This window comes from Micromonospora sp. WMMD975 (assembly GCF_029581215.1).
In the GTDB taxonomy this organism is placed as follows: Bacteria; Actinomycetota; Actinomycetes; order Mycobacteriales; family Micromonosporaceae; genus Micromonospora.
Window position 1 is genome coordinate 5,954,521 of sequence record NZ_CP120739.1, and the last position, 224,034, is coordinate 6,178,554.

Annotated in this window: 227 protein-coding genes, 4 tRNA genes, 2 pseudogenes and 1 riboswitch (2 of these 234 cut by a window edge); of the genes and pseudogenes, 121 read left to right on the plus strand and 112 right to left on the minus strand. The window is 72.3% G+C overall.

All coding sequences use genetic code 11. The annotated features are described in order from the left end of the window. Both O7613_RS26595 and purD read left to right on the plus strand, forming a co-directional pair. Positions 1-528, plus strand: the 3' portion of a protein-coding gene (locus O7613_RS26595) for a type IV toxin-antitoxin system AbiEi family antitoxin domain-containing protein (RefSeq protein ID WP_282290605.1). It extends 396 nt beyond the left edge of the window; the window shows 528 of its 924 coding nt (coding positions 397-924); its start codon lies off the left edge, out of view; its stop codon occupies positions 526-528. 82 nt (positions 529-610) lie between these two features. Further along, positions 611-1,858, plus strand: a complete 1,248-nt coding sequence (purD, locus tag O7613_RS26600; RefSeq protein ID WP_282290607.1) for a phosphoribosylamine--glycine ligase — start codon at positions 611-613, stop codon at positions 1,856-1,858. Positions 1,859-2,073: 215 nt separating this feature from the next. Here purD and O7613_RS26605 read toward each other — a convergent pair whose 3' ends face one another. From O7613_RS26605 to O7613_RS26620, 4 genes are all read right to left on the minus strand, one after another. After that, the gene (locus O7613_RS26605) at positions 2,074-3,576 is read right to left on the minus strand and encodes a N,N-dimethylformamidase beta subunit family domain-containing protein (RefSeq protein ID WP_282290609.1); all 1,503 of its coding nucleotides are present in this window, start codon (positions 3,574-3,576) and stop codon (positions 2,074-2,076) included. 72 nt (positions 3,577-3,648) lie between these two features. Continuing rightward, positions 3,649-5,214, minus strand: a complete 1,566-nt coding sequence (locus O7613_RS26610) for an AMP-binding protein (RefSeq protein ID WP_282290611.1) — start codon at positions 5,212-5,214, stop codon at positions 3,649-3,651. A 105-nt stretch (positions 5,215-5,319) separates the two neighbouring features. After that, on the minus strand, positions 5,320-6,534 hold the full coding sequence (locus O7613_RS26615; RefSeq protein ID WP_281585654.1) for an acyl-CoA dehydrogenase family protein: 1,215 nt from the start codon (positions 6,532-6,534) through the stop codon (positions 5,320-5,322). A 2-nt stretch (positions 6,535-6,536) separates the two neighbouring features. After that, positions 6,537-6,989 carry an SCP2 sterol-binding domain-containing protein gene (locus O7613_RS26620; RefSeq protein WP_281585653.1) on the minus strand — a complete coding sequence of 151 codons (453 nt, stop codon included), beginning with the start codon at positions 6,987-6,989 and terminating at the stop codon, positions 6,537-6,539. A 67-nt stretch (positions 6,990-7,056) separates the two neighbouring features. Here O7613_RS26620 and O7613_RS26625 point away from each other — a divergent pair, with 67 nt between their 5' ends. Continuing rightward, a complete protein-coding gene (locus O7613_RS26625; protein ID WP_281585652.1) occupies positions 7,057-7,695 on the plus strand; it encodes a TetR/AcrR family transcriptional regulator in 639 nt (212 codons plus the stop codon). Here O7613_RS26625 and O7613_RS26630 read toward each other — a convergent pair. Further along, positions 7,670-8,350, minus strand: a complete 681-nt coding sequence (locus O7613_RS26630; RefSeq protein ID WP_282290613.1) for a DedA family protein — start codon at positions 8,348-8,350, stop codon at positions 7,670-7,672. The two genes, O7613_RS26625 and O7613_RS26630, sit on opposite strands and share 26 nt — an antisense overlap. Before the next feature lie 160 nt (positions 8,351-8,510). Here O7613_RS26630 and O7613_RS26635 point away from each other — a divergent pair, with 160 nt between their 5' ends. Continuing rightward, entirely contained in the window at positions 8,511-9,653 is a 1,143-nt protein-coding gene (locus O7613_RS26635) for a histidine kinase (protein ID WP_282290615.1), read from the plus strand. Then, on the plus strand, positions 9,650-10,399 hold the full coding sequence (locus tag O7613_RS26640; protein WP_348775387.1) for a response regulator transcription factor: 750 nt from the start codon (positions 9,650-9,652) through the stop codon (positions 10,397-10,399). The genes O7613_RS26635 and O7613_RS26640 overlap by 4 nt, the downstream gene beginning before the upstream one ends. Here the strand turns inward: O7613_RS26640 and O7613_RS26645 are convergent. The 7 genes from O7613_RS26645 to O7613_RS26675 all read right to left on the minus strand — a co-directional run bounded on the left by O7613_RS26645 (position 10,329) and on the right by O7613_RS26675 (position 17,243). After that, the gene (locus O7613_RS26645; RefSeq protein ID WP_281585649.1) at positions 10,329-10,946 is read right to left on the minus strand and encodes a DedA family protein; all 618 of its coding nucleotides are present in this window, start codon (positions 10,944-10,946) and stop codon (positions 10,329-10,331) included. The two genes, O7613_RS26640 and O7613_RS26645, sit on opposite strands and share 71 nt — an antisense overlap. Positions 10,947-10,971: 25 nt before the next feature. Continuing rightward, positions 10,972-12,234 (minus strand): adenylosuccinate synthetase, encoded by a 1,263-nt coding sequence (locus tag O7613_RS26650; protein WP_282290618.1) that lies wholly within the window; start codon positions 12,232-12,234, stop codon positions 10,972-10,974. Beyond that, complete coding sequence (locus tag O7613_RS26655; protein ID WP_282290620.1) at positions 12,231-13,190, minus strand: hypothetical protein; 960 nt, start codon at positions 13,188-13,190, stop codon at positions 12,231-12,233. Before O7613_RS26655 ends, O7613_RS26650 begins: the two co-directional genes overlap by 4 nt. 10 nt (positions 13,191-13,200) lie before the next feature. Further along, positions 13,201-13,851, minus strand: a complete 651-nt coding sequence (locus tag O7613_RS26660; RefSeq protein WP_282290622.1) for a serine/threonine protein kinase — start codon at positions 13,849-13,851, stop codon at positions 13,201-13,203. 101 nt (positions 13,852-13,952) lie between these two features. After that, positions 13,953-14,687 (minus strand): NUDIX domain-containing protein, encoded by a 735-nt coding sequence (locus O7613_RS26665; RefSeq protein WP_282294619.1) that lies wholly within the window; start codon positions 14,685-14,687, stop codon positions 13,953-13,955. Positions 14,688-14,768: 81 nt separating this feature from the next. Further along, positions 14,769-15,887, minus strand: coding sequence for a MaoC/PaaZ C-terminal domain-containing protein (locus tag O7613_RS26670; RefSeq protein ID WP_282290624.1), 1,119 nt, complete (start codon positions 15,885-15,887; stop codon positions 14,769-14,771). Next, a complete protein-coding gene (locus tag O7613_RS26675; RefSeq protein WP_282290625.1) occupies positions 15,888-17,243 on the minus strand; it encodes a 3-oxoacyl-ACP reductase in 1,356 nt (451 codons plus the stop codon). Between the two features lie 54 nt (positions 17,244-17,297). On the opposite strand from O7613_RS26675, the gene O7613_RS26680 reads away from it, so the two are divergent. Beyond that, entirely contained in the window at positions 17,298-18,590 is a 1,293-nt protein-coding gene (locus O7613_RS26680) for an acetyl-CoA C-acetyltransferase (RefSeq protein WP_282290626.1), read from the plus strand. 31 nt (positions 18,591-18,621) lie between these two features. Here the strand turns inward: O7613_RS26680 and O7613_RS26685 are convergent, their stop codons facing one another. Next, positions 18,622-23,469 (minus strand): caspase family protein, encoded by a 4,848-nt coding sequence (locus O7613_RS26685; protein WP_282290627.1) that lies wholly within the window; start codon positions 23,467-23,469, stop codon positions 18,622-18,624. 5 nt (positions 23,470-23,474) lie between these two features. Then, positions 23,475-23,801 (minus strand): hypothetical protein, encoded by a 327-nt coding sequence (locus tag O7613_RS26690; RefSeq protein ID WP_282290628.1) that lies wholly within the window; start codon positions 23,799-23,801, stop codon positions 23,475-23,477. Positions 23,802-23,963: 162 nt separating this feature from the next. On the opposite strand from O7613_RS26690, the gene purB reads away from it, so the two are divergent. Next, positions 23,964-25,388 (plus strand): adenylosuccinate lyase, encoded by a 1,425-nt coding sequence (purB, locus tag O7613_RS26695; protein ID WP_282290629.1) that lies wholly within the window; start codon positions 23,964-23,966, stop codon positions 25,386-25,388. 95 nt (positions 25,389-25,483) lie between these two features. On the opposite strand, the gene O7613_RS26700 is transcribed toward purB, so the two are convergent. Both O7613_RS26700 and O7613_RS26705 read right to left on the minus strand, forming a co-directional pair. Next, positions 25,484-25,942: a YbjQ family protein gene (locus O7613_RS26700; RefSeq protein ID WP_282285927.1), complete on the minus strand. Its 459-nt coding sequence runs from the start codon at positions 25,940-25,942 to the stop codon at positions 25,484-25,486. A 129-nt stretch (positions 25,943-26,071) separates the two neighbouring features. After that, positions 26,072-26,755 carry a DUF1986 domain-containing protein gene (locus tag O7613_RS26705; protein ID WP_281585637.1) on the minus strand — a complete coding sequence of 228 codons (684 nt, stop codon included), beginning with the start codon at positions 26,753-26,755 and terminating at the stop codon, positions 26,072-26,074. Positions 26,756-27,222: 467 nt separating this feature from the next. Here O7613_RS26705 and purS point away from each other — a divergent pair, with 467 nt between their 5' ends. The 6 genes and pseudogenes from purS (at position 27,223) to O7613_RS26735 (ending at position 34,018) form a co-directional block, all read left to right on the plus strand. Next, the gene (purS, locus tag O7613_RS26710) at positions 27,223-27,486 is read left to right on the plus strand and encodes a phosphoribosylformylglycinamidine synthase subunit PurS (RefSeq protein WP_281585636.1); all 264 of its coding nucleotides are present in this window, start codon (positions 27,223-27,225) and stop codon (positions 27,484-27,486) included. After that, positions 27,483-28,166, plus strand: coding sequence for a phosphoribosylformylglycinamidine synthase subunit PurQ (purQ, locus tag O7613_RS26715; RefSeq protein ID WP_281585635.1), 684 nt, complete (start codon positions 27,483-27,485; stop codon positions 28,164-28,166). Before purS ends, purQ begins: the two co-directional genes overlap by 4 nt. A 145-nt stretch (positions 28,167-28,311) precedes the next feature. Next, positions 28,312-30,948, plus strand: a pseudogene (gene purL, locus O7613_RS26720) (phosphoribosylformylglycinamidine synthase subunit PurL); the annotation flags it as partial. Positions 30,949-30,958: 10 nt separating this feature from the next. Further along, a complete protein-coding gene (locus O7613_RS26725; RefSeq protein ID WP_282290632.1) occupies positions 30,959-31,708 on the plus strand; it encodes a 2-phosphosulfolactate phosphatase in 750 nt (249 codons plus the stop codon). 349 nt (positions 31,709-32,057) lie between these two features. Further along, on the plus strand, positions 32,058-33,464 hold the full coding sequence (locus O7613_RS26730; RefSeq protein ID WP_282290634.1) for a helix-turn-helix transcriptional regulator: 1,407 nt from the start codon (positions 32,058-32,060) through the stop codon (positions 33,462-33,464). Continuing rightward, positions 33,464-34,018 carry a GNAT family N-acetyltransferase gene (locus O7613_RS26735; protein WP_282290635.1) on the plus strand — a complete coding sequence of 185 codons (555 nt, stop codon included), beginning with the start codon at positions 33,464-33,466 and terminating at the stop codon, positions 34,016-34,018. The genes O7613_RS26730 and O7613_RS26735 overlap by 1 nt, the downstream gene beginning before the upstream one ends. A gap of 51 nt (positions 34,019-34,069) precedes the next feature. Here the strand turns inward: O7613_RS26735 and O7613_RS26740 are convergent, their stop codons facing one another. Continuing rightward, a complete protein-coding gene (locus O7613_RS26740) occupies positions 34,070-36,442 on the minus strand; it encodes a carboxypeptidase regulatory-like domain-containing protein (RefSeq protein ID WP_282294620.1) in 2,373 nt (790 codons plus the stop codon). A 190-nt stretch (positions 36,443-36,632) separates the two neighbouring features. Between O7613_RS26740 and O7613_RS26745 the strand changes: the two genes are divergently transcribed. The 5 genes from O7613_RS26745 to amcA all read left to right on the plus strand — a co-directional run bounded on the left by O7613_RS26745 (position 36,633) and on the right by amcA (position 41,267). After that, complete coding sequence (locus O7613_RS26745) at positions 36,633-36,956, plus strand: sterol carrier family protein (RefSeq protein ID WP_281590586.1); 324 nt, start codon at positions 36,633-36,635, stop codon at positions 36,954-36,956. Positions 36,957-37,124: 168 nt separating this feature from the next. Beyond that, a complete protein-coding gene (purF, locus tag O7613_RS26750; RefSeq protein WP_281585629.1) occupies positions 37,125-38,642 on the plus strand; it encodes an amidophosphoribosyltransferase in 1,518 nt (505 codons plus the stop codon). Positions 38,643-38,697: 55 nt separating this feature from the next. Continuing rightward, positions 38,698-39,852, plus strand: a complete 1,155-nt coding sequence (gene purM, locus O7613_RS26755) for a phosphoribosylformylglycinamidine cyclo-ligase (protein WP_282290636.1) — start codon at positions 38,698-38,700, stop codon at positions 39,850-39,852. 130 nt (positions 39,853-39,982) lie between these two features. Beyond that, entirely contained in the window at positions 39,983-41,074 is a 1,092-nt protein-coding gene (amcB, locus tag O7613_RS26760; protein ID WP_282294621.1) for a cyclophane-forming radical SAM peptide maturase AmcB, read from the plus strand. Next, positions 41,055-41,267, plus strand: a complete 213-nt coding sequence (gene amcA / locus O7613_RS26765; RefSeq protein WP_281585627.1) for a multiple cyclophane-containing RiPP AmcA — start codon at positions 41,055-41,057, stop codon at positions 41,265-41,267. The genes amcB and amcA overlap by 20 nt, the downstream gene beginning before the upstream one ends. Positions 41,268-41,410: 143 nt before the next feature. On the opposite strand, the gene O7613_RS26770 is transcribed toward amcA, so the two are convergent. Together O7613_RS26770 and O7613_RS26775 are read right to left on the minus strand one after the other, a co-directional pair. Beyond that, complete coding sequence (locus O7613_RS26770) at positions 41,411-41,626, minus strand: DUF3073 domain-containing protein (protein WP_107157984.1); 216 nt, start codon at positions 41,624-41,626, stop codon at positions 41,411-41,413. A 302-nt stretch (positions 41,627-41,928) separates the two neighbouring features. Further along, positions 41,929-43,011, minus strand: a complete 1,083-nt coding sequence (locus O7613_RS26775; RefSeq protein WP_282290637.1) for a Glu/Leu/Phe/Val dehydrogenase — start codon at positions 43,009-43,011, stop codon at positions 41,929-41,931. A gap of 175 nt (positions 43,012-43,186) precedes the next feature. Here O7613_RS26775 and O7613_RS26780 point away from each other — a divergent pair, with 175 nt between their 5' ends. Continuing rightward, positions 43,187-44,026, plus strand: a complete 840-nt coding sequence (locus tag O7613_RS26780; RefSeq protein ID WP_281585625.1) for a hypothetical protein — start codon at positions 43,187-43,189, stop codon at positions 44,024-44,026. A 256-nt stretch (positions 44,027-44,282) separates the two neighbouring features. Continuing rightward, entirely contained in the window at positions 44,283-44,492 is a 210-nt protein-coding gene (locus O7613_RS26785) for a BldC family transcriptional regulator (RefSeq protein WP_007073996.1), read from the plus strand. A gap of 58 nt (positions 44,493-44,550) precedes the next feature. Here the strand turns inward: O7613_RS26785 and O7613_RS26790 are convergent, their stop codons facing one another. Then, positions 44,551-44,949 carry a PPOX class F420-dependent oxidoreductase gene (locus O7613_RS26790; protein WP_282290640.1) on the minus strand — a complete coding sequence of 133 codons (399 nt, stop codon included), beginning with the start codon at positions 44,947-44,949 and terminating at the stop codon, positions 44,551-44,553. Between the two features lie 53 nt (positions 44,950-45,002). On the opposite strand from O7613_RS26790, the gene O7613_RS26795 reads away from it, so the two are divergent. Further along, positions 45,003-45,782, plus strand: coding sequence for a class I SAM-dependent methyltransferase (locus tag O7613_RS26795; protein WP_282290642.1), 780 nt, complete (start codon positions 45,003-45,005; stop codon positions 45,780-45,782). A gap of 52 nt (positions 45,783-45,834) precedes the next feature. Here the strand turns inward: O7613_RS26795 and O7613_RS26800 are convergent, their stop codons facing one another. Continuing rightward, on the minus strand, positions 45,835-46,122 hold the full coding sequence (locus O7613_RS26800) for a hypothetical protein (RefSeq protein ID WP_013283434.1): 288 nt from the start codon (positions 46,120-46,122) through the stop codon (positions 45,835-45,837). A 162-nt stretch (positions 46,123-46,284) separates the two neighbouring features. On the opposite strand from O7613_RS26800, the gene O7613_RS26805 reads away from it, so the two are divergent. Both O7613_RS26805 and O7613_RS26810 read left to right on the plus strand, forming a co-directional pair. Beyond that, positions 46,285-47,154, plus strand: coding sequence for a 3-hydroxyacyl-CoA dehydrogenase family protein (locus O7613_RS26805; protein WP_281585622.1), 870 nt, complete (start codon positions 46,285-46,287; stop codon positions 47,152-47,154). A gap of 266 nt (positions 47,155-47,420) precedes the next feature. After that, positions 47,421-48,164 carry an enoyl-CoA hydratase/isomerase family protein gene (locus tag O7613_RS26810; RefSeq protein ID WP_282290644.1) on the plus strand — a complete coding sequence of 248 codons (744 nt, stop codon included), beginning with the start codon at positions 47,421-47,423 and terminating at the stop codon, positions 48,162-48,164. A 57-nt stretch (positions 48,165-48,221) separates the two neighbouring features. On the opposite strand, the gene O7613_RS26815 is transcribed toward O7613_RS26810, so the two are convergent. Continuing rightward, entirely contained in the window at positions 48,222-49,559 is a 1,338-nt protein-coding gene (locus O7613_RS26815; RefSeq protein WP_281585620.1) for an ABC transporter substrate-binding protein, read from the minus strand. 167 nt (positions 49,560-49,726) lie between these two features. Between O7613_RS26815 and O7613_RS26820 the strand changes: the two genes are divergently transcribed. Both O7613_RS26820 and O7613_RS26825 read left to right on the plus strand, forming a co-directional pair. Then, the gene (locus tag O7613_RS26820) at positions 49,727-50,116 is read left to right on the plus strand and encodes a hypothetical protein (RefSeq protein WP_281585619.1); all 390 of its coding nucleotides are present in this window, start codon (positions 49,727-49,729) and stop codon (positions 50,114-50,116) included. 33 nt (positions 50,117-50,149) lie between these two features. Next, positions 50,150-50,857 carry a DUF2786 domain-containing protein gene (locus tag O7613_RS26825; RefSeq protein WP_282290646.1) on the plus strand — a complete coding sequence of 236 codons (708 nt, stop codon included), beginning with the start codon at positions 50,150-50,152 and terminating at the stop codon, positions 50,855-50,857. Between the two features lie 27 nt (positions 50,858-50,884). Here O7613_RS26825 and O7613_RS26830 read toward each other — a convergent pair whose 3' ends face one another. After that, a complete protein-coding gene (locus O7613_RS26830) occupies positions 50,885-51,400 on the minus strand; it encodes an SRPBCC family protein (protein ID WP_282290650.1) in 516 nt (171 codons plus the stop codon). A gap of 280 nt (positions 51,401-51,680) precedes the next feature. Between O7613_RS26830 and O7613_RS26835 the strand changes: the two genes are divergently transcribed. Beyond that, a complete protein-coding gene (locus O7613_RS26835; RefSeq protein ID WP_282290652.1) occupies positions 51,681-52,382 on the plus strand; it encodes a hypothetical protein in 702 nt (233 codons plus the stop codon). A gap of 83 nt (positions 52,383-52,465) precedes the next feature. Here O7613_RS26835 and O7613_RS26840 read toward each other — a convergent pair whose 3' ends face one another. From O7613_RS26840 to O7613_RS26880, 9 genes are all read right to left on the minus strand, one after another. After that, positions 52,466-52,903, minus strand: coding sequence for a VOC family protein (locus O7613_RS26840; RefSeq protein ID WP_282290654.1), 438 nt, complete (start codon positions 52,901-52,903; stop codon positions 52,466-52,468). Positions 52,904-53,011: 108 nt separating this feature from the next. After that, a tRNA-Phe gene (locus O7613_RS26845) sits at positions 53,012-53,085 on the minus strand. Positions 53,086-53,160: 75 nt separating this feature from the next. Continuing rightward, positions 53,161-53,234 (minus strand) — tRNA-Asp (locus O7613_RS26850). A gap of 33 nt (positions 53,235-53,267) precedes the next feature. Beyond that, positions 53,268-53,340, minus strand: a tRNA-Glu gene (locus O7613_RS26855). 155 nt (positions 53,341-53,495) lie between these two features. Beyond that, on the minus strand, positions 53,496-54,287 hold the full coding sequence (locus tag O7613_RS26860) for a polysaccharide deacetylase family protein (protein WP_282290656.1): 792 nt from the start codon (positions 54,285-54,287) through the stop codon (positions 53,496-53,498). A gap of 79 nt (positions 54,288-54,366) precedes the next feature. After that, positions 54,367-55,314 carry a MerR family transcriptional regulator gene (locus tag O7613_RS26865; protein ID WP_281585609.1) on the minus strand — a complete coding sequence of 316 codons (948 nt, stop codon included), beginning with the start codon at positions 55,312-55,314 and terminating at the stop codon, positions 54,367-54,369. Beyond that, positions 55,304-55,897, minus strand: a complete 594-nt coding sequence (gene idi, locus O7613_RS26870; RefSeq protein ID WP_282290658.1) for an isopentenyl-diphosphate Delta-isomerase — start codon at positions 55,895-55,897, stop codon at positions 55,304-55,306. The genes O7613_RS26865 and idi overlap by 11 nt, the downstream gene beginning before the upstream one ends. Next, entirely contained in the window at positions 55,894-57,375 is a 1,482-nt protein-coding gene (gene crtI / locus O7613_RS26875) for a phytoene desaturase family protein (protein ID WP_282294622.1), read from the minus strand. The genes idi and crtI overlap by 4 nt, the downstream gene beginning before the upstream one ends. A gap of 29 nt (positions 57,376-57,404) precedes the next feature. After that, on the minus strand, positions 57,405-58,559 hold the full coding sequence (locus tag O7613_RS26880) for a polyprenyl synthetase family protein (RefSeq protein ID WP_281585607.1): 1,155 nt from the start codon (positions 58,557-58,559) through the stop codon (positions 57,405-57,407). A 65-nt stretch (positions 58,560-58,624) separates the two neighbouring features. On the opposite strand from O7613_RS26880, the gene O7613_RS26885 reads away from it, so the two are divergent. The 3 genes from O7613_RS26885 (at position 58,625) to O7613_RS26895 (ending at position 62,435) form a co-directional block, all read left to right on the plus strand. Then, complete coding sequence (locus O7613_RS26885; protein ID WP_282290660.1) at positions 58,625-59,557, plus strand: phytoene/squalene synthase family protein; 933 nt, start codon at positions 58,625-58,627, stop codon at positions 59,555-59,557. Beyond that, positions 59,554-60,876: a deoxyribodipyrimidine photo-lyase gene (locus O7613_RS26890; protein ID WP_282290663.1), complete on the plus strand. Its 1,323-nt coding sequence runs from the start codon at positions 59,554-59,556 to the stop codon at positions 60,874-60,876. The genes O7613_RS26885 and O7613_RS26890 overlap by 4 nt, the downstream gene beginning before the upstream one ends. A 74-nt stretch (positions 60,877-60,950) precedes the next feature. Then, positions 60,951-62,435, plus strand: a complete 1,485-nt coding sequence (locus O7613_RS26895) for an FAD-dependent oxidoreductase (protein WP_282290665.1) — start codon at positions 60,951-60,953, stop codon at positions 62,433-62,435. 4 nt (positions 62,436-62,439) lie between these two features. Here the strand turns inward: O7613_RS26895 and O7613_RS26900 are convergent, their stop codons facing one another. The 4 genes from O7613_RS26900 to O7613_RS26915 form a co-directional block, all read right to left on the minus strand. Then, positions 62,440-63,204: a crotonase/enoyl-CoA hydratase family protein gene (locus O7613_RS26900; protein ID WP_282290666.1), complete on the minus strand. Its 765-nt coding sequence runs from the start codon at positions 63,202-63,204 to the stop codon at positions 62,440-62,442. Between the two features lie 121 nt (positions 63,205-63,325). Then, positions 63,326-63,751, minus strand: a complete 426-nt coding sequence (locus O7613_RS26905; RefSeq protein ID WP_282290667.1) for a PIN domain nuclease — start codon at positions 63,749-63,751, stop codon at positions 63,326-63,328. Then, positions 63,748-63,957, minus strand: a complete 210-nt coding sequence (locus tag O7613_RS26910; protein WP_281585601.1) for a type II toxin-antitoxin system VapB family antitoxin — start codon at positions 63,955-63,957, stop codon at positions 63,748-63,750. The genes O7613_RS26905 and O7613_RS26910 overlap by 4 nt, the downstream gene beginning before the upstream one ends. A gap of 74 nt (positions 63,958-64,031) precedes the next feature. Beyond that, complete coding sequence (locus O7613_RS26915; protein ID WP_282290669.1) at positions 64,032-64,493, minus strand: nitroreductase family deazaflavin-dependent oxidoreductase; 462 nt, start codon at positions 64,491-64,493, stop codon at positions 64,032-64,034. Positions 64,494-64,575: 82 nt separating this feature from the next. On the opposite strand from O7613_RS26915, the gene O7613_RS26920 reads away from it, so the two are divergent. Then, the gene (locus O7613_RS26920; RefSeq protein WP_281585599.1) at positions 64,576-65,427 is read left to right on the plus strand and encodes a Rieske 2Fe-2S domain-containing protein; all 852 of its coding nucleotides are present in this window, start codon (positions 64,576-64,578) and stop codon (positions 65,425-65,427) included. A gap of 15 nt (positions 65,428-65,442) precedes the next feature. Here O7613_RS26920 and O7613_RS26925 read toward each other — a convergent pair whose 3' ends face one another. The 12 genes from O7613_RS26925 to O7613_RS26980 form a co-directional block, all read right to left on the minus strand. Next, positions 65,443-66,495 (minus strand): LysM domain-containing protein, encoded by a 1,053-nt coding sequence (locus O7613_RS26925; RefSeq protein WP_282290672.1) that lies wholly within the window; start codon positions 66,493-66,495, stop codon positions 65,443-65,445. A 14-nt stretch (positions 66,496-66,509) separates the two neighbouring features. Continuing rightward, positions 66,510-66,935: a hypothetical protein gene (locus tag O7613_RS26930; RefSeq protein WP_282285975.1), complete on the minus strand. Its 426-nt coding sequence runs from the start codon at positions 66,933-66,935 to the stop codon at positions 66,510-66,512. Next, positions 66,932-67,411 carry a TadE/TadG family type IV pilus assembly protein gene (locus O7613_RS26935; protein ID WP_282294623.1) on the minus strand — a complete coding sequence of 160 codons (480 nt, stop codon included), beginning with the start codon at positions 67,409-67,411 and terminating at the stop codon, positions 66,932-66,934. The genes O7613_RS26930 and O7613_RS26935 overlap by 4 nt, the downstream gene beginning before the upstream one ends. Next, on the minus strand, positions 67,399-67,806 hold the full coding sequence (locus O7613_RS26940) for a TadE family protein (RefSeq protein WP_282294624.1): 408 nt from the start codon (positions 67,804-67,806) through the stop codon (positions 67,399-67,401). Before O7613_RS26940 ends, O7613_RS26935 begins: the two co-directional genes overlap by 13 nt. 74 nt (positions 67,807-67,880) lie before the next feature. Beyond that, a complete protein-coding gene (locus O7613_RS26945; protein WP_282290674.1) occupies positions 67,881-68,096 on the minus strand; it encodes a hypothetical protein in 216 nt (71 codons plus the stop codon). 27 nt (positions 68,097-68,123) lie between these two features. Further along, a complete protein-coding gene (locus O7613_RS26950) occupies positions 68,124-68,984 on the minus strand; it encodes a type II secretion system F family protein (protein WP_282290676.1) in 861 nt (286 codons plus the stop codon). A gap of 40 nt (positions 68,985-69,024) precedes the next feature. Next, positions 69,025-69,927 carry a type II secretion system F family protein gene (locus O7613_RS26955; RefSeq protein ID WP_282290678.1) on the minus strand — a complete coding sequence of 301 codons (903 nt, stop codon included), beginning with the start codon at positions 69,925-69,927 and terminating at the stop codon, positions 69,025-69,027. Then, positions 69,924-71,468: a CpaF/VirB11 family protein gene (locus O7613_RS26960; RefSeq protein WP_282290680.1), complete on the minus strand. Its 1,545-nt coding sequence runs from the start codon at positions 71,466-71,468 to the stop codon at positions 69,924-69,926. Before O7613_RS26960 ends, O7613_RS26955 begins: the two co-directional genes overlap by 4 nt. Continuing rightward, on the minus strand, positions 71,458-72,291 hold the full coding sequence (locus O7613_RS26965; protein ID WP_282290682.1) for a ParA family protein: 834 nt from the start codon (positions 72,289-72,291) through the stop codon (positions 71,458-71,460). Before O7613_RS26965 ends, O7613_RS26960 begins: the two co-directional genes overlap by 11 nt. Next, positions 72,291-72,953 carry an SAF domain-containing protein gene (locus O7613_RS26970; RefSeq protein WP_282290684.1) on the minus strand — a complete coding sequence of 221 codons (663 nt, stop codon included), beginning with the start codon at positions 72,951-72,953 and terminating at the stop codon, positions 72,291-72,293. The genes O7613_RS26965 and O7613_RS26970 overlap by 1 nt, the downstream gene beginning before the upstream one ends. Next, complete coding sequence (locus O7613_RS26975; RefSeq protein WP_282294625.1) at positions 72,950-73,825, minus strand: hypothetical protein; 876 nt, start codon at positions 73,823-73,825, stop codon at positions 72,950-72,952. Before O7613_RS26975 ends, O7613_RS26970 begins: the two co-directional genes overlap by 4 nt. 65 nt (positions 73,826-73,890) lie before the next feature. Continuing rightward, positions 73,891-74,457, minus strand: coding sequence for a hypothetical protein (locus tag O7613_RS26980; RefSeq protein ID WP_281590574.1), 567 nt, complete (start codon positions 74,455-74,457; stop codon positions 73,891-73,893). Between the two features lie 570 nt (positions 74,458-75,027). Between O7613_RS26980 and O7613_RS26985 the strand changes: the two genes are divergently transcribed. After that, entirely contained in the window at positions 75,028-75,798 is a 771-nt protein-coding gene (locus tag O7613_RS26985; RefSeq protein ID WP_282290685.1) for an A24 family peptidase, read from the plus strand. 59 nt (positions 75,799-75,857) lie between these two features. Here the strand turns inward: O7613_RS26985 and O7613_RS26990 are convergent, their stop codons facing one another. Beyond that, positions 75,858-76,337, minus strand: a complete 480-nt coding sequence (locus O7613_RS26990; RefSeq protein WP_282290686.1) for a hypothetical protein — start codon at positions 76,335-76,337, stop codon at positions 75,858-75,860. Positions 76,338-76,397: 60 nt separating this feature from the next. Here O7613_RS26990 and O7613_RS26995 point away from each other — a divergent pair, with 60 nt between their 5' ends. After that, positions 76,398-77,174: an SAM-dependent methyltransferase gene (locus tag O7613_RS26995; RefSeq protein WP_282290688.1), complete on the plus strand. Its 777-nt coding sequence runs from the start codon at positions 76,398-76,400 to the stop codon at positions 77,172-77,174. 11 nt (positions 77,175-77,185) lie between these two features. Here O7613_RS26995 and O7613_RS27000 read toward each other — a convergent pair whose 3' ends face one another. Further along, positions 77,186-77,467 carry a hypothetical protein gene (locus O7613_RS27000; RefSeq protein WP_281585587.1) on the minus strand — a complete coding sequence of 94 codons (282 nt, stop codon included), beginning with the start codon at positions 77,465-77,467 and terminating at the stop codon, positions 77,186-77,188. Next, positions 77,464-78,366 (minus strand): RNA polymerase sigma-70 factor, encoded by a 903-nt coding sequence (locus tag O7613_RS27005; RefSeq protein WP_282294626.1) that lies wholly within the window; start codon positions 78,364-78,366, stop codon positions 77,464-77,466. The genes O7613_RS27000 and O7613_RS27005 overlap by 4 nt, the downstream gene beginning before the upstream one ends. 167 nt (positions 78,367-78,533) lie before the next feature. On the opposite strand from O7613_RS27005, the gene O7613_RS27010 reads away from it, so the two are divergent. Beyond that, positions 78,534-79,019 carry a carboxymuconolactone decarboxylase family protein gene (locus tag O7613_RS27010; protein WP_282290690.1) on the plus strand — a complete coding sequence of 162 codons (486 nt, stop codon included), beginning with the start codon at positions 78,534-78,536 and terminating at the stop codon, positions 79,017-79,019. A 44-nt stretch (positions 79,020-79,063) separates the two neighbouring features. Here the strand turns inward: O7613_RS27010 and O7613_RS27015 are convergent, their stop codons facing one another. Genes O7613_RS27015 through O7613_RS27025 form a run of 3 tightly spaced genes read right to left on the minus strand, consistent with a single transcriptional unit; the run spans position 79,064 to position 80,738 of the window. Then, positions 79,064-79,321 (minus strand): Txe/YoeB family addiction module toxin, encoded by a 258-nt coding sequence (locus O7613_RS27015; RefSeq protein ID WP_282290692.1) that lies wholly within the window; start codon positions 79,319-79,321, stop codon positions 79,064-79,066. Next, positions 79,318-79,593, minus strand: a complete 276-nt coding sequence (locus O7613_RS27020; protein WP_282290694.1) for a type II toxin-antitoxin system prevent-host-death family antitoxin — start codon at positions 79,591-79,593, stop codon at positions 79,318-79,320. Before O7613_RS27020 ends, O7613_RS27015 begins: the two co-directional genes overlap by 4 nt. A gap of 35 nt (positions 79,594-79,628) precedes the next feature. Then, the gene (locus O7613_RS27025) at positions 79,629-80,738 is read right to left on the minus strand and encodes an epoxide hydrolase family protein (protein ID WP_282290695.1); all 1,110 of its coding nucleotides are present in this window, start codon (positions 80,736-80,738) and stop codon (positions 79,629-79,631) included. Between the two features lie 91 nt (positions 80,739-80,829). On the opposite strand from O7613_RS27025, the gene O7613_RS27030 reads away from it, so the two are divergent. From O7613_RS27030 to O7613_RS27075, 10 genes are all read left to right on the plus strand, one after another. Next, a complete protein-coding gene (locus tag O7613_RS27030) occupies positions 80,830-81,288 on the plus strand; it encodes a MarR family transcriptional regulator (RefSeq protein WP_282290696.1) in 459 nt (152 codons plus the stop codon). Between the two features lie 60 nt (positions 81,289-81,348). After that, entirely contained in the window at positions 81,349-81,813 is a 465-nt protein-coding gene (locus O7613_RS27035) for a DIP1984 family protein (RefSeq protein WP_282290699.1), read from the plus strand. Between the two features lie 656 nt (positions 81,814-82,469). Beyond that, entirely contained in the window at positions 82,470-82,700 is a 231-nt protein-coding gene (locus O7613_RS27040; RefSeq protein ID WP_282290701.1) for a winged helix-turn-helix domain-containing protein, read from the plus strand. A 124-nt stretch (positions 82,701-82,824) separates the two neighbouring features. Continuing rightward, positions 82,825-83,019 carry a DNA-binding protein gene (locus O7613_RS27045; RefSeq protein WP_282290703.1) on the plus strand — a complete coding sequence of 65 codons (195 nt, stop codon included), beginning with the start codon at positions 82,825-82,827 and terminating at the stop codon, positions 83,017-83,019. A gap of 116 nt (positions 83,020-83,135) precedes the next feature. After that, complete coding sequence (locus tag O7613_RS27050) at positions 83,136-84,203, plus strand: DUF559 domain-containing protein (RefSeq protein WP_282290705.1); 1,068 nt, start codon at positions 83,136-83,138, stop codon at positions 84,201-84,203. Next, positions 84,190-84,843, plus strand: a complete 654-nt coding sequence (locus tag O7613_RS27055) for a hypothetical protein (protein ID WP_282290707.1) — start codon at positions 84,190-84,192, stop codon at positions 84,841-84,843. Before O7613_RS27050 ends, O7613_RS27055 begins: the two co-directional genes overlap by 14 nt. Then, positions 84,840-88,091 (plus strand): DUF87 domain-containing protein, encoded by a 3,252-nt coding sequence (locus O7613_RS27060; RefSeq protein ID WP_282290709.1) that lies wholly within the window; start codon positions 84,840-84,842, stop codon positions 88,089-88,091. The genes O7613_RS27055 and O7613_RS27060 overlap by 4 nt, the downstream gene beginning before the upstream one ends. A 188-nt stretch (positions 88,092-88,279) precedes the next feature. Beyond that, a complete protein-coding gene (locus O7613_RS27065) occupies positions 88,280-88,573 on the plus strand; it encodes a hypothetical protein (protein ID WP_282290711.1) in 294 nt (97 codons plus the stop codon). After that, positions 88,570-89,187, plus strand: coding sequence for a sigma-70 family RNA polymerase sigma factor (locus O7613_RS27070; protein WP_281585575.1), 618 nt, complete (start codon positions 88,570-88,572; stop codon positions 89,185-89,187). The genes O7613_RS27065 and O7613_RS27070 overlap by 4 nt, the downstream gene beginning before the upstream one ends. Then, entirely contained in the window at positions 89,174-91,075 is a 1,902-nt protein-coding gene (locus tag O7613_RS27075; protein WP_281585574.1) for a GGDEF domain-containing phosphodiesterase, read from the plus strand. Before O7613_RS27070 ends, O7613_RS27075 begins: the two co-directional genes overlap by 14 nt. Before the next feature lie 42 nt (positions 91,076-91,117). On the opposite strand, the gene O7613_RS27080 is transcribed toward O7613_RS27075, so the two are convergent. Continuing rightward, positions 91,118-92,035, minus strand: coding sequence for an NADP-dependent oxidoreductase (locus O7613_RS27080; protein WP_282290714.1), 918 nt, complete (start codon positions 92,033-92,035; stop codon positions 91,118-91,120). 116 nt (positions 92,036-92,151) lie between these two features. On the opposite strand from O7613_RS27080, the gene O7613_RS27085 reads away from it, so the two are divergent. The 3 genes from O7613_RS27085 to O7613_RS27095 all read left to right on the plus strand — a co-directional run bounded on the left by O7613_RS27085 (position 92,152) and on the right by O7613_RS27095 (position 94,574). Beyond that, complete coding sequence (locus O7613_RS27085; protein WP_281585572.1) at positions 92,152-92,574, plus strand: helix-turn-helix domain-containing protein; 423 nt, start codon at positions 92,152-92,154, stop codon at positions 92,572-92,574. 297 nt (positions 92,575-92,871) lie between these two features. Continuing rightward, positions 92,872-94,344, plus strand: coding sequence for an endo-1,4-beta-xylanase (locus O7613_RS27090; protein ID WP_282290716.1), 1,473 nt, complete (start codon positions 92,872-92,874; stop codon positions 94,342-94,344). A gap of 157 nt (positions 94,345-94,501) precedes the next feature. Beyond that, a tRNA-Lys gene (locus O7613_RS27095) sits at positions 94,502-94,574 on the plus strand. A gap of 196 nt (positions 94,575-94,770) precedes the next feature. Here the strand turns inward: O7613_RS27095 and O7613_RS27100 are convergent. The 4 genes from O7613_RS27100 to O7613_RS27115 all read right to left on the minus strand — a co-directional run bounded on the left by O7613_RS27100 (position 94,771) and on the right by O7613_RS27115 (position 96,036). Further along, the gene (locus tag O7613_RS27100; protein WP_282290718.1) at positions 94,771-95,025 is read right to left on the minus strand and encodes a Txe/YoeB family addiction module toxin; all 255 of its coding nucleotides are present in this window, start codon (positions 95,023-95,025) and stop codon (positions 94,771-94,773) included. After that, positions 95,022-95,306 carry a type II toxin-antitoxin system prevent-host-death family antitoxin gene (locus tag O7613_RS27105; protein WP_018787151.1) on the minus strand — a complete coding sequence of 95 codons (285 nt, stop codon included), beginning with the start codon at positions 95,304-95,306 and terminating at the stop codon, positions 95,022-95,024. Before O7613_RS27105 ends, O7613_RS27100 begins: the two co-directional genes overlap by 4 nt. A 92-nt stretch (positions 95,307-95,398) precedes the next feature. Then, on the minus strand, positions 95,399-95,752 hold the full coding sequence (locus O7613_RS27110) for a hypothetical protein (protein WP_282290720.1): 354 nt from the start codon (positions 95,750-95,752) through the stop codon (positions 95,399-95,401). 5 nt (positions 95,753-95,757) lie between these two features. Beyond that, the gene (locus O7613_RS27115; protein ID WP_282290722.1) at positions 95,758-96,036 is read right to left on the minus strand and encodes a hypothetical protein; all 279 of its coding nucleotides are present in this window, start codon (positions 96,034-96,036) and stop codon (positions 95,758-95,760) included. 108 nt (positions 96,037-96,144) lie between these two features. Here O7613_RS27115 and O7613_RS27120 point away from each other — a divergent pair, with 108 nt between their 5' ends. Beyond that, positions 96,145-96,321 carry a hypothetical protein gene (locus O7613_RS27120; RefSeq protein WP_282290724.1) on the plus strand — a complete coding sequence of 59 codons (177 nt, stop codon included), beginning with the start codon at positions 96,145-96,147 and terminating at the stop codon, positions 96,319-96,321. Positions 96,322-96,472: 151 nt separating this feature from the next. Beyond that, positions 96,473-97,525, plus strand: a complete 1,053-nt coding sequence (locus O7613_RS27125) for a LacI family DNA-binding transcriptional regulator (RefSeq protein ID WP_282290726.1) — start codon at positions 96,473-96,475, stop codon at positions 97,523-97,525. Positions 97,526-97,681: 156 nt separating this feature from the next. On the opposite strand, the gene O7613_RS27130 is transcribed toward O7613_RS27125, so the two are convergent. The 13 genes from O7613_RS27130 to O7613_RS27190 form a co-directional block, all read right to left on the minus strand. Beyond that, the gene (locus O7613_RS27130) at positions 97,682-98,968 is read right to left on the minus strand and encodes a glycosyltransferase 87 family protein (protein WP_282290728.1); all 1,287 of its coding nucleotides are present in this window, start codon (positions 98,966-98,968) and stop codon (positions 97,682-97,684) included. Between the two features lie 3 nt (positions 98,969-98,971). Further along, positions 98,972-100,384 (minus strand): glycosyltransferase family 4 protein, encoded by a 1,413-nt coding sequence (locus tag O7613_RS27135; protein ID WP_282290730.1) that lies wholly within the window; start codon positions 100,382-100,384, stop codon positions 98,972-98,974. Next, positions 100,381-101,160, minus strand: a complete 780-nt coding sequence (locus O7613_RS27140) for a glycosyltransferase (protein ID WP_281585563.1) — start codon at positions 101,158-101,160, stop codon at positions 100,381-100,383. Before O7613_RS27140 ends, O7613_RS27135 begins: the two co-directional genes overlap by 4 nt. Then, positions 101,160-101,858 carry a transglutaminase-like domain-containing protein gene (locus O7613_RS27145; RefSeq protein ID WP_281585562.1) on the minus strand — a complete coding sequence of 233 codons (699 nt, stop codon included), beginning with the start codon at positions 101,856-101,858 and terminating at the stop codon, positions 101,160-101,162. Before O7613_RS27145 ends, O7613_RS27140 begins: the two co-directional genes overlap by 1 nt. Before the next feature lie 45 nt (positions 101,859-101,903). Beyond that, entirely contained in the window at positions 101,904-103,043 is a 1,140-nt protein-coding gene (locus O7613_RS27150) for an acyl-CoA dehydrogenase family protein (protein ID WP_282290733.1), read from the minus strand. 4 nt (positions 103,044-103,047) lie between these two features. Continuing rightward, positions 103,048-104,499, minus strand: a complete 1,452-nt coding sequence (locus O7613_RS27155) for an AMP-binding protein (protein WP_282290735.1) — start codon at positions 104,497-104,499, stop codon at positions 103,048-103,050. 60 nt (positions 104,500-104,559) lie between these two features. Beyond that, on the minus strand, positions 104,560-105,348 hold the full coding sequence (locus O7613_RS27160; protein WP_282290736.1) for a hypothetical protein: 789 nt from the start codon (positions 105,346-105,348) through the stop codon (positions 104,560-104,562). After that, a complete protein-coding gene (locus tag O7613_RS27165; protein WP_282290737.1) occupies positions 105,345-106,844 on the minus strand; it encodes an MFS transporter in 1,500 nt (499 codons plus the stop codon). Before O7613_RS27165 ends, O7613_RS27160 begins: the two co-directional genes overlap by 4 nt. Positions 106,845-106,846: 2 nt before the next feature. Next, positions 106,847-107,542, minus strand: coding sequence for an HAD family hydrolase (locus O7613_RS27170; RefSeq protein ID WP_282290738.1), 696 nt, complete (start codon positions 107,540-107,542; stop codon positions 106,847-106,849). After that, positions 107,539-108,453, minus strand: a complete 915-nt coding sequence (locus O7613_RS27175) for a pseudouridine-5'-phosphate glycosidase (protein ID WP_282290740.1) — start codon at positions 108,451-108,453, stop codon at positions 107,539-107,541. Before O7613_RS27175 ends, O7613_RS27170 begins: the two co-directional genes overlap by 4 nt. Positions 108,454-108,539: 86 nt before the next feature. Next, entirely contained in the window at positions 108,540-108,911 is a 372-nt protein-coding gene (locus O7613_RS27180) for an ectoine synthase (RefSeq protein ID WP_281585555.1), read from the minus strand. A gap of 72 nt (positions 108,912-108,983) precedes the next feature. Next, entirely contained in the window at positions 108,984-109,235 is a 252-nt protein-coding gene (locus tag O7613_RS27185; protein ID WP_281585554.1) for a phosphopantetheine-binding protein, read from the minus strand. A gap of 123 nt (positions 109,236-109,358) precedes the next feature. Further along, on the minus strand, positions 109,359-110,090 hold the full coding sequence (locus O7613_RS27190) for a hypothetical protein (RefSeq protein WP_281585553.1): 732 nt from the start codon (positions 110,088-110,090) through the stop codon (positions 109,359-109,361). Between the two features lie 272 nt (positions 110,091-110,362). Here O7613_RS27190 and O7613_RS27195 point away from each other — a divergent pair, with 272 nt between their 5' ends. Continuing rightward, positions 110,363-110,560: a hypothetical protein gene (locus tag O7613_RS27195; protein WP_281585552.1), complete on the plus strand. Its 198-nt coding sequence runs from the start codon at positions 110,363-110,365 to the stop codon at positions 110,558-110,560. Positions 110,561-110,662: 102 nt separating this feature from the next. Here the strand turns inward: O7613_RS27195 and O7613_RS27200 are convergent, their stop codons facing one another. Continuing rightward, the gene (locus tag O7613_RS27200; protein WP_348775388.1) at positions 110,663-113,674 is read right to left on the minus strand and encodes a BTAD domain-containing putative transcriptional regulator; all 3,012 of its coding nucleotides are present in this window, start codon (positions 113,672-113,674) and stop codon (positions 110,663-110,665) included. Between the two features lie 288 nt (positions 113,675-113,962). Here O7613_RS27200 and O7613_RS27205 point away from each other — a divergent pair, with 288 nt between their 5' ends. Continuing rightward, positions 113,963-115,045 (plus strand): NAD-dependent epimerase/dehydratase family protein, encoded by a 1,083-nt coding sequence (locus tag O7613_RS27205; protein ID WP_282290744.1) that lies wholly within the window; start codon positions 113,963-113,965, stop codon positions 115,043-115,045. 77 nt (positions 115,046-115,122) lie between these two features. Here the strand turns inward: O7613_RS27205 and O7613_RS27210 are convergent, their stop codons facing one another. The 6 genes from O7613_RS27210 to O7613_RS27235 form a co-directional block, all read right to left on the minus strand. Further along, a complete protein-coding gene (locus O7613_RS27210) occupies positions 115,123-116,319 on the minus strand; it encodes a hypothetical protein (protein WP_282290745.1) in 1,197 nt (398 codons plus the stop codon). A gap of 93 nt (positions 116,320-116,412) precedes the next feature. Next, positions 116,413-118,809, minus strand: coding sequence for an FxSxx-COOH system tetratricopeptide repeat protein (fxsT, locus tag O7613_RS27215; RefSeq protein WP_282290746.1), 2,397 nt, complete (start codon positions 118,807-118,809; stop codon positions 116,413-116,415). A gap of 66 nt (positions 118,810-118,875) precedes the next feature. Next, positions 118,876-119,625: a ZIP family metal transporter gene (locus tag O7613_RS27220; RefSeq protein WP_282290747.1), complete on the minus strand. Its 750-nt coding sequence runs from the start codon at positions 119,623-119,625 to the stop codon at positions 118,876-118,878. A 39-nt stretch (positions 119,626-119,664) separates the two neighbouring features. Further along, positions 119,665-120,864, minus strand: a complete 1,200-nt coding sequence (locus O7613_RS27225; RefSeq protein ID WP_282290749.1) for a GNAT family N-acetyltransferase — start codon at positions 120,862-120,864, stop codon at positions 119,665-119,667. Positions 120,865-120,916: 52 nt separating this feature from the next. Then, positions 120,917-121,636 carry a protein phosphatase 2C domain-containing protein gene (locus O7613_RS27230; protein ID WP_281585534.1) on the minus strand — a complete coding sequence of 240 codons (720 nt, stop codon included), beginning with the start codon at positions 121,634-121,636 and terminating at the stop codon, positions 120,917-120,919. A 92-nt stretch (positions 121,637-121,728) separates the two neighbouring features. Then, complete coding sequence (locus tag O7613_RS27235; protein WP_281585533.1) at positions 121,729-122,256, minus strand: XRE family transcriptional regulator; 528 nt, start codon at positions 122,254-122,256, stop codon at positions 121,729-121,731. A 56-nt stretch (positions 122,257-122,312) separates the two neighbouring features. Between O7613_RS27235 and O7613_RS27240 the strand changes: the two genes are divergently transcribed. Continuing rightward, positions 122,313-123,566: a benzoate/H(+) symporter BenE family transporter gene (locus O7613_RS27240; protein ID WP_282290751.1), complete on the plus strand. Its 1,254-nt coding sequence runs from the start codon at positions 122,313-122,315 to the stop codon at positions 123,564-123,566. Between the two features lie 295 nt (positions 123,567-123,861). On the opposite strand, the gene O7613_RS27245 is transcribed toward O7613_RS27240, so the two are convergent. The 4 genes from O7613_RS27245 to O7613_RS27260 form a co-directional block, all read right to left on the minus strand. After that, complete coding sequence (locus tag O7613_RS27245; protein WP_281585531.1) at positions 123,862-124,227, minus strand: hypothetical protein; 366 nt, start codon at positions 124,225-124,227, stop codon at positions 123,862-123,864. A 47-nt stretch (positions 124,228-124,274) separates the two neighbouring features. Then, positions 124,275-124,523: a hypothetical protein gene (locus O7613_RS27250; protein WP_281585530.1), complete on the minus strand. Its 249-nt coding sequence runs from the start codon at positions 124,521-124,523 to the stop codon at positions 124,275-124,277. 79 nt (positions 124,524-124,602) lie between these two features. Beyond that, complete coding sequence (gene mscL, locus O7613_RS27255) at positions 124,603-125,073, minus strand: large conductance mechanosensitive channel protein MscL (protein WP_282290754.1); 471 nt, start codon at positions 125,071-125,073, stop codon at positions 124,603-124,605. A gap of 38 nt (positions 125,074-125,111) precedes the next feature. Next, entirely contained in the window at positions 125,112-125,795 is a 684-nt protein-coding gene (locus O7613_RS27260; RefSeq protein ID WP_281585528.1) for a FadR/GntR family transcriptional regulator, read from the minus strand. A gap of 49 nt (positions 125,796-125,844) precedes the next feature. Here O7613_RS27260 and O7613_RS27265 point away from each other — a divergent pair, with 49 nt between their 5' ends. Beyond that, positions 125,845-127,149, plus strand: a complete 1,305-nt coding sequence (locus tag O7613_RS27265) for an MFS transporter (RefSeq protein ID WP_282290756.1) — start codon at positions 125,845-125,847, stop codon at positions 127,147-127,149. Positions 127,150-127,159: 10 nt separating this feature from the next. Here O7613_RS27265 and O7613_RS27270 read toward each other — a convergent pair whose 3' ends face one another. After that, a complete protein-coding gene (locus tag O7613_RS27270; RefSeq protein ID WP_281585526.1) occupies positions 127,160-127,516 on the minus strand; it encodes an STAS domain-containing protein in 357 nt (118 codons plus the stop codon). A 159-nt stretch (positions 127,517-127,675) separates the two neighbouring features. Between O7613_RS27270 and O7613_RS27275 the strand changes: the two genes are divergently transcribed. From O7613_RS27275 to O7613_RS27300, 6 genes are all read left to right on the plus strand, one after another. Then, positions 127,676-128,536: an STAS domain-containing protein gene (locus tag O7613_RS27275; RefSeq protein WP_281585525.1), complete on the plus strand. Its 861-nt coding sequence runs from the start codon at positions 127,676-127,678 to the stop codon at positions 128,534-128,536. After that, entirely contained in the window at positions 128,536-128,949 is a 414-nt protein-coding gene (locus O7613_RS27280; RefSeq protein ID WP_282290757.1) for an STAS domain-containing protein, read from the plus strand. Before O7613_RS27275 ends, O7613_RS27280 begins: the two co-directional genes overlap by 1 nt. Next, on the plus strand, positions 128,946-129,365 hold the full coding sequence (locus tag O7613_RS27285) for an ATP-binding protein (RefSeq protein WP_281585523.1): 420 nt from the start codon (positions 128,946-128,948) through the stop codon (positions 129,363-129,365). The genes O7613_RS27280 and O7613_RS27285 overlap by 4 nt, the downstream gene beginning before the upstream one ends. Beyond that, complete coding sequence (locus O7613_RS27290) at positions 129,362-130,381, plus strand: SpoIIE family protein phosphatase (RefSeq protein ID WP_282294628.1); 1,020 nt, start codon at positions 129,362-129,364, stop codon at positions 130,379-130,381. Before O7613_RS27285 ends, O7613_RS27290 begins: the two co-directional genes overlap by 4 nt. Before the next feature lie 106 nt (positions 130,382-130,487). Continuing rightward, positions 130,488-131,837, plus strand: a complete 1,350-nt coding sequence (locus tag O7613_RS27295; protein WP_282294629.1) for an ATP-binding protein — start codon at positions 130,488-130,490, stop codon at positions 131,835-131,837. A 2-nt stretch (positions 131,838-131,839) separates the two neighbouring features. Then, complete coding sequence (locus tag O7613_RS27300) at positions 131,840-133,378, plus strand: SpoIIE family protein phosphatase (protein ID WP_281585521.1); 1,539 nt, start codon at positions 131,840-131,842, stop codon at positions 133,376-133,378. Positions 133,379-133,807: 429 nt separating this feature from the next. Here O7613_RS27300 and O7613_RS27305 read toward each other — a convergent pair whose 3' ends face one another. Then, the gene (locus O7613_RS27305) at positions 133,808-134,620 is read right to left on the minus strand and encodes an AraC family transcriptional regulator (protein ID WP_282290759.1); all 813 of its coding nucleotides are present in this window, start codon (positions 134,618-134,620) and stop codon (positions 133,808-133,810) included. Between the two features lie 31 nt (positions 134,621-134,651). Here O7613_RS27305 and O7613_RS27310 point away from each other — a divergent pair, with 31 nt between their 5' ends. The 4 genes from O7613_RS27310 to O7613_RS27325 are packed head-to-tail and all read left to right on the plus strand — an operon-like array spanning position 134,652 to position 137,922. After that, on the plus strand, positions 134,652-135,218 hold the full coding sequence (locus O7613_RS27310) for a TIGR03086 family metal-binding protein (RefSeq protein ID WP_282290760.1): 567 nt from the start codon (positions 134,652-134,654) through the stop codon (positions 135,216-135,218). Positions 135,219-135,269: 51 nt separating this feature from the next. After that, positions 135,270-135,806, plus strand: coding sequence for a PadR family transcriptional regulator (locus tag O7613_RS27315; protein ID WP_282290761.1), 537 nt, complete (start codon positions 135,270-135,272; stop codon positions 135,804-135,806). Then, positions 135,803-136,504: an ABC transporter ATP-binding protein gene (locus O7613_RS27320; RefSeq protein ID WP_281585517.1), complete on the plus strand. Its 702-nt coding sequence runs from the start codon at positions 135,803-135,805 to the stop codon at positions 136,502-136,504. The genes O7613_RS27315 and O7613_RS27320 overlap by 4 nt, the downstream gene beginning before the upstream one ends. Beyond that, positions 136,501-137,922 carry an FtsX-like permease family protein gene (locus O7613_RS27325; protein WP_282290762.1) on the plus strand — a complete coding sequence of 474 codons (1,422 nt, stop codon included), beginning with the start codon at positions 136,501-136,503 and terminating at the stop codon, positions 137,920-137,922. The genes O7613_RS27320 and O7613_RS27325 overlap by 4 nt, the downstream gene beginning before the upstream one ends. A 9-nt stretch (positions 137,923-137,931) precedes the next feature. Here O7613_RS27325 and O7613_RS27330 read toward each other — a convergent pair whose 3' ends face one another. Then, a complete protein-coding gene (locus O7613_RS27330; RefSeq protein WP_281585515.1) occupies positions 137,932-138,075 on the minus strand; it encodes a hypothetical protein in 144 nt (47 codons plus the stop codon). 31 nt (positions 138,076-138,106) lie between these two features. On the opposite strand from O7613_RS27330, the gene O7613_RS27335 reads away from it, so the two are divergent. Next, positions 138,107-139,069 (plus strand): threonine/serine dehydratase, encoded by a 963-nt coding sequence (locus tag O7613_RS27335; RefSeq protein ID WP_282290763.1) that lies wholly within the window; start codon positions 138,107-138,109, stop codon positions 139,067-139,069. A gap of 50 nt (positions 139,070-139,119) precedes the next feature. Here the strand turns inward: O7613_RS27335 and O7613_RS27340 are convergent, their stop codons facing one another. Together O7613_RS27340 and O7613_RS27345 are read right to left on the minus strand one after the other, a co-directional pair. Beyond that, on the minus strand, positions 139,120-141,213 hold the full coding sequence (locus tag O7613_RS27340; protein ID WP_282290765.1) for a S9 family peptidase: 2,094 nt from the start codon (positions 141,211-141,213) through the stop codon (positions 139,120-139,122). Further along, positions 141,210-142,808, minus strand: coding sequence for an amidase (locus O7613_RS27345; protein WP_282290767.1), 1,599 nt, complete (start codon positions 142,806-142,808; stop codon positions 141,210-141,212). Before O7613_RS27345 ends, O7613_RS27340 begins: the two co-directional genes overlap by 4 nt. Here O7613_RS27345 and O7613_RS27350 point away from each other — a divergent pair. Together O7613_RS27350 and O7613_RS27355 are read left to right on the plus strand one after the other, a co-directional pair. After that, positions 142,801-143,403 carry a TetR family transcriptional regulator C-terminal domain-containing protein gene (locus O7613_RS27350; protein ID WP_282290768.1) on the plus strand — a complete coding sequence of 201 codons (603 nt, stop codon included), beginning with the start codon at positions 142,801-142,803 and terminating at the stop codon, positions 143,401-143,403. The genes O7613_RS27345 and O7613_RS27350 overlap by 8 nt on opposite strands. 96 nt (positions 143,404-143,499) lie before the next feature. Then, positions 143,500-145,119: an FAD-binding oxidoreductase gene (locus O7613_RS27355; RefSeq protein WP_282290769.1), complete on the plus strand. Its 1,620-nt coding sequence runs from the start codon at positions 143,500-143,502 to the stop codon at positions 145,117-145,119. 854 nt (positions 145,120-145,973) lie between these two features. Here the strand turns inward: O7613_RS27355 and O7613_RS27360 are convergent. Next, positions 145,974-148,049 carry a SpoIIE family protein phosphatase gene (locus O7613_RS27360; protein ID WP_281585509.1) on the minus strand — a complete coding sequence of 692 codons (2,076 nt, stop codon included), beginning with the start codon at positions 148,047-148,049 and terminating at the stop codon, positions 145,974-145,976. A 165-nt stretch (positions 148,050-148,214) separates the two neighbouring features. Between O7613_RS27360 and O7613_RS27365 the strand changes: the two genes are divergently transcribed. Then, positions 148,215-152,579: a HAMP domain-containing protein gene (locus O7613_RS27365; protein ID WP_281585508.1), complete on the plus strand. Its 4,365-nt coding sequence runs from the start codon at positions 148,215-148,217 to the stop codon at positions 152,577-152,579. Further along, positions 152,576-153,133, plus strand: a complete 558-nt coding sequence (locus O7613_RS27370; protein WP_281585507.1) for a response regulator — start codon at positions 152,576-152,578, stop codon at positions 153,131-153,133. The genes O7613_RS27365 and O7613_RS27370 overlap by 4 nt, the downstream gene beginning before the upstream one ends. A 4-nt stretch (positions 153,134-153,137) precedes the next feature. On the opposite strand, the gene O7613_RS27375 is transcribed toward O7613_RS27370, so the two are convergent. Further along, positions 153,138-153,659 carry a MarR family transcriptional regulator gene (locus tag O7613_RS27375; RefSeq protein WP_281585506.1) on the minus strand — a complete coding sequence of 174 codons (522 nt, stop codon included), beginning with the start codon at positions 153,657-153,659 and terminating at the stop codon, positions 153,138-153,140. Between the two features lie 53 nt (positions 153,660-153,712). Here O7613_RS27375 and O7613_RS27380 point away from each other — a divergent pair, with 53 nt between their 5' ends. Together O7613_RS27380 and O7613_RS27385 are read left to right on the plus strand one after the other, a co-directional pair. Further along, positions 153,713-154,615: an ABC transporter ATP-binding protein gene (locus tag O7613_RS27380; RefSeq protein ID WP_281585505.1), complete on the plus strand. Its 903-nt coding sequence runs from the start codon at positions 153,713-153,715 to the stop codon at positions 154,613-154,615. Then, entirely contained in the window at positions 154,612-156,204 is a 1,593-nt protein-coding gene (locus O7613_RS27385; protein WP_282290770.1) for an ABC transporter permease, read from the plus strand. The genes O7613_RS27380 and O7613_RS27385 overlap by 4 nt, the downstream gene beginning before the upstream one ends. Positions 156,205-156,221: 17 nt before the next feature. Here the strand turns inward: O7613_RS27385 and O7613_RS27390 are convergent, their stop codons facing one another. Then, positions 156,222-156,554, minus strand: a complete 333-nt coding sequence (locus tag O7613_RS27390; RefSeq protein WP_281585503.1) for an STAS domain-containing protein — start codon at positions 156,552-156,554, stop codon at positions 156,222-156,224. Positions 156,555-156,764: 210 nt separating this feature from the next. Between O7613_RS27390 and hemL the strand changes: the two genes are divergently transcribed. Genes hemL through ccsB form a run of 6 tightly spaced genes read left to right on the plus strand, consistent with a single transcriptional unit; the run spans position 156,765 to position 162,788 of the window. Next, complete coding sequence (gene hemL / locus O7613_RS27395; RefSeq protein WP_282290771.1) at positions 156,765-158,102, plus strand: glutamate-1-semialdehyde 2,1-aminomutase; 1,338 nt, start codon at positions 156,765-156,767, stop codon at positions 158,100-158,102. Between the two features lie 4 nt (positions 158,103-158,106). Continuing rightward, positions 158,107-158,754, plus strand: coding sequence for a histidine phosphatase family protein (locus O7613_RS27400; RefSeq protein WP_281585501.1), 648 nt, complete (start codon positions 158,107-158,109; stop codon positions 158,752-158,754). Then, on the plus strand, positions 158,754-159,329 hold the full coding sequence (locus O7613_RS27405; protein ID WP_282290772.1) for a TlpA disulfide reductase family protein: 576 nt from the start codon (positions 158,754-158,756) through the stop codon (positions 159,327-159,329). Before O7613_RS27400 ends, O7613_RS27405 begins: the two co-directional genes overlap by 1 nt. Next, positions 159,329-160,198 carry a cytochrome c biogenesis protein CcdA gene (locus O7613_RS27410; RefSeq protein ID WP_282290773.1) on the plus strand — a complete coding sequence of 290 codons (870 nt, stop codon included), beginning with the start codon at positions 159,329-159,331 and terminating at the stop codon, positions 160,196-160,198. The genes O7613_RS27405 and O7613_RS27410 overlap by 1 nt, the downstream gene beginning before the upstream one ends. Next, positions 160,198-161,814: a cytochrome c biogenesis protein ResB gene (locus tag O7613_RS27415; protein WP_282290774.1), complete on the plus strand. Its 1,617-nt coding sequence runs from the start codon at positions 160,198-160,200 to the stop codon at positions 161,812-161,814. Before O7613_RS27410 ends, O7613_RS27415 begins: the two co-directional genes overlap by 1 nt. Continuing rightward, on the plus strand, positions 161,814-162,788 hold the full coding sequence (ccsB, locus tag O7613_RS27420) for a c-type cytochrome biogenesis protein CcsB (protein WP_282290775.1): 975 nt from the start codon (positions 161,814-161,816) through the stop codon (positions 162,786-162,788). The genes O7613_RS27415 and ccsB overlap by 1 nt, the downstream gene beginning before the upstream one ends. Positions 162,789-162,840: 52 nt before the next feature. Here ccsB and O7613_RS27425 read toward each other — a convergent pair whose 3' ends face one another. After that, entirely contained in the window at positions 162,841-164,187 is a 1,347-nt protein-coding gene (locus O7613_RS27425; RefSeq protein WP_282290776.1) for a hypothetical protein, read from the minus strand. Between the two features lie 49 nt (positions 164,188-164,236). Continuing rightward, entirely contained in the window at positions 164,237-164,440 is a 204-nt protein-coding gene (locus O7613_RS27430; RefSeq protein WP_282290777.1) for a hypothetical protein, read from the minus strand. Positions 164,441-164,597: 157 nt separating this feature from the next. Between O7613_RS27430 and O7613_RS27435 the strand changes: the two genes are divergently transcribed. Beyond that, positions 164,598-165,797, plus strand: coding sequence for a pectate lyase (locus O7613_RS27435; protein ID WP_282290778.1), 1,200 nt, complete (start codon positions 164,598-164,600; stop codon positions 165,795-165,797). Positions 165,798-165,852: 55 nt separating this feature from the next. Here the strand turns inward: O7613_RS27435 and O7613_RS27440 are convergent, their stop codons facing one another. Beyond that, positions 165,853-166,323 (minus strand): MarR family winged helix-turn-helix transcriptional regulator, encoded by a 471-nt coding sequence (locus O7613_RS27440; protein WP_281585493.1) that lies wholly within the window; start codon positions 166,321-166,323, stop codon positions 165,853-165,855. 63 nt (positions 166,324-166,386) lie between these two features. On the opposite strand from O7613_RS27440, the gene O7613_RS27445 reads away from it, so the two are divergent. The 3 genes from O7613_RS27445 to O7613_RS27455 all read left to right on the plus strand — a co-directional run bounded on the left by O7613_RS27445 (position 166,387) and on the right by O7613_RS27455 (position 168,217). Next, complete coding sequence (locus O7613_RS27445) at positions 166,387-166,947, plus strand: carboxymuconolactone decarboxylase family protein (RefSeq protein WP_282290780.1); 561 nt, start codon at positions 166,387-166,389, stop codon at positions 166,945-166,947. A 100-nt stretch (positions 166,948-167,047) separates the two neighbouring features. Continuing rightward, on the plus strand, positions 167,048-167,635 hold the full coding sequence (locus O7613_RS27450; RefSeq protein WP_282290782.1) for a hypothetical protein: 588 nt from the start codon (positions 167,048-167,050) through the stop codon (positions 167,633-167,635). A 60-nt stretch (positions 167,636-167,695) separates the two neighbouring features. Next, positions 167,696-168,217, plus strand: a complete 522-nt coding sequence (locus tag O7613_RS27455) for a nucleotidyl transferase AbiEii/AbiGii toxin family protein (protein ID WP_282290783.1) — start codon at positions 167,696-167,698, stop codon at positions 168,215-168,217. Between the two features lie 82 nt (positions 168,218-168,299). Here O7613_RS27455 and O7613_RS27460 read toward each other — a convergent pair whose 3' ends face one another. Continuing rightward, on the minus strand, positions 168,300-168,548 hold the full coding sequence (locus O7613_RS27460; protein ID WP_282290784.1) for a hypothetical protein: 249 nt from the start codon (positions 168,546-168,548) through the stop codon (positions 168,300-168,302). 233 nt (positions 168,549-168,781) lie between these two features. Between O7613_RS27460 and O7613_RS27465 the strand changes: the two genes are divergently transcribed. From O7613_RS27465 to O7613_RS27475, 3 genes are read left to right on the plus strand one after another with little or no spacing between them, the layout of a single operon-like run. Next, positions 168,782-169,573 carry a helix-turn-helix transcriptional regulator gene (locus O7613_RS27465; protein ID WP_282290785.1) on the plus strand — a complete coding sequence of 264 codons (792 nt, stop codon included), beginning with the start codon at positions 168,782-168,784 and terminating at the stop codon, positions 169,571-169,573. Then, on the plus strand, positions 169,561-169,752 hold the full coding sequence (locus tag O7613_RS27470; RefSeq protein ID WP_281585487.1) for a DUF397 domain-containing protein: 192 nt from the start codon (positions 169,561-169,563) through the stop codon (positions 169,750-169,752). The genes O7613_RS27465 and O7613_RS27470 overlap by 13 nt, the downstream gene beginning before the upstream one ends. Before the next feature lie 53 nt (positions 169,753-169,805). Then, positions 169,806-169,997, plus strand: a complete 192-nt coding sequence (locus O7613_RS27475; RefSeq protein ID WP_281585486.1) for a DUF397 domain-containing protein — start codon at positions 169,806-169,808, stop codon at positions 169,995-169,997. Between the two features lie 12 nt (positions 169,998-170,009). Here O7613_RS27475 and O7613_RS27480 read toward each other — a convergent pair whose 3' ends face one another. After that, positions 170,010-170,882, minus strand: coding sequence for an alpha/beta hydrolase (locus tag O7613_RS27480; protein WP_282290786.1), 873 nt, complete (start codon positions 170,880-170,882; stop codon positions 170,010-170,012). A 127-nt stretch (positions 170,883-171,009) separates the two neighbouring features. Here O7613_RS27480 and O7613_RS27485 point away from each other — a divergent pair, with 127 nt between their 5' ends. Both O7613_RS27485 and mqnP read left to right on the plus strand, forming a co-directional pair. After that, positions 171,010-172,467 carry a menaquinone biosynthesis decarboxylase gene (locus O7613_RS27485; protein WP_282290788.1) on the plus strand — a complete coding sequence of 486 codons (1,458 nt, stop codon included), beginning with the start codon at positions 171,010-171,012 and terminating at the stop codon, positions 172,465-172,467. Next, a complete protein-coding gene (gene mqnP, locus O7613_RS27490) occupies positions 172,464-173,366 on the plus strand; it encodes a menaquinone biosynthesis prenyltransferase MqnP (protein WP_282290789.1) in 903 nt (300 codons plus the stop codon). The genes O7613_RS27485 and mqnP overlap by 4 nt, the downstream gene beginning before the upstream one ends. 36 nt (positions 173,367-173,402) lie before the next feature. On the opposite strand, the gene O7613_RS27495 is transcribed toward mqnP, so the two are convergent. Next, positions 173,403-174,368, minus strand: coding sequence for a terpene synthase (locus O7613_RS27495; protein ID WP_282290791.1), 966 nt, complete (start codon positions 174,366-174,368; stop codon positions 173,403-173,405). A 101-nt stretch (positions 174,369-174,469) separates the two neighbouring features. Between O7613_RS27495 and O7613_RS27500 the strand changes: the two genes are divergently transcribed. Beyond that, the gene (locus O7613_RS27500) at positions 174,470-175,141 is read left to right on the plus strand and encodes a UbiX family flavin prenyltransferase (protein WP_281585481.1); all 672 of its coding nucleotides are present in this window, start codon (positions 174,470-174,472) and stop codon (positions 175,139-175,141) included. Between the two features lie 91 nt (positions 175,142-175,232). On the opposite strand, the gene O7613_RS27505 is transcribed toward O7613_RS27500, so the two are convergent. Then, positions 175,233-175,499 carry a BldC family transcriptional regulator gene (locus tag O7613_RS27505; RefSeq protein WP_091603534.1) on the minus strand — a complete coding sequence of 89 codons (267 nt, stop codon included), beginning with the start codon at positions 175,497-175,499 and terminating at the stop codon, positions 175,233-175,235. 215 nt (positions 175,500-175,714) lie between these two features. On the opposite strand from O7613_RS27505, the gene O7613_RS27510 reads away from it, so the two are divergent. From O7613_RS27510 to O7613_RS27520, 3 genes are all read left to right on the plus strand, one after another. After that, a complete protein-coding gene (locus tag O7613_RS27510) occupies positions 175,715-176,173 on the plus strand; it encodes an Lrp/AsnC family transcriptional regulator (RefSeq protein ID WP_281585480.1) in 459 nt (152 codons plus the stop codon). 469 nt (positions 176,174-176,642) lie between these two features. Beyond that, positions 176,643-177,485: an SDR family oxidoreductase gene (locus tag O7613_RS27515; RefSeq protein WP_282290794.1), complete on the plus strand. Its 843-nt coding sequence runs from the start codon at positions 176,643-176,645 to the stop codon at positions 177,483-177,485. Positions 177,486-177,495: 10 nt separating this feature from the next. Beyond that, positions 177,496-178,587 (plus strand): PLP-dependent cysteine synthase family protein, encoded by a 1,092-nt coding sequence (locus tag O7613_RS27520; RefSeq protein WP_282290795.1) that lies wholly within the window; start codon positions 177,496-177,498, stop codon positions 178,585-178,587. Positions 178,588-178,649: 62 nt separating this feature from the next. On the opposite strand, the gene O7613_RS27525 is transcribed toward O7613_RS27520, so the two are convergent. Next, complete coding sequence (locus O7613_RS27525; RefSeq protein WP_282290796.1) at positions 178,650-179,552, minus strand: SDR family NAD(P)-dependent oxidoreductase; 903 nt, start codon at positions 179,550-179,552, stop codon at positions 178,650-178,652. Between the two features lie 89 nt (positions 179,553-179,641). Here O7613_RS27525 and O7613_RS27530 point away from each other — a divergent pair, with 89 nt between their 5' ends. Continuing rightward, positions 179,642-180,202, plus strand: coding sequence for a TetR/AcrR family transcriptional regulator (locus O7613_RS27530; RefSeq protein ID WP_281585476.1), 561 nt, complete (start codon positions 179,642-179,644; stop codon positions 180,200-180,202). Between the two features lie 7 nt (positions 180,203-180,209). Here the strand turns inward: O7613_RS27530 and O7613_RS27535 are convergent, their stop codons facing one another. From O7613_RS27535 to O7613_RS27550, 4 genes are all read right to left on the minus strand, one after another. Next, complete coding sequence (locus O7613_RS27535; protein ID WP_281585475.1) at positions 180,210-180,830, minus strand: putative glycolipid-binding domain-containing protein; 621 nt, start codon at positions 180,828-180,830, stop codon at positions 180,210-180,212. 110 nt (positions 180,831-180,940) lie between these two features. After that, positions 180,941-182,578, minus strand: coding sequence for a DEAD/DEAH box helicase (locus O7613_RS27540; RefSeq protein ID WP_282290798.1), 1,638 nt, complete (start codon positions 182,576-182,578; stop codon positions 180,941-180,943). Positions 182,579-182,771: 193 nt separating this feature from the next. Further along, positions 182,772-184,409 (minus strand): hypothetical protein, encoded by a 1,638-nt coding sequence (locus tag O7613_RS27545; RefSeq protein ID WP_282290799.1) that lies wholly within the window; start codon positions 184,407-184,409, stop codon positions 182,772-182,774. 109 nt (positions 184,410-184,518) lie between these two features. After that, entirely contained in the window at positions 184,519-186,198 is a 1,680-nt protein-coding gene (locus tag O7613_RS27550) for an NlpC/P60 family protein (RefSeq protein WP_282290800.1), read from the minus strand. A gap of 230 nt (positions 186,199-186,428) precedes the next feature. On the opposite strand from O7613_RS27550, the gene mqnE reads away from it, so the two are divergent. Genes mqnE through O7613_RS27565 form a run of 3 tightly spaced genes read left to right on the plus strand, consistent with a single transcriptional unit; the run spans position 186,429 to position 188,327 of the window. Beyond that, complete coding sequence (gene mqnE / locus O7613_RS27555) at positions 186,429-187,598, plus strand: aminofutalosine synthase MqnE (protein ID WP_281585471.1); 1,170 nt, start codon at positions 186,429-186,431, stop codon at positions 187,596-187,598. A gap of 7 nt (positions 187,599-187,605) precedes the next feature. After that, complete coding sequence (locus O7613_RS27560) at positions 187,606-188,034, plus strand: hypothetical protein (protein ID WP_282290801.1); 429 nt, start codon at positions 187,606-187,608, stop codon at positions 188,032-188,034. Between the two features lie 26 nt (positions 188,035-188,060). Then, complete coding sequence (locus O7613_RS27565; RefSeq protein WP_281585469.1) at positions 188,061-188,327, plus strand: DUF4229 domain-containing protein; 267 nt, start codon at positions 188,061-188,063, stop codon at positions 188,325-188,327. Positions 188,328-188,387: 60 nt separating this feature from the next. Here O7613_RS27565 and O7613_RS27570 read toward each other — a convergent pair whose 3' ends face one another. Then, on the minus strand, positions 188,388-189,710 hold the full coding sequence (locus O7613_RS27570; protein WP_282290803.1) for a C39 family peptidase: 1,323 nt from the start codon (positions 189,708-189,710) through the stop codon (positions 188,388-188,390). Positions 189,711-189,916: 206 nt separating this feature from the next. On the opposite strand from O7613_RS27570, the pseudogene O7613_RS27575 reads away from it, so the two are divergent. From O7613_RS27575 to O7613_RS27590, 4 genes and pseudogenes are all read left to right on the plus strand, one after another. Then, positions 189,917-191,230: pseudogene (locus O7613_RS27575) on the plus strand (M14 family metallopeptidase); the annotation flags it as partial. A 123-nt stretch (positions 191,231-191,353) separates the two neighbouring features. After that, positions 191,354-191,449: riboswitch (cobalamin riboswitch) on the plus strand. 106 nt (positions 191,450-191,555) lie between these two features. Further along, a complete protein-coding gene (locus O7613_RS27580) occupies positions 191,556-192,488 on the plus strand; it encodes an ABC transporter substrate-binding protein (protein WP_282290804.1) in 933 nt (310 codons plus the stop codon). Between the two features lie 122 nt (positions 192,489-192,610). Next, a complete protein-coding gene (locus tag O7613_RS27585; RefSeq protein WP_281590566.1) occupies positions 192,611-193,642 on the plus strand; it encodes an iron ABC transporter permease in 1,032 nt (343 codons plus the stop codon). After that, on the plus strand, positions 193,639-194,430 hold the full coding sequence (locus O7613_RS27590) for an ABC transporter ATP-binding protein (RefSeq protein ID WP_282290805.1): 792 nt from the start codon (positions 193,639-193,641) through the stop codon (positions 194,428-194,430). Before O7613_RS27585 ends, O7613_RS27590 begins: the two co-directional genes overlap by 4 nt. Before the next feature lie 101 nt (positions 194,431-194,531). Here O7613_RS27590 and O7613_RS27595 read toward each other — a convergent pair whose 3' ends face one another. Further along, a complete protein-coding gene (locus O7613_RS27595) occupies positions 194,532-195,290 on the minus strand; it encodes a VOC family protein (RefSeq protein WP_281585465.1) in 759 nt (252 codons plus the stop codon). A gap of 279 nt (positions 195,291-195,569) precedes the next feature. Here O7613_RS27595 and O7613_RS27600 point away from each other — a divergent pair, with 279 nt between their 5' ends. From O7613_RS27600 to O7613_RS27615, 4 genes are read left to right on the plus strand one after another with little or no spacing between them, the layout of a single operon-like run. After that, on the plus strand, positions 195,570-195,890 hold the full coding sequence (locus O7613_RS27600; protein ID WP_281585464.1) for a type VII secretion target: 321 nt from the start codon (positions 195,570-195,572) through the stop codon (positions 195,888-195,890). Between the two features lie 10 nt (positions 195,891-195,900). Then, a complete protein-coding gene (locus tag O7613_RS27605) occupies positions 195,901-196,827 on the plus strand; it encodes a WXG100 family type VII secretion target (protein WP_282290806.1) in 927 nt (308 codons plus the stop codon). Between the two features lie 9 nt (positions 196,828-196,836). Then, complete coding sequence (locus O7613_RS27610) at positions 196,837-197,190, plus strand: YbaB/EbfC family nucleoid-associated protein (protein ID WP_281585462.1); 354 nt, start codon at positions 196,837-196,839, stop codon at positions 197,188-197,190. Between the two features lie 4 nt (positions 197,191-197,194). Then, positions 197,195-197,794 (plus strand): hypothetical protein, encoded by a 600-nt coding sequence (locus tag O7613_RS27615; protein WP_282290809.1) that lies wholly within the window; start codon positions 197,195-197,197, stop codon positions 197,792-197,794. A 60-nt stretch (positions 197,795-197,854) separates the two neighbouring features. Here the strand turns inward: O7613_RS27615 and O7613_RS27620 are convergent, their stop codons facing one another. Beyond that, entirely contained in the window at positions 197,855-199,897 is a 2,043-nt protein-coding gene (locus O7613_RS27620; RefSeq protein WP_282290811.1) for an ATP-binding domain-containing protein, read from the minus strand. Between the two features lie 224 nt (positions 199,898-200,121). On the opposite strand from O7613_RS27620, the gene O7613_RS27625 reads away from it, so the two are divergent. The 3 genes from O7613_RS27625 to O7613_RS27635 all read left to right on the plus strand — a co-directional run bounded on the left by O7613_RS27625 (position 200,122) and on the right by O7613_RS27635 (position 202,979). After that, positions 200,122-200,703: a metalloregulator ArsR/SmtB family transcription factor gene (locus O7613_RS27625; RefSeq protein WP_281585459.1), complete on the plus strand. Its 582-nt coding sequence runs from the start codon at positions 200,122-200,124 to the stop codon at positions 200,701-200,703. 42 nt (positions 200,704-200,745) lie between these two features. Next, complete coding sequence (locus O7613_RS27630; RefSeq protein ID WP_282290812.1) at positions 200,746-202,005, plus strand: MFS transporter; 1,260 nt, start codon at positions 200,746-200,748, stop codon at positions 202,003-202,005. A gap of 122 nt (positions 202,006-202,127) precedes the next feature. Continuing rightward, positions 202,128-202,979 carry a menaquinone biosynthesis protein gene (locus O7613_RS27635; protein WP_281585457.1) on the plus strand — a complete coding sequence of 284 codons (852 nt, stop codon included), beginning with the start codon at positions 202,128-202,130 and terminating at the stop codon, positions 202,977-202,979. 7 nt (positions 202,980-202,986) lie between these two features. Here O7613_RS27635 and O7613_RS27640 read toward each other — a convergent pair whose 3' ends face one another. Both O7613_RS27640 and O7613_RS27645 read right to left on the minus strand, forming a co-directional pair. After that, positions 202,987-203,919 carry a hypothetical protein gene (locus O7613_RS27640; protein WP_281585456.1) on the minus strand — a complete coding sequence of 311 codons (933 nt, stop codon included), beginning with the start codon at positions 203,917-203,919 and terminating at the stop codon, positions 202,987-202,989. Next, positions 203,919-204,902 (minus strand): hypothetical protein, encoded by a 984-nt coding sequence (locus O7613_RS27645; RefSeq protein ID WP_282290813.1) that lies wholly within the window; start codon positions 204,900-204,902, stop codon positions 203,919-203,921. The genes O7613_RS27640 and O7613_RS27645 overlap by 1 nt, the downstream gene beginning before the upstream one ends. A gap of 372 nt (positions 204,903-205,274) precedes the next feature. Here O7613_RS27645 and paaA point away from each other — a divergent pair, with 372 nt between their 5' ends. From paaA to paaE, 5 genes are all read left to right on the plus strand, one after another. Continuing rightward, positions 205,275-206,342: a 1,2-phenylacetyl-CoA epoxidase subunit PaaA gene (paaA, locus tag O7613_RS27650; protein ID WP_281585454.1), complete on the plus strand. Its 1,068-nt coding sequence runs from the start codon at positions 205,275-205,277 to the stop codon at positions 206,340-206,342. Positions 206,343-206,509: 167 nt separating this feature from the next. Then, positions 206,510-206,797: a 1,2-phenylacetyl-CoA epoxidase subunit PaaB gene (paaB, locus tag O7613_RS27655; protein ID WP_281590565.1), complete on the plus strand. Its 288-nt coding sequence runs from the start codon at positions 206,510-206,512 to the stop codon at positions 206,795-206,797. Further along, positions 206,794-207,516 (plus strand): 1,2-phenylacetyl-CoA epoxidase subunit PaaC, encoded by a 723-nt coding sequence (paaC, locus tag O7613_RS27660; protein ID WP_281585453.1) that lies wholly within the window; start codon positions 206,794-206,796, stop codon positions 207,514-207,516. Before paaB ends, paaC begins: the two co-directional genes overlap by 4 nt. Before the next feature lie 55 nt (positions 207,517-207,571). Then, the gene (paaD, locus tag O7613_RS27665; RefSeq protein WP_282290815.1) at positions 207,572-208,048 is read left to right on the plus strand and encodes a 1,2-phenylacetyl-CoA epoxidase subunit PaaD; all 477 of its coding nucleotides are present in this window, start codon (positions 207,572-207,574) and stop codon (positions 208,046-208,048) included. Continuing rightward, entirely contained in the window at positions 208,045-209,178 is a 1,134-nt protein-coding gene (gene paaE / locus O7613_RS27670) for a 1,2-phenylacetyl-CoA epoxidase subunit PaaE (RefSeq protein WP_282290817.1), read from the plus strand. The genes paaD and paaE overlap by 4 nt, the downstream gene beginning before the upstream one ends. Positions 209,179-209,193: 15 nt before the next feature. Here paaE and O7613_RS27675 read toward each other — a convergent pair whose 3' ends face one another. After that, positions 209,194-209,592, minus strand: a complete 399-nt coding sequence (locus O7613_RS27675) for a hypothetical protein (RefSeq protein WP_282290819.1) — start codon at positions 209,590-209,592, stop codon at positions 209,194-209,196. Positions 209,593-209,700: 108 nt separating this feature from the next. Between O7613_RS27675 and O7613_RS27680 the strand changes: the two genes are divergently transcribed. The 4 genes from O7613_RS27680 to O7613_RS27695 all read left to right on the plus strand — a co-directional run bounded on the left by O7613_RS27680 (position 209,701) and on the right by O7613_RS27695 (position 213,268). Beyond that, positions 209,701-210,573: a helix-turn-helix transcriptional regulator gene (locus tag O7613_RS27680; protein ID WP_282290821.1), complete on the plus strand. Its 873-nt coding sequence runs from the start codon at positions 209,701-209,703 to the stop codon at positions 210,571-210,573. Then, positions 210,566-210,760, plus strand: a complete 195-nt coding sequence (locus O7613_RS27685; RefSeq protein WP_282294630.1) for a DUF397 domain-containing protein — start codon at positions 210,566-210,568, stop codon at positions 210,758-210,760. Before O7613_RS27680 ends, O7613_RS27685 begins: the two co-directional genes overlap by 8 nt. Before the next feature lie 132 nt (positions 210,761-210,892). Then, positions 210,893-211,087, plus strand: coding sequence for a DUF397 domain-containing protein (locus tag O7613_RS27690; RefSeq protein WP_282290822.1), 195 nt, complete (start codon positions 210,893-210,895; stop codon positions 211,085-211,087). 330 nt (positions 211,088-211,417) lie between these two features. Then, positions 211,418-213,268, plus strand: coding sequence for an FG-GAP-like repeat-containing protein (locus tag O7613_RS27695; RefSeq protein WP_282290823.1), 1,851 nt, complete (start codon positions 211,418-211,420; stop codon positions 213,266-213,268). 61 nt (positions 213,269-213,329) lie between these two features. Here O7613_RS27695 and O7613_RS27700 read toward each other — a convergent pair whose 3' ends face one another. The 3 genes from O7613_RS27700 to O7613_RS27710 all read right to left on the minus strand — a co-directional run bounded on the left by O7613_RS27700 (position 213,330) and on the right by O7613_RS27710 (position 215,731). Continuing rightward, the gene (locus O7613_RS27700) at positions 213,330-213,779 is read right to left on the minus strand and encodes a hypothetical protein (protein ID WP_281585446.1); all 450 of its coding nucleotides are present in this window, start codon (positions 213,777-213,779) and stop codon (positions 213,330-213,332) included. After that, on the minus strand, positions 213,776-214,408 hold the full coding sequence (locus tag O7613_RS27705) for an RloB family protein (RefSeq protein WP_282290825.1): 633 nt from the start codon (positions 214,406-214,408) through the stop codon (positions 213,776-213,778). Before O7613_RS27705 ends, O7613_RS27700 begins: the two co-directional genes overlap by 4 nt. A gap of 102 nt (positions 214,409-214,510) precedes the next feature. Continuing rightward, positions 214,511-215,731 (minus strand): ATP-binding protein, encoded by a 1,221-nt coding sequence (locus tag O7613_RS27710; RefSeq protein ID WP_281585444.1) that lies wholly within the window; start codon positions 215,729-215,731, stop codon positions 214,511-214,513. A 174-nt stretch (positions 215,732-215,905) separates the two neighbouring features. Between O7613_RS27710 and mqnC the strand changes: the two genes are divergently transcribed. The 9 genes from mqnC to O7613_RS27755 form a co-directional block, all read left to right on the plus strand. Next, on the plus strand, positions 215,906-217,096 hold the full coding sequence (gene mqnC / locus O7613_RS27715; protein ID WP_282290827.1) for a cyclic dehypoxanthinyl futalosine synthase: 1,191 nt from the start codon (positions 215,906-215,908) through the stop codon (positions 217,094-217,096). Positions 217,097-217,520: 424 nt separating this feature from the next. Beyond that, positions 217,521-218,786, plus strand: coding sequence for a cell wall anchor protein (locus tag O7613_RS27720; RefSeq protein WP_282290829.1), 1,266 nt, complete (start codon positions 217,521-217,523; stop codon positions 218,784-218,786). 121 nt (positions 218,787-218,907) lie between these two features. Next, a complete protein-coding gene (locus tag O7613_RS27725) occupies positions 218,908-219,621 on the plus strand; it encodes a demethylmenaquinone methyltransferase (protein ID WP_282290831.1) in 714 nt (237 codons plus the stop codon). 62 nt (positions 219,622-219,683) lie between these two features. After that, positions 219,684-219,905: a hypothetical protein gene (locus tag O7613_RS27730; protein ID WP_281585441.1), complete on the plus strand. Its 222-nt coding sequence runs from the start codon at positions 219,684-219,686 to the stop codon at positions 219,903-219,905. A 134-nt stretch (positions 219,906-220,039) separates the two neighbouring features. Then, positions 220,040-221,314 carry a geranylgeranyl reductase family protein gene (locus tag O7613_RS27735; protein WP_281585440.1) on the plus strand — a complete coding sequence of 425 codons (1,275 nt, stop codon included), beginning with the start codon at positions 220,040-220,042 and terminating at the stop codon, positions 221,312-221,314. A gap of 135 nt (positions 221,315-221,449) precedes the next feature. Further along, positions 221,450-221,815 carry an NADH-quinone oxidoreductase subunit A gene (locus tag O7613_RS27740; RefSeq protein WP_089154551.1) on the plus strand — a complete coding sequence of 122 codons (366 nt, stop codon included), beginning with the start codon at positions 221,450-221,452 and terminating at the stop codon, positions 221,813-221,815. 11 nt (positions 221,816-221,826) lie between these two features. Beyond that, entirely contained in the window at positions 221,827-222,504 is a 678-nt protein-coding gene (locus tag O7613_RS27745; protein WP_281585439.1) for an NADH-quinone oxidoreductase subunit B, read from the plus strand. Next, positions 222,501-223,232, plus strand: a complete 732-nt coding sequence (locus O7613_RS27750) for an NADH-quinone oxidoreductase subunit C (protein ID WP_281585438.1) — start codon at positions 222,501-222,503, stop codon at positions 223,230-223,232. Before O7613_RS27745 ends, O7613_RS27750 begins: the two co-directional genes overlap by 4 nt. Before the next feature lie 55 nt (positions 223,233-223,287). Continuing rightward, positions 223,288-224,034, plus strand: the 5' portion of a protein-coding gene (locus O7613_RS27755; protein WP_281585437.1) for an NADH-quinone oxidoreductase subunit D. 579 nt of this gene lie beyond the right edge of the window; 747 of the gene's 1,326 nt are visible here — the first part of the coding sequence; its start codon is at positions 223,288-223,290; the stop codon falls past the right edge of the window.

A 224,034-nucleotide genomic window follows, 5' to 3' on the forward strand; every position in this document is an offset into this window, starting at 1 on the left:
CCGGTGACGGTTCCGGTGCGTACCCTCGCGGATCTTGTTCTCCGGGAGCGCCGATATCCGGCCGTCGCGCTGCTCGACTCGGCGCTGAACCGTGGGAAGGTCAGCGAGGACGACCTGCGGGCCATGCCTGCACTGTTCGCGCGCCGGCGGGGCGCGGTGGCGGCTCGCAGTCACCTGGTGGAGGCGAATGGCGCGGCGCAGTCGCCGCTCGAGACCCGGACCCGGCTCCGTTGTGTCGATGGTGGAGTGCCGCCGGACATCCTCCAGGTGGAGGTACGTGACGCCGACGGGCACCTCCTCGGTGTGGGCGACATGGGCTGGCGAAGTGCCCGGGTGATCGCCGAGGCGGACGGCCGGGATCCGCACACCGCTCCGACGGCACTCTTCGAGGATCGGCAGCGGCAGAATCGCCTCGCCAACGCCGGGTGGACCGTGCTTCGGTTCACATGGCCCGACACCCTCCGCCCCGACTACATCCCCCAGGTCGTCCGCGATGCACTTCGCACCCGTACCCGGCTTCGATCATGAGGTTGACTGCGAATTCGATCTCACATGTTGCCGTCAACTTCATGATCGACGGGGTGAGGGTGGGGGTCAGTAGGATGCGGGCGTGCGGGTTCTTCTTGTGGGTGGTGGAGGGCGGGAGCATGCGCTCGCGCTCGGGGTGGTTGCCGATCCGGCCGTGTCGGGGGTGGTCGCGGCTCCTGGGAATCCGGGGATCGGCCGGGTTGCCTCGCTGCGGGAGGTGAACCCGACCGATCCGGCTGCGGTGGCGGCGCTCGCCGTGGAAACGGCGGCGGATCTGGTGATCATCGGTCCCGAGGCGCCACTGGTGGCCGGCGTCGCCGACGCGGTACGCGCCAAGGGCATCGCCGTGTTCGGCCCCGGCGCGGAAGCCGCCCGCCTGGAGGGCTCGAAGACGTTCGCGAAGGACGTGATGACGGCGGCCGGTGTGCCGACCGCGCGCGCGTACACCTGCACCGACGCGGCGGCCGTGGCGCGGGCGCTCGACGAGTTCGGCGTGCCCTACGTGGTCAAGGACGACGGGCTCGCCGCCGGCAAGGGCGTGGTCGTCACCGAGGACCGGGCGACCGCCGAGCGGCACGCGGCCGAGTGCGGCCGGGTGGTGATCGAGGAATACCTGTCCGGCCCCGAGGTGTCGCTCTTCGTGGTGACCGACGGCGAGGCGGCGCTGCCGCTGCTGCCGGCGCAGGACTTCAAGCGGGTCGGGGACGGCGACGCCGGGCCCAACACCGGCGGCATGGGCGCGTACACGCCGCTGCCCTGGGCCCCGCCGGGCCTGGTCGACGACGTGATGCGGGACGTGGTGCACCCGACGCTTGCCGAGCTGCGCCGCCGGGGCACGCCGTTCGTCGGCCTGCTCTACGTGGGCCTGGCGATCACCCCGTCCGGCCCGCGCGTGATCGAGTTCAACGCCCGCTTCGGCGACCCGGAGACCCAGGTCGTGCTGGCCCTGCTGGAGACGCCGCTGGCCGGGCTGCTGCACGCCGCCGCCACCGGCACGCTCGGCGCGCACCCGCCGCTGCGCTGGCGCGACGGCGCGGCGGTCACCGTCGTGGTCGCGGCCGAGGGCTATCCGGAGCGCCCGCGTACCGGTGATGTGATCACCGGCGCGGACCGCGCCGGGATCATCCACGCCGGCACCCGCCGGGACGCCGACGGCACGTTGCGGTCCGCGGGCGGCCGGGTCCTCTGCGGTACGGCGACCGGCCCGGACCTGGCCGCCGCGCGCGACGCCGCCTACGAGTTGGTACGCGGCGTCGAGCTGGACGGCGCCCACCACCGCACCGACATCGCGGCGGCGGCGGTGGACGGCCGGATCACGATCCCCGGCTGACCCGAACGGCGGGCGGCCGGCGGTGGCCCGGGGTGGACGGCCGGCGGCGGACCGGACGGCCGGTGGCTGGCGGCGGCCCGAGCTGGACGGCCGGCGGCGGCACGGGCGGACCGGACGGTCCGTGGCCGGCGGCGGCCCGAGCTGGGCGGCTGGGGCTGGGCGGCTCGGGGTGGCCTGGGCGGACCGGACGGCCGGCGGTCGGGAGGGGCGAGGGGTTACGCCGGGGCGGCCCGGTCCCGGCCGATCATCCGGTCGAGCACGTTCGCGGTGGCCCGCTCGATCCGCGGGTCGCGGTGCCCGCGCCGGTTCAGCGCCATGGTCCAGCCGAGCGTGCCGGTCGCGAAGACGACCGCGCCGCCGGGCGTCTCGTACAGGTGGGTGCCCTGGACCCGCCGGCCGCTCTGCCGTATCGGATACGGCGAGGCGCTGAGCAGGACGTCCTCCACGTGGGCCGGGGGTTCGAGCCGCCGGTTGAGGCCGTCCGCCTCGCCGGCCACCACCCGGGGGATCCGGTCACCGTCGGCCACGCCGGTGCCGGCCCACACCCAATGGTTGGCCGAGCGCACCACGAGCGGCTGCGGGGTCAGCACGATGCCGTTGAACTGCACGCCGATCAGCGCCTGTTCGGGCCGGTCGAGATCACGCCACCGCACCGTCGGGCCGGTGGTGACCTCGGCCGGATCGGACCAGTCCTTGGCGCAGGCGACGAGGCGTTCGGGTCGGCCGTCCGGGGTGTGCGGCATGCGGGCGTGCCAGTAGACGCTGTTGGCGCCGAGGTACGCGAGGCTGGTGCCGTCGGCCCGGGCGGTCTCCGTCGCCCGGCGCATCTCCGCCGACCAGTATTCGTCGTGCCCGCAGAAGACCAGGCCACGGTGCCGGGCCGGGTCGAGCCGGCCGGAGTGCAGGTCGAAGCTGGTGGCGTAGCTGACGTCGTAGTGGTTGCGCTCCAGCCACTGGATCGCGTCCTGGTCGCGGTCGAAGTGGATGGGCAGGCCGGCGTCGGCGTACGGACGGTCGAAGGAGACCGTGCGTGCCCGCAGCGCCGGGTCGCGCCGCCCGTCGGGGGTGTAGCCGTTGTAGAGGCTCGTGCCCGAGCGCCGGTCGCGGGGCCACTGGTTGTACGCCTGCCAGGTGGTCACCGGCAGCACCACGCAGAGCGCGGCGGTTCGCAGGTCGTCCCGCACCACGAAGGGGGTGCACGCCCGCCAGCCGGCGGCCGAGGTGAAGACCGCCACGTAGAGGCCGGAGACCCAGCTCTCGGGCACGCGCAGGCGCCAGGACACCGGCCACCGGCAGTCGAGCGCGCCGTTCGCCGGGTCGGCCGGCGGCACCGGCTGCGGCACGCCGTCCAGTTCGGGACTGGAGAGCAGCGTGCGGGCGCCCGCGCCGGCGTACCAGCCGATGCGGTGCACGCTGACGTGGAACCGTCCGGCCGGGTTGACCGCGACGTGGAAGTCGATCGACTCGCCGGGGGCGACGCTCGTCGTCGAGGCGTACCCCTGGATCTGCCGCCGCCGGTCGTCGGCGGCCCGGCCGCCCTGCGAGGGCCACCAGGGCTGGCCGGCCGCGCGGTTCTCCACCTCGACGGGCGGGACGTGCCGCCGGGTCGGCCGGATCTCCCGGTGCTCGCCGAGCACCGGGTCGATCGGGCTGACCGCGGCGACGGACGCGCCGCCGAGGAGGAGGCCGAGCGCGGTGCGTCGGCGGAGTCGGATCACCGTGTAGTTCCCCCGTTTCCCGAAAAACCAGGGGGAAAGTAACAGCGACGTCCGTCCTCTGTGGTCCGCCGATCAGCCGAAGTATCGGCGCAATTCACGACTCAGCACCTTGCCGGTGGCGTTGCGCGGCAGGTACTTGACGAAGATCACATCGCGCGGCACCGAGAACCGGGCCAGGTAGCGCCGGACGTACTCGCGGACCGCCTCCGGGTCGAGCGTCTCGTCCGGGCGCAGCGCCAGGAACGCGGCCAGCCGCTGCCCGTAGTCCGGGTCGGGCACGCCGATCACGGCCACCTCGCGGACCTGCGGCAGCCGGGCGATCAGATCCTCCACCTCGGACGGGAAGACGTTCTCCCCGCCGGAGACGATCATGTCGTCCGCCCGCCCGTCCACGAAGAGCAGGCCGTCGGGGTTCAGCCGGCCGAGGTCACCGGTGTCCAGCAGGCCGTCCCGGCTCTCCCGGCCGGCGCCTGACGTGTAGCCCTCGAAGAGCATCTCGTTGCCCACGAAGATCCGCCCCACCCGGCCGTCCCGGACCGGCTGACCCATCTCGTCCACGATCGCCAGTCGGGTGCCGTGCGGTGGCCGGCCGGCCGTGGTGGGCGCGGCGCGCAGCTCGACCGGCCCGGCGATGGACGCCCAGGAGACCTCGGTCGAGCCGTACAGGTTGTAGAGCACGTCGCCGTAGCGGTCCATGAACGCCGTCGCCAGGTTGCCCGGTAGGGCCGAGCCGCTGACCGCGACCACCTTGAGCGGTGGCCGGGACTGCGGCGGCGCGACCTCCATCAGCCGTTGCAGCATCACCGGTACGGCGAAGAGCGCGTCGCACGGCTGCCCGGCCAGCGCGGCGAGCGTGGTGGCCGGGTCGAAGCGGCGGTGCAGGACAACCGTGGCGCGCAACGCGAACGAGACCTGGAGGGCGGCGTACCCCCAGGTGTGGAAGATGGGCGCGGCGATCATCACGACGTCGCGCGTGTGCAGCGGGATCCGGTCGATGATGGACACCAGCGGGCCGAAGCCGTGCGGGGTCGGGCGGCGGGCGCCCTTGGGCGTGCCGGTGGTGCCGGAGGTCAGCACGATGGTCCGGCCGTCCCGCTCCGGCGGCTGGAGCTGATCGCCGGGCGCCGCGCAGGCGATCAGCTCCTCGTGCCGCCGTTCGTCGACCCGGGCCAGCCCGGCCGGGAGACCGAGGACACGGTCGGCGAACTCGGTGTCGTGCACCAGCGCCCGCAGGTCCTGCTCCTGGGCGACGGTGACCAACTGCGCCGCGGAGAGGCCGGTGTTGACCAGGACGGCGTCCGCGCCGAGCAGCATCGTCGCGACGATCGCCTCGACCAGCCCGTGGTGGTTGCGGCAGAGCAGACCCACCCGGTCCCCGGCCCGTACGCCGAGGGCGGCCCGCAGGGAACGGGCCAGCCGCTCCGACCGGTCGAGGAGTTCCTGGTACGTCAGCGCGGCGCCGTGCTCGTCCACCACGGCGACCCGGCCGGGGTCACGGGCGGCGGCCTGGCGCAGCTCCCCGGCGAGGCTCCAGCCCCACCGGCGCAGCGCGTTCAGTTGCGAGGCCACCCGGATCGGGTGGCCCGGGGTGAGCAGACCGCGTCGGGTCAGCGTGGTGACGATGAACGGCAGGTCCACGGCGCAGCCTCCTTCGCGTACGTGGCTCCCGGTGGTGAAGCGGCCGACCCGGCCCGCGACGGTGCCCGGCACGGCGTGCCGTCGCGGGCCGGTCTCCGGCGGTGATCAGCGGATCTGCATCCCGGAGATCGCCCGGGAGATGACCAGCCGCTGGATCTCGGAGGTGCCCTCGAAGATGGTGTAGATCTTGGCGTCCCGGTACCACCGCTCGACCGGGTGGTCGCGCAGGAAGCCCGCCCCGCCGAGGAGCTGGACCGCCCGGTCGGTCACCGAGACCGCCACCTCGCCGGCCTTCAGCTTGGACATCGAACCCTCGCCGGCGGTGAACGGCCGGTTGTTGCGGCCCATCCAGGAGGCCCGCCACACCAGCAGCCGGGCGGCGTCGATCTCCATCTTCATGTCCGCAAGCGCGAACGCGACCGCCTGGTTCTCGATGATCGGCCGCCCGAACTGCACCCGCTCCTTGGCGTAGTCGAGCGCGTACTCGTAGGCGGCGCGGGCCACCCCGAGCGCCTGCGCGCCGACCGTCGGGCGGGACAGCTCGAACGTGCGCATCGCCGCCTGGCCGGAGGCGCGTTGACCGGTGCGGGCCCGGGCCAGCCGCTCGTCGAGGGCGTCCTTGCCCCCGAGCAGGCAGCGGCCCGGCACCCGGACGTCGTCGAGGAAGACGTCGGCGGTGTGCGAGGCGCGCAGCCCCAGCTTGCGCAGCTTGCGGGTGGCGGCGAGGCCGGGGGTGCCCGGCGGTACGACGAACGCGGCCTGCCCGCGCGAACCCAGCTCGGGTTCGACCGAGGCGGTGACCACGTGCACCCCGGCGATGCCGCCGTTGGTGGCGTACGCCTTCTGCCCGTTGAGCACCCACTCGTCCGCGGCCTGGTCGTAGACGGCGCGGGTCCGCATCGACCCGACGTCGGAGCCAGCCTCCGGCTCGGTGGTGCAGAACGCGGCGACGGCCGGGGAGTCGGCGTCGCCGAAGCACTGCGGCACCCACTCGACGAGTTGGTCCGGGGTGCCGGCGCCGTAGATCCCGGCCACCGCGAGGGCGGTGCCGAAGATGCTCAGGCCGATGCCGGCGTCGCCCCAGAAGAGTTCCTCGCTGGCGATCGGCAGGGAGAGGCCGGTGGGGTCGGCCCAGCAGGTGGCGAGGAACTCGAACCCGTACAGGCCGACCTTCGCCGCCTCCTGGATGACCGGCCAGGGAGTCTCCTCCCGGGCGTCCCACTCGGCGGCGGCCGGGCGCACGACCTCGGCGGCGAAGCCGTGCACCCAGTCGCGAAGGTCCCGCTGTTCCTCGTTCAGGTCAAGCGAGAACTCGGCCACGGTCAGGCCTTGGGCATGTCGAACAGGTTGGCGATGTTGGCGGCCAGGCCCAGGTCGCCCTTGGCCTTCAGCTTGCCGGTCATGAACATCATCACCGGGTTGGCGCCGCCGGTGACGATCTTCAGGAACTCGACCGGACCCATGGTGAGGCTGAGCTTCGGGTCGCGGGTCGGGGTCTCCAGAACGGTGCAGGTGCCGTTCTCGATGATGATCTCGTAGGTGTCGGTGCCGCCGTCCGGCCGGCCGGTGATGTTCCAGTGGATGACCGCGTTCGTGGCGCCGGCGCGGTCGGCGCGGAACAGCGTGGGCATCCGGCTGAAGACCTCGCTGAGGATCTTGCCGCGCATCTCACCGGACATGATCTCGGCGATCTTGTCGTCCGGGGTGGACTTGACCAGCTGCGCGAACTCCTTCGGGCCGACGTTCGCGAAGGTGGCCGGGTCGAAGTCAGTCATGGGGAAGGCACCTCTCGACTTGGTTACTCTGGCGTAACCCTACGCACGAGTAGGTATGCTTGCAAGGGTGTCCAGCACACCGGCGTTCAAGCGCCTGCCCCGCGCCGTACGCGAGCAGCAGATGCTCGACGCGGCGGTCAAGGTCTTCTCCCGTCGGGGCTTCCACGCCGCCAGCATGGACGAGATCGCCGACGACGCCGGCATCTCCAAGCCGATGGTCTACGCCTACCTCGGCACCAAGGAAGAGCTCTTCATCGCCTGCCTGCACCGCGAGGGCACCCGGATGATGGAGGCCATCGCCGGGGCCGCCGCCCCCGACCTGCCCGCCGACGAGCGGCTCTGGCGCGGGCTGCGCGCGTTCTTCGGTTTCGTCGGCGAGCACCGGGACGGCTGGGCGGTGCTCTACCGGCAGGCCCGCGGCTCCCAGCCGTTCGCCGGCGAACTCGCCACCATGCGCGGCCGGCTGGTCGAGGTGGTCGCCGGGATGCTCGACCACGCGCTGCGCACCTCCGGCCGCGAGGTCGGCGCGACCGACCTGGAAGTGGTCGCGTACGCGCTCGTCGGCGCCAGCGAGTCGCTCGCCGACTGGCTGGCCGACCACCCGGAAGCCGACGCGGAGAAGACCGCCACCCGGATGATGAACGTCGCCTGGCTCGGCGCCGACCAGCTCCTACGCGGCGTCACCTACCACCCCGCTGGGGGGTAAGGAGGGGCCCCTTCTTAACGCTTTCGGTAGAGGCGGGGGCCCCTTTTAACAACCGCGCCGAACGGCGGCGGTTCCGTGACCAGCGCACCACCTCCACCACCAGGGTCACGGTGAGGGCCAGCCCCAGCCCGAACAGCAGGCCGCGGATCGGATCCTGCTCGAAGGCGAGCCCGCCGAGATAGCCGACCGACGCCGAGTAGGTGCCCCAGGTGGCGGCGGCCAGCGCGTCGAAGGCGAGGAACCGCCGGCGGGGGAACCGGGTCGCGCCCATGGTGAGGGTCACGGCGGTCCGGCCGCCCGGCACGTACCGGGCCACGGTGAGGATGAGGCCACCGCGTACCGCGATGCCCCGCCGGGCCCGGTCCACCGCGATCCACCGCCGGCTGTCCCGGGGCAGGCGATCCAGCAGCCGCGCGCCGCCGTGCCGGCCGATCGCGTACGAGACGTGGTCGCCGACAAGCGCGCCGAGCGCGGCCACGCCGATCACCAGCGGCAGGTCGGGCTGGCCGGTGGCGGCGAACACGCCGGCGGTGATGACGGCGGTCTCGCTCGGTACGACGGGGAAGAACCCGTCCACCACGGCGATGGTGAACAGCGCCAGATAGACCCAGGGCGAGGAGATCGTGTCGTGGAACAGGTCGAGGACGGCATCCATGACGTCGATGCTGGTGCCGCCGGCGCTCGGCGGAATCTGTCGTCGGTCGGCCGCGAGGGTCCACTTTCGTCGCGCCGTACCCCGAAGTGGTCTAGGGGTCGGCACCCAACCCTCCCCGAGCCCGGTCCCGTCGCGGACCGGTCCGGCCTAGGCTCGCGGGGTGACCACCTGGAGGGGTGCCGTACGGCGCGTCGAGCCGCACCTTCCGGTGCTGCTGGCCCTGACGGTGGCCGCCGCGACCTGGGCCTCGGCGACCGGCGGGCTCGGCGTCCGCGCGCCGCTGCCGGGGGTGGTGGTCCTCCTGGTCGCGCTGGCCACGGGCGCCGCGGTGCTCGCGTCACGTCCCTGGGTGCTACCCGCCGTGGCCGCCGCGAGCTGGCTGCTCCTGGCCGCCTGGGCGCCCGTCGTGGTCGCCTCCTGGCGCGCCGGCGTCGGCCTGCGGGGTCGGCCGCTCGCCGCGTACCTGCTCGGGACGGTTCCCGTCATGCTCGCGTCCGTGGCGGTCGGCGGCGCGATGGGCGGCGAACGCCGCCTGGTCGTCGCCACCCCGGGCAACGCGGTGCTGTTCTACGCCTGGTTGGTGATCGCCCCGGCGGTGGCCGGGCTCTGGATCGGGGCCCGCCGGGACGCCCTGGCCGCCCTGCGGGACCGGGCCGACCGGCTGGAGCGCGAGCAGGAGGCGCAGGCCGAGCGGGTACGCGTCGAGGAACGGGCGCGGATCGCGCGGGAGATGCACGACGTCGTGGCGCACCGGGTCTCGCTCATGGTGGTGCACGCGGGCGCGCTTGAGGTGACCACCGCCGATCCGGCGACCGTCGAGGCGGCGGCGTTGATCCGGTCCACCGGCCGGGCCGCCCTGACCGACCTGCGCGAGGTGCTCGGCGTGCTGCGCCAGGGGCCCCCGCTGCCGTCTCCCGGCTGGGACGCGGTCGACGACCTGGTCCGCGAGTCGCGCGCCACCGGACTGCGGGTGAGCCGGGCGGACGAGGGTACGCCCGGGCCGGTGCCGGGCGCGGTGGCCCGGACCGTGCACCGGGTGGTCCAGGAAGGGCTGACCAACGTGCGGAAACATGCCCCGGACGCGGCGGTCGACGTGCGCCTGCGGCACCTGGCCGACCGGATCGAGGTCGCCGTCCGCAACGATCCGTCCGACCGTCCCGGCCCGGTCCTGCCCGGTGCCGGGCTGGGCCTGGTCGGCCTGCGGGAACGGGTCGAGTTGACCGGTGGGCGGCTGACGGCCGGGCCGACCCCGGCCGGGGGGTTCCTGCTGTGCGCGCTGGTGCCGGTCGGGGAGCCGACGTGATCCGGGTGGTGATCGTGGACGACGAGCAGCTCATCCGGGCCGGGCTGCGACTGATCCTGGAGGCCGCGCCGGACATCGCCGTGGTCGGCGAGGCCGCCGACGGGGCCGAGGGGGTGACGGTCGCCGAGCGGCTGCGGCCCGACGTGGTGCTGCTGGACGTCCGCATGCCCGGCGTCGGTGGGCTGGCCGCGGCCCCGGCGATCGTGGCCGTCGGGCCGAAGGTGGTCATGTTGACCACCTTCGACCTGGACGAGTACGTGCACGAGGCACTCCGCGCCGGGGCGGTCGGCTTCCTGCTCAAGGACACCCCGCCCCGGGAACTCGCGGACGCCGTCCGGACGGTCGCCGCCGGCAACGCCATGCTCGCGCCGACGGTCACCAGGCGGTTGATCAGCTCCTTCGCCGAGCGGGGTCCGGCGCGGCGGGAGGCCGCCCGGCAGCGGCTGGCCCAGCTCACCGAACGGGAGGCGGTGATCGTCCGGGAGGTGGCCCGGGGGGACGGGAACGCCGAGGTGGCCCGCCGGGTCGGTGCCAGCGAGGCGACCGTGAAGACGCATGTGAGCCGCGCGTTGGCCAAGCTCGGCGTGGCCAACCGGGTGCAGCTCGCCATCCTGGTCCACGACGCCGACCTGCTGGAGGATCCGGTCAGCGACGGGTGGCGGCCCGGCGGGCAGGTCAGCGACGGGTCGCGGCCCGGCGGCGGACTCGGCGGCGGGCCCAGCGGGCGGCCTCGAACAGCCCGGTGAGCGCCAGCGAGATGCCGACGCCGGCGAGCAGCCCGGTGAGCGGGTTGTGCTCGAAGGCCAGGCCGCCGAAGTAGCCGAGCAGACCGCAGTAGGTTCCCCAGGTGCCGCAGGCCAGCGCGTCGTAGGCCAGGAACGAGCGCGGCGGGTAGCGTACCGCGCCCATGGTGAGCGTGACCGCGGTCCGGCCGCCGGGGACGTACCGGGCGGTGGTCAGGATCATCCCGCCGCGCCGGTCGACCGCCCGGCGGGCCCAGTCGGAACTCGCCCGCCGCCGGCTGTCCGCCGGTAGGCGGGCCAGCCGGTGTGCACCGCCGCCGCGTCCGATGGCGTACGAGACGTGGTCGCCGATCAGCGCGCCGAGCGCGGCGGTCACGATCACCGCCACCAGGTTCGGCTCGCCGCCGGCCGCGAAGACGCCCGCGGTGATCACCACGGTCTCACCCGGCACCGCCGGGAAGAACGCGTCGACCGCCGTGGCCGCGACGATCACCAGGTACACCCACGGTGAGGTCACCGTGTGGTGCAGCAGGTCGAGCACGTCCCCCATGCCTCCCATGCTCGACGGTGGGGTGTTAGGCGGGGGCCCTTCCTATACAAAAAGCGTTAACAAGGGCCCCCGCCTTCGCTTCAGCGGTGGGGCCGTGCGACGTCAGCAGCACGGGGGCGCCGAGCGCCTCCTCGACCGCCGCCGGCCAGTCGGCCGGCGCCTCGTCGAGCACCGGGCGCGCCCGCATCAGCCGCGCGGTGAGCGCCGCCTGCCGGTCCAGGTCACCGGGGCGGCCGGGGACGAGCCGGTCGGGGCCGTCGGCGTAGCGGCGGCAGATCCGCAGGGCCGGGCCGGCCAGGTCGAGGTGGGTCAGGGCCAGCCCGTCCACGCCGCCGGCCACCGCAAGCGCGTACCTGTGGGCGACGGCGTCGAAGTGCCCGAACCGGAACCGGCCCTGCCAGGCGTTCGTCGGGTTGCGCGGGTCGGTGAACGGCAGCGCCGGGTCCTCGGTGACGAGCGGCCCGGGGCCGTGCCGGGTGGTGGTCACCCGCAGCACCCCGAGCCGCTGGGCGGCCCCGGCCATCCCGGCCTCGGCGAGCAGCGCCTCGGCGTTGGCGAACGTCGTGGTGCTCCACGTCGTGTACGGGTGGAAGCCGTGCCACTCGTCGAGCAGCACCCCCTGCGCCCCCTCGAAGACACAGGTGCCGGCACGCAGCGCCCCGGCCAGCCAGGTCCGGTCGACGATCGCCACCCGGTCGGCGAAGGCGGCGTACGCGGGCAGGCAGTCGGCGACCGGCGGCGCGTCGAGCGGCCCGAGTTCGGCGGTGAGCCGGTCGCGCAGCGCGGCGAGCCGGCGGCGCAGCACCGCCGGCTCGCGGCAGTCGGCCACCCGGGGCGCCTCGTCGGGGTGGGCGAGGCCGTACGCGACGGCCTCGCCCACCCCCAGCCCGCAGGAGCCGTGCCGGTCGGCTCCCCGGGCGATCTCCCGGGCCCGGTTGGCCGCCCGGTGGTACGGGGTGGCCAGCAGCGCCTCCCCGTCCACGGTCAACCGGTCGAGCGCGTCGGGCACCCCGACCGCCGCGAGGTGGTCGGCCTCGGCGGCCAGCGCCAGCGGGTCCACCACCACGTGCCGGGCCAGGTGCGTCCGTACGCCGGGGCGGAACGTCCCGGCCCCGAACTGCGCGAACGTGTGCGCCCGCCCGTCGCGCAGCACGACGTTGTGCGCCGCCTGCGCGCCCCCGTTGAAGCGCACCACCGTGTGCACCGGCCGGGTGGCGCAGAGCAGGTCGACGACCGTGCCCTTGCCGGCGTCGCCGTAGCCGAGGTCTACCACCATCACGTGGTTCACAGCCGGGTGACCCCGCCCTCGCCGTCGGTCGGGGTGAACGGCAGCGCCGCCACCGCGCGCCGGTCGCCGCCGAGCCGGGCGAGCGCCCGGGAGACGGTACGGGTGGCGGTCGAGCCGGTCCGGTTCAGGTCGTCCAGGCCGGTGTCCAGGTCGATGGCCTGTTCGCCGAGGCCGACGATGAGCGCGATGGTCTCGCAGACCGCGTCCAGGTCGTCCAACTCGACCGCGTTCTGCCCGAGCAGCCCGCGCCAGAAGTCGAGCACCTTGCGGTTGCCGGCGTGGGCGGCGCCGGTGGGGAGCAGGTGGTAGGTGTCCCAGCGGGCGGTCACCTCGTCGACGACCTGCCGGATCGGCAGGTCCTCGACCCGGCGGTCGCCGATCAACTTGGCCACCTCCCGCCCCTTCACCCGGGGGTAGGCCAGCTCGTCGCCGATGACGAACAGGTAGCCGCGCCGGCCCCGCTTCGCCCAGCTGTCGGTGACCGTGTGCCGGGCCATGAAGTACAGCGCCAGCTCGTACGACTCCATCATCTGGCCGCCCCCGCCGCCTTCCAGCACGATCCGGCCGAGGTCGTCGTCCATCCGGTTGTCGGACTCGAACTGCCCGATCTGCAACGGCACCCGGTCGCAGGTGGCGTCGCCGATCGCGCCGAACATGACCTGCGGGTCGCGGGCGTACCCCTGGCGGAGCAGCAGGCCGAGCAGCTGCGGCAGCTTGCCCTGGAGCACCCGGGGCACGTGGCCCATCGAGCCGGTGACGTCGAAGAGCACCGCGATCGGCGTCGACTGCGGGTGTTCGGCGGAGTCGCGGCTCTCCCGCGTCGCGCCGCGCGGGTCGAGCGCGGGGTGCACGGTCCGCGCCCCGCTGTCGCTGTAGGAGAAGGCGCTCCGGCCGGTCTTGCGCCGGTAGCTGTCGGCGGCGTCGTACACGTCGGTGGACCAGATTCCGCTGCCCATGGCAGCCTCCCTAGGGGTTGAGGGTGAAGGGTCGGAAGGTGCGTGGCCCGTAGAGCCGGTCCAGCACCTCGTCGAGTTCGCGGAGCAGCCGCCAGGCGTCGTCCGGCCGGGCGGGCAGCGCGGGCTGCCGGCAGCCGGCGGCGAAGGCGCGCAGCTCGCGCGGCGCGCGGTCGGCCATCAGCCAGGTCAGGCAGCGGGCGGCGAGCGCGATGTCGGTGCCCGGGCCGCAGGGCCGCTTTCCGGTGACCTCGGGCGGATACCAGTCGGCCATGTCGGTCACGAGCGCCGGCACCAGCCCGCCCGGCTCGGTGGCGAAGCACCAGTCGACGAGCACCAGGCCGTGCGCGTCCGGCTCGATCAGCACGTTCCGGGGTAGCACCGCGCCGTGCACCACCCCGGCCCGGTGGGCGAGGCCGAGCGCGACGAGCAACCGCCGCCACATCCAGGCCGCGTCGCGCGGGTCCACCCCATCGGGGTACGCCCGGCGCACGTCCTCCAGGCTGTGCAGCCCCGGCACCGTCTCCAGCACGTTGACGATCAGTTCCGCACCGGTGGCCGGGTCGCGCACCGGATAGGAGTCGACCAACCGTGGCACGTACGCGAGGTGCCGCGGGTCCCCGCGCTCGGCGATCCGTCGCAGGGCGCGCGACTCCCGGCGCATCAGATCGTTGTCGCTCGGGTGCCGTGGTGCCTTGAGCTGCCGGTGATAAGCGGGGCCCCCGCCTATACCGGAGGCGTTAAGCGGGGCCCCCGCCTTGCACCTCATCGGAGGAGGGCGGGGTGGAGGAGGTGGGCGGCGGCAGCGCGGTAGAGCTTGGCGCGGGGGCCGCCCCGGGCGCCGCCGCGTTCGGTGCTGGCGCCGGTGGCCTCCACGAAGCCGGGCACGGAGAGCACCTTGCGGTGGAAGTTGCCGGCGTGCAGCGGCTGACCCCAGACCGTCTCGTAGACCGCCCGCAGCTCGGTGATGGTGAACTCGGGCGCGAGGAAGCGGGTGGCGAGCGGGGTGTATTCCAGTTTGGACCGGGCCCGTTCCAGCCCGTCGTCGATGATCCGTCCGTGGTCGAAGGCGAGCTGCCGGCTGCCCAGCGCGGTGACCGGTAGCCAGGCCGCGTCGGCGGCGTCGGTGTCGGCGACCGGGTCGGGCAGGTCGGGGGCGAACGCCAGGTGGGCGATCGAGACCACCCGCATGCGCGGGTCGCGGTCCGGCGTGCCGTAGCTGCCGAGCTGTTCCAGGTGCACCCGGCGCAGCCGCTCGCCGCCGAGCCCGGTCTCCTCGGCCAGCTCGCGCCGGGCGCCGTCGGACAGGTCCTCGTCCGGTCGGACGAAGCCGCCGGGCAGGGCCCAGTGCCCCGCGTAGGGAGGTGCGCCCCGGCGGATCAGCAGCAGGTGCAGCGCGCCCTCGCGGATGGTCAGGGCGACCACGTCGACGGTGACCGCGACCGCCGGGTAGTCCCGGGGGTCGTATCCGGCGAGGAAGTCCTGCTCGTTCACGACGATTACCTTCTCATCTTGAGAACAACTCAATCTGAGAACAACTTAACGCACGAGAGAGGGGACCGCAAGGTCCCCTCTCTCTCCTCAGCGGACGGTGCCGACCAGGTGGGGTCGTCCGTCCCGGGCGCCGTGCAGCCCGAAGTCCCAGCCCTCGCCGGAGCGTGACGCGCTGAAGGCCACCGTGGACGGCAGCGGCACCGGCAGCTTGAACGCCACGTCCACGGTGTAGACGTCGGGCAGCCGGGCATCGAGCGCGGCCAGGCAGCGGGCCTTGCTCCACATGCCGTGCGCGATCGGGCGCGGGAAGCCGAACAGCCGCGCGCCGAGCTTCGAGGTGTGGATCGGGTTGTGGTCGCCGGAGACCCGGGCGTAGTCCGAACCCACCCGGGGCGTCACCCGCCATCGCGCCGAGGGGGCCGGCGGCGCGGGGCGGTCACCCCGGTCGCGCCGCGGACCGCCGCCGGCCGCGCGCTCCTTCCCGAGGTACGTCGACACGCCCCGCCACACCTCCTCGCCGCCGACCGAGCCGACGAGCACCACGTCGAGCTGCCGGCCCCGTTCGTGCGGGCGCAGGTTCTCCGCGTACGTCCGGAAGTCGACGACCTCGTCGGCCCGCACCGGCCGGCGCACGGTGATCCGGTTGGCCACGTGCACCACGCCGGTGAGCGGGATCGGGAAGTCGGCGGCGGTCATCAGCCGCAGCGACAGCGGAAACCCGAGCACGTGCAGGTAGGTCGCCGGCAGCCGGTCGGCCAGCCGGAACCCGCACACCCGGTCGTAGTCGGCCAGATGCCCCGGTTCCACCCGAACCCCAGTAACCCCAAGTTCCACGCCGGGCAGTTCCCGCCCCCGCCGCCGCCCCACCCCGGGCAGCGCCCCCAGCATGGCCCGCCGGTAGAGCCCTCCCGCTGCGGGCACCCGCTCCAGCTCCACGCGCTTCCGCCCACCCGGCTCCCCACTCCGTCGATCATGAAGTTGGCGGTCCTGTGGATCTCCGGAAGTGCTGTCAACTTCATGATCGTCGGAGCGGGGTGGGGTCAGTGCGGCGGTTTGGGCAGTCGACAGGTCCTGGGTCTCCTCGGTCGGGGGTGGCGGGGTGGCGCGCGCGGCCAGGGCCGCCCGGGCCGAGGTGAGGTCCTGGGTGGGGCCCTCGATCAGGTCGTGCAGGGTGAGGTCGTCGGGCTCGTGGTCGCGGGTGGCCATCTACGCCCCCAGCAGGCTCTGGCCGCAGACGCGGACCACGTTGCCGCTGACCGCGCCGGTCGCCGGCCAGGAGAGCCAGCCGATCGTCTCGGCCACGTCCACCGGCAGACCGCCCTGGGCCATGCTGTTCATCCGCCGGCCCGCCTCCCGGATGGTCAACGGGATACGCGCGGTCAGCCGGGTCTCGATGAACCCGGGCGCGACCGCGTTCAGGCTGATCCCGCGCTCGCGCAGCACCGGGGAGAGCGAGTCGACCAGGCCGATCACGCCGGCCTTGCTCGTCGCGTAGTTGGTCTGCCCGCGGTTGCCGGCGATCCCGGCGATCGAGGAGACCGAGACGATCCGGCCGCCGGCCGGGATCGGGTCGCGCTCCAGCAGCACGTCGTTGATCCGCTCCTGGCTGGACAGGTTCACGTCGATCACCGAGTCCCACCGGTCGGCGTCCATCCGACCCAGCGTCCTGTCCCGGGTGATGCCGGCGTTGTGCACCACCACGTCGACCCGGCCGTGCCGGGACGCCAGGTGCTCGGCCAGCCGGGTCGGCGCGTCCGGCGCGGTCAGGTCGAGCTGCACCGCGCTGCCGCCGATGTCGTTGGCGACCGTGGCCAGTTCGTCCCCGGCCGCCGGGACGTCGAGCGCCACCACCTGCGCGCCGTCGCGGGCCAGCACCGTGGCCAGCGCCGCGCCGATGCCCCGGGCCGCGCCGGTGACGAGCACGACCTGACCGTCGAGCGGCCGGTCCCAGTCGGCCGGCGCGACGGCGGTGCCGACGCCGACCCGGACGACCTGGCCCGAGACGTACGCGGAGCGGCCGGAGAGCAGGAACCGCAGGGTGGACTCCAGGCTCACCGGCGTGCCGGCGTCCCCGTCGCGGGTGACGTACACCAGCTGGGCGGTGACGCCGCGACCGAACTCCTTGCCGATGCTGCGGGTCAACCCCTCGCACGCGCGCTGGGCGGTGGCCTCCCGGGGCGAGCCGCACTCGGCCGGCGGCGTACCGAGCACGATCACCCGCCCGCTGGGCAGCAACGACCGGGCGTGCGGGTGGAAGAAGTCGTACAGCTGGCGCAGCCCGGTGGAGTCGGTGACGCCGCTGGCGTCGTACACCAGGGCGGCGAACCGGCTGTCGGCGGTGGTGGCGGCCGGGTCGGCCAGCTCGACCCCGGCGGCGGTCAGGATCTTGCCGGCCGGCCCGGCGAGCCGGCCGCCGGTGGCGGCGCCGAGCAGGACCGGCCCGGGGACGAGCGGGTCGCCAGGCGTGTGCCGGCGCAGTCGGGGCGGGTCGGGCAGGCCGAGGCGCTTGACCAGCGCACGACCGGCCCCCGTCTGGACGAAGCTCGCGTACCTGTCGGTCATAGGCGTAGCCTACTGGCGAGTAGGGTTGGGGCAACAGCTTCGAGGAGGCCGATCGTGCAGAGTGTCCGGCGGGTCGCGGTGATCGGCGGCAACCGCATCCCCTTTGCCCGGTCCAACTCGCGTTACGCGCACGCGTCGAACGCCGACATGCTCGGCGCGGCGCTCGACGGGCTGGTCGCCCGGTTCGGGCTCGCCGGCGAGCGGCTCGGCGAGGTGGTGGCCGGCGCGGTGCTCAAGCACTCCCGGGACTTCAACCTCACCCGCGAGGTGGTGCTCGGCTCCCGGCTCGACCCGCACACCCCGGCGTACGACGTCCAGCAGGCGTGCGGCACCGGCCTGGAAGCCGCCATCCTGGTCGCCAACAAGATCGCCCTCGGGCAGATCGACGCCGGCGTCGCCGGTGGCGTCGACACCACCTCCGACGCGCCGCTCGCCGTCAACGAGGACATGCGCCGCACGTTGATCCAGCTCAACTCCGCCCGCACGCTCGGCGAGCGGCTCCGGCTGGCCGCGAAACTGCGCCCGCACCAGCCGTTCAAGCCGGAGATCCCGCGCAACGCCGAGCCGCGTACCGGGCTGTCGATGGGTGACCACGCCGCGGTCACCGCGCTGCGCTGGAACGTCGACCGGGCCGCCCAGGACGAGCTGGCGCTCCGCTCGCACCAGCGGCTCGCCGCCGCGTACGAGCAGGGGTTCTTCGACGACCTGATGACCCCCTACCTGGGGCTGACCCGCGACCAGAACCTCCGGCCGGACACCACGCTGGAGAAGATCGGCTCGCTCAAGCCGGTCTTCGGCACCACGGGCCCGGACGCCGAGCGGGCCACCATGACCGCGGGCAACTCCTCACCGCTCACCGACGGCGCGTCCACCGTGCTGCTCGCCTCGGAGGAGTGGGCGCGGGCGCACAACCTGCCGGTGCTCGCCTGGTTCTCCTGGTCCGAGACGGCCGCCGTCGACTTCGTGCACGGCGACGAGGGGCTGCTGATGGCCCCCGCGTACGCGGTGCCCCGGATGCTGGCCCGGGCCGGGCTCAAGCTCCCGGACTTCGACTACTACGAGATCCACGAGGCGTTCGCCTCGCAGGTGCTGGCCACCCTCGCCGCGTGGGAGTCGCCGGAGTTCTGCGCGGAGCGGCTGGGCCTGGACGCGCCGCTCGGGTCGATCGACCGGGACAAGCTCAACGTCAACGGCTCGTCGCTCGCCGCCGGGCACCCGTTCGCCGCCACCGGCGGACGGATCGTCGCCACGCTCGCCAAACTGCTCGACCGCAAGGGGAGCGGACGTGGGCTGATCTCCATCTGCGCGGCCGGCGGGCAGGGCGTGACCGCGATCCTGGAACGCTGAGCCGGGCGACGCCCGCCCGCCCCGCGTGGTTTCACGCCTCGGGCGGCGGCACCGCCGATGGGACGAGTCGGACGGTGGCCCCTTCGGGCAGGCCGACCGAAGGCTCTATGTGCCACTCGTCGGCGCCCTGGAAGCCCAGCTCCAAGAGTCGTTGTGACACCCGCGTCGGGCTGAGGCCGGTGACGTCGGCACCGATCACGAGGCGCGCGAGGGTGAGCGGGTCGGCCGGATCCATCCAGGGGTGCTGGCCGTCGAGGGACCGGCTGACGAGCACGGTGTCTTCGGCCGAGATGTAATCCGGCAGCGCGTGCTCGGGTGTCGCGTGGCCGAACTCGCGGAGACGTTCCGCGACCCGGGCCGGAGTGAGGCCGGTGCGGTGCGCGGCACCGACCAGGTGTCCGACCTCCACCTGCCGCTCCACGTCGAGCCAGGGGTGCTCACCGTCGAGCTGCTGGCTGAGAATGATCAGATCCGCCGAGGTGACGTCGTCGGGCAGGCCCGACCGGCTGGTGAAGCCGAAGCGCCGGAGCCGTTCATGCACCTGGGCGTGGGTGAGTCCGGTCCGTCTCGCGCCGAGCAGGACGTGGCCCGGCGGGACGACGCTGGTCCCGTCCAACCAGGGCGAGTCTCCGTCCAGGTCGCGGCTGAGCAGACCGACATCGGTGAAGGTGACAGTGTCCGGGAGCGACACCGCCGGGATGGGGTAGCCGTACTCCGCGAGCCGCGCCGCCACCTGGGCGGGAGCCAGCTCGAGCCGAGTGGCCGCAGTGGCGAGATGGGAGGGCAGGACGGTGGCGGCCGGATCCAACCACGGTTGCCGCCCGTCGAGATCCCTACTGAGGAGCACGAGGTCGTGCTCGCCCACCGTGTCGGGAAAGGTTTCTCCGACGAGCTGGTAACCGAGCTGCTTCAGCCGTTCGGCCGCCCTGCCGGGGCTCAACCCGCTGCGCTCGGCCACCTCGATCAGCCTGTGCGGGGGCAGGGGCTCCGACGCGTCCAACACCGGGTTGGGGGCCGAAGAGCCGTAGCGGCGGGGGCGGTCGAAAGCACTTCCGAAGGGGGGCGCCATCGCCTGGCCCGAGCGGTCCGGCAGATCGTCGGAAACGCACAGCAGCTTGATCTCGGCCTCGACCGCCAGGTCGGCCGGAGGCGGGACCGTCGCGGCGTACCCGAGCCGGCGCAGCCGGTCGACGACGGCCTCGACCGGGATGCCGGCCGCGAAGGCGGCGACGACGACGTGCCCACCGGAAACGGTCGCGCCGGGTCGGAGCCACGGGCGCAGGCCGTCCAACTGTAGGCTCGCGACGAGGAAATCGACCGGATCCAGACCGTCGGCCGGCGCGTCCCGTACGGTGAAGCCGAGCCGGCGGAGCCGGTCGGCTGCCAGGTCGGCGTCCACGCCCGCCTTTGCCGCCGCTATCACGAGGTGCGGGACCGCCACCTCGTCGGTCTGGTCCAACCAGGGCCCGTTCCCGTCGATGTCTCGGCTCAGCAGCAGTCGATCGACCGGGCTCGTCGGGTCGGGCAGTTCGTGTCGGGGCGCCGGATAGCCGAGTGCCACGAGTCGCTCGACAACCGCCGGAAGGAACGGGCCGAGCGTGGTGGCCGCTGAGAGGAGGTGGCCGATCGGGATCGGCTGGGTCGGAGCCAGCCAGGAGCGACTGCCCTGCTCCGCCTGGGTGAGGATCGAGTCGCTCGGTTTCGCCCGGATGATGCTTCCGTGCGACACCGCCAACTCGGAGCCGTGGAGGCCGGCGGCGATCCAGGCGACCAGGCGCCAGGTCCCGACCGGCTGGGTCAGGTCGGCGATTTCTCCGGCCATCCGATCCGTGGCGCGGCGCCTGGTCGGCGCGACCGGGAGGACCGGCATCGCCGCGTCTGGTGGGTAGCAGCCGACGGTGAGTAGCTCGTCCGCCCGGGTGCTCCCGGGCCAGGATGCGCGGCCCGCCCGGAGCGCCAGCTCGAACACCGCATCCGCCACCATCGGTTCGTGCTTGGTGAGTTCCGAGAGCCAGTGGTGACTGAACAGCGGACTGTCGGCGGCACCTGCGGCTCCGGCGGCCTCCCGCAGGAGATCGGTTATCTCCTGCGACTGGTCGTCAAGCATCTGCGTCCGGTTGACCGACAGCCGCGGCGCGCGCCTGCCGAAGAGGTTGACCACAGCGGTGAAGGCCGCTCTCTGAAGCCAGATGCCGTCCCCCAGGACCGCGCCGGGACGATTGCACCACCACACCGGATGTGGCTCCGACCCGACCACGATCGGCTCCGGGCGCGGTGCCCGGTCTGTATCCTCTTCCGCCTCCAGCAGGTCGCTGCCGCCCAGCGGGGCGATCGTCGACAGCCGTCGCGGTTCCCACACCGCGACCTTGTCGTCGTGTGTCACCGTGGTGCGGAACTCGGCCACCCAGAGAAACCGCCGCAGGAAGTCCGCGCTGGAGAGCTTTTCGGTGTCCTTCCTGAGATAGAGCCGGACCCTCGTGCCGGCCTCCGGCCCCGGGCCGGTGTCCCGAATTCGGAAGAGGTTGCCCGGTCCGGCGATGGACACCCGGAGGCGGCTACCGGGACGGCCCTCCTGACCGAACCGGCAGGTCTCCACGGTGATCTCATCGGCGAGCATGAAGTAGCTCAGCACGCCGACGCCGAACCGGCTGTTGGGGAAGAAAGCGATCGGCGGTTCCAGGCGCGCCCACCGCGACTGCTCCTCCACGAACTCGGATGTCTCAACGAAGCGCGTCCCGGCCTGGGAGAAGACATCGGTCAGCTCGCGGACACCCATCCCCACGCCGTTGTCGGTGCATTCCAGGTAGGGGCGTCCCTGGCCGTCCCTGCCCTGGACGAAGTCGATCCGGCCCTCCCACGCGGGAGTCGGCCGGCCGGTCCGGTTCACGTACTCGTTGCGGGCCGCGCGGTACCGGCAGGCGTCCAGCGCGTTCTGATAGAGCTCGCGGATGGCCAGGAGCGGGTCGCCGTAGAGCTGCTCGCCCATGAGCAGCTCCTGGATCCTGTCCTCGGCGAGATGGAACCGCACGCCGGCGGACTGGTAGGCCCGACCGTCCGGTCCTTCGCTCGGGCGGATCTGGTCCGCCGAGGCGTGCGCCGGCAGGGCGGAGAGCGGATGGAGGTGCGCGTCCTCGGCGGCGGCGTCCTGGATCTCGACCAGGAGCGTGTCGAAGAACTCGACGTGGGCCCGCAACGCGATCTCGATGGCGGGGTGGGCGCAGGTGGTGCGCAGGACGCGGACCGGCCCACGGGACTCCCATTCCACCGAGTCGATGGAGACGTGCAGATCCTCGGGTGTCACCGGATCACTGATCCCCATGTGCTCGACCACCACCTCCGGCAGGGCGGCGGCCTCGACGGCCATGGCGCGGCCCGCAGCGAGCAGGTAGGCGACCAGCCGTTCCCGCACCGGTTGCTCATCGGCGGTCCCCGCGCCGACCGTGCAGCGGCTCTGTAGCCGTCCCGGTCGATCGGTGCGGGTCAGGAAGCCGGGGCCACCGCGCAGGCTCCGGAGCAGTTCGATCACCCGAGGCTGCTCGAAGACCCGTGCGGACAGGTGCGACGAGGCGACCCCGAGCGGGATCAACTCCGAGACGTCGGCGTCCGGGCGGGTCAGGGACTGCCGGGCGATCCATCGGTGAAGCAGCCACCACCCGATCTGACCGGCGACGTCGGAGTCCCGTGCCCGTCCGTTCAACCGGCGCCACAGCCGGGGGAAGCTCTGCGCGAAGCGGCGGTAGGAGTCGTTGTCGGCGTCCAGGCGTTCCGGCGCGGACCAGTTGGTCGGATCGACGTGCGCGGCCCGGGCGGCGCGCAGCGCCCAGAAGGTGTCGTACAGGTATGGGCCGGCGACCAGCAGCGCGGCCTCGGCCGCGGACAGGTGCAGCTCGCCGCCCGAGGTCGTGGCGGGAAATGCCGGGAGGCTCGTCAGGAACTCGACCCGCCGGCCGATGCGCGTGGCGAGGTCCGGCTCGTGCCAGGGATCCCGGGCCAGATCCCGCGCGGCCTCCCGGCGCAGTCGCACCAGATGCTCGACGAGGCTGACGGTGGAACTACGAAGCTCCTCGCTGTCCAGCGCCGGTGCGACCAGGTCCCAGGCCCGGTGGGACTGCGCCTGGGTGACCCAGTCGAACGAGCGCTGCATCGACCGGCGCGACGAGAGCGGGAACGGCGTGATCGTCGCGGGGTCCGGATGGGCGTGGGCGGTCTGGACCCGGCGGTCGTGCGCCGCCGCCAGTTCCCGCATCTGCTCGTTGACCGTGCCGACGAGATCCTCCAGGGTGCGGCCGGCCTGACCGTTGACCAGAACCTGCTGCAACGCGCGGGAGAAGACGCTGAAGGAGTCACCGGCGCCGGGAACGAACTGCGCCTTCTCGCCGGGGCCGCAGGCGAACAGAAAGGCGATCCGCTGATGCGCCACGTGGCTGATCCGACCTGTGCTCCACCGCCGTAGTTCCAGCGCCATGGACTCCTGGTCCAGCCCCTCACGGCAGGCGTCCACGACGAAGACGACCTGCCCGGCCCGGCTCCGCTCGACGGCACCCGCCCAGTAGTTCAGGGGAACCATCGACTCGGTGAGCGGAATCCGCAGATCGGCCTCGGACGGCACCAGAAAGTCGACTCCGCCCGTGTGGGCGCCGTGCCCGCTCAGATAGATGAGCAGGTTGTCGCCCAGATGGGCGTTGTCAAGGAACTGCGTGACCTCGGCGCAGATCTTCGGCCGGCTGAGCCGGCCACCGTCGAGGGTACGGACGCGGTACCCGTTCTCCTCGAGAGCCACGCTCAGTGCGCCGATGTCGTTGGTGACGAAGGGCAGCGGCAGGATCTGCGGGTCGTCGTACTCCGCGACGCCGAGCAGGAGGGCACGGAAGGCGGCCACGGTGGCTACTCCCGGAAGGTCAGCGTGACCGTGCCCTTGGAGCCGATCTCGGTCGTACCGATCAGGTTCAGGCCACCCTTGGCCGACACCTCGAAACTGAACTGCGCCTCGGCGAGCCGGAGCCGCCCGGTCTCCTCGGCCACCTCGTCGAAGACCGTGCGGAGCGCGGCCACCGTGTGCCGGACGCTCTCCCGGAGAACGGCGATCGGAATGTGCCGGACCGCCACCTCGCGTTCGCCCTTCCGGAACAGCCCCATGGTGTCCGGGTCGTCCGACACCTCCACGGACACCAGAAAGGGCAGGGTGTCGACATCGATTGCGGGGTGCGACATCGGAGACGCCTTCTCGATCGGGGATCATTGACGGAGGGCGGACAGCATATCCGTGGAATTCGCGCCGGAGCGTGACTGTCGCATCGTCGACAACGCGCCGGAACGGTCGCGCTGGACCGGCCTGATGGTCGGTGGTTCGGGGCGTACGAAAGAATGTGGGCCGTGACGACGATCCCGAACGTGCTCGCCAACCGCTACGCCTCACCGGAGCTGGTCGCGCTCTGGTCGCCGGAGGAGAAGGTACGGATGGAGCGCCGGCTCTGGCTGGCGGTGCTCCGGGCCCAGCGGGACCTCGGCGTGCCGGTGCCGGACGGGGTGGTTGAGGCGTACGAGCGGGTGGTCGACGACGTCGACCTGGCCTCGATCGCGGCGCGCGAGCGGGTCACCCGGCACGACGTGAAGGCCCGGATCGAGGAGTTCAGCGCGCTCGCCGGGCACGAGCACGTGCACAAGGGGATGACCTCCCGCGACCTCACCGAGAACGTCGAGCAGCTCCAGATCCGGGCGTCGCTGGAGCTGATCCGGGACCGGGTGGTCGCCACCCTGGCCCGGCTCGCCTGGCACGCGGGCGAATACTCCCCGCTGGTGCTGACCGGCCGGTCGCACAACGTGGCGGCCCAGGCCACCACGCTGGGCAAGCGCTTCGCGTCCGCAGCGGAGGAGCTGCTGATCGCGTACGAGCGGTTGGCGGACCTGATCGGCCGCTACCCGCTGCGTGGGATCAAGGGGCCGGTCGGCACCGCCGCCGACCAGCTCGACCTCTTCGACGGCGACGCCGGCAAGGTGGCCGAGCTGGAGCGCCGGGTGGCCGGGCACCTCGGGTTCGGCCGGGTGCTGGACAGCGTCGGCCAGGTCTATCCGCGCTCGCTCGACTTCGACGTGCTGGCCGCGCTGGCGCAGGTGGCCGCCGCGCCGTCGTCGCTTGCCACCACGATCCGGCTGATGGTGGGCCAGGAGCTGGTCACCGAGGGCTTCAGGCCGGGGCAGGTCGGCTCCAGCGCGATGCCGCACAAGATGAACACCCGCTCCTCGGAGCGGGTGAACGGCTTCGCGGTGATCATCCGGGGTTACCTGTCAATGGTCGGCGAGCTGGCCGGTGACCAGTGGAACGAGGGCGACGTGTCGTGCTCGGTGGTGCGCCGGGTGGCGCTGCCGGACGCGTTCTTCGCCGCTGACGGCCTGTTCCAGACGTTCCTCACCGTGCTCGACGAGTTCGGCCCGTACCCGGCGGTGATCAACCGGGAGCTGGAGCGTTTCCTGCCGTTCCTGGCCACCACGAAGATCCTGGTCGCCGCCGTCCGCCGGGGCGTCGGCCGGGAGGTCGCACACGAGGTGATCAAGGAACACGCGGTGGCCGTGGCGCTGGCCATGCGGGAGAAGGGCGCTCCCGAGAACGACCTGTTCGACCGCCTGGCCGCCGACGGCCGCCTGAACCTGACCCGCTCCGAGATCGACACCCTGGTCGCCGATCGCAGCACCTTCACCGGCGCCGCCAACGATCAGGTGACCCGGGTGACCGCACGGATCACCGAGATCGTCCGTTCCCACCCCGAGGCCGCCACCTACTCCCCACCCCCCATCCTCTGACCGCACGGCCTTCCCCGTTGATCATGAAGTTGGCGGCGATGTGGATCTCCGTCGCTGCCGCTAACTTCATGATCAACGGTGAGAAGGGGCGGGGGTCAGGGGCCGGTGGGGGTTTCGGCCGCCGAACTCAGGTTGGGGGCGCTCGCCGGTTCGGCGATGCCGCCGGGGGCGGTGGCGATCTCCGGCTCGTGGGCGGTCTCGGCGGCGATCATCGGCTGGTCCGGCGGCATGATGTCGGGCGTCCTCGGCACCACGATCACCGCTGTGCCGTACGCGCAGATCTCCATCCACATCTCGCCGCAGTCGCGGCTGTCGAAGCGCATGCCGATCACCGCGTTCGCGCCGAGGCGCTGCGCCTCCTCGCCGAGCCGGGCCACCGAGTCGGTGCGCCAGCGGGTGAGGTTGTCCGGGGCCATCGGGTCGTAGGCGCCACCACGCAGATTCTTGACCCCCTCGCGGTACGGGTTGCGGGTCCGCGCCATCGAGGAGACCACCTCGCCGAGGATCTGGCGGATCTCGTAGCCGGGCAGTTGATCCGTCGTCACGACCAGCACGGTTCCGATGCTGTCAGTCGTCGGCGGGGGTGGTTCGCGTGCCGTGTGCACCTGATCGGATGCTGCGAAACGGGGCGGCGCGGACGGTCGGGTGCCTCCCGGCCATCCGCGCCGCGACGGTGGAAACCGTCAGACACCGGCCACCGAGGTGATCCAGGACCTGTTGTACGCGACACTGCCGTAGTTCTGGATGCTGGAGCCGTCGGCGGTGGACGCCACCCCGACCTGCTGGCCGTTGTAGAACTCCGGGCCGCCCGAGTCACCGCGCCACGCGTTGCCGTTGACCCGGGTGCTCCGGATCGCCTGGCCGCCGTACGCGTCGGTGACGCTCGTGCTCGTCACCCGGACGTTGGCGGTCTTGAGCTGGGGCGACGCGCCGCACCCGCTGTAGCAGGTCATGCCCCAGCCGTAGATCGAGTTGGTGGAGCCGACCGGCGGGTTGCTGCTGGCGAGCGAGACGGTGGAGGTGCTGACCGTGCTGGAGAGGCGGAGCAGGGCCAGGTCGTTGCGGGTGTAGGAGGCGCTCACGGTGCGGGTGACGCCGCCCGAGGCGTAGTAGACGCTGCCGACCCGGACTGACATGCTGCCGCTGACGCAGTGCCGGGCGGTGAGCACCCACTGGGACGCGATCACGCTGCCGGAGCAGGTGAACGAGCCGTTGCTGAAGACGGCCGCGGCCCACGGCGCGGACGAGACGGTGCCGCCGCCGATGATCGGCTGCGGTCCGGCCGGGGCGGCGCCGGCGCCGGACGCCGTGGCCAGTACGCCGGCAAGGGCGGTGGTCAACACGGCGAGCAGGGAACGGAGGCGCATGTGGTGGCTCCTTCTGCATGGACGCCCGGGGTCGCCGGGCGCGATCGGGGCCCGCCGGGCGGGGTGGACCGGCGGGGCGTCGATCGATGACATCGACATCTGGCGATGCATGCTATGGGCGTGCCGGTCCGTCTCGCCACATACCAATTGGTAGATATCGATGGTGTGAGGTGCGCCGCGGAGCGAGACGGAGGTCTGTCGGAAACCGGTCCCGTCGCGCGCCGAAGCAGGGCAGAATGCCTGGTGGGAGGCGCTGTGTGCGGCCGAGGCGCGGCCTCCCGCGCAACGAATACGTATCGACGCCGCAACGAACGCGCAACGGTCTCCGGTCCGCGCCGAGAGTCCCACCCGCCACCGCCCGTACTGGCGACGGCCGGTGCGGGCCGGGCGGTATCTGCCAGGTAGGCTGGCTGGGCTCGGCCGTTTGTGGGCCGGCACCCAACTGCGTACACAGTCAGGAGTGCCCCGTGCCTCGCGTCGTAGTCGACGTCATGCTCAAGCCCGAGATCCTCGATCCGCAGGGCCAGGCCGTCGCGAACGCGCTGCCCCGGCTCGGCGTCAACGACGTCGCCTCGGTTCGGATCGGCAGGCGGATCGAGATCGAGTTCACCGGCGAACCGGACCTGGACCGGGCCCGCGAGATCGCCGACAAGCTGCTCGCCAACCCGGTCATCGAGGACTTCACCGTCCACGTGGTCGCCTCCGACGAGACCGCGGGCGCGCACTCGTGACCGCCCGGGTCGGTGTGGTGACCTTTCCCGGCTCGCTCGACGACGGGGACGCGGCCCGGGCCGCCCGGCTCGCCGGCGCCGAGCCGGTCCGGCTATGGCACGGCGACCCGGACCTGCACGGAGTGGACGCCGTCGTCCTGCCCGGCGGCTTCTCCTACGGCGACTACCTGCGCTGCGGAGCCATCGCCCGGTTCGCGCCGGTGATGGAGACGGTCGTCGACGCCGCCCGCGGTGGTCTGCCCGTGCTCGGCATCTGCAACGGCTTCCAGATCCTCTGCGAGGCACACCTGTTGCCCGGGGCGCTCACCCGCAACCAGCACCTGCACTTCCGCAACCGGGACCAGGTCCTCCGGATCGAGGCCACCGGCACCGCGTGGACCAACGCGTTCCAGCCGGGCCAGGAGGTGCTCGTCCCGGTCAAGAACGGTGAGGGCTGCTACGTCGCCGACGCCGCGACGCTGGACCGGCTGGAGGCCGAGGGCCGCGTCGTCGCCCGATACCTCGGCGGCAACCCGAACGGATCGCAGCGCGACATCGCCGCGATCACCAATGAGGCCGGCAACGTCGTCGGCATCATGCCGCACCCCGAGCACGCGGTGGAGGCGCTCACCGGCCCCTCCCTGGACGGCCTCGGCTTCTTCACCTCGGTGCTCAAGCACCTGGTGGGAGCCCCCGCGTGATGATGGCCGGCACCATCGGTCGGCTCACCCGCCGTTGCGGCGGCGAGCGCAGCAAGGAGACGTCATGACCACCCATCCGGATCCGACCCTGCCCCAGGCGCAGGGCGTGGTGCCGCAGGCCGGCCCGACCGACGACTGGGCGCCGGGCGTGGACACCGTGCAGCGGGCCGGCGGCACGCCGGAAGAGCTTCAGCCGTACGCCGAGCTTGGCCTCCGCGACGACGAGTACGACCGGATCCGGCACATCCTCGGCCGCCGGCCCACCCAGGCCGAGCTGGCCATGTATTCGATCATGTGGAGCGAGCACTGCTCCTACAAGTCGAGCAAGGTGCACCTGCGCCAGTTCGGCGAGAAGGCGCCGCCGAGCGATCGGCTGCTCGCCGGCATCGGGGAGAACGCCGGCGTGGTCCGGGTCTCCGACGAGCTGGCGGTCACCTTCAAGGTCGAGTCACACAACCACCCGAGCTTCGTCGAGCCGTACCAGGGCGCGGCGACCGGCGTCGGCGGCATCGTCCGCGACATCCTCGCCATGGGCGCCCGCCCGGTGGCCGTGATGGACCCGCTGCGCTTCGGCGCGGCCGACCACCCGGACACCGCGCGCGTGCTGCCCGGCGTGGTGGCCGGCGTCGGCGGCTACGGCAACTGCCTCGGCCTGCCCAACATCGGCGGCGAGCTGGTCTTCGACCCCTGCTACCAGGGCAACCCGCTGCTCAACGCGCTCTGCCTGGGCGTGCTGCCGGTCGACCGGCTCCAGAAGAAGGACGCCACCGGCCCCGGCAACGTCGTGGTGCTGCTCGGCGCCAAGACCGGCCGGGACGGCATCGGCGGAGTGTCCGTGCTGGCCAGCGCCACCTTCGACGAGGGCAGCGAGCAGCGCCGCCCGTCCGTGCAGGTGGGCGACCCGTTCATGGAGAAGCTGCTCATCGAGGCGTGCCTGGAGCTGTACGACGCCGAGCTGGTGGTCGGCATCCAGGACCTCGGCGGCGCCGGCCTGACCTGCGCCCTCACCGAGACCGCCGCCTCCGCCGGCACCGGCATGCGGGTCTGGTTGGAGCGGGTGCCGCTGCGCGAGCCGTCGATGGAGCCGCACGAGATCCTGGCGAGCGAGTCCCAGGAGCGGATGCTGCTGGTGGTCACGCCGGAGAAGCTGGAGGCGGTGCTCAAGACCGCCGAGAAGTGGGGCGTCTGGGCCACCGCCATCGGCGAGGTCACCGCGCCGTCGCCGGACGGCCGACCGGGTCGGCTGGTCATCACCTGGCGCGACCAGCTCGTGGTCGACGTGCCGCCGGGATCGCTCGTCGACGACGGCCCGGTCTACGCCCGCCCGATGCGTGAGCCGGCCGACCTGATCCTGCTCCAGGCCGACCGGGCCGAAACGCTGCCCCGGCCGGGCACCCCGGACGCGCTCCGGGAGACCCTGCTGCGCATGATCGCCTCGCCGAACCTGGCCGACAAGACCTGGGTCACCGAGCAGTACGACCGCTACGTGCTCGGCAACACCGTGCTCGCCCAGCCGGAGGATTCGGGCGTGATCCGGATCGACGAGCGGACCGGCCTGGGTGTGGCCCTCTCCGTCGACGGCAACGGGCGGTACGCCCGCCTCGACCCCTACCAGGGGACGAAGCTGGCGCTGGCCGAGGCGTACCGGAACGTGGCGGTGACCGGCGCGAAGCCGATCGCGGTGACCAACTGCCTCAACTTCGGCTCGCCGGAGGACCCGGGCGTGATGTGGCAGTTCGCCGAGGCCGTGCGCGGCCTGGCGGACGGCTGCCTGGAGCTGGGCATCCCGGTCACCGGCGGCAACGTCAGCTTCTACAACCAGACCGGCGCGGCGGCCATCCACCCGACCCCGGTGGTCGGCGTGCTGGGCGTGCTCGACGACGTCGCCGAGCGGGTGCCGATGGGCTTCGTGCCCCGCCCGGCCGGCGACCACGACCAGCTCTTCCTGCTGGGCGAGACGCACGTCGAGCTTTCCGGCTCCGAGTGGGCCTGGGTGACCCACGAGCACCTGGGCGGCATCCCGCCGCAGGTGGACCTGGCCCGGGAGCGGCAGCTCGCCGAGCTGCTGGCCGAGGCGGCCCGGGTCGGGCACCTCAGCTCGGCGCACGACCTCTCCGACGGTGGGCTGGCGCAGAGCCTGGTCGAGTCCACCCTGCGCCGTGGCGTCGGCGCGCAGATCGCGCTGCCGGAGCACTTCGCCGAGGGCTCGATGCCGTTCGTCTTCCTGTTCAGCGAGTCGGCCGGCCGGGTGCTGGTGTCGGTGCCGCGCGGGCACGAGAAGGCGTTCACCGCCCTCTGCGCCGAGCGGGGGGTGCCGTGGGAGGTCATCGGCGTCACCGACCCGACCGGCGGGGCACTTGAGGTGCGGGGCCAGTTCCGGATCGACCTGAACGAGTTGCGCGAGGTGCACGGCGCGACGCTGCCGCGTCTCTTCGGCGACGCCGAGGCGGCGCGGGTGGAGGTGGCGGCGACCCGTACCGGCACCACCACCGTGCTGCCGGCCACCGCCGAGCAGCCGGTCGGGGTGGACCCGGCCCAGGTCGAGGCGGAGCCGATCGCCAAGACCGGTTCGGAGGCCGAAGCGCCTGGTGAACCGACCCCGGCTGAGGCCACGGACGGGCCGGCTCAGGCCGGGGCCGAGGCGGCGACCGGTGGATCCGTTCCGGCGGCGACCGAGGCGGCGTCGGCCGGCTCCGCTCCGGCCGGGGACGCGGGCACGCCCGAGGCGGAGTCCGCCCCGGACGCCGACCGCCCCGCTTCGGGTGAGCCGGACCAGCGCTGAGGTCTTGGCCTTGGCCGTCTTCGCCCAACCCGGGGCCGGCGCCCGGTTCGACTGGGGGTTGACCGGGGCGGCGGAACTCGGCCGGGTCTGCGCCGCCCTGGTGGTGGTGGACGTGCTCTCGTTCACCACCGCCGTGGAGGTGGCGGTGAGCCGTGGCTCACGGGTGCACCCGTTCCCCTGGGGCGATCAGGCCGCGGAATACGCCCGCCGGGTCGGTGCCGTCGCCGCGGTGGGGCGGCGGAAGACGACGCCGGAGCATCCGTGGTCGCTCTCCCCGGCGGCCCTGCGAGCCGCGCCGGTCGCCGCCGACCTGGTGCTGCCGTCGCCGAACGGCTCGGCGATCAGCGCCGCGGCGAGCGCCACCGGCACGCCCGTGGTCGCGGCGTGCCTGCGCAACGCACGCGCCGTCGGGCGATGGCTGCGCAATCAGGGGTACGGCACGAGCGACGCCCCGGTGGGCGTGGTGGCCGCCGGGGAGCGCTGGCCCGACGGGTCGCTGCGTCCCTGTGTGGAGGATCAACTCGGGGCGGCCCTCGTGCTGGACGCGCTGGCCGGGGTGCCCGGTGGGCTCTCGGTGGAGGCGGCCGTGGCGCTTGCCGCGTTGGCCAGCACACCCGACGTCCCGGCGGCGGTCCGGGGTTGCGTTTCCGGCCGGGAACTGGCCGAGGGTGGTTTCGCCTCCGACGTCGAGGTCGCCGTCGAGGTCGGTGTCTCCGCCGTGGTGCCGGTGCTCCGTCAGGGCTACTTCACCGCCGCCTGAGCGCCGCCCGCACCCCAGGTCCGTCCGTTCTGCGGGCAGCATCGTCGATCTTGGACTTGTGGTGCCAGAAAATGTCGGGCTCGGGCCGGTATCGGAGGTGCCACAACCCCAAGATCGGCGTGGACGGGCGACAACGAAAATGCGGGTATGCGCGGAACGCATACCGTGACGCCGTTGAGCGGCTTGAATGGTTAGGCTCGATTTCTGACTTAGCCACTCGCCCGGAGCGAGGTCGCCGGTGACACACGCCAACTGCCCCCGCTGCGGCGGACGCCTGGCTCGCGACAACGACAGTGGACGCTGCGCGCCCTGCCAGGCCGCCGAACGGGACCGGTTGAGCGCCCCGCCGGTGGTGCCGGCGTCCTTCTGGGAGCACGAGCCGGTACGGGCGGCGCTGGCCGGACGGCATCTCGGTCGGGCGATTCGCGCGTATCGGAATCACCCCTACCAGGGGAGGAGCCCACTGCCGCAGAGCGCGGTGGCGGGGTGGCTGGGGATCACGCAGGCGCAGTTGAGCCGGGTGGAGAACGGGCCGCCGATCGTTCACCTGGATCGCCTCATCCACTGGGCGCGGCTGCTCCGGATTCCGTCGCCGTACCTGTGGTTCAGCCTGCCCGACCAGCCACCCGCCATGCAGAGCACGGATGCCGAGCGACCGGACCACGAGCCGGTCGCAACCCTGGAGACAGCCGGGACGGCGAACCCGCCGATCCCGGCGGATGCCGCGACACCGGCATCGGAGCGAGGAGGTGGCACCACGGACCGCCGACAGTTTCACGCCCTGGCCGCACTTGCCGGCATCGCCGCGACGGGCTTCCACGACCTGCTTTCCGGCCCGGTCGACGCACCTCGGAGCGTCGGCATGGAACAGGTACGCTACGCCGGCTCGTTGGTGGAGCAACTCCGCCAGGCCGACGCGGTCGCGGGCGCCGATCAGCTCTACGACATCGCCGTCCGGGTCCATTCACGCCTGTCTTCGTGGGCGACAACGGCCACCTACAGCCGGGAGGTCGGCGACGCCCTGCAGACCGCGCTGGCCGACCTGGCGATAGAGACCGCCTGGCTGGCCATCGACTCCGACCGTCGGCCGCTGGCGCGGCCGTACCTCAACGAGGCGATCACCCGGGCCCGCATCGCCGACGATCCGCGCATGGAGGTCCGCGCCTTCGCTCAGCTCGCGTTGCTCGTTCGGGACGACCACCCCGGCGAGTCGTTGCACAGCGCGGAAGCGGCGGTGCGTGCCTCGGCCGGGTGGGGCACGCCGAGGCTGGCGACCCTGCTCCACCTGCGCACCGCGCGCACGTACGCGGCACTGGGGGATGCGGGCGGCTTCAGCCGGGCGATGACCAAGGCTCGCCGCGAGTTCGAGCGCGGCGCCAGCGAGGACGACATGCCATTCCTCCACTTCGTCACGGCACAGGAGGTCCAGGGCATCGAAGGGCTGTCGTACCTCGCGATGGGCCGGGCTGATCGTGCCGCGGACGCGTTCCGCGCGATCACCGAGAACATCCCACCGGCGTTGCGCCGGAACCGGATCTACTACACGGTTCAGCTCGCCGACGCGCAGTGCCGGCTCGGCGACGTCAACGAGGCCGCGCGTACGGCAATGGACGTCCTGCCCGAGCTGGACCAGGTGAGTTCCGGGCGGGTTTGGCGCCACCTCGCCCAGGTCAGGTCGAGCCTGGGGCAGGCCCAGCGACCGACCGCCACGAGCCGCGGGTTCATCGACGCCTACGACCAGGTGGTGAGCCGGTAGTGGGGGGACTGGACCTGCGTCACCACACCGCGGTCGAGGCGGCTCCGCTCGTCGACGAACTCGTCGCCCTCTACCTCCAGGTGTACGTGGGCGGCGGCGAGTTCCACAGCGAGGACCGTTACCGACGCCAGCTCGCCGCCCACATGTCACGCGACGGATGGAGCCTGGTCACCGCCATGGCCGGCGGGAGACTGGCCGGGTACATCTACGGCTTTCCCCTGCCCGCCGAGACCGGGTGGTGGGCGGGAATCGAACAACCCATTCCGTCCGGGTTCGTCGCGGAGACGGGACGACGTACCTTCGCCATCAGCGAACTGCTCGTGCAACCGCAGTGGCGGCGGCAAGGCGTGGCGCGAGCGCTGCACGACCAACTTCTAAGCCGCCGCGCGGAGGACCGCGCCACCCTTCTGGTGGATCCGGAGAACAGCGTCGCTCGACGCGTCTACGACTCCTGGGGGTGGCGGCACGTCACTCATCTGACTCCGGCCTGGGATGACGCGCCAAGATTCATGGTCCTGATCAGGCAGCCCGTTCACGCCGAACCGGGGACCTGACGACGGTGGCCGCCCCACGTTCGTGGGGCGGCCACCGTCGTGCAGGTGAAGTCAGTCGTCCAGCCAGTCGAGACGCCGTCCGCCCCGGTCGGACTGGCCGTCCGGGCGGGCACGACCGGCCTGGGCCGGGTCGTTGGAATAGCCGGCCTGGTTGTCGTAGCCACCACCGCGCTGCTGCGGCGGCTCCTGGCCGTATCCGCCCTGCGGCGACTGGCCGTAGCCGTCGCCGTAACCGCCACGCTGGTCGTAACCGCCGGACTGCTGACCGCCGTCGTAACCGCCGTAGCCGCCGGCCTGACCGCTGTCGTAACCGCCCTGCTGGCGACCGTCGTAGCCGCCCGCCGGGTTGGCGTCGTAACCGCCGGCCGGCGCGTCACCGTAGCCACCTTGCTGCCGGCCGCCGGCGTAACCGCCACCGGCGTTGTCGTAGCCACCCGCCGGCGCGTTGTCGTAGCCGCCATCCGCTCGGCTGTCGCCGTAGCGCGGGCCGTCGCCGTAGCCGCCCGCCGCCGGGGCGGCGCCGTAGCCGCCGGTCGGGTTGGGGTCGTAGCCGCCGCCTGGCTTGGGGTCGTAGCCGCCGGCCGGAGGGGTGCCGTAGCCGCCGGTCGGGTTGGGGTCGTAGCCGCCGCCCGGAGGGGTGCCGTAGCCGCCGGTCGGGTTGGCGTCGTAGCCGCCGCCCGGAGGGGTGCCGTAGCCACCGCTCGGGTTGGCGTCGTAACCGCCCGTCGGCGCGTCGCCGTAGCCCGCCTGCTGCCGGCCGCCGTCGTAGCCGCCGGGATTGTCGTCGTAACCGCCCGACGCGGCGCCGTAGCCACCGGCCGCGCCGTAGCCGTCGCCCTGCTCCGGGCCCCGACCGTACTGGCCCGGGGTCGGCTGGCCGTAACCCCGGTCCTGCTCCGGCTGGTACGTGCTGGTCGGGTAGGGATCGGCGGCCGGCGCGTACCGGGTGCTGTCACCGGCGTAGCGGCCGGTCGGCTCGTCGAAGCGCTCGTTGCCGTACCCGCCGCCCTGCGCCGGTGCGTAGCCGCCCGCCCCGGCCGCGTACTCCGGGCTGCCGTAGCCGGCGCCGGAGGACGGGCCGGTGCCGTAGCCGCTGCCGGAGGACGGAGCGTTGCCGTAGCCGGCGCCGGAGGCCGGGGCGGTGCCGTAGCCGCTGCCCGAGGAAGGCTCGTCGCCGTAGCCGTAGCCGGCCTGCCCAGCGCCGACGCCGTAGGTGGGGCCGGGCGGCGCGCCGTACGGGTCCGGCGGGACGTCGTCCACGACCGGCCGCTGGAGCATGGTCGGCGCCTCGCTCATCGCGGCGCCGCCGACCATGGTCGGGGTCGGACCGGCGCCCATTCCGTTGACCACCCGGGTCTGGTCGTCCGCACCCCGGTAGGCGCCACGGGCCGCGGGGATCGCGCCGGCCGCGGCGGCCCCGCCCGGGCCATCCGGACCGATCGGCCCGCCCGGCCCGTCGCCGTCGCCGTCCTCGTTCTTGCGGCGCATGTAGAGCAGCACGATGGTGCCCACGCCGACGGCGACGAAGAGGCCGCCGAGCAGGATCAGCAGCCAGGAGCCGAAACCGCCGGAGTCCTCGTTCGAGGTCGGCTCCTGGGCGGCGGCCGTGTCGGAGGCGGGGGCGTCGGTCGCCGCGTCCTCCTCGGTGACCTCCTCGGACGGCTGGGCCGACTCGCTCTCCGACGGGGTCGCGCTCGGGCTCGCCGACGCCTTGACCGCCACGCTGATGCGCAGGCCGGTGACGGACTGGCCGGCAGCGGCGTTGATCGACTTGGTGCCGGGCTCGGCCTGCCCCTTGGAGGCGCCGAGGTCGATCCGCCCCGGCGCGATCGGTTGGGACGCGGAGCCGCTGAAGCTGAAGTTGCCGCTGCCGTTCGTCTCCGTCGAGCGCTGCTTGTTGGCGCTGTCACGCAGCATGACGAGCGCGCCGGAGATCGGCTCGCCCTCGGAGGTGACCACCTTGCCGGAGATCGTCTTGACGGTCTCCGGCTGCTGCGGGGACGGCGGAGCGGCGGCTCGCACCGAGAGCGAGAGCGAAGTGCTGTTCGAATCGCTCGATGTCTCGGCAGTAATCTGAACGCCTGCACCGTTGGCTGCCGGCGCATCCGGCCGTGCCTTCAGGGTGATGGGGATGTTCCGCTGCCCGGCGACCGCTTGCGGAGCGTCACAACCGGCGCTGCACGAGACGCCGGACGGGAGGCCGGCCACTTTGATCGTCACCTGAGCCGGGCCGGGATCAGCCAGCTTTACCCGAACCTGGACCGACCCGTCGCTGCCGGCGTTGATGCTCAACGAACTCGGGCTGAGGCTCACCTCGGGCGGTTCCGCGAGGGCGGGTGTGGCGGGGACGGTGAGCAGGGCGCCGAAGACCAACGCTACGACCACACCGGCCCGATGCTGCCAGGCACGTCGGTGTGTGGACACGTCCACCGCCTTCCGGGTCTGATCTCCCCGCTGGCCGGTCCGGCCGGGTTGATCACTCACGGTACGAATTACGCCGTCGGCAACTATGCCTTGTCTGACCGGATCATCTCTACCCAGGGCCGGCGTCAGGCGGCCTTCTGCCGGGTCGTATCGTCCCGTCGTGTCCTCTCCGCACGCTTATTCCGAGTCGGTGCTCGCCGCAGTGACGGCGCTTGATGAGGGGCGTACGCCCGAACGGCCGGTGTTCCGGGCGGCGGTCCGGACGCTCTTGGCCGCCCTCACGGAGCGCGCTCCCGGCCGATCGGTGGAGGTGCGCGTTCCACCTTACGGCGCGGTGCAGTGCGTGCCCGGGCCGCGACACACCCGTGGCACCCCACCGAACGTGGTGGAGATGGATCCGGCGACCTGGCTGGCGCTCGCCACCGGACGTCTCGGCTGGGCGGACGCGGTCACCGAGGGTCGCGTACGGGTCTCCGGGATCCGGGCCGACCTTTCCGCGTACCTCCCGATTTAGCCGGGCCGACCCGGTCGGACCTGGTGACGTTCGGCGGATGTTTCGTGACTGTCGGTGTCGACATCTGTTCGCGTACACTGGTGCCCGATGACGGTCCCGGCCCACGGTGCGGAGCTGCCCCCCGACTCCGCCAGGCCAGTCCAGACCCCCACCATGAGGGAGCGGCAGGTGCCCCGAGGCGATGGCCGGCTGAGCCACGACCTTGACCCCCAACGACCCGGCCCCCAGGACGCGTGTGGCGTCTTCGGCGTCTGGGCCCCGGGGGAGGAAGTCGCCAATCTGACCTACTTCGGGCTCTACGCCCTCCAGCACCGCGGCCAGGAGGCCGCCGGCATCGCGGTCAGCGACGGCTCCGGCGTCGTGGTCTACAAGGATCTCGGCCTGGTCGCCCAGGTGTTCGACGAGCCGACCCTGGCCAGCCTGCGCGGGCACGTCGCGATCGGGCACGCGCGCTACTCGACCACTGGCGGTTCGACCTGGGAGAACGCCCAGCCGACGATCCGCGCCACGAGTGCCGGCACCACGATCGCGCTGGCCCACAACGGCAACCTGGTCAACACCGCCGACCTGCAACGCGAGGTGTCCGCCCGCGGGCTGGACTCCGACGGGTCGAGCAACGACACGTCGCTCGTCACCATGCTGTTGGCCAGCCGGCCCGACCTGTCGGTCGAGGCGGCGGCGCTCGAGGTGCTGCCGCAGCTGCGCGGCGCGTTCAGCTTCGTCTTCATGGACGAGTCGACGCTCTACGCGGCGCGTGACCCGCACGGCGTACGCCCGCTCGTGCTCGGCCGGCTGGAGCGTGGCTGGGTGGTGGCGAGCGAGACCGCGGCGCTCGACATCGTCGGCGCGAGCGTGGTCCGCGAGGTCGAGCCGGGTGAGCTGATCGCCGTCGACGAGGACGGCCTGCGCTCCAGCCGGTTCGCCGCCCCGGAGCCCAAGGGCTGCCTCTTCGAATACGTCTACATCGCCCGGCCGGACGCCACCATCGCCGGCCGTAACGTGCATGCCGCCCGGGTGCAGATCGGCCGCCAGCTCGCCAAGGAGCACCCGGTCGAGGCCGACCTGGTGATCCCGGTGCCGGAGTCCGGCACGCCGGCGGCGATCGGCTACGCCGAGGAGTCCGGCATCACCTACGGCCAGGGCCTGATGAAGAACCCGTACGTCGGGCGCACCTTCATCCAGCCCTCACAGACGCTGCGCGCGCTCGGCGTCCGGCTCAAGCTGAACCCGCTGCGGCAGAACGTCCGCGGCAAGCGGCTGGTGGTGGTGGACGACTCGATCGTCCGGGGCACCACCCAGCGGGCCATCGTCCGGCTGCTGCGCGAGGCGGGCGCGCTGGAGGTCCACGTCCGGATCTCGTCGCCGCCGGTGAGCTGGCCCTGTTTCTACGGCATCGACTTCGCCACCCGGGCGGAACTGCTGGCCAACGGGCTGGACAACGAGGGCATCCGGCGGTCGATCGGCGCCGACACGCTTGGTTACGTATCGCTGCCCGGTCTCATCGCGGCGACCGAGCAGCCGAAGACCCGACTCTGCCGGGCGTGCTTCGATGGGGAGTACCCGATCGAACTGCCGGCCGGGAACCTGATCGGCAAGCACGTGCTCGAGGGCGTCAGCCGCCGGATCGTCGCCGAGGCGGCCGAGTCCACGAACCCTCTCGTCGCCACACCGACCCACCACCCGTAGCACCACCGACGCGGGTCCGGCGCCTCGGCCCCGCGGGACCACAAAGGGGAGAACCGTGACGCACGTGTCCGAGCGCAGCGGCGCAGGATCCAGCCCGTCGGGTGCCGGCGGCGACCGCCAGCCCTGGTCGGCGGGCTCCAGCCGCACGCAGCGCAAACGCTCGGTCTCGTACGCCGATGCCGGGGTGTCGATCGAGGCGGGCGACCGCGCGGTCGAGCTGCTCAAGACCAAGGTCAAGGAGACCCGCCGCCCGGAGGTCCTGGGTGACCTGGGTGGCTTCGCCGGCCTGTTCCGGCTGGACACCAAGAAATACAAGAATCCGATCCTGGCGTCCTCCACCGACGGTGTGGGCACCAAGCTGGTGATCGCCCAGCAGCTCGACATCCACGACACGGTCGGCATCGACCTGGTCGCCATGGTGGTCGACGACCTGGTCGCCTGCGGGGCCGAGCCGCTGTTCCTGCTCGACTACATCGCCACCGGCGAGGTCGTGCCGGACAAGGTCGCCGAGATCGGCGCCGGCATCGCCGACGGCTGCCGGTACGCCGGTTGCGCGCTGCTCGGCGGCGAGACCGCCGAGCACCCCGGCGTGCTGCGCCCGGACGAGTACGACATCTCCGCCACCGGCGTCGGCGTGGTGGAGGAGAGCGAGATCCTCCGCCCGGAGCGGGTCGAGGTGGGCGACGTGGTGATCGCCATGCGCTCCTCCGGCCTGCACTCCAACGGCTACTCCCTGGTGCGGCACGTGCTGCTGGGCGCCGGCCGGATGCGGCTGGACGTGGTGATCGAGGACTTCGGCCGCCAGCGCACGCTGGGCGAGGAGCTGCTCACCCCGACCAAGATCTACGCGAAGGACTGCCTCAAGCTGATCGCCGAGGCCGAGGTGCGGGCGCTGGCCCACGTGACCGGCGGTGGCATCCCGGGCAACCTGGTCCGGGTCCTGCCCGAGCACGTCGACGCGGTGGTCAACCGTTCCACCTGGAAGCCCCAGCCGATCTTCGACCTGATCCAGACGAAGGGCCGGATCGAGGACCCGGAGATGGAGGCGACCTTCAACATGGGCGTGGGCATGTTCGCCATCGTCTCGGCCGAGGACGCCGACCGCGCGCTTGCCACCCTGACCGGCCGCGGCGTCGACGCCTGGCAGGCGGGGGAGATCATCGAGGGCTCCGGCAACGTCCAGATGGTCGGCCAGCACACCCGCGGGTGATCACCTTCTGTTGATCATCCGCGCACCTGATCGGGGGTTCACCCGGATGGCCGCCGCGGCCTAGCCTGAAGGTTCGGTTTTTCACAGGTACGCGGGGGAGGGGTCGATGGCTGCGCGCACCTCGGAGGGGATGCGGGGCATCGCCGCCGTCCCCTCGTACGTGGTGATGCAGCCGACCACGCTGTGCAACCTCGACTGCGCCTACTGCTACCTGCCGTTGCGCGCGGCGGACCGGCGGATGCCGGTGGCGGTCGCCGAGGCGGTGGCGGCGTCGGTGAACCCCTGGGCGGCCGAGGGTCGATGCTCGGTGGTCTGGCACGGCGGTGAGCCACTCGCGGCGGGCCGGGAGCATCTAGCCGCCCTGCTGGCCCCGTTCGGGCCGGAGGTGGAGCACCACGTGCAGACGAACGCCACGCTGATCGACGACGCCTGGTGCGCGTTCTTCGTCGAGCACCGGGTGCGGGTCAGCGTGAGCGTGGACGGCCCGCGGGCGCGCAACGCCGAGCGGGTCACCCGGGGCGGCCGGCCGGCGTACGACCGGATCGTGGCCGGGGTGGCGGCGCTGCGCCGGCACGGGCTGCCGTTCTCGGCGCTGGCGGTGGTCTCCCGGCCGGAGCCGGGGCTGGCGACGGAGCTGTACGACTACTTCCTCGACCTGGGCTGCGAGGTGCTCGGCGTCAACATCGAGGAGACCGAGGGGGTGAACACCCGCTCGAACGCGCGGGACGCGGGCGCGGTGACCGGGTTCTGGGCCGAGCTGGTGACCGCCTGGCGTCGGGATCCCCGGATCCACCTGCGGGAGGTGGAGTGGTCGCTGCGGTACGCCGGCGCGGTGCTGACCGGCGCCGCCGACGACCTGCTGCCCCGCCGGCTCGACCCGATCCCGACGGTCGCGTACGACGGTTCGGTGGTGGTGCTCTCGCCCGAGCTGGCCGGCTTCACCGACGCCCGCTACGGCGACTTCGGCAGCGGGAACGTGCTTGCCACGCCGCTGGGCGAGATCCTCGCCGACGCCGGCCGGACGCCGTGGGTGGACGAGTTCCTCACCGGGGTGGAGGCGTGCCGGGCGACCTGCGCGTATTTCGGTTTCTGCGGGGGCGGCCACGCCGCCAACCGCTACTTCGAACAGGGGCGGTTCGACGGTACGGAGACCGAGCACTGCCGGAACAGCAAGATCCGCCTATTGGAGGGAGTGTTGGAGCATGCCCGAGATCACCAGTGACACTGACCGGGACGCGGTCGCCGACCGGGTGCGGGATGCCGCCGCGGGGTTGACCGCGCTGCTCCACGAGGCCGAGGCGGCACGCCTGCTGCGGGCGGAGGTGTCGGGCGGGGACGGCGCCAACGCGGTGTGCGCGTGGAACCACTTCGAGAACATCCCGACGTTCTACAACTGGAACAATCGCCCGCGTTGAGGTGCCGGTTCCGCGATCAGGGACCTGTCGGCGCGGGGAGGCATCCCGGTGCGGCAGGTCCCTGATCGTCGGTCGTACGTCGGCGCCGGCTGAGCACATGCGTGAGCACGCGGGGGCTGCCGCGTGCTCAGTGTGACCGGAGGTCAGCGGGTCGGACGGGCCCAGGGGTCCGGGTCGTCGTCCGCGTGGTCCTCGTCATCGTCGTCGACATACTCTTTGTAGTCGTCGTCGAAGTTGTGCTCAGACTTACCACTACCCGCCAGTTCGCGCTGCAAGGCGGTTAGGTCGGTGTTCGGGGAGTGGTACTTCAACTCCCGGGCCACCTTTGTCTGCTTGGCCTTAGCACGGCCGCGCCCCATGGCTCGACCCCCTCGCACAGAATGCGGGGCAGCCCGAAGGCGGGCCCCGATGACGTCAGGCATCTCTCGTGGCTCTTACGGTACATGGGGATGCCACCGTTCGGCACCTCGGGTCACCGTCGACCGGCCCTGCGCGTCGCAGTGTTCCGACCGTCACAAAGTGTACCCGGTAAGGAGTGCTTGCCGGGGTCGGCCGTGACAGCGGGCAAATCGGCACGAAGTTACCTACGTCCAGCCTAACGCCCTGGTCGGCCGCAGGGCGGCCCCGGGGCGGAGCCGGTGGGTCCGCCCCCGGGAGCCGTTCACCGCAGGTGAATGCTGCGCAGCCGGCCGACCTCGGCCATCCGCCGCTCGGCGAGCCGGTCCGCGGCGACCGCCGGTGGGACACCCTCGTCGTCGGCGAGTCGCAGGATCTCGCGGGTGGTGTCGAAGATCCGGGTGGCGCGCAGCTTGGCCCGCTCGAAGTTGAAGCCCTCGATCTCGTCGGCGACCTGGATCACGCCACCGGCGTTCACCACGTAGTCCGGAGCGTAGAGGATGCCCCGGTCGGCGAGGATCTTCTCGATGCCGGGGTGGGCGAGCTGGTTGTTCGCCGCGCCGGCGACCACCTTGGCCCGCAGCACCGGCACGGTCTCGTCGTCGAGCGCGCCGCCGAGCGCGCACGGGGCGTACACGTCGATGTCGGACGCGACGAGCGCCGCGGTGTCGTCGACCAGGGTGACCTGCGGGTGGGTGGTGCGGGCCCACTCCCGGGCGCGGCTGCTGACGTCGGTCGCGACCACCTCGGCGCCGTCGTCCAGCAGGTGCCCGGTCAGATATTTGCCGACCTTGCCCAGGCCCGCCACACCGACCCGCCGGCCGGCGAGCGTCGGGCTGCCCCAGATGTGCTCGGCAGCGGCCCGCATGCCCTGGTAGACGCCCCAGGCGGTGAGGATCGAGGAGTCGCCGGCGCCGCCGTGCTCCACGCTGCGGCCGGTCACGAAGCGGGTCTCGCGGGCGATCACGTCCATGTCCGGGACGTAGGTGCCGACGTCGCAGGCGGTGTAGTAGCGGCCGTTGAGCGACTCCACGAAGCGGCCGTACGCGCGCAGCAGGGCCTCGCTCTTGAGCTGCTCCGGGTCGCCCCAGATGACCGCCTTGCCACCGCCGAGGTCGAGGCCGGCCAGGGCGTTCTTGTACGCCATGCCCCGCGAGAGGTCCAGCACGTCGGCGAGGGCGTCGGCCTCGCTGGCGTACGGGTAGAACCGGGTGCCACCGAGCGCGGGGCCCAGCGCGGTGGAGTAGATCCCGATGATCGCCTTCAGGCCGGACTGCTTGTCCTGGCAGAACACGACTTGTTCGTGACCTGTGGATGCGGGGTCGTCGGTGCTGGCAAATACGCCCATGGCTGACTCCTGTGTCGGTGTGCGACCTTGTGGGCCGCGGACCTGGGTGGCGCGGCCGGCGGGATGACGCCGGTGTCGTTGAGCCTAATATCGGCCGGAACCGTACTGTCGCCCACGTCACGGTGCCGGTGTGACGGTGGCGACGGGCGGTCCCGTCTCGTGGGAGGATCGCGCCGTGCCGTCGCTCTTCGCTTCATACCTGCGCGTGTACGAGCCGCTGACCGCCTTCGACCGGGATCGGCAGTCATACTGGCGCCGGTACGTCACCGAAGGTCGGGCGATCGCGCCGCTGGAGGGGCCGGGCCGGCAGCGGACCTCGGTGATCGAGGCGCTCGGCGCGGGCTGGACCCGGCTGCCCGAGCTGCCGGAGGAGGCGTACGTCCTGGAAGCCGACGACACGCTGCTGGTCTGCCCGTGGAACCTGCGGATCCGGGTCGCCGAGGCGGCGCTGAGCGCCCGCGACGGCGTGCCCTCGGTGCTCGCCGACGCGTTCGTGCCGCCGGTGCTCGCCGGGCAGGCCAAGGCCGTGGTGGAAGACTGGCGCAGCGGGGCGCGGGTGCTGGAGCACGGCGTGCCGCGCGTGCACGAACAGGTCGCCACCTGGGGGGTGCCGCTGCGGTGGTTCGTGCTCTTCGAGGCCGGGGAACGGCACCTGGTCACCGATGCGGGGCGGCGGGCGCTGCGCTACCGCACGGAGATCTCCAAGGCCCGTCGCCGTTCCTCCCGGGCGCTGTCCGTGCTGCGCAAGTCGGTCGGGGAGGCGCCGATCACCGAGGCGGTCGAGGAGGCCGCCCGCTGGCTGGAGGAGTTCCACCCGAGGTCGGTGGTGGAGCTGGACTACGGCGGTCTGGTGCAGCTGCTGCCGGACGAGACGCTTGCGGCCGACGACTCGACCGAGCTGGTCGCGGCGGGCCTGGCCGGGCTGTCCCGGGGCGAGGCCGAGGAAGCTTCGGCGGCGTACGACAAGCTGGTGGCCCGCTGGCGCGCGGTGCAACTTCTGGAGCGCTGCAATTGACGCCCGGTTCGTCCATTTTTGCAATGGCGGATCCGAAACTGTCTCGTAGTTGACGCATCACGAACCGTGATCATGAGTCCGAATAAGGTAGGTTCTGCGACATAAAAGTAGTAAAAATCGGGCATGCTTCATCCGTCCGTCTAGGGACCTTCAGCCGTTCGGCCCATGTCGGACATCGGGGACTAGCCGGACCATGGGAGACGCGTCGGCCGGCGGGACCCCGGCCGATGTCTATACATGTGGAGGAGTGACCCCGATGGCATCGCGAACGCACGAACCAGAGCCGCTACTGACACCGGCCGAGGTGGCGTCGATGTTCCGTGTCGACCCGAAGACGGTGACCCGGTGGGCAAAGGCTGGCAAGCTCAGCGCCATCCGGACCCTGGGCGGCCACCGTAGATACCGCGAGTCGGAGGTTCGAGCCCTACTTCAGGGGCAGATCCCCCAGCAGCGGCAGGGGGACTGACGACCCGGAGTTTTCCAGCTTTGCGATCGAGGGCGGTCGGCCGGACGGGCCACCGCCCTCAATCATGTCCGGAGGTCGCACCGTCGAGCACGATCCGCAACCCCACCGTGCCAGCCTCGCCCCGGCGCAGCCGGCTACCGAGCAACGTCATCCGCCCGATCAGCCGGTACTTGTGCTTGAGCAGCCCTCGCACCCGGCGGGTGTGCTCCGGGTCGTCGATCGTCGCGTGCCCCGCCACCGCCTCACCGCGCGGATTGCCGCGTACGTCGCACGGTGCCACCGTGACCCGGCCGTTGCGCCGGATCCGCTTCACCTTGCCGGAGTCGGACACCGTCCACACCGCGAGCGCGTCGCCGTCGCGCACCGCCCACACCGGCGTCGCCACCGCCCGCCCGTCCTTGCGGAACGTGGTGAGCAGCACGTACTTCTCCGCAGCCAGGCGGTCCAGGTCGGTCACGACGCCCAGGATACGGCCGCGACGGCGCCACCGAGCCCGGATAGCGTGCTCGCATGACCCCCGAACCAACGATCGGCGACGTGTTCGGCGAGCTGATCCGCGACGCGTACGCCGTGGCCACCGGGGTCGGCCCCCGGCCGATGGCCGGCGGACGCCTGCCGCGCCCGGTCATCGAGATCATCGAGCGGGACGACGGGCTGGTCAACGGCGCGCCCGCCGGGCACTACCTGGACCCGCCGCCGCAGTGGCAGCCGCACGACCACCGGGCGGTGGACCGGGTCCACGGGCACGTGCTCGACATCGGCGTGGGCGGCGGTCGGATCGCGCTGCACCTCCAGGAGCGCGGGGTGCCGGTCACCGGGCTGGACACCTCGCTCGGCGCGCTGCGGGTCAGCCGTCACCGGGGCGTACGCGAGCTGGTGCACGCCACCGTCGACGAGCACGCCGCCAGCGGTCGGCGCTACGACACGTTCCTGCTGCTCGGCAACAACCTCGGCCTGTTCGAGGGCCGCGAGCGGGCCCCGGTGCTGCTGGCCGCGCTCGCCGCGCTGGCCCGACCCGGGGCACGGGTGATCGCGCACGGCACCGACCCGTACGGCACCACCGATCCGGTGCACACCGGCTACCACGAGGCGAACCGGCGGCGGGGACGGCTGGGCGGGCAGCTACGGCTGCGGTTGCGCTACCGGCTGCTCGGCACCGACTGGTTCGACTACCTGGTCTGCTCGCCCACGGAGTTCGCCGAGCTGGTCCAGGACAGCCCGTGGCGACTGACCGACGTGGACGACACCGATCACCCCTACTATCTCGCCACGCTCGCGCTGAGAGGTTAGGAAGGGGCCCCTCCTATCGCGTAGGCGATAAGAAGGGCCCCCGCCTTACCTCTCAGACCTGGACGGTGGGCGTGGTCTGCTCGGGCGGCAGGCCGCCGTCGCCGTCGACCACCTCGTCCGGGGTGCCGTCCTCGTCGATGTCGACCATGGTGATGTCCACCTTGCCGTCGCCGTCGGTGTCGAACTGGAACAGGTCGGCCTTGCCGTCGCCGTCGGTGTCCACCACCCACACGTCGGTCTTGCCGTCGTTGTTGGTGTCCGCGCGAAGCAGGTCCACCCGCTCGTCACCGCGCGTCTCGACCGTCTCGGTGCTCTCCGCGCTCTCCGGTGCCTGGCTCATCTCGATCCTTCCTTCGGCGTTGACGGCGGTCTTTACCCCGTCCGCCCGCCCCCCACGCATGCCCGGCGGCCCCGCCGACGCATAGGGTCGCATCCAGGATCGAGCGAGCGGCCGGCCGGGCGGCGGAGACCCCGTGCGCCACCGCCGCGACGAGGGGACACGATGAGTGGTCGATTTGTGGTCGTCGGAGCCGGCACCATGGGCCTCGGCATCGCCTACGTGGCGGCCGGCGCCGGATACGCGGTCGAGCTGGTCGAGGTCGACCCGCAGCGGGGGGCGGACGCCGTCCGGCGGCTCGGCGAGCTGTGGGACCGCGCCGTCGCGCGCGGGAAGCTGACCGCCGAGGCGGCCACCGCCAACCGGGTGCGGGTGACGCCGCGTACCGGCCTGGCCGAGGTTGCCGACGGACCGGACGTGATCGTCGAGGCGGTGCCCGAGCGGCTCGACCTCAAGCGGACGGTGCTCCGGGAGGCCGAGGGCCGCCGACCGGCGCTGCTGGGCAGCAACACGTCGAGCATCCCGATCGCCGAGCTGGCCGCCGGGCTGGACCGTCCGGGGGACTTCCTCGGGCTGCACTTCTTCAACCCGGTCTGGGCGATGGCGCTGCTCGAGGTCGTGGTCGGCCCGGCCACCGCGCCGGAGACCACCGCGGCGGCCGTCACGCTCGCGGCCCGGCTGGGCAAGGACCCCGTCGTGGTACGCGACATGCCCGGCTTCGCCACCTCCCGGCTCGGTGTCACGCTCGGCCTGGAGGCGATCCGGATGGTGGCCGACGGGGTGGCCGACCCGGCCGACATCGACAAGGCGATGGTGCTCGGCTACCGGCACCCGGTCGGCCCGCTGGAGCTGACCGACCTGGTCGGGCTGGACGTCCGGCTCGACATCGCCCGCACCCTCCAGGCCGCGTACGGTGACCGGTTCGCGCCGCCGCCGCTGCTTGCCGAGATGGTCGCCGCCGGCAAGCTGGGCAAGAAGTCCGGGCAGGGCTTCTACACCTGGGAAGGCGGCGTTCGACGTGAGCGCGAGGAGTGAGCTTGCGAGCCCCGCAGTCGCGAACGAAAGGCAAGCACGGTGAGCGCGAGGAGTGAGCTTGCGAGCGCCGCAGTCGCGAACGAAAGGCAAGCACGGTGAGCGCGAGGAGTGAGCTTGCGAGCCCCGCAGTCGCGAACGAAAGGCAAGCACGGTGAGCGCGAGGAGTGAGCTTGCGAGCCCCGCAGTCGCGAACGAAAGGCAAGCACGGTGAGCGCGAGGAGTGAGCTTGCGAGCCCCGCAGTCGCGAACGAAAGGCTGGCACAGCAATGAGTGGGCTGCGGATCGAGAAACTGGCGGACCGGCTCGTGGTCACGCTCGACCGGCCGGAGAAGCGCAACGCGATCGACGCCGACCTGGTCGGTGAACTGCACGACGTCTGCGCCGAACTGGAGGCCCGCCCCCGGCTGATGCTGCTCACCGGCGGGACGGACGGCATCTTCGCCGGTGGCGCCGACATCGCGCAGCTCCGCGAACGCGGTCGGCTGGACGCGCTGGCCGCCATCAACCAGGGCGTGTTCGCCCGGATCCGGGCGCTGCCGCTGCCCACCGTGGCGGCGGTCGACGGCCCGGCGCTCGGCGGCGGCGCCGAGCTGGCGTACGCCTGCGATCTTCGGGTGTGCACGGAGCGTGCGGTCTTCGGCCAGCCCGAGGTGCGGTTGGGCATCCTGGCCGGCGCCGGCGCGACCTACCGGTTGCCGGCGCTGATCGGCGAGGCCCGGGCCAAGGAAATGCTCTTCACCGGCCGGCGGGTGGGGGCGGACGAGGCGCTGCGGATCGGCCTGGTGAACCGGGTGGTGCCGGCGCCGGCGGAGCTGCTGCCCGCCGCCCACAACCTGCTCGACGAGATCGGCAAGGGCTCCGCGCTGGCCCTGCGGCTGACCAAGCTGGCGGTGGACGCGCCACCGGCCGCGCACCCGCAGCTCGACCTGCTGAGCCAGGCGGTGCTCTTCGAGGACGAGGAGAAGCATCGGCGGATGACCGACTTCCTGGAGCGGCGCCGGGCACGCTGAGGCGCCACGGCGAGGGCCGCACCGGATCCACCGGTGCGGCCCTCGATGCCTGGCGGCTCAGTTCCGGATCTGGACCCCGGCGTCGGCCAGTGCGGTGATCGCCCCCGCCGACTCGCCGAACCCGATCACCAGCACCGCCTCCGGCCCGAAGCTCTTGATGTCCTGGGCGATGCCGGTGAAGTCGACGGGCGTGTTCGGGTCGGCCGGCGGCATGTAGGTGAGCAGCTTGACCCGGTCCGCGCCCACCCCGGCCTTCTCCAGCTCGGACCGGACGTTCTCCTGGAGGCCCTCGCCGTAGGAGTCCTTCCGGGCCAGGAGCACGATCTTGCGGGGCCCGTCCCGCAGCATCACGTCGGCGAGCGCCCGGCCCTGGAGGCTGTCCGGCGGCGCGGTGCGGAAGTAGAGGCCCTTGTCGTCGATGGTGCTCAACCCGGCGTCGGTGTTCGACGGGGAGAAGAGGATCCGTCCGGCCGCCACCACGTCCGGCAGCACCTCGCGGGAGATGCCGGACGCGCCGGCGCCGATGATCACCGAGACGCCCTCGCTGACGTGCGAGGCCACCGTCGCCTTCGCCACCGCCGGGTTGGTGCCGTCGTCGCCCGCGATGAACCTGACCGGCTCGCCGAGCACCCCGCCGCCGGCGTTGACCTCGTTGATCGCGAGCGTGACCCCGGCGGCCATCGGCGGGTACGCCAGTGCCAGGTCACCGGTCTTCGGCAGCAGGCCGCCGATGAGCAGCGGCGCGTCCTTCGCCTTCCCGCCGCGGGGCTTGCGACCGCGCGGTGGGGTCTTGGTGCTCACCCCGGACTCTTCGCCGGCGCCGACGAACTCGGTCTTCGCGTCGTCGAGTTTCTGGTTGTCGAAGTGCAGCGTGCCGTAGCTCGCGGTGGCCGGCTCGCCGGTGTCGGTGAATCCGGCCCGGTTCAGCGACACACCCCGGTATTCCAGGTCCTGGCCGGCGCGGGCCAGCTGGAGGCAGGACTTCACGGTGTCGCAGATCTGGCCGCCGGTGGTCACCCCGACGATCTGCTTGGCGATCTCGGCCGGCGCGGTGGTGCCGGCCACCTGGGCGGCCAGGGCGCTGATCACCACGGCGTCGTAGGACTCGGCGGAGTAGAGGTAGTCGGTCAACTTCGGATCGACGTTGCGTAGCCGTTCCTTGAAGCTCTCCGGCAACGGTGTCAGGGGGGTGGTGCCCTTCATCCCGTTGAGAAGATTTGCCCGGTCCTTGAGTTCCGCGGCGAAGGAGTTCTGCATATTGCCGTCGGTGCCGTAGAGGCGGACCTGGGTGGTGGCCGCGTCCTTCGGCTCGTCACTCCCGCAGGCGCTGGTAGCGAGCAGGAGCGCCGCGCAGGCCATGGACAGGGCCGCGCGCGACGTGCGATTTCCAAGCATGGTCGTCCTTCCTCCGGCGAAGGTCCGCTGCGCACATTAGCGTGCCCGCGCAGCACGCGGGACCGTGGACCTGGCTCCGTCGGCACCTCGACTGCGGGAATGACTCTGCGTGATCGTCGACCCGTTTCCGGGTCACCGGTTTGCCCTCCGGCGTTACTGTTCCGCAGGTGACCGACGACGCACAGCAGACGCTCGACGACGCGACCGCCGTGCTCCGTTCGGCGTTGGCCGGCGACGGCGACGGCGTGGTCGGCGCCTTCGACGCGGTGGTGGACCGCCGCGGGCTGGCCGGTGCGTACGGGGTGGCCTGGTGCCTGGCCGCCACCATGCTCGGCGACGACGCTCCCGGTGGCGCCGCCGCCCTCGACTTCCCCGGCATCGACCAGGCCGACTACGACACCCGCTGGGTGGCCCGCTTCGTCAGCGCGTACGCCAACGACGACGCCGACACCGGTGAGGCGCTGTTCGGCGCGGCGGCGGCCGACGGGCTGCTGCCCGCCTGCCTGCTCACGCTCGCCGGCTCGACCATCGCCACGCTGCGCAGCCGGGAGGGCTGACACCGCGCCCCCGCGTTGTGATACCTCTGACTGATGTCCCAGGCGATGCTCGGCAAGGTGCGCAAGCTGCTCGCCCAGGCCGAGGACCCGGCCTGCACGCCCGCCGAGTCGGCCACCTTCATGGCCAAGGCCACCGAGCTGATCGCCCGGTACGGCGTCGACCGCGCGCTGCTCGCCGCCCGCGAGCCGGCCGTCGATCCGATCGGGGACCGCACGGTCGAGGTGGTCGCGCCGTACGCGCGGGACAAGGCCGGTCTGCTCGCCGCCGTCGCGGACCCGCTGCGGTGCCGCTGCGTACGCCGACGGCAGGGCGACAGCTACGTGATGCACCTGTTCGGCTTCGCCAGCGACCTGGAACGGGTCGAGTTGCTCTTCACCTCGCTGCTGGTGCAGGCGGCACACGGATTGGCCGGGACGGTGGTGCCGGTCGGGGAGCATCCGGCCGCGTTCCGGCGCAGTTGGCTCGCCGGCTTCGCCCAGGTCGTCGCCGAGCGGCTGCGGGCGGCCGAGGCCGGGGCGGTCGCCGAGGCCGGGGCGCCCTCGGTGGCGCTGGTGCTGGCCGACCGCTCCGACCGTGTCCAACGCCGCCTCGCCGAGGTGTACCCGCGACTGCGTACCGCCCCGCGCCGCCGGCTCGCCGGGGGCGGCTTCGCTCCCGGCGCCGCCGCCGGTCGTCGCGCCGACCTGGGCGGCAGCGGTCTGACCGGCGCCGGCGCGAGCCCCGGGATAGCCGGCGGCTGACCGGTCCGGCGGCGTCCCGCCCGGCGCTCAGACGGTGGTACGGGCGACCGTCGCCAGATAGCGGCAGAGCAGTTCGTGCCAGCCGGCGGTGAGCACCTCCCGGTAGTCCTCGGCGGCCGTGCCGTGCCGGTCGAAGTAGCGGTGCTCGACGTCCACCCGGGTCGACTCGGGGCCTTCGGGGTGGAAGAGCACCTCCACCTCACTGGCCCGGGCCGGATCCGGCAGCGGCACCCGGTCCGGCCCGATCTGCCAGGTGAACACCAGTCGCCGGGGCGGATCCCAGGTAAGCACGCGACCCCAGTCGTTGCGGAAGCCGTACGGGCCGATCTCGTAGAGCATCCCGCCGGCCCGTGGCTCCATGCCGAGCGCGGCCAGTGCCTCCGGCCCGGACCAGGTGTATTCGCGTACCCACCAGTCGGCAAGCGCGCCGGTGAAAACGGCGTACGCCTGCTCGGCGGGCGCCGGGACGAGGAGGCTGCTGCGGAGGGAGAAGCGGTCGGATTCCTGCCAGACCTCATCCGGATCGGCCATCTCCTGTCCCATAAGCCCGGACCATACCGGCTGATGTCTCGCTGTGCAGCTTCGGTTTCGCCCGCTTTCGGACAACGGGGACCCGCCGTCCCGACAACGGAAGCGGTCGCACCGGCGGTCACCAGGGGACACGTGACTCATGGATGCCGTACCGGAAATCGGGTAACCGCCGCTGACCCGAACTGGCCGATGGGGGAGCGGGAGCATGAGCGACAGCGGCGCCGCCTAGCGGAAGCCCGAACAACCGACCTCCCGGGGTACGGCCGAAGCGGAGCCGGACGTCCTGCTCGACGTGCCGGAACTGTCGGTTGACGAGATCCGGCTGGCGGTGGACGGGCTCGACGCGGACCTCTCGTTGCGCGCCCGGCTGGCCAATTTGCTCCAGATCGACGCCGGCGTCCGGGTGCACCTGGAGGGCGTCGAGCTGGACATCGCCGGCGTCCGGGCCGAGGCCCTGCTGAAGGTACGGCTGGAGAAGCTGGTGCAGATCCTGGACCGGGCCCTGGCGACGATCGACCGCAATCCCGAGCTGATCGACGCGCTGGCCCGGTCCGCCGGGGCCGTCGTCGACGACGTGCACCGGACGGCCGGCCAGGTCGCGGCGCCGGTCGTGGACCGGACCGGACGGCGGGTGGTCGGGGCCGGTGAGCTGGTGGACCGGCCCCTCGCGGCGGCGGCCGGCGACACCGAGCCCCGCCCACCGTCCCGGACCGCCCGGGGCGAACCTTCCGAAGGAGGGCGGAAGCAGTCGGCCGAGGCAGGCGGCGACGCCGAACCGGGTGGCGACAGCGGGTCGGGTGACAGTGCCGGCTTGGGTGGTGAGGCCGGGCCGGGTGCTGGCGCCGCATCGGGTGGGACAGTACAGCCTCCCGGAGCCGGGGCGGCGCAGTTGGCCGGGCAGGCCGGGCAGACACTGCGGCAGGCCGGCCGGAGCGTCTGGGAGGCGATCCAGAGCGGCATGGCTCAGCACCGTCAGCAGCGCCCGGGCCGGTGAACGCCGCAGAGCGCCAGATCTTGGAGAGAAACGGCCCCTGGAGGGGCCCGGAGCTTCCAAGATCCACCCTGGATGCAGGCGGTCTAGAGAACGTCGAACTCGTTGCCCTCGGGGTCGGCCATCGTCACGTGGTCAGGCGTCCCGTCCGGTCCGTCGACCCGGAGCACGGTCCCGCCCGCCGCCACCAGCTTGTCGACCGCCGCCCGGACCCGCGGCCAGCGGACCTCGAACGGCTCCTGCCGGCCGCCGCCGACGTGGACGTCGAAGTGCATGCGGTTCTTGACCACCTTCGGCTCCGGCACCCGCAGGAACGACACCCCGGGCCGGACGCCGTCCGGGTCCTCGATGAAGGCGCCGTCGTCCCACTCGTCCTCGGGGATCTCGAAGTGGGCCTGCCACGCCTCCCAGGAGGCGAACCCGGCCGGCGGGGCGGCCGGGACGTACCCCAGCGCGAGGCACCAGAACGCCGCCAACTCGCGCGGACTCGCGCAGTCGACGGTCAACGACCACTGCTCGGACACCGCCACACCGTAGACCCTCCGAGGTCCCGCCGAAAGCCGAGGCGAAAAGCAGAACGCCGACCGGCGTTTCCACTGGTCGGCGTTCCTGTAGCCCGGCGAAAGGCTATGTGGCCAGGGGCGGGGTCGAACCGCCGACCTTCCGATTTTCAGTCGGACGCTCGTACCAACTGAGCTACCTGGCCGTGGTGCTCGGCACATGCTACCGCACGGCCGATACGCAGAACGCCGCGCAATGATGTGCGCGGCGTCAGCGCTTGCGGTCCTGACGGGACTTGAACCCGCGACCTCCGCCTTGACAGGGCGGCGAGCACTCCAACTGCTCCACAGGACCTGGCTGGTGTTGCCTCCGGCGTGAGCCGGATCGTGCCCCCAACGGGATTCGAACCCGTGCTACCGCCTTGAAAGGGCGGCGTCCTGGGCCGCTAGACGATGAGGGCGGCCCCGCCATCATTGCACACTCGCAACATCAAGCGGACTTGCTCCCATCCGGCCCCGCCGGAGGCATGAAGAGCATATGTCATGCCTCCTCCGCCGGCCAAACCGGTATGGCCGCGGGCACATCACCGGGCAGAGCCGCAGCTCAGCGGCGGTGTTACCGCAGTCGGGCGATCCCGTACCGCCGCTTGAGATCCGGGATCAGGTGCCGGCAGGCGGCCATCGTCTGGGTCCGGTCGCCGCCCGCGTCGTGCATCAACACGACCGAACCGTGGTGGGTGGAGGACTTCACCCGCTTGATGATCTTCTGCGCCGGTGGGTGGTCCCAGTCCTGCGGGTCGACGCTCCAGTGCAACGGGCGCAGCCCCAGCTGGTCGGCGACGGCGAGTTCCTCGGCGGTCCACCGGCCGCCGGGCTGGCGGAACCAGGTGATCTGCGCCTTCGGGGCCGCCTCGCGGATGACCCGGTTCGTTCGCTCCAGGTCGGCCCGGATCTCCGCGACCGGGCGCCGGCCGAGGTCGAGGTCGTGCCGCCAGCTGTGGTTGCAGATTTGGTGACCCTCCCGGACGATCTGGGCCACCAGTTCCGGGTAATGCTTGGCCTGCCTGCCGACCAGGCAGAACGTCGCGGTGACGTGAGCCGCCCGGAGCTGGGCCAGGATCTGCGGGGTGTAGCGGGGGTCCGGCCCGTCGTCGAAGGTGAGCGCCACCCCGGGGCTGCCACTGCGCCGGTGCAGGCCGGCCGGGAGCTTCTTGGGCAGCGGTCGCAGCTTCGGCTTCGGTGATGGGGTGGTGCGGGTCGGCCGAGGTGTCGGACTGGACGTCGGCTTCGGCGTGGACGTGGCGGAGGGCGAGGCGGCGACCTTCTCCGGGGTCTTGCCCGAACCGCCGCAGCCGGCGACGAAAAGTACCAGGCCGAGGGCGAACGCCAGCACGGTGCGTGGACGCATCTGTCGCTCCCGGAGGGGTCGGGGTCAGATGGACTTTCCGACCGTAGTGGACGCCACCCCCGAGTGGGAGAGGGGGGCGTCAGCCCGCCGCCGACTGGTCGAGCGAATCCCGGACGGCCACGGCCAGCGAGAGCGCCTCGGCCAGGTCGACCGGGCGGACCACTCCAGCCGGCAGCGAGTCCGCCCGCCAGCCCGGCCCGGCGGCCAGCACCAGCAGCGGCCGGCGGGGAACGGCCAGCAGCGCGGCGAGTTGGTGCGGGTCGGCGGTGGCCCGGGTGTGCGACCAGAGCACCACGGCCGCCGGCCCGGTCCGGTTGACCGCCTCGACCAGGGCGGCCACGGGCATCCGGGCACCGAGCATGCGATAGCTCACACCGGCCTCGGCGAGCGCGGCGGCCAGCGCCTCCAACGGCAGGGAGTGTTGCTCTTCGTCGGCGCAGGAGAGCAGGATCCGGGGCGGCCCGGCGGTGGGGTGTGCCCGGGCCACCGCGGCGAACGCCTCGGAGACGCACCGGGACACCAGGTGCTCCACCTCGATCAGCCCGGCGGTCGCCGCGTGTCGTTCCCCGATGCCGGCGAGCACCGGCCGGAGCAGGGCCTCCCAGGTCGCCACCACCCCGTCCGCGGCGACGGCGTCGGCGATGGTGCGGGCGATCGTCACCGAGTCCAGCCGCATGGCGGCCCGGGCCAGGCCACGCGCGACCGGTCCGGCCCGGCCGACCGGGATGGTGGCGCCGCCGCCGTCGCGGACCGTCAGGTGGCCGACCTTTGACCCGAGCCGTTCCGGCGGGCGTACGGTCGGCGCCTGCCGGGCCCAACGAGCCGCCTCGGCGGGTGCGACCCCCTCGGCGGTGAGCCGCCGCATGATCTCCAGGCGAGCGAGGTCGGCGGGCGTGTAGCGCCGGTGGTGGCCCGGCACGTGCTCGCTGGGACCGAGGCCGTAGCGCTGGTGCCAGGTACGCAGCGTGGTGACGGCCACGCCGAGCCGGCGCGCGACGGCCCCCGCGCTCAACGCCTCATCGGCCACCCGACCGCTCCGGTGCCTCGGTGGCCGGCGCGCCGGACCGGAACGGATCGGCCGGGTGCAGCAGCCGGTTCACCACGCCGCCCAGCCAGGGGGCGTACGTGCGGGGGGCGGCGTCGAGATCGGCCGCCACCGCCGCCGGATCGACCCAGCGCAGCTCGGCCACCTCGTCCGGGTCGGGTCGGGTGGGCAGGTCGGCGGGTACGTCGGCGCGCAGCACGTGGTCGTACTCGAACTCGACCCGACCGGTCGCCGGGTCCTCGGCGTAGTAGAGGTAGATCCCCACCTCGGTGAGGTCGAGCGGGCCGAGGCCGAGTTCCTCGGCGAGGCGGCGGTTGGCGGCCTCGACGAGCGACTGGCCGGGCAGCGGGTGCCCGCAGCAGGAGTTGGCCCAGCGCAGCGGGAACCGGGTCTTCACCGCGGCCCGCTGCTGGAGCAGCACCCGCCCGGCGGGGTCGACCAGGAGCACCGAGAAGGCCCGGTGCAGCCGGCCGGGCGGCTGGTGGGCGCTGGCCACGCTTGTCTGGCCGATGGCCCGGCCACCGTCGTCGACCAGCTCGACCAGGTGGTCCTCCCGCGCGGTCACGCGCCCTCCCCGGTGATCCGGGCGGCGGCGAGCTTGCCGCTGATCAGCACCATCGGCACGCCCACGCCGGGTTGGGTGCCGGAGCCGACGAAGACCACGTTGCCCAGGGTCCGGTGCAGGTTCGACGGGCGGAACGGGCCGGTCTGGAAGAGGCTGTGGGCGGCGGCGAACGGGGTGCCCGCGGCCATGCCTTGCGCCGCCCAGTCGGCCGGGGTGACGGCGCGCAGCACCTCGATGCCGTCGCCGAAGCCCACGTAGCCGCGTTCCTCAAGGGTGTGCACGAGCTGGTCGGCGTAGCGGTCGGTGAGGTCGCCGGGCCAGTCGAACGGGGCCCGGTCGAGGTTCGGCACCGGGGCCAGCACGTAGTAGGTGTGCTTCCCGGCCGGGGCCACCGACGGGTCGGTGCGGCTCGGGTTCGTCACCAGCAGCGACGGGTCGGTCATCAGCTCGCCTCGCCGGATCACCTCGTCGAACGTGCCCTTCCAGGCGCGTCCGAAGTGGATGTTGTGGTGAGCGATCTTGCCATAACCCTGCGTCGAACCGACGTGCAGCACCACGCAGGACGGCGAGTAGGTCAGCCGGCGCTGCCGGCTCTCCGGCAGCAGGTCCCGGAAGGCGACCGGCAGGTCGGGGTTGAGCACCACCACGTCGGCGGGGACGACCTCGCCGTCGGAGGTGATCACGCCGGTGGCGCGGCCGTGGGCGGTCTCGACCCGGGTCACCGTGGTGTCGTACCGGATCTGCACGCCGTGCTTCTCGGCCGCGCCGGCCATGCCGCGGGAGACCGCGTGGATGCCACCGCGCGGGAAGCTCACCCCGGCCACCGAGTCGAGGTACGCGATGACGGTGTAGATGGCGAGCGCGTCGTGCGGCGACAGGCCGGCGTACATCGCCTGGAAGGAGAAGATCCGCTGGGTACGCGGGTCGCGGAAGAACTGGTTGATCTTCGTCTGGAGCCGCCGGAACGCGCCGTTGGTGAGCAGCTTCAGCAGGTTGCCGGTGATCAGGTCGGTCGGCGCGTCGAGGTTGCGCTCGATGAAGTCGGCCCGCTCCCACTTCCACAGGTTGCGGGCGTAGTCGACGAAACGCAGGTAGCCGTCCGCCTCGCGGGGGCCGCAGACGCGGGAGATCTCGGCGGCCATCCGGGTGGTGTCGGTGATGACGTCGAGCGTCGACCCGTCCGGGTAGTACGCGCGGTACGCCGGGTCGAGCGGGGTCAGGTCGAGCCAGTCGGTCAACTCCTCGCCGACCGCGCCGAGCGCCTCGGCGATCAGGTCGGGCATGGTGAGGACGGTCGGACCGGTGTCGAACTCGTACCCGTCGACGCTGAGCCGGCCGGCGCGCCCACCCGGCACCGGCTCGCGTTCCAACACGGTCACCTGCCGGCCGCTGCCCGCCAGGTGCAGCGCGCAGGCCAGCCCACCCAGCCCGGCGCCGACCACGACGACGCGGTCGGTCCGTCCGTCGACGGTGCGCATTCCGGCTCCCTTGGTCACGAGGTTGCTCATCAGGACCGCCGTTCGGTGGCTGCGGTGGCGAGACCAGTGAGCGCCGTGCGCGCCGTCTCGTCGATGGGTGCGGTGTCGAGCGCGGACAGCGCCTCGGCCACCCGTTCGGAGATCATCCGCTCCACCCGGGTCGCGGCGCCGGTGTCCCGGACCACGTCGGCCAACCGGGCCAGCTCGCGCGCGCCGCCCACCGAACCGGCCCGGTCCAGGGCGCGGCGTTGGGCCGGGTCGGCGAGCTGCCGGGCCAGCATGAGCAGCGGGGTCGGCTTGCCGGTGCGCAGGTCGTCCCCGGCCGGCTTGCCGGTGGTGGCCGGGTCGCCGAAGACGCCGAGCAGGTCGTCACGGAGTTGGAACGCCTCGCCGACGGCCAGCCCGTAGCGGGTGTACGCGGCGGTCAGCGGGCCGTCCGCGTCGGCGCCGGCCAGGCCGGCGCCGAAGAGCAGCGGGCGCTGGACGGTGTAGCTGGCGGTCTTGTAGCGGGCCACCCGCAGCGCCCGGTCGACCGACCAGTTCGCCCCGTCGTGCTCGCCGAGCACGTCCAGGAACTGCCCGGCGACGGTCTCCACCCGCATCTGGTCGTAGCAGCGGCGCACGTCGAGCAGCCGGTCGGCCGGCACGGCGGCGCGCCCCATGAGCCGGTCGGCCCAGACCATGCAGAGGTCGCCGATGAGTACGGCGACCGCCTCGCCGTACCGGTCGGGGTCGCCGGTGTGTCCGGCGGCCCGGTGCCGGGCGGCGGCGGCCCGGTGCGCGGTGGGCCGACCGCGCCGGACGTCGGAGGCGTCCATCACGTCGTCGTGCACGAGCGCGAACGTGTGCAGCAGTTCCAGCGCGGACAGGGCGGGCAGCACCGAGGGCAGCGGCCCGTCGCCGCCGACCACCCCGCGCCAGCCCCAGTAGGCGAACGTCGGACGCACCCGCTTGCCACCGACGAGCACGGAGTCGCGGGCGGTCGCGGCGAAAGCACCCATCGCCGCGTCGATCTCGGTGAGTGCGTCGACTTCGGCGGCCAGGAACGCCGCCAGGGTGTCGTCGACGCCGGTGACCAGGTCTTGGGTGAACGCGGCCAGTACGCCGTGGACCGGATCGTCAGTCGCTTCCGGCTGTGCCGGCGCGACGCGGAGCGCATTATCCGCAACTGCGTCGTTGGCCATGTGAAGGAGCGTACCCTAGGCTCACGAGTTGCGTCGATTTCTGCGTCGAAACCGAGGAGGGGCCGGTGGACACCGATCTCACCGCTGCCTATGACCGCTGTCGCGAGCTGCACCGGCGTCACGGCCGCACCTACTATCTCGCCACCCGGCTGCTCCCCGCATGGAAACGACGGCATGTGCACGCGCTGTACGGGTTCACCCGCTACGCGGACGAGATCGTCGACCGCACCGAGGACCTGCCGCCCGCCGAGCGCGCCGCCCGGCTGCGTGAGTGGTCCGACCGCTTCGTCGCCGGCCTGCACGGTGCGTCGGTCGACGACCCGCTGCTCCCCGCGGTGCTGCACACCATCGCCGTGTTCGACCTCGACCGCGACGACTTCGCGTCGTTTCTGCGCAGCATGGCGATGGACCTGACGGTCACGTCGTACCCGACCTACGACGACCTGCTCGACTACATGGAGGGCTCGGCCGCCGTCATCGGCACCATGATGCTGCCGATCCTGGGCAGCTCCGACCCGGCCGCCGCCCGGGAGCCGGCCCGGCAGCTCGGCTTCGCGTTCCAACTCACCAACTTCGTCCGGGACGTCGCCGAGGACCTCGACCGGGGCCGGACCTACCTGCCCGACGAGGACCTGGCCAAGTTCGACCTGACCCGCGACGATCTGCTCGCCGCCCAGGCCGCCGGCCGCGCCACCCCGGCGATCCGCGAGCTGATCGAGTACGAGGTGACCCGCGCGCAGGCCCACTACCTCGCCGCCGCGCCGGGCATCCCGCTGCTCCACCCGGCCTCGCAGGCCTGCATGCGCACCGCGTACGCGCTCTACGGCGGGATCCTCGACGAGGTGGCCGGGCAGGGCTTCGACGTCTTCGTCCGCCGGGCCCTGGTGCCGCAGCGGCGGCGGATGGCGGTGGCCGCGCGGGCGCTGCTCACCCCCGCCGGCACGCCGGTGCGGGTGCCCGGTCCGGCGCGGGCGTCGGTCTCGGCCGTGGCCGGATGACCGAGCGTACGGCGGTGGTGCTGTTCACCCGCGACCTGCGGGTGCACGACCACCCGGCGCTGGCCGCGGCGGCCTCGGCGTTCGACCGGGTGGTGCCGCTGTACGTGCTCGACCCGACGCTCGCGAAGCTCTCGCCGAACCGCACCCGGTTCCTGCACCAGAGCCTGGCCGAGCTGCGCGAGGCGCTCCGCCGACGCGGCGGCGACCTGGTGGTCCGGCGCGGCGACCCGGTGGCCGAGACCGTCAAGCTGGCCCGGAAGGTGGGCGCCGAGGGCATCGGGCTCTCCGCCGACGTGAGCCGGTACGCCCACCGCCGGGAACGCCGCCTGCGCGAAGAGTGCGAGCGGCACCGGATGTTCCTGCGGCTCTTCCCCGGGCTGACGATCGTCGACCCGGGCGCGCTCCGGCCCGCCGGCGGCGACCACTACCGGGTGTTCAGCCCCTACTTCCGCGCCTGGCAGGGAGTTCGTCTCCGGGAGGAGCTCGCCGCGCCGAAGCGGATCCGGCTCCCCGACGGCGTCGACCCGGGCCGGCTGCCGGAGCCGCCAAAGGGCGACAGCCCGGACGCCGCCACCGGCGGGGAGAGCGCCGCCCGGCGTCGCCTCAAGGCGTGGCTGCCCACCCTCGACCGCTACGACGACATCCACGACGACATGGCCGGCGACGACACCTCCCGGCTCAGCCCGTACCTCCGATGGGGTTGCGTCTCCCCGCTGGCGGTGGCGAACCGGGCCGGCGACCGCGACGGGCCGTTCGTCCGGCAGCTCTGCTGGCGCGACTTCTACCACCAGGTCGTCGCCGGCTTCCCGGACCTGAGCACGACGGCGTACCGGCGGGGCGCCCGGGAGGACTGGCGGGACGATCCGGCCGCGCTGGCGGCCTGGACCGAGGGGCGCACCGGCATGCCGATCGTGGACGCCGGCATGCGGCAACTGCGCACCGAGGGTTGGATGCACAACCGCGCCCGGCTGATCACCGCCGGCTACCTGACCAAGCACCTCGGGCTGGACTGGCGGCCCGGGCTGGAGGTCTTCTTCCGCTGGCTGCTCGACGGCGACCGGGTCAACAACTCGGGCAACTGGCAGTGGGTGGCCGGCACCGGCAACGACACCCGGCCGTACCGGGGCTTCAACCCGGTGCGGCAGGCCGAGCGGTACGACCCCGACGGCGCGTACGTGCGGCGGTGGGTGCCGGAGCTGGAGTCGGTGGCCGGCAGGGCGGTGCACCAGCCGTGGCGGCTGCCCGACGAGATGCGCCGCACGCTCGACTACCCGCCCCCGCTCGACGTGCCCGGCGCCGACCCGGTCTGGATGCGTTAGAGCACTCATTACCGGCGCAGGAATTCCGGCCGGGTCCGGTGGCCCGACATCCGGCGGTGCGGAATGCTTGCGGCATGGCAGAGCCGGAACTGGTGGACGTGGTCGTGGTCGGGCTCGGGGTCGGCGGCGAGGAGGTGGCCGGGCGACTCGCCGAGGCCGGGCTCGACGTGGTCGGCATCGAGCGGGACCTGGTCGGTGGCGAGTGCCCCTACTGGGGCTGCGTGCCGAGCAAGATGATGATCCGGGCGGCCAACGCGCTGGCCGAGGCGCACCGGGTCAACGAGCTGGCCGGCTCCGCCCAGGTGCGACCCGACTGGGCGCCGGTGGCGAAGCGGATCCGCGAGGAGGCCACCGACACCTGGGACGACAGTGCGGCGGTGGACCGTTTCACCGGCCGGGGCGGCCGGTTCGTGCGCGGCAGCGGCCGGCTCGACGGCCCGAACCGGGTCCGCGTCGGCGACCAGGTCTTCGAAGCCCGCTTCGGGGTGGTCCTCGGCACCGGCACCCGGCCCTCGGTCCCGCCGGTCGACGGGCTGGCCGACACGCCCTACTGGACCAACCACCAGGCCATCGAGGTCGAGGAGCTGCCCGGCACGCTGCTGGTGCTCGGCGGCGGCGCGATCGGCCTGGAGCTGGCCCAGGTGTTCGCCCGGTTCGGCGTCCGGGTCACCCTCGTCGAGGCGTCCGACCGGGTGCTCGCCGTCGAGGAGCCGGAGGCGTCCGCGCTCGCCGCCGAGGCGCTCCGCGCCGACGGGGTGGAGATCCACACCGGGGTCAAGGCCGGCCGGGTCAGCCACGACGGTGACACCTTCACCATCCACGCCGACGGCGCCACGTTTACCGGCGAGAAGCTGCTCGTGGTGACCGGCCGCCGGGCACACCTGGAGGAGCTGGGGCTGGACACGGTCGGCGTGGACGCCGGGCAGCGCTACCTGCCGGTCAACGACCGGATGCACGTCACCGACGGCATCTGGGCGGTCGGTGACCTCACCGGCGAGGGCGCGTTCACCCACATCGCCATGTACCAGGCCGGCATCGTGGTGGCCGACGTGCTCGACCACATGCGGCGTACCAAGGGTGGCCCGGACGCCAGCGGCACCGCGAGTGTGGTCGGCGGCGCGGCCGGCGTGGTCAGCGCGGTCGGCGGCGCGATGAGCGCGGGCGGGCCGACGGCCGCCCCGGGCAGCGTCCCGGTCGCCGACTACCGGGCGTTGCCCCGGGTCACGTTCACCGACCCCGAGGTGGGCGCGGTCGGCCTGACCGAGCAGCAGGCCCGCGACCGGGGCGTCAACGTCCAGGTCGGCCACACCGACCTGACCTCGTCGACCCGGGGCTGGATCCACAAGACCGGCAACGCCGGCTTCATCAAGCTGGTCGCCGACGCCGACCAGGGCGTGCTCGTCGGTGCCACCTCGGCCGGCCCGGCCGGCGGCGAGGTGCTCTCCGCGCTCGTGGTGGCCGTGCACGCGGCGGTGCCGATCAGCCAGCTCCGGCACATGATCTACGCCTACCCGACGTTCCACCGGGCGATCGAGGACGCGCTGCGCAACCTGAAGTGAGCGGTCAGCCGGCCGGCGCGCCGTGCCGGCCGGCGCCGGCGGCGAACCGGCCGGCGCCGCGTACCCCGTCCACGGCCAGCGACTCCATGCCGTAGGCCAACTCCACCGCGAGCGCCTCCGGCTCGGGCCGGCCGGCGCCGCCGAGCAGCGCCGCCCGGTCGTTGCGCAGGCAGGTCTGCGGATGCCGGGCGATCTCGGCGGCCAGCCGCTCGGCCTCCGCCCGGGCCGCACCGGGCGCGACCAGCCGGTTGACCAGACCCATCGCGTACGCCTCGTCGGCCGGCACCGGACGCCCGGTGAGGACGAGGTCCATCGCCCGGCTCTCCCCGATCAGCCGGGGCAGCCGCACCGTCCCACCGTCGATCAGCGGCACCCCCCACCGGCGGCAGAACACCCCGAGGGTGGCGTCCGACTCGGCGACCCGCAGGTCGCACCAGAGCGCCAGCTCCAGCCCGCCGGCCACGGCGTACCCGGAGATCGCGGCGACGACCGGCTTGGACAGCGACATCCGGGTGGGACCCATCGGGCCGTCGCCCTCGGCCTCGACCCGGTTGCCGCGCGGCGTGCCGATCGCCTTGAGGTCGGCGCCGGAGCAGAACGTGCCGCCCGCGCCCCAGAGCACGGCGACCGCCGCGTCCGGGTCGGCGTCGAACGCGCGGAACGCGTCGGCGAGCGCCCGGGCGGTCGGCCCGTCCACCGCGTTACGGGCCTCCGGCCGGTCCAGGATCACCGTGGTCACGCCACCCGCACGCTCGACGTGAACCGCCACCCCCCAAGCATGCCCGCCCCACCCCCACCGCGCCACAATCCCCGGCCGAGCGGCGCGGATTCACGGAAACAGTGCTCATCACGCGCCGGATGAGCACTGTTTCCGTGAATCAGACGGCCCGCTACTTGATGGCGCCGGGTGGGGCCAGCCAGCGCATCGGTTGACCTGTCACCGCGCCGACCTGATCGAAGTCCCGGTCGTAGTGCAGCAACGAAAGGCCGTGGTCTTCGGCGGTGGCGGCGATGAGCAGGTCAACGGCGCCGGCTGACCGATGTGTGCCCTGGGCGGTCAACTCGTGCTGCGTCTCGGCGGCACGCTCGTAGATCCGGTCGGGCATCGCCACCCAGCCGAAGACCGTCCGGAGTTGCTCCTCAAGTTGTGCGCGGTCGGCGACGGACCGGGCGGTGTAGAGAAATTCCAGTTCGACCAGTGGGCAGACCGCAACCAGTCCGGCGGTCACCGCCTGCTCCCAACGGGCCAGCACGTCCGGGTCGCGGAGAAGCCGGACGAGAGCGCTCGTGTCGATCAGGTAGTCCGCGAGCTTCACGAGCGGTAGGTGTCCTTGTCGAGCAACTCGTCGAAGTCACCGGCCCGCCCACGCCCGGCGAGTTCGGTCAAGGCCCGGGCACGGCGCAAACGTGCCGCGCCCTCGCGGAGCGCGACGTTTACCGTGTCCTTCTTGGTCTTGGTGCCGAACGCCCGGGCCGCGTCCGCCAGTGCCTCGTCGTCGACATCCACCAGAATCTTGGTCACCCTTGCCTCCTATATACGACAAGCGGCTGAAGTATATCCGCTGGCATGTCGGCGAGGGTTCGAATCGCGACGGGTCAGCGTTCCGCGAGGTCGAGGCGGACCAGGGGGAGGCGGGTGTCCACGTCGGCCGGCAGCGGGCCGTCGCCGGTCAGCTCGGGGATGCCGAGGGTACGGCCCAGCGCCGCGGCGGCCCGCCGGTGCCGCTGCCGATAGCGTCCCAGCCGCTGCCGGACCTCCTCGCCGGCCAACACGGTCGCCCGCGCCGGGACGCCCTGGTCCGGGCCGGTCCACACCCGTACCGCCGGATCCGCTCGCACGTTGCGGAACCACTGCGAGCCCGGGCCGTAGCCGGAGGCCAGGAAGAGCGCGCCCGGCTCCCGGTCGACCACCTCCAGCACCACGTACCGGGGCAGGCCGGACCGGCGGCCCCGGTGCTCCAGCATCATCAGCCGGCGGCCGAGGAACCGACCGAGACCGTGCCGGTAGAGCGGGATCGGCGCGCGGGCGAGCCAACGGGGGATGCGACGGCGGGCCATGCCGTCGACCGTACGCCGCTCGATGGGCACCTTTTTCCCCGGCGTCCGGTTTGGGGCCGGTCCGGCCGGGAAGTCGGACCAGGTGCGCGAACTACTGACGAAGCTCGAACAGGCATCCGGTCTCGACCGGGTGGGCGACCGGTTGCAGCGCGCCGTCCAGGGCACGCTGCGCTCGCACCGGGTCCGCGACGCGCTGCACGGCGTCTGGTTGGGTCATCCGCTGCACCCCGCGATGGTGCAGGTGCCGGTCGGCGCGTGGATCTCCGCCGCCGTGGTGGACCTGCTTCCCGGCCAGCGCCGGGCCGCCACCGCCCTGGTCGGGCTCGGCACGGTGAGCGCGCTGCCGGCCGCGGTCGCCGGCTGGAACGACTGGGCGGCGCTCTCCCGTGACCAGCGCCGGGTCGGGCTGGTGCACGCCGGGGCCAACATCGTCGGCCTGACCCTCTACGCCGGCTCGCTCGCGGCCCGGCTCAACGGGCGGCACGGGCTCGGCCGGGCCCTCGCCTACCTGGGGCTGTCCGCGGCGAGCGGCGGCGCGTACCTGGGTGGGCACCTCGCGTACAAGCAGGGGGCCCAGGTCAGTCAGAGCATCTCCGAGCTGCACCTGATCGGCGACGGCTGGCACTCGGTGGGCGACCTGAGCGACCTGCCGCAACGCGAACCGGTCACCCGGACGATCGACGACGTCTCGGTGCTCCTCTACCGGCACGGCGACGACGTCACGGTGATGCTCGAACGCTGCCCGCACCAGAGCGGCCCGCTCGGCGCGGGTGAGGTGCAGCAGATCGACGGCCACGCCTGTGTGGTCTGCCCGTGGCACGGCAGCGCGTTCCGGCTGGACAACGGCCAGGTGGCGCGCGGCCCGGCCGCCAACGACCAGGCCGTGCTCCCCACCCGCGTGGTGTCCGGCCGGGTCGAGGCCCGCCTGCCCTGAGCGGCCGGCGCCGGGTCAGTCCCGGCGGTGCCGCCCGTTGCCGAGCGCACGCGCCGCCGCCGGTCGGCGACGCAGCCCGAGGACGGCGCCGATCTGCGCCCCCACGATGCTTGCCACCGCCAGCACCGCCGAGATGGCGAGCGGACGGTTGATGCCCTCCTCGGCCGTGGCCCGGGACGCGCCCGCCGCCATGGCCGGCGGCTGCCCCTCCGGCGCTTCCACGGTGGGCGTGGTGTCCTGCGCGGACGTGTCCGGCGCGGGCTGCGGCGCCGTCGAGGACGTGCCGCCCTCGGCGGGCTTCGGCGCGGTCGAGGACGCACCCCCCTCGGCCGGCTTCGCCGGTGCGGGCCGGGCCGGCCGCACCACCAGCCGGCCGGCGGCGTGCCGCCGCGCGCCGTCGTCCACCGCGCCGCCGGGCAGCTCGATGAGTTGGCCGGGGCGGATCCGGTCCGGGTCGGCGAGCCGGTTCATCCGGGCCAGCTCCCGGTAGCGGTCGAAGTCGTCCAGGTAACGGTCGGCCACCTCACCCAGGTAGTCCCCCTTCGCCACCCGGTACACGGCCGGGCCGGTGGCGTCCGGCGCGGCCCGGGCCGGCGTGGCGACGTGCGGGGCCGCGTACGCCGTGCTGACGGCGGGGGCGGCGACCACCGGCTGCGGGGCGGCGAGCGCGGCGGCGCTCGCCGCGGCCGGGCTGGCCGCCAGGATCAGCGCCACCGAACCGACGAGCGCGGCGGCGGCCCGCTGCTGGCGGCGCATCCCGGGCAGCTTCGGGGCGGGCCGGCGCACCGCCGACGCCAGCAGCTCCACCACCACGGAGAACGCGAACGTGGCCCACCCGAACCAGCCCACCACGGCGAGCGCCCGCAGGAAGAGCTGCCCGTCGTCGCGACTGGTCAACGCCGTGCCCACCTCGGCCAGCGTGGGCAGATGGTCGGGCAGCGGGTTGCCGGCGAAGGCCAGCAGCGCGATCGGCCCGCCGGCCAGCACCCCGACGAGTACGACGAGTGCGCCGAGCCCGGTGAGGACCTGCCCGGCGCGGCGGACGGCGGAGCGTCCCGGTGCACCCATGGCGACCTTCCTTCCTACGGTCCGGTGAGCCCCCGAGCGGTGGCCTCACCGGTGACGGTGGCGGTCTTCTGCACGCCGAAGAGACCGAGCAGGTCCCGGCGGTAGGTGATCCGGACGCGTACCCGGATCTGGGTCTCGACGCCGACCACGGGGAAGTCGACCTCGTGGCCGGTCACGCCGCCGGCGGCCTTCAGGTAGTCGGCGACGGCCTTGCGGGCGGCGACCTGGTCGATCCGCTTCGGACCGCCGTCGATGGCGCTCGCGCGGTCGATCATCTGGCCGCCGCTGCGAGCCGCCTCGGCGGCCAGGTTGTCGGCGCGTTGCAGCGTGCGCAGTTGCCCGGCGCCGTCGTAGGCGAGGCTGACGATCGCCAGCACGCCCGTCATCGCCACCGCCAGGAAGAGGCTCACCCGGCCGCTCTCCGCGCCGCGCCGCGTCATCCCCGGCTCCGGTAGGTGTCGAGCGGCGAGGTGAAGCGCGCCGAGACGGTCTTGCCGCCCGGCACCCCGGGCAGCCCGGGCGCGCGCATGTCCTCGAAGGAGACCGTGCAGGTCACCGTCACCGTGACGGTCGCCGGCACGCCGGCGGCGCTGCGGTACGCCCGGTTGAAGCTCGTCGCCTTGCCGGCCACCGAGCCGGTCAGGTCCAGCCTCGGCGGGGCGGTGCAGCGCAGCCCGGACCAGTTGAGCTGGTCACGGGCCGCCTGCTGGGCCGCTTTCCGGCCGTCGGCGGCGGTCCGGGCGAGCGAGGCGGCCCGGGCGGCGTCGTGCGCGGCGGACTCCACCGCCTCGTCGGCGACGGCGGTCCGGCCGACCACCCCGGCCAGCACCATCAGCCCGATGAAGGCGGGGGCGAGCACCGCCACCTCGATCGAGACGGAACCTCGGTCCCGGGGCACCGGCCTCACCCCGTCCAGCGTTCGGTGGGGCCGTGCGCGGTCTGCGCGACCTCGAAGTCGACGCCGGGGACGACCGACAGGGACCGCCCGCGCACCGTGCAGGTGACGTCGGTGGCGGTCGCCACGCAGGTCGGGCCGGTCTTGTCCCAGCCGACGAGCCAGTCACCGGAGCGGCGCAGGAAGTCGGTGGCCCGGTCCCGCCCGGCGTCCGGCGCGGCGTCGTACGAGCGTTGCGCGTTCACCCCGGTCTGCGCCGCGTTGAGCGCGGTGGACCGGGCGACGAACCAGACGGCGACCTGGATCGAGCCGAAGAGCAGCACCATGATCGCCGGCATCATCACGGCCAGCTCGACCGGGTTGGCGCCCCGCTCGCGCCCGCCCGCGGCGAGGCGGGCGCGCAGCGCGGCGACGATCCGCCCCGGGCCGCGCGTACCGGACCGGCCGGCGCGAGCCGGCCGGTTCCGGGCCGTACGGGCGGGGCGGGACGTCACTGGGGCTCCACCGGCGCCTTGTTGTCCGGGATGGCTTTCATCCAGTTGTTCGCCTTGGCCAGGGCGTATCCGGTGACGATGACCGCCACCGCGACCAGGCCGAAGATGATGACAGCGGTCGGCACCGGGCTGTCGCCGCGCTCGGCGCGGTGCCGCAGCTCGGCGATGCGGCTCCGGACCGCCGCGTAGACGTAGGTGCTGAGGAGTTGCATGGCCTTCTCCTTCTCGGGGGACAGGTGTCACAGGCGGGCGAGGAACGGATAGACGGCGAAGCCGAGCAGGACGAAGACCAGCAGCGAGCCGGGAATGTCCAACTTGCTGGTCACCCCCTCGGCGCGGGTCAGGTTGTCGGTGCGGATCTGGTCGCGCAGCGAGTCGGCGCGGGCGCGCAACGTCTCGTGCACCTGGGCGCCCTCGCTGCCGGAGGACCGCATGATGGCGCCCACGTCGCCCAGCTCCGGGATGCCGATCCGGTCGGCCAACTCCTGCAACTCGTCCCACGGCGAGTGCATCTGGAGCTGGGCGAGCCGCAGCGCCTCCCGGATCCGGTCGAAGACCCAGCCGTCGCAGACCGTCGCCGCGCGTTCCAACGACTGCACCGGGCCGTGCGCGGCGGAGAGCTGCAACGCCACCAGGTCGAGGTAGGTGCAGACGGCCTGCCGGAACTCGTCCCGGGCGGCGTCCGCCTTGGTCAGCACCGAGCGGTGTGCGACCAGGCCGGCGAGCAGCGCCATCCCGAGGCTTGCCAGCAGCGGTACGACCACCGGCACGGACACCCCGCCCAGGAAGAGCACGGCCGAGACGACCGCCGGGGTGGCGAACCCGACGAGCGCGGAGAGCAGCACCGACAGGGCGTACTGCTCGGGGGTCCGGTCGAGCAGGGCGAGTTGTCGGGTCGGCGGGCGCAGCCAGCGGGCGAAGCCGCCGAGCCAGTCCGGCCCGGCACCGGCCACCGGGGCCTGGCCGGGCGGCTGGTGCAGCCGGCGCAGCGCCGGGCCGAGCGCCGGCGTGGCCGGCAACGCCTCGCGGACCACGAGGAACAGACCGAGCCCGACCGCGCATCCGCCCAGCACCGCCACCACGAGATGCCAGTTGGTCATCGGACCGGCCCTTCGTTCGCGACTAGCTCACTCCTCGCGCTCACGCGATCGCCTCCTCCGGGTCCGGGGCCGGCAGGAAACGCGCCGGGCGCGGCGGCTGGCTCATCGACCGCACCCAGACCAGCAGCCCGATGAAGGCCGCGCCGAGCACCGCCATCACGAGCTGCCCGGCGAAGGTCCCGTAGGGACGGATGTAGTCGTTGTTCACCAGCCCGTACGCGAGCGTCGCCAGGGTCATCCCGGTGAGGAAGCGAACCGCGAACCGGGGTTGGGTCCGCTTGGCCTCGACCTCGCGCCGGGTGGCCACCTCGGCGGTGGCCGCGCGGGCGATCGAGCCGAGCACGTCACCGAGGCGCTCACCCCGGTCGGTCAGGTGCAGGATCAGCGCGGCCACCACCTGGTCGGCGACCGGGTCGGCGATCTCGTCGGCGAACGCGAGCAGCGCGGACTTCGCCAGCCAGCCGGCCTGGAGGCGGGCGGCGAGCGTGCGTACCTCCTCCTGGATCTCCTCCGGCGCGGTGGTGATGGTGCCGACGATGGCCTGTTGGAGTCCCTGCCCGGTGGCGGAGACGTCCTTGAGTCGCCGGGTCCACTCGCCGACCGCCTCGACCCGGGCGATGGCCCGCTGCTCGGCCCGGCCGACGGCGAACAGCCACGGCACCCCGGGCACCGCGAGCGCCACCAGCAGGCCCACCACCGGCAAGCCGGTGATCAGGAATGCCAGTGCCCCGGCGGCGACGGCACCGCCGAGCAGGAACTGGTGGCGTCGCCTGTCGGCGCGGCTGGCCCCGGAGCCGGTCCAGAGTCGGCTCAGGCCCGGCCCGGCCTCACCCGGCGTCGACCTGGGTGGCCGGCGGGTGCCGACAAGCGCGACCACGGCGAGCACCAGCCCGGCCACACAGGCGGCGCCGGACACCAGCGCGATCAGCTCGATCTGCGTCACGCCGGGCCCCCGTTCGGCCGCCGCCCGAGGCGGGTGTGGCGGGGCCGCCGCCAGGCGCCGACGCCGGCCTCGACGAACCGGGTGAGCAGCCGGGCGTCGTAGCCGACGCGCAGCAGTTGGTCGCGGATCCGTTCGGGCAGGTGGCGGGGGACCGCCCGGCCGTCCGCCCCCGGGCCGAAGACGGTGGTGGTGGTGATCCGGTTGCCCTCGCCGACGCCGATGACCTCCTCGACGTGCGAGACGAAGCGGTGCTTGCGACCGCCGATCGCGGTCTCGTCCTCGACCGTGACGTAGACGATCAGGTCGAGCGCGTTGCCCGCCATCCGGCGGGCCTGGTCGACGGTCATCTCCCGGCCGTGGGACAGCGCCAGCTCGATGATGCGTTCGCTCACCCCGGCCGGGGTACGGGCGTGGATGGTGCACATCGACCCGCGGCTGGTGGTCATCGCCTGGAGCATCGGCACGATCTCCCGGGACCGCACCTCGCCGACGATGATCCGCAGCACGCCCATCCGCAGCGACACCGGGATCAGGTCGGCGATGCTCACCTCACCCGCGGGTCGCCCGTCCGCGCCGCGTTCGCCGTGCCCCTCCCGGGACTCGAAGCTCATCACCGCCCGGTGCTTGTGGCCGCGCCGGGCCGGCAGCAGTTCCCGGCTCTCCTCCAGCAGCACGTACGGCTCGTCGGCCGGGATGTCGTCCATCAGCGCCCGGATGACAGTGGTCTTCCCGGCTCCGGCCAGCCCGGCGACCATGATGTTCAGCCCGGCCCGCATGGACGCGCGGAGGAAGTCGCGCAGCAGCGGGTCGATCATCTCGTCCAGGTCGGGCCGCCCGCCGGCGATGTCCTCCAGGCTCACGTCCAACGTGTTGTGCTTGCGGATCACCGCGTAGGGACGGTGGCTGACCAGGAAGACCGCGGCGAGCCGGCTGCCGTCGGGCAGTTGCAGGTCGAGCGTGGGCTTGGAGGTGGAGAGCGACCGTTCGGTCGCGCCGGCCCGGCGGGCCGCGGCCTGGAGGATCTCCACCAACTCGTCGTCGCTGTCGGCGATCGGCTCGGCCCAGTCGACGCCGCCGCCGTGCCGGGTGATGCGCACCTGGTCGCAGCCGAGGATGTGCACCTCCTCGATGGTCTCGTCGACGAGCAGCGTCTGGAGTCGACCGAGCCCGACCAGCTCGGCGGTCACCTGGTCGAGCAGCAGCCGCTCCGCGTCGGCGGGCATCGGCGTGCCCGCCCGGCGCACCGAGTCGGCGTACGCGGAGACCACCGCGACGGCCAGCCGGGCCCGTTCGGTCTCCTCGGCGTCGGCGTCGAACTCCCGCCCGCGCTGCCAGTGGGTGAGCCGCTCGCTCAGCTCCCGGCGCAGCTCGCGGACCACGGCGAAGTCGACCCGTGGGCGGGGCGGTGGCGCGGGCGGCGCGGCGGGCAGGGCCGGGCCGGCGACGTGGTGCCGCCCGTTCGGCGGGGCCAGCGGCGGGACCGTGGAGACGACCCCGGGTTGCTGCCCGCGCGGGTCGTGCGAGACGGGCTCAAACCGCACCTGGCACCTCCGGCGCGAGCGGCGCGCTCACCGCGCGGGCGGGGGTCGCGCCGGGCCAGGCCAGCCGGGCCTGCCGCCGGTCCAGCAGCGCCCGGACCGGCACCTCGAGCGCGCCGGCCGCGCGCATGAGCGGCCGACCGGCGCGTACGGTGCCGCCGTGCGCGAGCACCTCGGCGGTACGCGAGTCGTGCGGCAGCCGGGCGATCACCGGCAGCCGCAGTGCCTTGCTGATCTCGCTGGTGCCGTGCCCGTCCCCGACCACCAGCAGCCGCAGGTTGCCGGGCGGGACGCGGTGTTCGGTGAGGTCCCGTTCGATCGTCCGGACGGCGGCCCGGGTGGCGGAGAGGTCGGGCAGATGGGCGCGGGTGACGAGCAGCACCACCGCGGCGGCCCGCAGCAGCGGCCACGGTGGGCCGTCGACCGCCAACCGGCCACAGTCGACGAGCACGTCGTAGGGGGGTACGCCCCGGTCCAGCCCGGTGAAGTAGTCGGCGAAACGTTGCCAGAGCGGCACCACGCTGCCGGCCTGCGCCGGGTCGACCACGCCGGGCAGGAGCAGCCGTTCGCGGCGCGGCGCGTCCAGGTCGACGAGTTGCGACCAGAACGCGGTCTCCAGGCTGCCGTCGCGCAGCTCACCGACGGCCAGCTCACCGATGCCGCGTGGTCCGTCGAGCGTGCCGCCCAGGTAGCCGGCGAGGATCGAGCCGCCCGCCGGGTCGCACTCGGCCAGCACGAGCCGGCGGTGCCAGCTCAGCGCCGCGGCCAGCGCGGTGGTGGTGACGCCCGGCGAACCCTTCGCCGACACCAGGGCGATGATCGCCATCAGGCCGCCTCGACAAGCACCAGCGCCACCCGGTCGTCCGCGGCCAGCACCACCACCGCCGGCACGTCCCGGACGGCAAGCGCCAGGTAGACCACCACGTCGCTGCTCGCCGGCACGGCGGTGTCGATCACGGTGGCCTCGAACCGGGTGCCGCCGCGCGTCGCCTCGGCGCCGCTGCTGCTGGAGTCCGGCGTGCTGACCAGCAGCACCTTGTCGCCGGGGTGCAGTTTGCGGGCCGGCACCTGGTCGGCGGCCAGCCCCAGCGCGATCTGCTGCTGGCCGGGGCCGAGCAGCGGGGCGTCGGTGAGGTGGGTCGTGGTGAGCAGCGTGCCGGGGGTGAGTCGGACGGCGGCCCGCAGGCCGAGCAGGTCCTTCATCCGGTCGGCGGGCACCGGCCGCAGCTCGCGTCCGCCGGAGAGCTGGACCGGCACCAGGTCGTCGGCGGTGATCTGCTGCCCCACCTCGACCGGGCGGGCCACCGCCAGGTAGGTGCCGGTGGACCGCACCGAGGTGACCGCGAACGCCGCGCCCAGCCCGCCGACCGCGATCAGCAGGATCGCCAGGCCGAGCAGGCCGGGCCGGATCCGCCGCTGCCGGACCACCTTGGGCGGCGCCACCGGCGCCTCCACCGGGGTCCCGTTCCGGGACGCCACCATGCTCATCGGGTCACCACCTGGAGTTCGTTGATCTGCACCGGGATCACACCGCTGGTCCGGGTCTGGGCGATCTCACCGCTCTCGCCGCCACTCGACGACCACTCGACCGTCCAGTAGGCGGTGGCGTAGACCCGGTAGGTGCCCGCCTTCGGGTAGCCGTTGGGCAGGCCGCAGTCGGGTGAGGCGGACCCGGCCCGTGGCCCGTCCGCCTTGTAGGGGGTGCCCGGCCCGTCGCACTCGACGTCGAGGCCGTCGGCCATGTGCCAGACGATCCGGTTCACCGTCGCGGTGATCCGCACGGTCAGTCCCCGCTCCGTGGCCGAGGCGGACAGCGGCCCGAAGTAGGAGTTGCCGGGGCTGGCCCACATCCACACCGGCAGGCCGACCAGCCCAGGCCCCTTGCTGCGGCGGGGCGCGACAGCCGTCCGCGGGGGCAGCAGCGAGATCGAGGCCAGGGCGCGGCGGGCCAGCTCCTCCGGGTCGGGTGGCGTGCCGAAGCCGGGCGGCGGGGCGGCGAGCAGGACGTTCACCTGGTTGCCGAGGCCGCCGTTGCAACTGGCCGTATACCACTGCTGGCCCTCGGGAGCGGGATCCTGCGGAGAGGCAAGCTTGTAGTAGCAGCCGTCGGCGTTGTTGAACCAGCCGAGGATGTCGTCGTAGCACTTGACGACCTGGCTCTCCCACTGGCACTTGGCGGTGCCGCCGTCGTTGCCGCCGCCTCCGCCCTCGTTCCCGCCGCCTCCGCCGTCGTTCCCGCCGCCACCCGGCACCGGCGGGTCGTCGTCCCAGACGTCGCAGTCAACCTGGTCGGGTGTGCAGGAGCCGCCCGGGTCGGCGGCCCGCGCGGGCGCGCCGGCAAGCGTGAGCAGCGCGACCAGGCCGGCGGTGAACCACCGGCGGGGCGTCCCGGCCCGGCGGGCCGGGACGCCCTCGCCTCCCCAGGTCAGCACGGCTGGTCCCGGTGCGCGGCGCCGGTCTTGACCAGCCAGCGGCCGTCCGGATAGCGGGCCGCGGTGGCGGTGGCCAGGTAGCGCCCGCCGCGGGTGCCGGGCACCGTCTTGCGGTCCTTGGCGTAGACGAGCCGGTAGCCGGTCGAGTCCAGGCAGTCCTGGATCTCGACGGTGGGCAGCGGGGCGGTCAGGTCGACCGAGACGACGGTGGGGTCGGAAACCAGTTTTCCGGTACGCATCGCGCCGTGCTCCTTCGCGTCACGAATTGCCAACCGAACCTGGGTCAGCAGCGGGTCGGCCAGAAAGCGTGCCAGTGCGGGGTGGCCGGGATCGCTGCGTGCGCTTGCCGCCCGGGACGCGGCGAGATAGCCGGAATAGGCGGCGAGTGCCGATTTTTCGGCCGCCTTCTCCTCGGCGGCGGAATGGACGGCCGGTGCGGGGGCGTCGCCGGTCAGCGGGCGGGCGGCCACCTCGGGCTCGGTGCCGCACCCGGCCGCGCCGGTCAGCAGCGCCAGGCTGAGCAGGCAGCTTTCCCATCGACGGGATTGCCATGTGCGCAACGCCGAGCCCTCCTCGGTGCCGGCCCGGTGCGGTCGTGTCGACCGGGCCCGGGCATGCGGAAGCGCGCCCGGATCTGCCCTGCCGGGCCTCGGCCGCCACCGCTTGCATTTACCTGTGCTGATCAGTAGGGGAATGTGGAACTGATGTCTCCGGTCGGCCTCCGACGCCAATTGATCGGGGGTTGCGTCGTACCCAAGGGGCGAGCATAGGCTGACGTGCGCCGATGCAACAGAGGCAATTCACGTGAACACGGTGAGTGAAGACGGGTGGTGGCGGCCGGTGGATGTCCGGACGGTGACGAGCAGGCCGCCATCGGCCCGGCCGAGCGCAGGCGTGTGCGCGCCCGCACCCCTCCGCCCGCACCCGGCGGCCCGGTCCGAGCCCACCGGTATGGGTGGGGTCCATCCGGGTCGTCCGATCCGTTCCACCGGCCGGGCGCACCCGACCCGTCCCGCCCGAACCGGCCGCCGGAACGCCCCTTTCCGCGCCATCCGCAACACGGCGATCACTGCCCCATCACGCTGCGTGTTGCAGGATGCAAGCGGCGGCGTCCGAACGGGGGAGTCGGCGTGACCGCCGAACGGATCCACCACCCCACCCCGCCGGCCACCGGCCGCCACCCGGTCGTGCGGCTGCTGGCCACCCTCGCGGTCGGGCCGCCCGTCCGGCTGGCGGTGGCCCGCTACGCCGTACCGCCGGATCGTCCCGACCGCACGGGGTGCGACGCCTGCGGCGCGCCGATCGGGCTGGACCGGCCACTGCCGGCGCTCGGGCCGGCGGCCCGCTGCCCGGCCTGCCGCGCCCGGGTCGGCGCGCCGCCCGCCGTGGCGGAGGTGGCGCTGCTCATCGCGGTGGCCGTGCTGGCGCTGGCCGGCGGACCGCTCGGCGCGCGGCTGGCGCTTGCGTGGTGGCTCGCCTGGGCGGTGCCGATGGCGCTCGTGGACGCCGCGGCGCACCGACTGCCCGACCGACTGACCTGGCCCGCCGCGGCCGGCACCTGGGCGCTGCTCGGGGCCGCCGCGCTGACCGGGCCCGGCCCCTCGCCGTGGCTGCGGGCCACCGCGGCCGGGCTGGCGCTCGGCGCTGGCTTCGCGGCGACCACAGTGCTCTTCGGCAGCCGAGGGTTCGGCCTGGGCGACGCCAAACTGGCCCTGGGCGTCGGCGCGCTGCTCGGCTGGCACGGCTGGCCGGTGCTGGTGACCGGGCTGGTGCTCGCGTTCATCCTCGCCGCGCTGGCCGCGCTGGCACTGCTCGCCACCCGGCGACTCCGCTGGACCAGCCACCTCCCCTTCGGGCCGTTCCTCATCCTCGCCACCGCCGCCACCCTCCTGCTGGTGTAAGGCGGGGCCCCCGCTTAACGCATCCGGTATAGGCGGGGGCCCCGCTTAACGCGCGCCGGTCAGGAGGCGGCCGGCGGCCGGGCCGCCGGCACGCCCGACATCTGCTCGACGATCTTCTCCAGCGCCTCGAACGCGTACGCCCAGTTGTGGCACTTGAAGCTGCGCAGGCCGGCGATCGGGGTCCGGCAGTCGGCACAGTGGACGCCCGGCACCCCGTCCGGCACCTCGGTGTTCACGTACTTGCGCTCGCCGAGCACCACCCGGGCGATCATCGTCTTGTCGTGCACCCCGTGCAACGCCGACGAGACGATGTCGTACCAGGTCACCCGGCGCCCGCACTTGGGGCAGTCCGGCTCGTCGCCGCTCACCCACAGTGGCGCGCCGATGCTGTGCGCCGGGATCTCCAACAGCCGTTCCAGCCGGCGTACGTCCGCCTCCGGGGTGGTCCACCGGTGCCGCCCCGGCAGCGAGGCGGGCGAGTCGTAGACGGCGCGGAACAGGGTCGGGTCGACCTCCACGGTCTGCCGTCCATCGGTCATCGGTACCTCCTCGCAACGGCGGGTCAGCGGTGTGTCGCCCAGAGTGCTACACATCAGGGCGTGACGGAGGCTGAAACGCGACCCAACGTGGCCCGGATGTACGACTACTACCTGGGCGGCTGCCACAACTTCGCCGCCGACCGGGCCGCCGCCGAGGAGATCCTGAAGATCTTCCCGGACACCGGGGTGGCGGCCCAGACCAACCGCGCCTTCCTGCGCCGGGCCGTGCGCTGGGCGGCCGAGCAGGGCGTCCGCCAGTTCCTCGACGTCGGGGCCGGCCTGCCCACCCAGGGCAACGTGCACGAGGTGGTCCGCGCCGTGCACCCCGACGCCCGGGTGGTCTACGTCGACCACGACGAGGTGGCCGTGGCGTACGCCCGGCGGCTGCTGCCCACCGACGGCGGTCGCACCGTCGTGGTCCGGGGTGACCTGCGGCGGCCCGACGAGCTACTGGCCGACCCGGCGGTGCGGGCCACGCTCGACCTGACCGAGCCGGTGGCGCTGCTCCTGGTCGCGGTGCTGCACTTCGTGCCCGACTCGGACGACCCGTGGGCGGCCGTGGCCCGGCTACGTGACGCCACCGCCCCGGGCAGCCTGCTCGCGCTCTCGCACCTGACGCTTGACGGCGCGCCGCCGATGCCCGCGCGGGCGGGCACCGAGATCTACCGGCGCAGCAGCGCGCCGCTCGTACCCCGCACCCACGCCGACGTGGCCCGCTTCCTCCACGGGTACGACCTGGTGGAGCCCGGTCTGGTCCGGCTGGCCGACTGGCGGTCGGACGGCGAGCCGCGGGCGGCGGTGTCGCACGGCTACGGCGGGGTGGGCGTGCGCCGGTGACCTCCCGTCGCTCACCCCAGGCCGCGGTGGGCGGCCCAGAGCGCGCCGGCCCGGTCGGCCGCGGTCGCCACCAACGCCGCCAGCTCCGGTCGGTCCGGTACCCGGAACGACACGTACGCGCCGCGGCCACCCGCCGTGGGCCGGCCGTACGCCTTGGCGGCGAGGTGCCCGTCGGGCAGCAGCCGGACGTTGAGCGTGGTCAGGGTGAACTCCTCGCCGCGCCGGGTGTCGGTCCAGCGCAACGCCTCCGGGATGGCCACGTTGATGGCGAGTGCGTTGACGTCGGGGCTCATCCGGGCATCGTCGCATGCCGGCTCAGCGTCGTCTCCCGGCTCATGTGGGACAGCTTCTCCGGGTTGCGCACGGCGTAGAGGCCGGTGATCCGGCCGTCGTCGTCGAGGCGTACCGCCATGACCGTGTCCAGTTCGCCGTCGAACCGGACGACGAGCGCCGGACAGCCGTTGACCTCCGTCGGCTCCATCGACGCCACGGCGGCGACCCGGCTCCACCCGCCGGTGACCAGGCGGGCCACCTTGTCGGCGCCGGCGACCGGGCGCGGGATCGCCTGCTTGATCCCGCCGCCGTCGCCCACCAGCACCACGTCCGCGGCGAGCACGGCCAGCAGCGACCGCAGGTCACCCGTCTCGACCGCCCGCCGGAAGGCGTCGAGCGCGTCCCGGGTCTCGGCCGGTGAGACGGTACGGCGGGGGCGTCGCGCCGCCACGTGGGCGCGGGCCCGGTGCGCGATCTGGCGTACCGTGGCCGGGCTCTTCTCGACCGTGCCGGCGATCTCGTCGTATCCGACGTCGAACACCTCACGCAGCACGAACACGGCCCGCTCGGTCGGCGCGAGCGTCTCCAGCACCAGCAGCATGGCCATCGAGACGCTCTCGGCGAGTGCCACGTCGTCGGCCACGTCGGGCGCGGTGAGCAGCGGCTCGGGCAGCCACGACCCGACGTACGACTCCTTGCGCCGGCCCAGCGTCCGCAGCCGGGTCAACGCCTGGCGGGTGGTGATCCGCACCAGGTAGGCGCGATGGTCGCGAACCTGGTCGAGGTCGACGCCGGCCCACCGCAACCAGGTCTCCTGGAGCACGTCCTCCGCGTCGGCCGCCGAGCCGAGCAACTCGTACGCGACGGTGAAGAGCAGGTTCCGGTGGGTGAGGAAGTCCTCGGTGGCCCGGTCCGCCATGGCGTGCTCCCTGTCCGCTCGGCTGCGTTCCCACCAGACGCCGGCGGCCGGCGCGGTGTGACACCTCGCCGCTGTGGTGGTCGTCACCGGGCCACGGTGTCACGGTGTGCCCGCCGCCGGCATCTCATGTGCGTCCGAACGACACGCCACCCGGAGGGGACGTCACCATGGAGACCCGGATCAACCTGTTCGAGAACCCGATCTCCGCGAAGTTCATGAAGAGGTTCGCCAACGCCAGCACGGTCCTGCACCAGTCGCCGCTGCCGTACTCGACCCAGGAGCTGGTGTCGCTGCGGGCCAGCCAGATCAACGGCTGCGGCTGGTGCATCGACATGCACACCAAGGAGGCGTCCGCCGCCGGGGAGAGCGCGGCCCGGCTGCACCTGGTCGCCGCCTGGCGTGAGTCGACCGTGTTCACCGAGGCGGAGCGGGCCGCGCTGGCGTTCGCCGAGGAGGGCACCCGGCTGGCCGACGCCTACCAGGGGGTGTCCGACGAGACGTGGGCGCAGGTGCGCAAGCACTACGACGACGACCAGATCGCGACGCTGATCTGCCTGGTAGGGCTGATCAATGCGGCGAACCGGTTCGGGGTGATCGCGCACCAGCAGGGCGGCTCGTACGAGGCGGGGATGTTCGCCGCCGCGTTGCGCTGACCGACGGGGATCGGTCCGGTCCGGAGGTCGTCCGGGTCGGGCCGCTACCGGTCGCCGTAGTGGTAACGACAGGCGACGATCTCGACGTCGTCCTTGGAGATCCGGTACACCAGTCGGTGTTCGCGATCGATCCGGCGGGACCAGAAACCGGACAGCTCGCCCCGGAGAGGCTCGGGCTTCCCGATGCCCTCGTATCCGTTGCGGGTGATGTCCGCGATCAGCTCGTTGATGCGTTTTACCAGCTTGCGGTCGGTGTGACTGACGTACTGGCTCCACGCTGTCGGCGTGAAGATCAACCTCACGCAACGTCCTTGATGTCGGCCGGGTCGATCAGCTTCCGCTCCGCGCCGTCGCCCTGCTCCAACTCGGCGATGGACCGGCGCAGAGCGGCGGCGTTGCTCGGACTCCGCAGCAGGTATTCGGTTTCCTTCATCGCCTCGTACTCGGCGAGCGGCACGATGACCACCGGCTCGTGTCCCGACCGGGTCACCACGACCTCTTCCGCGTCGGCGGTGACGCTGTCCAACTCGGCGGCCAGGTTCTGGCGGAGCTGGGTGAAGTTCACCGTGCGCACAATGATCACCTCCGGAGATGTACAGGAAACTGTACCTATTCCGCTGTGGGCTTGCCAGTCAGTTGACCGAAGAACGCGCGGACGTCGGCGGCGAACAGGTCGGGCACCTCAAGCGCGGCGAAATGGCCGCCCCGGTCGAACTCGCTCCAGTGCCGGATCGGGTACGTCCGCTCGGCGAACGACCGGATGGGCAGGGTGATGTCATGGGCGAAGACGGCCACGCCGATGGGCGACGGGCAGGGCGGCGGCGGCCCGGCCAACCCGCTCTCCCGGATGAGCCGCGCCGAGGAGGCGGTGGTGCGGGTGAGCCAGTAGAGCGCGACGTCGGTGAGGATGCGGTCGGTCGGGACGGCGGATCGCGGGTCGGCCCACTCGGTGAACTTCTCGGCGATCCACGCGAGCTGGCCGGCGGGTGAGTCGTTCAGCGCGTACGACACGGTCTGCGGGCGGGTGGCGTAGAGGACCTGGTGCGGGTGTCGCTGCGCCATGAGCTGTCTGATCCGCGCCAGCCGGGCCAGGTCCGGTGCGGACAGGTCGGCCTCTCCGGCCCAGCCGGGCGGCGGGGGCGTGGGCAGGTAGTTGACGTGTACGCCGACGACCTGCTCCGGGGCGATTCCGCCGAGCCGGATGGAGATTCCCGTACCCCAGTCGCCGCCCTGGGCGCCGTATCGCCGGTAGCCGAGCCGGCGCATCAGCTCGGCCCAGGCTCGGGCGACCCGATCGATGTCCCAGCCGCGTTCGCGGGTCGGGCCGGAGAAGCCGAATCCGGGTATCGACGGGACGACCAGGTGGAACTGCTCGGACAGGGGGACGAGCACGTCGAGGAACTCCACCACCGAGCCGGGCCAGCCGTGGGTGAGGACCAGCGGCAGCGCGTCCGCGTCGGCGCAGCGTACGTGCAGGAAGTGGACGTTCTGTCCGTCGATCTCGGTGGTGAACTGTGGGTACCTGTTGAGTTCGGCCTCGTGCTCGCGCCAGTCGTAGGTGGTGCGCCAGTGTTCGGCCAGCTCGCGTACCCGAGCCAGGGGGATGCCGTAGTCCCACCCGGCGTCGGGTAGCTCGTCGGGCCAGCGGCTACGCGCCAGGCGGTCGGCCAGGTCGTCGAGGTCGGCCTGTGGAACCTGCACCCGGAACGGCTTGATCATGACGGGCCTTTCGTTGGTTGCCCTAACATTTGGCGCACCTACGTTAACGCCGTTTCGTTGGTGTGGCCAACGAACTTGTTAGGCTGGTCACGTGGAAGCTCCAGACCCGGACGTCGTACCGGCCCGCCTGACCGGCCTGCCGAGCTGGCTGATCACCCAGACCGCTGTACGCGCCGGACGGCTGGTCGCCGACGGGCTCGCGGCGATCGACGCGCGGGGCTACCACTTCCGGCTGCTCGCGACGCTTGACGAGTTCGGGCCGGCCAGTCAGGCCACGCTCGGCCGTCGCAGCGGCATCCACGTCAGCGACGTGGTCGCGGCGCTCAACGAACTCGCCGACCGCGACTTCGTCAACCGCGCCCCGGACCCGGCCGACCGGCGGCGCAACGTCGTCACCATCACCACGGCCGGGCGCCGGCAACTCCGGCGACTGGAGAAACAGCTCGCCGCCGTGCAGGACGACTTGCTCGCGCCGCTGTCACCCGCCGAACGCGACCAGCTCGTCGCGCTCCTGGGCCGGGTGCTCGCCCACCACACCCGCGAGCGCTGAGCCCGCGATCAGCACGAAAATGGAAGCGACGTCGATCTTGTCCGCGCCATACTGGTGTCCATGAAGCTTGCTGAGGCTCTCGCGCTGCGGGCGGATGCGACTCGGCGCGTCGAGCAGCTCCGGTCCCGCATCGCCGCCAGCGCCCGCTACCAGGAGGGCGAGTCACCCGCCGAGGACGCTCCGGCACTCCTCGCGGAGGTGGGCGCCGCCCTCGGCGAGCTGGAGTCGCTGATCCGGCGGATCAACCGCACCAACGCCGCGACCGAGGTGGACGGCGGCACGCTCACCGACGCGCTCGCACGTCGTGACGTGCTTCGCCTGCGGCACAGCGTGGTCACTTCGGCGGCCGACGCCGCCGCCGGAGAGGGCCAGCGGGGCTACCGGCAGTTGCGGTCGGAGCTGAAGATGATCCCGGCGCTTCCGGTGGCGGAGTTGCGCCGACAGGCGGACGACCTGGCCCGGCAGGTACGCGAGGTGGACACGCTGATCCAGCGGACGAACTGGGAGATCGAATTGCTCGACTGACGGGCTGCGGAGCAGGTAGCCGACGTGGAGGCGTGCACGCCCCGAGAGCCGGCGGGTAATCCGGCTCACTCCTGGCGCGCCGTGGGCAGGCGTGGGGGTTCGATTCCCCGACACACATCGCACGCCCAGCACCGCTCACAGGTGACGGCGCACGGAGCACGGCACACTACCGAGTGCAGATCCACGGCGGCGAGGGTGGGACAGGGGACTTCCGCAGCCCGCGACGGTCGAAGACACCACACGGGCGGGCCGAACCTAGGGTTCAGCGCCAATCCGTCGAGTCGAAGCGGTTTGGCGCGTTACCGGCCAGCCGCCGCGCCTTGAGCCGATCTCGCGCCCACCGCAGGGACGGACACTCTCCGCGCCGATGCTGGCAATGCGCGCAGTTGCCCAGGATCCAATGTCGTCGAATGATCTGCTTCGCCAACTGCGGCACCCACTCTGAGCGGGGTGCTTGCCTCTCGATCATGGCAGCCTCCAGAGACAGGCAGGTCCGGGCACGGAGTCATGCGTCGCGTGCCCGGACCGCCATCCGGGCACTCCGCCAGTTGCCGACCGGAGGAGCGCTACTCCGCAACCTGCCATGGATAGCCATTGGTAGTCAAGGACTCCCCATGGGTGATTGAGTAGGGGTGCCGACCGGAGGAGAACCACAAGTGCCACCGCAGTACCGCTACCAGCAGGTAGCCGACGACATGGCGAACCGGATCAAGTCCGGTGAGTTCCCGCCCGGCTCGCGCCTGCCGAGCCGGGCCGAGCTGTGCGAGCAGTACGAGGTGTCCAGCTTCGTCGCCGACCGCGTGTATCTCGTGCTCAAGATGCAGGGGCTCACGGAGTCGCTGCCGGGCGCCGGCGTTTTCGTGAAGGAAAGCGTCCCGGGCCAGTAACGCGCGGGGCACTCATTCCGCACCGTCGACCTTGACAATCGACCGACGCAGGGCGGCGGTGGCGTGGAACAACAGGGCAGCCGGCCATGTACACCGACAGGGTCATCCGTCTAGCGTCCCGAACATGGGCCGCCGTCTGATGGGTGCGTACGAGATTCGTACCCGGCTGGGCGTCAGTCGCCAGCGCGTGGAGCAGTTGATGAAGCGCCCCGACTGGCCGGAGCCGTACGAGACGCTGGCGACGGGCCGCGTGTGGCGCACCGAGGACATCGAAGCCTGGATCCGCGAGCACCGGCCGCACCTCGACGAGCAGGATTAACGAACCTCCGACCTTTGGGTGCGTTTGTTGTCGCTCTGGCAACCACAAACGCACCCAGAGTCAACTCCCGCCGCCCGCACGCGGTCTGGTGCTGCCGGAAACTGATTCGTAGTCTGGTGCGGCACGTTTCGGGTCGACGGTGGGAGGGGTTCGCGCTGCTGTCGAACCGGAGCCTCACCGACGTACCGTCCGATCGCGTCGTCGCCCTGCCCGCCGCGGACACCGACGCCCTGGCGATGCTTGTCGCCCGCGACCATCCGGACCTGGCCGCCGTGGTCCACCGCCCGGCCACCCGGCACGCGATGCCGGCGGATGTCGTGCACGCCGCGCTGGACCGGCTCGAACAGGTCGCCGTCGAGCTGCTGCCGGCGTGGCTGCCCGAGGTCGCGGACGGCGTGCGTCCGGACACGGCCGGGCTCGCGGCGATCCGGGTCGCGGCCACCGCACGGGCACGCCGCGAGCGCTTTCCCGGATCCTTCCTGCCGGACCTCGCAGTCTTCGCGGTGACCGGCCGGCGTCCCACCACTACGCCGCTTCCGGCGCGTACCCGGGCCACCGCGCTGGCGCGCCTCGTCGCCGCCGCGTTCGGGCGGCGGCGGGTGGTGCTGCTCGTCGAACCGGCGGGCGGCGATGGCGCGGTGGTCGCGGCTGGCGCCGGCTGGCTCGTGCAGCACCGCGGCCCGGCGGTCTGGTTGCTCGGCACCGGCGCGGCCGGGCTGGACGGGCTGCCGGAGTTCCGGGTCGCGCCGCCCGCCGCCGCGCCGCCCGCCGCCGCACCGCCCGACTCGCCGGACGACCACGAGGCGGTGGTGGGTCGGCCGCATCCGGCAAGCGACGCGGAGAAGCGGCTGGAGGCGGCGCTCGCCGCCGAGAGCTGGGCGGCCGGGCGGCGGTGGAACCAGAGCTGGCGGTCCCACCGGCTGGCCGCGCCGATCCGGCTCGATCTCCTGTGGCCCGACGAGCGGTGCGTGGTCGAGATCGACGGACCGGAGCACTGCCGGCCGGTCCACTTCGAGGCCGACCGGCAGCGCGACGTGCACCTGCAACTGGCCGGCTACGCCGTCCTGCGCTTCACCAACGCCCGGGTAAATCACGACGTCGGCGCCGTGGTCCAGCAGATCGGTACGTATCTGCGGGCCCGTCGCCGGGACATTGCGGAAGGACGGCAGCATGGCCGGCGATGACCTGACGGCATCCGAGAGCGCGATCCTCGTCGTGCTCATGGCCGAGGCGCGGGAGGTGTTGAACACCGAGCTGCGCGACCGCTACCACCTGGACGTACGCAAGCCGCAGCGGGACAAGCTCACCCGCCTGCACTACGTCGCGAGCCGCAAGAGCGGGTCGACGTACGCCCTCCAGCTCGACGACAAGGGCTGGGTGCGGATGCAGGGTGACCTCGACTTCGCGCTGCGCGGCGCGTCCGCGCTCGGCGCGGCGCTTACCGCCCTCCAGACCAACCTGCGGGATCGGGTGCTGGCGCGCAGTGGCTGCGCCACGCTCGCCGAGCTGTTCGCCCTGACCGACGTGCGGGCGTCGGCCCCGGTGCCGGCCGACCCGGCCGGGGCGCTGACCGCGCGCGTCGTCAGTGCCTGTCGGGCGCTCGCCGACGAGCCGGGCGCCTGGGTGAGCCTGCGCCGGCTCCGGCCGTTCTTCGCCGACGTGCCGCGTGACGACTTGGACGAGGCGTTGCGCCGGCTCAGCCGGGAGCCCGGCGTGACGATCGCGCCGGAGTCGAATCAGAAGACGCTCACCGAGGCGGACATCCGGGCGGCGCTGCGCCTCGGCGGGCAGGAGAACCACCTGCTGGCGATCGGCGGGGAATGAACGAGGCGGAACGAACCGCGCTGGCGGCCCTGCGGTTCGACTGGGCGCCGGTCCCCGACGACGTGTGGCGCCCGCTGCCCTTCCACGTCGACGGGTTGCACGTCCCGGCCGTCCGGGACGTGCTCGCCGGCGTGGCGGAGGCCGAGGCGAACCCGCAGGGCAGCCCGCTCGGCCTGGTCGTCCAGGGCCAGCGGGGGTCCGGCAAGACGCACCTGCTTGGCGTGATCCGCCAGCAGGTGCAGGAACGGGGCGGCTACTTCTTCCTGGTCGGCCTGCTCGACGCGGAGAACTTCTGGGACAGTGTGCTGGCCGCGATGCTCGACGGCCTGGCCCGGCCGGTGCCCGGCAGCCCGGAAACCCAGCTCAAGTTGCTGCTGCGGCGGTTGTCGGCGCTTGTGGGCGCGCCCCGGACGGCACGCCGGGCGGTGATGGGCGACACCGAGCTGACCCGCGCGGCGCTCGACGCGTTCCTGGACGGGCTTGGCGACTTCGACAGGCACGCGGCCCGGACCTGCCAGGAGACCGCGCGGGCGCTCGCCTTGAGCGCCTCCGAGGACATCTCCCACCGCGACCTGGCGGAGAACTACTTCCTCTCCGGCGAGGAGGTCGTCGCGGGCGAACGCGCGGTGTGGGGGATGCGCCGGAGGCCCCGCCCGGCCCAGCAGATCGTGCAGGACCTGTCCTGGTTGCTGGCGCTCACCGGGCCGTCGGTCGTGGCGATCGACCAGATCGACACGTTGATCGCCCAGTTGGCGATCCAGAGCGACCCGTCGCTCGTGGGCGCCGCCGCGATGAGCCCGGAGCAGGCGCTGATGCTGGCGCGGATGGCGGACGGCCTGATGTCGCTGCGGCAGACGACGCGACGCACGCTCACCGTCCTCGCCTGCATCCCGAACTCGTGGACGATCATCCGGTCCACCGCCGCCGACACGGTGGCCGACCGGTTCCGGGAGACGCCGCCGCTGCGCCGGATCGACGACGCCGACCTCGCGCGGGCGATCATCGAGAAGCGGTTCGACCTCCGCTACCGGGACGTCGGATTCGCCCCGCCGTACCCCTCTTGGCCGGTGTCCCCGCGCGCCTTCGCCGAGGCGGGGGCGTTCACCCCGCGCCAGCTCCTGATCGAGATCGACGGGCACATCCGGGCCTGCCTCGCCGCCGACGAGGTGCGGGAGATGACAAGCCTCGGCGAGCCGCCCACGGCGGAGCCGCGGGCACCCCGGCCCGCTCCCGTCACCGCCGGCGGTGCGGAAATAGACCGCTACGACGCCCGCTTCGCCGAACTGAAAGCCGCCGCCGACGTCCGCGCGCCACAGGAGCGGGCGTCCGAGGACGCGGTGATGCCGGCGCTGCTCGCCGCCGGGCTCACCGCCTGGATCCTGGAACGCGGCGACGCCGGTGAGGCGTTCAGCGTCGACCCGCCGCCGAGCACCGATCCGCCGCTGCACGCCCGGCTGCGCCTGACGCTCGACGAACGCACCGAAGACCAGGTGCACTGGTGCTTCCGGGCGATAAGCGACGACCACCACGGCAACGCGGCGCTGGCCCGGCTGCGCAAGGCGAGCGTGGCGTCGGCCCTCGACACCGGCATGGCCAAACGCAGGCTGTTCCTGTTGCGCAACCGCGAGTGGTCGGCCAGCGCTGCCACCCGGAAGGCGGTCGGCGCGTTCACCGAGGCGGGCGGGCAGACCATCGGCCTGGACGAGGCGGACCTGCGCGTCCTCTCGGCGCTGCGGGTCATGCTCGCGGAGGCCACCATGGACCTTCAGGGCTGGCTTGTCGACCGCCGGCCGACCCGGGAGCTGACGTTCCTCAGGCACGCGCTGGCGGACGTGGACCGCTGGACGGCGGACGGCGGGCCGCCCTCACCGCTGCCCGCGCCGCCCGCCGGAACGGCTCCGGCGTCCGAGCCCGCAACCAGGCTGGCGTCCGAGCCCGCGACCGGGCCGGCGTCCGAGCCCGCAACCAGGCCCGCGACCGGGCCCGCGTCTGCGGCCAGGTCCGCGTCTGCGGCCGAGCCGTCGTTCGTCGTCGGGCACGGGTACGACGACGGCGCGCCGGTTCCGCTGGCTCTGGAGGCGCTGCGGAAGCACACCACGATCTTCGCCGGCTCGGGCTCGGGTAAGACCGTGCTGATCCGCCGCATCGTCGAGGAGTGCGCCCTCGCCGGGGTCTCCGCCATCGTGCTCGACCCCAACAACGACCTGGCCCGTCTCGGCGAGGCGTGGCCCGAGCCGCCCCCGGGGTGGCGGCCGGGCGACGCGGACCGGGCTGCGGACTACCTGGCGCACACCGATGTGGTGATCTGGACGCCGCGCCGCAGCTCGGGTCGCCCGCTGAGCTTCCAGCCGCTGCCCGACTTCACGAGCGTGCGGGACGACCCGGACGAGTTCGGCGAGGCGGTCGAGGCGGCTGTCGCGGCACTGGCGCCACGCGCCATGGTCACCGGCCGGGCCACCCGGGCGCACCTGGGCCTGGCGGTGCTGCGCAAGGCCGTCGAGCACTACGGCCGGCGCGGCGGCTCCCGGCTGAAGGGCCTCGTCGACACCCTGGCCGACCTGCCGGACGGGATCATCGACCTGGAGGACGCCGAGAAGATCGGCCTCAGCCTGGCCCAGACGCTCACCGCCGCCATGGTGAACGACCCGCTCTTCGGTGGCGAGGGCACGCCGATGGACCCCGGTGTGCTGCTCACCCCCGCCACGGGCAAGCGGGCCCGGGTGTCGGTCGTCAGCCTGGTGGGGTTGCCGTCGGACGACGTACGCCAGAGCTTCGTCAACCAGCTTCAGATGGCGCTCTTCGCCTGGATCAAGAAGAACCCGGCCGGTGACCGGCCGCTGCTGGGGTTGCTGATCATGGATGAGGCGCAGACGTTCGCCCCGTCCGGGGCGATGACCGCGTGCACCCAGAGCACGCTGGCGCTCGCGGCCCAGGCCCGGAAGTACGGGCTCGGGTTGGTCTTCGCGACGCAGGCGCCGAAGGGGCTGCACAACCGCATCCCCGGCAACGCGGCCACCCAGTTGTACGGCCTGATGAACAGCCCGATTCAGATCGAGGCGGCGCGCGAGATGGCGCGGGCCAAGGGTGGCGACGTGCCGGACATCTCCCGGCTGACCGTGGGCGAGTTCTATCTCGCCGCCGAGGGCGCGCCGCCGCGGAAGATCCGGACGCCGCTGTCGCTGACGCACCATCCGCGCAGCCCGCTCACCGTCGAGGAGGTGCTGGACCGAGCGCGTGGTCCACAGTGAAGCGGGTGTCACTGAGGGTTACCAGCGACGAGGTGCTCGCGCAGGGTCCCGCCAGCATGACTTTCTGATTTGTGTCGAGGTCAAGACACTGATCGTCGATCTCCCCGAACATTGTGGACGATGAGCTGTCTACATTGCCGCCCTGCCACGGATAGTAATTGGCGAACCGAAGGGGCCAAGGGGGAACGATGAACGAAGCACTGGCGGAACCGCTCACCGGCTATCAGGTGATGGCCGTGGCCGTAGCCGTCGCCGGAGTGGTGGGGGGCCTGGTGCGGGCCTGCGTGGCATACCGGGCGCGGATACACGCCGAACGCGAGGCCACGACACGTACGACAGCCCGGGTGACCTGGCTGATCCGGCTCACCGAGGCCGACCACGACGTGGTGCGGATCGTGGAGCGTGATCGCGACGGTCATCGCGAGGTGGAACTGGGCATCCGTGACATGCCGAAGTCCGGGATCACCAGGGAGGCGGCGTGAGCGACATCCAGGGCACCGCCGCCCGGACGCCGGCCGACGACGAGGACGCGCGCAGGGCGGAGGCCCTCCGTGTGAAGGCCGACCACGACCGGGAGTTCGCCACCTTCGTCGAGGGCTCCTACCACACCGTGGAGCGGATTCTCCGGTCCGTGTGGTGGGACCGCGAGGTGGTGGCGGACGCGCTGCACGAGGCGTACCTGCACGGGCGGGTCAAGTGGCCCGAACTCCGGGACCACGTGCGGCCGATCGGCTGGATCGTGCGTACCGCCCGGTTCAACCTGCTGAAGGACCGGGACCGGCGTCAGCGGGAGGCCGCGGTGGCGCCGGAGGACCTGCCGCCGGCGCCGCACTCCGACATCGCGGACGTGTGGGAGGCGCAGGAGACGTTGCGGGCCTGGCTGCGTCAGCTTCCGGCCCGGCACGCCGAGGTGTTCCAGATGTCCCGGGAGGGCTTCTCCAACCAGGAGATCGCCCGCATCCTCGGGCTGACCGAGAACAGCGTCCGCTGTTACAAGGCCGCTGCCAAGCGAGGTCTCGGTGAGCTGGCCGAGGAGGCCGGCTTCACCCGTTCGCCCGGCCGGCGGCGTCAGGGGGGCAGCCGTGGATCTCGATGACCTGCTGGCGTTGGCCGAGACCAGGCCCAGCCCGCTGGAACTGGCCCGCGCCCGCCGCGTCGCGCGCACCGTGCAGAGCCGGTACGACCTCTCGCTCGCCGAGGGCTACGAGATCATGGTCGACACCGACCTGGTCGACCCGGTGACCTGGAAGGTCGATGAGGCGACCCGGGTGGCCCGCGCCGCCCAGTTGTCGAAGCAGGGCACGCTCACCTGGATGGCCGGCGGACCCGGGTGCCTCGGCCGGCTCTTCTGGTCGGACGAGATGGCGATGATCTTCGGGCACGCGCCGGGAACGCGGCGCCTCACGCCCGAGACCGTCCTCGACCTCGTCCATCCGGGCGACGCCGAACGGGTCCGCGCGGCTGTCCGGGCCGCGTGGGAGCGGCACCGTCCCGACGAGGTCCGCTTCCGGGTGGTCCAACCGGGGGGCCGGATCCGCCACGTGCACTGCCACCTCGAAATACTCACCGCCGAGGACGGCCCGTCGGGGATCATCGCGACCGGGGAGGACGTCACCGCGTTCGAACTGGCCCGGCAGGAGCGTCACCGGCTCGCCGTGCGCAGCCGGATGCTCAGCACCGACCTGGCCGTACCGGACGTCCTGACCGGGTTGCCGACCCGCGCGTACGTGATCGACGAGGTGGACCGGGCGCGGCGCAGCACCGGCGGGGCGCTCGTCGTGGTGGCGACCGAGCCCGCCACCCGGCTGCCCGACGCGCTCACCGACGAGGACCGCGACCGGGTGACGGCGGAGGTCGCCCGGGTCCTCCGCGCGGTCGTCGGGGCGAAGGTGACAGGTGGGCTGGTGGGCTCCGGCTCGTGGGGGGTGCTCCTCACCCCGGCCGACGACCACCCGGAGACCGCGGAGAGCCTGGCGGCCAGGATCGTCGAAACGTTCCGGAACCACCTGTTCAGCGTGCGGCAGAAGCCGTTGCGGTTCACCATCTCGGCCGGTGTGGTGCACTTCGGCAGCGGCGTGCCCGCCACCGGCTTCGACCTGCTCATCGATGGGGAGAACGCCGCCCGCGACGCGCGCCGGAACGGCACCGCCGTCACCGTCCTCGACCGGCCGGTGGAGGAACGGGAGCGGACGGAGCGATGCCGGTCCCGGATCCATCGCGTCGTCTCGGCCAACAGGTTCGCGCTCTACGCGCAGCCCATCGTCGATCTCCAACTCAACCAGGTCACCCGGCACGAGATCCTGTTACGCGTGCGCAGCGACACCGGTGAGCCGGTCGCACCGTGGGCGTTCCTCGACATGGCCGAGCGGGTCGGTGAGATCCTCACGGTGGACAAGTGGGTCGTCGACCACGCCCTGGAACTGATCGGCCGGGGTGCCCAGACCTCCCACTACCAGGTCAACATCTCCGGCCGGTCGCTCGCCGACCCCGGGTTGCTCGCCTTCGTGACCGACGCGATCGACAGGCACCGGGTCAAGCCGGACTGCCTGACGTTCGAGATCACCGAGACCGCCCTGATCGAGAACCGGAACGAGGCCATGGCCTTCGCCACCGGGATCAGAGAACTGGGATGCCACCTGGCGCTCGACGACTTCGGCACCGGATACGGCACGCTCACCCATCTGAAACAGCTCCCGGTCGACCTCGTCAAGATCGACGGGACGTTCATCGTCGATCTCTGCCGGTCCCCGGCGAGTCAGGCGGTCGTGTCGACGCTTGTCGAGCTGTGCCACACGCTCGGCATCCGAGTCGCCGCCGAGTACGTCCAGGACGAGGAGACCATCGAGCTGCTGCGCAACTGCGGCGTCGACTTCGCCCAGGGCTACCGGACCGGACGGCCCGAGCCGATCACGGTCGGCCGGAAGGAGGTGCAGACGGTGGAACTGGAGTTGCGGTTTCCGCCGCAGCACACCGCGCTCGGCTGAGACCCCGTCCGGCCCTTCGACGAGCGCGGTGCGCGGCCCCGGTCAGGGCCGGAGCACGTAACGGCCGCGTACCCCGCCCTTGGCGACCGCGCGGTGGGCGTCCGCCGCCCGGTCCAGCGGCAGCACGGCGTGCACCCGGGCCGGCAGTTCGCCGGACGCGGTGCGGGCGAGCAGGTCGGCCAGCTGCCGGCCGTCCGCGTGCGTGTCCACGGCCGCGACGCTGACGCCGCGGGCCGGGGCCGGCCGGATGTTCGGCCGGACCCCGACGAACGCACCGCCGTCCCGGACCAGGGCGAACGCCTGCTCCTGAAGGTTCGCGGCGTCGGCCACCGCGTCGAAGCCCGACTCGGCCGTCGCGGTGAAGCCGGCGCCGAGGCCCCGCACGAACTCCTCGTCCTCCGCGCGGGCCAGGCCGGTCACCCGCCAGCCCCGGTCCGCGGCGAGCACGAGGACGTACGCGCCGACCGCGCCGGCCGCGCCGGTGACAAGCAGCCGGTCGGCCCCGGCGGGCGCGTCGCCGAGGAGGTCGACGACCTGCGCCGCGGCCAGCCCGTTCAGCGGCACCGTCGCCGCCGCCACCAGGTCCAGCCCGTCGGGTACGACGGCCAGCTCGGCGGCCGGCACGACGAGTTGCTCGGCGTAGGTGCCGTAGTCGCGGTCGAACCCGACCACCAGGCCGGCGACCCGGGTGCCGGCGGTCAGGTCGACGCCCGTGCCGGTGGCGACGACGGTGCCGGCGAAGTCCCAGCCCAGGCCGGTGTGGTGCGGTTGATTGATCATCCCCAGGCCGTGGAAGAAGCCGCCGGCGACACCGAGATCGACGGGGTTGACGGCGGCGGCGGCCACCGCCACCCGCACCTCGCCGGGCCCCGGCTCGCGCAGCGGAACGTCGATGACCTCGATGGTGCCGGGTCCGCCCGGGGTGCGGACGACGGCGGTGCGGAAGGTGGGCGTACCCATGTCTGGTGCTCCTTGTCCTTGACGGTTCTCCCACACCACGATGGAGGGGTAACTCTCCAGCGGGAAGGACGCACTTCGAAGTGCGTAGGGCACCCTCGGGTGGGAAGGAGCGGTCGATGTCGACGCGAACGGCCACCGAGAGGAGGGCCCGGGCGCGGGTGGAGTACGACGCGTTCCTGGCCGCGTGCCCCAGCCGTCAGTTGCTCGCCCGGATCTCGGACAAGTGGGTGGCGCTGATCCTGGCCGCCCTCGGCCGCGACGGTCCGGACGGCGAGGTCGGCCCGCAGGTGATGCGCTACTCGGAGCTGTCCCGTCGGCTGGCCGGGGTCAGCCAGAAGATGCTCACCCAGACGCTGCGTTCCCTGGAACGCGACGGCCTGGTCACCCGCACGGTGACGCCGACCGTGCCGGTGACCGTCACGTACGAGCTGACCGAGCTGGGCCGGTCGCTGCACCGGCTGACCTATCACATCAAGGTGTGGGCGGAGGCGCACATGGACGAGGTGTACCTCGCTCGCGAGCGGTACGACGCCCGCTGACGCCGTTCGGTCCCCTCGACGATCGTCCCGGAAGTTTCCGGCCGACCGAGCGCTGTCCCGGATGGACAGCGTGAACGGCTCGTTACGTTCGACAACGTTCGGTCACCCCTGCCGAATCCTCGCGTCCAACGGTTGACCAGGCCCGATAGTCATCGACATTGACCGATCGCGGACTGCCGAGTATGTTCCGTGCAGTTACCGGTAGTTTTCCGAAAAGTTTCGGACCTGACGGTAGGGGCGTGGTCTCCACGCCCGCCACCACCTTGCACATCACCGTCCGATATGCAGAGGAGTGTCATGGAACGTCTACTGAGGCGTGGTCGCTATCGCGTGGCGGTGGCCGCAGCCGCCGGCTCGCTGGCGTTGGCCGGCGCCGGGCTGCTGGTACCCGGTCCGGCCCAGGCGGCCTCCACCCTGGGCGCGGCAGCCGCGCAGTCGGGGCGGTACTTCGGCACCGCCATTGCCGCGAGCAGGTTGAACGACTCGACGTACAGCACGATCGCGGCGCGTGAGTTCAACATGATCACGGCTGAGAACGAGATGAAGCCGGACGCGACGGAGCCGAACCAGAATCAGTTCAACTTCAACTCCGGTGACCAGATCTACAACTGGGCCACCCAGCGTGGCCTGAAGGTCCGCGGGCACACGCTGGCCTGGCACGCGCAGCAGCCGGGCTGGATGCAGAACATGCAGGGCAGCACGCTGCGCAACGCGATGATCAATCACATCAACGGTGTGATGGGCCACTACAAGGGCAAGCTCGCCGCGTGGGACGTGGTCAACGAGGCGTTCAACGAGGACGGCAGCCGCCGTAACTCCAACCTCCAGGGCACCGGCAACGACTGGATCGAGGTGGCGTTCCGCACCGCGCGGGCGGCCGACCCGTCGGTCAAGCTCTGCTACAACGACTACAACATCGAGAACTGGTCGTACGGCAAGACGCAGGGCGTCTACCGGATGATCCAGGACTTCAAGTCCCGCGGTGTGCCGATCGACTGCGTGGGGTTGCAGACCCACTTCACCGGTGGTAGCTCGCTGCCGAGCAACTTCCAGACCACGTTGTCCAGCTTCGCCGCCCTCGGCGTGGACGTGGCGCTGACCGAGGTCGACGTCACCAACTCCTCCACCTCCCAGTACGCCGGGCTCACCCAGGCGTGCATCAACGTGCCCCGCTGCATCGGCATCACCGTCTGGGGTGTCCGCGACAGCGACTCGTGGCGCTCCAACGAGAGCCCGCTGCTGTTCGACGGCGGCGGCAACAAGAAGGCCGCGTACAACTCGGTCCTCAACGTCCTCAACGCCGCCGGCCCCGGGCCGACCACCTCGCCGACCACCTCGCCGACGGCGACGCCGACCACCTCGCCGACCACGCCGCCGCCGTCCGGCGGCGCCGGACGGATCGTCGGCAGCCAGTCGGGCCGGTGCATCGACGTGCCGAACTCCTCGCAGAACAACGGCACCCGGGTGCAGCTCTACGACTGCCACGGCCAGAGCAACCAGCAGTGGACCTCCACCGGCAGCAGGCAACTGACGGTGTACGGCGGCAGCCGCTGCCTGGACGCCGCCGGCTCCGGCAACGGCTCGGCGGTCCAGATCTACAGCTGCAACGGTCAGGCCAACCAGCAGTGGAACGTCAACTCCAACGGCACCATCACGGGCGTCCAGTCCGGCCGCTGCCTCGACGTCTGGGGTACCGGAAACGGGCAGCAGGTCCAGATCTACGACTGCAACGGTCAGGCCAACCAGCAGTTCCGGCTCGTCACGAGCTAGTCGACAGGTCGACCGGCGGTGGCCCATCGTTGCGGCGGTGGGCCACCGCAGTCGTCCGCGCACCCGGCGCCGTGGCGCGACCCGGCGCGCAGCCGTCCCCGAAGCGGAGGCGGACCTCAACCCCGGGGCCAGTGATCGGGTAGCCTGATGGCCCGACGGGCCGTTAGCTCAATTGGCAGAGCTGAGGACTTTTAATCCTTAGGTTCTGGGTTCGAGTCCCAGGCGGCCCACTTTGTTGATCTTTCATGCGGACCCGTTGACCGCGACGCATCGTGACGCTTGGCTCGGCTTCTTGACGTGGACTGTGGCTGACCACGGCGGCACGGTGCTGGACGGGCCGGGATGTTGCCGTACGGCGAGTCGCATGGCGACGGCACGCAGCCGCCGCAGGGCCGTGTCCCTCGGCGGAGGGAGTGGTCCTCTACCTCATTCGTAGTGGTAGCGGCACTGCGCGATCTGCACGGTGTCGTCCATGATCCGGTATACAAGGCGGTGTTCCTGGTCGATGCGTCTCGACCAGAATCCCGCCCAGTTTCCGCGGAGCTGCTCTGGTTTGCCGATGCCTTGGTGGCCGTTGCGTCGGACATCCTCGATCAAGGCGTTCACTCTTTTGAGCATCTGGCGATCTCGTTGCCAGGTCAGATAGTCTTCCCAGCCTCGGCCGGCGAACTGGACCTTCACGCTGCCGACGCCTCGCCTGAACTGGCGTCGGGGTCGATCAGGTCGTGCATCTCCCCACCCCCGTTACGCAGTTCTTCGACGGCTTCATTCAGGCGGCGCGCGTTGGCGGGGCTGGCCATCAGGTAGGCCGTCTCCTTCAACGACTCGTACTCGCGCAGCGAGATGATGACCGCGGCCTCCCGACCGGAGCGGGTGACCACCACCTCCTCGGCGTCGTCCACGACATGGTCGAGCATCTTGGCCAGGTTCTGCCGGACTTCTGAGTAGGGAACGGTGCGCATGCTGCTGTCTCCCAAACGTTACGTACAATAAATTGTACAAGCTTGTTGGGCCTGCTCGTCAGATGGTCGAACGTCTGACCTGGCACGGTCGATCAGGCTAAGGAGCGGCGCGGGAGGATGTTGCCGATGCCGAGGGTCAACGCCCCGATGCGGATCGCCGCGATGAGGGCGATCAACTCCGGTAGCGAGGTGATCGCCGTGGTGAGCGTGAAGCCCACGAAACCGCTTGGTAGACCCGATGCGGCGACCACGCCGAGCCCGCCCTGGCCGATCAGGTAGCCGGTGGCGGCCACCACGGCGGCCAGCGCGGCCAGCCGCAACCACAGTCGGCGGAGGCTCACATCCGACGGGGTCGCGGCCGGCACGTCCTGACGGGTGTCGGCGGTACGGCGCGCGAACCACATGGGTTCCCTGCGGAGCAGTGACAGGCCGTACAGATAGATCACGGGGATCAGCAGGCTCGCGCCGGGTGCACCCAGAAGACGGTGAGTTCAGGCGTCGCGTACGCCACCACGGGCAAGCAGAGCAACGCCACCAGGACGACCGCCTGTAGGACATTTTCCAGGGAAGCCGCCGCGTGCTCGATGTTGGACCGGCGGTAGAGCAGGTCGGCGATTGCCAGCCACACCGTCTGCACCGCGATGCCCCCGATCGGGTTGGCGAGGGCGAACTCGGCGTCCTGCCGCACCGAACCGATGATCGTGGTGGCGATGCCGGGCAGCGAGGTCACCGCGCCGAGCAGCAGCGTCCACCCCAGCCCGATTGCTTCTTGACCGGTACAGAAAGCCTCGCTACTGTACCGGTATAGAAAACAGCTTCGGTGAGTCAGGAGTTCGCCATGGAGATGCCCGCCGCCTTCGTCACCGCCATCAACGCTGTCGACTACGAATTCGCCAGCGCCCGCCCCGACGCCCCGGTCGTCCCGCACGTGGAGAAGCCGCAGCGCGCCAAGGTCGTCCGTACCGCCGTCGCCAAGCGTCTCGCTCGCGCCGCCAGAGCGGTCAAGCTGGCCTGATCGTGGTCTTTGATAGCCTGATACCAGCCGGTAGGCATCGGCCTCCGCCGACCCAGGTGGCTGCCGGACCGAAGACCGATCCGCCGTCAGGGCGCCCTCGACCCTGACGGCGGGCACAGCTGGAACGACTGGTGGTGGCGTGGCGTCCCGGGTGACACTGCAGACGATCGCCGACCGGGTCGGCGTGAGTCGGATGACCGTGTCGAACGCCTTCTCCAAGCCCGACCAACTGTCCGCGGCGCTGCGCGAGCGGATCCTCACCGCCGCCCGGGAAGCGGGCTACGTCGGCCCCGATCCGGCGGCGCGCGCCCTGGCCCGGGGCACCACCGGCGCCGTTGGCATCGTGCTTACCTCCTCGCTCCGTTTCGCCTTCACCGACCTGGTCGCCACCAGCTTCCTCGGCGCGGTCGCGGAAGAGCTCGGCCCGACCGGGCTGTCACTCACCTTGCTGACGTCGTCCGACGACGGCGCGATCATTCCGGCGCGGGACGTGGCGATCGACGGCGCACTTGTCTACTCGTGCGATCCCACGTCGACGGCCGTCCAGTTCCTCACCCGCCGCAAGCTGCCCCTGGTCTACGTCGACCAACTGCCGGTCGAGGGAATCCCCGCCGTCAACGTGGACGACCGCTCAGGCGCCCGGGCCGCCGCCCAGCACCTGATCGACCTGGGGCACCGGCGGATCGGGCTGCTCCTGTCCGGCCTGCATGGCACGCACGGCCTGGTCACCGCCGCCGACCTCACCGCCGAAGGGCACGCCTCCACCCAGCGGATGCTCGGGTGGCGTGACGCGCTCGACGCGGCCGGCATCGACCCCCTGATGGCTCGACAGAGCGGCGCCGACCTGGAGCAGGCGAAGGCGGGCGCCCGGCTGCTCCTGGACCGGCCCGACCGGCCCACCGCGCTGCTCTGTTTCTCCGACGCGGTCGCCTACGGCGCGCTCCGATGTGCCGAGGAACTCGGCATCGACGTTCCCGGCGAGCTGTCGGTGGTCGGCTTCGACGACAACCCGCTCGCCGTGCAGATCTGGCCCACCCTGACCACCGTCCGTCAGAACGTGCAGGCCAAGGGGCGGCTCGCGGCGGCGGCGCTCAGTCGCGCGATCCAGGACCATCTCGCCGGCCGTCCGATCGCCGCCGAACACACGCTGCTCCCCACCGAACTGGTCGTCCGGGACAGCACCGCCCCACCAAGAGCTGACTGATCATTCCCGCGATGCGCGGCACCGCGCACACCGGCGCCCCTCCTTGCCTGGCCGACGGCGTGTCCGCTGCCCTGCTTGCCCGGCATGGCCAGCGCAAGGCCGACGCTGCGGGGGACGACGCCGACACGTCGTCCCCCGCAGCACCGGCGGGCCGGCCTAAGCGGCCACGGCACCTGTGGGTTCACGGAGCAGCACCCGTTCGGCGGGCTCGGCCACCGGCACCCGACTGGTCCGATGGAGCCAGATCGGCCCGGCCAGGAGGAGCAGCAGGCCGGTCAGCGGGAACAGCGCGGCGATCACCTGCTCCCAGCCCGCCAGCGCCATCGGCGCCGGCGGCGACTCCTGGATGCCCAACAGCGAGAAGACCCGGATCGAGAAGACCGCCGCCAGCACGACCGTCAGCGTGGCCAGCACGGCGGAGCGGTCCCGGTAGGCCCGGACCGCGAGCCAGACCAGCAGCGGGATCACGTACACCCAGTGGTGTTCCCAGCTCACGGGCGAGACCAGCAGCCCGGTGACGGCCGCGGCGGAGAAGCCCAGAAAGTCCGAGCCGTGCTGGTGAGCGTAGCGGGCCACGGCCAGCCCGAGGACCGCCACGATCGCCAGTACCACCAGCCACCAGTGCGCGAACTGGGTGCTCGACACCCCCCGGGCCAGGGCCCCGGACAGCGACTGGTTCGGGGTGTCCCACACCCCGCCGGCCCGCGACGAATGCAGGACCAGACCACCCCAGTACCGCGCCGCGTCCGCCGGTAGCAGGACGAACCCGAGGGCAACCGTGCCGAGGAAGGCCGCCGTCGCGGTGGCCGCCGCCCGCCACTGCCGGGTCACCACGAGGTACGCGATGAAGATCAACGGCGTGACCTTCAGCCCGGCCGCGATCCCGATGCCCAGCCCGCGCCAGCGACCGGTGTGGCCGCGGAAGTCAAGCAGCACCAGCAGCAGGAGAAACATGTTGATCTGCCCGGCGATGAGCTGGATCCGCACCGGCAGCAGCCAGGTGGCCAGGACGAGCACGACCAGGGTCAGCGCGGCCCGGGTACGCGGGGTGCGGACTCCGGCGATGCCCAGCGAGAGCCAGGCGACCGCACCCAGGGCGATCAGCGACAACGTGTTCCACACCAGGCTCGCCACGCCGATCGGCAAAAGGGACAGCGGCACGAAGAAGAGGATCGCGGTCAGTGGCGGGTAGAGGTAGGGCATCGGCCCGTACAGCGGGCTCTGGATCGCCACGTCGTAGAGCGAGGTGCCGTGCCGCACGGCCTCGCCGCTGGCCAGGTAGACCTTCAGGTCCACCGTCCACCGCAGCGCCCAGTACGGGTCGCGGGTGAAGATCGCCTCGGCGATCAGGGCCAGCGCGAACGCTGCGACCACCACGGCCGCGATCGTGCCGATGTTCAGCCGTCGGCTCGGTGGCCGCGACTCGATCTCTGTCGTCTGCATGGCTCAGCTCCTGTCCGTCACAAATGGGAGGTGGGGTGCGCGTCCGGCCAGGATCGGCGGGAGTGGACGCGGTCCGATCAGCAGTTCGTCGTGGCCGGCGAGGCGCAGCTCGGCGCCGGTCGCGCCGAGACGATCCAGCACCCCGAGGGCGTCGAGTTCGTCGCATCCGTTGAGCAGGAGGTTGACCTGCTCGTCCGCCACGTCAACCTCGTCGGTCGAGCGCAGCGCGCCGACCGGCACCGGCCCGCGCCCGGGAAATCTGACAAGCGTGGCGATGTCCGGGCGGGCCGACCGGCGGCGGGTCGGTCCGGATCGGGCCGTCCGGATCTGGTGCTCGACCACGCCGGCGAGCAGAGCGGCGGTCCGGTCCCAGGTGAACCGGGCGGCCCAGGCCCGGCACGCTTCGGCGAACCCGCTGGCGACCTCGTCGTCGGCCAACGACACGAGTTGGCCGACGAGCGCATCCGACAGCCGGTCGGCCGAGCTGACGATCTCGCCGGTGCGGCCCGGACGCACGAAGTCCCGGGCGCCGGCAGCGGCCAGCGCCACCCCCGGCACCCCGTACGCGGCGGCGTCGAGCAGTCGGGAACCGCGCCCCTCGCGCGTCCCGGTGCAGGCGGTCAACCAGGCGCGACGCCACCACCGGTCCCGGAGCTCCGGTACGAGCGGGCCGTGCAGGGTCACCGCGGAGGCCAACCGAAGGACCTCCACCTGCCGGCGCAGCCGCGCGAGGTCCGGGCCGTCGCCGAGGATCTCGACCCGCAGGTCCGGCAGCGCGGCCACGACGGCCGGCAGCGCGTCGAGCAGGACGTTGAGCCCTTCCTGCGGGACCAGGTCGGCCTCGACCACGACGGTCGGGACCGTTGCGCGTCCTGTGACGCCGTCCGGAGCGGGCGTCGTGGCGCCGGGCGGCACCACGAAGATCGGCCCCCGGAGGCCGAGCCGCCGGCGCAGGTCGTGCCGGGCCGACGGCGACAGCGCCACGGTCACCCGATCCGTCCGGCTCCACCGGCCCACCGCGCCGGCCAGGAGCTGGCCCGGGCGGGTGCCGGTGTGGCGGTCGGTCCGGTCCACCACCTCGACCACGGGTACGGAAGGGCCGACGACCAGCGGCAGGGCGCCGATCGACCCGCCGGTGGCCAGGACCACGTCGAAGCGGTTCCCGTCCCGCACCGCACGCGCCACCGCGCTCAACGGTCGGGCGGCACGCAGCACCCGTACCCCGGCGATCGTCTCCTGCTCGGGACGGCCCGGCAGCCGGCGCGCGGCCCAGGTGACCTGGGTGCCGTCCGCCGCCCAGCGCCGGGTGACCTCGTGCAGGTAACGCCCGGCGGCAGCGGCGCCGGGCTGGTGCGTGTCGCGTTCGCCGAACACCAGCACCCGGCGGTCCGCCGGGTGTGGCAGGTGCGGGTTCACCGCGCACCCGCCCCGGCCGTGCCGAGCAGGTCCGCCCGGTAGAGGCGGAACAGGTCGGCGAAGGCTGCCCGTCCGTCCCGCAGCGGGCGGAACGTGGAGCGCTCGTCGTCGGTCCAGACGACCGGAACCTCGGTGATCCGGCCGCCGGCCCGCCGGATCTGTCGCAGCAGCTCCACGTCGAACGCGAAGCCACTGAGGTGGCAGCGGCGCAGGGCCCGCTGCACGGCCGGCCGGTCGAAGAGCTTGAACCCGCACTGGGTGTCGTGCACACCCGGCACGAGCTGCCTCGCCAGCGCCCGGAACACCGAACCGCCCAACCTGCGGGCGACCGGCTGCGGACAGGCCAGCTCGGCCCCCGGAGCGTGCCGGGACGCGATGGCCGCCGCGGCGCCGGCCTCCAGCGCGTCGACCGCCCGGGTCAGGGTCGGCACCGGAGTGGAAAGGTCGGCGTCGATGAAGCCGACGAAGCGCGCCCTGCTGCCGGCGATTCCGCGCCCGACCGCCGCGCCCTTGCCCGGCCGGGAACACCCGACCACCACCACTTCGGCGTCCCAGTTGCCGGCCTTCACGACGGTCGCGGTGTCATCGGTGCTTCCGTTGTCCACCACCACCACCCGGGACCGCCAGTGTTGACCGGCCAGGAAGGCGGTCACCTCGGCGAGCGTGGCCGGCAGCCGGGCGGCCTCGTTGAACGCCGGGACGACCAGCTCCAGGTCGACCGTGTCCCGCCGGGCGGCAGCGTGCACGGGGGCCGTGGCCACGTCCGTTCCGCCCATCACGCACCTCCCCGAACCGTCGCATCGGCCACCAGCGAGCCGCGCGCGGTGGCGTACCGGCTGGCGAAGAGCTTGGGGTGGGCGGAGCGGATGCCGCCGACGACCATGTCGTACGGGACGTCGTCGAACTCGCCGTGCTCGCGGAGGAACTCCATGTGCCGGCGGCCCTCGTCGTCGTAGGGGTGGTACATCGAGTCGGTGAGCCCGTCGAACTCCAGCGGTTTGATCCGATAGAGCCGGCAGAGCATCCGGTTGAAGACCGGGGTGGCCCGGACCCACCGGCCCTCCAGGTACACCGTCGTCAGACTGTGGAAGGTGAAGATGTTGCCGCCCATCAGCTCCTCGAGCTGCGGGGAGGCGAGGTGGTTGCGGACGTCGCCGTAGTAGATCCGGCTCGGGATGCCGACCGCCCGCAGCGCGGCGGCGTAAACGATGGACTTGTGCACGCAGAATCCGGTGCCCCTGGTGATCGTGGAGCTGGCCCGGAGGCCGTGGCGGGACAGGTCGGCCCCGTACACCTCGTAGTGAATGCCGTCGCGGACGGCGTAGTAGAGGGCCACCGCCCGCTCGGTCGGAGTGGCCTCCGGCGCGTCGGGCAGGTGCCGGGCGACGAAGTCGCGGACGACCTCGGAGTCGTGGTCGATGAACTCGGTGGCGGTGAGCAGGGGTGCGTGCGTGAGGGTGGTCGACACGGACATGGGGTGGTCCTCCAGGGATGTGGACGGAAGGGGAGATGCGGGGGGTCAGAGGCCGAGCATCCGGGCGATTCGCTGGCGCTGGACGTCGGAGGTGCCGGAGTAGATGGTTCCGGCGACGGCGTTGCGCAGGTCCTTCTCAAGGCCGTACTCACTGGTGTAGCCGTAGCCGCCGAAGACCTGGACGGCGGCGAGTGCGACGGCGACGTTGCTCTCGCTGGCGATCAGCTTGCTGGCCGCGATGTCGACTGTGACGTTCTCGCCGTCGACGTGGCGTTGCCCGGTGTCGTAGAGCCACTTGCGGGCGTTCTCCACCGCGATGTGCATGTCGACGATCCGGTTCGACACCGACTGGAAGGAGCCGATCGGCTGACCGAACTGCATCCGGGACCGGGCGTATTCGATCGAGCGCTCCAGCCGGTGCTGCATCTCGCCCAGATTGATCACGAAGGAGCAGAGGATCTCCCACTTCATGACGTGATCCATGACCAGGAAGCCGGCGCCGGGCGAACCGATCACGTTCGTCACCGGGACCCGGCAGTCGTCGAAGAACAACTCCGAGAAGGGAGACGTGGTCAGGCCCATCTTCGCCACCGGCGGTCCGACCACCAGGCCCGGCGTGTCCCGGTCCACCAGGAACGCGGTGAGCGCGGCCGGGCTACCTCGCTTACCGGTCAGGGCGTAGACGACGATCACGTCGGCGATCGGCCCGTTGGTGACGAACGCCTTGCTGCCGTTGAGCACGTAGTGATCGCCGTCGCGAACCGCTGTCGTGCGCATTCCCATGACGTCGGAGCCACCCGACGGCTCGGTGATCGCGTGCGCCCCGATGATCGATCCGTCACTGACCCGTGGCAGGTAGCGCTGCCTGAGCTCGGCGGACCCGAACCGTTGCAGCGGCACGCCGGTGCTGACGATGTGGGTGGAGACGGAGAAGCTGAACCCGCCGTCGCGGCAGGCGTACCCCAGCCCCTCCAGGACGTACATGGTGGTGAGCAGATCCTGGCCCAACCCGCCCCACCGTTCGTCGAACGGCAGCCCGAGCAGGCCGGTCTCCCGGATCAGCTTCCAGGCCGCGAAGCCGAACTCCCGGTCGGCGTCCCGGCCCAGGTGCCCGTCGCCCGCGGCGGCGCCCAACTCCTCGGCCAGTCCGCGCAGCTCGCGCTGCTCATCGGTCCAGTTGATCATTTCGTCACCGCCCTTCGGTGGCGCCGGAGGGCGTCCGCTCGCGCCGCGCCCGCAGCACGTTGCGGTCGACCTTTCCGGTCGATGTCCGGGGTAGCGCGTCGTCGACGAGCACGAACACGCCAGGGATGGCCGTACGGGGCAGCGCCGCCGCGCAGTGCAACCGCAGGTGCAGCCCGTTGACGTCCGAGGCCGCACGGGGGCGGACCACCGCGTGCAGGACGTTGCCCGCCTCCGCGTCCGGCACGGCGAGCACCGCCGCCTCCAGCACCTCCGGGTGCGTGAGCATCACCTGCTCCACCTCCTTCAGGTTGGTCCGGACACCGCGCACCTTGACCTGGTCGTCGTTGCGGCCGGCGAGGAAGAACAACCCGGCGGCGTCGCGCCGGACGAGGTCGCCGGTGCGGAACCAGCCGTCCCGCCAGCGCGCGGCGTTCGGCCCCGCGTCCAGGTAGCCCCGGGCTCGGAACGGGGTGCGGACCACCAGCTCACCCACGCCGGCACCGGTCACCTCCGCGCCGTCGGCGTCCACCACGGACACCTCGACCCCGTCGATCGGGCGACCGATCGGCGTCCTGCCCAGCGCCCGCACCTCGGCCGGCTCCACCCGGTGCAGGAAGCTGTCGTTGGTCTCGGTGCAGCCGTAGACGTTCCACAACCGCGCGTGGGGGAAGGCCCGCCCGATCCGGTCGAGCAGGGGCGGCGGCGCGGCGTCCCCGGTGAGCAGTACGTCCCGTACCCCCGGGAACCGGCCACCGGCGTCGGTGACCAGCCGGAAGAACAGCGGGACGGCCTGCACCACCGTGGGACCCTGCTCCCGGCAGAACTCCGCCAGCCACGGACCGTCGACGGCCCGTTCCGGGTCCACCATCACCACGCAGGCGCCGGTCGCCAACGCGGTCCACACGTCGAGCAGGCACAGGTCGAAGTTGAGCGGCGCGTAGTTGAGCACCCGGGAGTCGGGCCCGATGTCGAAGGTCCCGGCCGCCCAGGTCAGAAACGGGTCCACCCCGTCCGGGGCGAGCTCGACCACCTTCGGCGTGCCGGTCGAGCCGGAGGTGGTGAGCAACATCCCGGCCCCGGGCAGCGCCCGACCGGTCGCCCCGCTGGGCCGGACCGTCAGGCCGGCGGCGTCGGCGCCGAGGATGTCGGCGCAGCCGACTGCGGCGCAGACGCGGGCCAGCGACTCCGGGCCCAGGGAGGCGGGGGGCAGCAGCACCCGACGGTCCAGCTCGAACGCGGCGATCAGCAGCGCGACGGTCTCCGGCGACTTGACCGCCGGGACGCACAGCGGCACCTCGGCGTCCAAACCCAGTTGGTCGAGCGCGACGCGGGTGTCGCGGACCAGCTCCGCCAGCCGGCGATAGCTGATCTGGTCTCCGGCCCAGGACACGGCCGGTGCGTCGGGCCGGTCGTGGACCTGTCGGTAGAAGGCGGTGCAGAACGATGTGGTGGGCACGATCTCTCCTGTCGTTCGTCGTCGCGTCGGCGCCGCGGGACGGCAGCCGAACGGGTGGGATCAGGTGCCGGCGTCGACCAGTCGGCCGCCGCCGGGCACGGGCCGGTCCAGACCGGCGACGGTGAGCAGTCGATGCAGGCACGCCTGGTTGGAGGTGACCACCGGGACGCCCAGGCCGGCCTCCAGTCGGGCCACCGCGTCCCACGAGCGGAATCCGCTACCGGGAATCAGCACGCTGTCCGCGTCGGCCGGGAAACGGGCGGCCACCTGCCGGCAGACCTCGTCCGGGTCGACCGCCCAGCGGCCACCCCGGTCGAAGATGCGGTGTCGTTCCACCGCGTTCCAACCGGTGTCGAGGCGGTAGTGCAGCAGCCCGGCCACCTCGAAGCCCGCCGCGCTGAGATATCGCCGCGCCGCGGCGAAGGTCGGGTCGGTGAACCACGGCGGCACCAACACCAGCGGCCGGCGTACGCCCAGCTCGACAAGTCCGGCCCGGATCGCCTCCCCGGCGGTGTAGACCGGGGTCCCGGCCGCCAGGTCGGTGGCGGCGGCGGAGAAGCCGGCGTCGAACTCCAAGCCGCCGAAGAAGCTCGCCGACGCGAAGCAGAGGCAGATCGCGGTCAGGTCCATCTGGCCGAGCTGGACCAGCCCCCGCCGGATGTCCGGCTGGGCGATGAGACGCTGCCAGCTCTCCGCGGTGTACTCCGCGCCGGTGCTCGTCGGGCTCTCGAAACGCGCGGCGTGCACGGTCACCCCGGCCGGTGCCCGACCCCACAGCTCCGCCTCGACCACCGGGTCGTTGTGCACCACCAGCACACCGAGCTGGGCGGCCCATGCCGCGGCCCTCATCGCCGACTCTCCCCGAACTCCGGGACCAGCCGGTGGATCGGCTGGTCACCCGCCCCGGTGTCGGGCCCGATGTCCGTGGCCACGCGGTCGTCCGAGGTCCGGGCGGCGCCGCCGGCGCTCCTGGCGGGCAGTCCGAAGAAGGCCAGGACCGCGCCCGCGCCCGCCGCCAGGGCGGTGGTGAGGAACGCGGCGCCGAAACTCTGCGCGTCCGGGTCGGGGCCGAGCACCAGGACCAGCACCGCGATCCCGAGAGCGCCGGCCATGTACTGGGAGGTGGTCATCAGTGCGCTTCCGACACCCTGATTGCGGTCGGCCACGTCGGCGGTCCCGGCGATGAACATCGACACGTACGTGACGCCGTGCGCGAAGCCGGTGATCAGCAGACCGGGGAGCAGGTGCAACAGGTAGTTCTCGCCGTGCACCTGGGTCGCCAGCAGCAGCAGGCCGGCGGCGTTGCCGACGAACGCCAGGGTCAGGGCCATCCGGACGCCGAGCACGGAGACGATCCGGGCGGCGACGGAGTTGGCCACGGCGATCGCCACCGCCATCGGCAGGAACGCCATGCCGGCCGCGATCGGACCGTACCCGCGCAACTGCTGGAGGAGCAGGGTGAGCACGAAGAACTGGTTTCCGACGCTGGCCATGTAGAGGGCGGTCGACCCGCAACCCACCAGGAGCGAACGGGTCCGCCGCAACAGCGGGTCCACAAGCGGTTGGGTGCTGGTCCGTTCCCAGATGACGAACCCGCCCAGGAACACGGCGGCGAGCACGAACATGGCGACCGTGCCGCCGGACGTCCAACCGTCGCTGGAGGCCCGGGTCAGGGCCAGGGCGGTGGAGAGCACCGTGCCGGTGCAGAGGATCGCGCTCGGCACGTTCAACTGGTTGTGTCCGACCGTAGGGCGCAGTCGAGGCAGCAGCCGGGGCGCGGCGAGCGCACAGATCAGGGCCAGCGGCAGGTTGATCAGGAAGACCCAGCGCCAGGAGACGGTGCTCAGCAGCCCCCCGATCACCACACCGGCGGCGAGGCCGGACGCGCCGACCGTGCCCCAGACCCCGAGCGCCCGGTTACGGGCCGGACCGGCGGCGAACGAGGTGTTGATCAGCGCGATGACGGCCGGTTGGAGCGCCGCCGCGGCCACGCCCTGGACCGCTCGGGCCACCAGCAGCAGCGCCGGCGCGGTGGCGAGACCGCCGGCGAGCGCGGCCAGCCCGAAGACCGCCATCGCGGCGATGAAGAGATTCCGGGAACCGAACCGGTCGCTGGCTCGGCCACCGACGATCAGGAAACCGGCGAAGAAGACGGCGTATCCGCTCACCACCCACTGGATGGCGCTCTCGCTCAGGTCGAAGTCGGCGCCGATACGGGGCAGGGCGATGTAGACGATGGAGTAGTCGAGGGCGATCAGGAACTGGGCGATCGCCAGGATGGCGAGGGTGCCGGCGGCGGATGTCGGCCTGCCGGTGGCGGCTCGGTAGCGGGCGACGGAGGGCATGGTCAGATCACCTCTGGTAGCGGTCGGACGGAACGGGTGTCGGAGGTGAGCAGCAGCGCCGGGCCGAGCGTGGCCGGGCTGGTGAAGACGGCGCGGGCGCCGGCGAGAAGGAGTTCGACCCGGTTGGCCACACCGGTGGTCACCCCGAACGGGACCATGCCGGCCGCGTTGGCCATCCGGACGTCGTCCACCGCGTCACCGACGACGACGCACCGGGCGGGCGGTACGCCGAGCGTGTCCGCCGCCAGCAACGCGAGGTCGGCGTGCGGCTTGCCACGTGCGGCCATCCCGTGACAGGACAGGCAGTCGAAGGCGTCCAGCAGACCGGTGGCGGTCAGCAGCTCGATCGCGCTGGGCCGCACCTTGCTGGTGACCACCGCCAACGGATGGCCGCGGGCGCGCAGGGCGGTCAGCAACTCCGGCACGCCGGGAAACACCAGCTTGGCCGCGTTCGGGACGACCGTCTCGGTGAACAGTTCCCGCGCCCGGTCCACGGCCCGTTCCACCTCGGGGTGGTCGGCCGGTCGGGCGAGCAGCCCCGCCAGGGAGGCGGCCAGCGGGCGGCCGATGGTACGGCGTACCTGCTCGTCGGTGGCGGTCCGGCCGTGCTCGGCGACGACCGCGTGCAGCACGTCGGCCATGCCGGCCGGAGTGTCGACCAGGGTCCCGTCGACGTCGAAGAGGATCGCGGTGGTCACGGGTGCTCCCGCAGCGCGACGGCGACCTCGGCGGCGAGAGCGCTTGTGGAGAGCAGCACCGACCGGTTCGCCGCGGCGGTACGGCCGTTGGTCGCCGCCGAGACCCGGGAGAGGATGTACGGCGTCATCGCCGGGCCCTGCACCCCGGCCGCCTCCGCCTCCGCCTGCGCCTGCCGGACCAGCACGTAGATCTCGTCCGACGGAAGGGCATCCAGGTCGTCGATCGGGTGGGTCACCAGGAAGGAGCTGTCGTTGCCGACCGCCCAGTGCAGCCGGACCGCCCTGGCCAGTTCGTCGAGGTCGTCGATCCGGCGGGGGTTACGAACTCCGCTGGAGATGCTGTAGTAGGCCGGAAAGTCGTCGCAGCGATAGCCGACGACCGGCACCCCGAGCGTCTCCAGGTATTCCATCGTCAGCGCCGGATTCAGCAGGGACTTCGCCCCGGCGCAGACCACGGTGATCCGGCGTCGCGTGAACTCGACCAGGTCGGCGGAGATGTCGAAGCTCCGCTCGGCGCCGAAGTGCACGCCGCCGATACCGGCCACCGCGAAGACCTCGATGCCGACGTGCGCGGCGGCGACCAGGGCGGCCGAGACGGTGGTCCCGCCATGTCCGCCGCCGGCGAGGACCGGCCCGATGTCACGGGTGCCGACCTTGGGTATCTGGGGAGTGCTGGCGAAGATCTCGACCTGCTCCTCGGACATCCCGATCACGAAGCGGCCGTCGACGATGCCGGTCCGGGCCGGGACGGCGCCGGCCGCCCGGATCGCCTTTTCCATGTCGAGCGCGGTTTCCAGGTTGAGCGGCCAGCTCAAGCCGTGGACGACGCCGGACGACTCGAGGGCGACCACGGGCCGGCCGGAGGCCAGCGCGTCGGCGGTCTCCGCCGAGAGCGAGAAGTTCTCGTCCATCTGTTGCTCCTCTGTGACTCGTGCTGCTACGGGGGGCGGACGGATGGCCGCGCCTCCGGGACCGACCGGTCCCGGAGGCGCGCCGGCTAGTACTCGGAGAAGCCGTCCGCATCGAGGTTGTGCCGTTCGTCACCGCGCAGCGGCGGGTTGAACACGCTGATCAACTCCATGTCCTGCTCGGGATCAGCGATGAGGAAGTGCTCGTCGTGCTGGTCGAGGGCGTAGATGACGCCGGGCTCGATGTCGTAGGTGACACCGTCGGAAATCACCTGACCGCGACCGGAGATGCAGTAGCAGGCCTCAAGGTGGTTGCGGTACTGCAACGGCGACTTCGAGCCGGCCGTGACCACCGTGTGGGCGAGGGCGAAGCCCATGTTGTCCCTGGCCACGAGCAACCGGAAGCTCGTGCCGTTACCCCAGTCGACGGCCGGAACGGCGGACCTGGTCTTGACGATCATTTCGGTTCCCTTCCTGGATTCGTTGCTCTCTGCGGCGCGACGGCACCCGCGGCGGCAGGCGCCGGCGGGCTTTCAGACCGGGCTGTGCGCGTTCTGGACGAAGGCGGCGATGGAGGCGACCGAACTGAACTGGGTGGGCGAGATGTCCAACTCCTCGACGGGGATGCCGTATCGGTCCCCGACCCAGGCGATGAGGCGCAGCAGCCCCAGGCTGTTGACGATCCCGGTGTCCAGCAGATCCACGTCGTCCCCGAGCAGCCCCGCGGGGATGTCAGGGGCGAAACCGGTGACGATGAAGTCCCGGATCTCGGCCTCGTAGGACATGGCGTTCCTTTCGTCGGTGCCGCCGGCGGGAGCCGGGACGGCGAGGTGGGTCGTGGGTGGTCACCGCGGCAGTGACCGGTCCTGGCCGCCCCGGCAGTTGAGGAGCGGCAAGGTGTACGGGGGTCAGCAGAGTCCCGGCACGGCGTTGCTCAACAGCTCGACGAGCAGGACCTGCTCCGGGTCGGTGCGCCCGACGTGTTCGGCGAGGACCACCTCACGCAGGTCTCCCACCAGCCGGTAGCTGGGCCGGTGACCGCCGCGTGGTCGCGCCGGCCGGGTGAGACCGTGCTCGGCGGCCCGCGCCAGCAGGGACATGTCGTCGACGAAGACCGGCCCGACCTGCCCGGCCAGGTGCGGCGGCAGGTCCCGGCCCGATGCGTTGACAAGCAACGCGCCCCGGGCCAGGCGCACCTCTCCGTCGCCCAGGGGAAGCGCGCCGTCATCGGCGGGGCCGGTGACGACCACGAGGTTCGCCCCGAACGCGGACCGCCCGGGCGTGGCGGCCCGGACCACCACGATGCCGGCCAACTCCAGTTCGTCGAGCACCCATGGGTCGATGAGCGACCGGAACGGGACCGCACCGTGGGTGGGATCGGCGTCGGTGACCGCCGCCGCCGGCGGCGGCGCGTCGGTCAGGCACACCGCGACATGACTGATGGGAGGGACGTGCCGGGCGAGGACCAGGGTGTGTGTCTGGACGGTGAGCCTCGGTCCGATGACCGCCGCCGTGATCACCTCGGAGTCCAGCAGGTACCGGGCGGCCAGGGCGGCCAGCAGCGCCGACCAGTCCGCGGGCGAGGGCCGGCATACGGCTGCGTCCCGGTGGTCGGCCGGGAGGAGGGACCCTGTGGTCATCAGCTGCTCGGTCAGCACATCGACCGGGTCCCGCACATCGGCGCCTCGTATGCGGCCGGCGCACGGGCCGGGAATCAGGCTCTCCATCGGATGTCCCTCCGGTGGTCGTCTCGTTTGCGAGTCCCACCGTGGGAGCCGGTCCTATCGGGCGGCTTTCCAACGACTATCGGTCGACGCCCGATGACGAACAGCGATCGGAGGCCGAGGCGATAGCGCCGGCCGGTCTGGTGTGAGCAGAACGCAGTCCAGCGCCGCACCGGGAGGAAACCGAGATGCTCATCACCCGCACGTTCGTTCCCACCGCCGTCAGGTCCGTTCTCGCCGTCGCCGCTCTCGCGGTGACCCTCGGCGTCGCAACGGTGAGCGCAGACGTGCCGATGTCCGGAGTGCCGACCGCCGGGGGGGACTGCCCCATGGACACGCACTGGAGCCCCGAGCTCGGCGTCTGCGTGAACGACACGCACTGGTGAACCACGCCTGACGCCACCGGTCCCGGCGGCACCCCTTCCAGGGTGCCGCCGGGACCGGTGGCGTTCCGGTGGTGCGGGGCCGGCGGCAGGGCCGGCCCGAACTCAGGTCCCCGCCGGGACCATCGGGCGTGCCCCGCGGGCGGCCGACTCCTCCGCCTGGGCCAGCAACGAGGCGGCCCGGTCGTACCACATGGTCGAGCCGAGCTGCTGGAACAGGTCGCACGCGGTGCGGAGATGCTCCACGCCGACCGGGGCACGACCGGTGGCGAGGGCGATCTTCCCGAGGAAGTACTGCGACTTCGCCTCGACCAGTCGCTCCCCGAGACGCCGGGACCGGTTCAGGGTGTGGGCCAGGATCTTCGCGGCGTTGTCCGGTCGCCCCTCCTGGTACCGGAGCATGCCCAGGCCGTAGAGGGCATGGGTTTCGCCGATCCGGTCGCCGAGGTCCCGGACGATGCGGAGGGCCTGGTACAGGGCCCGCCGCGACAGGGCGATCTGGTCGGTGGCGAGGTACACCTCGGCGAACCGGTACAGCACCTGTGCCTCCACCCGCAGGCAGCCGGTCTCCCGGCAGATGTCCAGAGCCTGGCCGAGCAGGTCGAGCGCCCCCTCGTGGTCGCCGGCATCGATCCGGTGGCGCGCCAGGCTGCGCATGATGTGCGCCTCGCCCACGCGGTCGCCGACCCGGCGCATGATCTCCAACGAGCGGGCGTACTTGTCGAGCATCGCCGCGGTGTCACCGCGCAGGCCGTCCACGTACGCGGCGTTGCGCAGCACCAGGCCGGCGCCGTGCTCCATCCCCTCCTCCGTGAAGATCTCCAGCGCGGTGGTGAAACATGCGTCCGCCTCGGCGAGACGGGCCTGGAACATGTGCAGCGTGCCGAGCGAGTAGCGCATGGCCGCCATGCCGATGCGGTTGCCGGCCAGTTCGGCGCACGCGTAGGCCGTGGTGGCGCACTCCCGCCAGTCGTCGAAGTAACCCTTGGACTCGAACAGGCTGACCGCGCCCAACGCCAGATCCCAGCAGAGTTCGTCCAGACCGGCTTCGGCGGACTGCTGGACGGCGGCGACAAGTGCCCGCCGCTCCGTCTCCCACCAGTCGGCCGGGTCACCGATGTGCGTGGCGGCCTGGGCGGGGTCGAGACTCCATCGGTCCGCCGTGCCGTGCAGGGTCGTGTAGTTGCCCCCGTAGTCGCTGCGGTGTGCCTGCTCGGCGAGGGCCAACCAGCCGCCCAACACCCGGGCCAGCGCCGCCGTACGCTCCGTTCCGGTCTCCGTACCGGTCAACTTCTCGGCCGCGAAGACCCGGATCAGGTCGTGCAGCCGATAGCGGGGCGCCGCGTCGGGGTATTGGACGATGTCGACGAGTTGGGCGTCCACCAGGCTTTCCAGGATGTCCTCGGCCTTGAAGGGGCTGGTGTCCAGCAGCGCTGCCGCCGTCCAGCTCGGGAAGTCGGGGGCCTGCATCACCGCGCAGAGCCGGAACAGTCGCTGGCTCGCGGCGTCGAGCGCCCGGTAGGCCAGCTCGATGTTGGAGCGCAGCTCGAGTCCGTGGTGGGTGAACTCGTCCAGTCGGTTCGCCTCGTCCTGCAGCCGGAGGACCAGCCCACCCAGACGCCAGTGCGGGCGTGAGGCCAGCCGCGCGCCGGCGATCCGTAGGGCGAGCGGCAGGCCACCGCAGAGCGCGGTCAGCTCCGAGGCGTGCCTCCGCTCGGCGGCGATCCTCTTCGGCCCGATCATCGCGGTCAACATCTCGACCGACTCGGCGAAATCGAACACGTCGAGGTCGACCTGCCGGGCGCCGGGCAGGCCGGTGAGGCGTACCCGACTGGTGATCAACACGGCGCAGGACGAACTTCCCGGCAGGAGCGGGAGCACCTGAAGATCCGACGGCAGGCCGTCGAGGACCAGTAGCAGCCGCTTGCCGGAGAGCATGCTCCGGTAGAGCTCACCCCGTTCCTCGACATCCTCCGGGATCGCCGAGCCGGTGGCGCCGAGCGCGCGCAGGAACCGGGCCAGCAGTTCGGCCGTGCGGTCCTGCCGGTCCCGGGACCGCAGGTCGGCATAGAGTTGGCCGTCGGGATAGTGGTCGCTGAGCTCGTGGGCGCTGCGGATGGCGAGGCTGGACTTGCCCACGCCGTCCTTTCCGGAGATCACCACGATGGGCATGCCTTGTGAGTCGCGGACGCCGTCCGGCTCGCGGCTCAACAGACCGCGGATCCGATCGAGTTCCGCGTCCCGACCGACGAAGTCGCTGATGCTGGCGGGCAGTTGTCGGGGCAGCACCGTCATCGCGGTTCGCGGTGCCGCGGAGGCCGGCTTCGACTGCGCCGGCGCCACCGGTGCCACCGATCGCTCGTCGGCGGGGCCGAGCAGTTGGTCGCGTTGCAGGATGGCCCGTTCCAGGCGTTGGAACTCCTCGCTGGGGTCAAGGCCGAGTTCGTCGCTGAGCACCTGCCTCGCCGCTCGGGCTGCCTTGAGCGCGTCGACCTGTCGCCCGTTGCGGTAGAGCGCGAGCATGAGCGCGCAGTGCAGGCGCTCACGGTGCGGGTGCTCCCCGACCAGGCTCTGCAACTCGTTGACGACCTTCTGGTGCCCGCCGAGCTCGAGATCGAGTTGAATGCGCTCCTCGATCGCCGCGATCCGCTGGTCGGCCAGCACGGTGGCGGCCCGTTGGACCGTCGCGCTCGGTATGTCGGCGAGGGCGTCGCCACGCCAGAGCGCGAGCGCGGTACGCAGCGTGGCGGAGGCTTCGGCCTTGGCACCCGCGTCCGCCTGTCGCCGCGCGTCGCGAACCAGCGCGGTGAACCGGAACACGTCCACGTCCGCATTGTCGAGCTGGAGCAGGTAGCCGGGCGGGCGGGTGCTGATCGCACCGGGCCGCGAGATGGCGTCGAAGAGGCGGCGGAGGGCGGAGATGCAGATCTGGATCTGGCCCCGGGCGGTGCTGGGCGGGTCCTCACCCCACACCGCGTCGATGAGCTGATCCACGGGAACCACGCGACTGTTGTTGAGACCCAACATCGCCAGGACGATCCGCTGACGTGTTCCGCCCAGGTTCACCGATCGTTCACCATCGATCATCTCTATCGGACCGAGTAGTCGTAGAGTCATCCACCATCTCCCCCGCTTGCTCTCCGTGATCAGTAGCCTACAATACGCTGCGGTAGCCCTTCTCGCATCAATCGGTGCGAATGCCTCAACTGTCTTACATTTCAAGAATATAATTGTGGGAAGTTACCGCACGGATGGAAGCAACAATTCGCATCGACGTAACCGGATTCAAGTGATGAATTTTGGGCCCTCGGATTCTGGGCGCGCGCCGGACCGGTGTCGTCCGCCACCTGAGGGCCGCCCGTCCCCGGGCGGTTGTCGTCCGGTTCAGCGGGTACCGCACCGAGTATGCGCATAGTGATCGTGGGGGCCACCGGCAACGTGGGGACCGCCGTACTTCGCCGGTTGCGGCAGGAGCCGGGGGCGGAGCTGGTCGGGGTGGCCCGCCGGCTGCCCGGGCGGGGCGCCGGTGAGCCGTACGACGACGTGCGGTGGCACTCGTGCGACATCGGCGCGCCCGGCGCGGCCGACGAGCTGGTGCGGATCTTCGCCGGGGCGCGGGCGGTGGTGCACCTGGCCTGGCAGATCCAGCCCAGCCACGACCGGCGCACGCTCTACCGGACCAACGTCGGCGGCAGCCGCGCGGTCATCGAGGCCACCGTCCGGGCCGGCGTTCCCGCCCTGGTGTACGCCTCGTCCGTCGGCACCTACGCGCCCGGCCCGAAGGACCACCCGGTCAGCGAGGACTGGCCGGCGACCGGGGTGCCGACCTCTTCGTACAGCCGGGACAAGGCGGAGGTGGAGGCGTTGCTGGACGGCGTGCAGCGGGAGCACCCGGAGCTGCGGGTGGTCCGGCTGCGGCCGGGGCTGATCTTCCAGCGCGAGGCCGGTACGGAGATCAGCCGCTACTTCCTCGGCCCGCTGGCGCCGGTGCGGCTGCTGCGCTACGGCCGGATCCCGCTGGTGCCGTCGCACCGGCGGCTGCGGATGCAGGCGGTACACGCCGACGACGTGGCCGACGCGTACGCCCGGGCGGTCGTGGGGGACGCGCGCGGCGCGTTCAACGTGGCGACCGACCCGGTGCTCACGCCGCACTTGGTGGCGCGTCACTTCCACGGCTGGACCGTGCCGGTGGCGGTGCCGGTGCTGCGCGCCGCGGCGGCGGTGACCTGGCGGGCCCGTCTGCAACCGGTGGACGTCGGCTGGGTCGACCTGGCGTTGAACGTCCCCCTGATGTCCAGCGCCCGGGCCGAGACGGATCTGGGCTGGACCCCCCGGGTCGACACGGCGACCGCCCTGAAGGAGCTCATCGCCGGCATGTCCACCAGAGCGGGCACGAAGTCCCCGCCCCTGTCCACCGATCCCACCCTTCCCGGCCGCCCCGCAGCCCTCCCCAGGGGCCGCCTCCCCGGTCACCCCAACCCCTACTGATCCACACCCCCTGACGAGGGTGTGAGAAGGGGCCCCTTCTCTACCGGAGGCGTTAAGAAGGGCCCCCGCCTTCGGTCTCACGAGAGGTGGGAGGAGCTGACCGACGGAGGGCGCGCGCCCAGAAAGAAGATCCCCGGGAACCCCTTCGTCTCGAAGCCCTTACTCGGGTTCCGCCGCAGGGTCGAACTGGAGATCGTCATGGTGCCGGTGCGATTGTTGCTGACGAAGAAGATGGCGCCGCCGCCCTCGTTGGCGCTGTTGTTCTCGACGACGGTGCCGGCGAGCTTCACCGTGAACTCGTTGCCGTCGCAGTAGATCGCACCCCCGCTGCCACCGCCGGGTGTGCCGCCCCGGGCCGGGTTCGCGCCGGTGCCGACCGCCCGGTTGTCGCGGAAGACGCTGTTCAACACCGTCCAGGAGACGCCGATGCTGCTCAGCGCCGCCCCGTTGGCGCACACCCCGCCGGTGAAGGTGCTGCCCACCACGTACACCGGCTTGTTCTCGAACTGGCTGAGCACCCGCAGCGCCGCGCCCCCCAGGTCCGGGCCGGTGCGGTCGCAGCGGTTGTCGACGAACCGCGAGTTGACCACCTTCACCCGCCCACCGCGGACGAAGATCGCGCCGCCCCCGCCGCCCTCGGCCTTCTCGCCCGTCGAGTTGCCGCCGGTGAACGTCAGGTTCTGCACGGTGAGCTGCGGGAACTCCTGGTTCTGGCAGTGTGAGGTGGTCCAGCCCTGGGCCTGGTCGCAGGTGTTCAGGTAGAGGATCCGCCGGCTGCCGCCGCCGCTCAGCGTGACCTTGCCGCCGCCGTCGAGCACGATGCGCGGGCCGTGCGCGTTCACCACCTTCGCGGTCGCCTTCATGGTGATGGTCACCGGCGCCGGGCCGCAGTCGAACGTGATGATGCCGCCCGCCGCCACCGCCTTCACCACCGCCGCCGAGGTGCAGCTCGCCGGCGTGCCGCTGCCGACGGTACGGGTCGGGCGCGACGTGTCCACCGCCCGCGCCTCGGCCGGCACGGCGGCCTTCCCATCCGGGTTGCCGGCGCGCAGCGCGGCCGGGGCGGAGCTGGGGCTCGGCTTGGCGCTGCCGAGCCCGGCGCGGGCGCTCGGTGAGACGGCCGGGTCGTCAGCATCCGGGGTGGACGGCGTGCCGGCCGGGGTGTCGGTGGCGGCGACCGGCGCGGGGGGTCCGGGCGGGTCGCCGCCGCACGCCGGCAGGGCGGCGGTGGCCAGGGCGAGGGCGAGCAGGGGGAGGGCGGATTTCAGGCGCACCGCCCGATGCTAGGAGGACGACCGGCCCGGGGACGACTCCGGGCGGCGATCCTTAACCCGCCGCTAAAGCACAAGCGCCGGGATGGCTGGCGGTCATTCGGCGGTGTCGGGGTGGTTGTCGGCGCGGGCTCGCCGGCGGTCGACGAGGTATTCCCGTAGTTGGCGTGCCTGCTCGTGTTCGCCCAGGCGGGCCAGGCTGTTGGCGAGGTTGTTGGTGCTGGTCAGGGTGTCGGGGTGGTCGTCGCCGAGGGTTCGGCGGCGGCGGTGGAGGGTGTCCTCGTGGAGTTGGCGGGCCTGCTCGTGTTCGCCCAGGTCAGACAGACTGGCGGCGAGGTTGTTGGTGCTGGTCAGGGTGTTGGGGTGGTCGTCGCCGAGGGTTCGGCGATAGCGGTGGAGGGTGTCCTCGTGGAGTTGGCGGGCCCGCTCGTGCTCACCCAGGCGGGCCAGGCTGTCGGCGAAGTTGTTGGCGCTGGTCAGGGTATTGGGGTGGTCGTCGCCGAGAATCTGGCGGCGGCGGTGGAGGGTGTCCTCGTGGAGTTGGCGGCCCTGCTCGTGCTCACCCAGGTCTATGAGGCATCCGGCCAGGTTGTTGGCGCTGGTCAGGGTGTTGGGGTGGTCGTCGCCGAAGGTTCGGCGATAGCGGTGGAGGGTGTCCTCGTGGAGTTGGCGGGCCTGCTCGTATCGGCCCGTGAGCCAGTAGGCCGTGGCGACCTGGCTGGCCATCCACAGGACGTGTCCATCGTCGGGATGCAGGCGCGACCGCCACTGTCGGTGCCAGCGCTCCGCGAGCGGTAGCACGGTGCGGTAGTCGGCGCGCATGAGGAGGTACCACGCCGCGTTGCAGGCGGTGTCCCGGAGATCCGTGCCGGCGGTTGCGGCGTCGAGCGTGAGCAGGTGCGGCAGCAGCTCCGCCCAGGCCGGCCAGGAGAGTGGGTCGGTGCCGTCGTTGTCGGGTTCGCCGGCGGCGACGATCTGCTCGGCCCGCTGCCGGTGGTCCTGCCGTTCGGCCGGGGTGGCCAGATCCCGCAGCACGGCCTGGGTGAGCCGGTGCAACTGGACCGTGTGCTCGTCCAGGCGGACCAGGCCGAGCCGCGCCAGCCGGGCCAACGTGTTGCGGAACGCCAATCGGGCACCGGCCACCGTGGCCAGCGGCTCGGGCAGGATGCCCTCCAGAGCGTCGGCGAACCAGCGCAGCGGGATCGGCTCAGGCGCGAGCTGAGCACACAACTGGAGGAACTGCACGCCCGCGCTGTCCTCCTCGCCGGTCAACTGGGTCAGTGACACCTCGATCGCGGCGGCCAGCGGCGCCGGATAGCCGACCACGGCGCCCATCCGCAGGAGTTGGGCGGTGTGCTCGGTCAGTTCCGTCAGATAGTCGGCCACGCCGATGCGGGTCTCCGCCATCAGGCCGGTGGCCTGCGCGAGCGCCAGCGGCAGGTCGCCGAGTTGCGCGGCGAGCCGGTCGGCGTCGGCGTCGGCGACGGTGGGCAGGTGCTGGCGCAACATGTCGACCGATTCAGCCCGGGAGAACACGTCGACCTCCACCGGCGTGGCCACCCCGGCGAACGCGCTGCTGCGGGAGGTCACGATCACATGCCCGGTCTCCGGCGGCAGCCAGCGTGCCAGGTCGGTGCCGTCCGTCGCGTTGTCGAAGATCAGTAACCAGCCGTGGACGGCCCGGAGCCGCCGCCACGCGATGTCCTGGGCCACCGCGATGGTGACGCCCTGATCCACCCAGCCGGCGGCCACGGCCAGGGCGGCGACCTGTTCACCGATCAGTTCCGGCCGCTCGGCGTCGATCCACCAGACCAGGTCGTAGTCGCCGACGAAGAGATGGGCGTACTCGATGGCCAACTGCGTCTTGCCCACCCCGCCGAGACCGGCCAGCGCCTGCACCACCGCCCGGTCCCCACCGGTCAGCCCGGCCCGCAACGCGGCCAGCAACCCCTGCCGTCCGGTGAACGCCTGGTTGCGGCGGGGAGCGTTCCACACCGCCGGGTAGCTGCCCGGCACGCGGGCCGTGCTCGCCGTCACCGCATCGCCGGGAAACGGCGCCGTCGCCGGCCGCACCGGACCGCCGACGGCGGCCAACAGTGCGGCGCGGGCCTGCGGTTCGGCCAAATCGAACAGGTCTCGGTAGATCAGTGACCGGAGGATCGGCGGGGGCTTGACCTCCTGCACCCGCACCGGGATCAGCCGGCGTCGCTCGGTCTCGTCCGGACGCTCGGCCAGCACCGCCGTCCACTCGTCGATCGTGAACCGCTCCCGCTCGAAGTAGGCCACGGAGAACAGAGCCAGCACCCGGTCGGCCCGGGCCAGCGCGTCGTTGATGCACAGGACGAAGTTGGCGCCGGTCGCCCAGTCCCACACGTCCAGTTCGACCGTGTAGCCGGCGGTCTCCAACTGCCGCGCCGCCCACTCCGCCCACGGCCGGTCCGGGCCCGCGTAGCTGACGAACAGGTCCACCCGAGCAGTCTTCGCCTCCGCCACGGATGACAGCGTGCCCCACCTCGGTCACCGAACGCGATCATCCGTCCGGCCAACGCCGTCCATTGGTCAGGTATGGGACAGGGCGAACGCGACCAGGAAGCCGAGCACGGTGATCAGGCCGACGAGCAGGTGCGCGTCCTCGAACGCCTCCGGGACCATGGTGTCGGTGATCATCGCCAGGATCGCGCCGGCGGCCAGCGCGGTGATGGTGGCCAGCACCTCCGGCGGGGCGCCGCCGAGCAGCGTGTACCCGGCCAGCGACGCGGCGCCGGAGATCAACGCGATGGCCGTCCACAGCCCGAAGACGTACCGCCGGGTCCGCCCGGCCTGGCGCATGCCGGCGGCGCTGGACAGCCCCTCGGGCACGTTGCTGAGGAACACCGCGATCACCGTGACCAGGCTGACCGGGCCGCCGGCCAGCAGGCTCGTGCCGATCACCACCGATTCCGGTACGCCGTCGAGCAGCGCGCCGACCGCGATCGCGTTGCCCGAGCCGGGCTGCTCCTGCTCGGAGGGCTGCTCGTCGCCGGAGCGCTTGCGGTGCCGGGCGCCGTGCCGGGCCAGCAGCACGTTCGCCCCGGTGTACGCGAGCGCGCCGGCCGCCGCGCCGATTGCCACCGGCAGCAGACCACCCTGCTCGTGCGCCTCGTCGATCAGCTCGAACGAGACGGCGGAGAGCAGCACGCCGGCCCCGAACGCCATCACCGAGGCGGTCGTCCGGCGCGGTACGCGCACGAAGAACCCGACGGCCGCCCCGATCAACAGGGCGGACCCGGCGAGCAACCCCCAGAGTCCCGCTTCCAACCACTCCGGCACGCGCCGGACACTACCCCCGGCCCGATGCCGCCAACCCGATCAGAAGTCGGCGAACAGGTAGGGCAGCTCACGGGGGAAGAGCCGGCGCAGCTCGGTGGCCGCGTCCACCGGCACCTCGCCCAGCCCGCGCACGGCCACCTCGGCCGGATCGAGCACCCCGTACGCCAGGGCGGAGAGCCCGGCGGCGGTGAGCCGCGCGCACGGCAGGCTGCCCTCGGCGGCGGTGTCGGCCGGCAGCACGGCCAGCTTGCCGGTGGTGCCGTCGAGCAGGTGGCGGCCGGCGAGCCAGCGGTCGCCGACCAGTTCGACGAGCACCCGGCCGACCCCGACCGGCTGGTCGGCGAGCGCCTCCAGGCTGAGCAGCCGGGCCATCGGCGCGGTCGGGTCGGGCCGGGCCACCCGGGCCTCCACGTGCACGTCCAGGTCGGTGAGCCACAGCTCGGGCAGCTCGCCGGGCGGCAACTGGACACTGACCCGGGCCACCTGGTCGACGTGCCGGGCGAAGAACTGCAACAGCGAAGCCCGGGCGTACGGGTCGTCGAAGAGCAGGTCGTCGGCGAACAGCGTGCCGGCGTGGTCGTCGATCCGGTAGGTGACCGCGCCGACCGTCTCGCCGCCGCGTACCACACTGAGCAGCCAGCGGTCGTCCCGCTCGCGCAGCCCGACGGCGCGGAAGTCGGGGAAGACCGCGAAGCCGTGCCACTCGCGCAGGCACCGTTCGGTGTAGGCGCGCCACCGTGGGTAGCCTTCACCGATCCGCTCCCAGACCAGCTCGTCGGGCAACTCGGCGCGCAGCAGCGGCGCCAGGTCCGTCGGGGTGAACACCGCGGTACGCCGCCGGGGCAGCCCGGCGTAGCCGAAGCGCTCGTAGAACGAGGCGCGGAACGGGTGCAGCGCGCTGAGCTGGTGCCCCTCGTCGCGCATCCCGTCGAGGACCTGGTGCATCAGCGTCCGGACGTGCCCGCGCCGGCGGGCCAGTGGATGGGTGGCCACCCCGGCGACGCCGGCCATCGGCAGCACCGCGCCGCGCAGGTTCTGCCGCATCGGGATCGCCGACACGGCCGCCGTGGTGACGCCGTCCTCCTCGACCACGAGCGTCGTGTTCCCCGCGTTGTACGGCAGGTACGCCCGGAACTCGTCGGTCCGGGACGCCGTCAGCGGCGAGGCCTCGAACGCATACGCCTGCAGCGGGAAGCTGGTGGTCAGGCGGTCCTCGGAGGCCAGCCGGCGAATGTGCATCCGTTCATCCCAACGCGCCCGGGCGGGGGCCGCAACCTGAATGGGACCGGGATCAGGCCTCGGTGACGTCGGAGATGACCACGGTGACGTTGTCCGGCGCGCCGGCCTGGTGGGCCAGCTTCACCAACTGCTCGCCGCACTGCTGCCGGTCGCCGTAGGTGGCGAGCGCCCCGGCGATGGCGGCGTCCTCCACGTAGTCGGAGAGGCCGTCGCTGCACAGCAGCAGCCGGTCACCGGGAAAGACGGTGAGCGCGCCGACCGCGGGCGGCGCGTCGGAGCCCTGCACCGCGCGGGTCACCAGCGAGCGCTGCGGGTGGTGCCGGGCCTGGTCGCGGGAGAGCGCACCCTGGTCGACGAGCGCCTGCACGAACGTGTCGTCCCGGGTGAGCTGGGTCAGCTCATGGTCGCGCAGCAGATAGCAGCGGGAGTCGCCGACCTGGGCGAGGACCAGGGTGTCGCCGGCCAGCAGGGCGGCGGTAAGCGTCGTACCCATGCCGTCGCGGGTGGGGTCCACCGTGATGGCCGCGCGGATGCGCTGGTTGGCGGTGCTGACCACGGCGCGCAGCGCGTCGGCCGCCTCGTCGGCGCTTGTGGGCGGGGTCAGCTCGTCCAGGATCCGGATGACGATCTCGCTGGCCACCTCGCCGGCCGGGAGGCCGCCCATGCCGTCGGCGACCGCCACCAGGCGGTCACCGGCGAGGGCGGAATCCTCGTTGTTGGTCCGAACGAGGCCGACGTCGTTGAGGATGGCCGAGCGGAGGATGAGCGTCATGGGACAAGCTTGCCAAGAAGAACGGCTCCGCGTCTCTACACGCTGCCGGGTCGGGGGAAAGAAATGTCATCCGCTTACATCCCGGGTATGTGTCAATTGTCCTTACCGGACGGACGTGGATAGCGCAGCAGCAGGCTGGCCCGGACCTGCTCGTCGCCGACCGCGGCGTAGCCGTGCGGCACGTCGGAGGTCCAGCGCAGGTATTCGCCCGGGCCGGCGGTGAGTGGGGCGTCCACCGGGCCGGCGCGGAGCACGCCGGAGAAGACGGTCACGTGTTCGGTGACGCCGGCCTGGTGGGCGGGGGAGAGCTGCGTCGGCCCCGGGCTGACCCGCATCCGGTACAGCTCGTAGGTCGCGTCGCGGTCGTGGAACACCTCCAGCAGCGTGGCGCCGACCGCGGTCCCGCGTACGGTCGGCGTCTGTTCGGGATCGGACAGCACGGCGGTGAGCGGAACGCCGAGCTGCGCGGTGATCGCGTACAGCGTCTCCAGGGTGGGGTTGCGGACGCCGTTCTCCAGGCCGGAGAGCGTGGCCTTCCCGACGCCGGCCAACCGGGCCAGCTCGGACAGGGAGATGCCCCGTTCCATCCGGAGGGCGCGGATCCGTGGGCCGACGTCCATGGGGCTATCGTGCTACATGGCGTCGTTCCGTAAACGGAACGCCCGGAGGGAGAAGCATGGTCGGTCGACTCCAACCCGTGCTGGCCGGCGTGGTGACCGCCCTGGTCGGCTTCGCCAGCTCGTTCACCGTCGTCCTGGCCGGCCTGCGCGCGGTCGGCGCCGACCCCGCACAGGCCGCCTCCGGCCTGCTCACGCTCTGCGTGGCAAGCGGCGCCTGCGCCCTCTGGCTCGGCCTGCGACACCGGATGCCGCTCGCCATCGCCTGGTCCACGCCGGGCGCGGCGCTGCTCGTGGCCACCGGGCCGGTCCCCGGCGGCTGGCCCGCCGCGGTCGGGGCCTTCCTGCTCACCGGCCTGCTGATCGTCGCCGCCGGGCTGATCCCCGCGCTCGGACGGGCGGTCGCCGCGATCCCCACCCCGCTCGCCTCCGCCATGCTCGCCGGGGTGCTGCTGCCGCTCTGCACCGCACCGGTGCGCGCCCTGGTGGAGGTGCCCCGGCTGGCCGGGCCGGTGGTGCTCGTCTGGGTGCTGCTGCACCGGTTCGCCCGCCGCTGGGCGGTGCCCGGCGCGCTCGCCGTGGCCGTGGTGGCGATCGCGCTCACCACCACCGGGCCGGCCCGGCTGGACGCCGCACCCGTGATCGCCCTGACCACGCCGGCCTGGACGCTGCCCGCGATCGTCGGGCTCGCGCTGCCGCTGTTCCTGGTCACCATGGCCGCGCAGAACGTGCCCGGCACCGCAGTGCTCGCCGGCTACGGCTACCGCGCCCCGCTGGGCTCCGCGCTGCGGGTCACCGGCCTCGCCACCGTGCTCGGCGCGCCGACCGGCGCGCACGCGGTGAACCTGGCCGCGATCACCGCAGCGCTCGCCGCCGGCCCGGACGCCCACCCCGACCCGGACCGACGCTGGATCGCCTCGGTCACCGCCGGTATCGGCCTGGCCCTGCTCGGCCTCGGCGCCGGCGCGGCCACCGCCCTGGTGCTGCTCTCCCCGCCGGTGCTCGTCGAGGCGGTGGCCGGGCTCGCCCTGATCGCGGCGCTGGCCGGCGCGGTGTCGGCGGCGGTCGCCCAGCCGGACGCGCGGGAGGCTGCCGTGGTCACGCTCGTGGTCACCGCGTCCGGGGTCACCCTGCTCGGCATCGGCGGCGCGTTCTGGGGCCTGGTCGCCGGCTGGCTGATGCTGCTGCTCTTCCGCCGCCCGACCGCCCCGGTCCCGACCGCCCCGGCCCCGACCGCCCCGGCCCCGACCGCCCCGGCACCAGCCGACCGGCGCGGGGTGGGCGCGGACCTTCCGGCCTCCCAGCAGTCCTGAGATCGCCGGTCCCGGGGTCTCCGGCTGGTTCGCCTCAGGGCTTGCTTCGAGCCGGCGCTCGCGGCGTCGGCCCTCGACCGCTCGCCCCTGTGCTCAGCGATGGCAGCACGGGCTCGAACCGGCTACAAACTTGATGACGTGGATGACTCGCTGGCCGTGATGCATTCACGTCATCAAGTTTCTAGGAGCCGTGCCGTCATGCCCTTGTCCGCCGGCTGGGGTGAGGCGCGCGGACCGGGAACGCCGCCGCCGAGTGTCGGGCGTGGTGGACATTCATCGTCACCACTCCGCGCAATCACTCCTCGGCGGGAAGCTCCGCGACCGGGACGGTGAGGCGGACCGCGCCGTCGGCCACGGCCGCGATCCGGTCGGCCAGCACGTAGACCGCGCCGGTGTCGGCAAGCTCGGTGGAGACCTTCAGGTAGCCCTCGCGCAGCAGCCGGGCGGCCAGGTCGGCCGGTACGTCCGGCTCCTCGACGGCGGCCGACTCGATCAGCTCGTCGAGGCTGCTGCCCGGGTCGACCGGAGCGGGCGCCTCCACGGTCACGGCGGCGGCGTCGCCCCGCTGGACGAGATCGACGGTGCCGACCTCGACGCCTGTGGAGTCGACCACCCGCATGCCGGTGGTGACCCGGGAGACGGTGTCCTGCTGCTGGCTCATGCCGAAGCGGTTCCCGGGGCGCGCGGGCGCTAAACGGACCGCAGGCGCTAAACGGACGGAGTCCAGCCGCCCGGCGGGCGGGGCGACAGCTCGCGCCAGGTGTCCGGCCCGTCGAGCAGCGCCCGGATCGTCTCCTCGGCCTCGTCGACGCTGGCGTGCTCGTAGAAGCGGGACACCCCTTCGGCGCCACCGGCGCGTTGCTCCACGTGCCAGCGGTCGCCGTCCACCCGGAGGAAGACGTCCCGCCTGGCGAGCCGCCCCCATTTCCCGTTCCACAAGTGTTTGCGCTGCTCCATGCCCCGGACTCTATCGAACATGTGTTCGATTCGGGTCGGCCCCCGCGGAATCTCCACGGGGGCCGATCGGCTATGGGCGTCAGCGCGGGGCCGGCGGCTCCTGCCGGCGGCCCAGCACGTCGTCGAGCGCGCCACGCTGGGCGGGCGTGCCCGGGCCGCCGGCGACGAGCGCGTCGCGGATCTCGGTGAGCAGCTTGACCTCCTCGCTGGGGGCCGCGGGCGGCGGCTCCTCGCCGCGCTTGCGCCGCTCGGCGAGCCGGTTCATCGGGTAGACGACCAGGAAGTACAGCGCCGCCGCGGTGAGCAGGAACGTGATCACCGCGTTGACGAAGGCCACCCAGTCGAACGGGATGCCCCGGAACATGGGAGTCGAGCCGGTGAGCCCGTCCTTCTTGCCGGTGATCAACACGATGACCACCCGCACCAGCGGTTCCAGGAACGACTTGGTCAGCTGTGTGACCACGCCTGTGAACGCGGCGCCGATGACGACACCGACCGCGAGGTCGACGACGTTGCCGCGCATGATGAAGTCTTTGAAGCCCTTGAGCATTCGCACTCCCGTGCTGTCCGAGTCCGGTCCGGCAGACCCTATGCCCCGGCGGGCCCCTCGAGAAAAGCACCCGCTTCGATCGCTGCCCGCGCCGGGTCGCCGGCCCGGATCGCCTCGACGAGTCGACCGTGGTCGACGTACCGCTCGTCGGTCAACGCCGTACCCATGGCCTGGGCGACGGTGCTGCGCAGCGCGGCGCCGACCGAGGCGTACAGCTCGGCGAGCATGGCGTTGTGCGCGGCGGCCACCACCGCCGTGTGCAGCGCGGCGTCCGCCTCCACGAACTCGTCCACCCGGCCGGAGCGCCAGGCGGCCTCCCGGGTGGCGAGCGCGCCGTCGAGCGCGGCCAGGTCCTCGGGGGTACGCCGCAGCGCGGCCAGCCGGGCGGCCTCCACCTCGAACGCGCGCCGGACCTCGATCACCTCGGCCATCCGGTCGTCGGCGAACCGGCGGGCCACCACCGGCGCCAGCTCGTCGGTCGACACCACGTAGGTGCCGGAGCCCTGCCGGCACTCCAGCACGCCGGCGTGCACAAGCGCGCGGACCGCCTCGCGGACCGTGTTCCGCCCCACGCCGAGCGCGGCGACGAGCTGCGGCTCGGTGGGGATGCGCCCGCCCACCGGCCACTCGCCGCCCAGGATCCGGGCGCGGAGCTGCTCGATGGTCTGCCGGACCCGGTGGCCGCGCGGTGGCACGGCGGCGGAATCCGCGGTGGGTGTCACCGGTTACACCTGCTGCACAAATTCATCCCATGATTGTAGGTTGAACGTCATGACGCCGCCAGCCACGCCCGCCGCGATCGCGCCCACCGCCGACGTCACCCTCGGGTCGGTGGCCGGTGCGACCCCGGCGACCACCCCGACCCCCGCCGTCGGTCCGGCGCGGGGCGGCCTGCTGGTGCTGGTCGGGATGCTGCTCGTCGCCGTGAACCTACGCGCCGCGGTGACCAGCCTCGGCGCGTTGCTCGACGAGATCCGGGTCGGGCTTGGCCTCTCCGGCGCCATGGCCGGCGTGGTCACCACGCTGCCCACCGTCGCGTTCGCCGGACTCGGCGCGCTCACCCCGTGGCTGGTCCGCCGCTGGGCCGCGCCCCGGGTGCTGGTGCTGGCCATGATCGCGTTGACCGCCGGGCAGGTGCTGCGCGCGGCCACCGGCTCGGCCGCCGTCTTCGTGCTCACCAGCGCACTCGCGCTGGCCGGCATCGCGGTGGCGAACATCCTGCTGCCGATGCTCGTCAAGCAGCACTTCCCGCACCGCACCGGGCTGGTCACCGGCGCGTACACGATGGCCCTGACGGTGGGCACGACGGTGGCCGCCGCCTCCGCCGTGCCGGTGGCCCACGCCTTCGGCTCCTGGCGGGCCGGGCTCGGTGTGTGGGCGGGGCTGGCCGCGCTGGCAGTGGTCCCCTGGGTGCCGCTGGCGCTGCGGGCGCGCGCCGCGCGGCGGGCCGCGGACCGGTCCGCGGCCCCGACGGCGGTGGTCGCCGCACCGGCGCGGGTACGCCCGGAGCGGACCCGGCTCGGCTGGGCCATGGCGGTCTACTTCGGCGCGCAGTCGCTCAGCGGGTACGCGATCATGGGTTGGCTGGCCCAGCTCTTCCGCGACGCCGGCTACCGGCCCGAGGCCGCCGGCCTGCTGCTCGCCGGCGTGACCGCGCTGGGCGTGCCGGTGGCGCTGATGATGCCCACCCTGGCCGGCCGGCTGGCCACCCTGCGTCCGCTGGTGCTCGGGCTGACCGCGTTCTCCACCGTCGCGTACGTCGGGCTGGCGCTCGCGCCGCGCGGCCTGGCGCCGCTCTGGGTGCTGCTGCTCGCGCTCGGCCAGGGCGCGTTCCCGCTCATCCTGACCACGATCGGGCTGCGCGCCCGGACCCCCGAGGGCACCGTGGCGCTCTCCGCGTTCGCGCAGAGCACCGGGTACGTCATCGCCGCGCTCGGCCCGCTGCTGGTCGGCATCCTCTACGGGGCGACCGGCGGCTGGACCGCCCCGATCGGCTTCCTGCTGGTGGCGCTCGCCGTGCAGACGATCGCGGGCATGGTGATCGCCCGTCCCCGCTACATCGAGGACGAGCGCTGAGCGGAATCGGTCAGGAGGAGGCCGGGGTGGGTTCGCCCGCGACGGCTTCGTCCACCGTCGGGTAGGTGTGCAGCACCTCGACCAAACCACTGACCTCGAGGATGCGCAGCACCCCGCGCTGCGGGGCGGCCAGCCGGACCACGCCGCCGGCCTCGTCGCAGCTGTTCTTGGCGCGGACGAACACCGACAGCCCGGTCGAGTCGCAGAACGACACCTCGGCCAGGTCGAACACGAGGCGGTTGCGCCCCTTGTCCAGCAGGTCCGTGATCTGGTCCTGGAGCTGCGGTGCGGTGGCCATGTCCAGCTCGCCCGCGACCGACACCACGACCACGTCGCCGCGCTGTTCCGTGTGCACCGTCAGGGACATTCGTCGACCTCCTGTGTTCGGTGGAACGGTATCCCACGATGACCGCGCCGTGCAGAACGGGAGCGGACACAGGTGCCGTCGATCATTTCTTTGTCCCGTGGCAAGTAGTGCCACAACCCCCGGTGATAGAGTCCGCCCGTCCAGATCTGGGAGGTCAGCATGGCGTTGAGCGGGGAACAGGGTGGTCGGCTCGCCGACCTGCTGAGTCAGCACGCGGACCGGTTGACCAACCGTTGGATCGAAATCATTGCCGCTTCGTTGCGCGGCCGGCTGAGCCGGGCCGAACTGGCCCGCCAGGTGCAGGAGCTGCACCGCGCCGTCACCGACGTCGGCCGGCAGGGTCTCGGTGACCTGGCCGACGAGCACGGCGGGGAGCTGCGGGCGGTGCTCGCGGAGATCTCGACCAGCCGGGCCCGCCAGGGGTTCAGCGCCACCGAGACCGCGATCAGCGTGTTCGCGCTCAAGGACGCCCTGCTGGACCTGATGGAGGAGGAGAAGAGCGACACCCTGCTGCGGGACTTCGTCGCCTTCTCCGCGCTCATCGACCAGATGGGGCTGTTCACCTTCGAGACGTTCGTCCGGGCCCGGGAGAGCCTCATCGCCGACCAGGCGGAGCAACTGCTGGAGCTCTCCACGCCGGTGGTCAAGCTGTGGGAGGGCGTGGTCGCCGTCCCGCTGGTCGGCACGCTCGACTCGGCCCGCGCCCAGGTGGTGATGGAGCGGCTGCTCCAGACCCTGGTCGACACCGGCTCGCCGTACGCGATCATCGACATCACCGGCGTGCCGGCGGTGGACACCCAGGTCGCCCAGCACATCCTCAAGACCGTGGTGGCCGCCCGGCTGATGGGCGCCGACTGCATCATCTCCGGCATCCGGCCGCAGATCGCCCAGACGATCGTCGCCCTCGGCATCGAGTTCGGTGACATCGCCACCAAGGCGAGCCTGGCCGACGCCCTCCGTCACGTGCTGCGCCTGAACGGGGTCGAGACCACCTCCCGCCGCGCCCGCCGGGAGGCGTGATGGAGCGGGTGCCGATCCTCAAGATCGGCGACATCCTGCTGGTCTCCATCCAGGTCGACATGTCCGACCAGACGGCGATCCAGCTCCAGGAGGACCTGGCCGAGCGGATCGTCGCCACCGGTTGCCACGGCGTCATCATCGACATCACGGCGCTGGACATCGTCGACTCCTTCGTCGGCCGGATGCTCTCCACCATCGCGTCCATCTCCAAGGTGCTGGACGCCGAGACGGTGGTGGTCGGGATGCGTCCCGCCGTCGCCATCACCCTGGTCGAGTTGGGGTTGTCGCTCAACGGCATCCGTACCGCGCTGAACGTCGAGCGGGGCATGGAGCTGATCGCGACGACCCGGGCCGACGACCGGGACGTGGTGTTCGACGACGACGAGGGCGACGAGACGACGGCGACGCCATGACCACCGGCCTCGACCTGGGGGTGCCGGCGACGCAGGCGATCCGTAGCGACGAGGACGTGGTGCGGGTCCGGCAGTTGGTGCGTACCACCGCCGTGGCGGTCCGGCTCTCCCTGGTCGACCAGACCAAGCTGGTCACCGCCGCCAGCGAGCTGGCCCGCAACACGCTGATCTACGGCGGCGGGGGCAGCGCCGAGGTCACCACCGTCTCCGACGGCCGTCGCCGCGGCGTCCGCATCGTCTTCGCCGACCAGGGCCCGGGCATCCCCGACCTGGACCTGGCCCTCACCGACGGCTACACCACCGGCGGTGGGCTGGGCCTCGGGCTCAGCGGCGCCCGCCGGCTCGTCGACGACTTCGACATCAAGACCGCCGTCGGCGAGGGTACGGCGATCACCGTCACCAAGTGGTCCCGATGATCGCCGACGTGGTCCCCGACCACGGTGTCTGGTTCCGGGTGGACAACGGCGCGACCGCAGGTGGCGTACGCCGGGCGGCCGAGCGACTCGGTCGGCAGCTCGAACTGGGCGCGTCGCGCGTCGCGGACCTGGCCATCGTCACCGCCGAGATCACCAGCAACCTGGTCAAGCACGCCCGCGAGGGCGCTCTGCTGATGCGTCCCGCGCGCCGGGACGGGCGGGCCGGGGTGGAGCTGGTGGCCATCGACTCCGGTCCCGGCATGGCCGACCTCACGCTCTCGTCGGCCGACGGGCATTCCACCGTCGGCACGCTCGGCATCGGCCTCGGCGCGATCGCCCGGCAGTCGAGTCGCTTCGACGGCTACTCGCGCCCCGGCCGCGGCACCGTTCTCACCGTCCAGGTCTGGGACGGGCCGCCGCCCGAGCCGGACTGGGCCGGCGGGCTGGCCCGGCCGATCACCGGCGAGCAGGACAGCGGCGACGGGTACGCGGTCCGGATGGCCGACGGCCGGCGGCAGGTGTTGGTCTGCGACGGGCTGGGGCACGGGCCGCTGGCCGCCGCCGCCACCGGGGCCGCGGTCGCCGCGTTCCGTTCGGCGCCGGCCGGCCCGCCGGAGGTCGTGGTGCGTCATCTGCACGCCGCCATCTCGCACACCCGCGGCGCGGCGCTCGCGGTGGCCGAGCCGGATCCCCGCAGCGGCACGCTCCACTACGCCGGCCTCGGCAACATCGCCGCCATGATCGTGGCCACCGGCGAGCGGCGGCGCGGCCTGGTCTCGCTGCCGGGCATCGCCGGTCATCAACGTCCGGCCATCCGGGGGTACGACTATCCGTTCCCGTCCGGCGCGACGCTCGTGATGCACAGCGACGGCGTGGTGGACCGCTGGGACCTGGACGACTATTCCGGGTTGGCCGGCCGTCCGCCGTTGCTTGCCGCCGCGACCCTGCTCCGGGACGCCGGTACCCGCCGTGACGACGCCTGCGTCCTGGTCGCCCGGTTGGCACGGCATGAGTGAACGCACCGAGCGGAGCGAGGGCCGTGAGCGCATGCCCGGCCAGCACGGCATGAGTGAACGCACCGAGCGGAGCGAGGGCCGTGAGCGCATGCCCGGTTGGCACGGCATGAGTGAGCCGCTGCTGCACCTGGCGCTCCGGGTCGAGCAGGACATCTTCCTGGTCCGTCAGCGCGGCCGGGAGGTGGCCTCCGCCGTCGGGCTGGAGCACCAGGATCAGGTCCGGATCGCCACCGCGCTCAGCGAGGTGGCCCGGGAGCTGCTGCGCGGCGTCGGCGGCGCGGACATCGCGTTCGCCGTCGACCGGGACGTCACCACCGGCCGGGCCCGACTCCGGGTGGACCTGTCGCCGGTCCGCCCGCTCCCCGACGGCCGGTACGAGCCGCAGTCCGGCGCGGTTGCGCGTCTGGTGGACTCATTGCAGGCGATCACGATTGAGGGCGATACCGTCGTGAGGATGTCCCGACGAGTACCGGATCACGCCGCGGAGCTGACCCCGGAACGCGCCGCTCGGATCCGTGCCGAGCTGGCCGAGCGCGCTCCGGGTTCCGCGGTGGACGAGTTGGCCGCACAGAACGCCCAGCTCATCGCCGCGCTCGACGAGGTGCGCACCCAGCGGGACGAGTTGGCGGTGCTCAACTCCGAGCTGGCGGAGACCAACCGGGGCGTGATGGCGCTCTACAACCAGCTCACCGAGGAGCTGGAGGAGACCAACCGCGGCGTGGTGGCGCTCTACGCCGAGCTGGACGAGAAGTCGGCCCAACTGCGGGCCGCCAGCGAGTCGAAGAGCCGGTTCCTGGCCAACGTCAGCCACGAGTTGCGCGCTCCGGTCACCGCGATCATCGGCCTGGGGCGCCTGCTTGCCGATTCCGCTTCCGACCCGCTCACCGGTGAGCAGGCCCGCCAGGTGGGGTTGATCCGTTCCTCCGCCGGTGACCTGCTGACCCTGGTGAACGAGCTGCTCGACCTGGCCAAGGCCGAGTCGGGCCGGATCGAGCCGGACTGGTCCGAGGTCGACCTGCGCGCGGTGTTCGGGCAGCTCCGCGGCACGCTGCGGGCGTTGGCCACCCGGCCGGAGGTGGAGCTGGTGGTCGAGGAGCCGCCCACTCCGGCCACGCTCCGCTCGGACGAGGTGCTGCTCGCCCAGGTGCTGCGGAACCTGCTGCACAACGGCCTGAAGTTCACCGAGCGGGGCGAGGTGCGGTTGCGCGCCGAACGCCGCGACGAGGCGTGGTCGCTCACGGTCACCGACACCGGGGTCGGCATCCCGCCGGAGTTGCACGAACGGATCTTCGAGGAGTTCTACCAGGTGCCGGGCACCACCCGGGTCGGCGGCACCGGCCTCGGCCTGCCCTACGCGCGGCGGCTTGTCACGTTGCTGGGCGGGACGCTGGAACTGGCAAGCGCACCGGGCCGGGGCAGCACATTCACCGTGGTCCTGCCCGTGGGCGGAGTGTGACGGTGGACGGCGGGCCGGCGACGGTGCTGGTGGTCGACGACAGCGGCCCGAAGCGGTACCTGCTGGTGAACTGGCTCAATCGGGCCGGGTTCACGACCGTGGAGGCGGAGAACGGCACCGCGGCGCTGGAGCGGGTGGCCGGGGAACCGGTCGATCTGGTGGTGCTCGACGTCCGGCTGCCGGACATGAGCGGCTTCGAGGTCTGCGAGCGGATCAAGGAGACGTACCCGTCGGTGCCGGTCATCCACGTCTCCGCGCACGCGGTGGACGTGGTCGACCGGGCGCAGGGGCTGACCCGGGGCGCGGACGCCTACCTGGCCGAGCCGATCGAGCCGGAGGAACTGGTCGCCACCGCGCACGCTGTGCTGCGCTACTACCAGGCCCGGCGGCGGGCCGAGCAACTCGCCGAACGGCTGGCCGCGCTCGCGGACGCGACGGTGGAGATGCACGCGTCGCCGAACTTCGTCCGGCTGCTGGAGGCCGCCGCGTCCGGCGCGGCGCGGATCTTCCGGGGGCCGGCGGCGGTGGTCGCCGAGACGTTCGACGGGGACTGCCTGGCCGGGGTGGCCGCCGACCCGCACACGCCGGCCGGGATCGTGCCGTGGGTGGTGGACGACACCGGCGTACCGATCGGCACCCGGGTGTGGGTGGACCAGCCGGGCAACTGGCCGCTCACCGACTGGCCGGCCGGCGACACGGTGACCGTGGCCGCCTCCCGGCTGCGGGAGGACCGGGCGCCGCTCTACGTGGTGGTGCCCACGTCGACCCAGACCGTGCGTACGCCGGTGTTGGTGCAGCTCGCCCAGGCCGTCGCCTCGGCGGTGGAGGCGCAGCGCTCGTTCGACGAGGAGCACCGGATCGCGGTGACGCTCCAGCGCAGCCTGCTGCCCCGACGGCTGCCCGAGGTCGCCGGCCTGGACCTGGCGGTCCGCTACGAGCCGGCGAGCGCGCAGACCGAGGTGGGCGGGGACTTCTACGAGCTGGTGATGCTCGACGGGCACCTGCTGGTGGCGATCGGCGACGTGGCCGGGCACTCGCTGCACGCCGCCACCGTGATGGCCGAGCTGCGGCACGCGGTGCGGGCGTACGCGGTCGAGGGACACCAGCCGGGTGTGATCCTGGACCGGGTCAACGAGCTGATGCGTACGCTGCTGCCGACCGAGCTGGCCACCATCTGCGTGCTGCTGCTGCATCCGGGCACCGGGTTGATCAGGTTGGCCAGCGCCGGGCACCTGCCGGCGCTGCTCAGCCGGGACGGGCGGGTCGAGTTCGTGTCGCAGACGGCGCCGCTGCTCGGCGTGCGCGCGCCCCGCCCGCCCGATCTGGAGTTCGTGTTGCCGGCCGGGGCCACGCTCGTCCTCTACACCGACGGGCTGATCGAGCGGCGGGACGCCACCATCGACGACGGCATGGCCGCGCTCGGCGTGGTGGCCGCCCGGGTGGACGACGACCTCGACCAGTTCTGCCAGCGGCTGCTGACCGAGTTGGCCCCGCCGGAGATCAACGACGACGTCGCCGTGGTCGCGGTCCGCCGCCGCTGACGCTCTTTCACCGCACTCCTTGGCGTCAACTGTCGCTACTCTTCGTATTTGTCTCGGGTGGGCTGAAGGCATCATCTCGCGCCGCCTTTGCTTTGCAGCCACCCACGCATCAGGCGCTTGAGCAGGTGTGATGTGTAGGCCGTGGGTAGGGCGATGGAGCCAGGGTGCGGGAGGCACCCATAGCGTTCCACTCGTGCGCTGCGCCGCCCACGGGTGGAACGGCATGGGTGTGTCAGCGCAGCCCTTCACGGGTCGGCCGGGATGTCGACGATCGCCCGTGCCGCCATTCCATGACCACCGCTCGCGCGCATTGGCCCTGGCCGGTGATCAAGGGGTTTGCGTCATCGTGGAGATCGACTTTGACACAAACTCCTTGATCACGACGGAGGGGGTTTGGGGGGAGAGGGGCGGGGAGGGGGAGGGGGAGGGTCAGGTGTGGGGTGCGGCGGTCAGGGAGCGGGCGTAGGCGGCGGGGGAGACGCCGGCGACGGCGGTGAAGTCGCGGACCAGGTGCGCCTGGTCGGCGTACCCCAGGTCGGCGGCGACCCGCGACCAGTCCAACGGGCCGGCGGTGGCCTGCTCGATCGCCTCCTGGAGCCGGTAGCGGCGGATCACCCACTTCGGGCCGACGCCGACGTGGTCCAGGAAGAGCCGCTGGAGTCGGCGGGCGGAGATGGCGTGCCGCCGGGCGAAGTCGGCCACCCGGAGCACGCTGCGGTCGGCGCGGATCTCCTCGACCAGCGCGGTGGCCTCGGCGGCGGCCGGGTCCGGCACCGGCGCCCAGGCGGTCAGCAGGTCGTCCAGTCGGCGGCACCGCTCGTCGTCGTCGCCCGGGCACACCGGCCCGGGTACGGCGGACAGGTCGGGTGCGGCGAGTGGGATGCGGCGACCGGTCAGCTCGGCCACCGGGCGTCGCCAGAACGGGCGGAAGCCGCCGGGGCGGAACTGGACGCCGGTGACCCGCCCCGCGCCGCGCAGCGTGACCGTGAACAGGCCGGCGCCGACGCCGGCGATCTCGCCGTGCTCGGCCGCGCCGTCCTGCGCCTGGAACACCACGTTGACCGCCGGGTGCGGCACGACCCGCTGGACGAACGGCTCGGCCAGGTCCCAGTCGATCAACCAGTAGTGCTCCACCCATGGTCGCAACGACGGATCGGGCAGCCGGCGCCGGAACCGGACCTGCCGCAGCAGCCGGCCGGGATCGAGGATCCCCCGGCTGTCCCGTCGCGGTTCGTGTCGCAATTCTTCAAGACCGTCCTCATACGCTGGCCCTATGACCACGAAGACTAGTGAGCTGCTGGCGGTGGCCGCGCCGGGCACGACTGCCGTGGTGCGCGGCATCGCCGACGACCAGCTCGACCGCCCCACCCCGTGCCCCGACTACACGGTGCGTCACCTGCTCAACCACCTGTTCGACGTGGTGGTCAACTTTCAGGCGATGGCCCGGCGGGAGGAGGTCGACTGGTCGGGCAAGACCGACCACCTGGTCGACGGCTGGCGGGACCGGTTCGCGACGGAGGCGGCGCGGCTGACCGAGGCGTGGTCGGACCCGGCCGCGTTGGAGGGCGTCTCGCCGGGCATGGGGCTGCCGCAGGAGACGGTCGGTCTGATGGGGCTGATCGACCTCACCGTGCACGGCTGGGACCTGGCGCGGGCCGTCGGTCAGGAGTACGCGGTGGATCCGTCGGTGGTGGCGGCCGGGCACGAGTTCATGGACCGGATGGGCGACATGGGCCAACGGATGGGCGCGTTCGGCATGCCGGTGCCGACCGACGCGGCGCCCGGCACGCTGGCGGCGCTGCTCGGCCGGACCGGGCGCGATCCGGCCTGGACGCGCTGAACCGACGGGTCCGCCCTTGACACCACTATTCACCAAGCGAATAGTGAGGCCGTGTCCACTCAGCACGTCCTGCTCGGCCTGCTCGCCGGCGGGCCGCGCCACGGCTACGAGCTGAAACGCGCCCACGACGAGCGGCTGCCCCGGGCCCGGCCGCTCGCCTTCGGGCAGGTCTACGCGACGCTGGCCAGGCTGCATCGGGACGGCCTCGTCGCCCCGGCCGGCCCCACCCGCGACGGCGGACCGGACCGCACCGCCTACGCGCTCACCGACGACGGGCGGGCCACGCTCGACGCGTGGCTGGCCACCGTCGAACCACCGATGCCGTACGTGGCAAGCACGCTCTTCGCCAAGGTGGTGGTCGCGCTGCTGGTGGCCGACGCCGACCAGGCCCGCGCCTACCTGATCGCCCAGCGGCGGGCCCACGCCGCGCGGCTGCGTGAGCTGACCGCGGTCAAGACGGCCCCCGCCGCGCACCTCGACGACGTGGTCGCCGCCGACTTCGCCATCGCCCACCTCGACGCGGATCTCCGGTGGCTGCACACCACCCTCGACCGGGTCGCCGACTGGCACCGGGAGGTGCACGCATGACGTTCCTGGAGGCGCGCGGCGTGGTGCGGGCGTACGGCCCGACACCGGCGCTGCGCGGCGTGACGCTCGACGTGGCCGAGGGGGAGATCCTCGCCGTCACCGGCCCCAGCGGCTGCGGCAAGTCGACGCTGCTGCACTGCCTCGCCGGCATCCTGCGCCCCGACGCCGGCCAGGTCACCTGGCGCGGCGAGCGGATCGACACGTGGTCGGAGTCGGCCCGCTCCCGGCTGCGCCGCACCGAGTTCGGGGTGCTGTTCCAGTTCGGCCAGCTCGTCGCCGAGCTGACCGCGGCGGAGAACGTCGCCCTTCCGTTGCTCCTCGCCGGCACGGGGCGGCGAGCGGCGCGGACGGCGGCGCTCACCTGGCTGGAACGGCTCGGCGTGGCCGAGGTCGCCGACGCCCGGCCGGGTGAGATGTCCGGCGGGCAGCAGCAGCGGTGCGCGTTGTCCCGGGCCCTGGTCACCGAGCCTCGGGTGCTCTTCGCCGACGAGCCCACCGGCGCGCTCGACACGCTCGCCGGTGAACAGGTGCTCACCCAACTGGTCCGGCTGGCCCGGGAGCAGCGCACCACGGTCGTGCTTGTCACCCACGAGCCGCGGATCGCCGCGTACGCCGATCGGGAGGTGAGCCTGCGCGACGGCATGGTCGACCACACCGGGCTGGGCCTCGACCCGGCGCTGTCGGGCGGGTCGCGGTGAGGCCGGGCACGTTGCTGCGGCTCGCGCTGGCCGGCACCCGCACCGACGGGGCACGGGTGGCGCTGACCGCGCTGAGCGCCGCGCTGGCGACGCTGGCCGGGCTGGCCGCGCTGACCGTGCTGGCGGTGGTGAAGCCGCCCGGGAACGAGTGGACGCAGTCCGAGCAGTACACGAACGCGCTGCTGCGCGAGCCGGGCCTGCGCCCCGGCGTCGCGTTCGCGTTGCTGCTGCTCTGCGTACCGGTGCTCGGGCTGGCCGGCCAGTGCGCCCGCCTCGGCGCGCCCGGGCGCGACCGACGGCTGGCCGCGCTCCGGCTGGCCGGCGCCACCCCCGGGCAGGTCACCCGCCTCGCGGTCGCCGAGACCGGGGTGGCGAGCCTGCTCGGCACCGTCACCGGCCTGGCCGTGTTCACGGTCGGCCGCCGGCTGCTGCACCGGCCCGACGCCGCCGGCCGGCTGCCGCTGCCCACCGACGTGCGTCCGGCCCCGGTGGCGGTGGCCGCCGTCGTGATAGGCCTGCCGCTGGTCGCCGCGCTGGTCAGCGCACTGCTGCTGCGCCGGGTCACCGCCACGCCGTTCGGCGTGGTGCGCCGGGTCCGCACGCGGGCGCCCTGGCCGTGGCCGGGCGTGCTCATCCTGGTCGCGCTCGCACTGTTCGCCGCGATCCGCCCGCTCCTGCTCTGGTACGGGCGGCGCGGCGCCGTGGAGCCCGGCTGGCTGGTACCGACGCTGGTGATGACAGGCTCACTCATCGCCATGATCGGCGTGGTGTCCGGCACCGGCTGGATCTCGTACACCACCGGGCGGATGCTGCACCGCCACGGGCGTGGCCCGGCCGCGCTGCTCGCCGCGCGCCGGCTGACCGTCGACCCGTGGGCCGGCAGCCGCACGTTCGCCGCGCTGCTGGCCGCGCTGATCTTCGGCGCCGGTGCCGCCGGCGTGCGGGCCGACTTCCAGGCCGAGGCCGAGCTGGCCCGCCGCACCGGCGGCGGCCTGTCCGACCCGGGTTTCTACCTCGGCGCGATGGACCTGGTCGACCTGGCGGTCGTGGTGGCGGTGGTGATCGCCGGCGGCGGGCTGCTGGTGGCCGTGGTCGAGGGCATCACCAGCCGGCGTCGGGCGTACGCGGCGCAGGTGGCCACCGGGGTGCCCCGCGCCGTGATCGGCCGCTCGCTGCTCTGGGCGGCGCTCGCCCCGGCCGTGCCGGCGATCGGGCTCGCGCTGACCGTCGGCTACCTGCTGATCGCCGGCCTGATGCCCGCGCCCAGCGGCGGCGGCTACGAGCAGACGCCGGACGTACCGTGGGAGCAGTTGGCGTGGTTTGCGGCGGGCGCGCTGGCGGCGGTGCTGGTCACGGTCGTGGCCGGCCTGTTCCTCCTGCGCTCCGCCACGTCGGTGGAGGAACTGCGCAGCACCTGAGCCGGCGGGTCAGCGACCGAGCAGGCCGGTGGACCCGGCGACCGCCAGGCCGATCACGGACGAGCAGCAGCAGATCGCGAGCGCGGCGGCGACCGCCACGAGGATCAGCCAGGTCGGCCCGCGCCGCGCCGCCACCCGCTCCTCCTCGGTCACCCCGGCAGTCTAGGGCGGGCAGGATGGAGCGATGGAGCTGATCTCGATCGACGATGTCCGGGCCGCCGCCGACGACGTGTCGGGCACCGTGCTGCGGACCCCGCTGCTGCGGACGGCCTGGGACGACGAGCTGTGGCTCAAGCCGGAGAGCCTGCAACCGGTGGGGTCGTTCAAGCTGCGCGGCGCCACCCACGCGGTGGCCCGGCTCGACCCGGCCACCCGGTCCCGAGGGGTGGTCACCCACTCCTCCGGCAACCACGGTCAGGCGCTCGCGTACGCGGCCCGCACGTTCGGGGTGCCCTGCACCGTCGTGGTCCCCGAGGGCGCGCCGCAGGTCAAGGTGGCCCGGATGCGAGGGCTCGGCGCCGACGTACGGTTGGTGCCGCCGGCGCGTCGGCTCGCCGAGGCGGAACGGATCGTGGCGGAGACCGGCGGGGCGTTGGTGCCACCGTTCGACCATCCGACGGTCATCGCCGGCCAGGGCACCGTCGGGTTGGAGATCGTCGCCGACCTGCCGGACGTGGACGTGGTCCTGGTGCCGGTCGGCGGCGGCGGACTCGGTTCGGGCGTCGCCACGGCGGTCAAGGCGCTGCGCCCGACGGCCGCCGTGATCGGCGTGGAGCCGGCGCTGGCCGCCGACGCCCAGGAGTCGCTCGCCGTCGGCGAGGTGGTGGTCTGGGACGTCGAACGCACCTACCGGACCTGCGCGGACGGACTGCGCACCAACCTGTCCGCGTTGACGCTGGCCCACCTGCGGGAGCGGCTCGACGGCATCGTCACGGTGACCGAGGACGAGATCATGGTGGCTGCCGGCCGGCTGCTGCGGGACGCGCGGCTGGTGGCCGAGCCGAGCGGCGCGGTCGCGACGGCCGCGCGGCTGTTCCACCGCGACGAGCTGCCGGCCGGGCGGACCGTCGCGGTGGTGAGCGGCGGCAACGCCGACCCGGCCGTGCTCGCCGCCGCGCTCGGCGTGTTAGGAGGGGCCCCTGCTTAACAGACGTCTGTTAAGCAGGGGCCCCTCCTAACACGTGTGCGACCGCGCGCTCACGCCCGGCCGAGGCGGTCCAGCGTCCAGGCGTTGACGAACGCCTCCTCGCGCCAGGCGTCGTACCTGCCGCTCGGGCCGCCGTGGCCCGCGCCCATCTCGGTCTTGAGCAGGTAGTCGCCCTGCGGGGCGACCGCGCGCAGCCGGGCGACCCACTTGGCCGGCTCGTGGTAGAGGACCCGGGTGTCGTTGAGGCTGGTCACCGCCAGGATCGCGGGATAGTCGGCAGCGGTCACGTTCTCGTACGGCGTGTACGACTTCATGTACGCGTAGACCTCGGGGTCGTCGAGCGGGTTGCCCCACTCCTCCCACTCGGTGACCGTCAGCGGCAGCGATGGGTCGAGGATCGAGGTGAGCGCGTCCACGAACGGCACCTGCGCGACGATCCCGGCGAACGCGTCCGGCGCGAGGTTGGCCACCGCGCCCATCAGCAGGCCGCCGGCCGACGCGCCCCGGGCGACCAGCCGGTCGCTCGCCGTCCAGCCGGCCTTGACCAGGTGCCGGGCGCAGGCCACGAAGTCGGTGAACGTGTTCTTCTTGGCCAGCAGTTTGCCCTCGTCGTACCAGCGCCGGCCCAGCTCGCCACCGCCGCGGATGTGCGCCACGGCGAAGATGACGCCGCGGTCGAGCAGACTCAGCCGGGCGATCGAGAACCAGGGATCCATGCTGGCCTCGTACGACCCGTAGCCGTAGATGACCGCGGGCGCGGACCCGTCGCGGGGGGTGTCCCGGCGGCAGACCAGGGAGATCGGCACCCGGGTGCCGTCGTCGGCCAGCGCCCAGTCGCGGTGCTGCTCGTAGTCGGCCGGGTCGTACGCCCGCCCGTCCGGGCCGGGCCGCACCGGCTTGCGCCGCAGCAGCGTCAGCTCGCGGGTGGTCAGGTCGTAGTCGTAGACGGAGTCGGGGGTGACGAGCGAGGTGTAGCGCAGCCGGACCGTGCCGGTGCGGTATTCCGGGTTGGCGTCCAGCCCGACGCTGTAGATCGGCTCGGGAAAGTCGATGTCCCAGCTGTCGTCGCTGCCGATCGGCAGCACCCGCAGCCCGGTCAACCCGTTGCCGCGCAGCGAGACGACGAGGTGGTTCTCGAACGCGTCGACCGCCTCCAGCCGGGTGCCCGGGGTGTGCGGGATCAGCGGCGTCCAGTCGCCCGGCGCGTCCGCCGAGGTGTACGCGAGCGCGAAGTCCTCCGCGCCGTCGTTGTGCAGGATCAGGAAGCGGTGGCCGTGGTGCTCGACGGCGTACTCGACGCCCTGCCGGCGCGGCGCCACGATCGCCGGTTCACCGGTCGGGTTGGCGGCCGGGATCACCCGTACCTCGCTGGTGATCTTGCTGTTAATGTCGATCACCACGAAGCGCTCGGAGCGGGTCAGCTCGACGCCCACCCAGAACCGCTCGTCGTCCTCCTGGTGGACCACCACGTCCTCGCCCGAGCCGGTGCCCACGGTGTGCCGCCACACCCGGTTCGGCCGCCACGTGTCGTCCACCGTGACGTAGAAGAGTGTGGAGGCGTCGCTCGACCACGCGGTGCCGTAGAACGTGTCGGGCACCTCGTCGGGCCGCAGCTCCCCGGTGGACAGATCCTTGATCCGCAGGGTGAACCGCTCGTCGCCGGAATAGTCGGTGGAATAGGCGAGCCAGCGCCCGTCCGGGCTGACGTCGAACGCGCCGAGGGAGAAGAAGTCGTGTCCCTCGGCGAGCTGGTTGCCGTCGAGCAGCACCTCCTCGCCGTCGAGCGGGGCGCCGTCCGCGCTGACCGGGGGCGTGGTCTCGCCGGGGCGGACGGTGCGTCGGCACTGCACGCCGTACTGCTGCCCCTCGACCGTGCGGGTGTAGTACCAGTGGTCGCCCTTGCGGGTCGGCACCGACAGGTCGGTCTCCTGGGTGCGTCGGCGTGTCTCCTCGAACAGTTCCGCCCGCAGCCCGGCCAGGTGCGCGGTGCGCGCCTCGGTGTAGGCGTTCTCGGCCTCCAGGTAGGCGATCGTCTCCGGGTCGTCCTTGGTGGCGAGCCAGGCGTACTCGTCGACGACAGCGTCACCGTGGTGGGTCCGCTCGGCCGGAACGCGCTTCGCCGTGGGCTGTGGGGTCGTGGTCACGGCGCCACGTTACCGGTCGGCGGGCCGCCGCCCGGAGCCCTCGCCGCGCGAATCGGTGTCCCGTTGGTGGGCGGAACGGCCGGGCGCGGGTCGATCGGTGCGAGCACGCCGAGGCGATCCTCCACCTCCTGGGCAGCGGTCAGGCACAGGTCCTCCCGGAACGCGCGCCCGATGATCTGTACGCCGGACGGCAGCCCGTCGATCACCCCGGTCGGTACGGCGACCCCGGGCACACCCACGAAGCTGGTCACCGTGCACAGGCGCATGCCCGTGCCGACCCGGTCCCGGCCAGCTCTGTCGCGCGACTCCAGCCCCGGCTCGACAGGCGGCTCGGTGAACACCGGCCCGAGCAGCAGCGGGTACTCGTCGAGGAACTCCGCCCAGGAACGGCGGATGCCCAGCCAGGTCCCCATCAGCTTCATGAACTCGCCGGCTGTCGCGGGCGGAGTCTTTTCCATCGCCATCGCGATGTAGCGATCTCCGTCCTTGCCGAGCAGTGTCCGCACCACGGGCCAGGTCTCGGCGAACTCGGTCACGGTGATCCGGCCGTATGCCTCGAGTGCTTCGTCGAGCCGCGGAACATCCGTTATCTCCCGTACGTCGTACCCGGCGTCCCGCAGCGCGTCGGCCGCGGCCGTGACAGCCTCGTGGACCGTGTGGTGGACGCCGTGTCCCCCGGGGTCGGCAACGACCGCGACCTTCATCCGACCCGGCAGCGGCTCGCCGTGGACGGGCGCCGGGACGGCGCGCGGGTCCCGCCGGTCGGCCCCGGCCAGCGCCTCGTATGCCAGGCGCAGATCGGCTATCCCACGGGCCAGGGGCCCATCGGTGACCAGCATCTGTGAGGCCGGTCCAGGATCGTCGGAACCGAGGACGCGCTGGTCGGCGGGGAACCTCCCGGCGGTCGGCTTCAGCCCGGCCACCCCGCAGAACGAGGCCGGGATCCGCACTGATCCACCCGAGTCGTTGCCGAGCCCGAGCGCGGCCATGCCGGTGGCCACGGCCACCCCGTCGCCACCGCTGGAGCCACCCGGGGTCCGGCTCGGATCCCACGGGTTGACGGTGTCGCCGAACAGTTCGCTGCGAGAGTGCATGCCCGCCAGGACCAGCGTGGGCATGTTGCTGTGCCCGATCGGTATGGCTCCGGCCGCACGCAGTCGCGCCACCGGAAGCGCGTCTGCTGGCGCTACCAGGTTACGGAAGCGTGCCGTTCCGAACGTGGTCGGCACGCCTTCCACAGGAATGCATTCCTTCACCGTGAACGGCACGCCGGCCAGCGGCCCGAGATCTTCCCCCGACGCGCGGCGCCGGTCGGTCCGCGCGGCGGCCTCACGGGCGTGCTCGGCCAACAGTTGCGTGACCGCGTTGACCCGCGGGTTGACCTCGGTGATGCGTTCCAGGTGGCTGTCGATGAGTTCGACCGCCGAAATCTCTCCGCCTCGGACCGCCTCCGCCTGGGCGGCGGCCGACAGTTTCCACACGGCGTCCTGCATGATCCTTTCGCTCCCGTCCACATGTTGACGTGCTTGCCGCGAGACCATATCCCAGAAGCGATACGATCGTATCGGAATAAGGAGATGACCGAGGATGCCCAAGCAGGTGGACTACGCAAGCAGGCGCCGCCAGATTGCCGAGGCCGTCTGCCTCCTCGTCGACGAACACGGACCAGAGGGGGTGACCATGCGGGACGTCGCCGCCCGCGCGCAGGTCTCCCTCGGCGCCGTTCAGCGCTGCTTTCGCAGCAAGGACGAGATGCTCCTGTTCGCCGTCGGCCACGTCGGCGAGCGCATGCGGGACCGCCTGGCCCACCGCGAGGCTGAGTCGGCCAACGCCACCCTGAGCCACGTGGCCACCGAGATCGCCCTGCTTCGCGAAGAGCATCGCGCCGAAGCGCGGATCTGGCTCGCCTTTGTCGCCCAGGCGGCCGTCAGCGAGCCGCTCGCCGGACCGCTGAGGACCAGCTACGCGGCCCTCCAGGACCTCCTTGCCCGCCTCATCGCGAAGGTTGCCGAGAGCGTCCCGGTCAACGAGGGCGCTGCGCCGCCCGACCCGCGGCGCGAGGCTCGCACCCTGCTCGCCCTCGCCGATGGCCTCACCAGCCACGTACTCATCGGCCACCTGACCGCCGAGGAGGCTGCGGAGGTGCTGCACGCGCAAGTGGTCGGTCTCCGGCGCGCAACCGGGCCTTGAGGCGCACGCGACCCTGACCGCCCACCCCCACCAGCTCAACCATGCAGGCCGCCGATTCGCGCCGTCAGCCATTAGAACATGTGTACGATAACCGTCATGGCGGCTGCTGCGCGTTCCACCGACCGACCCGGAGCCCTCGAGATCACCCGGAAGCTGGCTGAGATCTGCGGTCCGCCGTTCGCCCGTTTCGCCGGCCCGGCCGACGAGGTGGCCGGTCGCACCGCCCGCTGGGTGGCGGTGCCGGGCGGCCCGCGTGCCGCTGCCGAGGTGCTACGGCTGGCCGCGGCGCACGACCTGACCGTGGTGCCGCGCGGCGCCGGCACGAAGATCGACTGGGGCGCCGCCCCGGCCCAGGTCGACATCATGCTCGACACCGGCCGGCTGGCCGGGGTGTGGCACGAGCCGCGGGCCGCCGCGGTGGCCGAGATCGGTGCCGGCACGCCGCTGCGCGCCGTCCAGGCCACGCTGGGCCGCACCGGTCGACGCCTCCCGGTCGACGTGCCCTCGCCCGGTGCGACGCTGGGCGGGGTGCTGGCCGCCGACGAGGCCGGCCCGTTGCGCCACCGGCACGGCAGCCCGTGCACGCAGCTCGTCGGCGTCCGCTACCTCGACGCCGACGGCGAGCTGGTCAGCGTCGGCGAGTCCGGCACGGCGCAGCTCGGGCGGGCCGACCCGGCGGGCGGCTTCGACGTCGGCGGCCTGTTCGCGGCCGATGGGGGCGGCGACGGGGTGGGCGGCCCGGGCGGTCCCGGCGACGCGACGGGGTTCGGCGCCGGTGGTCTGGACGGTCGCGGTGATGCGATCGGGTTCGGCCGTGGCGGTCTGGATGGTGACGGTGACCCGGCGGGTTTCGGCCGTGGCGGTGGCGGCTTCGGCCCGGCGGCCCTCGGCGGGGATGCGGTGCTCGGTCGCGGCGACCTGCCGGGGCTGGACGTGGCCCGGCTGCTCTGCGGCTCGCAGGGCGGGCTCGGGGTGCTGGTCTCGGCCACCATGCGGGTGCAGGCCGTGCCGGCTGGCCGGGTCTGGGTGTCCCGTCCGGTCTGGACGCCGCTGGAGTTGCACGACCTGGTCCGCGCGGTGCTCGCCGCCGACGTCGGGCCGGCCGCGGTCGAGCTGGACCTGCCGGTGCCGGTGCCCCTGCCCCGCCGCCGGATCCCGGCGAGCCATCCGTCGGTGGCCGGCCGCCCCGAGCATCCGGCGGTGACCGGGCGACCGGCGGCGGGCAGCCTGGTGGTCCTGCTGGAGGGCGGCCCGTCCGACGTGGCGGAGCGAGCCGAGCGGCTGGCCGCGGTGCTCGGCGGCGAGTCGGTGGTCAACCATCACGCGCCGGAGTGGTGGGGGCGCTACCCGTTCGCCCCCGGCGACACCGCGCTGCGCATCGACGTGCCGGTCGACGACCTGCACGCCGCGGTCTACGCGCTGCGCGACGCCGCCGGCGCCCCGATGCCGGTACGCGGGTCGGCCGGCGTCGGCACCGCGTACGCCGCCCTGCCCGGCGCGCTGCCGCCCGAGCGGGTCGCCTCAATCCTGAGCGCGGTCCGCAGCGTGCTGGTCGCCCGAAGGGGCCGGTGCGTGGTGGTGGCGGCGCCGGCTCCGGTGCGCCGCGCCGTCGACCTCTGGGGCGACCTGCCGGCGTTGACGCGGTTGCGCAGCGCCAAGGCGCACCTGGATCCGCACCGCCGGCTGGCCCCCGGCCGTCTTCCCGGCGGTCTCTGACCCCGACCTCGACCGGGCCGCCCAATTCCGTGGCCCTTGACCTTGGCCGGGCCGCCGGTGTGTCAAGTGGGACTGTTGTCAGTGGGGTTCGTCCTGTCGGCGGTGACAAGCGGACGCACTGCACCGCCAACTTCATGCACGCCGGACCGCGCCGAGATGACGCCATTGATCGCGCGCGTGATCTGCGGCCGACCATCCACCACCCTGCTCCCAGGTGCCGGCCGACCCCTCTCGCATGCCGGGAGCCGGTGAGATCTTGGCAGGAAAGTGCCCCTCCAGGGGCCGATACCTTCCAAGTCACCTGGTCTCGTCGGGACGCCGCGCAGGCGTGAAAACGGGCAACCGGCCGCACGGTGGTCTGCTCTCCGGCCGGGTCTCGTGCGAGGAAGCGTGGGCGGTGATCGTTTGGCCATGATCAACACCAGTTCGGTGAAGTGGGGGCATCGCCGGTGGTCGGATTCCGCCACATCACCGAACTGGCGTCCGGCCTACCGACGTCTCCCGAGCACCGCGGGCATCAAGACGGCCAAACGGGTGCAAGCTGGGTCAATTTACCGGTCAGATCTCAGGCGGTCACAGATCTTGGACTTGTGGCGCCTCCGATACCAGCCCGAAACCGACATATCGCGGCACCGCAAGTCCAAGATCGAAGAAGCGGCCCCACCCAACCCGCCCGCCCTCCAGACGGCCAGCGGGTGATCATGAGGTTAGCGGGAGCAAAAGTGACAAAACTGAGCGCCAACCTCATGATCGCCCGGGGGCCCGGGGGCCCGGGGGCCCGGGAAGCGGTGGGAGCGGTGGGAGCGGTGGGAGGCCGGGAGGGATGGGAGCTCGGGAGCCGGGGGAGGGGCGGGTCAGGGGGTTTCGTTGCGGAGGACCAGGACGGCGATGTCGTCGCGTGGGGGCTCGGGGGAGAAGGCGATCGTGGCGGCGCGCAGCCGCGCGGCGACCACGTCGGCCGAGTAGCCGGCCAGCGGGGCCGCCGACTCGCGCAACCGCTCGGTGCCGAACAACTCCCGGCCGCGCCGTCGCTCGGTCACCCCGTCCGTGTAGAAGATAAGCGCGTCGCCGGGCTTGAGCGCGACCTCCGCCGTCGGGGTGGTGATCGTGTCGAGCAGGCCGAGCGCGGTGCCGCTGGCGCCGACGAACGTCGCGCCGCCACCGCCGTGCAGCAGCACCGGCCGGTCGTGGCCGGCGAGGTGCAGGGACACGTCGAGCTGGTCGCCGTCGCCGGGCGCGACGGAGGCCAGCGCGAGTGTGCAGTAGCGTCCGCCGCCGCGTTCGACGAGTGTCTCGTTGAGCCGGCCGAGCACCTCCGGCAGTGGCTTGCCGTCACCGACCAGGACCCGGATCACGTCCCGCACCAGGCCGGTCACGGTGGCGGCCTGCACGCCCTTGCCGGAGACGTCACCGACCACCACCAGCCAGCGGTTGTCCGGCAGCGGCAGCACGTCGTAGAAGTCGCCGCCGACCTCGGCGTCGTCGCCGGTCGGGACGTACTCGGCGGCGAAGCCGATGCCCTCGACCAGCGGGAGCGCCGGCGGCAGCAACGACTTCTGGAGGGCCTGCGCGACCCGGCGGCGCTCGGCGTGGATGCGGGCGTTCTCGATGGCCAGCGCGGCCCGCCGGGCCACGTCCTCCAGCACCGAGACCTCGTCCGGGTCGTGCCGGTGCCGCTGGTGCCGGCCCACGGCCAGGGTGCCGAGCCGCTGCCCGCGGGCGATCAACGGGACGGCGAAGCCCTCCATCGGCCCGCCCAGCGGCACCTGCGTCTGGCTGCGGGTCGCCTCGCGGAGCCGGGTCTGGACCGAGTCCGGGCCGGTCTCGGCGAGGAACCGGTGCAGGTGGGGCAGGAGCGACTCGTCGGCGTGGCTGCACGCGGCGAGGCGCAGCCGCCCCCACTCGTCGGTGGTGTGCACCGCGCACCACTGGCCGAGCCGGGGGACCACGAGCTGGGGGATGAGCGCCATCGTCAGCTCGACGTCGAGGGACTGGGCGAGCAGCTCGCTCGCCTCGGCGAGGAAGGTGAGCCAGGCGGAGCGGCGTACGTCGGCCCGGCGCAGCCGGTCGTTCTCCAGGTGCAGCGAGAGCCGCTCGGCGGCCAGTACCGCGAGCGGCCGGGCGTACGTCGAGGGCGCCGCGTCCAGTTCCAGTTCGCCGGCGTACGGGCGGTGCACGGCGAGCGGGACGCGCAACAGCTCGTTGCCCTCGCGTGGCTGCCGGCCGTAGCGGGCGAACACCTGGGTGCCCAGCCCGTCGCCCCGGTCGAGCCGGACGGTGCCCCCGGCGGCGCCCACCATCTCGGCCACCCGGGTCAGCAGCCCGACGGCGAAGTCGGGCAGCGGTTCGTCGGCGTACGGGTCGGGGGTGGTCTGCATGAGTTCGCTCATCGCCGCGGCGCTCGGGGTGCCCTCTTCCACCGGCTGCGCCGTCGCCCGGGCCGGCGGGGCGGACGGGCGGGCGGCGCCGGACAGGCCGGGACGGTCCAGGCGGAACCAGACGCCCTTGCCGGTGGGCAGGTAGGTGGTGCCCCAGCGGCTGGCGAAGTGGTCGACAAGCAGCAGGCCACGCCCGCGCGCGGCCACCTCGGTGATGTCGGAGGTGGTGTTGCGGACGCCGACGGTGAGTTCGTCGACCGGGCCGGAGGCGAAGTCGGTGACCGTGACGGTGAACCCGGCCTGGTCGGCTTCGACCTCGATGTCCAGTTCGGTGCGCGCGTGCTCGACCGCGTTGGTGGTCAGCTCGGTGGTGAGCAGGAGCGCCTCGTTGAGCAGCTCGGGCAGGCCGGTTTCGAGGAGCGTGGCGCGCACGAGCGCCCGGGCCGCGGCCGGGGTGCGCCGGTCGGCGGGTAGGCGGACACGCCGGACCTGCTCGTCCGCGCCGCCGCTGTGGGTCGGCTCCACCTCCGCTGACACCTTCACATCCTCCATCGCCGCCACCCCGGGTGCCAAGCGCCTCGCTCGAACCGGCCGACCGGGTGGATACGGGGCGTGACGCGCCATCAGCCGCCGGTGACCTCGACGGATGGCGCGGCACAATGATGGGATGGCCGCGTGTCGGCGCGAGCCGGTGAGCCCCGAGCTGAGCGAGGAAAGATGACCACGGCGAAACAGTCGGTGACCGCGGATCCGTCCGCGCCCGACCACGAGGTGCTCCTCGGCGAGCTGGTCGAGGCGCTGGAGCGGGTGGCCCGCGGCGACCTCCGGGTCCGCCTGCCGCGGCGGGCGGGGCTCTCCGGTGAGGTCGCCGACGCCTTCAACGATGTGGTGTCCCTGCAGGAACGGCAGCACCTGGACCTGCGCCGGATCAGCCGGATCGTGGGTCGGGACGGGCGGCTGACCGAGCGCCTGGACGACGAGGGCCTGGAGGGCTCCTGGGCGGAGGGTCAGCGGGCGGTCAACTCGCTCATCGACGACCTGGGCCGACCGGCCACCGAGATCGCCCGGGTCATCGTGGCGGTGGCCGACGGCGACCTCTCCCAGCACATGGCGTTGGAGATCGACGGTCGCCCGCTGCGGGGGGAGTACCTGCGCATCGGCCGGACCGTGAACACGATGGTGGACCAGCTGTCGTCGTTCGCCGACGAGGTGACGCGGGTGGCCCGTGAGGTGGGCACCGAGGGCAAGTTGGGCGGCCAGGCGGACGTGCGCGGCGCGGCCGGCACCTGGAAGGACCTCACCGACTCGGTGAACACCATGGCGTCGAACCTGACCGGCCAGGTGCGGTCGATCTCGCAGGTGGCGACCGCGGTGGCGAAGGGCGACCTGTCGCAGAAGATCACGGTCGGGGCGCGCGGCGAGGTGGCCGAGCTGGCCGACACGATGAATTCGCTCACCGACACGTTGCGCCTCTTCGCCGAGCAGGTGACCCGGGTGGCCCGCGAGGTGGGCACGGAGGGCAAGTTGGGCGGCCAGGCGCAGGTGCCGGGCGTGGCCGGCACGTGGAAGGACCTGACCGACAACGTCAACTCGATGGCGTCGAACCTGACCAGTCAGGTGCGGAACATCGCGCAGGTGTCGACCGCGGTGGCCAAGGGCGACCTGTCGCAGAAGATCACGGTGGCGGCGCAGGGTGAGATCCTGGAGCTGAAGGACACCGTGAACACGATGGTGGACCAGCTCTCGTCGTTCGCCGACGAGGTGACCCGGGTGGCCCGCGAGGTGGGCATCGAGGGCAAGCTGGGCGGCCAGGCCCAGGTGCGCGGCGTCTCCGGCACCTGGCGCGACCTGACGGAGAACGTCAACCAGCTCGCCGGCAACCTGACCAGCCAGGTGCGGAACATCTCCCAGGTGTCCACGGCGGTGGCGAAGGGCGACCTGGGGCAGAAGATCACGGTGGACGCGCAGGGCGAGATCCTGGAGCTGAAGAACACCGTGAACACGATGGTGGACCAGCTGTCCTCGTTCGCCGACGAGGTGACGCGCGTCGCACGCGAGGTGGGCACCGAGGGCAAGCTGGGTGGCCAGGCTCAGGTCAAGGGCGTGTCGGGTACGTGGCGGGACCTGACCGACAACGTGAACTCGATGGCGTCGAACCTGACCAGCCAGGTCCGCAACATCGCGTCGGTGACCACGGCGGTGGCGAAGGGTGACCTGTCGCAGAAGATCACGGTGGACGCCCGGGGCGAGATCCTGGAGCTGAAGTCGACGGTGAACACGATGGTGGACCAGCTGTCGTCGTTCGCGGACGAGGTGACGCGGGTGGCCCGCGAGGTGGGCACCGAGGGCAAGTTGGGCGGTCAGGCGCAGGTGCGTGGCGTCGCCGGCACCTGGCGCGATCTGACCGACAACGTGAACTCGATGGCGTCGAACCTCACCGCCCAGGTCCGCAACATCGCGCAGGTGTCGACCGCGGTGGCGAAGGGCGACCTGTCGCAGAAGATCACGGTGGATGCGCAGGGCGAGATCCTGGAGCTGAAGTCGACGGTGAACACGATGGTGGACCAGCTGTCGTCGTTCGCCGACGAGGTGACGCGGGTGGCCCGCGAGGTGGGCACCGAGGGCAAGCTGGGTGGCCAGGCTCAGGTCAAGGGCGTGTCGGGTACGTGGCGGGACCTGACCGACAACGTGAACTCGATGGGGTCGAACCTCACCAGCCAGGTCCGCAACATCGCGTCGGTCACGACGGCGGTGGCGCGTGGTGACCTGGGGCAGAAGATCACGGTGGACGCGCAGGGCGAGATCCTGGAGCTGAAGAACACCGTGAACACGATGGTGGACCAGCTGTCCTCGTTCGCCGACGAGGTGACCCGGGTGGCCCGCGAGGTGGGCACCGAGGGCAAGCTGGGCGGTCAGGCGCAGGTGAAGGGCGTCTCCGGCACCTGGCGCGACCTCACCGAGAACGTCAACCAGCTCGCGTCGACGCTCACCACGCAGCTGCGCGCCATCGCGCGGGTCTCCACGTCGGTGACCCGGGGCGACCTGACCCAGCGGATCAACGTCAAGGCCCAGGGCGAGGTCGCCGAGCTGAAGGACAACATCAACCAGATGATCGTCACCCTCGGGGAGACGACCAAGAAGAACGCCGAGCAGGGCTGGCTCGACTCCAACCTGGCCCGCATCGGCGGCCTGCTCCAGGGCCAGCGGGACCTGGGCGAGGTCTGCCGCATGATCATGATGGAGGTGACCCCGCTCGTCGACGCGCAGCTCGGCGCGTTCTTCCTGGCGGACAGCTCCGAGGGCAGCATGCGGCTGCGGCTCACCGCCTCCTACGGGTACGTGGCCCGCGGGCACGACGTGACGTTCGGTCCCGGTGAGGGGCTGGTCGGTCAGGCCGCGCTGTCCCGCCGGACCATCCGGGTCAAGGCGCAGCCGGACGGGCGGCTGGTGGTCCGCTCCGGGCTGGCCGACACGCCCCCGGCCGATCTGGTGGTGCTCCCGGTGCTGTTCGAGGGGGAGCTGCTCGGCGTGATCGAGTTCGCCGGCGTCACCACCTTCTCCGACCTGCACCTGGCGTTCCTGGAGCGGCTGGTGCTCACCATCGGCGTCGCGGTCAACACCATCCAGGCCAACCGTCGTACGGAGGAACTGCTGGCGCAGTCGCAGCGGCTGGCGCACGAGATGCAGGACCAGTCGGCGGAGTTGCAGCGTACGAACGCCGAGCTGGAGGACAAGGCGAAGCTGCTGTCGGAGCAGAAGGCGAACATCGAGACGCAGAACCGGGAGATCGAGTTGGCCCGGTTGGGCCTGGAGGAGAAGGCGCAGCAGCTCACCCGGGCGTCGGCGTACAAGTCGGAGTTCCTGGCGAACATGAGCCACGAGCTGCGTACGCCGCTGAACTCGCTGCTCCTGCTGGCCCGGCTGCTCGCCGAGAACCCGGAGCGGAACCTGAGCGCGAAGCAGATCGAGTTCGCCCGGACCATCCACAGCGCCGGTTCGGACCTGCTCTCGCTGATCGACGACATCCTCGACCTTTCCAAGATCGAGGCGGGGCGGATGGACGTGGAGCCGACCGAGGTCCACTTCTCCGAGATCCGCGGGTACGTCGAGCAGGCGTTCGCGCCGCAGGCCGAGGAGAAGGGGCTGGACTTCCAGGTCCGGGTCAGCCGGGAGCTGCCGCCGGCCCTGGTCACCGACGCCCAGCGGTTGCAGCAGATCCTGCGCAACCTGCTCTCCAACGCGGTGAAGTTCACCGACAACGGCGCGGTGACGCTGCGGATCGGTCCGGCCGCCGAGAACGTCGTCTTCGACGTGCCGGCGCTCACGAACGCCCAGCGGGTCATCGCGTTCACCGTGATCGACACCGGGATCGGCGTCTCGGACGACAAGCTCTCGCTGATCTTCGAGGCGTTCCAGCAGGCCGACGGCACGACCAGCCGGCGTTACGGCGGCACCGGGCTCGGCCTGTCGATCAGTCGCGACCTGGCCCGCCTGCTCGGCGGCACGATCACCGTGTCGTCCGCGCCCGGGCAGGGCTCGACGTTCACCCTCTTCGTACCGGATGTGCTGGCGCCGGACGCGGTGGTGGCGCCGGCGCCGCCGTCGCCGAGCCGCGCGGGCCTGCCGTCGTCGCTGCTCATGCCGATGGAGCTGCCGCCGCCGCAGGAGACGCCGGCCGCCCGCCGGCTGGACGGCGTGACGGTCCTGATCATCGACGACGACGTGCGGAACGTGTTCGCGCTGACGTCCGCGTTGGAACTGCACGGGATGACCGTGTTGTACTCGGACAACGGGGTGGACGGCGTGCGCCAGCTCGCCGAGCATCCGGAGGTGGACATCGTCCTGATGGACGCGATGATGCCGGACCAGGACGGGTACGAGACGACCGCGCAGATCCGCCGCAACCACCGCTTCGCGGACCTGCCGATCGTGTTCCTGACCGCCAAGGCGATGCCCGGTGACCGGGAGTCGGCGCTGGCGGCCGGCGGTAGTGACTACATCACCAAGCCGGTGGACCTGGACGAGCTGATCGGGCTGATGGCGTCCTGGATCGGCCGGAGCAAAGGCGAGGAGAGCGCGTGACGCAGACGGCCAAGGCCCTGCTGGTGGACGACCGGCGGGAGAACCTGATGGCGTTGGAGGCGATCCTCCAGGGTCTCCCGGTGCAGTCGGTCGCGGTGGAGAGCGGTGAGGCCGCGCTCAAGCAGTTGCTCGTGGACGACTTCGCGGTGATCCTGCTGGACGCCCAGATGCCGGACATGGACGGCTTCGAGACCGCCACCCACATCAAGCGGCGGGAGCGGACCCGGCACGTACCGATCATCTTCCTCACCGCGGCGGACAAGGACGCCCAACTCGCGCTGCGCGGCTACCAGGTGGGCGCGGTGGACTACCTGACCAAGCCGTTCGACCCGTGGGTGCTGCGGGCCAAGGTGACGGTCTTCGTCGAGCTGTGGGTGAAGACCCGGCAACTCGCCGCCCAGTCGGACCTGGTGCGGGAACGGGACGTGCAGTTGCGGCGCCTCACCGAGGCGGTGGACTCCGCGACCGCGCTGTTGCGCGCCGACGACGACCCGGCGATCCGGGAGCGGGCGGCGGATCTGCTGGAGCAGGCCCGCTGGGGCAACACCCGCTGACGGCTCAGTCGGCCGGGCGACCGTGCCCGGTCGCGGCCCGCCGGGCCCGCCAGCGGTCGCCGAGCGCTTCCACCTCCTCCTGTACGAAGAGGAAGAAGTCCCGCATCTCGGCGACCCGTTCGCCGGCCGGGGTGCTCCGGCCGGCCAGCGCCTCGACGCCGCCGCCGGCGATGTCGATGAAGTTCTTGTAGAGCGTGGTCTTGGTGATGGTGGCCTCGTACCACGGGTTGTCGGGCATCCGGTAGCGGTCGCGCCGGGAGCCCTTGACCGGTTCGCGGACCAGCATGGCGAACTGCGTCAGGTAGCGCACCGCGCCGGAGACGGCCGCCGCGCTGACGCCCAGCCGCTCGCCGATCTCGCCCGCGGTCAGTGGCTCGTCGGCGCTCATCACGGCGAACAGGACCCGGGCGGCCATCCGGGGGAAGCCCACGTCGGCGAAGGCCATCGCCATCCGTTCGACGAAGAGGTGGACCTCCTCCTCGTCGCGGTGGCCCGGCTCGTTCATGGTCGGCTCCTCGACACTCACCCCGTGACCCTACAGTCTTCACAACTTTCTGAAATAAGCGTAGCTTCCGAAGCATGGAAACTGCCATTGAGGTGTCCGGCCTGGTCAAGACATTCGGCCGCACCCGAGCGCTCGACGGACTCGACCTGACCGTCCGTACCGGAGAGGTGCACGGCTTCCTCGGCCCGAACGGCTCCGGCAAGTCGACCACCATCCGGGTGCTGCTCGGCCTGCTGCGGGCGGACGCGGGGGCCGTCCGACTGCTCGGCGGCGACCCGTGGCGGGACGCCGTCGCCCTGCACCGACGCCTCGCGTACGTGCCCGGCGACGTCACGCTCTGGCCCAACCTCAGCGGCGGCGAGGTGATCGACCTGCTCGGCCGGCTGCGCGGCGGGCTCGACCCGACACGTCGCGCCGAGCTGCTGGAGTCGTTCGAGCTGGACCCGCGCAAGAAGGGCCGCACCTACTCCAAGGGCAACCGGCAGAAGGTCGGCCTGGTGGCCGCCCTCGCCTCCGACGTCGACCTGCTCATCCTCGACGAGCCGACCTCCGGGCTCGACCCGCTGATGGAGGAGGTCTTCCAGCACTGGGTCCGCCGGGCCCGCCACGACGGCCGCACCGTGCTGCTCTCCAGTCACATCCTGGCCGAGGTGGAGGCGCTCTGCGACCGGGTGACGATCATCCGCGCCGGCCGGGCGGTGGAGTCCGGCACCCTCGGCGACCTGCGCCACCTGCACCGCACCGCGATCGACGCCGAGGTCGCCGCCCCGCTCGACGGGCTGGCCGACCTGCCCGGCGTGCACGACCTGCGGGTGGACGGGCGCCGGGTGCGCTTCGACGTGGACACCGCCGCGCTCGACGCCGCCCTTCGCCGCCTCACCGAGCTGGGCGTACGCAGCCTGGTCAGCACGCCGCCGACGCTTGAGGAGCTGTTCCTGCGGCACTACGAGAGCGCCCCGGAAGAGGTGTCCCGATGAGCACGCTCACCGGGACCCGGCACCTGGTCCGGCTGATCCTGCGCCGCGACCGGCTGCTGCTGCCGCTCTGGGTGCTGGTCCTCGCCGCCCTGCCGGTGTCGTACGCGGCCAGCTTCCTCGAACTGTTCCCGACCGCCGCCGAGCGGGCCGCGTACACCGAGGGCACCGCCCGCAACCCCTCCGTCGTCGCGCTCCTCGGCCCGGTCTACGGCGACAGCGTCGGCGCGTTGACCGCCCAGCGCAGCGGCTTCCTACTGGTGATCGTCGCGCTGGCCAGCCTGCTCACCGCGATCCGGCACACCCGCACCGAGGAGGAGGCCGGCCGGCGGGAACTGCTCGGCGGCAGCGTGCTCGGCCGGTACGCCGGGCTGACCGCCGCGCTGCTCGTCACGTACGCGGCCGACCTGCTGCTCGGCCTGCTCACCGCGGCCGGGCTCGCCTCGACCGGGCTGCCCGCCGCCGGCTCGTACGCGTACGGGCTGGTCGCCGCGCTCACCGGGATGGTGTTCGCCACGCTCGGCGGGTTGGCCGCGCAGCTCACCGAGACCGCGGGCGGGGCTCGGGGCATCGGCATCGCCGGCCTCGGCGTCGCGTTCGGGCTGCGCCTGGTCGGGGACACCGCCGGCAACGACTGGCCGAGCTGGCTGTCCCCGCTGGGCTGGGCGGCGCGGGTCCGCGCGTACGAGGGGGAGCGGTGGTGGGTGCCGCTGCTGCCGCTTGCCGCCGCCGCGCTGCTCGCGGCGTTCGCGTACCCGCTCTCGGTCCGTCGCGACCTGGGCGCGGGCCTGCTGCCGCCCCGGCTCGGCCCGGCCACCGCCGGCGGCGCGCTGTCCGGGCCGTTCGGCCTGGCCTGGCGGCTGCACCGGGGGCAGATCCTCTGGTGGTCGGTCGGGTTCGGTCTGCTCGGGCTGATCCTCGGCGGCGCCGCGGAGGCGGCCGGTCGTTCGGTGGAGGGCAACGCGCAACTGGAGGAGATCATGTCCCGGCTCGGCGGGGCCGCCGGACTGGCCGACGCCTACCTGGGCGCCACGCTGAGCGTGACCGGGCTGGCCGCGGCCGGGTACGGCATCCAGGCCGCGCTGCGAATGCGCGCGGAGGAGTCCGCCGGCCGGGCCGAGCCGGTGCTCGCCACCGGCACCCGCCGCTCGACCTGGCTGCTCTCGCACGTGGTGTTCGCGCTGCTCGGGCCGATCGTGGTGCTCGCGGTGACCGGCCTGACCACCGGCCTGACCTACGGGTTCAGCGTGGGCGACGTGCCCCGACAGGTGGGCCGGATGGTCGGCGCGGGCCTGGCCCAGGCGCCGGCCGCCTGGGTGCTGGCCGGGTTCGCCGTCCTGTTGTACGGACTGTTGCCCCGGCTCGCGTCGGCCGCCTGGGCGGTGCTGGCGGTCTGCGTGCTCCTCGGCCAGCTCGGCGCCGTGCTGCGCCTGGACCGGTGGCTGCTGGACCTGTCCCCGTTCACGCACACCCCCCAGGTGCTACGCGCAACGTGGAGCCCCACCCCGCTCTGGCTGCTGACCGCCCTGGCCCTCGCCCTGGCCCTGACCGGCCTGCTCACGTTCCGCCGCCGCGACCTCCCAATCACCTGACCCGAGGTTGGCGGCGGTCAGGGGGTGGATTCGTTGCGGATCATCAGGGCGCTGCGCAGGCCGGTGATGTCCAGGACGCGAATCAGGAAGTCGCCGACGTTGCTCAGCATCAGCACGCACTGCATGTGGCTGGCCTTGCGGCTGAGCACCACGAGCGTGCCGAGGCCCTGGGAGTCGCAGAACGTGACGCCACTCAGGTCGAGCACGATGCGCGGGGGAGGATCTGCCAGCACCTCGTTGACCACCGTCGAGAGCTGGGCGGCCGTGAGCATGTCGATCTCACCGGCCAGGCGAAGCACGGCTTCGTCACCGGTCCGGTGCACGGTGATGGACAGTTCGGCACGATCCACCCGGTCAGCCTATCGCGATCTCGACGAGTGGGCCTGTCGAGCGCCCCCGCCCCGCCCGTCGCCGCTCTTTCCCGGAAAGCGTGGCCATGGCGCGCGAAATGGCCACTCTTTCCGAGAAGGTGGGCGGATGAGGTGCGGGGGGTGAGGCGGGTAACGGTGTTCCGGGGTGGCTGCCAGCGGGGCGTTCGGCGCTGACACAATGGCGGCATCGTGACCGAGACCCTTTCCGCCGGATCCGGCCGCTACCCGGCTGACGCTCCGGCCTCCGAGGCCCTGTTCGATCGCGCCCAGGCCGTCGTGCCCGGCGGGGTCAACTCACCCGTGCGCGCGTTCGGCGCCGTCGGCGGCACCCCGCGCTTCATGGTCCGGGGGGAGGGTCCGTGGCTGTTCGACGCGGACGGCCGTCGCTACGTCGACCTGGTCTGCTCCTGGGGCCCGCTGATCCTCGGCCACGCCCACCCGGCCGTGGTGGAGGCGCTGCGCGAGGCCGCCGCGCTCGGCACCAGCTTCGGCACGCCGACGCCCGGCGAGGTCGACCTGGCCGAGGAGATCGTCGCGCGGACCCCGGTGGAGCAGGTACGCCTGGTCAACTCCGGCACCGAGGCGACCATGTCGGCGATCCGGCTGGCCCGCGGCTTCACCGGCCGCAGCAAGATCATCAAGTTCGCCGGCTGCTACCACGGCCACTCGGACGGGCTGCTCGCCGCCGCCGGCTCCGGCGTGGCCACGTTCGGGCTGCCCGACTCGCCCGGTGTGACCGGGGCGGCGGCCGGTGACACCATCGTGCTGCCCTACAACGACAGGCGCGCGGTCGAAGACGCCTTCGCGGCTCAGGGGCAGCACATCGCCGCGATCATCACCGAGGCGGCGGCCGGCAACATGGGCGTCGTCGCCCCCCGGGACGGCTTCAACGCCGAGTTGGCCCGGATCGCGCACGCGCACGGCGCGCTGCTCATCGTCGACGAGGTGATGACCGGGTTCCGGGTCTCCCGCGCCGGCTGGCACGGCCTCGACGCCTCCGACGCCGACCTGTGGACGTACGGGAAGGTCATGGGTGGTGGCCTGCCCGCCGCGGCGTTCGGCGGGCGCGCGGAGATCATGGCGAGACTGGCCCCGGCCGGTCCGGTCTACCAGGCCGGCACGCTGTCGGGTAACCCGCTCGCGTGCGCGGCCGGGCTGGCCACGCTGCGGCTGGCCGACGACGCGCTCTACCGCCGTCTCGACGAGACGTCCGCCGCGCTGGGCAAGCTCGTCACCGAGGCGCTGTCCACGGCCGGCGTGCCGCACCGCCTCTCCACCGCGGGCAACATGTTCTCGATCTTCTTCACCGACGCCGACGTGCGCGACTACGACAGTGCCCGCACCCAGCAGGTGCCGGCGTTCAAGGCGTTCTTCCACACGATGCTCGCCGCCGGCGTCTACCTGCCGCCGAGCGCGTTCGAGTCGTGGTTCGTCTCGACCGCGATCGACGACGCCGCGTGGGAGCAGATCGCCGCCGCCCTGCCGGAGGCGGCGCGGGCGGCGGCAGCGGCCGGGACACGGGGGTAACCAGATGGCGGAGACGGTGGTGCACGTGCTGCGGCACGGCGAGGTCCACAATCCGGACGGCATCCTCTACGGCCGGTTGCCCGGATTCCGCCTCTCCGAGCTGGGCGTGCAGATGGCCAAGGCAGCGGCCCAGGCGCTCGCCGAACGGACCGTGGTGCACGTGGCGGCGAGCCCGCTGGAACGCGCCCAGCAGACCGCCGAGCCGATCGCGGCGCAGTTCGGCCTCTCCGTCGGCGTCGACGAGCGGCTGATCGAGAGCGCGAACTGGTTCGAGGGCAAGAAGGTCTCGCCCGGCGACGGCTCGTTCCGCGACCCACGCAACTGGTGGGTGCTGCGTGACCCGGTCACCCCGTCCTGGGGCGAGGCGTACCAGGTGATCGCCGAGCGGATGTTCGCCGCGCTGCACGCCGCCCGGGTCGCCGCCGAGGGACGGGAGGCGGTGCTCGTCTCGCACCAGCTCCCGATCTGGACGCTGCGCCGGCACGTCGAGCGCAAGCGGCTCTGGCACGACCCGCGCCGCCGGCAGTGCGGCCTGGCCAGCCTCACCTCGTTCCACTTCGACGGGGCCAGGATCGCCGGGATCGGCTACTCCGAGCCGGCGGCCCACCTGATCGCGATCTCGCCGACCGCCCGGACGGCCAAGGGGGCCTGATGCTCACCCGGAGGCTCGCCGCCGCCCTGCTCGCCGCCGTCACCGCCGGCACGGCGCTGACCGGTTGCACCTCCGGCAGTCAGGAGAGCCGGTGCGCCGCCGACGGGCTCACCGTGAGCTGCGCCCCGGACCAGCGTTCCAAGACCCCGAAGGTGAGCGGCGAGCTGCTCACCGGCGGTAGCTACGACATCGCCCGCGACCGCGGGCAGGTCGTGGTGGTCAACTTCTGGGGCTCCTGGTGTGCGCCCTGCCGCGCCGAGGCGGACGACCTGGAGGGCACCTACCAGGCCACCAAGGGTTCCGGCGTGACGTTCCTCGGCATCAACGTGCAGGACAGCAAGGACAAGGCGATCGCGTTCGAGGAGGGCCGGGTCACCTATCCGAGCATCTTCGACCCGTCCAGCCGGCAGGCGCTCAACTTCGACATCCCGCCGAACACCACCCCGTCCACGGTGGTGCTCGATCGAGACGGGCGGATCGCGGTGGTGATCCGCCGCGCGGTCACCCAGGACGAGCTGCGGCCGATCGTGGAGAGAATCGCCGCCGAGCAGCCGGCGCCGAACGGATCCCGCTGATGGGCGAGACGTTCCGTCAGCTCGCCGAATCCGGCCCGCTGCTGCTGGCGGTGGGCGCGGCGGCCCTCGCCGGCCTGGTGAGCTTCCTCTCCCCCTGCGTGCTCCCCCTGATGCCCGGCTACCTCTCCTACGTGACCGGCCTGGCCGGCGCCGACCTGGAGGTAAGGCGGGGGCCCCGCTTAACGGATTCGGTAGAGGCGGGGCCCCCGCTTAACAGCACCAGCACCAGCACCAGCACCGGTGGCGTGCGCGTGGCGGAGCGGACGGCACCGGCGCGGAGCGCCGCCGCCGTGAAAGGGCGGGTGCTCGCCGGCACGCTGCTGTTCATCGCCGGCTTCACCGCCGTGTTCGTCGCCACCGCGATCCTCTTCTCGGGCGTCGGCAAGCTCTTCTTCAGGTACGAGCGCCCGCTGGAGATCGTCATCGGCGTGCTCGTGGTGGTGCTCGGGCTCGGCTACCTCGGCGTGGTCCCCGGTATGCAACGGGAGTTCCGCATCCGCGCCCTGCCCGCCGCCGGCCTGCTCGGCGCGCCGGTCCTCGGCGCGGTCTTCGCGCTGAGCTGGCTGCCCTGCACCGGGCCGACCCTCGGCGCGGTGCTCGGCCTGGCCGCCACCGAGGGCAGCGCCGACCGGGCCGTGGTGCTCGCCGTGGCGTACTGCCTCGGGCTGGGGATACCGTTCGTCGTCTTCGGGCTGGGCTTCCAGCGCCTGCTCGGGGTGTTCCGCGCCGTCCGGCGCAACAGCCGCTGGGTCACCCGCGTCGGCGGCGCCCTGTTGATCGTGATCGGCCTGGCGCTCGTCACGGGCGGCTGGCAGAACGTGGTGATCTGGTTGCAGACGCACGTGGGCGTGGGTGAGGTGAGCATCTGATGACGACCGTGGACGACCGGCCGGGCACCCCGCCGGCCAAGGCGCCCCGGCGGGTCAACCCGGTGCTGGCCCTGCTGCGCAACTCGTGGCGGCAGCTCACCAGCATGCGTACCGCGTTGATTTTGCTCTTCCTGCTCGCGGTCGCCGCCATTCCCGGTTCGGTGCTGCCGCAGCGCGGGGTCAACCCGGAGAACGTCGACAAGTGGTTCGTCGACCACCCCGATCTGGCGCCCCGGCTGGACCAGATCGGCGCGTTCGGCGTCTTCGGCTCGGTCTGGTTCTCCGCGATCTACGTGCTGCTGTTCACCTCGCTGATCGGCTGCATCCTGCCCCGTACCCGCGATCATGTGCGCGCGTTGCGGATGCGTCCGCCGGCCGCGCCGCGGCGGCTGGAGCGGCTGCCCCAGCACGCGGTGCTGGAGGCCCCGGCCGCCGCCGATCCGGCGGCGATCGCGGCGGTGCTGCGCCGCCGCCGGTGGCGGGTCACCGTCCGGGGCAACGAGGTCTCCGCCGAGAAGGGCTACCTCAAGGAGACCGGCAACCTGCTGTTCCACACGTCGCTGATCGCCGTCCTGCTCGGGGTCGCGGTCGGTTCGTGGTACGGGTGGCACGGCAACCGCATCCTGGTCGCGGGCGCGGACAACGAATTCTGCAACACCCGCCAGCAGTACGCCGAGGCGTCGCTCGGGCCGCGGGTGGACAGCGCCGACCTGCCGCCGTTCTGTCTCACGCTGGAGAAGTTCGAGGCCGACTACCTCGACTCCGGGCAGGCGTCCCGCTTCTGGGCCACGGTCAGCGTGGACTCCCCGGACAGCGAGCCTCGCACCGCCGGCTTCTCGGTGAACTCGCCGCTGCGACTCGGTCCGGCAAACGTCTACCTGCTCGGCAACGGCTACGCGCCGATCCTGAAATACACCGACAGGTACGGCAAGAGTCAGACCAGCGACGACCCGTTCCTGCGTACCGGCGACCCGAACGCGACCGAGGAGGGCGTGGCGCTCTTCCCGGACGCGAACGTGGACCCGAAGACCGGCAAGCGGGACCCGGACCAGCAGGTCGCCTTCGACGGGCTCTACCTGCCCACCGCGCCCGACCGCGCGCCGTTCGTCGCGTCGCGGTTCCCGGCCGAGCGGGACCCGGCGGTGAACCTGACCGCCTACCGGGGCAACCTCGGGCTGGACGCCGGCATCCCCGGCTCGGTCTACCAGCTCGACCAGCGGCAGGTCGCGAACGGCAAGCTGAAGCAGGTCGGCACCAAGCTGCTGCGGCCCGGCGAGACGTGGACGCTGGACGACGGGAGCACGCTTGAGTTCGTCGGCACCAAGCCGTACGTCACGCTGGCCGTGCGGCACGCGCCCGGGCAGACGTTGCTGCTGGTGGCCAGCGGCACGCTGCTGCTCGGCCTGATGGGTTCGCTGTTCGCCCGCCGCCGCCGGGTCTGGTTCCGGGTGTCGCCCCCCGAGGGTGGATCTCCGACGAGCGGTAGTAGCTTGGTGGAGGCCGGTGGGCTTCCGCGCACCGAGCACCCAGGGTTCGCCGACGAGTTCGCGCAGCTCGTCGCCGCGGTCGGCGGCGACGGGCCGGACCATCGGCGGGCGCGAGAAGGAGACGAGTGATGTCCGCACTCTCCGATCAGTTGGTCACGTTCGCGATCCTGGCGTACCTGGTCGCGATGATCAGCCACGCCGTGGAGTTCGCGCTCGGCAACGCCCGGAAGGTGGCCGTAGCGGCCCCGGCCCGGGAGCTGGTCGGCGCGGGCGTCGGCGGCCCGGGTGGCCCGCTCGACCAGCCGGTCGTCTCGGCCGTGACCCGGCCGGACCGCTCCGCCGACCGGGCCGTGCTGGCCGGGCGGATCGCCGCCGGCCTCACCGCGCTCGCCGCCGCGCTGCACCTGGGTGCCGTCGTCACCCGGGGGCTCGCCGCCGAGCGGATGCCCTGGGGCAACATGTACGAGTTCGTGCTCACGGTCACCTGGATCGGGGCGGCGGCATGGCTCGTGGTGCTGTGGAAGCAGCCGTCGCTGCGCCGGCTCGGGCTGTTCCTGACCCTGGTGATGGTGCTGCTGCTGGCGTTCGCCGAGCTGAAGCTCTATGTCCAGGTGGTGCCGCTGATGCCGGCGCTCCAGTCGTACTGGTTCATCATCCACGTGTCGACGATCATCTTCGCCTCGGGCATCTTCCTGCTGGGCGTGGTGCCCGCCGCCGCGTACCTGATGCGGGCCGGCTGGGAACAGGGGAAGCGCAGCTTCCCGTACACCCTGGCCCGGCGGCTGCCGGCGGCGGCCGGGCTGGAGCGGTTGACCTTCACGCTGCACGCCTTCGCGTTTCCGATCTTCACGTTCGCGGTGATCGCCGGGGCGATCTGGGCCGAGGCGGCGTGGGGGCGCGCCTGGGGTTGGGACCCGAAGGAGACCTGGGCGTTCATCTCCTGGGTGGTCTACGCGGGTTATCTGCACGCCCGGGCCACGCCGAGCGTGCGGCGCAACGTGGCCACCTGGATCGCGGTCGTGGGCTTCCTGACCATGCTGATGAACCTGTTCGGCGTCAACTTCTTCTTCACCGGCCTGCACTCGTACGCCGGCGTCAACTGACCGCGCGGCGCCGACCGCCGGGAGTCGTGCGACCCCCGGCGGCCGTGCTGGTTCAGCCGATCGTGACGGGTGCGGTGTCGTTCGCCGGGTCGTCGTCGGGACCGGGGTACGCGTTGCGCACGGCGACCGTGCCCGGCGCGCCGAGCGGACCGTCGACCCGCAGGTCGACGTCGACCAGGAAGCTGCTGCCGGCCGGGAAGACGCCGTTCGGCAGCGTGCAGTACCAGACCGCCGGCGCGGTCGGGTCCTCCTCGTCGGCGCCGTTGGAGCAGTGCTCCGGGCTGTTCGTGACCACCGTCCCGGCCGGCGGGGTGAAGACGAGGTGGCTGGCGCTGTCGCCGGAGATGGTGCCGTCCGGCACGCCGGGGCCGTCGTTGCGCAGGCCGACGCGGACCCGGACGGTGTCGCCCGGTGCCCCGGCCACGGTCGCGCCGACGGCGACCACGTCGTACGCGCCGCGGACGGCCCGGAGGTAGTACGACCCGGACCCGAACTGCTGGTCGCGGCCGAGCACGTCGACCTGGCCACCGACCGGACGCAGCTCCAACGCCGACTCCGCCGGGCGGTGCCGCAGCACCACGCCCTCGGGCAGCGGACCGGCGGTGGCCTCGGGCGCCACGGTCTGCACGACGCGCTTGTCGCCGATCGCGGCCGGGCCGACGGTGGTCCGGAAACCGCCGGGCACCTCGTAGCGCCGGCCCGGCTTCAGCTCGCGGCCGAACTGACAGACCACGATCGTGTCGAGCTGGCCGCCGGTGCCGTACCGGCAGTTGCGGTAGGCCGTCGGCTCCAGCCCGACCGGGTAGCGGAAGGTGGCCCGCAGGCCGGTCACCGGCCGGTCGCCGGCGCTGACGAGGGCCACCGGCATGGCGAGCCGGTCGCCGGTGCCGACGCCGTCGACGTACGCGTCGACCAGGTCGACGGCGTCCGGCCCGGTGTGCACCGTGACGGTCGCCTGCTGGGCCTCGCCGTCCACGCCGTCGGCAAGCGCCGTCCAGCCGATCGTGCCGGCGGCGCCGTCGGCGTCGCCGGGCACGGCGCGGAACACGATCGGCACGGTGCCGGTGAGGCCGCCGAACTCGTTCGGGGTGGCGTCGGGGGGCATCGGGCAGACGACCGACGCGCCGGTGCGGTCGCACCAGGCCGGGAACGTGGCGGTCACGATGCCGGCGAGGCCGCTCACGTCGATGTCGACGCGTGGGTGGACCGCGTCGGGACTGCCGTCGACGAAGAGGGCGGCGGTGCGGGCGGGTGCGGTCGAACCGCCGACGGTGGTGTCGTAGAGCCAGCCGCGGACCCAGCCGGGACCGGGGTCGGCCAGGGCCGGGGCGGGCAGTGCCGTGACCACACCGAGGGTGGCCAGCGCCGCCGCGCCGGCCGAAACGCACAGACGTCTCATCGAGCTCCTTGCGGAAGGGGAGCCGACCCGAGCGGCCGGCGCGCCGATCCTATGAGGAGGGTGTGACGCGGCGGCTCAGCATCTCGTCGATCCGTCGGGTGATCTGGTAGGCCACCTCGGGCAGGTCGGCCAGGTCGAGGCGGTCCGCCCGTAGTGCGAACTGGGCGTGCAGTTCACGCGCCACCGCGTCCCGGACCTCGGTCTGGAGCGGGCTGAGGCCGTCGGGATCACCCATCACGTACGCGTCGTCCATCCGCCCATCCTGGCAGTGACCGACAACGCGACCCGACCGGACGTCGTTCTGGTCGGCCGGGTCCACCGTGCCATGGTCTAGACATCGATGTTTCTCTATGGTTACCTGAAAGCGCTTTCTTCTACCCAGGGTACGCACGCTCGAAAGGTGAAACCAGATGAGACGCAAAGTCGCCACACGGTGGCTGACCGGCGGCACCACTGCGGTCGTAGGTGCCGTCGTCGCGCTGGCGTTGCAGGTTCCCAACGCCTCGGCCGCCACCAACCTGAGCCTCGGCGCCGGCGCCGACGGCTCCAGCAAGGCCAGCGGCACCAGCTACGGCAACGTGATCGACGGCAACACCGGCACCTACTGGTCGCCGACCGGTTCGACCGGCACGATCTCGGTCAAGTGGGGCAGCGCCACCACGGTGTCCTCGGCTGTCATCGTGCCGGCCCCGGGTGGCGGCACGATCAGCGGCTGGCAGCTCAAGAACCACGACACGGGCTCCGTCCTGGCCAGCGGCGGCAGCGCCCCGAGCACCATCAACTTCTCCTCGACGTCGCTGAAGAAGATCTCCTTCGTCATCACGAGCGCGTCCGGCACCCCGCGGATCGCCGAGTTCGAGACGTACGCCAGCGGCGGGTCGAACCCGACCAGTGGCCCCACAAGCGGTCCGACGTCCGGCCCGACCGGCAACCCGGGCACGCCGACCGGCGCGTGGCCGTCTTCGGCCGGCTCGGTGAACATTTCGAGTACGGTCAACGTCTCCGGCACCTTCGACGGCGGCATGAAGACCTACTGCTGCATGGGCGACGGTGGGCAGGGCGAGTCGCAGGACCCGATCTTCAAGGTCGCCAACGGCGGCACGTTGCAGAACGTCATCCTCGGTTCGCCCGCCGGTGACGGCGTGCACTGCGAGGGCACCTGCACGCTGCGCAACGTGTGGTGGAACGACATCGGTGAGGACGCCGCCACCTTCAAGCAGACAAACGGCGGCACGTCCTACGTCATCGGTGGCGGCGCGCGCAGCGGCAGCGACAAGACCTTCCAGCACAACGGCAACGGCACGGTCAACATCTCCGGTTTTTACCTGAGGGGGACCGGCAAGCTGTACCGCGCCTGCGGCAACTGCTCCACCTCGTACACCCGCCACGTGCGCATCGACAACGTCCTCGTCGACGACATCGACATGCTCGCCGGCATCAACAGCAACTGGAACGACACCGCCACGATCACTCGCGTGGTCGTGATCGGCTCGGCCACCATCTGCGGCAAGTACAAGGGTGTGGCCAAGGGCAGCGAACCCAGCTACCTCGGTGAGGGCTGGAACGACGCCAACTGCAAGGTCAACAGGAGTGACGTCGTCTTCCGGTAGTGGTGTTCAGAAAGGGGCGTCCGCCGTCTCCGGTCGGGCGCCCCTTTCTTGTCCTTCACCCGCCGAGCCAGCCCGGCACGTCGAGGCGGAACACGTCGGCGGGGGCCATCCGGCGCAGGTCGTCCTCGATCGCCGCGACCCGGTCGGCACCGAGCGCGGCCACCCAGCGGTCGCGCAGCTCGTCGAAGACGACCGCCGAACGGTGCAATCCGTCGTGGCCCCGGGCGGTCATCCGGACCAGCTTCCGGCGCGCGTCGGCGGGGTCGTCCACCCGTTCCAGGTAGCCGAGCGCGACCAGCCGGTCGACCGTCTTGCCGGCGGCCTGCTTGGAGACGCCGAGCCGGTGCCCGAGGTCGGAGGCGGTGGTGCCGGCCGGACCCACGGCCTGGAGCACGAAGCCGTGCGCCGGACGCAACTCGGTGTGCCCGTGCCGGGCCAGCTCGACGTGCAAATCGTCGATGAGCGCGCGGAAGCCGGCGAGCAGGAGCAGCGGCAGCGCGAAGCCGGGGCGGTCAGGCGTTGCCATGTTCGACAACCGCGTTTACTATTTCGTCAACCACGTTGACTACCGTACCCCCGGGAGGCTGCCATGCCCCGACCGACCTTCCCCGTCCACACGGCCGACACCGCACCGGCCGCCGCCCGCCCGGTCATGGCCGGCGTCCACCGCAAGCTGGGCCACCTGCCCGCCGCCGTCGGCCTGATGGCCGGCTCACCCGAGCTGCTCAAGGGCTTCCTCGCCGCCAACGCCGCCTTCGAAGCCACCGACCTCGACCCGATCGCCCGCGAGGTGGTCGTGCTGACGGTCGCCACCCGCAACGCCTGCCACCTCTGCGTGGCCATGCACACCGCGACGCTCACCCGCCACCGCGCCGCGCCGGAGCTGATCGACGCGCTGCGTGCCGGCGGGACGCTGCCCGAACCCCGGCTGGAGGCGCTGCGCCGGTTCACCGTCGCCGTGCTCGACCACCGGGGCGCCGTCCCCGACGCCGAGATGGACGCGCTCCTCGCGGCCGGCTGGCAGCCGCGGCACGCGCTCGACGTCGTGCTCGGCGTCGGGACCTACACCATCTCGACCTTCGCGAACCGGCTCACCGCCGCGCCGCTCGACGAACCCCTGAGCGCGTACGCCTGGACGCCCGCCGCCTGACTCGGCGTTTTGCGCATTGCTACAGAAAAACTTTAGTTTCGCGCCGTGGCTGGGTCAGAAACTACAAATTATCTTTAGTTTGTTACTCTGATGTGTGCGCGTGGACCGGCAACAGCACAGGCGCAGGCTGTTCGGCCTGGCTGTCCGTCAGCATGGCTACTTCACGGCTGCCCAGGCCGTGGAGGCGGGATACACACACCAGGCTCAGAAGTACCACGTCGACTGTGGCAACTGGGTGCGGGTCGATCGAGGAATTTTCCAGATTCCGGACTGGCCGGCGCATCAGTTCGCCCCACTGATCCGTTGGGTGCTGTGGAGCGGCGGGAAGGGCGTCGTGAGCCATGCCAGTGCGCTGTCCCTGCACGACCTCGGGGACCTCGACCCGGCCGTGGTGCACCTGTCGGTGCCGCCACGATTCCGACGGTCGGCTGCCGGCGTCGTGCTGCACCGCGACCTCCCTCCCGCCGAGCACACAGAGGATCGGGAGGGATTTCGCGTGACCACACCAAGCCGAGCCCTGGCGGAGTGCGCGGACGAGCGGATCGAACAGCAGTGGCTCAACGACGCCGTCGCTGATGCGCTCAGCCGAGGTCTGACCACACCACGCCGCCTCCGCGCCGCCGCCACCGAGCTCAGCCCGACAGCGGAACTCGGGGTGCAGGTGGCGCTGGATGCGGCGGGTCGGTGAGCAAGAGATACGCGACGGCCTCCGCACTCCGTGCCGCCCTCCGCAGCCGCACCGGCTCGCTTGCGCGACGACGCGTACGGGCGCCCAGCCTGGCGGCTCCCGGTCGAGTGCCGCCTTGCGGGGCAGCTTTTCGCCAAGATCAAGCTCGATGTGGTGGCCCGTGCAGAGGAGCTCGGCGGGGTGGAGCTGCGTGAACTGCCGGACGAGTTGGCGTTTGCGCACATCCCCACGCGCTCGATGTGGGTCGCTGACCTGCGACAGCAGTACGCCGAGAAGCTGCACGCCCTGACCCGGCTCTATGAGACCGGGGAATCCACCCGAGTGAGAGACCTGATCGACCTGGTCCTGCTTGTGGAGGATGGGGTGTCGGCTGATGCCGAACTGGTTGGGCGTGTCCACCACGTCTTCTCCATCCGGCGCTCCCACGCTGTCCCGGAAGACTTGCCTGATCCTCCGCCGTCGTGGGCCGTGCGTTACGAGGTCCTGGCGGCGGAGATCGGGCTTGCGGTTACATCCGCGACCGAGGCCCACAAGATCATTCTTCAGCACTGGCAGCAGGCTCGTATCGCTCCGGAAGGATGAACGTCCACGTTCGCCGTCGCTTGAGTTGCGCTGTTAAGCAGGGGCCCCGCCTCTACCTAATGCGTTAACAAGGGGCCCCGCCTTAACCGCGGCGTGGGGTGGCCCAGCCGAGGAAGCGCTCGTGCAGCGCGGCCGGCTTCGGCGCATTCCGCGGATCGAGCCGGTGCAGATCCTCGACGGCGGTGTAGAGCATCCCGGCGAGGTAGATGCACAGGGCGATGCGGTCCCCGTATTCGGCCAGGAGCGTCAGCCGGGCTGTGCCGCACGGCCACGGACCGCCGCAGGCCCGGCAGAGCCACAGTGGCCGGTGCGGGTCGTGGCGTCGCATCATCGCTTCCTCCTCGGTCGCCGGGCTGGCGGGAGGGGCCGTCCGCCGCCGACGTAACGGACGGCCCCTCCGCGGTTTCGTCCGTCCTTTTCGGCTCGGATCCGAACGATTCCGCTGTGCACAGTTTCGGGACGGCGTGACCACTACGGGAAGGCGTATGGTCACCCTGTGTGTGGGGCCGAGTCGTCGGTGAGGTCGGTGAGACACGCGGTGCGCGACCGTGAGGAGGCGTGCGGGTGGACGAGCGCTTGCAGGTGTTGATCGAGGAGCTGCGGCACATGCGGGCGGCTCGGAAGATGACCCAGGAGGATCTGGCGAAGGCGATCAGCTATTCGCCGTCAACGGTGGCAATGGTCGAGACCGGCGCGCGCAGGCCGCCGCCGGACTTCTGGGACCGGGTGGACGTGGCGCTCGACACCTGTGGCGTGTTCGGCCGGATGCTGGCCCGGCTCGGGTCGCCGCAGTGGATGCGGGAGTGGGAGGCCAACGAGCGACAGGCGACCGTGCTCCGGTCGTACCAAAACATGGTGGTGCCGGGGCTGTTGCAGACGTCGGCCTACGCCCGCGCGTTGTTCCGCAGCGTCAACCTGTTCGACGAGGCGGAGGTGGAGCGGCGGGTGGAGGCCCGGCTCGCCCGGCAGGCGGTGCTGGCCGGGGAGAAGCCACCGCAGCTCGTCGCCATGCTGGACGAGCACGTGCTGCGCCGCCCGGTCGGCGGCCCGCTGGTGATGCGCGAGCAGGTGTTGCGGCTGGTCAAGGTGGCCGACGAAAATCCTCGGGTACGGATCCAGGTGGTGCCCGCCTCGACCGGCGCGTATTCCGGTGTCGCCGGGGCCTTCGTGCTGGCTACGCTGCCCTCCGGGGAGGACGTCGTCTATCTCGACGATCAGCTCAAGGGTCAGGTGATCGACCGCACCGAGGACGTGCTCGCGGTCCGGTCGTCCTGGGAGTCGATCGAGGGGGAGGCGCTGCCGCCCCGGCAGTCGATGGAGTTGCTGACGGAGGTGGCGGAGACATGGCGGACCTGAGCGGCGCCCGGTGGCGCACCAGCACCCGGAGCAGCACCAACGGCGGGGACTGCGTCGAGGTGGCCGACAACCTTGCCGGCGTGGTCGGCGTACGCGACAGCAAGGACCGCGACGGCGCGGTGCTGACCTTTCGCCCGGCCGCGTGGCGCGCGTTCGTGGCGTCGGCCCGCCGGCACTGAGCGGTCCGGTCGTCCCGGCAGTCGATGGAGTTGTTGACGGAGGTGGCGGAGACATGGCGGACCTGAGCGGCGCCCGGTGGCGCACCAGCACCCGGAGCAGCACCAACGGCGGCAACTGCGTCGAGGTGGCCGACAACGTTCCCGGCGTGGTCGGCGTACGCGACAGCAAGGACCGCGACGGCGCGGTGCTGACCTTCCGCCCGGCCGCGTGGCGCGCGTTCGTGGTGTCGGCCGGGCGGCTCTGACCTGGGCGTTCGTCAGCCCTTCAGGAACGGCAGCAGCAGGGCGGCGAGCTGCGCCGGCCGCTCCTCGAAGAGCCAGTGGCCGCAGTCCGCGACCACCTCGCCGGTGACCGTGTCGGCATATCGGCGCACCTGCTCGGCTACCTGGCCGCCGAGGCTGGCCGCCGCGCCGACGGCGAGCACCGGCATCGGCAGCTTCGTGCCCCGGTACGCCGTGTTGTCCGCGATGTCCTGCCCGAACGCGCGGAAGTAGGCGAAGCTGGCCCGCAGGTGGGCCTCGTCGCGCAGGTGGCCGGCGTACTCCTCGATCTCGTCCGGGCCGAGACTGCCCTTGTTGATCATGATCGAGTCGGTGAACCGGTCGACCCAGAGCGCCTCCCGGCCGGCGACGAGTTGCTCGGGCAGGCCGTTGGGGACGGTGAAGAAACCGAAGTTCCACACCGCCGGGCCGGCGGCGGTCAGCGCCGGGATCGTGTAGATGCTCTCGTCGGGGATCGGCGCCTCGGTGAGCGCCAGCCGGGTGACGGCGTCGGGATGGGCGGCGGCATAGGCGTACGCGACCATGGTGCCCAGGTCGTGGCCGACCAGCCGGATGTCCCCGGCCAGGTCGAGCCCGGTGAGCAGCCCGTGCAGGTCGGCGGCGACGGTCTTCTTGTCGTACCCGCCGGCTGGGGCGTCGCTGTCGCCGAAGCCGCGCAGGTCGGGGGCGATCACCTGGTACGACTGCGCCAGCTCGGGCAGCAGGTGCCGCCACATCCGCCAGCACTGCGGGTAGCCGTGCAGAAGCACGAGGGTCGGCCCCCGGCCACCCCGGACATAGTTGATCCCCACGTCGCCCACCTGGGCCCGCTGCTCGCTGAACCCCGCCGGCACCCGCCCGTCACCCATCCCGCCACCTACCCGGTTGACCTCGGTCCATGCGGCGGGTGGTTGTTAAGAAGGGCCCCCGCCTCTACCAAATGCGTTAACAAGGGCCCCCTCCTTACACCCCGGAGGGGTGGGGGAGGATGGGGTGATGCGTGGGTTTCCGTACGACGATCTCAACGACTTCCTCGCGGCCCTGGAGCGTGCGGGCGAGTTGCGGCGGGTCACCGTTCCGGTCGACCCGACGCTGGAGATGAGCGAGGTGGTCACCCGGACCGTCCGCGACGGCGGGCCGGCGCTGCTCTTCGAGCGGCCCACCCGGGGCGAGATGCCGGTCGCGGTCAACCTGTTCGGCACCGAGAAGCGGATGGCCATGGCGCTCGGCGTCGACACGCTCGACGAGATCGGCGCCCGGATCGGCGCGCTGGTCAAGCCGGAGCTGCCGGTCGGCTGGTCCGGCATCCGTGAGGGCCTCGGCAAGGTCATGCAGCTCAAGTCCGTGCCGCCCCGCAAGGTCAAGACCGCGCCCTGCCAGCAGGTGGTCTACTCCGGCGACGACGTCGACCTCGGAAGGCTGCCCGGGCTCCAGGTGTGGCCGGGCGACGGCGGGATCTTCCACAACTTCGGGCTGACCCACACCAAGCACCCGGAGACCGGCAAGCGCAACCTGGGCCTCTACCGACTCCAGCAGCACGGGCGGAACACGCTCGGCATGCACTGGCAGATCCACAAGGACTCGACCGCGCACCACGCCGTGGCCGAGCGGCTCGGCCAGCGGCTCCCGGTCGCCATCGCCATCGGCTGCGACCCCGTCGTCTCGTACGCGGCCACCGCGCCGCTGCCGGGCGACATCGACGAATACCTGTTCGCCGGCTTCCTGCGTGGCGAGCGGGTGGAGATGGTCGACTGCCTGACCGTGCCGTTGCAGGTGCCGGCGCACGCCCAGGTGGTGCTGGAGGGCTATCTGGAGCCGGGCGAGCGGCTGCCGGAGGGCCCGTTCGGCGACCACACCGGCTTCTACACGCCGGTCGAGCCGTTCCCGGTGCTGCACGTCGAGACGATGACCATGCGGCGCGACCCGGTCTACCACTCGATCATCACGTCGAAGCCGCCGCAGGAGGACCACGGCCTCGGCAAGGCCACCGAGCGGATCTTCCTGCCGCTGCTCAAGCTGATGATCCCGGACATCGTCGACTACGACCTGCCGGCCGCCGGGGTCTTCCACAACTGCGCGATCGTGTCGATCCGCAAGCGCTACCCGAAGCACGCGCAGAAGGTGATGAACGCGATCTGGGGCGCCCACCTCATGTCGCTCACCAAGCTGATCGTGATCGTCGACGAGGACTGCGACGTGCACGACTACCACGAGGTCGCGTTCCGCGCCTTCGGCAACGTCGACTACGCCCGCGACCTGATGGTCACCGAAGGGCCTGTCGACCACCTGGACCACGCCTCGTACCAGCAGTTCTGGGGCGGCAAGGCGGGCCTCGACGCGACCCGCAAGCTGCCCACCGAGGGCTACACCCGGGGCTGGCCCGAGGAGATGACCATGTCGCCCGAGGTGGTCGCGCTGGTCGACAAGCGCTGGAAGGAGTACGGGATCCGATGACCGCGGTGGCGGAGCGGCCCGGCCGGGTCACGTCCTTCCTCAAGCTCGTCGCGATCGAGCACTCCGTGTTCGCGTTGCCGTTCGCGTACCTGTCCGCGCTGACCGCGATGCAGGTCAACGGCGGGCGGGTGCGCTGGCTCGACCTGCTGCTGATCACCGTGGCGATGGTCGGCGCGCGGACGTTCGCGATGGCCGCCAATCGGATCCTCGACCGGCGGATCGACGCGCGGAACCCGCGTACCGCCAACCGGGAACTGGTCACCGGGGCGGTGAGCGTGCGCACGGCCTGGACGGGCGCGGTCGTCGCGCTCGTGGTCTTCCTGGGCGCCGCCGCCCTGCTCAACCCGCTCTGCCTGGCGCTCGCGCCGCTGGCCGCGGTGCCGCTCGTGGTCTACCCGTACGGCAAGCGGTTCACCAACTGGCCGCACGCCATCCTCGCGCTGGCCCAGGCGGTCGGCCCGGTCGGCGCCTGGCTGGCGGTCACCGGCACCCTGGCCGGGTCCGGCCCGGCCTGGCTGCTCGGCGCGGCGGTCGGGCTGTGGATCGGCGGCTTCGACCTGATCTACGCCTGTCAGGACTCGGAGATCGACCGGGAGATCGGCGTGCACAGCGTGCCGGCCCGGTACGGCCGCCGCTTCGCGCTGCACGCCTCCACCGTCGCGCACGTGGTGACGTTCGCGCTGTTCATCTGGTTCGGCGCGCTCGTCGGCTTCGGCTGGCTCTGGTGGATCGGGCTGGCGTTCACCGCGGTCGCGTTCGGCTACCAGCACCTGGTGGTCAGCCCCACCGACCTGAGCAAGGTCAACCGGGCGTTCTTCACCGCCAACGGGTTCGTCGGCATCGCGTTGTTCGTGTTCGCCCTGCTCGACCTGGTGATCCGGCTCGACCTGCGCCCCTGAACGGGCAGCGGGCCGGGCGGGTCAGGCCGGGCCGGGTCAGGGCGCCGCGGCCACCGGGTAGCGGGCGCTCTCCAACGTCCAGTCGACCGTGCCCCGGACGGCGGCGGCCACCCCGTCGAGGTGGGCGGTGACCGCCTCGTCCAGCGCCGGACCGAACGACGGCACCGCCGCGCGCAACGCCATGAAGCGGCTCATCTCGGCCCGCCAGTGCCCGGCCACCAGGTCGACCGCGGCCGGCACCGGCACGCCCCGTTCGCCGGCCACCGCGAGCACCAGGTTGTGCCCGCCGCCGACGGCCCGGTCGCGTTCCAGCGAGGCGATGTCGTTGAACCAGGAGAGCAGGTCGTTGCCGAGGTCGGCGTGGCGGCGAAGCGCGGGATGGTGGTAGACCGCGTCGGGCAGCGGTCGCCGGGACGCGAACTCGATCAGCGGGTACGACACGTACGCCGCCGAGGTGGCCCGGCGCAGCCGGATGTACTCGGCGACGCCTGGCGGGCGGCCGGTCGAGGTGGCCGTCGCCTCCCGCGAGACGCCGTCGAGGTGGTCGGCGACGGCGTCGGCGAACCGCAGCCGCCACCGGGCCGGCATCCGGCGGCGCGGCTCCCGCCACGCCTGCACCAGCAGCCGGCGCAGCGGGCCGGCGAAGCCGGCGTGGCGGGCCCGGGGACCGTCGCGGAGCAGCGCGAGCGTGCCGTCGCGCAGCGCGCGGATCTGCGCCGGGGTCAGCCGGTCCGGGCCGTCGCAGGCGTCGTCGACCAGGAAGAACCAGGTGAACAGCGCGGTCAGCACGCGCAGGTCGGCCTCGCTGGCGTCCGGGTAGAGCCGGCCGGCGTACCTGGCGAAACCGGACCGGGTCAGCCGCCGCCGGGTGGCCGGGTCGAGCGGCAGGCCGAGCCGGTCCAGCCGGGTGGCCAGCCAGCCCTGCACCTCGTCGGCGTACGGGGAGAGCCGGGGCGGAACGGGACAGTCGGAGCGCAGCGCCCGCAGCACGGCAGCCGTCATCACCGGGCCTTCCCGTGAGGGTTGGATTGCCGGTCAGAGAATCCCATGCCACGGGAAGACCCGTCGACCCGGTTCGCGTCCGGCCTGGCAGGCTTGACGGCATGCGCGAACCATGGGTGGTGGGCGTCTCCGGCGCCTCCGGCACACCGTACGCGGCGGCGGTCGTCCGGGGCCTGCTCGACGCCGGTCAGGCGGTGGACCTGATCGTCTCCCGAGCTGCCCGGCTGACCGTCCTCGACGAGACCGGCCGGCCGTTCCGGGACGCGCACTGGGCCGACGACCTGGCCGGCTGGCTCGATCGTGACCTCGCCGGGGCGGACCTGCGGCACTGGCCCGCCGGCGACCTGGCGGCCGGGCCGAGCAGCGGCTCCTACCGGGTACGCGGGATGGCGGTGGTGCCGGCCAGCACCGCCGCCTGCGCCGGCATCGCGATCGGGCTGTCGAAGGACCTGCTCCAGCGCGCCGCCGAGGTGAACCTGAAGGAACGGCGGCCGGTCGTGGTGGTGCCCCGGGAGACCCCGGTGACCCGCAGCCACCTGGAGCACCTCATCGCGTTGCACGACGCCGGCGCCGTGGTGCTGCCGGCCAGCCCGGGTTTCTACGGCGCGGGGGCGTCCGCCTCCGCCCAGCAGCTGGTCGACTTCGTGGCGGGCAAGGTGCTCGACGCGCTCGGCGTCCCGCACACGTTGTTCCGGCGCTGGTCCGGGCAGTTGGCCGCAGCCCGACGGGACCGCGAAACCGGCCTGACCGGCGGGACCGCGAAACCGGCCTGACCGGCGGGACCGCGAAACCGGCCTGACCGGCGGGACCGCGAGCCGGTCGGGGCGCGGCCCGCCTCACCGGTCGGACCGCGCCCCGCTCGCTTCAGTACATGCCGGCGTTCGCCGGGCCGGGGCCGGTCGAGGCGGTCGGGCCCACGTTGCGTGGCTTGCCCATGTCTTCCGCCTCGTCCAGCATGCCCTCCCCCTCCAGCAGGGCCCGCACCTCGGATTCCCGAAACCGGCGATGCCCGCCTGGAGTCCGGATGCTGCCGATCCGGCCGGCCGCTGCCCATCTGGTCACGGTCTTCGGGTCAACCCGAAACAGCGCAGCGACCTCACCCGGTGTCAGCAGGCGATCTCCAGTGTCCACAGCCCCCTCCTCGCGTCGACGAAGCCCCCGGCTGAACACACTGCCCCCGGCCGGTGCGAGCCCAGAGCCGTCATGAGGGACGTACGGTAATTACAGCACCAGCGACCGGGCGTGTCCGCCAAACGCGAAAAACACACACAGTGCGAAAGTTAGTAAATGCTACCGGCGTAGACCCGCTGTGAGCGGGCGTTTGTGAATGGATAGGGTCACTCTCCGTGGACGCGATCGACCTGAGCCTCGTGGAGCTGCTGCGCGGCAACGCCCGCCTGTCGTACGCCGAACTGGCCCGGCAGGTCGGCCTGTCCGCCCCGGCCGTGCACGAACGGGTCGGCAAGCTGGAGTCCGGCGGCGTGATCCGCGCCTACCGGGCCGAGGTCGAGCCGGAGTCCGTCGGGCTCGGGGTCACCGCCCTGATCGGCATCGTGGAGAACTCCGACGCGGACACCGACGACGTGCTTGAGGCGTTCCGCCAGATCCCCGAGATCGAGTCCTGCTACTTCATGGCCGGCGTGGAATCGTTCCTGCTCAAGGCGCGGGTGGGCACCATCGCCGAGTTGGAACAGTTGATCGTCCGGCTGAACCGCACGCCCGGCGTCGCCTCCACCCGCACCGGCATCGCCCTGTCGACCAAGTGGGAGAACCGCCCCCAACCGCTCGTACCCCCCACCCCCTGACGACCGGTCGAGGTCTCGGCCGGTCGGCGCGGGATGCCTTCGCGTTGCCTAGAAACTTGATGACGTGAACGAGTCAGGTGCGCCTGCTTCGCCGTCGGCAGCGGTTCGCCGAATTTGGCGGCACCGCCTGACTCACTTACGTCATCAAGTTTCTAGGCAGCGGGAGGACACCACAGGGGTTCCGTCGCCGCGCCGGCTCTGGCCCGGTGATCCGGCTCGCCCGTGCGCCCGTGCGCCCGTGCGCCCGTGCGCCCGTGCGGCCGTGCGCCCGTGCGGCCGGTCGGCCGGTCGGCCGGTCGGGTCCGGTCCGGTCGAGTCCGGTCTGGATCCGGGTCCGGGTTCGGTCGGGTCCGGATCCGGCCCGCGTGCGGCCCGCGTGCGGTCCGCGTGCGGTCCGCGTGCGGTCCGGGGCCGGAAACGGCGGGTCAGGGCCTGGCCGGCGGGCGGGGCGGGCGGTTAGCGTGCGGCGATGACTACCTCGGAGCGGGGCGCCGCCGTGGTGACCGGAGCGGCCGGCGGGCTCGGCCGCTCGCTCGCCACCGCGCTGCACGCCGACGGCTGGCGGGTGCTGGTGACAGACGTCGACGCCGAGGCGGCGGCCGTCACCGCCGCGCCGTTGGGCGGCTGGTCCCACCCCCTCGACGTACGCGACGAGGCTGCCTGCGCCGCGGTCGCCGCCGAGGCGGCCGGCGCGCCGGGTGGGCTCGGACTGTGGGTGAACAACGCCGGCATCCTGGTCACCGGCCCCTCCTGGGGGCACGACGCGCAGACCCGACGCCGGGTGGTGGAGGTCAACGCGCTCGGCGCGATGAACGGCACACTGGCCGCGCTCGCGGTCATGCGGGAACAGGGCCACGGGCACGTGCTCAACGTGGTGTCGCTGGCCGGGCTGATCGCGGCACCCGGGGAGACCGTCTACGCCGCAAGCAAGCATGCCCTGCTGGCGTTCAGCCTCGGCACCCTGAGCGACCTGCGGATGGCGGGCGTCCGGGGCGTACACGTGTCGTGCCTGTGCCCGGACGGGATCTGGACGCCGATGCTGCACGACAAGCTCGACGACCCCGGTGCGCTCGCCTCCTTCACCGGGTCGTTGCTGACGCCGGAGCGGGTGGCCGCGCGGGCGGTACGGCTGGCCCGCCGGCCCCGACCGGTGGTCAGCCTGCCGCGCTGGCGTGGCGCGCAGGTGCGGCTGCTCGACGCGTACCCCCGGCTCGCCCTGGCCCTGACCCCGGTGGTGCGGGCCGCCGGCCGGGCCGGGCAGCGCCGGCAGGCGCGCCGGGTCCGGGCGGATCCGAGCCCACCTCGCTTGTAACGTTGCCGGCGTGACTCATCTCGACCGCTGCGACGAGGCCGGCCGGCGCTGGTTGACCGAGGCCATCGCCACGGTCGAGGCGGACGCCAACCGCTCCGCCGACACCCACCTGCTGCCCTTCCCGCTGCCCCGGGCGTGGGGGATCGATCTCTATCTCAAGGACGAGTCGGTGCACCCGACCGGTTCGCTCAAGCACCGGCTGGCCCGCTCGCTGTTCCTCTACGGGCTGTGCAACGGCTGGATCGGCCGCGACACCACTGTCGTCGAGGCGTCCTCCGGGTCGACCGCGGTCTCCGAGGCATACTTCGCGCGCATGCTCGGGCTGCCGTTCATCGCGGTCATGCCCGCCTCCACCTCCCCGGAGAAGATCGCCCAGATCGAGTTCCAGGGCGGGCGCTGCCACCTGGTCGAGGACCCGGCCAAGGTGGTGATCGAGGCGCGCTGGCTGGCCGAGGACACCGGCGGTCACTACATGGACCAGTTCACCTACGCCGAGCGGGCCACCGACTGGCGGGGCAACAACAACATCGCCGAGTCGATCTACGCCCAGCTCGCGCTGGAACGGCACCCGATTCCCGCCTGGATCGTGGTGGGCGCCGGCACCGGCGGCACCAGCGCCACCATCGGCCGGTACGCCCGCTACCGCCGGCTGCCCACCAAGCTGTGCGTGGTGGACCCGGAGAACTCCGCGTTCTATCCGGCCTGGCAGGCCGGTGACTGGTCGCTGCGCACCGGCCGCGGCTCCCGGATCGAGGGCATCGGGCGGCCCGGCGTCGAGCCGTCCTTCCTACCAAGCGTGGTGGACCGGATGGTCCAGGTGCCGGACGCCGCGTCGCTGGCCGCGATGCGGTCGGGCTCGGCCGTGCTCGGCCGTCGGGTGGGCGGCTCCACCGGCACCAACCTGTGGGGCGCGTTCGCGCTGATCGCGGAGATGCTCGCCGCCGGCCGGACCGGCTCGGTGGTCACGCTGATCTGCGACCGGGGCGACCGCTACGCCGACACCTACTACGACGACGGGTGGGTGGCCGCGCAGGGTCTCGACCTCGCCCCGTACCTGGCCGTCGTCGACAGGTTCCGGACCGACGGCTCCTGGCCGGCCTGACGCGCGGAGCGTGGCTGGCCTGATCGACGGTGTCCGCCCGGTCCGAGCGGGCGGCGACGCGGTCACGACCGAAGGTCCGGCGGATACCCGACCCCGGCCCAGTCCTGCGCCCGCTCCCACAGCTGATCGGCGAGCGCCGGGTCGTTCGCGGGTGCGACGACCCGGTCGAGGTGCACGCGGTCGTCCCACCGCCGGTTGCGCGGACCGATGAAGACGCCGCCGTGCGCCGCCGGGTCGGTCGCCGCGAACAGCAGCGGAATCGCCGCGCGTTCGGCCGGGCGGCTGATCAGGGCGTTGAGGACCGCCATCGTCGCGCGTAGGGCGGGCTGGCCGACGTCGGAGTTCAAGGCGGTCCGCGCCAGGCCGGGATGCGCGACCAGGCTCCGGACCGGACGCCCGGCGCGTCGCAACCGCCGGTCGAGTTCCAGGCCGAAGAGCAGGTTTGCGAGCTTGGACGCCACGTACGCCCGCGAGGGAGAGTAGGACCGCTCGGCGGCCAGGTCGTCGAGGGGCAGTTCCACCGGGAAGTGCCGGTAGAGGTTGGACCCCACGTGGACCACGCGCCCACCGTCCCGGATCAGGTCGAGCAGCCGGCCGGTCAGGGCGAAGTGTCCGAGGAAGTTGGTCGCGAACTGCATCTCGATGCCCTGCGGGCTGAGTCGGCGACCCTGGTGGCCGCCGATACCCGCGTTGTTGACCAGCAGGTCGACGACCCGGCCGTCCCGGTGCAGGCCGCCGGCGAACGCGCCGACCGAGTCCAGGTCGGCGAGGTCGACCCGCCGCGCTTCCAGACCGGGTGCGACCCGGGTCGCCTTGGCCGGATCCCGCACCCCCGCGATCACGTCCGCGCCGTGCGCCGCGAGCTGCTGGGCGACGACCAGGCCGAGTCCGCTGGTCGCGCCGGTCACCACCGCCGTGCGGCCGGTCAGGTCCGGGATGTCGTCGAACGTCCAGCGTATGGCCATGGCCCCTCCTCAAGGGATCTTTCATCCGATCGGATTTAATATCCGCTGGTGATGAGCGTAGCAAAGAACGGATGAGTTATCCTCTCGGCATGTCGACGCATACCACTGGACGGCTGCGGGCCGATTCCGCGCGGGTCCGGGAGCGGATGCTCACCGTCGCCCGGGACCGGCTTCGTGACGGCGACCGGGACCTGCCGTTGAACGCGATCGCCAAGGCCGCTGGCGTGGGCGTCGGCACCGCCTACCGGCACTTCCCCACCCGTCAGGCGCTGATCGAGGCGCTCGCGGCGGAGAATCTCACCCGACTGGCGGCGGACGCGCGGGCGAGCGCCGACGACACCGATCCCGCCGCCGGTTTCCAGCGGCTCGTGGCGACCGGGCTGCGGTTGCTACGCGCCGATCCGGCGCTGGCGGAGGTGCTGGCCACCGGCGACGACCTCACCGGCGACTCGGTCGCGCCGTCCGCCGAGTTCCACGACGCGCTCGGCCGCGTCCTGAAACGGGCGCGGCAGGCGGGCACCGTCCGGTCCGACATCACCGCTGACGACCTGCGCAACCTGATGTGCGGGGTGCAACACGCGGCGGCGGTCAGTGCGGACGATGTCGTCGATCGATACCTCGACGTCCTGTTCCGCGGCCTACGCGCCTGACCTGCGATCAGCGTTGGTCGGCCCGCTCGGCCAGCCCCGGGTAGCGCACCACGAAGCCGTCCGGGTCGACCTCCAGGTCGGTGGTGAACGTGCCACTGGCGTACCGGACCCGGCCCGGACCGAGCGAGGTGTAGACCTGCTCGGCCGGCACCACGGCCAGGCCGGGCAGCAGCACCCAGGCGACCGTCACGCTCGTGGCGAGGTCGGCGGGGAGCCGACCCAGCCCGATCCGCCGGATCGGCAGCGTGTTGGTCAGCGGGGAACCGCCCAGGTCGACGTCGAGCGCGTCGGCCAGCCGGTCCGGGTCGTCCGTACCCGGCAGGCCCGCCAGCGGCTGCCCGGCCGCGCGCAGCGCCGCGTCCAGGTCGCCTTCCTCACCGGTGCGCACGCGCCACCCGTCCCGCCCCCGCTCCAGGCGCACGCTCCGCGCCCAGCCGGCGCCGTCCGCGTCGACCTCAAGCCGGGTGGTCGACCAGTCCCGCCCGATCGTCAGGCGGTAGCGGCAGGTGTAGGGGATCGGATCCACGGCCAGCGCCACACCCTGCGCCGTCAACCCCTGGTGGTCGTCGAGCACCACGTGCTCCGAGCCGGCGGTGTCGGTCCGGGTCCAGAAGAGCGACTTCGGCATGGACCGGACGTTACGCGACCCGGCCGGCACCGGCAGCGGATGCGCGAACGCCGCCGCCGAGCGCATGCTCGACGGCGGCGTTTCGCTTCGCGGTCTCCCGACCGCCCAGATCAGTGGGTACGCGCCGGCGGGCGCCCGCCGAAACCGCGCCGCTCGTCGCGCGGCCGGTCGTCCCGGCCCCGCCCCTCGGCGCGGAACCCGCCCCGACGCTCGGCCGGCCGGAAGTCACCCCGGTCGCCGAAGCGGCGTTCGGTGTGGCTGTCCCGGTCGCCGAAGCGCCGCTCGCCCTGCGGGCGGTCGTCGTGGCGGCGCTCACCGAAGCCGCGCCCGCCGGTGGGCCGGCCGTCGTGCCGCCGGTCGCCGCGGGCCTGCTGGTCGCCGAAGCCGCGTGCGCCCCGGTCGAAGCCACGCGCGCCCCGGTCGCCGTAACCGCGGCCACCACGGTCGTGGCCGCGTCCGTCCCGGTCGCCGTAGCCGCGCCCGCCGCGGCGGGGCTCCGGCTCCTCGCGGACCGGCACACCGCTGGGCTCGCGCGCACCGGTCAGCTCGGCCAGCGCCTCGTCGCCGGCACGCACCCGCGCCTGGGCCGGCTCGACGCCCGCCTTCTCCAGCATGGCGAGCGTGGTCCGGCGTTGCTTCGGCAGGACCAGGGTCGCCACCGCGCCGGACTCGCCGGCCCGGGCGGTGCGGCCGGCCCGGTGCAGGTAGTCCTTCGGGTCCTTCGGCGGGTCCACGTGCAGCACGAGCGAAACCCCGTCGACGTGGATGCCCCGGGCCGCCACGTCGGTGGCGACGAGCACGTTCATCCGACCCTCGCGGAACTCGGCGAGCGTCTTGGTACGCATCCGCTGGGTCTTGCCGCCGTGCAGGCCACCGGCCCGTACGCCGACCGCGCTGAGCTGCTCGACCAGCCGGTCGACGCCGAGCTGCGTACGGGCGAAGACCATGGTGCGGCCGTCCCGGGCGGCGATGGACGCGGTGACCGCGAACTTGTCGTGCGGCGGGATCAGCAGCATGTGATGGTCCATGGTGGACACGGCGGCGGTCGCCGGCGCGGTCGAGTGGGTGACCGGGTCGGTCATGAACCGCTTGACAAGCGTGTCGACGTCGTTGTCCAGAGTGGCCGAGAAGAGCAGCCGCTGGGCGTCCGCGGGCGTCTTCGCCAGCAACTCGGTGACCTCGGGCAGGAAGCCCATGTCGGCCATCTGGTCGGCCTCGTCGAGCACCGTGACCTCGACGTCGTCGAGCCGGCAGACGCCACGCGCGATCAGGTCGCCGAGCCGCCCCGGCGTGGCCACGACGATCTCCACGCCGCGCCGCAGCGCGTCGATCTGCCGGTCGTACGGCACGCCGCCGACCGCGGTCTTCAGGAAGATGCCGATCGACTTGCCGAGCGGCACCAGCGCGTCGTTGACCTGCATGGCCAGCTCGCGGGTGGGAACGAGGATCAGGGCGCGGGGGTGCAGCGAACGGGCCCGGTTGCGCTCGGCGAGCCGGGCGATCACCGGCAGGCCGAAGGCGAGCGTCTTGCCCGAGCCGGTCTGACCCCGGCCGAGCACGTCACGGCCGGCGAGCGCGTCCGGGACGGTGGCCCGCTGGATCTCGAACGGGGTGGTGATGCCCTGGCGGGCGAGCGCCTCGACCAGTCGCCGGGGCAGGCCCAGCGAGGCGAAGTCGGGGGCGTCGGTCGCCGGTTCGACGGCCGGGTCGATGGACGGGGACGTGCCGGAGGCAGCGAAGGTGGTCAAGAAATGCCTTTCGAGCGAGCGGGGGCGCATCTTCGCGATGGCCCGCCGCGGCACCGTCACGCCGCCGAATCGCCCGCAAGATCGCCCATGGGCGCGCGCAGTCGGCGCGCCGGGTCAGTGATCCCGACAAGTGTACGGCGATCCGCCGACACGGCCACCGCAGCGCGCGGCGGTAGTGGGCGGGCTCACCCCGTCAACCGCCGGTCAGCCCGCTCAACGCGTCGTTGGCCAGGAAGACCACGAGCAGACTGATCGCGATCAACGCGGCCAGCGCCACGGCCAGCACAATGATGACCTTGGTGTTGCTGGCCCGGGTGGTCGGTGTGTCCTCCGACCACCCCTGGGCGAGGATGTGCCCGGTCAGCGAACCGGAGTTCTCCGACGGGTTGCCCTGCGGGAACGAGATCGTGGCGAAGCCTGGTCCCTCGGTGCCGCCGTACGCGGTTCCGGCGAGGTCCTGAGCGTCCGGCTGCGGGCGTACCGGACGGGCCGCCGAGGCGTCCCGGGCGGGAGCGGCCGGCGGCGGCCAGGTCGGCAGCGCCGGCGCCGGCACCACCGGCGGCGCGGGCGCGGCGGGCGGGGGTGTGGTCGACGTGTACGTGGCGACCCAGCTCGGCTGTGTTCCGGAGGGCGACCCGGGCACGCCGGCCATCGCCGGCGGCGGCGGGAACGGCGGCGCGGGCATCGGCCCGGGAGGCGGCGGCGCCGGCGGCACCAGCGGCCCCGGCGGCGGTACGGGCGGCCCGGGCACCGGCGGGACCGGAGCGGGCGGATTCGGCGTCGGCGTCGGCGGTCCGGGTGGATTCGGCGTCGGCGTGGGCACCGGCGGGCTCGGCGTCGGCGGTCCGGGCGTCGGGCGCAGCGGCGGCTCCGGCTCGGGGGGAGCCGGCGACGGGGGCGTCGGACCCGGGACCGGGGTCGGCGCCGGCTCGGGCTCCGGGCCGTGCGGCGTCGGCGGCTGCGCGGGCTCCGGCGGCTGGGCGGGCTCCGGTGGCTCCGGACTGACCGGGCCGGCCCGGTAGATCTTCGCGGCGGCGGGAGCGGCTGCCACCGAGGCGGCGACCTCCTCGGCGGACACCCGGCTCAGGCCGGGCACCGAGGCGCTGGCCCGGGCCGGTGGGGTCTCCGCATCGGTGCGCGGCGTGGGCACCCGGACGGAACCGGAGACCCGGGCCGCCGCGGCGGAGTCACCGCCGGGCGTACCCGCGGCGAAGTCACCACCGGCCGTACCCGCGGCGGAGTCGCCGGGTGCGGGCACCGGGCTTTCGGCGTCGCCGGGCCCCGAGGAGTCGGCGTCGCCGGGAGTGGGCGAGGGGTTGTCGGCGTCGCCGGAGGCGATGGCGGGGCTGTCGGTGAAGCCGAGGGCGACGGCCGGTCTGTCGGCGGCGCCGAGTGCGGACGCCGCAGCCTCGGCGGACGACGCCGATGCGGACGCGGACGTCGGGGCGGCGGGGACCGGTGGTTCGGGGTCGGCCGTGGTCTGGCTCGACGCGGATGCCGGGTGACCGGCATCACCGTCGCCGGGTGGCGTCACGGTGGCCGGGCGCTCGGCCACCGCGAAGGCGGACCAACTGGCGGGCGGAACGGTCGCACCGGGACGGCGCCGGTCCAGCGGCGGCGCGCTCGCCGCCGGAGCACCAGCCCGATAGGTGGTGGCGGTGGCCGGCGGACCGGGGTGTTCCCCGGCGGACGGCGGCGGCACCGCCGAGCCGGCCACGCTCACCCGCGCCCGCGCGACGGCCACCGGTGCCGGCTGCTCGTCGGCGTCACCGGCGGGGTCGGGCGTGGGTCCCGGGTGGACCGTCTCCGCCGGAACCTCGTGCTCGCCCATCTCGCCCTCCGCACCCACGCTCGCCCCCGACCGTGCCGTCGGCCGGAAGTGCCTGGATCTCACCGTGCCACATTCCGGCCCGGGAGCACAGCCGGAGCGGACGGTTCGGTCAGCCGGCGCTGCTCGGGCTCGCGGAGTGGCTGCCGGCCGCGCTGCTGGTGGGCTTGGCGGCGCTCTGGGTCGGCTTCGCGGCGCTGCTGGTCGGCTTGGCGGCGCTGCTGGTCGGCTTGGCGGCGCTGCTCGACGGCGCGGCGGCGCTCTCGGTCGGCTTCGCCGAGCTGGTGGTCGGCGCGGCGCTGGCGGTGCGGCTCGGCGTCGGGCTCGGCGTGTCGGACGGGCTCGGCGTCGGGGTCGGCGTGGTGCTCGTCGACGGGGTGGGCGTCGGGCTCGACTTGGTCGGCGTCGGCGTCGGCTTCGGGGTGCCCGAGGGCTTCGGCATCGCGGTCTTCGTCGGCGTCGGCTTGGGCTTCGGCGGGTTGGTCGGCACCGTCGGAGCCGGCACCGGCGTGGCCGGGGCCGGGATGGCACCGACCACCCGGGTCGCGGCGTAGAGCCGGGACCAGCGGACCACGGAGATCTTCACGACGTCGCCGGTCCGCGGCGCCTCGACCATCTTGCCGTTGCCGATGTACATCGCCACGTGGTGGATGCTGGTCCAGCTGCTGTTCGAGGCGAAGAAGAGCAGGTCGCCCGGGAGTAGCGCGTTGGGGCTGACGGTGCGGGAGCGGGTCGCGAAGTACTGGTCGCGGGAAACCCGCGGCAGGCCCCGGTAACCGGCCGACCGGTAGGAGGCGAGCATCAGGCCCGAGCAGTCGAACCGGTCCGGGCCTTCCGCCGCCCAGAGGTAGGGATCGCCCAGCTGGGCGAGGGCGTAGCGTACGGCGTCGAGCGCCTGCGGATCGGCGACCAGGCCGTTGATGCTCTGGTTGACGACGTACGGGTTGCCGAGCCGCTGCTCGGCGGCGTCCTCCCGGCGCTCGATGTCGAGCAGCATCGCGGCGTTGTCCCGGCGCAGCTTGAGCAGCGCGGCTTCCTGCTTGTGCAGATCCGTCTCGACGCGGGTGAACTCCGCGGTCTTCTCGGTGACCCGCCGCTGCACCGAGGCGTGCGCCTCGCGGGCGACCCGCTCGTCGGTGGTGGCGCGGAGCAGCTCACCGGTCACCGACGTGGTGGCCCGCTCGGCCTTGTCGCCCCGGGTGATCCGTTGCAGGTCGGCGAACTCGCGCAGGCTGGAGCCGAAATTGCCGGTCGGCAGCGCGGCATCGGCCTTGACCGCGTCGGTGGCGGCGCTCTCGGCGTTCCCCCGGGCTCGGGCGAGCGCGTCCTGGGCGTCCTTGAGCCGGCCGGCGGCGACGACCAGCTCGGCCTGGGCCGCGTCCCGCTCGCCCTTGATCCGGAGAAGGTCGTCGCCGAGCTGCGCGACCCGGCCGTCGACCTGGTTGATCTGCGCGATCAGCGGCCCGTCGGCCGGGTTCACGGCGCCGGCCGTGGCAGCCGGCAGGCCCGGCACGGCACCGGCGCCGGGGACGGTGGCGCCGGGGAGGCCCGGGACGGTGCCGGGACGGCCGGCGACGGCGCCCGGCGCGGTGGGCAGTTGAAGGGTGCCGGTGACCTGCGGCCGGGAGCCCGTGCTGGGCACGGTGTCGGGCAGCGGATCGGCCCAGGCGGGTGTGGCGAGCGCCGCGGCCGCGACCGCCCCGAGCAGGGCGGACCAGAGCGCCGGGCGGAGTACCGGTGAGATCACCGGGACCCGTCGCCGGCGCCGTCGGGCCTTGGTGCTGTCGACCATTCCGCTCCCCGTCCGGTCTGATGCGCGCCACGCGTCGTGGGCGTGATGGGACAGGACGGCACTGGTGGTGTGTTCCGCCCCACCTTTGTCTTACCTCACCGACGCAGCGATGTCGATGTGCGGAGGGTGATGAACGGTGAACTGCGTCGCTGCGGCCGACCGCGTCGGCGGTCCGCCCGAACCGCGACGTACGCTCGATCCGAACCCAGGTGGAAGGACGTGGCTGTCGGATGGACGCCGGACTCAAGCGCGAGCTCGAAGCGAAGGTCTACGCGGGGGAGCGGCTGACCCGCGAAGACGGCATCGCCCTCTATGACAGTGACGACCTGACCTGGTTGGGCCGGCTGGCCCACCACAGGCGTACCGAGTTGAACGGCGATCGGGTGATGTTCAACGTCAACCGGCACCTCAACCTGACGAACGTCTGCTCCGCGTCGTGCGCCTACTGCTCGTTCCAGCGCAAGCCGGGTGAGAAGGACGCCTACACGATGCGAATCGACGAGGCGGTCCGCAAGGCCAAGGAGATGGAGGACGAGCAGCTCACCGAGCTGCACATCGTCAACGGCCTGCACCCGACGCTGCCCTGGCGCTACTACCCGAAGGTGCTGCGCGAGCTGAAGGCCGCGCTGCCCAAGGTCAACCTCAAGGCGTTCACCGCGACCGAGGTGCAGTGGTTCGAGAAGATCAGTGGGCTCACCGCCGACGAGATCCTCGACGAGCTGATGGACGCCGGGCTGGAGTCGCTGACCGGCGGCGGCGCGGAGATCTTCGACTGGGAGGTCCGCCAGCACATCGTCGACCACGCCTGCCACTGGGAGGACTGGTCGCGCATCCACCGGCTGGCCCACTCGAAGGGCATGAAGACGCCGTCGACCATGCTCTACGGCCACATCGAGGAGCCCCGGCACCGGGTCGACCACGTGCTGCGGCTGCGCGAGCTGCAGGACGAGACCGGCGGTTTCCAGGTCTTCATCCCGCTGCGCTACCAGCACGACTTCGTCGACTCGGCGGACGGCAAGGTCCGCAACCGGATCCAGGCGCGCACCACGATGGCCTCGCCGGCCGAGTCGCTCAAGACGTTCGCGGTCTCCCGGCTGCTGTTCGACAACGTCCCGCACGTGAAGTGTTTCTGGGTCATGCACGGGCTCTCGGTGGCCCAGCTCTCGCTGAACTTCGGCGTGGACGACCTGGACGGCTCGGTCGTGGAATACAAGATCACTCACGACGCCGACTCGTACGGCACGCCGAACACCATGCACCGGGACGACCTGCTCCACCTGATCTGGGACGCCGGCTTCCGCCCGGTGGAGCGAAACACCCGCTACGACACCGTCCGCGAGTACGATGCCGCGCCGTCGATGGCCGAGCGTCGCTCCGAGCCGCAGCAGGTCTGGGCCTGACCCGGCGATGAGCACCGACGAGCAGCAGAGCGCATTTCCCCGGCGCGACGCCGAGGGGCGCGTCCTCACCCTCGGTGACCTGCTCGGCGTGACGCTCGCCGGCCTGGTGATCGGGGTGCTGGCGCTGCTGCTCTTCGAGTGGGCGTTCGCCGCCGTGGGCGCCGGCGGGTTCGGGCGTACCAACGGCTGGCTGGCGGTGATCCTGCCGCTCTGGTTGTTCTGGGACGACTTCCGGGCCTGGGAGTTCGGGGCCGCCCGGGTGTTGGCCGCGCTGGTCGGGATCGCGGTCGGCGTCCTCGCCGGCCTGCTGGCGGCCGGGCTGGCCGCGGGGCTGCCGGCGCTGTTCACCGGCGCGCTGGCCGCGGCGGTGTTCACCGTGGTCTACGCGGTCATCTGGTTTCATGGCGTGCACTGGCTGGCCCGGCGGACGGGCTGAGGCGCGGAGAGAGTGGGAATGCTGGCATGAGCGCGGCCGTCAAGTACACGCTGGGCCGGATCGGGCTGTTCGTCGCCGTGCTGGCGGCCCTCTGGTTCATCGACATGAACGTTTTCCTCCGGCTGATGCTGGCGCTCGTGTTCTCCGCCGCGCTGTCGTTCTTCCTGCTCAAGGGATGGCGGGACGAGATGGCCGGGGAGATGGCGGAGGCGTCGGAGCGTCGTCGCACGGAGAAGGACCGGCTGCGGTCCGCGCTCGCCGGCGACGACCAGCCCACCGAGCCCCCGAACTAGCCGCACGGTGGTGAGAAGGGGCCCCTTCTCTACGCCAGGCGTTGAGCGGGGCCCCTCCTTTCACATGTGGGGCCAGGGGCGGGTGGTGGGCTTGATCAGGTAGGCGATGCCGCCGGAGCCGGAGGCCACCGTGCCGTTGGCGCGATAGCGCTTGGTGCGCAGCCAGATCTGCTCGAACTGCTCGCGCTTGTAGACGTTGCGGACCGCTTCGTTCGACGACGACGCGGGGTCGTTGACGATGACGTCACCGTCGGCGGTGAAGCCGACGATCACGAACAGGTGCCCGGAGGTGCCGTAGTTGGCGCCGTCCAGCTCGCTGGCGAGGAACGACTGCGAGGTGACCACCGGGATGCCCGCCTTGACGTACCGCTCCGCCTCGTCAAGCGAGTGCAGCCGGGTGACCCGTGCCTCCAGGCCGGGGAAGCCGGCCGCGTACGCGGTGTTGAACGGCCAGTTGCCGGCACCCTCGTACTCGTAGTCGTAGGTCATCCGCGCGGCGTGGTCGACGGTCGGGTCGGCGTAGGCCGGGTCGACCCAGGCGGTGTCCGCGGCCGAGGGCTTGCGCCCCCAGTACTCGACCACCATCTCGGTGGAGGTGGGGGAGCACCATGCCTCGCCGCCGCCGTCGTACTGCGGGTACTCACCGACGTGGACGTTCTGCGAGTAGCGGGGCACGGCCAGCTCGGTGCCCCAGGCGATGCCGCCCCGGCTCGGCGTGACGGTGAACCGGTCCGGCACGTTCGAGGCCATCGCGCCGAGCATCCGGACCCGCGGCGCGGCGGCCTGGCCGGGCGCGCGGTAGAGCGTCAACCGGAGCTGGTACGACCGCAGCAGCACCCCGGCCGCGGCGTCGTCGATGGCGAACGTGTCGGTCCAGATGCTCGACCACGGGTCGCCCTGGCCGTCGAGCGTGGACCGTTTGATGTCCTGGTCGCCGGAGGCCCAGCGGCCCATGACGTACCACGGGGTGTGTTCCCCGGTGGTGTAGGTGCCGTGCAGCTCGACCTGGATCCAGGTGCCGGCCGGGGTGCTGGCGTTCCACGACGCGACCAGCTCGGTGGCGTCGAACCCGATCCGCCGCTCGGGGGAGGTCCAGGTGGCGTACTCCCAGGTGCGGGTGGTCCCGGTGTGCTCGTCGGTGAACTCGGTGGTGCCGGCGGCGCGGCCGATGGTCAGCGCGGGGTCCCGGCCCGGTAGGGCGCGGGTGCCCCGGTGCGAGCCGCTCCGCCAGTCGGGATAGCGGGAGAACTCCTGGAAGGTGATCTGCTCGTCGTGGGTGACGCCCGGTCGGTGGCCGTGCGCGTGGGCGGGTGCGGTGGTGCCGAGGAGGGTGAGCGCGGTCAGGCCGGCGAGGGCGACCGTACGCAGGGGTCTTCCGAACATGGCAGCTCCACTCCGGAGGCGGCATCGTCGCCGTTCACTGTCGCGCCTGGCGGGAAGTTTCGCCAGATGTTCGGCCAGGGAAAATCATTGCCGATGTGAGGACCCGGTCGGGATGGACCTAGATAGAGATGAATGTTGATATGACCATGTAACTGCTGGTGGAGTGTGCGGACAACGGGATCTCCCGTACCCCGAGGAGGTTGTCGATGGCCCTCCATGCGCTCCCGCTCCGCCGCCGGCTGGCGCTCGCCGCCGCCGTCGGCCTGACCCTCGTCACCGCCGCCGCCGGGCCGGCCGCCGCCCGTCCCGCCCCGGAGCGGCCCGGTGAGCAGCCGGCCGCCGTCGCCTACCGGGTGCTCGGCCCGCGGACCGTCGCCGACCGCACCGCGGTCGCCCGCACCGGCGCCGCGATCGACTACTCCGAACACGGTGTGCTGCACGTCACGGCCACCACCGCCGAGGCCGCTGCGATCACCCGGCTCGGCTTCCGGCTGGAGAAGGACGTCTCCCCGGCGCCGGCCGGCGGCGCCACCACGTACGCCTTCCCGCCCGCCGACTCGAACTACCACGACTACGCCGAGTTGACCACGGTGGTGAACCAGGTCGTCGCCGACCACCCGAGCATCGCCCGCAAGCTCAGCATCGGCACGTCCTACCAGGGCCGGGACCTGATGGCCGTGAAGATCTCCGACAACGTCGGCACCGACGAGAACGAACCGGAGATCCTGTTCAACGCGCAGCAGCACGCCCGCGAGCACCTGACCGTCGAGATGGCGATCTACCTGCTCAACCTCTTCACCGACAACTACGGCAGCGACTCCCGGATCACCAACATCGTCAACTCCCGGGAGATCTGGATCGTGCCCACGGTCAACCCCGACGGCAGCGAGTACGACATCGCCACCGGCTCCTACCGCTCGTGGCGCAAGAACCGCCAACCCAACAGCGGCTCCTCGTACGTCGGCACCGACCTGAACCGCAACTGGGGCTACCAGTGGGGCTGCTGCGGCGGCTCGTCCAGCGCGAAGTCGTCGGAGACCTACCGCGGCCCGTCCGCCTTCTCCGCCCCGGAGACCACCGCACTGCGCAACTTCGTCAACAGCCGGGTCGTCGGCGGGGTGCAGCAGATCAAAGCGAACATCGACTTCCACACCTATTCCCAGCTGGTGCTCTGGCCGTACGGCTACACCTACAGCAACACCGCCACCGGGATGACCGCCGACCAGTACAACACCTTCGCCACCATCGGCCAGCAGATGGCGGCGACGAACAACTACACCCCGGAACAGTCGAGCGACCTCTACATCGCCGACGGCACCAGCATCGACTGGATGTGGGGCGCCCACAAGATCTGGGCGTACACCTTCGAGATGTACCCCGGCTCGGCCTCCGGCGGCGGCTTCTACCCGCCCGACGAGGTGATCCCGGCGCAGACCTCCCGCAACCGGGAGGCCGTGCTGATGCTGTCCGAGTACGCGGACTGCCCGTACCGGGCGATCGGCAAGCAGAGCCAGTACTGCTGACCTCACCACCTGTGGTGGGGACCCCGGTTCCACCCCCGCCGGGGTCCCCACCCACCCCCTCCCGTCCGGGCGATCTCCGCTGGTCATGCGCTACCGTGGCACCGACCGTGCCACAGCGAAGCCGGTGCGAAACCGGCGCTGTCCCGCAACTGTGATGCCCCGTACGCGCGGCGTCGGCCTTTTCCGCCGACGCCGACGGACGTGGGACGAGCCAGGTCGCCTGCGGCCCGGTCGCGACACGCGCTCTCGAGGAAGGGCGCCTCGCGGACGGGCCTTTCCACCTGTCGGCGAAGCACCACGCTCCTCGACCGACAGGAGGACCATGACCCGACGTACCCCTCGGCTCTTCGCCGCCGCGCTCGCGGCCGGCGCGGTGCTGCTCGCCGGCTGTGCCGAGAAGACCTCGACCGACACCCCCGCCACCGGCGCCTCGGGCGGCGCCTTCCCGGTCAGCGTGGGCAACCTGACGCTGGAGAAGCGACCGGAGAAGATCGTCTCGCTGTCGCCGACCTCGACCGAGATGCTCTTCGCCATCGGCGCCGGCAAGCAGGTCACCGCCGTCGACGACCAGTCGAACCACCCGGCCGAGGCGCCGAAGAGCGACCTCTCCGGCTACCAGCCGAACGCCGAGGCGATCGCCGCGAAGAGCCCCGACCTGGTGGTGCTCGCCAACGACACCAACAAGATCGTCAGCCAGCTCGTCGCGCTGAAGATCCCGGTCCTGCTCGCCCCGGCCGCGACCACGCTCGACGACACCTACCGGCAGCTCACCGACCTGGGCAAGCTCACCGGCCACCCGGCCGAGGCGGACGCCGTGACGCGGAAGATGAAGGACGACATCACGGCGCTCACCAAGGACCTGCCCAAACGCGCCGAGAAGCTGACCTACTACCACGAGCTGGGCCCGGAGCTGTACAGCGCGACGAGCAAGACCTTCATCGGCACCATCTACGCGCTCGCCGGGCTGGAGAACATCGCCGACCCGGCCGACGCGGGCGGCAAGAGCGGCGGCTACCCGCAGCTCTCCCAGGAGTTCATCGTCAAGGCCAACCCGGACTTCGTCTTCCTGGCCGACACCAAGTGCTGCCAGCAGAGCGCGGACACGGTCAAGGCGCGCAGCGGCTGGGGCGGCGTCACCGCGGTGAAGAACAACCAGATCGTGGCGCTCGACGACGACATCGCCTCCCGCTGGGGCCCGCGCGTGGTCGACCTGCTCCGGACGATCGTCGACGCCACCGCCAAGGTCCCGGCCTGACCGTGGCCGTACGACCGGTGGACCCCGTGCCGGCCGGGACGCCCGATGGGCCCCGGCCGGCCGGCCGGCTTCCCCGCCCTCGTCGCGCAGCCCGGGCCGACACCCCGGCCCGACCGGCCGGGCTGCGCCGACGATGGCTGCTCGCCGGCCTGGTGGCGGTGCTCGTCGCGCTGGTGGCCGGCGTGTCGTTCGGCCCGGTCAGCCTGCCGCCCGGCAGCGTCGCCGCCGAACTGCTCAACCTGCTGCCCGGGGTGCACCTGGACAGCGGGCTCACCGAGCGGGAGATCGCCATCGTCACCGAGCTGCGGCTGCCCCGGGTCGTGCTCGGCCTGCTCGTCGGCGCGCTGCTCGCCCTGGCCGGCGGCTGCTACCAGGGTGTCTTCCGCAACCCGCTGGCCGACCCGTACCTGCTCGGGGTGGCCGCCGGGGCCGGGTTCGCGGTCACCGTGGCGATCGTGCTCGGCGCCGGGGCCGGCGGGGCGCTCACCGGGCTGCCGGTCACCATCCCGCTCGCCGCGTTCGTCGGCTCGCTCGGCGCGGTCGCGATGACGTACCTGCTCGGCGCCGCCGGCGGGCGGGACCGCTCCCCGGCCGTACTGATCCTGGCCGGGGTGGCGGTCTCGGCGTTCTTCTCCGCCGGGCAGACCTACCTGCTGCAACAGCACTCCGACAACATCCAGCAGGTCTACTCCTGGCTGCTCGGCCGGCTGGCCACCGCCGGTTGGCACGACGTGTGGCTGGTCCTGCCCTACTTCGTGTTCACCGCCGTGGTGGTGCTGGCGCACCGGCGCGAGCTGGACGTGCTCTCGGTCGGCGACGACGAGGCCACCAGCCTCGGGCTGCATCCGCAGCGCTCCCGCTACCTGCTGATCGTCGCCGCCTCGCTGGGTACCGCCGCCGCGGTCTCCGCGTCCGGCCTGATCGGCTTCGTCGGCATCATCGTGCCGCACACCGTACGACTGCTCGCCGGCTCCAGCCACCGCGTGATCCTGCCGCTGTCGATGCTCTTCGGCGGCGCGTTCCTGGCGTTGACCGACGTGATCGCCCGGACCGCCGCCGCGCCGGCCGAGATCCCGATCGGCGTGGTCACCGCCCTGCTCGGCGGCCCGTTCTTCGTCCTGATCCTGCGCACCTCCCGCCGGGTCGGCCAGTGAGCGCGGCGCTTGAGGTTCGGGACCTGCGGATCGAGCTGGGTGGCACCCCGGTCCTGGCCGGCATCGACCTGACCGTCGCGGTCGGCGAGTGGGTCACCGTCATCGGGCCCAACGGCGCCGGCAAGTCGACCCTGCTGCGCGCCGTCGGCGGCCTGCTGCCCGCGCCGGACGCCGTCACCCTCTTCGGTACGCCGATCCGCGCGCTGCGCCGCCGCGACCGGGCCCGGGTGGTGGCCACCGTGACGCAGTCCCCGGTGGTGCCGGCCGGGATGGCGGTCTTCGACTACGTCCTGCTGGGGCGCACCCCCTACATGCCGCCGCTGGGTCGGGAGTCCGCCGCCGACCTGGCCGCCGTGCACGAGGTGCTGGACCGGCTCGACCTGGGCGGGTTCGGCCGCCGCGAGCTGGCCACGCTCTCCGGCGGGGAGCGGCAGCGGGTGTTCCTGGCCCGGGCGCTGGCCCAGGGCGCCACCCTGCTGCTGCTCGACGAGCCGACGAGCGCGCTTGACATCGGGCACCAGCAGGAGGTGCTGGAGCTGGTCGACCAGCTCCGCCGCGAGCACGACCTGACCGTGCTCGCCACCATGCACGACCTCTCCATCGCCGGCGAGTACGCCGACCGCCTGGTGCTGCTCGCCGACGGCCGGGTGGCCGCCGACGGACCACCGTCGGAGGTGCTCACCGAGCAGCTACTGGCCCGCCACTACCGCGCCCACGTCCGGGTGATCCCCGGCCCCCACGGCCCCCACGTGGTCCCGCTCCGCGTGAGAGGCGGGGGCCCCGCTTAACGCATTCGGTAGAGGCGGGGGCCCCGCTTAACACCCACGTGTTAAGCGGGGCCCCCGCCTAACAAGCGGGCAGGGCGGGTGGGCGGGGCGGGGGTGGGTGGTCAGCGGAGGGTGGAGATGGAGAAAAGTGCGCCCTGGGGGTCCCGCAGGGCGGCGGCGCGCCCGGCCGGATTGTCCCGGGGCGGGACGAGGATCGTGCCGCCCAGCTCGGCGGCCCGAGCCGCGGTCGCGTCGGTGTCCTCCACCGCGAAGTAGACCGTCCAGTACGCCGGCAGGTCCGCGGGCAGGGGCTCGGCCGGCGGCAGCATGCCGGCGACGATGCGGGCGCCGCAACGCCACCCGACGTAGGGGATCGGCCCGGCCGTTCGCTCCTCGGCGTGCCAGCCGAAGACCAGCGCGTAGAACTCCCTGGCCCCTTCCGGGTCGGGGGTGACCAGCTCGTTCCAGCACATCGCGCCGGGCGCGTTGAACAGCTCCGCGCCGCGCATCGCCATCGGTTGCCAGACGCTGAACACCGCGCCGGCCGGGTCGGCGAGCACCGCCATCCGACCCTGCCCGCTGACGTCGAACGGCGACACCAGCACCTGCCCGCCGGCGGCCTCCACCCGGGTGGCGACCAGGTCGGTGTCGTCGGTCGCCACGTACGTCGACCAGATCGGCACCTGGTCCGGCGTGGCCGGCGGGCCCGCACCGGCGACGGCCTTACCGTCCTTCAGGAACACGGTGTAGCCCTCCGCGTCCGGCACGGTGGAGATCCGCCCGGTCCAGCCGAACAGCTTCGGATAGAACTGTCTCGCGTCCTCCAGGCCGGGCGTGGCCAGGTCGGTCCAGCAGGGTGTGCCGGGCTCGACGCCGTTCACGGTGACCCCTCTCGCCAGGAGCGGTCCCGCTGGCCCGCCCTGCCGGCATCGTGGCACCGCCGGCTCGGCCGCCGGGCCGGAACCGGACAAAAGGTCGGCTGAAGGTGGGTCCGACCGGCGACTGCGGCGACCATGGGCACCCGGCCGCGGCGGCCCGGGCCAGGATCATGGACCCTGCCCACGTCACCCGCACCGCCCCCTGTGGAGGGGGTGCATCCCCTAGTCTGGGGGCGCCGTCGACGGCGGTGGTGTTGTCCGACCGGACACTGGGGAGGGTCCGTGACCAGTCCGAGCAGGGATCTCGACGTCCAGCCGGAGGCGTTGACGGCGTTCGCCGCCGCCTCCCGGGACCGGGCCACCCGGTTCCGCGAGCTGCACCGGGGGTTCCGCGACGGGCACGTGTCCCGGCACTCCTTCGGTGTGATGCCCGCGTCGTTCAGCCTCGCCGCCGCGTACGCGGAGCAGTTCGAGGCGTGCCTTCAGGGGCTGGAGGAGGGCGCCGAGGTGATGGCTGACATCGCCGAGGGGCTGACCGACACCGCCGACGCCTACACCGGCACGGACGTGGCGACCACCGACATGTTCACGCCGGGCGCCTGAGGGGGCACCGATGAGCACCGAGGCGCTTCAGCGCAACAAGACCTACTTCGAGCAGATCGTGTCGGGCACGCCCGACCCGTTCAAGCCGCTCTCCAACGCCGTGTTGTGGCCGTTCGAGCAGTTGCTGGAGCTGGTCGCCGGTGAGCCGGACGACCTGATGCAGGCCGCCCAGCTCGCGCTGACCACAGGCGAGGCCGTGCGGCAGATCGCCGGTGACCAGGTCGCCGACCGGGCCCGGCTGCGTGGCGCCTGGGACGGCGACGCGGCGGAGAAGTTCCACGCCTCGATGGAGTCCGTCGAGGAGGCGGTCGAGGAACTGGCCAAGGGGCTGGACGGCACCAAGGAGGTGCTCGCCGACGCCGCGAACGCGGCGGTGGAGGCGTTCAACCTGCTGGTCGAGCTGATCCTGGAGTTCCTGCTCTGGTTCCTGACCGAGGTGATCATCGCGGCGGTGGCGGCGGCGCTCAGCGCCGGCGTGACGCTCGCCGCGACGGTGGTGCGGGTGCTGGCGCGGCTGGCCACCACGGTCGGCCGCATGGTCAAGATCGTGGCCCGGTTCGCGGAGATCCTCACCAAGCTGGTCACCAAGCTGGAGAAGGTCGCCGAGTTGCTCACCCGCTACCGCAAGCTGGTGATGGAGCTGCGTAAGGCCAAGAAGGCGTACAAGGCGTGGAACAAGTCCGGCTACACGAAGGAGGCGTTCGCGTTCAAGATGAAACGCGCCGCCATCCTGTTCCCGGGCAAGTTCGCCATCAACCAGGCGTCCCCGGTGAACATCCCGGGCATCGGCGGGGCCCTGCTCGACACCGGGGTGGGCCTGCACGACGTCGCCGACGGCCACAAGGATCGCAACTATCTGGTGGACGGCACCTACCGCGAGGACCTCGGCCCGTACACCAAGGGCGTGCAGAACGTGTTCGACTCGATCGTGAACTGAGAGGCAGCCATGACGTTCCCGGCCCTGGACCGGATCGAGGCGCTGGCCCGCAACCTGGACGGGTGGCAGCGTGAGCTCGGCGCGCGGATGGCCGAGCTGGAGCAGAGCAGCGCCACCGGCGCGAGCGACTCCGGCCTGGTCACGGTCGTGGCCGCCGCCGATGGCAAGATCCTCTCCACCGACATCAACGCGCGGGCGATGCGGTTCGACTCCTACACGCTGGCCGAGGAGTTCACCGCCGCGGCGAACCGGGCGCAGGAGGCCGCCGCCGCCCGCGTGCGGGAGATCGTCGGCGAGGTGATGGGCGGCGCCCCGGCCGCGGAACGCCGCGCCGACGACGGCTACGGCCACGACCGATACTGAGCCGATGGACGAGACCAGATACCGCGAGGCGATCGGCCGGCTCGTCGAGCCGGGTGAGCGCGTGCTGGCCCAGGCCAAGGCGGACGTCGGCGGCGGTCTCACCCCGCCACCGCCGCCCGAGCCGTCGTCGACCGCCGCGCCGGGCCGGCGGACCGTCGGATCGGTGCTGCTCAACGTGCTCCTGCCGGTCGCCACCTGGGATCGCGGCGACCGCCTGGTCGACCTGGTCGGCTGGGGGATCGCCGGCCGTGGCACCCCCGGTTCGGCCGCGTCCCGGCTGCACCGGGCGCTCAACCCGCCCCGGCCGGACGGCGCGGTCCGGGAAACCCTGTTGGCGGCCACCGACCGGCGGCTGCTGGTCTGCCGCACCGGCCCGGTCAAGCTCCTCGCCGGGCGTGACGACGAGGAACGGGCGCTGGCCGAGACTGAGGTGGTCTGGTCGGCGGCGCGCACCGAGGTGACCTCGGCCCGGGTGGGCTGGCACCGGCTCAACCCCAAGCGCCTGCGGTTCGACTTCGCCGACGGCTCCTGGCTCGCCTTCACCGTCCCGATCGCCGAGCCGGGCACCCCGCTGCGGGCGATCGCCGCCGCGCTCGCCGGTTGAGCGGCGTCGGTTCGCCGTGCCTGAGGGGGCGTCGACCGCCCGGGCGTCGACGCCGGCGGGTCAGCCGGCCAGCGGCGCGGGCAGCGGCTCCCGGTGCAGCACCGCCAGCCCGGAGACCGCCCGGGTCAACGCCACGTAGAGGCGGTTCAGGCCACGCGGCTCGGCGGCCACGATCGCGGCCGGCTCGACGACCACCACATGGTCGTACTCCAGGCCCTTGACCAGCGTCGCCGGGACCACCGTGACGCGCGCCACGGTCTCGACGTCGTCGGCGGTCGCGGTCTCGACGCCCGCCGCGGCGAGGGCCGCCCGGAGCCGGTCCACCGCGTCGTCGGCCGCGATCACACCGACCGAGCCGTCGTGCGCCAGCGCCGCCCGCACCTCGGCCACCGTCGCGGCCGTCAGGTCCTCGGCGGTACGCACACCGAGCGCGCCGTCGTGGCGAAGTGACCGGGCCGGGGGTACGTCGACGGCGAGCATGGGCAGCAGCCGGTTGGCGAACGTCACCACGGCGGCGGGCACCCGGAAGCCGACGCTCAGCGGCACCACCGCGGCGTCCGGCTTGCCCAGGTGAGCGAGGGACTCCCGCCAGTCGGTGGCGGCCCAGGGTGCGGTGCCCTGGGCCAGGTCGCCGAGGAGCGTGATCGAGCCGTGCTCACTGCGGCGGGCGATGGCCCGGCACTGCATCGGGGAGAGGTCCTGCGCCTCGTCGACGACCACGTGGCCGAACCCGGCGGGCCGTTCCAGCAGCCCGGCCGCCTCGTCGAGGAGCACCGCGTCGGCGGCGGTCCATCGGGTGGCCTTCGCGGTGCGCCCGACCTTGCCGGCACGGAACAGCTCCTGCTCCTCGGTGGTGAGCAGCCCGTCGGCGGCGGCGGCGAGCGCCTCGGCGTCGGTGCGCAGCCGGTGCAGCAGGCCGTCCGGGGTGAGCGCCGGCCAGACCGCGTCGAGCAGGTCGGTGACCGGTTTGCTGCGGCTCATCCGGCGCAGCCAGGCGTCCGAGGGCGACTCGGCTCGGCGGGCCTCGGCCTGGCGTTGCAGCAGCCCGACCAGCCGGGCCCGGACCCGTTCCCGGCCGGTGGCGTACGGCAGGCCCTCCGCGCGGGTCTCGGTGACCAGGCGGTGCAGCGGGTCGAGCCCGATCCGCCAGCGGAACGAGCCGTCCGACACCATGATCGGCTCGGTCGGCGTACCGATGTGGGCCTCGACGGCGCGGCGTAGCACCTCGGCCATCCGGATGTCGTGCTTGAGCGCGGCGGCGGCCGGCTCGTCGACCGCGCGGACCGGAACCCGGGCCACCAGGTCTTCGACGGTGGCCTGCTCGACCTCCACCTCGCCGAGCGCGGGCAGCACGGCCGCGATGTAGGACAGGAACGCCCGGTTCGGCCCGACGATCAGCACGCCGGAGCGGCGCAGCCGCTCCCGGTGCAGGTAGAGCAGGTACGCGGCGCGGTGCAGCCCGACCGCCGTCTTGCCGGTGCCCGGCGCGCCCTGGACGCAGATCGAGTCGGCCAGGTCGGCGCGGACCAACTCGTCCTGCTCGGGTTGGATGGTGGCGACGATGTCCCGCATCGGGCCGACGCGGGGGCGCTCGATCTCGGCGGTGAGGATCCGGCTGGCCGTGCCGAGTTCCTCGCCCCGGTCGAGGTGCTCGTCCTCGAAGCTGGTGAGGACGCCGTTGTGGAACCCGAACCGGCGGCGCACCGCGACGCCCTGCGGGTCGCGGGCGCTGGCCCGGTAGAACGACCGGGAGACCGGGGCGCGCCAGTCCAGCACCAGCGGCTCGCCCCGCTCGTCGGTGACGTGTCGCCGGCCGACGTGGTAGTCCCGCCCGGCGTGGTCCGGGTCGTCCGGCCCGAAGTCCAGCCGGCCGAAGAAGAGCGGGGTGGTCGGGTCGTCAGCCAGTTCCTTGACCCGCCGGGCCATGTGCCGGCCGAGCTGCTCGGCGGTGTACGCGTCGCCGGCCACCTTGTCGCCGGTGGCGAAGAGCGACTCGGCGCGTTCCCGCATCCGGCGCAGCGCGGCGCGGGAGGTCTCCAGGTGGGCGCGCTCGGTGGCGAGTTCGGCGTCGAGGGTGGTGGTGTCGTTCTGCGTTGCGGGCACGGTGAACTCCCAGGCTCAACATGATGCTCGCTCGCGTGTCCGGGGCGGTTGGCCTGCTCCCGGCGCGGGGACGTCCGCTGCGGTGCATGCTCACCGCGGCCGTCGGGCGGTCAACCACTATACGGAGGCGCCGATCGGCGTCGCCACCGAATTGGCGGTGTGGCCTGAGCCGCCACGGCGCTGCCGCGGGTGTCCGTCGCCCGCCGACGCGGGATCATGGGGGCATGACCGAGGCGCGTTCCGAACAGCACCGGGTGACGATCACCGATCCGCAGGTGATGCGGGCGTTGGCCCATCCGGCGCGGATGGCGATCGTGGAACATCTCAGCGCGTTGGAGGGCGGTGCGACCGCCACCGAGTGCGCCGAGATCGCCGGCCTCTCGCCGAGCGCCACCAGCTATCACCTGCGCGAGCTGGCGAAGTTCGGTCTGGTGCGGCAGGCGGCGGGTCGGGGTGACGCGCGGGAGCGGGTGTGGGAGGCGGTGAACCCGTCGTACTCCGTCGAGGCGGGGCCGGACGCCGACCCGGAGACGCACGCCGCCGAGGCGGCGCTGGTGGAGGCGCACCTGGTCCGGGACGCGCAGCGGGTCCGGGACTGGCTGCGCCGCGTGCCCGACGAGCCGCCCGAGTGGTACGAGGCGTTCTGGTTCAGTGACAGCGTGCTGCTGCTGACCGCCGAGGAGTTGGCCGAGCTGAACGAGGCGGTCCGGGCGCTGACGTCGCCGTACCGGCAGCGGAACCGTACCGACCCGCCGGCCGGGGCGCGGAAGGTGGCGGTGCAGTACCGGGCGATGCCGATCGACTGAGCGGGGCTTGCGTGCCCAGGTGTGAAGGATTATTTTCGAAGTATGTCCTTCGCATCTGGGTCGTCGCGTTGGTCGGACGTCTGGCTCGCCACCACCGCCCGGGGCGTCTCCAGCTGCGGCGACTTCCTCGCCGCCACCGCTCTGACCCTCGCGCTCCAGTCCGCCGGGGCCGGTGGGCTCGCCGTCTCCGGGCTGCTGCTCGCCGCGACGCTGCCCCTGGTCGCGCTCGCCCCGCTCACCGGTCGCCTCGCCGACCGGGTGGACAGCCGCGTCCTGCTGGTCACCGCCGGCCTCGTTCAGGCCGGGATCTGCGTGGCCCTGGCGTACGCGAAGGATCCGGTCCTGGTCGTCGCGCTCGTGGCGCTGCTCGCGACCGGCCTCGCGGTCACCCAGCCGGTGCTCGCCGCGCTGGTGCCGGTGATGGTCCGCGCCGCGGACCTGCCCCGGGCCGGTGCGCTCAACCAGACCGCCGGCACCCTGGGCGCGCTCGCCGGGCCCGCGCTGGCCGGGCTGCTCGTCGGGCAGTTCGGCACCCGGGTGCCGCTGCTCGTGGACGCGGTCAGCTACCTGGCGTTGGTGGTGGCCGCGCTGCTCATCCGTACCCGCCGGGGTGGCCGTGGGGTGGCGGCCGACGTCGCCGGGGCGGCCACGCCCGGGTGGCGGCTGCGGCGCGACCCGCTGCTGTTGGTCATGGTCGGCAGCGTGGCCGCGGTGGTCGGCGCGGTCGGGGCGATCAACGTGATCGAGGTCTTCTTCATCCGGGAGACCCTGGACAGCTCCACCACCGTGTACGGCCTGGTCACCGGCTCCTGGACGCTCGGCATCGTGCTCGGCGCCTGGCTGTTCGCCCGGGTCGCCCGCCGGCTCGCCGACGACGGCGCGCTGCTCGGGGCCGGGCTGGTGCTGCTCGGCGGCTGCTGCCTGGCGGTGCTCGCCTCGGCGGCGGTGCCGTCGGCGTGGCTGCTGGTGCCGATCTGGCTGCTGGGTGGCGTGGGCAACGGCGGCAACAACGTCTTCGACCAGTTGCTGCTTGCCCGTCGGGTGCCGGAGGTAGCCCGGGGGCGGGCGTTCGCGGCCTTCGGCGCGGCGGTGCAGGGTGCCGGGATGGGCGGCTACCTGGTCGGCGGACTGCTGCTGGAGGTGGCCGCCCCCCGGTCGCTTGTCGCCGCTTGCGGGGTGGTCGGCCTGCTGGTGGTGGTGGCGCTGGCCTGGCCGGTCCGCCGCGCGGTACGCGCCGAGCGTGCCGCCGCCACCCCCGCGCCGCACCCCGCCGCGCCGTCCCCGGTGGGGGTGGGCGGTTAAGCGGGGCCCCTTCCTCTACCGAATGCGTTAATAAGGGCCCCCTCCTTTCATGCGGTGCGGGCTGGACCACTTCCGTGCCGGCCCGTGGGGCGGTGCGGGGGTGGCGGGGATACGGTCGGGCCATGGCCGAACGCATCGCCCGTCCCCGCGTGGGGCACATCCAGTTCCTCAACTGCCTGCCCATCTACTGGGGGCTGATGCGATCCGGCGCGCTGCTCGACGTCGACCTGCACAAGGACTCGCCGGACCGGCTGAGCGCCGACCTGGTCCGGGGCGACCTCGACATCGGCCCGATCACGCTCGTGGAGTTCCTGAAGCACGCCGACGAGCTGCTGCTCCTGCCCGACCTCGCGGTCGGCAGCGACGGCCCGGTGCTCTCGGTCAACATGGTCTCGACCCGGCCGCTGGCCGAGCTGGACGGCGCGAAGGTCGCGCTCGGCTCCACCTCGCGCACCGGGGTGCTGTTGGCCGAGCTGCTGCTCGCCGAGCGGTACGGGGTCCGCCCGGAATACTTCCGCTGCCCGCCGGACCTGACCCAGATGCTGCTGGAGGCCGACGCCGCGGTGCTGATCGGCGACGTGGCGCTGCGCGCGCTCTACGAGGCGCCCGGCAAGGGCCTCGCGGTGACGGACCTCGGGCAGGCCTGGCACGACTGGACCGGGTTGCCGATGGTGTTCGCCGTCTGGGCGGTACGCCGGGACTTCGCCACCGCCCACCCGGGGCTGGTGAAGGAGGTGCACGAGGCGTTCCTGCGCTCGCGCGACCTGTGCCTGGCCGAGCTGGACCAGGTGGCCGAGGCGGCGGCCCGCTGGGAGCCGTTCGACGCGGCCACCCTGGCGACCTATTTCCGCACGCTCGACTTCTCGCTGGGCGAGCGGCAGGTGGCCGGGCTGCGCGAGTTCGCCCGCCGGGCGGCAGCGTACGGGGAGGTGCCGGCGTTGCCGGCGGACGGGCCGCGGTTCTTCCAGGGCTGAGCGTGGCTCAGTTCGCCGGGCGCAGCAACGCCTCGGTGATCTGCTCGCAGGCCTTCATGCCGTAGTCCCAGCTGCCGACGCTGAACGGGCTCTTGACCATCACACCCATGGTCCAGGTGTCGCCGATGGCCAGGCAGTTGACGTGGTATTCCTTTTCCTTCTGCCGGTCGATCCAGCCGTTCTTGATGGCGATCTTCTTCTGCTCGGCGGCCGGGAACGCCTTGCGGATGCCGAAGTCACCGGCGCCGCGGACCAGGCGCATCTCGTTGAGCAGCCACTTCGTCCACTTCGGGCCGGCGGCCCGGCCGTCGTCGATGCAGCGGCCGAGCCGTGCGGTGTCGCGCGGGGACAGCAGGGTCCGGCTCCAGCCGCCGTCGGCGGCGACCTTGCTGTCGGTCAGCTCGCAGATCGAGATCAGCCGCTTGATCGAGGCCGCGCTGCCGACGCTCTCGTAGAACTGCTGGGCGCGGGTGTTGTCGCTGTCCCGGATGATCCGCGTGGCGTCGGCGAGCTTCGCGTCGCTCGGGGTCTTGCCGGCCTCGGCGGTGCGGCGCAGGTAGTCGGCGACCACCCAGGATTTGATCAGGGACGCGGTGGTGCTGGTCTCGCCCATGTTCTTCGAGCCGATGATCTTTCCGGTGCGCTTGTCCAGCACCGACCAGGCGTACCAGCCCTTGAGGTTGAGGGAGTCGAGGTTCTTGGCCTCGAACGGCAACGGCTCCAGCGACGGCGACGGCGCCGGCCGGGGCCGGGTGTTGCGATCGGTGGGCTGCGCGGTGGACCGCTCGCCCGGGTCGGGACGCGACGCGGCGGTGGGTCGCAGCGGTGAGCCGGGGACCAGCCGGAGCGAGAGGACCAGCAGGCCGACCAGGGCCACGGCCACCGCGGTGAACGCCAGCGGGCGGTGATGGCTGCCGGGCCGTCGCCGGGCACCGGCCATCAGAGCTTCCCGACCGGCTGCTGCGGCACCTTCAGCGCCGCGCCGGGCTGCGGTGTGACGAGCTGGGTGGCGACGCTGGCGCAGACCTTCGACCCGTACGACAGGCCGGAGCCGATCGGGTAGCGCATCATCACCGCGAGACTCCACTTGTCGGTGACCGCCAGGCAGTTGACGTGCCAGTTGCGGTCGTAGACGAGCGCGGTCCAGCCGTTCTTGATGCTCACCGGGCCCTGGGCCTTGATCGAGGCGGGCAGGCCGTCGACGATGCCCCACTTGCCGCCGCCGGACTTCGCCTGCTGGCTCTTGATGCTGCCCCGGACGTTCGCCATCTCGTTCAAGACCCACTTCGTCCACTTGGGCCCGGCGGCCTTGCCGTCGGCGATGCAGTCGCCGAGCCGGACCGCGTCCCGGGGGGACATCCGGGTGAAGCTCCACCAGCCCTCGTAGGAGGGCACGTTGCCGGCCTTGGTGTCGGTCAGGCCGCAGATCTTGACCGCGCGCTGGAGCACCGGGTTCAGCTTGTTGCCCGGCTGCGGCTTGTAGGACCCGCCGGCCGCCCGGTAGACCCGGTTCGCGCCGTCGTCGTTGCTGTCCCGGATGGCCACGCTGGCCGCCTTCTTCAAGTCGGCGGTGGGCTGCTCGTCGCCGAGCTGGCGCAGGTAGTCGGAGACGATCCAGGTCTTGAGCATCGACTCGGTGGAGCTGGTCTGGCTCATGTTCTTCGCGCCGGTGACGGCACCGGTCTCCCGGTCCATCAGGGCCCAGGAGAAGAACTCGCCCTTGAAGTTCACCGAGACCGGGGCATCGGCGAGCGTGGGGGGTGGCGGCGCGCTCGGGGCGGGCGCGGGCACCTGCTCGGCGCCGGCACCGATGCCGCCGAGGCCGTCTCCGTTGGAGAGTTTCGCGTACGCGGCGGGCACCAGCATGCCGCCGCCGACGAGGACCGCCACGACGGCGAGCACCAGGGTCACGCGAGGTCGCATGAGTGGGTGGACTCCAGATGTATGGCCGGGGGGACCGGCGCTTGCGCATGTGTTCGGGCCCGATCACCACGAGGCCGGGGGACGGTGGCCTGGGTGGTGGCGATCAACGGCAGCCGATCGGTGTGCCGGGGGAAGTCTACTTCTGGACAGGCCGATCGCCAGATCTCGACACTCGCCGTCTAGCCGGATCGGCGGGACATTGAGCCGCTATGCCGCTCTTGGGGGGTTTCATCGTTGACAAGTGGTCGACATCACACTTGTTTCCGCAGCTCAGGGCGGTTCACGTGGAGCGTCTGTTCGGTCACGGAAGGTGGCTGCGGAATCCTGTTACACCCTCTGGTGTCATTCGTTGCGAGCTGTAACACTGGCTTCATGTATGGCAACGACTTCGCCCCGCCCGAGGACGCTCCGGGCGGCGGCCTGCTCGGCGAGGTGGAGGCCGCGGAGGCGGCGCTGCGCGAGGCGGCGGCGCGGGCCCGGCGGGGCGGTGCGGCGCCGGACCAGGACTTCGAGGCCTACTTCGCCGACGTCATCGACGCCGATCAGAAAATCGAGCCCCGGGACTGGATGCCGGAGGCGTACCGGAGGACGCTGATCCGGCAGATCGCCCAGCACGCCCATTCCGAGATCATCGGCATGCAGCCGGAGGGCAACTGGATCAGCCGGGCCCCCTCACTCAAGCGCAAGGCCATCCTGCTGGCCAAGGTGCAGGACGAGGCCGGCCACGGCCTCTATCTCTACGCGGCGGCCGAGACGCTCGGCATCACCCGGGACGAGCTGGTGGAGCTGCTGCTCAACGGCCGGCAGAAATACAGCTCGATCTTCAACTACCCGACCCTGACCTGGGCCGACGTCGGTGCCATCGGCTGGCTTGTGGACGGGGCGGCAATCGTCAACCAGGTGCCGCTGTGCCGCTGCTCCTACGGCCCGTACGCCCGGGCCATGATCCGGGTCTGCAAGGAGGAGTCGTTCCACCAGCGGCAGGGATACGAGATCCTGCACACGCTGGCACACGGCACCCCGGGCCAGAAGGCGATGGCCCAGGACGCTATCGACCGCTGGTGGTATCCGTCGCTTGCCATGTTCGGCCCGCCGGACGGCGACTCCACGCACAGCGCGCAGTCCATGGCCTGGAAGATCAAGCGCTTCTCCAACGACGAGCTGCGCCAGCGGTTCGTCGACATGTGCGTCGGTCAGGCGGAGGTGCTCGGCCTGAGCATCCCCGACCCGGACCTGCGCTGGAACGACGAGCGCCAGGCGTACGACTACACCCAGCCCGACTACGCCGAGCTGATGCGCGTCATCAAGGGCGACGGCCCGTGCAACCGGGAGCGGATGGCGCACCGGCAGCGGGCCCATGCCGACGGCGCCTGGGTCCGGGAGGCCGCCGCGGCGTATGCCGCGAAGCGGGCCGGGCGCAAGGAAGCGGTGGCGGCATGAGCGAACGCACCGAGCGGAGCGAGGGCCGTGAGGGCGTGCCCGGTCGGCTCGGCATGAGCGAACGCACCGAGCGGAGCGAGGGCCGTGAGGGCATGCCCGGTCGGCTCGGCATGAGCGAACGCACCGAGCGGAGCGAGGGCCGTGAGGGCATGCCCGGCCAGCACCGCATGAGCGGGCAGTCCTCGCCGCTGTGGGAGGTCTTCGTGCGGGCCCGGCGCGGCCTGTCCCACACCCACGTCGGCAGCCTGCACGCCGCCGACGCGGAGCTGGCGCTGCGTAACGCCCGCGACCTCTACACCCGCCGCCAGGAGGGGGTCTCGATCTGGGTGGTGCCGGCGGGCGCGATCACCGCGTCCAGCCCGGACGAGAAGGACGCCTTCTTCGATCCGGCGGCCGACAAGGTCTACCGCCACCCGACGTTCTACGAGGTGCCGGACGGGGTGTCCCACCTATGACACTGTTCGACTTCACGCTCGGCCTCGGCGACGACGCGCTGATCGCGGCGCAGCGGCTCGGCGAGTGGGCCACCCGCGCGCCGGAGATGGAGGAGGACATCGCGCTCGCCAACATCGCCCTCGACCAGCTCGGCGCGGCCCGGCTGCTGCTCACGTACGCGGGCGAGCTGGAGGGCGCCGGTCGCGACGAGGACGCCCTGGCCTACCTGCGCGACGACCGGGAGTTCCGCAACTGCCTGCTTGTCGAGCTGCCCAACGGCGACTTCGGCATGACCGTGGCGAAGCTGTTCTTCCTCGCCGCCTGGCAGTTGCCGCTCTACACCGCGCTGGCCGGCTGCGCCGACGACCGGCTCGCCGCGGTCGGCGCGAAGGCGCGCAAGGAGTCGGCGTACCACCTGGACCACGCCTCGCTCTGGGTGCGGCGGCTCGGCGACGGCACCGACGAGTCGCACCGCCGCATGCAGGACGCGGTCGACCAGGTGTGGCCGTACGTCCACGAGCTGTTCGTGGCGGACCCGGCCGCGCCGGTCGACCCGGCGGCACTGTGGGCCGACTTCGACGCCACCGTGACCGCCGTGCTCGACGAGGCCACGCTCACCCGCCCGGAGGCGGGTTGGAAGCCGGGCGGGGGCCGCGACGGCCTGCACACCGAACACCTCTCCTACCTGCTGGCCGAGATGCAGGTGCTGCACCGCGCCCACCCTGGGGCGCAGTGGTGAGCGCGAGGAGCGCAGCGCAGCGGAGCCCCGCAGTCGCGAACGGAAGGTGGCTCTGGTGAGTGACGCCAGGGCGGCCGTGGCGGCGGTGGTGGATCCGGAGATCCGGGTCATCACCATCGACGAGCTGGGCATCCTGCGCGCGGTCGAGGAGGAGCCGGACACCGGCCGGGTCGTCGTCACCATCACCCCCACCTACACCGGCTGCCCGGCCATGGACGTGATCCGCGCGGACATCCGACGTGCGCTCGCCGCCGCCGGGCACCCGGACGCCGAGGTCCGCACGATCTACGCGCCGGCGTGGAGCACCGACTGGATCTCCGAGCCGGGCCGGGCCAAACTGGCCGCCGCCGGCATCGCCCCGCCCGCGCCGCGCGGCGACGACACGGTGGTGCCGCTTACCCTCGCGGTCCGCTGCCCGCACTGCGGATCCCCGGAGACCACGCAGGTCAGCCGGTTCGGCTCGACCGCCTGCAAGGCGCTGTGGCGCTGCCGCTCCTGCGCCGAACCCTTCGACCACCTGAAGGCGCTGTGACTGTCACCATCACCCGGCCGGTCCGCCGCCGGCCGGTCTTCCACCCGCTTCCCGTCGCCGCCGTCGACCGGCTCACCGACGACTCGGTGTCCATCACCTTCGCGGTGCCCGAGGAGCTGCGCGAGACGTTCGCGTTCTCCGCCGGGCAGCACCTCACGGTCCGCCGTCCGGCCGTCGCGGACGATCCGGAGGCCGAAGAAGCGCGGCGGTCGTACTCGATCTGCTCCACCCCGGACGAGCTGGCCCGGCACGGCCGGTTGCGGATCGGGGTGCGCGAGGTCCCGGGCGGGGCCTTCTCCGCGTACGCCTGCGGCGCGCTGCGTGACGGCGACACCGTCGAGGTGCTGCCGCCGCTGGGGCAGTTCACCTCCGCGTTCACCCCGGGTCGGGCCAGACGGTACGGCGCGGTGGTGGCCGGCTCCGGCATCACGCCGGTGCTCGGGCTGGCCGCGACCGCGCTGGCCGTCGAACCCGACAGCACCTTCACCCTGGTGTACGGCAACCGCACGGCGAACACGGTCATGTTCGCCGAGGAACTGGCCGACCTGAAGGACCGCTATCCGACCCGGCTGCACCTGGTGCACGTCCTGTCCCGCGAGATGGGCGAGTCGGCGCTGCTCTCCGGGCGGATCGACGCCGACCGGCTGACCTGGCTGCTCGACACCGTCGTACCCGGCGACGAGATCGAGGAGTGGTTCCTCTGCGGCCCGTACGGAATGGTGGTGGACACCAAGGCCGTGCTGGCCGGGCGCGGGGTGCCGGATGCGGCCGTGCACACCGAGCTGTTCCACGTGGATGCCCCGCCGGAGCCGGTACGCCGGCCCACCGCCGATGCCGGCGACACCGACGACACCGGTGTCGAGGTGACGATCGTGCTGGACGGGCGTTCGTCGAGCCTCACGATGGGCCGGGACGAGCGGGTGCTCGACGCGGCCCTGCGGGTGCGGAGCGAGCTGCCGTACGCGTGCAAGGGCGGGGTCTGCTCGACCTGCCGGGCGCGGGTCACCTCCGGCGCGGTGACGATGGCGCGCAACTACGCCCTGGAGCCGGACGAGGTGGCCGCCGGATACGTGTTGACCTGCCAGTCCAGCCCGACCACCGACGACCTGACGGTCGACTACGACGCGTAGCCCGATGGGCTTCTGTCAGCGGCTCGCCGCCTGGTCGTGCCGCACGTGGGCGGTCCAGTAGGTGAGGTCGGAGTGGTGCTCGGTGAGGGTGACCGGCTCGCCGCAAGCTTCCTCGATCATCTTGACCGCGTCGTCGAGGTGCGCCGGCTGGTGGTCCCAGTCGTCGTCCAGGAACAGGTGCAGCCCCACCTCGCCCCGGTCGTCGCCGAGCGCCTCGGCCGCCTCCGGCGACACGAGCACGACGGTGTAGCGGGCCACCTCCCGCTCCGCCTCGGTGAGTGACGGTCGATCGGCACGCGCGTGCCGGCCGAAGCGGTCGATGACGGACGGGATCGGGCCGGGCGACTCCGCCGGGTCGTACGGCCGGAGCCAGGTGGGCTGGAATGAGGCGGAGGTGGTGTCCGGTGCATCCACGTCGAGACCCTTCCTAATCGATCGCAAAATTTCTAGTCGAATCGCAATTTGCGATCGATGATGGATCGCGTAGAGTGCCGTGTCAACAACTCTCGGCGAGGTGTGTTGGTGGCAAAGCAGACCATGCCGTCCGTAGCCGGACGCGGCTTGGGCGGCGAGTTGCGGCAGCTGCGGCGGACCATGCGGCTGAAGGGGTCGTCCGTGGCGGTCCAACTTGGCTGGCAGCCGTCGAAGCTTTCCCGAATCGAGACTGGCCAACAGGGAGTTCGGGCGGAAGAGGTCGCCGCGCTGTTGACCGTCTACGGCGTCGTCGGCGAAGAGCGCAAACGGTTGCTGTCGATGGCTGAGCGATCCCGTGACAAAGGTTGGTGGGAGACGCATGGGGCCGGATTGACCGCTTGGTCGCGCACCTTCAATCTGCTGGAGGCCGAGGCGACGCGGGTCGTGACTTGGCAGCCGCTGCTGGTGCCGGGGCTGCTCCAGTTGCCGGAGTACACAAGTGCCCTGATGAAGAGCTGCGGCGTGAGCCCGGCGGAAGCGGAGAGCCGGGTAGCCGCCCGGCTGGCACGGCAGGCGATCCTTGCCCGGGACGAGCCGCCGGAGCTGCACGCGATCATCGACGAAACCGTCCTGCGCCGGCCGCTCGGCAGTCATCAGCTGATGGTCCGTCAGCTTCGGCATCTCATCGAGCTGTCCGAGCGGCCCAATGTCAGCCTTCAGGTGGTCCCGCTCGCGCGAGGTGGCCACACCGGGCTGGACGGTGGGTTCGTGCTGTTCGATTTCCGCCGTCGTCCATCGGTGGTGCACCTGGAGCACAAGATCTCGGGCGTCTTCCTGGAGGAGCCGGAACAGGTGGCCGTGTTCCGCCGGGCGGCCGATGCATTGACTGGGGTCTCCTTGAGTCCGGCCGATTCGACGGACGTCGTCGCGCGGACAGCGGCGGAGCACGAGCGAGGGGGAGTGCCCGATGGCCATGCTTGACATCTGCGGAGCGACTTGGCGCAAGTCATCCCGCAGTGGATCCGACAGCGACTGCGTGGAAGTGGCGAAGATGGCCCGTGTGGTGGGCGTGCGGGACTCGAAAGATCCGACCGGGCCGGTGCTGGCCTTCGATCGGCTCTCTTGGACCGCCTTCGTCGCCGGGCTGCCGGAGAGCCCCGAGGCCTGAGGCAGACCCGTTCTCGCCTCCTGCCCGGAACGCCCGCGCGGGCTGGGAGTGGCATTTGCCGAACCTCGCGACTTGGCACCCAGACACTGACCGTGGAGCACGAGTGAGAGTGAGAGTGAGAGTGAGCAGAGGATGACCACCCCTGACCTGTCCGGCGCGACCTGGCGCAAGTCCACCCGCAGCGGCTCCAACGCCAACTGCGTGGAGGTCGCGACGGTTACCCGAGCGGTCGGCGTACGCGATTCGAAGGACCCGGCCGGCCCGGTGCTCGCCTTCGACCGGATGGCCTGGGCCGCCTTCGTGGCTGGCCCGCCGAACCGCTCCTGACGGCCCGCCGCCCCTCGAATGGCGGGAAATCCCTCTCGCCTCCTGGAAGCGGGAGAGATCTTGGAAGCTAAGTGCCCCTCCAGGGGCCATTTCCCTCCAAGATCTCGGCCCTCGCGCGGCGACCTAAGGAGTCACCTCGACTGGTAGGCCCGCAGCGTGCTGCTGGTGTCGTGGGCGAGCAGGACAGCGAAGCAGCCCTTGATCCTCTATATTGCCAACCGTCATCGCCCGTTGCCGGAGCGTCGCGTTCGTCGCGCGCCCCTGGCGGCGGGCGTTCCGCGCATCGGGCCGAGTGGTCGCCCGGGGCGCCACATCGAACGGGGGAGCACCATGACGGGACACCATCGACGACGACAGCGCCGCCGCGCGCTGCTGGCCGGGGTCGTGACGCTTGCCGGCGCGGGGCTGGTGGCGGGCGCGCCGGCGCGGGCGGTGAGCGGCGGCACGCCGGTCACCGACCCGGCGTACACGTTCGCGGCCAAGGTGGTCTTCGGCGACGTGCACGGCTGTTCGGGGGCGCTTGTGGCGCCGCAGTGGGTGCTCACCACCCGGTCCTGTGTGACCGACGGCGCGTCGGCCCCGGCGACCGGTGCGCCGAGCCGGCCGACCACGGTGACCGTGGGCCGGCTCGACCTGGCCGCCACCGGAGGTCACGTCCGGCGGGTCTCCTGGGTGGTTCCCCACCCCGACCGGAACGTGGCGTTGCTGCGGCTGGCCGTCCCGGCGGTCGCAGTCGCCCCGGTGGCGCTCGGCACCACCGCCCCGGCGCAGGGTGAGCAGTTCCAGGCGCTCGGCTTCGGCCGGACGGCCACCGAGTGGGCGCCCGACAAGCTGCACGGCGTGGGTGTCACCGCGGCGGCGGTGACCGACATCACCGTCGACATCACCAACCCGGACAGCGGCGGCCCGACGACCTGCAAGGGCGATGCCGGCGGGCCGACCGTCCGGGTGGCCGGCGGGGTTCCGCAACTGGTCGCCCTGCACGACAGGTCCTGGCAGGGCGGCTGCCTGGCCGAGACGGAGACGCGCCGCGACGCGGTCGAGGTGCGTACCGACGACCTGGCCGCCTGGATCCGGACCAACAGCATCTCCACCTGCAACGCGGGCGGCGGCACGGTGGTGCCGGGGGACCAGTCGAGCCTGGCGATGCTCGGGGACTGGACCGGCGACTGCCGCGCCGACGTGCTTGCGCAGACGGCCGACAACCGGCTGCGTCTCTACCCGTCCAGCGGCGACATGTCGGGCACGGCGCCGTTGTTCCCCGGGCCGTACCCGTACGTCGGCACCAACTGGTCGGCGTCGAACCGCCCACGGGTGCTTGTCGGCGACTTCAACGGTGACGGTCGCTCGGACATCATCGGGGGGACCTCCGACGGCACGCTCACCGCGTGGGCGTCGACGGGTGACGTCTCCGCCGACGGCCGGCTCTTCCCCACCCCGGTCAAGGTCGGCACCGCCTTCACGATCGGGTCGATCCCGCGTCTCCACGTCGGTGACTTCGACGGGGACGGGCGGACCGACCTGCTCGGCCAACTGCTCAACGGCACGTTGAAGGTGTGGACCTCCAGCGGCGACCTCTCCGCCGACGCCCGCCTGTTCTCGGCGCCGGCGCGGGTGGTCGGCGACGGTTTCACCACGTCGGCGGTGCCGCGGATCCTGACCGGTGACTTCAACGGCGACGGCCGTACGGACGTGATCGCCCAGTACGCGGACGGCAGCATGAGGGGCTTCCCGTCCAGCGGCGACGTCTCCGGCGACGGAAAGCTGTTCCCGTCGACCGCGCAGGCGAAGGTGGTCGGCAGCGGCTGGAAGAGCAGTTCGATCCCGCGCATCCTGGTCGGTGACGTGGACGGCGACACCGTCGTCGACCTGGTGGCCCAGTTGGCGGACGGCACGCTGCGGGTCTACCGGTCGTCAGGCGACCTGACCGGCAGCGCCCTCACCTTCCCGGGCCCCTACCTGAACGTGGGCACGAACTGGACGGCGGCGAACCGGCCCCGGATCCTGGTCGGTGACCTCTCCGGCGACGGCCGGACCGACCTGGTCGGGCAGCAGACGGACGGGAAGCTGCTCGGCTTCCGCGCCACAGGTGACCTCTCCGCCGACTTCAAGCTCTACGTCACGAGCGAGAACCCGGTCGGGCAGGGCTGGTCGGCCACCTCCATCCCGCGCATCTTCTAACCGCCGATCCGGAAAGCGGTCGGCTACGACGCCCGTCGGAGGGCGTGGTAGCCGACCGCTTTCACCGTTCCCTGAGCTGCTCGCGGAGCTCCTGCAGGGAGTGGCCACTGCGTGCATGGGTCCATTGTCCCCAGCCGTTGATGTCGTGACCCACACAGGCTTTGAGCGCAGGCGACGGTTTGGTGTAGGTGGACCCGTCGGGAAGTCGGATGTTCCCGTCCGCCGTGACCACCGCCCGATGAGTGAGACGCTTGCGCTTCTGGACGTGGACGAGTTCGTCGTCCGGCTCCAACAGCCCGGCCTCGATCAACCTGGAGAGGTCACCGGCATTCCGCTCGCCTCCTACGCCAGCACCGGTGCCGGTGTCGAGCCGCAACAGCCTGCGAAGGACGTCGTTCTCACGGTCAACGAAGGGTTGGGCGTGCCGCTGAAGCAGCGCGTACACCTCGTCGTCGATCTCGATTTCGTGCATAGCCGCGGTCCGCTCCTCTTCCTCGGCTCCGAAGGTCATCGGACGGAACGGGGGCCATTGTGCGCCACGAGGGCGGTTACCAGACTCGGGACTGAGGTCGAAGGGTTGCGGGCGTCCACCGGCTTCTCCCGGTGCAGGCGGTCCAGCCGCGCCGCCCTGCTCAGTGCGTTCGCGCGGCCCGACCGGAGGGCCTCGAAGTTCACGAGCTTGCCTCGTGGACTGTATCCGCACGGGTGCCGCTCAAGTCGACGGCATGCTTCGTCGGTGGTCAGGTAGGCGAAGAGATCCTCGTAGTGCAGCAGGAGAAAGACCTCGAAGCATGGGTTCGAGACCGCGCATCGGATGCCGTGTCGGGCGGCCAGAGCGAGTGCGGAAGCGAGCCGGGTGTGCGGTTGAGGCGCCTCCACATCGAATACGACCCACACCTCGTCGTAGGCATCGCCATCGGCTGCGGCCTGGTTCGCCTCGGCGATGGCCTTCTCGACCACCCCGTACGGTTCACCCTTCCCGGAGAGGATGTTGATTCGGACGGTGCCGGCCCGAAGCTCACGTCGTAGCCCCTTGAAGTACCAGGTCTCGGTGTTCTCCCCCTCGCTGCAGATCAGATAGGTCCGACGCTCGTCGTAGCGACCGGTGCGCCGTCGCAGCGGTCGGCTGGTCCGGGTCATCGGGTCGCCTGGCAACGGTGGGTCTCGATGGCCACGTTCACGCTCCAGACACTTGAACTTAAGCCTTCAAAGCGTAAAGCTTTGGTGCTAGAGTTTTCGATGTCAAGCCGCTCGGACCGACGGGTCGAGGAGGTTCAGCGTCTCGTGATCGAGGAACGGCACGGCGCCGTACCGGCCCTTGAGATATCTGCCCTCGACGTCGTCCAGGCCGCCACGCACCCGGAACTCGCTGAGCGGATAGAGGCGGGATGCGCCAGTTTCGTCCTTTTCGGTGAGCCACACCTGATCCCGGGCAAGCCGGATATCACGATGGCGGCCGAGGAGGCCGACGTCGTGGCTGTTGAAGATGAGCTGTGCACCGCGCGGGTTCGTAGCCGGCTCATGAAAGAGCCGGACGAATGCCGCCGTGAGAAGGGGATGCAACTCGCTCCCCAGATCGTCGATGGCCAACAGCCCGCCGGCGTCCAGGGCCCGCACGGCCAGTTGCAGGAGGTCGAACCAGTTGCGGGTGCCGGCCGACTCCCACTGCCAGGGCATGGTGGCCTCGCCGCCCTCGGTGGACGCAGAGTGCAGGAACTCGATCTTCGGCTCCATCGGCCCTGGGGCTCCGCCGCCGTCGCGCTGAACGATCTCCGCGCCGACGATGCCCAGGTCGGCGAAGCGCATGAGGGCGAGCATCCGGTCGTCCGGCAGGCAGTGCGGTGGGCGGCGCGGCGTCGGCTCGTGCTCTGCCGCGATCATCTGCCGCGGACTGAACCAGCGGTAGATCCGGCCGAGCTGGGGATGGTTGAGCGCGGCGGCGGCGGAGAGGAAGAGGCTGTTCGGTCGTACGGTCTCCGCGATCAGCTCACGTGGCCCGGTCAGGTGGTTTCCGAAGTGCAGCGAGTTGCCCTCGCGTTCGAGGTAGACCTGCCGTCGACCTTTCGGGAACGCGTACAGCCACTCCTGCCGGATCGCCTCGTCGTCCAGCGAGAAGCCGAACTCGTACCTGACGTCGTCGACGACGAAGTCGAAGACGAACTCGCTCGGCCGGCTGCCGCTGTCGGCGTCGAGCCGGAACGGCCACCGACCCGGAATGGGCTCCTCCGGAAGCCATCGCTGATGCGAGAGGCGAACCGCGTCGCGGGCGAACCCCAGCGCCTTCACGACGTTGGACTTGCCAGAGGCGTTCGGCCCGAAGATGCCGACGACGGGTAGCGCGTTGAGCCTTTCCCGTGGCACCGGGCGGACCGCGAGGTCAGGGTGCTCATCGGTGGCGACGAGGCTCAACTCGGCCTCATCCCGCAACGAGGCAAAGTTGGTCGCCCGGAAGCGCAGTAACATTTGCCGCCAGCTCCAATCCTCGAATCTTACTTTACCCCTCTTCGCTGCCTGGGATGTCAATAACTGACGATCCAGGCCTTCTGATGATGCTTCCAGCATGATGTTATGGGGTCGACGCCGCATGTCGAGGCGGCGGCGAACAGTCCGTGGAGCGCGCGACGTACGCTCGATGGCGTGACGGTGAGCCGGGAGATCGACGACATCCTGCAGCGTGGCGCGGACGGCGGGCGGATCACGCCCGAGGAGGCCCTGCTGCTCTACACCGAGGCGCCCTTCCACGCGCTGGGCGAGGCGGCCGACGCGGTACGGCGACGCCGCTACCCGGACAACATCGTCACCTACCTGATCGACCGCAACATCAACTACACGAACGTCTGCGTGACGGCGTGCAAGTTCTGCGCGTTCTACCGGGCCCCCAAGCACGCCGAGGGCTGGACCCACCCGACCGAGGAGATCCTGCGCCGCTGCGGCGAGGCGGTCGAGCTGGGCGCCACCCAGGTCATGCTCCAGGGCGGGCACCACCCGGACTACGGCGTGGACTACTACGAGGAGCTGTTCTCCTCGGTCAAGACGGCCTACCCGCAGCTCGCCATCCACTCGATCGGCCCGAGCGAGATCCTGCACATGGCGAAGGTGTCCGGAGTGAGCCTGGACGAGGCCATCGCCCGGATCAAGGCCGCCGGCCTGGACTCGATCGCGGGCGCCGGCGCCGAGATGTTGCCGGACCGGCCACGCAAGGCGATCGCGCCGCTGAAGGAGTCCGGCGCGCGTTGGCTCGAGGTGATGGAGCTGGCGCACCGGCAGGGTCTGGAGTCGACCGCCACCATGATGATGGGCACCGGCGAGACCAACGCCGAGCGGATCGAGCACCTGCGGATGATCCGCGACGTGCAGGACCGTACGGGCGGTTTCCGGGCGTTCATCCCGTGGACGTACCAGCCGGAGAACAACCACCTGAAGGGTCGCACCCAGGCCACCACGCTGGAATACCTGCGCCTGATCGCGGTCGCCCGCCTCTTCTTCGAGACGGTGCCGCACCTCCAGGCGTCCTGGCTGACCACGGGGAAGGACGCCGGGCAGCTCAGCCTGCACATGGGAGTGGACGACCTGGGCTCGATCATGCTGGAGGAGAACGTCATCTCCTCGGCCGGGGCCCGGCACCGGTCCAACCTGCACGAGCTGATCGGCATGATCCGGTCGGCGGACCGGATCCCGGCCCAGCGGGACACGCTCTACCGCCGCCTCGCGGTGCACCGCACGCCGGCGGACGACCCGAGCGACGACCGTGTGGTCTCGCACTTCTCGTCGATCGCCCTGCCGGGCGGCGGGGTCGGGAAGTCGCTGCCGCTGGTCGAGGTGAACTGACCGCTCGCACGTGTCTCCGCACCGTGGGTGACGGCCGTCGTTGGGTCGAACGGCCGAGGGTCGCTGGGCGAAGGGATCCTTTCGGCGGGCCGGTCGACCGGCCTCCGCCGCCGGGGATGGCGAGGAAGATCGCGGACCGCTAATGTCCCCGCCCATACGCTTTTTCCGCGCCACCCGGGGGCCGCTCTGGTGACATCGGGTGACCGGGAAGTCGACCGCCTGACGGTTGTCCTCCATCGGCCCATGAGGGCCGTCCACATAACGCACCGCGGCAGGGGCGGGATGGGTGACCATCCCGCCCCTGCTGTCGGTCGAGGTAGGTGGGAATTTCCACCCGCGCATCGGCTGGCGCACCGCCGCGTCGCTCCGGTACCGTCCGTTCGTTCCGTGCGTGATCTGCGCTTCCCTACCCCCCGGGGGAACCATGACTTTCCGTTACCGCTCCACACTGGCCCGTGCCGGTGTGGTGGCTCTGCTCTCCACCGCCGGCCTCGGCGCCGTCACCGGACCGGCGCACGCCGCCGGCGAGGCCGACCTCACGCTCATCCCGCTCAGCTACAAGCTGGCCAAGGGCGTCGACGAGGCCAAGGCCAAGCCGTTCAAGTTCCAGGTGAACAACACCACCGGCACCGTCGACGCGAAGGGCGTCCGGGTCACGGTGGAGACGACGGGCCTCAAGGCCAAAAAGGTCGGCGTGCTGGTCCCGGACGGCTGCACGGTGACGGGGACCGCCTTCTCCTGCCTGCTCGGTGACCTGGCCGCCGGCACCACCGAGGACTTCGGCCTCCCGCTCTTCTCCACCGGCGGCAAGGGCGCGGCGGGCACGCTCACGGTCTCGATCAGCGCGGCCACCGCCGACCCGGACCTGGCGAACAACTCGGTCGACCACGACATCACCGTCACCGCGCCCGGCTACGACCTCACCACCTGGGTGCAGGACGTGTACGCCGACGTGGACGTCGACGGCGACGAGGTGGGGGAGGCGGACCTGCGCCCGGTCCGGCCGGGCGGGACCGCGCCGCTGGACTGGGCCGTCTTCAACGACGGCAGCAAGAAGGCCACCGGTGTCGCGTACGGCATCACGCTGCCGGCCGGCGTCACCTTCGCCGAGCTGCCCGAGGGTTGCGAGGAGCAGGAGCTGGGCGGCATCGCGCAGGCGTACTGCGAGGACCGGGGCGCGGTGCTGAAGCCCGGCCAGTTCTACACCGCCGGGGTGCGGGTGAAGGTCGGCGCGGACGTCACCGAGAAGCTGCTCCGCCCGGGCTTCGTCTTCGCCTCCGGGTTGGACTCTGCCGCCGGTGAGCCCGAGGAGGCCCCGCGCGTCGCCAGCTCGGCCCAGCGTCGCGCCTTCGCCGAGGTCGACGACGGCGACAACACCGCCCAGTTCGACGTCTTCGTCGACCCGAGCGCGGAGCCGACCCCGAGCCCGACGGTCACCCCGACCGCCGAGCCGACTCCGACCGCCGAGCCGACCCCGAGCGGCAGCGTGACCCCGGTCCCGACCCCGACCACCGGTGGTGGCAACGGCGGCGGCTCCGGCGACGGCGGCCTGCCGGTGACCGGTATGCAGGTGGGCCTGATCGGTGGGATCGGCGCGTTGGTGCTCGCCGCCGGCGCGGCGCTGCTGATGCTGTCCCGGCGTCGCAAGGTCGTCCTGGTCGCGCCGAACGAAGAGCGCACCGAGGGCTGACGTCGCGCCGAACGAGGAGCGCACCGGGGACTGACCCGAGGACCGCACGACGCGGGGGCGGGGTGGGCGACCACTCCGCCCCCGCGCCGTACCCGGATGGCGTGGCTGGCAGAGTGGAGGGGTGAGTAGTCGTTCCCCGCAGGGCCGGCGCGCCAGCCTGGAGAAGCAGCCGCACGAGGTCGCCGCCATGTTCGACGGGGTGGCGGCCCGCTACGACCTGACCAACACCGTGCTCTCCTTCGGGCAGGACCGGCCCTGGCGGCGGGCCACCCGGGCGGCGCTCGGGCTGCGCCCCGGCGAGCGGGTGCTCGACGTGGGCGCCGGCACCGGCGTCTCGACCGAGGAGCTGGCCCACTCCGGGGCGTACGCGGTCGGCGTCGACCTGTCGCTCGGCATGCTGCACGCCGGCAAGCGCACCCGCCCGGCGGTGCCGCTGCTGGCCGGGGACGCGCTGCGGCTGCCGTTCGCCGACGCCAGCTTCGACGCGGTGACCATCTCCTTCGCGCTGCGCAACGTGAACGACACCGATGCCGCGCTGCGCGAGCTGGCCCGGGTCACCAGGCCGGGCGGGCGGCTCGTGGTGTGCGAGTTCAGCACCCCGGTCAACCCGGCGTTCCGCACGGTCTACCTGTCGTACCTGATGCGGTCGTTGCCGGCGGTGGCCCGGACGGTGTCCAGCAACCCGGACGCCTACGTCTATCTCGCCGAGTCGATCCGGGCCTGGCCGGACCAGGCCGCCCTGGCGGCGCGGGTCGGCGCGGCCGGCTGGGGCCGGGTGGCGTGGCGCAACCTGACCGGCGGTGTCGTCGCCCTGCACCGTGCCGTCCGGAGCTGACACTTCAGTCCCATTTCGTGAATGTCGGACTTATCCGTCATGGTCGCCGTAGGCTCGCGGCCATGACGCGATCCGACCACGCCACCACCACCGACGACGACGCCGCCGAGTTGGTCGCGCAGCTGACGGAGTTGGCCGGCGCGGATCCGGTGGAGATGCGCCAGGTGGTCGCCGAGGTGCTGGCCGCGCTCGACCGCGCGGCCGGCGGCGCGCTGCGCGACCACCTGCCCGAGACGATCCGGCTCGACGCCGGTCTCGGACCGGCCGCGCCGACCCGCCCGTGACCGATCTCCACCCGCTTACCGGACGGTTTCCGGGAAGTTAGGACCCCCTCAGCGCGTACTGGTGTAACGCCGGTCATAGACTCCAACCCGATCGGCTTGTGAAGCATTTCACGAGCATGCGGGAGGAGGCGCGGATGACCGCGGTGGAGAACGACGCCGACGTCATCGTCGTGGGCGCCGGTCCCGGAGGATCGGCCACGGCATACCACCTGGCACGGCACGGCGTACGCGTGCTGCTGCTGGAGAAGACGGAGTTCCCCCGGGAGAAGGTCTGCGGCGACGGGCTCACCCCCCGCGCCGTGCGGCAGCTGATCCGGATGGGCGTGGACACGTCCCCCGAGGCCGGTTGGTTGCACAACAAGGGCCTGCGGGTGATCGGCGGCGGGGTGCGCCTGGAGCTGGACTGGCCCGACCTGGCCAGCTTCCCCAACTACGGCCTGGTCCGGACCCGGCTCGACTTCGACGACCTGCTCGCCCGGCGGGCCGTCGACGCCGGGGCGACGCTGCGTACCGGCGTCAACGTGCTCGGCCCGGTGCTCGACGCCGACGACCGGGTGACAGGCGTGCAGGCCGAGGTCGGCCCCGGCAAGGAGCCGGCCACCTTCCACGCGCCGCTCGTGGTCGCCGCGGACGGCGTCTCCGGCCGCTTCCCGCTCGCCCTCGGCATGGCCAAGCGGGAGGACCGGCCGATCGGCGTCGCGGTCCGCCGCTACTACCGCTCACCCGCCAAGCACGACGACGACTACCTGGAGTCGTGGCTTGAGCTGCGGTCCAAGGGCAACGAGGCGCTGCTGCCCGGCTACGGCTGGATCTTCGGCCTCGGCGACGGCCGGGTGAACGTCGGCCTGGGCGTCCTCAACTCCTCGTCGGCCTTCGGCAAGACCAACTACCGGCGACTGCTCACCGACTGGCTGGCCAACACCCCGGAGGACTGGGGGATGACCGACGAGGCCAACGCGGAGGGGCCGATCCTCGGCGCCGCGCTGCCGATGGGCTTCAACCGGGTCCCGCACTACAGCCGGGGCGTGCTGCTCGTCGGCGACTCCGGCGGCATGGTCAACCCGTTCAACGGCGAGGGCATCGCGTACGCGATGGAGTCCGGTGAGCTGGCCGCGGAGGTCGCCGTGCAGGCGCTCGCCCGCCCGGCCGGCGCCGAGCGGGAGCGGGCGCTGATGGCGTACCCGCAGGAGCTGAAGGCCCGCTTCGGCGGCTACTACCGGCTCGGCGGGATCTTCGTGAAGCTGATCGGCCGCCCCGAGGTGATGCGGATGGCCACGAAGCACGGCATGCCGCACCCGATGCTCATGCGCTTCGTGCTCAAGCTGCTGGCGAACCTGACCGACCCGCGCGGCGGGGACGCGATGGACCGGGTCATCAACGCCATGACGAGGGCGGCGCCGGCCGTGTAGGAGACCACCGGTCCGGGGCCACCGGCCCACGGAGCGGACCGAGATCGACCCCCCGCCGACCGCGGTCGTCAGGGACGTGAATAGTGTGATTTTGGCCAACCACCGAGGTCAGGGAAGGACGAGCAGGGGACAACGATGACGCTCTCGCCTTATGCACCCATCATCGGGCTGTTCGCCCTCGCCGCGGGGTTCGCGCTGTTCTCCGTGGCCGCCGCCCGATTCGCCGGCCCCCGGCGTCTGAACAAGGCCAAGCTCGAGGCGTACGAGTGTGGCATCGAGCCGAGCCCGCAGCCGGTCGGCGGCGGCCGGTTCCCGATCAAGTTCTACCTGACGGCGATGCTCTTCATCGTCTTCGACATCGAGATCATCTTCCTCTACCCCTGGGCGGTCTCGTTCGACGCCCTGCCGATCTTCGGCTTCGTGGAGATGGTCATGTTCATCGTCGCGGTCTTCGTCGCCTACGCCTACGTGTGGCGGCGCGGCGGCCTGGACTGGGACTGAGGAGGTAGCAGATGGGCATCGAGGAGAAGCTTCCCTCCGGCGTCCTGCTCACCAGCGTCGAGAAGCTGGTCAACTGGTCGCGGAAGTCGTCCGTCTGGGGCGCCACCTTCGGCCTGGCCTGTTGCGCCATCGAGATGATGGCCGCGGGTGGCCCGCACTACGACATGGGCCGGTGGGGCATGGAGGTCTTCCGCGCCTCGCCCCGGCAGGCCGACCTGATGATCGTGGCCGGCCGGGTCAGCCAGAAGATGGCCCCGGTGCTGCGGCAGATCTACGACCAGATGGCCGAGCCCCGCTGGGTCATCTCGATGGGCGTCTGCGCCAGCAGCGGCGGCATGTTCAACAACTACGCCATCGTGCAGGGCGTGGACCACGTCGTCCCGGTCGACATGTACCTCCCCGGCTGCCCGCCCCGGCCGGAGATGCTCATCGACGCGGTGCTCAAGCTCCGCGAAAAGATCATGTACGAGCCGCTGGGCCCCAACGGCCGCAAGATGCTCGAGGCCCGCAAGGCGCGCGGTGACGTGCCGGTCGTGCCGTACGGCTCGATGCCCTCGTCGTACCGCAACGACAAGGCCCGGCGCGCCGAGTGGACGAAGGCCGTCCGCGAGGGGCGCGAGGAGCAGCTGCGGATTGAGAACTGGATGAACGCGCAGAACCACCTCCAGACGCAGGGGGGCCCGAAGTGACCGATGACCGGACCAACGACGGCGGGGTCCCGGTACCCACCACCCCGGTCGGCGCCAGTGGCACCGCGCCCGCGGAATACCCGCCGGCCAGCCCCGCCGGGCGCGGGATGTTCGGCAACCAGGGCACCGGCGACGTCTCCGGTTACGGCGGCCTGGTCCGCCCGCGCCGGCCGATCGAGGAGGCCGCCCGCCCGTACGGGAGCTACTTCGACGAGGTGCGGGACGCGCTGGAGGAGGCGTACCCGCAGTTCGGTGACGCGATCGAGAAGGTCGTGGTCGACCGGGGCGAGTTGACCCTGCACGTGCGGCCGGAGCGGATCGCCGAGGTCTGCCAGGTGATGCGCGACGACCTGTCGCTGCGCTTCGAGCTGTGCTCGTCCGTGTCCGGGGTGGACTACCTGGGCGCCGACGGTCGTCGGCTGCACGTGGTCTACCAGCTCACCTCGATGACCTACCGGCGGCTGGTCCGGTTGGAGGCCGCGGTCTCCGCCGAGGACCCGCACCTGCCGAGCGTCACCGCCGTCTACCCGACCGCCGACTGGCAGGAGCGGGAGACGTACGACATGTTCGGCATCGTCTTCGACGGCCACCCCAACCTGACCCGGATCCTCATGCCGGACGACTGGGAGGGGCATCCGCAGCGCAAGGACTACCCGCTGGGCGGCATCCCGGTGGAGTACAAGGGCGCCGAGATCCCGCCGCCGGACAAGAGGCGGTCGTACCAGTGAGCGCGAGGAGTGCAGCGAAGCGGAGCCCCGCAGTCGCGAACGGAGGGTTGGCACTGTGACCACGTCGAACTACGCGACCGAGCGCGAGACCACCGAGGGCAAGGTCTTCACCGTCACCGGTGGCGACTGGGACCAGGTCGTCTCCGGCACCGACCCGATCAACGACGAGCGGATCGTCGTCAACATGGGTCCGCAGCACCCGTCCACGCACGGCGTGCTCCGGCTGATCCTGGAGCTGGAGGGCGAGACGGTCCGCGAGGCCCGTTCGGTCGTCGGCTACCTGCACACCGGCATCGAGAAGAACCTGGAATACCGCAACTGGGTCCAGGGCTCGACGTTCGTGACCCGGATGGACTACCTCTCGCCGATCTTCAACGAGACGGCGTACGCGCTCGCGGTGGAGAAGCTGCTCGGCGTCACCGACGACATCACCGAGCGGGCCACCACCATCCGCGTGCTGATGATGGAGCTCAACCGGATCTCCTCGCACCTGGTCTGGCTGGCCACCACCGGCATGGAGCTGGGCGCGATCAACATGATGTTGTACGGCTTCCGCGAGCGGGAGTACATCCTCGACATCTTCGAGACCATCACCGGCCTGCGGATGAACCACGCGTACGTGCGGCCGGGCGGCGTGGCGCAGGACGTGCCGGACGACGCGATCCGCAAGATCCGCGACTTCCTGGCGCTGATGCCGAAGAAGCTCAAGGAGTACGAGAACCTGCTCTCCGGCCAGCCGATCTGGATCGAGCGCACCCAGAACGTGGCGGTGCTCGACACCACCGCCTGCGTGGCGCTCGGC

Bases quoted from the DNA above. Each gene is read 5' to 3' on its own strand.
- O7613_RS26620 (WP_281585653.1), bottom strand. From the start codon at position 6,989: ATGACTGACTTCGACCCGGCCACCTTCGCGAACGTCGGCCCGAAGGAG.
- O7613_RS26630 (WP_282290613.1), bottom strand. From the start codon at position 8,350: ATGGATGCCGTCCTCGACCTGTTCCACGACACGATCTCCTCGCCCTGG.
- O7613_RS26645 (WP_281585649.1), bottom strand. From the start codon at position 10,946: ATGGGGGACGTGCTCGACCTGCTGCACCACACGGTGACCTCACCGTGG.
- O7613_RS26655 (WP_282290620.1), bottom strand. From the start codon at position 13,190: ATGGGCAGCGGAATCTGGTCCACCGACGTGTACGACGCCGCCGACAGC.
- O7613_RS26660 (WP_282290622.1), bottom strand. From the start codon at position 13,851: ATGCGCCGGGAGTCGCGCGCCCTGCGACGGATCGCCGAGCGCGGGGAC.
- O7613_RS26670 (WP_282290624.1), bottom strand. From the start codon at position 15,887: ATGGCCACCCGCGACCACGAGCCCGACGACCTCACCCTGCACGACCTG.
- O7613_RS26675 (WP_282290625.1), bottom strand. From the start codon at position 17,243: ATGACCGACAGGTACGCGAGCTTCGTCCAGACGGGGGCCGGTCGTGCG.
- O7613_RS26690 (WP_282290628.1), bottom strand. From the start codon at position 23,801: ATGTCGCACCCCGCAATCGATGTCGACACCCTGCCCTTTCTGGTGTCC.
- O7613_RS26705 (WP_281585637.1), bottom strand. From the start codon at position 26,755: ATGCGCCTCCGTTCCCTGCTCGCCGTGTTGACCACCGCCCTTGCCGGC.
- amcB (WP_282294621.1), top strand. From the start codon at position 39,983: ATGCGGGGCATCGCCGCCGTCCCCTCGTACGTGGTGATGCAGCCGACC.
- amcA (WP_281585627.1), top strand. From the start codon at position 41,055: ATGCCCGAGATCACCAGTGACACTGACCGGGACGCGGTCGCCGACCGG.
- O7613_RS26770 (WP_107157984.1), bottom strand. From the start codon at position 41,626: ATGGGGCGCGGCCGTGCTAAGGCCAAGCAGACAAAGGTGGCCCGGGAG.
- O7613_RS26775 (WP_282290637.1), bottom strand. From the start codon at position 43,011: ATGGGCGTATTTGCCAGCACCGACGACCCCGCATCCACAGGTCACGAA.
- O7613_RS26785 (WP_007073996.1), top strand. From the start codon at position 44,283: ATGGCATCGCGAACGCACGAACCAGAGCCGCTACTGACACCGGCCGAG.
- O7613_RS26795 (WP_282290642.1), top strand. From the start codon at position 45,003: ATGACCCCCGAACCAACGATCGGCGACGTGTTCGGCGAGCTGATCCGC.
- O7613_RS26800 (WP_013283434.1), bottom strand. From the start codon at position 46,122: ATGAGCCAGGCACCGGAGAGCGCGGAGAGCACCGAGACGGTCGAGACG.
- O7613_RS26805 (WP_281585622.1), top strand. From the start codon at position 46,285: ATGAGTGGTCGATTTGTGGTCGTCGGAGCCGGCACCATGGGCCTCGGC.
- O7613_RS26810 (WP_282290644.1), top strand. From the start codon at position 47,421: ATGAGTGGGCTGCGGATCGAGAAACTGGCGGACCGGCTCGTGGTCACG.
- O7613_RS26815 (WP_281585620.1), bottom strand. From the start codon at position 49,559: ATGCTTGGAAATCGCACGTCGCGCGCGGCCCTGTCCATGGCCTGCGCG.
- O7613_RS26825 (WP_282290646.1), top strand. From the start codon at position 50,150: ATGTCCCAGGCGATGCTCGGCAAGGTGCGCAAGCTGCTCGCCCAGGCC.
- O7613_RS26830 (WP_282290650.1), bottom strand. From the start codon at position 51,400: ATGGGACAGGAGATGGCCGATCCGGATGAGGTCTGGCAGGAATCCGAC.
- O7613_RS26860 (WP_282290656.1), bottom strand. From the start codon at position 54,287: ATGCGTCCACGCACCGTGCTGGCGTTCGCCCTCGGCCTGGTACTTTTC.
- crtI (WP_282294622.1), bottom strand. From the start codon at position 57,375: ATGCGCACCGTCGACGGACGGACCGACCGCGTCGTCGTGGTCGGCGCC.
- O7613_RS26880 (WP_281585607.1), bottom strand. From the start codon at position 58,559: ATGGCCAACGACGCAGTTGCGGATAATGCGCTCCGCGTCGCGCCGGCA.
- O7613_RS26890 (WP_282290663.1), top strand. From the start codon at position 59,554: ATGACCGAGCGTACGGCGGTGGTGCTGTTCACCCGCGACCTGCGGGTG.
- O7613_RS26895 (WP_282290665.1), top strand. From the start codon at position 60,951: ATGGCAGAGCCGGAACTGGTGGACGTGGTCGTGGTCGGGCTCGGGGTC.
- O7613_RS26915 (WP_282290669.1), bottom strand. From the start codon at position 64,493: ATGGCCCGCCGTCGCATCCCCCGTTGGCTCGCCCGCGCGCCGATCCCG.
- O7613_RS26925 (WP_282290672.1), bottom strand. From the start codon at position 66,495: ATGGGTGCACCGGGACGCTCCGCCGTCCGCCGCGCCGGGCAGGTCCTC.
- O7613_RS26930 (WP_282285975.1), bottom strand. From the start codon at position 66,935: ATGACGCGGCGCGGCGCGGAGAGCGGCCGGGTGAGCCTCTTCCTGGCG.
- O7613_RS26945 (WP_282290674.1), bottom strand. From the start codon at position 68,096: ATGCAACTCCTCAGCACCTACGTCTACGCGGCGGTCCGGAGCCGCATC.
- O7613_RS26950 (WP_282290676.1), bottom strand. From the start codon at position 68,984: ATGACCAACTGGCATCTCGTGGTGGCGGTGCTGGGCGGATGCGCGGTC.
- O7613_RS26965 (WP_282290682.1), bottom strand. From the start codon at position 72,291: ATGGCGATCATCGCCCTGGTGTCGGCGAAGGGTTCGCCGGGCGTCACC.
- O7613_RS26970 (WP_282290684.1), bottom strand. From the start codon at position 72,953: ATGAGCATGGTGGCGTCCCGGAACGGGACCCCGGTGGAGGCGCCGGTG.
- O7613_RS26990 (WP_282290686.1), bottom strand. From the start codon at position 76,337: ATGACCGATGGACGGCAGACCGTGGAGGTCGACCCGACCCTGTTCCGC.
- O7613_RS27000 (WP_281585587.1), bottom strand. From the start codon at position 77,467: ATGAGCCCCGACGTCAACGCACTCGCCATCAACGTGGCCATCCCGGAG.
- O7613_RS27005 (WP_282294626.1), bottom strand. From the start codon at position 78,366: ATGGCGGACCGGGCCACCGAGGACTTCCTCACCCACCGGAACCTGCTC.
- O7613_RS27010 (WP_282290690.1), top strand. From the start codon at position 78,534: ATGGAGACCCGGATCAACCTGTTCGAGAACCCGATCTCCGCGAAGTTC.
- O7613_RS27025 (WP_282290695.1), bottom strand. From the start codon at position 80,738: ATGATCAAGCCGTTCCGGGTGCAGGTTCCACAGGCCGACCTCGACGAC.
- O7613_RS27035 (WP_282290699.1), top strand. From the start codon at position 81,349: ATGAAGCTTGCTGAGGCTCTCGCGCTGCGGGCGGATGCGACTCGGCGC.
- O7613_RS27045 (WP_282290703.1), top strand. From the start codon at position 82,825: ATGGGCCGCCGTCTGATGGGTGCGTACGAGATTCGTACCCGGCTGGGC.
- O7613_RS27055 (WP_282290707.1), top strand. From the start codon at position 84,190: ATGGCCGGCGATGACCTGACGGCATCCGAGAGCGCGATCCTCGTCGTG.
- O7613_RS27060 (WP_282290709.1), top strand. From the start codon at position 84,840: ATGAACGAGGCGGAACGAACCGCGCTGGCGGCCCTGCGGTTCGACTGG.
- O7613_RS27065 (WP_282290711.1), top strand. From the start codon at position 88,280: ATGAACGAAGCACTGGCGGAACCGCTCACCGGCTATCAGGTGATGGCC.
- O7613_RS27080 (WP_282290714.1), bottom strand. From the start codon at position 92,035: ATGGGTACGCCCACCTTCCGCACCGCCGTCGTCCGCACCCCGGGCGGA.
- O7613_RS27085 (WP_281585572.1), top strand. From the start codon at position 92,152: ATGTCGACGCGAACGGCCACCGAGAGGAGGGCCCGGGCGCGGGTGGAG.
- O7613_RS27090 (WP_282290716.1), top strand. From the start codon at position 92,872: ATGGAACGTCTACTGAGGCGTGGTCGCTATCGCGTGGCGGTGGCCGCA.
- O7613_RS27105 (WP_018787151.1), bottom strand. From the start codon at position 95,306: ATGCGCACCGTTCCCTACTCAGAAGTCCGGCAGAACCTGGCCAAGATG.
- O7613_RS27120 (WP_282290724.1), top strand. From the start codon at position 96,145: ATGGAGATGCCCGCCGCCTTCGTCACCGCCATCAACGCTGTCGACTAC.
- O7613_RS27130 (WP_282290728.1), bottom strand. From the start codon at position 98,968: ATGCAGACGACAGAGATCGAGTCGCGGCCACCGAGCCGACGGCTGAAC.
- O7613_RS27140 (WP_281585563.1), bottom strand. From the start codon at position 101,160: ATGGGCGGAACGGACGTGGCCACGGCCCCCGTGCACGCTGCCGCCCGG.
- O7613_RS27145 (WP_281585562.1), bottom strand. From the start codon at position 101,858: ATGTCCGTGTCGACCACCCTCACGCACGCACCCCTGCTCACCGCCACC.
- O7613_RS27150 (WP_282290733.1), bottom strand. From the start codon at position 103,043: ATGATCAACTGGACCGATGAGCAGCGCGAGCTGCGCGGACTGGCCGAG.
- O7613_RS27160 (WP_282290736.1), bottom strand. From the start codon at position 105,348: ATGAGGGCCGCGGCATGGGCCGCCCAGCTCGGTGTGCTGGTGGTGCAC.
- O7613_RS27165 (WP_282290737.1), bottom strand. From the start codon at position 106,844: ATGCCCTCCGTCGCCCGCTACCGAGCCGCCACCGGCAGGCCGACATCC.
- O7613_RS27175 (WP_282290740.1), bottom strand. From the start codon at position 108,453: ATGGACGAGAACTTCTCGCTCTCGGCGGAGACCGCCGACGCGCTGGCC.
- O7613_RS27180 (WP_281585555.1), bottom strand. From the start codon at position 108,911: ATGATCGTCAAGACCAGGTCCGCCGTTCCGGCCGTCGACTGGGGTAAC.
- O7613_RS27185 (WP_281585554.1), bottom strand. From the start codon at position 109,235: ATGTCCTACGAGGCCGAGATCCGGGACTTCATCGTCACCGGTTTCGCC.
- O7613_RS27190 (WP_281585553.1), bottom strand. From the start codon at position 110,090: ATGACCACAGGGTCCCTCCTCCCGGCCGACCACCGGGACGCAGCCGTA.
- O7613_RS27195 (WP_281585552.1), top strand. From the start codon at position 110,363: ATGCTCATCACCCGCACGTTCGTTCCCACCGCCGTCAGGTCCGTTCTC.
- O7613_RS27200 (WP_348775388.1), bottom strand. From the start codon at position 113,674: ATGACTCTACGACTACTCGGTCCGATAGAGATGATCGATGGTGAACGA.
- O7613_RS27205 (WP_282290744.1), top strand. From the start codon at position 113,963: ATGCGCATAGTGATCGTGGGGGCCACCGGCAACGTGGGGACCGCCGTA.
- O7613_RS27225 (WP_282290749.1), bottom strand. From the start codon at position 120,864: ATGCACATTCGCCGGCTGGCCTCCGAGGACCGCCTGACCACCAGCTTC.
- O7613_RS27230 (WP_281585534.1), bottom strand. From the start codon at position 121,636: ATGACGCTCATCCTCCGCTCGGCCATCCTCAACGACGTCGGCCTCGTT.
- O7613_RS27235 (WP_281585533.1), bottom strand. From the start codon at position 122,256: ATGGACGTCGGCCCACGGATCCGCGCCCTCCGGATGGAACGGGGCATC.
- O7613_RS27240 (WP_282290751.1), top strand. From the start codon at position 122,313: ATGGTCGGTCGACTCCAACCCGTGCTGGCCGGCGTGGTGACCGCCCTG.
- O7613_RS27245 (WP_281585531.1), bottom strand. From the start codon at position 124,227: ATGAGCCAGCAGCAGGACACCGTCTCCCGGGTCACCACCGGCATGCGG.
- O7613_RS27250 (WP_281585530.1), bottom strand. From the start codon at position 124,523: ATGGAGCAGCGCAAACACTTGTGGAACGGGAAATGGGGGCGGCTCGCC.
- mscL (WP_282290754.1), bottom strand. From the start codon at position 125,073: ATGCTCAAGGGCTTCAAAGACTTCATCATGCGCGGCAACGTCGTCGAC.
- O7613_RS27265 (WP_282290756.1), top strand. From the start codon at position 125,845: ATGACGCCGCCAGCCACGCCCGCCGCGATCGCGCCCACCGCCGACGTC.
- O7613_RS27270 (WP_281585526.1), bottom strand. From the start codon at position 127,516: ATGTCCCTGACGGTGCACACGGAACAGCGCGGCGACGTGGTCGTGGTG.
- O7613_RS27275 (WP_281585525.1), top strand. From the start codon at position 127,676: ATGGCGTTGAGCGGGGAACAGGGTGGTCGGCTCGCCGACCTGCTGAGT.
- O7613_RS27280 (WP_282290757.1), top strand. From the start codon at position 128,536: ATGGAGCGGGTGCCGATCCTCAAGATCGGCGACATCCTGCTGGTCTCC.
- O7613_RS27285 (WP_281585523.1), top strand. From the start codon at position 128,946: ATGACCACCGGCCTCGACCTGGGGGTGCCGGCGACGCAGGCGATCCGT.
- O7613_RS27290 (WP_282294628.1), top strand. From the start codon at position 129,362: ATGATCGCCGACGTGGTCCCCGACCACGGTGTCTGGTTCCGGGTGGAC.
- O7613_RS27295 (WP_282294629.1), top strand. From the start codon at position 130,488: ATGAGTGAGCCGCTGCTGCACCTGGCGCTCCGGGTCGAGCAGGACATC.
- O7613_RS27310 (WP_282290760.1), top strand. From the start codon at position 134,652: ATGACCACGAAGACTAGTGAGCTGCTGGCGGTGGCCGCGCCGGGCACG.
- O7613_RS27320 (WP_281585517.1), top strand. From the start codon at position 135,803: ATGACGTTCCTGGAGGCGCGCGGCGTGGTGCGGGCGTACGGCCCGACA.
- O7613_RS27335 (WP_282290763.1), top strand. From the start codon at position 138,107: ATGGAGCTGATCTCGATCGACGATGTCCGGGCCGCCGCCGACGACGTG.
- O7613_RS27350 (WP_282290768.1), top strand. From the start codon at position 142,801: ATGCCCAAGCAGGTGGACTACGCAAGCAGGCGCCGCCAGATTGCCGAG.
- O7613_RS27355 (WP_282290769.1), top strand. From the start codon at position 143,500: ATGGCGGCTGCTGCGCGTTCCACCGACCGACCCGGAGCCCTCGAGATC.
- O7613_RS27360 (WP_281585509.1), bottom strand. From the start codon at position 148,049: ATGGAGGATGTGAAGGTGTCAGCGGAGGTGGAGCCGACCCACAGCGGC.
- O7613_RS27365 (WP_281585508.1), top strand. From the start codon at position 148,215: ATGACCACGGCGAAACAGTCGGTGACCGCGGATCCGTCCGCGCCCGAC.
- O7613_RS27380 (WP_281585505.1), top strand. From the start codon at position 153,713: ATGGAAACTGCCATTGAGGTGTCCGGCCTGGTCAAGACATTCGGCCGC.
- O7613_RS27385 (WP_282290770.1), top strand. From the start codon at position 154,612: ATGAGCACGCTCACCGGGACCCGGCACCTGGTCCGGCTGATCCTGCGC.
- O7613_RS27400 (WP_281585501.1), top strand. From the start codon at position 158,107: ATGGCGGAGACGGTGGTGCACGTGCTGCGGCACGGCGAGGTCCACAAT.
- O7613_RS27405 (WP_282290772.1), top strand. From the start codon at position 158,754: ATGCTCACCCGGAGGCTCGCCGCCGCCCTGCTCGCCGCCGTCACCGCC.
- O7613_RS27410 (WP_282290773.1), top strand. From the start codon at position 159,329: ATGGGCGAGACGTTCCGTCAGCTCGCCGAATCCGGCCCGCTGCTGCTG.
- O7613_RS27415 (WP_282290774.1), top strand. From the start codon at position 160,198: ATGACGACCGTGGACGACCGGCCGGGCACCCCGCCGGCCAAGGCGCCC.
- ccsB (WP_282290775.1), top strand. From the start codon at position 161,814: ATGTCCGCACTCTCCGATCAGTTGGTCACGTTCGCGATCCTGGCGTAC.
- O7613_RS27425 (WP_282290776.1), bottom strand. From the start codon at position 164,187: ATGAGACGTCTGTGCGTTTCGGCCGGCGCGGCGGCGCTGGCCACCCTC.
- O7613_RS27430 (WP_282290777.1), bottom strand. From the start codon at position 164,440: ATGGACGACGCGTACGTGATGGGTGATCCCGACGGCCTCAGCCCGCTC.
- O7613_RS27435 (WP_282290778.1), top strand. From the start codon at position 164,598: ATGAGACGCAAAGTCGCCACACGGTGGCTGACCGGCGGCACCACTGCG.
- O7613_RS27440 (WP_281585493.1), bottom strand. From the start codon at position 166,323: ATGGCAACGCCTGACCGCCCCGGCTTCGCGCTGCCGCTGCTCCTGCTC.
- O7613_RS27445 (WP_282290780.1), top strand. From the start codon at position 166,387: ATGCCCCGACCGACCTTCCCCGTCCACACGGCCGACACCGCACCGGCC.
- O7613_RS27460 (WP_282290784.1), bottom strand. From the start codon at position 168,548: ATGATGCGACGCCACGACCCGCACCGGCCACTGTGGCTCTGCCGGGCC.
- O7613_RS27470 (WP_281585487.1), top strand. From the start codon at position 169,561: ATGGCGGACCTGAGCGGCGCCCGGTGGCGCACCAGCACCCGGAGCAGC.
- O7613_RS27475 (WP_281585486.1), top strand. From the start codon at position 169,806: ATGGCGGACCTGAGCGGCGCCCGGTGGCGCACCAGCACCCGGAGCAGC.
- O7613_RS27480 (WP_282290786.1), bottom strand. From the start codon at position 170,882: ATGGGTGACGGGCGGGTGCCGGCGGGGTTCAGCGAGCAGCGGGCCCAG.
- O7613_RS27485 (WP_282290788.1), top strand. From the start codon at position 171,010: ATGCGTGGGTTTCCGTACGACGATCTCAACGACTTCCTCGCGGCCCTG.
- mqnP (WP_282290789.1), top strand. From the start codon at position 172,464: ATGACCGCGGTGGCGGAGCGGCCCGGCCGGGTCACGTCCTTCCTCAAG.
- O7613_RS27495 (WP_282290791.1), bottom strand. From the start codon at position 174,368: ATGACGGCTGCCGTGCTGCGGGCGCTGCGCTCCGACTGTCCCGTTCCG.
- O7613_RS27500 (WP_281585481.1), top strand. From the start codon at position 174,470: ATGCGCGAACCATGGGTGGTGGGCGTCTCCGGCGCCTCCGGCACACCG.
- O7613_RS27515 (WP_282290794.1), top strand. From the start codon at position 176,643: ATGACTACCTCGGAGCGGGGCGCCGCCGTGGTGACCGGAGCGGCCGGC.
- O7613_RS27525 (WP_282290796.1), bottom strand. From the start codon at position 179,552: ATGGCCATACGCTGGACGTTCGACGACATCCCGGACCTGACCGGCCGC.
- O7613_RS27530 (WP_281585476.1), top strand. From the start codon at position 179,642: ATGTCGACGCATACCACTGGACGGCTGCGGGCCGATTCCGCGCGGGTC.
- O7613_RS27535 (WP_281585475.1), bottom strand. From the start codon at position 180,830: ATGCCGAAGTCGCTCTTCTGGACCCGGACCGACACCGCCGGCTCGGAG.
- O7613_RS27545 (WP_282290799.1), bottom strand. From the start codon at position 184,409: ATGGGCGAGCACGAGGTTCCGGCGGAGACGGTCCACCCGGGACCCACG.
- O7613_RS27550 (WP_282290800.1), bottom strand. From the start codon at position 186,198: ATGGTCGACAGCACCAAGGCCCGACGGCGCCGGCGACGGGTCCCGGTG.
- mqnE (WP_281585471.1), top strand. From the start codon at position 186,429: ATGGACGCCGGACTCAAGCGCGAGCTCGAAGCGAAGGTCTACGCGGGG.
- O7613_RS27560 (WP_282290801.1), top strand. From the start codon at position 187,606: ATGAGCACCGACGAGCAGCAGAGCGCATTTCCCCGGCGCGACGCCGAG.
- O7613_RS27565 (WP_281585469.1), top strand. From the start codon at position 188,061: ATGAGCGCGGCCGTCAAGTACACGCTGGGCCGGATCGGGCTGTTCGTC.
- O7613_RS27570 (WP_282290803.1), bottom strand. From the start codon at position 189,710: ATGTTCGGAAGACCCCTGCGTACGGTCGCCCTCGCCGGCCTGACCGCG.
- O7613_RS27580 (WP_282290804.1), top strand. From the start codon at position 191,556: ATGACCCGACGTACCCCTCGGCTCTTCGCCGCCGCGCTCGCGGCCGGC.
- O7613_RS27605 (WP_282290806.1), top strand. From the start codon at position 195,901: ATGAGCACCGAGGCGCTTCAGCGCAACAAGACCTACTTCGAGCAGATC.
- O7613_RS27610 (WP_281585462.1), top strand. From the start codon at position 196,837: ATGACGTTCCCGGCCCTGGACCGGATCGAGGCGCTGGCCCGCAACCTG.
- O7613_RS27615 (WP_282290809.1), top strand. From the start codon at position 197,195: ATGGACGAGACCAGATACCGCGAGGCGATCGGCCGGCTCGTCGAGCCG.
- O7613_RS27625 (WP_281585459.1), top strand. From the start codon at position 200,122: ATGACCGAGGCGCGTTCCGAACAGCACCGGGTGACGATCACCGATCCG.
- O7613_RS27630 (WP_282290812.1), top strand. From the start codon at position 200,746: ATGTCCTTCGCATCTGGGTCGTCGCGTTGGTCGGACGTCTGGCTCGCC.
- O7613_RS27635 (WP_281585457.1), top strand. From the start codon at position 202,128: ATGGCCGAACGCATCGCCCGTCCCCGCGTGGGGCACATCCAGTTCCTC.
- O7613_RS27640 (WP_281585456.1), bottom strand. From the start codon at position 203,919: ATGGCCGGTGCCCGGCGACGGCCCGGCAGCCATCACCGCCCGCTGGCG.
- O7613_RS27645 (WP_282290813.1), bottom strand. From the start codon at position 204,902: ATGCGACCTCGCGTGACCCTGGTGCTCGCCGTCGTGGCGGTCCTCGTC.
- paaA (WP_281585454.1), top strand. From the start codon at position 205,275: ATGTATGGCAACGACTTCGCCCCGCCCGAGGACGCTCCGGGCGGCGGC.
- paaB (WP_281590565.1), top strand. From the start codon at position 206,510: ATGAGCGGGCAGTCCTCGCCGCTGTGGGAGGTCTTCGTGCGGGCCCGG.
- paaC (WP_281585453.1), top strand. From the start codon at position 206,794: ATGACACTGTTCGACTTCACGCTCGGCCTCGGCGACGACGCGCTGATC.
- O7613_RS27685 (WP_282294630.1), top strand. From the start codon at position 210,566: ATGCTTGACATCTGCGGAGCGACTTGGCGCAAGTCATCCCGCAGTGGA.
- O7613_RS27690 (WP_282290822.1), top strand. From the start codon at position 210,893: ATGACCACCCCTGACCTGTCCGGCGCGACCTGGCGCAAGTCCACCCGC.
- O7613_RS27695 (WP_282290823.1), top strand. From the start codon at position 211,418: ATGACGGGACACCATCGACGACGACAGCGCCGCCGCGCGCTGCTGGCC.
- O7613_RS27700 (WP_281585446.1), bottom strand. From the start codon at position 213,779: ATGACCTTCGGAGCCGAGGAAGAGGAGCGGACCGCGGCTATGCACGAA.
- O7613_RS27705 (WP_282290825.1), bottom strand. From the start codon at position 214,408: ATGACCCGGACCAGCCGACCGCTGCGACGGCGCACCGGTCGCTACGAC.
- O7613_RS27710 (WP_281585444.1), bottom strand. From the start codon at position 215,731: ATGTTACTGCGCTTCCGGGCGACCAACTTTGCCTCGTTGCGGGATGAG.
- O7613_RS27720 (WP_282290829.1), top strand. From the start codon at position 217,521: ATGACTTTCCGTTACCGCTCCACACTGGCCCGTGCCGGTGTGGTGGCT.
- O7613_RS27730 (WP_281585441.1), top strand. From the start codon at position 219,684: ATGACGCGATCCGACCACGCCACCACCACCGACGACGACGCCGCCGAG.
- O7613_RS27735 (WP_281585440.1), top strand. From the start codon at position 220,040: ATGACCGCGGTGGAGAACGACGCCGACGTCATCGTCGTGGGCGCCGGT.
- O7613_RS27740 (WP_089154551.1), top strand. From the start codon at position 221,450: ATGACGCTCTCGCCTTATGCACCCATCATCGGGCTGTTCGCCCTCGCC.
- O7613_RS27745 (WP_281585439.1), top strand. From the start codon at position 221,827: ATGGGCATCGAGGAGAAGCTTCCCTCCGGCGTCCTGCTCACCAGCGTC.